The organism is Pseudomonas sp. 3296 (assembly GCF_031456615.1).
Classification (GTDB): Bacteria; Pseudomonadota; Gammaproteobacteria; order Pseudomonadales; family Pseudomonadaceae; genus Aquipseudomonas; species Aquipseudomonas mucoides.
In genome coordinates, this window is sequence record NZ_JAVDUY010000002.1 from 574,432 (window position 1) to 805,117 (window position 230,686).

Genomic DNA, 230,686 nt, shown 5'->3' on the forward strand with positions numbered 1-230,686 from the left:
CCAGGTACACCTGACGCTCAAGGTGCTCATCCATGCGATCTCGAAAAACGAACACCTCCGAGCCTTTCGTGGGGCGGTCACTGTAGGAGACCACGCCATTGGCGTCGGTGGACTTGTAGACCGTCACGGCCATCGCCGAAGTGGCGGCCATGAACAGACCACAGAAAAACAGCAGGCGCGCGAGCATGGGCAGGGTTCTGTCGAGTAAGGTCTTGGGTTGAGCCTAGCAGCTGCAATGGACCCGGGTAGTCGGCAGATGTTTCAAAAGGGGCGGTTCAGCGGATGTGTGGTGTATTCAATGGCCCCATCGCGAGCCAGCTCGCGATGGCGGACTGTCAGGCGACGAGGATTACGCGCCAGGAACGAAGTGCTTCTGCGCCGTACCACGAGCAATCAGGCGGGAGATATAGTCGAGTTTTTGCGCGTCCTGGTCGACGAAGCGGAAGGTCAGCTGCAACCAGTCGCTGTCCGGTTTCGGCTCGTGGGCGACGACAGCGTGCAGGTAACCATTCAGGCGCGCGATTTCAGCGTTCTCGCCCTGCTCCAGATCGAGTACAGCGCTGTCGAGGATTTGTGGCAGCGTGTCGGTGCGCTTAACCACCAGCAGCGCTTCCTTGATGCTCAAGGCCTTGATCACGCATTGCTGGATGCCGCTCGACAAGCGCAGCTGGCCTTGACCACGACCGCTGGCAGGTGCAGCGGCAGTCGGGGCCTTGACCGGCGGGCTGTTGAGCAGACCACGAGACGGTGCGGCTGCCGGCGTCGGTGCGACCACGGCAGGTTTGCCGCCGGTCAAGGCGCTGAGGGTATCGTTGCCGAAGGCCGAGTTCATTTTCGCCGGGGCGCCGCTCATCAGGGCGTCCAGTTTGCCGACCTTGTTCAGTGCCTGCTTGACCTTGGTCAGCAGTTGTTCGTTGGTGAAGGGCTTGCTGACGTAGCCGGAAACGCCGGCCTGAATCGCCTGGACCACGTTCTCCTTGTCGCCACGGCTGGTGACCATCACGAAGGGCATGGTCTTGAGGTGGTCCTGCTGGCGACACCAGGTCAGCAGTTCCAGACCAGACATTTCCGGCATTTCCCAATCGCACAGGACCAGGTCGAACGTCTCCTTGGCGAGCATGGCCTGAGCCTTTCTGCCGTTGATCGCGTCTTCCGTGCGAATGCCCGGGAAGTAGTTGCGCAGGGCTTTCTTTACCAGGTCACGAATGAACGCTGCATCGTCCACCACCAACACGCTGATCTTGCTCATCCACCACCCCTCGAAAAAATCCCGGCAAGCATACCGTTTTGCTGATGGCACATTGCCAAAAACCTTCAGTCACGCCGGGACTTTTCGTTCGCGGGTGCTGCTAGTAACGTCGAAAACCACACACAAAAACGCCCGGCCAAAGGACCGGGCGTTTTTCTTGGGCAGTCTTACTTATCGTCACCTTTGCCCGGAACATTAGCGGTTTCACCGCTTGTTCCTTCAACTTCTTCCTTCATGCGCTTGAGGCCCAGGTGACGCACGTCGGTGCCGCGCACCAGGTAAATCACCAGTTCCGAGATATTGCGCGCGTGGTCGCCGATCCGTTCCAGCGAACGCAACACCCAGATAATGCTCAAGACCCGCGAGATAGAGCGTGGGTCTTCCATCATGTAGGTCGCCAGCTCACGCAGGGCGGTCTTGTATTCGCGGTCGATGATCTTGTCGTACTGCGCCACCGACAGCGCCAGGTCGGCGTCGAAACGGGCAAACGCGTCCAGCGCATCGCGCACCATGTTGCGCACCTGATCGCCAATGTGGCGAACCTCGACGTAACCGCGCGGCGCTTCGCCTTCTTCGCACAACTGAATGGCGCGGCGGGCAATCTTGGTCGCTTCGTCACCGATGCGTTCCAGGTCGATGACCGACTTGGAGATGCTGATGATCAGACGCAAGTCAGACGCTGCCGGCTGACGACGGGCCAGAATGCGCAGGCATTCTTCGTCGATGTTGCGTTCCATCTGGTTGATCTGGTCGTCGATCTCGCGAACCTGCTGGGCCAGACCGGAGTCGGCTTCGATCAGCGCGGTCACTGCGTCGTTGACCTGCTTTTCCACCAACCCGCCCATGGCCAGGAGGTGGCTGCGCACTTCCTCCAGTTCGGCGTTGAACTGCGCGGAAATGTGGTGGGTAAGGCCTTCTTTACTAATCATCTGTTTCGCTCCGCGAAAGTTGCAAGCTTCAAGCTGCAAGCTTCAAGCAGTTATGTATAAGTCCTGATATCGCACCGCTTCTTTCTTGCCGCTTGAAGCTTGCGGCTTGCAGCTGTACGGCTAGCCGTACCGCCCAGTGATGTAGTCTTCGGTCTGTTTCTTCGCCGGATTGGTGAACAGGGTGTCGGTGTCGCCGAATTCCACCAGTTTGCCCATGTACATGAACGCCGTGTAGTCGGAAACCCGCGCGGCCTGTTGCATGTTGTGGGTCACGATGACGATGGTGAATTTCGATTTCAGTTCGTAGATCAGCTCTTCGACTTTGAGCGTGGAGATCGGGTCGAGTGCCGAGCACGGTTCGTCGAGCAGCAGCACTTCCGGTTCCACAGCGATGGTCCGCGCGATGACCAGACGTTGTTGCTGGCCGCCGGACAGGCCCAGTGCCGATTCGTGCAGACGGTCTTTGACCTCGTCCCACAGTGCCGCGCCTTTCAACGCCCACTCAACGGCTTCGTCGAGGATGCGCTTCTTGTTGATGCCCTGGATGCGCAGGCCATAAACCACGTTTTCGTAGATGGTCTTCGGGAACGGGTTCGGCTTCTGGAACACCATGCCCACGCGACGACGCAGTTCGGCCACGTCTTCGCCCTTGCGGTAGATGTTGTTGCCGTAGAGGTTGATTGCGCCTTCGACACGGCAGCCATCCACCAGGTCGTTCATGCGGTTGAAAGTCCGCAGCAACGTGGATTTACCGCAGCCGGACGGACCGATGAAGGCGGTCACACGCTGTTTCGGGATGTTCATGCTGACGTCGTACAGCGCTTGTTTCTCGCCGTAGAACAGGCTCAGGCCCGGCACTTCAATGGCCACGGTTTCCTGCTCGAGACTCAGGCTCTGTTTGTCGCGACCCAACGCCGACATGTTGATGCCGTGGGTATGTGTTTCGTGCTGCATGGGAGGCTCCCTGTGCTAACAAATTCGGTTCGTTGAACCGCTGGCTTGGTATTCGGGCCAGCGGCTTACTCAAAATCTCTGTCTGACACCAGCTCCCACAAGGGACAGCGGCGACCAATTAACTTAGCTATCCAGCGCTTTGTATTTCTCGCGCAGGTGGTTCCGGATGTAGACGGCCGACAGGTTCAGCGTGGCGATCACCAGTACCAGCAGCAGTGCCGTGGCGTATACCAGCGGCCGCGCGGCTTCGACGTTCGGGCTCTGGAAGCCGACGTCATAAATATGGAAGCCCAGGTGCATGATCTTCTGGTCAAGGTGAAGGTACGGGTAGTTGCCATCCAGCGGCAGCGACGGCGCCAGTTTCACCACACCCACCAGCATCAGCGGCGCCACTTCACCGGCGGCACGCGCCACGGCGAGGATCATGCCGGTCATCATCGCGGGGCTGGCCATCGGCAGCACGATCTTCCACAAGGTTTCTGCCTTGGTCGCGCCGAGGGCCAACGAGCCTTCACGCACGGTGCGAGGAATCCGCGCCAGGCCTTCTTCGGTGGCCACGATCACCACCGGTACGGCCAGCAGTGCCAGGGTCAGCGAGGCCCAGAGCAGGCCCGGTGTACCAAAGGTCGGTGCCGGCAATGCTTCAGGGAAGAACAACCGGTCAACCGAGCCGCCCAGTACATAGACGAAGAACCCCAGACCGAACACGCCGTAAACAATGGCCGGAACGCCCGCCAGGTTGTTCACCGCGATGCGAATAATCCGGGTCAAGGTGTTCTGCTTGGCGTATTCACGCAGGTAAACCGCTGCCAGCACGCCGAATGGCGTCACGATCATCGCCATGATCAATGTCATCATCACGGTGCCGAAAATCGCCGGGAAGATCCCGCCTTCAGTGTTCGCTTCACGTGGGTCGTCGGACAGGAATTCCCAGACCTTGCTGAAGTAGAAACCGACCTTGGTCATCGTGCCCATGGCGTTCGGCTGGTAAGCGTGAACCACCTTGCCGATGCTGATTTCGATTTCCTTGCCGTTCGCATCGCGGGCCGTGAGGCTGTCGCGGTTGAACTGGGCGTGCAGGTCATTCAGACGGGCTTCGATGTCTTGATAACGTGCATTCAGCTCGGCGCGCTCGGCATCCATGTCCGCTTGCGCGGCGGCGTCAAGTTTGCCGGCCAGCTCCAGTTTTCGACCGTGCAGACGAATGCGTTCCAGGCCGGAGTTGATCGCGCCGATGTCGACCTTTTCCAGGGTCTTGAGCTGTGCCGCCAGCTTGTTCACGCGGTCAACACGCACCTGCAGTTCCGGCCAGGCTGCTTCGCCTTCAGCGATGACTTTGCCGTCCTGTTTGACGTTGACCAGGTAGCCGTAGAAGTTGCCCCACTCGCGACGCTCGATGGTCATCAGCTCAGGTGGCGTCTTCTGGTTAGTCAGCCACTCGCCGACGATCCAGGTGAAGTCGTTGCCGTTCAAGTCACGGTTGCCGACTTTGATCAGCTCGCGGGTCATGAACTCCGGGCCCTGATCGGGCACCGGCAGGCCAGCGCTTTTCAGGCGCTCACGCGGCACTTCTTCCTTCTGTACCACTTCGCCGATGACCAGGTGATTGGCCTGGCCCGGCACGTCGTAGCTGGCATGGATCAAATCCGCCGGCCAGAAGTGACCCAGGCCGCGCACGGCAATCACGGCCAGCAGGCCAATGGTCATGATGACCGCGATGGACACCGCGCCACCGCTGATCCAGACGCCCGGGGCGCCGCTCTTGAACCATCCATTCAGGGAGTTCTGTTTCACAGACTTCTACCTTTCTTAAAGCGACGAGTATTTCTTGCGCAGACGCTGACGAATCAGTTCTGCGAGGGTGTTCATGATGAAGGTGAACAACAGCAGCACCAGCGCCGAGAGGAACAGCACGCGGTAGTGGCTGCCGCCGACTTCCGATTCGGGCATTTCCACCGCAACGTTGGCCGCCAGTGTGCGCAGGCCTTCGAACAGGTTCATTTCCATGACCGGGGTGTTACCGGTGGCCATCAACACGATCATGGTTTCACCGACCGCACGGCCCATGCCGATCATCAGTGCCGAGAAGATGCCCGGGCTGGCGGTGAGGATCACCACGCGGGTCATGGTCTGCCACGGCGTGGCGCCGAGGGCCAGGGAGCCGAGGGTCAAGCCACGAGGTACGCTGAACACGGCGTCTTCGGCGATGGAGTAGATGTTCGGGATGACCGCGAAGCCCATGGCCAGGCCGACGACCAGTGCGTTGCGCTGATCGTAGGTGATGCCCAGGTCGTGGGAGATCCACATGCGCATGTCGCCGCCGAAGAACCAGGTTTCCATGTACGGGCTCATGTACAACGAGAGCCAGCCTACAAACAGGATCACCGGGATCAGGATCGCGCTTTCCCAGCCGTCCGGCACTTTCAGGCGGATCGACTCAGGCAGGCGACTGAAGGTGAAACCGGCGACCAGGATGCCGATCGGCAGGAGCATCAGCAGGCTGAAGATGCCCGGCAAATGCCCTTCTACATACGGAGCGAGGAACAGGCCGGCGAAGAAACCGAGGATCACCGTCGGCATCGCTTCCATCAGTTCGATCACCGGCTTGACCTTGCGGCGCAGGCTCGGGGCCATGAAGTAAGCGGTGTAGATCGCAGCAGCGACGGCCAGCGGTGCCGCCAGCAGCATGGCGTAGAACGCGGCTTTCAAGGTACCGAAGGTCAGCGGAGACAAGCTCATCTTCGGTTCGAAGTCAGTGTTGGCGGCGGTCGATTGCCAGACGTATTTAGGCTCGTCGTAGTTCTCGTACCAGACCTTGCTCCACAACGCGCTCCAGGACACTTCCGGGTGTGGGTTGTCCAGCAGCAGCGGCTGAATCTTGCCGCCCGCTTCGACGATGATGCGGTTGGCGCGTGGCGACAGACCGAACAGGCCCTGGCCTTCCACGACCTGATCCACCAGCAAGGTGCGGTGAGCGGTGCTGTGGAACACGCCGAGTTTGCCGGAGGCGTCGAGGGCGACGAAGCCTTTGCGACGTTCTTCAGCGCTGATTTCGACAATCGGCGTGGTGCCCATCTGGAATGTACGAATCTGCTTCAGGCGCAGCTCGCCGTCAGGGTCGCGCGCCATGAACCACTGGGCCAGACCACCTTTGGAGTCGCCGAGGATCAGCGAGATACCGCCCACCAGTTGGGTACTGGCAGTGATTTGCGCTTCGCCGTCTTCAAGCAGTTTGTAGCGACCGTTGAGGCTCTTGTCGCGCAGACTGAACACGTCGGCCTGCGCACGCCCGTTGATCACGTACAGCCACTGCTGACGCGGGTCGACGAAGATGTTCTTCACCGCCTCGGTCATCTGCGGCAGGTCGATACGCTTCTGCTCGTTGGTGACTTCACCGGTCATCATGTTTTCTTCGCTGGTCAGCGACAAAACATTGAGTTGCGAACCGGTTGCGCCGACCAGCATCAGCGTCGAATCGTTGGCGTTGAGGCTAATGTGCTCCAGCGCGCCGCCCGCTTCGTTCAGGGCAATCGGCGTCTGGCCATACGGGTATTCGATGGCCGGCGAGATGGTTTTCTTGCCGTCCGGGTAGCTGACTTTATAGGTGTGACGGAACACCAGTGCCTGACCGTTGGACAGACCCACAGCCACCAATGGATGGCCCGGTTGGTCTTCACCGATGGAGGTCACGCTGACACCGGCGGGCAATGGCAGATCGAATCGCTTGAGTTCAGCGCCACTGTCGATATCAAAGAACAACGCCTGGCCCTTGTCGGAAACCCGCATGGCGACCTGGTTCTGTTCTTCGAGGGAGATCATCAGCGGTTTGCCGGCGTCTTGCATCCAGGCGGGCGTGATGGCGTCCTTGGCGGTCAGGCTGGCACCCTGGAACAGGGGCGCAACGACGTAGGCAAGGAAGAAGAAAATCAGCGTGATCGCGCCGAGGACAGCGAGGCCGCCAACAAGGACGTACCAACGGGTCAGGCGATCTTTGAGCGCGCGAATGCGGCGCTTGCGTTGCAACTCAGGCGTATTGAAATCAATTCGCTTGGGGGGATTCGTAGTCATGGTGGAATTGGCCAGATCATTCATGCGCACACCCTAGCGATCCTGTATGACAGAAAGATGACAATGCAGTGACGCAACAAGTCCGCCGCCAGCGGGAACTGGCAGAGGACCGGAAATTTGGGGGGGGGTGGGAGCAAGAGCCCTGGCTTGCCGGGAGACCGGGTTACGGCCATCGCGGGCAAGCCACGCTCCCACAGGATCCGAGGTTAACCTCGAATCAATTTGTTACTTTTTTGCGACTTCAGCGCCGCCTTCCGACAGACCCAGGTCAGCCAGTGCTTTGGCTGCGACTTTGGCTGGCAGTGGGATGTAACCGTCTTTCACTACAACTTCCTGGCCCTGTTTGGACAGAACCAGTTTCACGAACTCGGCTTCCAGCGGGGCCAGAGGCTTGTTCGGGGCTTTGTTGACGTAAACGTAGAGGAAACGCGACAGCGGGTATTTGCCGTTCAGTGCGTTTTCTTCGCTGTCTTCGATGAAGTCAGTGCTGCCCTTCTTGGCCAGAGCCACAGTCTTCACGGAAGCCGTTTTGTAGCCGATGCCCGAGTAACCGATGCCGTTCAGCGAGGAGCTGATCGACTGCACGACCGAAGCCGAGCCAGGTTGTTCGTTCACGTTTGGCTTGTAGTCGCCTTTGCACAGGGCTTCTTCTTTGAAGTAGCCGTAGGTGCCGGATACCGAGTTACGACCGAACAGTTGAACCGGCTTGTTGGCCAGGTCGCCGGTCACGCCCAGGTCGCCCCAGGTTTTGACGTCGGTTTTAGCGCCGCACAGACGAGTGGACGAGAAGATCGCGTCGACTTGTTCCATGGTCAGGTGCTGGATCGGGTTGTCTTTGTGAACGAAGACAGCCAGGGCGTCCACGGCAACCGGGATAGCGGTTGGCTTGTAGCCGTACTTCTGCTCGAAGGCAGCCAGTTCGGTGTCCTTCATTTTGCGGCTCATCGGGCCCAGGTTAGAGGTGCCTTCAGTCAGCGCAGGTGGCGCGGTGGCGGAGCCAGCGGCCTGAATCTGGATGTTTACGTTCGGGTATTCTTTTTTGTAGTTCTCAGCCCAGAGGGTCATGAGGTTGGCCAGGGTATCGGAGCCGACGCTGGACAAGTTGCCCGATACACCAGTGGTCTTGGTATAGGCCGGAATTGCCGGGTCAACACCAGCGGCCACCGCGTGGGCAGTCGCGACGCCAGCAGCGACAAAAGTCATTGCCGCCATCAAACGCTTCAGTTTCATGCCTTACTCCTAGCAGATAGGGTGTGTTAAGTCGGGGCCAAGTATCAGCAGGCCGTGTGAACACTCTATGGCTGAAATATGACAATTGGATGAAAGGCCAGCATTCGGCTTTTTTGCAGGATATTTCGCGTTGCTCCATTCGCGAGCAGGCTCGCTCCCACAAGGAAAACTATTTCAATGTGTGCGAGCCTGCTCACGAAGGTGCCAGTGCAATCGATGAAGAATCCGGCTTAACGCCCTTTCTTCCAGAGATACCCACCCACCAAAATCCCGACCCCGCAAATGATCGCCACATAATAGGCAGGCCCCATCGGGCTCTCCTTCAGCAGCAACGTCACCACCATCGGCGTCAAACCACCGAAAATCGCGTAGGCCAGGTTGTACGAGAACGACAACCCGCTGAACCGCACCACCGCCGGGAAGGCCTTCACCATCACATACGGCACCGCGCCGATGGTGCCCACCAGCAAACCGGTCAAGGCATACATCGGAAACAGCCAGTCCGGGTGATTGAACAGGCTGTGATAGAACGTCCACGAGCTGATCAGCAACGCGGCGCTGCCAAACACGAACACCCGCCCGGCACCAAAGCGATCCGCCAGCGCACCGGACGCCACACAACCCAGGCTGAGGAACACAATCGCCAGGCTGTTGGCCTGCAACGCCGTGGTCGGCGAGAAGTGGTAAACGGTCTGCAACACGGTCGGGGTCATCAGGATGACTACGATGATGCCGGCGGACAGCAGCCAGGTCAGCAGCATGGAAATCAGGATCGCCCCGCGATGGTCACGCAGTACGGCGCGCAGCGGCACTTCTTCAGCCAGGGCCTTGCGCAGTTGCAGTTCGGCGAACACCGGGGTTTCGTGTAGCCAGCGGCGCAGGTACACCGAGAACAGGCCGAACACACCCCCGAGCAGGAACGGGATCCGCCAGGCGTAATCCGAGACTTCCACGGGGGTATAGATGCTGTTGATCGCCGTGGCGACCAGCGAGCCCAGCAGAATGCCTGCCGTCAGACCGCTGGTCAGGGTGCCACAGGCGTAGCCGATATGCCGTTGCGGCACGTGTTCGGAAACGAAGACCCACGCGCCGGGCACTTCACCGCCAATCGCCGCGCCTTGAATCACCCGCATCAGCAGCAAGAGGATCGGTGCCCACAGGCCAATCTGCGCATAAGTAGGCAGCAAACCCATGATCAGGGTCGGTACCGCCATCATGAAGATGCTCAGGGTGAACATCTTCTTGCGTCCCAGCAGGTCGCCGAAATGCGCCATGACGATGCCGCCCAGCGGGCGCGCCAGGTAGCCGGCAGCGAAAATGCCGAAGGTCTGCATCAGCCGCAGCCACTCGGGCATGTCCGCCGGGAAGAACAGTTTGCCCACCACCGTGGCGAAGAACACGAAGATGATGAAGTCGTAGAACTCCAACGCACCGCCCAGGGCAGACAGCGATAGCGTCTTGTAGTCGTTGCGGGTCAAGGGACGTGCGGGTTGAGTCGGCTGCGCGATGCTCGAGGGCGCTGTGGTCATGGCAAGGGCTTCTCTTATAGTCGAATCTGCAACCTCAACAACGCTGGCGGAGGCTTGGGCAGGTCCGGCACCATAACAAATTGTTCGAAAAAGCACATAGAGGTGCGTTTTTGACAGTCAAAATGAGAACCCGGCGGTCGTCTCGGAGTCTACCGACCGATATACTCGGGATCTTGCAACAGTTTGAAAGGGTTGCTGTGCGAAGACGCTGCTGGCTCTACCAGTCGATTTCGCAGAGTTTCCCTTTAGGCGCCTTACGAAAAACGTGACGAACGTAGTATGTTCGGGGCTGAATCGTTTTTCTTGAAAGCGGCTATTCACCTGAAGTACCAATGAAGAGTCACGGGTCAGAGGCACCCCCGGCATGATAGAGCTCGAACAAGAAGATCCAATCCCGCAAGGCGACCTGGCCCTGCAAATCACTGCGCTTCCTCGCGAAACCAACGGCTTCGGCGATATTTTCGGCGGCTGGCTGGTGGCACAGATGGATTTGGCCGGCACCGCCATGGCCAGCAAGGTTGCTGGCGGGCGCGTTGCCACCGTTGCGATTGATCGCATGGCGTTCCTGGTTCCGGTTGCGGTGGGCGCTCAGCTCTCCTTTTATACCCAGGCTCTGGAAATCGGCCGCAGCTCGATCAAGATGATGGTCGAGGTCTGGAGCGACGATCCGCTGTCCAGCGAGTGGCGTAAAGTGACTGAAGCGGTGTTCGTGTTCGTCGCCATCGACGGCAGCGGCCGTACTCGCTCGGTTCCGCCCCGCGCGCGTTAAACGCTGCGACGGTTTTGCGGTCCATTGCAGTCATTGTTCCCGATCGAGAGTTGTCCCATGAACACGCCCAACGTTGAAGCCGTGAAACTGGATGAACTGAACTGCTGGCGCATCCGCCACGGTCAGGCAGAATTGCTGGTCGCCCAGCAAGGCGCGCACATCCTCAGTTATCAACTGGCCGGCCAACCGCCGCTGATCTGGCTCAACGACGAGGCCGTGTTCAAGACCGGCAAGAGCATTCGCGCCGGCGTGCCGGTGTGCTGGCCGTGGTTCGGCAACTTTGCACGCAACCCGCAGAGCGTCCAGGCAATGCGCGTCAGCAATGAAGCGCCGAGCGCCCACGGTTTTGTCCGGGCGATGGATTGGGAGCTGGGCGGCATCGAAGCCGAAGGCGAAAGCCTCAAGGTGGAATTTGTCCTGCCCTACCCTGAAGGTGGCTTTGCGCAATGGCCGCATCAGGTGGATTTGAAGCTGAGCATCCGTCTGGATGAGCAACTGCATATCAGCCTGACCAGCCACAACCAGGGCACGGATACCGTCACCCTCAGCCAGGCGCTGCACAGCTATTTCGCGGTCAGCGATGTTCGTAATGTGCAGGTTGAAGGGCTGGATGGCTTGAGCTACATCGAGACGCTGGATGACTGGAACACTGTCACTCAGTCTGGTGACCTGCATTTTACCGGCGAGACCGATCGCATTTACCTCGATCCCCCGATGACGCTGAGCATTGTCGATCCGGCGTGGGAGCGACGCATCGAGCTGACAAGCAGCGGATCGCGCGCAGCGGTGATCTGGAACCCGTGGATCGAGCGTGCGGCGGCGTTCAGCGACATGGCAGACGATGGCTGGCAGCGGATGCTGTGCATCGAGACGGCGAACGTGATGGGTGATGTCGTGACACTGGCACCGGGTGCCAGCCATACCTTGGGCGTGAGCATCGCCAGTAAACCCCTTTAAGCCACACCACAGAACAACTGTAGGAGTGAGCCTGCTCGCGATGAGGCCATAACATCCAACATCAATGTTGACTGTTACACCGCCATCGCGAGCAGGCTCGCTCCCACAGTTTGATCACCTACAGATCCGATTCCTTCACTACCCGCACCTTCGCCGCATCCAGCGCATACGCCGCGTCGGCCAGGTCGTTGCTGACCGTCTCGATCTTCAACGTGCCGGTTACCCACAGCGGCGTGTAGATGTCATCCAGCTTCAACCCTTTCGGATAACGCACCAGCACCAACTGGTTTGGCGGCGGTGGTGGCACGTGGATGCAGGCGCCCGGGTACGGCACGAGGAAGAACAGCGTGCTGCGACCCTTGGCGTCGGACTCCAGCGGCACCGGGTAACCACCGATGCGGATGTTCTTGTCGTTCATCGACGGCACGGTCTTGGTCGAATACATCACCGCCGGCAAGCCTTTGCTCTGCTTCATGCCACCTTTCGCCGTAAAGGTACCATCGCCTTCAGGGGAGTTGTGGTCAATTTCAGGCATGGCTTCGAGGGCTTTCTGATCCGACTTGGGCATCAGTTCCAGCCAGTCGGTTTCCGGCAGTTCGCCGGCATGGGCCAAACCACTGCCCAGAAAAAGGAGAGTCAACAGAAGACGGCGCATTGAGGTGCTCGGTAAAGGAAGGGCGATAAGTCGCCGAGCATTCTAGCCCTCTCTGCGTGCGGCGCAGAGGGGGCTTTGTCGCTTTGGATCAGTTCTTTTTGATCAAACCGTAGATCACCAGCAACACCACCGCGCCAACCAGCGCACCGATGAAACCAGCACCTTCGCCCGCGTGGTAGATGCCCAGAGCCTGGCCGCCGTAAGTAGCCGCCAGCGAACCGCCGATACCGAGCAGGATGGTCATGATCCAGCCCATGCTGTCATCGCCCGGTTTCAGGAACCGAGCCAGCAGGCCGACGATCAAGCCGATAAAGATGGTTCCGATAATTCCCATGGCATTTCCCTCTGATTGGTTGGTTATGCGAAAGCCTAGTCAGACTTTCACATCCTGCCATGAGAGAACGGCGGCCCCAGAATGGTTCCGCCGCTGCCACATGAAACTATTTTACTCAGCGATGAGCGCTTCGACTTTGAGGATCTGTGCCGCCAGCGTCTCGCGGTCTGCACAGCGCAGGTTGGCGTGACCGACCTTGCGACCGGCCTTGAACGCCTTGCCGTAGTGGTGCAGATGGCAATCGGCAATTGCGATCACCTTCTCAACCGGCGGTACAACGCCGATGAAGTTGAGCATCGCGCTCTCACCGATTTTGGCCGTCGAACCCAGCGGCAGACCGGCAACGGCGCGCAAGTGGTTTTCGAACTGGCTGCACTCGGCGCCTTCCGTGGTCCAGTGCCCGGAGTTGTGCACGCGCGGGGCGATTTCGTTGGCCTTGAGACCACCGTCGACTTCAAAGAATTCGAACGCCATCACGCCGACATAATCCAGCTGCTTGAGCACACGGCTGGAATAGTCTTCCGCCAGGGCTTGCAGTGGGTGATCGGTGCTGGCCACGGACAGCTTTAGGATGCCGCTGTCGTGGGTGTTGTGAACCAGAGGATAGAAACGGGTTTCGCCATCGCGAGCACGCACGGCGATCAGCGACACTTCGCCAGTGAACGGCACGAAGCCTTCCAGCAGGCAGGCAACGCTGCCCAGCTCGGCGAAGGTGCCGACCACGTCTTGCGGTTTGCGCAGGACTTTCTGGCCCTTGCCGTCGTAACCCAGGGTGCGGGTTTTCAGCACGGCCGGCAGACCGATGGAAGCCACGGCGGCGTCCAGATCGGCTTGCGACTGGATGTCGGCGAACGCCGGGGTCGGAATCCCCAGGTCCTTGAACATGCTCTTCTCGAACCAGCGATCACGGGCGATGCGCAGGGCTTCAGCGCTCGGATAAACCGGGACGAATTGTGACAGGAACGCGACGGTTTCGGCCGGGACGCTTTCGAACTCGAAGGTCACCAGATCGACTTCATCGGCGAGCTGACGCAGGTGATCCTGATCGCCGTAATCGGCCCGCAGGTGTTCGCCCAACGCGGCTGCGCAAGCATCCGGCGCGGGGTCCAGGAAAGCGAAGTTCATGCCCAGCGGAGTACCCGCCAGCGCCAACATGCGACCCAACTGGCCGCCACCGATTACACCGATCTTCATCGTCAACAACCTCAGGCGATGCGTGGGTCTGGATTGTCCAGGACGCTGTCTGTCTGCTCAGCACGGAAAGTTTTCAGCACTTCGTGGAACTGCGGATGCTTGGCGCCCAGGATGCTCGCCGACAGCAGCGCGGCGTTGATCGCACCAGCCTTGCCGATGGCCAGGGTCGCAACCGGGATGCCGGCCGGCATCTGCACGATGGACAGCAGCGAATCGACGCCGGACAGCATCGCCGACTGCACCGGCACGCCCAGCACCGGCAGGTGGGTCTTGGCCGCACACATGCCTGGCAAATGGGCTGCGCCACCGGCACCGGCGATAATCACCTCAATGCCACGGGCCTCAGCCTCTTCGGCGTACTGGAACAGCAGGTCCGGGGTGCGGTGGGCAGAGACCACTTTCACCTCGTAAGGGATGCCGAGCTTTTCCAGCATATCGGCGGTGTGGCTAAGGGTGGACCAATCGGACTTGGAGCCCATGATCACGCCAACCAGTGCACTCATCGTCGTGCCTCTTCTCTCTGGGCGCCCGCAGGCGCGTCAAAAAACAACAAGCCACGCAGGATGCGTGGCTTGATTGTACGAATTATGGCCGGGCGAACCGGCCGAAGGCCGCGCAGTATACCGTAATGACACAGATAAACAGCCCCCGAAACGACCATCTGTCATACGGCGCAAAGGGCCGGTTTTATTGACTTGCGAGTCAGCCAACTACACCACAAATCCCTTGTGGGAGCGAGCCTGCTCGCGAAGGCGGTGTGACAGTCAACTTAGATGTTGAACATGAGTGCGCTTTCGCGAGCAGGCTCGCTCCCACAGGGATGGTCGGTGTGTTCAAGTGCCTTGCGCGGCGCCGCCTTCGAGCTTGCGCCACAGCAATCGCACGTTGGCCTTGCGCACCAGTGCGCAGCGGTACAGGCGGATCTCCAGCGGCACATGCCATTGCGGACCACCGCAGACCACTAGCTCACCGCGCGCCAGCTCCGCACGCACGCTGAGTTGCGGGACCCAGGCAATTCCCAGACCTTCCAGCGCCATGCTTTTCAGGCTGTCGGCCATGGCCGTTTCATAAATAGTGGTAAACCGCAGCGCCCGCTGGCGCAGCAGCATGTTCACCGAGCGACCGAGAAACGCGCCGGCGCTGTAGGCGAGCAAAGGCACGCTGCCCTCGCCCTCCAGATCGAACAACGGCTTGCCGTGCGCATCCGCCGCGCACACCGGGAGCATTTCGGTATGGCCGAGGTGCAGCGAAGGGAAGATTTCCGGGTCCATCTGCAACGCCGCATCCGGGTCGTAGAACGCCAGCATCAAATCGCACCCGCCTTCCCGCAGCGCATGCACCGCGTCGCCGACGTTAGTCGCGACCAGACGCGTCGCGATGTTCAAACCTTCGTTACGCAACTGCGCGATCCAGCGCGGAAAGAAGCCCAGCGCCAATGAGTGAGCGGCGGCGACTTGCATGACTTCGCCCTGCCCGCCTTCGAGGTGATGAAGATGGCGCAGTACTTCGCCCAACTGCTCGACCACGGTCCGCGCCGTCACCAGAAACAATTGCCCCGCCGCCGTCAGCTCGATAGGCGTGCGCGAGCGATTGACCAGTTGCAGCCCCAGCGCGGCTTCAAGGCTGCGGATCCGCCGGCTGAACGCCGGTTGCGTCACGAAGCGTCGTTCCGCAGCCTGGGAGAAGCTGCGAGTGGCGGCCAGGGCGCTGAAGTCCTCAAGCCATTTACTTTCCAGATTCATCACGCCCTCCCGGACACGCACCAATTTAGGTCACACGCTCGCCACACACGCGGCGTCACATGGGCATTATGCCGAATGTGCATAGGCCAGTGTTTAACAGCATTGGCCGAAAATTCTCCACAAGCCTAGCATTTGCAGTGTTCCGGCACAGACCGGGTCCATATCGAGATGATTTCTATCATGTCCTCCGCTGCATCTTTCCGCACAGAAAAAGACCTGCTTGGCGTACTCGAAGTACCTGCTCAAGCGTATTACGGCATCCAGACCCTGCGAGCGGTGAATAACTTCCGCCTCTCGGGCGTTCCGATTTCGCATTACCCGAAGCTCGTTGTCGGTCTGGCGATGGTCAAACAGGCCGCCGCTGACGCCAACCGCGAACTGGGTCACCTGAGCGAAGCCAAGCATGCTGCCATCAGCGAAGCCTGTGCACGTTTGATCCGCGGCGACTTCCACGAAGAGTTCGTGGTGGACATGATTCAAGGCGGCGCTGGCACTTCGACCAACATGAATGCCAACGAAGTCATCGCCAACATCGCACTGGAGGCCATGGGTCACCAGAAAGGCGAATACCAATACCTGCACCCGAACAACGACGTGAACATGGCGCAGTCGACCAACGACGCCTACCCGACTGCGATCCGCCTGGGTCTGCTGCTGGGTCACGACGCATTGCTGGCCAGCCTCGACAGCCTGATCCAGTCGTTCGCCGCCAAAGGTGAAGAGTTCAGCCACGTCCTGAAGATGGGTCGTACCCAGCTGCAAGACGCCGTGCCGATGACCCTGGGCCAGGAATTCCGTGCCTTCGCCACGACCCTGGGCGAAGACCTGGCGCGTCTGAAAACACTGGCACCCGAGTTGCTGACCGAAGTGAACCTGGGTGGTACGGCGATCGGTACCGGCATCAACGCCGACCCGCGTTACCAGCACCTGGCCGTTCAGCGCCTGGCACTGATCAGCGGTCAACCGCTGGTTCCGGCCGCCGACCTGATCGAAGCCACGTCCGACATGGGCGCCTTCGTACTGTTTTCCGGCATGCTCAAGCGTACCGCGGTCAAACTGTCGAAGATCTGCAACGACCTGCGCCTGCTGTCCAGCGGCCCACGCACCGGCATCAACGAAATCAACCTGCCAGCGCGTCAGCCAGGCAGCTCGATCATGCCAGGCAAGGTCAACCCGGTTATTCCGGAAGCCGTTAACCAGGTGGCGTTCCAGATCATCGGTAACGACCTCGCGCTGACCATCGCGGCCGAAGGCGGCCAGCTGCAACTGAACGTGATGGAGCCGCTGATCGCGTTCAAGATCTTCGACTCGATCCGTCTGCTGCAACGCGCCATGGACATGCTGCGCGAGCATTGTATTACCGGCATCACCGCGAACGAAGAGCGTTGCCGCGAACTGGTCGAGCACTCGATCGGTCTGGTCACCGCACTGAACCCGTACATCGGCTATGAAAACGCCACCCGCATCGCCCGTATCGCCCTCGAAAGCGGCCGCGGCGTGCTGGAACTGGTGCGCGAAGAAGGTTTGCTCGACGACGCCATGCTCGCCGACATCCTGCGCCCGGAAAACATGATTGCTCCGCGTCTGGTTCCGCTTAAAGCCTGAACCGACGCGTTACTTGTAGCACCGCTCACCAGGTCGAGGGACTAGACACCTCTCACCTTTTGAGGGCTTGGGGATATTTCCCCAGGCCCTTTTTTTTAACTTTTGAAAGAACAACCGTCTTCTGTAGGAGTGAGCCTGCTCGCGATGCAGGTACTGCGATATTTCAGTTACACCGTGTAATCGTTTATCGCGAGCAGGCTCACTCCTACACAAGCCTGACGCAAAAATGTCAGGTGTTTCAAAGGCTTCCCGTTATCGCTTGCACCACAACTGTGCAGACGGACGGCATTCTCCTAGGTATAGTGCCGCCCCTCTTCGCATGAGCGGTCGTCGGTAACGAGGCCCAACCCCATGCGAACCCCGAACTAATAACAAACCTGCGAAATGGGACCGGGACGAACACGCGCCTCACCTTATGTGCCACGCGCACAGCGGTGTAACGCGATGTTTCTACCTGCCCAACATTTGCCTACACAAAAAACAGCGAGGAATAATCCATGCTCGAAGTCATTAACGACTTCCTCTCAGGGAAAGTACTGATCGTGCTCATTGTCGGGCTCGGTAGCTACTTCACGATCCGCTCGCGTTTCGTTCAATTGCGTCACTTCTTCCACATGTTCTCGGTGTTCGGCGATAGCCTCAAAAGCAGCGCCGGCCAACTCAGTTCGTTCCAGGCCCTGATGCTCAGCCTCGCCGGCCGTGTCGGTGCCGGCAACATCGCCGGTGTCGGGATTGCCGTGACCCTGGGCGGGCCCGGTGCTGTGTTCTGGATGTGGGTGACCGCGCTGGTCGGCATGTCCAGCAGCTTCTTCGAATGTTCCCTCGGCCAGCTCTACAAGCGCTGCGATTCCGACGGCACCTACCGCGGCGGTCCGTCCTACTACATTCAGCATGGCCTGCAAAAACGCTGGCTGGGCATGATCATGGCGTTCCTGCTGCTGATCACCTTCGGCTTCGCCTTCAACGGCCTGCAATCCCACGCCGTGACTCACTCGCTGAACAACGCCTTCGGCCTCGACACCACTTACACCGGCATCGCGCTGGCGGTATTGCTGGGCCTGGTATTCATCGGCGGGATCAAGCGCATCGCCAAGGTCGCCGACCTGCTGGTGCCGGTGAAAACCCTGGTCTACATCGGCGTGACCATTTATGTGATCGTGCTGCAATTCGATCATGTCCCGGCAATGTTGATGACCATCGTTAAAAGCGCATTCGGTCTCGACCAGGCGTTTGGCGGCCTGATCGGCAGCGCGATTGTCATGGGCGTGAAGCGTGGCGTGTTCGCCAACGAAGCGGGCCTGGGCAGTGCGCCTAACGTGGCAGCCGTGGCGTCGGTCGAGCACCCGGTTGCTCAGGGTGTCGTTCAAGCGTTCAGCGTGTTCCTCGACACCTTCGTGATCTGCACCTGCACCGCGCTGCTGATTCTGCTCTCGGGCTTCTATACCCCGGGTTTCGAAGGCGATGGCATTGCCCTGACCCAGAACTCGCTGGCCGCCGTGGTCGGTGACTGGGGCCGGATGTTCATTTCCGTGGCCCTGTCGTTGTTCGTGTTTACCTCGATTCTCTACAACTACTACCTGGGCGAGAGCAACCTGCGTTTCCTGATCGGTGAAAACCGCAAGGCGCTGATCGGCTACCGCGCATTGGTGTTGGTGTTGATCTTCTGGGGCGCCATCGAAAACCTGAGCACCGTGTTCGCCTTCGCCGACATCACCATGACCCTGCTGGCGTTCGTGAACCTGATCGCGCTGTTCCTGCTGTTCAAGGTCGGCATGCGCATCCTGCGTGACTACGATGACCAGCGTGCTGCCGGGATCAAGACCCCGGTGTTCGATTCGAGCAAGTTCCCGGATCTGGACCTGGACCTGAAAGCCTGGCCGGCCAACCCGCCAGCGGCGGCTGCCAAGGCAGAAGCCGAGCCACAAGGCGTACCCGCAGCGCAACGCTGATCGGTTAAAGTGCGGTATCCCATGTGGGAGCGACGGTGCGACGATTCGACTTGCTCGCTCCCACAGGAACTCATTGTTCTCGGAGAACTTCCATGAATTCCTCGACCTACCCTGCCGCCCAGCACGTCATGGTGCTCTACACCGGTGGCACCATCGGTATGCAAGCCAGCGCCCATGGCCTGGCCCCGGCGTCCGGTTTCGAAACGCGGATGCGTGAATACCTGCACAGCCAGCCTGAACTGGTGGTGCCGCAGTGGCGCTTTCGCGAGATGTCACCGCTGATCGACAGCGCCAACATGACCCCGACGTACTGGCAGCAACTGCGCGAAGCCGTGGTCGACGCTGTTGATGTGCAGGGCTGCGACAGCGTGCTGATCCTGCACGGCACCGACACCCTCGCCTACAGCGCGGCGGCCATGAGTTTTCAACTGCTTGGCCTGCACGCCCGCGTGTGTTTCACGGGCTCGATGCTGCCGGCCGGCGTAACCGACAGCGATGCCTGGGAAAACCTCAGCGGTGCGCTGGTTGCCCTTGGCCATGGCCTGGCGCCGGGCGTTCATCTGTACTTCCACGGCGAACTACTGGACCCGACCCGTTGCGCGAAAGTGCGCAGTTTCGGTCGCCATCCGTTCAAGCGGCTTGAGCGTCAGGGTGGCGGTGTGAAAGCTGCTTCCCTGCCGACATCGCTGACCTATAACCAGCCCAAGCAACTGGCTAAAGTCGCTGTACTGCCGTTGTTCCCTGGTATCGGCGCTGAGATTCTTGACGGTCTGTTCGCCAGCGGCATTCAGGGTCTGGTGCTGGAGTGCTACGGCAGTGGCACCGGCCCGAGTGATGACTCCGAGTTTCTCGCCAGCCTGGAGCGGGCGCGGGACGAGGGTGTTGTGGTTGTTGCGGTGACGCAATGCCATGAAGGTGGCGTTGAGCTGGACGTGTATGAGGCTGGCAGCCGTTTGCGTGGCGTTGGCGTGCTGTCGGGTGGCGGCATGACCCGCGAGGCGGCGTTCGGCAAGTTGCATGCACTGTTGGGTGCGGGGCTGGATAACGCAGAAGTGCGTCGCCTCGTAGAACTCGACCTCTGCGGCGAACTCATCTGACACCACTCAACCCCTGTAGGAGCCGAGCTTGCTCGGCTCCTACAGGTTCTTCGCTCGGCATATAACTTGCTGCGCTCCGGTCACCCCAAGGCTGGAAGCCACCCATGCTCCACTCCCACCTCACCACCCTCAACGCCGTCTCTCTGGTCCTTAACACCTTCAAGGATCAAGGCCTGTCCAGCGAAGACTTGCTCGCCGGAAGCGGCATCAGCGCGGCAGACCTGAACCGGGCGGACACGCGCATCACCACCAATCAGGAGATGCAAGTCTGCGCCAACGCAGTCGCGCTCAAGCGTGACATCGGCCTGGAACTGGGCAGGCGAATGCACGTTTCGTGCTACGGCATGCTTGGTTATGCGTTGCTCACCAGTGCCACCTTCGGTGACGCTTTGCGCTTGGCGATGCGCTATCCGGCGCTGTTGGGAACACTTTTCGAGCTGAGCCTGGAAGATGACGGCGAGCGTGTCTGGTTCGTCGCGGCGGATTACCGGGAAAGCCCGGCGATGGCGGTGTTCAATGCCGAATTTTGTCTGGTGTCGTTGAAAGTGATCTGCGACGACCTGCTCGGTCATCCGCTGCCGCTGCTGGCCGCGCGTTTCGAACACACCGCGCCGGACTATCAGGCCACCTACGCCGAACATTTCGCTTGCCGGTTGAGCTTCGAGGCGCGGGACAACGCATTTGCGTTCGATCGCAACTGGCTCGACCAGCCTTTGCCGCTGGCCGATGCCATCACCCACCAAGCCATGGTGGACCGCTGCCGCAAGCAGAACACCGAATTCACCGGACGTCAGGCGTGGCTGGGGCGGATTCGGCAATTGCTTCGTGCGCAATTGAACGCAGCGCCGGGACTGGAAGGCTTGGCCCTACAGATGAATTGCTCGGCGCGCACCTTGCGCCGCCATCTCAAGGACCTGGGGTGCAGCTATCAGGAATTGCTCGATGAACTGCGCTTCGAGCAGGCCAAGCAGATGCTCTGTGAGGATCAGCTGCCGATCTACCGGATCGCCGAGGCGCTGGGCTTCAGCGAAACCGCGAGTTTCCGCCATGCGTTTGTGCGCTGGAGTGGTGTGGCACCGAGTCAGTTTCGGCCACACCGATAACCCTCGCCACAGGGGTTCCATTCCATGCCCAATGCTGGAGCACTTCCGCGCCAATAAAGGGCGAATTCCGGTCAGATCTTTTGGCCATATCCATCCCCTTTTGGCCTTTCCTGCCGTTCTCCGAATCGCGCTGCGCCGCAAGACTGTGTTCAACCGAATCAGCCTGCGGAGAACAAGAAATGCTGACGATCTACTCGGACGATCACCACCTGCACCACGGCCGTTGCGAATTGATAGACGGGCAACTCAAGCCCTGCTTCGAAATGCCGTCGCGTGCCGACCATGTGTTGCAACGCGTAAAAAATCAGAACCTCGGCCCGGTCGAAGCGCCGCAGGATTTCGGGCTCGACCCGATCGCACGCATCCACAGCCGCGACTACCTCGACTTCTTCAAAGGCGCCTGGGCACGTTGGACCGAATTCAATACCGACGGCGATTTGCTGCCCTACACCTGGCCGGCCCGCACCCTGCGCGCCATCAAACCCACCAGCCTGCATGGCCAACTCGGCTATTACAGCTTCGACGGCGGTGCGCCGATCACCGCCGGCACCTGGCAAGCGGCCTACAGCGCAGCGCAAGTGGCCCTCACCGCGCAAGCCGCCATCCAGCGCGGCGCTCGCAGTGCCTTTGCCCTGTGCCGTCCACCGGGACACCACGCCGCCAGCGACTTGATGGGCGGTTATTGCTACCTCAACAACGCGGCCATCGCCGCTCAGGCGTTCCTCGATCAGGGCCACAAAAAGGTCGCGATCCTCGACGTCGACTACCACCACGGCAACGGCACCCAATCGATTTTCTACGAGCGCAGCGACGTGCTGTTCACCTCGATCCACGGCCACCCGGAAGCCGAATTCCCGTTCTTCCTCGGCTATGAAGACGAGCTCGGCGAAGGCGCGGGTGAAGGCTTCAACTTCAACTTTCCTCTGCCCGCCGGCTCTGGCTGGGACACCTGGAGTGCAGCGCTGGATCAGGCCTGCCAGGAAATCGAAAACTACGGCGCCGACATTGTGATCGTCTCCCTGGGCGTCGATACGTTCAAGGACGATCCCATCTCTCAATTCAAACTCGACAGCCCCGACTACCTGGCCATGGGCGAGCGCATCGCGCGTCTGGGCAAGCCGACGCTGTTCGTGATGGAAGGCGGTTACGCGGTAGAAGAAATCGGCATCAATGCCGTGAACGTACTCGAAGGTTTTGAAAGCGCCCAATGAGGAATTAGAACAATGAACAGACTCAAGCGTTTTATCGTTCCGGCCCTGGGTGCCTTGGTGCTCAGTGGCGCTGCACACGCTGAAGAGCGAACGTTGCGCGTCTACAACTGGTTCGACTACATCACCCCCAAGGCGCTGGAAGACTTCAAGGCCCAGAACACCCAGACCAAACTGGTCTACGACATTTTCGACACCAACGAAGCGCTGGAGGCCAAGCTGCTGACCGGTAACTCCGGTTACGACGTGGTGGTGCCGTCCAATGTGTTCCTCGCCAAGCAGATCGAAGCCGGTGTGTTCCAGCCGCTGGACCGCAGCAAGTTGCCGAACTGGAATCACCTCGATCCGAAGCTGATGAAGCTGATCGAAGCCAACGACCCGGGCAACAAGTTCGCCGTGCCCTACATGTACGGCACCATCCTGATCGGCTTCAACCCGGACAAGGTCAAAGCCGCTCTGGGCGACAACGCGCCGGTGGACAGCTGGGACCTGATCTTCAAGGAAGAGAACATCAGCAAGCTCAAGCAGTGCGGCGTCGCCCTGCTCGATTCGCCGTCGGAGATCCTGCCGCTGGCCCTGCAACACCTCGGCCTCGACCCCAACAGCAAAAAGCCTGCGGACTACGACAAGGCTGAAGCCCTGTTGATGAAAATTCGTCCGTACATCACCTACTTCCATTCTTCGAAATACATGGCCGACATCGCCAACGGTGACATCTGCGTCGCGGTCGGTTACTCCGGCAGCTTCTCCCAGGCGGCCAACCGCGCCAAGGAAGCCAAGAACGGCGTGATCGTCGACATGCGCCTGCCCAAGGAAGGCGCACCGATCTGGTTCGACATGCTCGCGATCCCAAAAGGCGCGAAGAACCCGGAAGACGCCTACACCTTCATCAACTACTTGCTGCAACCTCAAGTCATCGCGCCGGTCAGCGACTTTGTCGGTTACCCGAACCCGAACAAGGACGCCACGGAACTGGTCGACCCGGCGATCCGCAACAACCCGAACCTGTACCCGACCGAAACGGCGATGGGTACGCTGTACACCCTGCAACCGTTGCCGCGCGATGCCGAGCGTGCACGCACACGAGCCTGGACCAAGATCAAGTCCGGGACCTGATACCCGACTCAAAATCGAAGGCCCGCGGCGACGCGGGTCTTTTTTTTGCCTGCGATATTTATGTACCACCTGACACTTTGGGCCGCCCGATACCTTCCACTGATCCCGCGCTGCGCAATCAGCAGCGGCGCGTTCTCAGTCAGGAGACGAGCATGTCCGAAACCGTTGCCCCGAGTGCAGAAGAGGTACTGACCCAGTTGGTCACCGGCCCTTCGATCAGAGAGGTCGCAGCGACCGCGCTGAGCCCTGCGCTCAACGCGCTGTATCCGCTGCTGAAGATTGACCCGACGCTTGCCACGGTCGTCACCCCGACCTGGGTCGATACCGGCGACAACGTCGTGCCCGGCACTGACCTGTTTGAATCGCTCACCGATGTGCTGGTACGACTCGGTTTGTCGGGATCGACGGTGACACTCCTCGATGGAGAACATTTCCTCACCCTGCAACCCGGCGCTGAAACGCAGGCTCAACTGCCGGTGAAAATCAATGCCATCGGGTGCCTGCTCAATGCGCTCGCACCGCAGTTGTTCATCGCCTATCAGCAACAGCAGCTTGATTACTGGAACCAGGAGAAAAGCCCTTCGACGCCGCGCTGGCATTCACTCGCACAATCGCTGCAGGACATCTGGAGCCCCGACCCCACCTCGGACTGGGATGCGGATGAAAAAGCCATGGCCCAGGCCGTATTCGATCATCCCGATCGCGCAACCCGGACACAGGACAAGTACCAGACCAAGGCCTGCCTGATCGACACCGATCGGCTGGAGAACGCCGTCAGCGAACACCTGCGCGTTCTGGATATCGCCGTGTTCGTGGGCTCATCGGGCACGCGCACCCTGGTGCTGACGCACTCGATTGCCGAAGGATTCCAGCGTTACGACTCGGTTGCCGCGCTGGGTGAAGCCGTGTTCAAACACCCTGGAACGTCAAGCGTCGAGCAGACCCTGCAATGGCGTCTGTATGAACCCGAGGGCAACTTCTTCCACCACCAGGCCTGCGCGCTGATTGCACTCGAGGTCGAAGCCATCGGTGCATTCGGTGCGGTCCAGCGCGCGTCTGCCACACCTCTTTCGCCACAAATCAGTGCGGCGGCAAAAAGCTTCACTGAATTTGAAGCCCTGCCGTCGTCACGCTTCAACAAGGTTCAGGGACTGCTGACCGGCTGGCTGAAAAACGCTTCGTCAGCGGACCTCACCCGGTATAGCCGACACTTGATGGACCTGGCACAGCTTAGGGAACAGGACGCCGGAAAAACCTTCGACGAGGGCATCGCGTCACTGCCGACGTTTGCGCTGCAGACCCTGCGAGAGCAGATGATCAAGGATCATCCCGCGGCAGCGGACCTGGACCTGCAGGACATTGAAATCAGCATCACCAGCGTCGTGGTACTCGGCGCTGTCGTGATACCCGGCAAGACGCGGACCACCACGCTGTCGCTGATCGAGCTGGCGCTGCAAAACCTGATTGCCGTACCGCTGGGAAACAAGACGGTGAACTGCAAAAACGGCGACGCAGTGCCCGTCTGGATGACCCCTGCCTATCTTGAAAAGCTCGTCACACAGGTCGATATCGGCGGGGTTTACCCGGCGCTGATCAAGCGCAAGTTGCTTGATGATCCGCAACAAGCGCAGCGACGACAGGCCCTCTACACCCGCCATCTGCGCACCCAACTGCCCTTGCAGGCGCTGCAACAGAAGATGCGCGGCGAGGCGGGTATTGATGAACGTGGTTACCAGTACATCAATGCCGTCATGCAGGAAAACGCAGCCGACCGCAGGGTAAACGGGCAGGAGATTGTCATTCGACCGCTGGCCTTTGTGACCGGTGATCACGCCGGCGGCAAAGGCGATGAAGTCGCCAACATGTTCGTCATCGGTCCCAGGCTCACCGATAAAGGACCGTGCCTGCTCTACCGTCCATTGCTCACCCCCTCGTTGATGCAATACCCGAGCGAGGCCAATCTGCTGTACGCCATCAAGCACGAAAAACCGCTTCGCCAATCGATCCTGGCCTGGCTGTCCGACGATGTGCGCTTTAACTATTCCCAGTATGTGTTTTCGGGTGAGTTGCCTTCGGTCTGGACGCTGACCCAATTGCTGGTCGACCCGACTTCAGCCCTGGGCAAGATGGGCGCGGTGACGCTCAGTGCAGCAGCCCTTGATGACACATCGCTGGCCGCCCTGTTCAAGGCCAACGCCAACGCCATGATTAACTTGGCGGACCAACAATCGGTGTCCAATGCGCAAGCCCGCTGGGCAACGCTCAAGCAAGGCACATGGATGCTGTTCAATGTCGCGCTGCCCTTTCTTGGTCGCACCGCCGGGGTGGCCGCGTGGATCTGGCAGATCATGGACGACTTGCAGGACATTACCGATGCCGCAGAGAACGATGACAGCCCACTCGCCTGGTCCGCCCTGACCGATCTGCTGTTGACCCTCGGCATGGTGCTGGCTCATCGCGCTGCCACTCGCAACAAGCCCGTCTCGCGGTTGCCCGAGAAGGTCGAGCCGCCAAGCGCCATAGCCGAAAGCAAGCCTGCGCACACCATCAGGGTCGCTCATCTGCCCGACCTCAATCAGCCTCCCTCCTCCCATGAGGTATCTCTGCACGCCATCGCCACGCTGCCGCCTTCATCTCTGGGCGTCTTGCTTGATGAACTGGCCGTCGCCGAACCCAAAGGAATGGCCGCCGCCTCCAGCGAGCCGGGCCCTCACCAACACCTCGGTTCACTCAAGGGAAAATGGCACGCGAAGGTTGGCCAGCGATGGTTCGAAGTCACCCTCAACGACAATGACGATGTGCAGATCATTGACTCACGCCGGTCTCCCGCCCGCAGGGGGCCGTTGCTGATCAAAAACGCCAGGGGTGAATGGTTTATCGATACGCGGCTGAGGCTCAAGGCCGGGGGCAAGGAGAAAAAACGGCTGGAGCAACAAAACCGGCAACGCCAGGCTGAACTGAAACAACAAATGATTGCGTTCGAAAGCCAGGCCCAAAGCCGCGAAACAGAACTCAAGGAAGCTCAAAAAAACGCCCAGGCAACTACTGCCACCGACACCCATCGCCGCGTGTACCTTGAAATGCTCGACGCACAGATGTCACTCATCAGCGCCAACATTGAGCAGCTGAAAGCCTTCAATGCTCGCGAGGCGATTCCCAATTTCCGAAAAGCAATGATCAGTCGCCTGGATTTCCAGCTGTCGCTGCTGCAACGATGGTTCGTTCAACAGCAACCGGTTTTCGGCAATCAAATGCGCTTTTCCCTCGATCTTCTCGACAACCCGCTAACGGAAAATGCACAGACCACCCGGCAAATCCATCAACTCACCGGCGAGTTGACCGCCAGCTACATCAATAAAATCGAGTCGGCACACGCGTGCTTCGAGCAACTGAACCTGCTCGGCAAGGAAGCCATCGAAGTGATCCGCGACGTCAAAGCCAACATGCCATCGTTCGATCTACAGGACCTCAAACTGTTTCAGATCACACTGGGCCAGGAGTTGTGCCTCGACAATAGCGTTGAGCTTGTACCTGAAGCGCGCCAGGCCCTGGAGAGCGTTGTCGAAAATGCAGGCCTTGCGATTCAGGCCTCACTGGACCTGATCGCTGACGAAGAAGTGCTGCACTTGCCGGAGCGGATCGATGGACTCAGCGACTTGGTGGAGCAACTGACGATCACCGACCAGCGCATCGTCGATCTGCCCACGGAGTTTCCCGGTCAGTTCCTGCAACCACCCCTCGACGTGATGCGCCAACGTCTCGACGGTTTTCAACAGCGCGCCGTGAAGCACCTGGCCGGCTTGCTGCGCGAACGCAAGGCACTAGAGCCGCAGCCCGGCCCTTCCCGCCTGCCGAGCGCTCCCGCCAAGCGAATCATCAAGACCCGCTACAAAGGTACGGTGGTGGGCCAGCCACGTGCCGACTCCGTGATACAGGGGTCAGAACTGATCGACGTGACCTCGGCGTTGACCGGTAAAGTCATCTCGACTTTTCATGAAAAGACCCCCGGGGTCTGGGTTGAAAGAGTGGCCCCGAAACCGGCTCCCCCTGCCGGTATTCAACATGACTTGAGTGCAAGCACCGCTCAAGGCCAGGCATTACTGGAGGGGTTGGACGCGTTCATTCGACGAACGCAGGCCCACTCAAAAGGTGCGCGACGAATACCCGTGGAAATCGAGGAGATGTTTCATCAGCAGGCTCACCGACTGCAGGACGCCGCCAACACAATCGACGCAGCGCTGGTCGCCACCAACTCCACCGAAGGCGGTCCGGGATCGGCCGTCATATTGGTCAAGCAGCTGAACGACGGGGCAACCCGACTCTACAACCAGGGACGCGAGACGCGAATCAACATGACCAAACTACAGCCGCCGACGGCGGAGCGCGTCCGGTGGCTGCAAAGCGAAGGTCAGGTCGATATCGTCAAGAACCCCGGCCGACGCTTGCTCAAAAGCCGTAAAAGAGACTATCTCGAGGAATATGAGGTCCGCGATCACAGCAGCCAAAGTGTTCTGTGGTATGCCCACTTCCACTACGCGGAGCCCGCTTCGCCTGCACAAACCTTCACCGCAGCACACCTGAAAACCGTGCAGCAACGGCTGCTGGGCGGCGCAACCGAGGCTCGCCACACCAACGACGACCTCCAGGCGATCTCGATTTACCGCAGCGAAATAAGTCCGCAACTGGCGACCACCCTGTTCTTCGCAAAAGTGCCGGCTGCGGCCTCAGGGTCGTAAACCGTGCTGAACCCGAGACCCGCATTCGCGGGTCTTTTTTTGCCCGTGATATCTATCTACCACCTCGGATGAGTGGTGCCTGGTTACCTTCGATGCACCCAGAGGCTTTCCCGGCCTCGCCATTGCGTCCAGGTATCCCCCATGAGCAACAACACCTCACTGCCTCAAAATGACTCGACCCCCTTGGTGGAAACCAGTGACCTGGTGAGCCTGACCAGCCATGGCCCGACGCTCAGTGAAGTGGCTTCACGCCTGCTGCGTCAGGCGCTGGAACAAAACTCGCCAGAATTGCCGATCGACCCTGATAACGCCTACGTCGGTACCCCTCAATGGCTCATCGTCGACGACCATGTCGAGGCAGGCCAAACCGAGTTCGAGTCACTGACCTTGGCACTGATGCGCCAGGGCTTGTATGGAACAACGGCCAACTACCTCGAAGGCGAGCATTTCCTGACCCTCGAGCCGGACAGCAATAACCCGGTTCACCTCGCTGTCTGCATCGAGGACATTGCAAAAATACTCAATCACTCGGCATCGATCCTGTTCGTCGAGGCTCAAGCACGGCAACTCGCGTTCTGGAATGCCAAGGGGCATGCGATCCCCCGCTGGCAGGAGCTGTCCGATTCGCTGCGCAAGGCGTTGAACGTGCAGAAGGTCAAAGGCTGGGACGCCGATGAATGCGCGATGGCGCGGGAAGTGTTCAACGCCCCGGACAAAACCACCCGTATAAATGTAAACAGCGAATTTTCCGCCATTCAGGCGTGCCTTCTCGATATCGATACCGTCGAGAATGACATTACCCGCCATCTATTGATCGGCGGCGCGCTGGTGCTCAAGGCCACGTATCGCAAGCGCCAACTGCTGGTGATGTACACCATCGAGCGCGCGTATGAGTCGTTCAGCTCGATGGAAGAACTGGGTAACTCGCTTCCCCCGCGCCTGGAAGAACAACAGTCAGGACGCGATCTGACGTGGCGGCTTTACGAGCCGGAAGGCAACGTCTTCGATTACATGGCGTGGGCGTTGATCTCGTCACAAATCGACGCCATTGACTCATTGCGGTTTATTGAGGCCCCGGCAGACGAGGTCGAGGTCGAGCCCGAAACCGGGCTCGACCTCAACGAAAAAGCGCGATTCCTGCAATTGAACAAAGCGATTCCCGATTGGTTGCGCAACGCTGCCTCCGAGGACATTCAAGACTACAGCCGCTACATCAGTGCACTGGGCAAGTTGTATCGCCAACCGGACAGCCAATTGGCCAGCGCCGAGATCCCGTCCATCACCGACCATGCCCAACGGCTGATGCGTGAAGCGATCGTCGCCGATCCACTGGCCGTCGGCGCCGTGAATTTAGCGCTGGATGAGCTACGGATCAAAATCACCAACAGCTTTACCTCCGGCAACTTCACCCTGCCCAACCCCCTTGATCAACGCATTGAAACGCTGGCGGACTTCGCTATGGCGAACGAAGCGCCCTACATGGCGAACGTATTTTTCAAGAGTGGGAGGACCGTGCCGGATTGGCTCACAGTGGAATTTCTCACCACCGTGTCTGCGCGAGTGGACATCGGAAAGGCCTATCCCGAGCTGATCAAGCCCAAGCTTCTGGATGACCCGGTCTCCTCACGACGTCAGGAGAACTTCTATCGCGATCAATTGCAGTCCTTGCTACCGCTCCAGGCGTTAGAGGCCCGATTCAAGCCTGAAACCGGCGTGGATGAGCGCGGTTACCGATACGTCTGCGAGCTGCTCGATCCTGATATCACAAGGAAAACCGTCGCCCTCTACCCGCTCACGATGACGCCGCAACATCGCTTGATCAGCAGCAGCGACACAGTGGACAACATGTTCATCATCAGCCCTCGAGACGCACATAGCGGACCTTGCCTGCTCTATCGGCCGATGCTCGATGAGCCCCTGCTGCAATACCCCTCGAGGCAAAACCTTTTGTACGCGTTGCACCAACCCGGCGACCTCAGGGATACAGTGCTGGCCTGGTTACCTGATGAAAACCTGAGTGTTGAATATGCCCACTCTGTTTTTCCCACTGGCCTGCCCTCGCCATGGCTGATCGCGGAACAGATCGTCAATCCATTACAGCGCGCAGACAAGTTCGGGCGTGTGGTTTTCGAAAATGTCGAAATCACCGGCGACATTCTGTCTGCGCTGTTCAAAAGCAATGCGCGGATGCTGGTCAACCTCGCCGACCGACGATCGCAATCCAATGCCGAACGACGCTGGAGCGTGTTGAAGGAGAGTGGCTGGGCGCTCTTTAACGTTGCCTCGAATGTTCTCAGCGGCGCGGTCGGCACCGCCGTCTGGGTCTGGCAAACCATCAATCAGATCCAACAGGCACTGGATGCCCATGACCGTGATGACCGCTTCATCGAATGGACGTCGGTGTCGGACGTTCTGCTGGCGATCGGCATTATCCTCAGCCATCACGCCGTGATGCGACGCAGAAGGGTGTCGAGCAAACCCCGGATCGAGCAACCGTCGAAGGGAAAATCGCCAGAATCCCTCGTCGAACCCGCGGCGGTCACGCTCAATCCCGCCCCTTTGGCCGCGGATCTTCCCCCTGCTCATCTTTCCTCCCTGGGGCTGGCCGGCCCGGTTCCACGCCGAACACCGACCGCACTGGGCGCTTACCTCGACACGCTAAAAGTCACGCCTCCCGATATTTCCAGCGCCAACGTGACAAAAGTTAAAGAAACCCCTCCGCATATTTACCAACATAACTTCAGAAACTACGCGCAGGTCGGTGATCGGTGGTTCTACGTCGACGTGAAAGGCGACGAGGAGGTTCACATCGTTTACCCGGATCAGCCTGAGCGCAACGGTCCGATACTGCTGGATAACGGCCACGGGCAATGGGTGCTCGACCTGCGTCTGCGTTTGCGAGGGGGGGCCGGAAATGCGTTCAGCCGCCACCAGGAGGCCGCTGACGAGCAACGCAGAGGGCATCTAGAGGAGGCCCTGAGTTCTTTCAAAAGCCAGGAAAAAGCGAAGGAAACCGAACTCAAAACGTTACATGACAGCGTTGAGCAGACCAACGCCGAAAACTACGATCAGCGAACGGCTTTGTACCTGGAGAAACTGCAGGCAACGATCGACGAGTATCGCCAGGCGCTGGAACAACTACGCGAATGGCGCACTCTCGGCGGGACGGAAAACTACCGGGAGGACTTGCTTCGCATGAGCGTGGTGTTGGAGAAGAATCTGTCTTTGTGGTTTGTCCTCAAACGATCCGAGTATGGTCAAGCCACCCGTGCCCTGACCAGGAGCCAACAAAACGCACCCGTTGCGTGGCCAACGTTCGTCGACAATGTGCAGAAAGCGTCCGACATCGGCGAGGACATGATTGAAAAGCTGACCCTGTTTGCGTCGACACTCGGGGACATGCATGCGGCCGGACGTCCTGGCGTTGAGTGCGCGATGCAAATCAGAAAACTGGCGCCTTCGTTTACCGTGCTGGATATCAAGGCCAACGAGATCGGCATGTCGCAGGAGCTGTGCCTTAATGAACAGACCAGTGCTCTGATGCCGCTGGCTCGTGACGCGATGGGACATATCGCTGCGAGCGCAGCGAAGGCCGCGATTCAAGTGGCGGACCTGATGAAAGTCGAAGGCGCGGTTTCCGATGTGCAGGCACATGTCGAGAAATTGAACAGTCTGGTGGAGACCTTTGCCGACGCTGACCAACGCATTCTGGAGTTGCCAGCTTCATACCCTGGCCTGATCAAGCAACTCCGGCTCGATCATGTGCAATCGCTCATCGACGAATTCGCGCAGCTCGCCCAGAACCGGTTACAGACGTTACTACCAGAACCGGAACCCATGGCCGTGCAGCCTGCTGTAGAACGCGTACAACCGGGTACGTCACGACAACCGATCAAGGTGCGCAAGACCCGGCCGCGGGACTCCGGCAGGAATGAACCCGAAAAAAACTCGGAGAACCCCTTCAAGTCATTTACCCCCGCCGTTTTTCAGCGACCCGCGCCAGTGCTGGATGATGCGGGAACGATCGAGGCCGGCATCGAGCTCAACCTGGACACCCACTCATTCATTGAACGCACCCGTAAGGACGCTTTACTGCCAAGACGCATCCCAGCCGATATTCAGGATCTGTTCGATCAGCAGGCATTGAAACTGGAGCAGGCCGCCAGCAGCGTTGATCAAGCCGTGATCAACAGCAGGAAGGACGAAGCCTCCCCTCTCCCGGTTGCCACGCTGAGCCGCGAATTGCGTGACGGGGCCAGTCGTCTGCGCGAAGAAGGCGTCCGCGTTCGCGCCGACCTTTACACGCGGCGCAAACCGACCCAGAGCATTTTCAAATGGATGCATGAAAACGGGCAGCTCGCCATCAGCCGCGACAGACGAGGACGCGTCCAGACCCGAGGGCTCGGTGACTTTTTCCAGGAGTACCGGATTTTCGATAACAGTCACAATAAACCGTTATGGGTGGCGCATTTCCACTACGAGACGCTGTCGAGTCCGGCGAGTAAACCCGCCGCGGCCCATTTGAAAGTTTCAGATGACTACCTGAAAACGCTGCCCCTGGAGCAGCACCAAGCGTTGACCACCTTCGAACCCATCGATGGGGTGTTCAGGAAGCTGGAAGATCCTGCGCTACGAAAACTGTTCCTGGACCTGGAACCACAGACAAGCACCGCAACGTAAGCACTTAACGACGCCAGACCTTGTCCAGTCGCCCGAGTGCGGCGCTGATAGCCGCCTCGGGCACCGCCGCGAAACCCAGGACCAGCCCCGCGCGCTGGTCCACAGGTTGTGTTGAGTCGGGCAACCAGTAGCCACTCAGGGCATTGATCTCGACATCGACGCTCGCCGCCTGTTCCACCAGCTCGCACTCGCGGGCCTGTGAGTCGACCGCCACGGTCAGATGCAGCCCTGCCGAGACACTCGGCAGACTGCCGATGCCGGGAATATTCTGCGGCCAACCGGCCAGTACCGTATTGCGCCGACTCAGGGCCGCCCGGCGCATGCGGCGAATATGCCGCTGGAAATGCCCGGCGGCCATGAACTCGGCCATGACCACTTGGGTACTGACCTCGGAATGCCGGACGTCCACCGCCCGCCGTTGCGAGAACGCCTGAACCAGCGTTGGCGGCAACACCAGGTAACCCAGGCGCAGCGCCGGGAAGGCGACTTTGCCAAACGTCCCGACGTACAAAACCCGTCCCTGTCGGTCGAGTGCCGCCAACGGCGCCAGTGGTGCACCGCTGTAACGGTATTCGCCATCGTAGTCATCCTCGACAATCCAGCCTTGGGTGCGCTCAGCCCAGGCCAGCAACTCCAGGCGCCTCGCCAGACTCATCACCACCCCGGTCGGGTATTGATGTGACGGCGTGACATACGCCAGGCGACACGCCTCGATCGCAGCCAATTCGCGGCAATTAATCCCCTCGCTGTCCACCGCCACACCGTGCAGTCGCGCACCCGCCACGGCGAAGGCATGACCCGCCGCCCGATACCCCGGATTCTCGATCGCCACCCCATCACCCGGCTCGACCAGCAGCTGTGCACAAAGGCTAATCCCCTGCTGCGCACCACTGGTGATCACTATTTGCTCAGCCGAGCACTGCATGCCGCGTGAACTGCGTAAATACGCGGCAATCATTCCACGTAGACGCTCATCACCCGCCGGATCGCCGTAACACAGCTGCTGCAAATCCGGTTTACGCCAGAAAGCCGCATTCAGCTTGGCCCAGACCTCGAAAGGAAACAGATCAAATGCCGGGACACCCACCCGAAATGCACGCGGCGGCCCACTCGGCGGTAGAGCCAAATGGTTCTTTTCAACGCGCCCCAACGCACCGTTGTGGATAACTTTACTGGATGAAACCACAGGTAAATCCAGCCAATTTGTGGATAAGGCTGTGGGTAACCCTGTTGACAACCCTGTGGATACTTTTGTGGATAGTTTTTTGGCAGGGATCGAGGCCTGGGGCAGTTGAGCAACGTAAGTCCCATCACCCACACGCCCTTCGATAAAGCCTTCGGCATAGAGCTGATCGTAGGCTCGCACCACGCTGTTGCGAGAAATCGCCAGCGCCGCTGCCAGATCGCGACTGGCCGGTAATCGCGTGCCGCTGGCCAGTCGTCCGTCCAGTACTCGCACGCGCAAGGCTTGGTAGAGCTGACGACTCAGGCCCTGACGGCGATCCAGCTCGATACCGGCAGGGTTGAACGACAAGGAAAGCGGCGCATCGGTCATGGCAATGGACCTGTGAAATTGGTCATTAATGGCTCTTACAACAGACCAATAGCCTGCCTAGGATGGAGGCATTCGCCAAGGGATATTTCCATGTACAACCCCAGCAGCTTTGCCATCAAAGATTTGGATGAACTGCGCCAGCAGCTCCTCGACACCCGCCTCGCCATGGTGGTTACCCACGGCGATCAAGGCCTGCAAGCCAGCCATCTGCCGCTGCTGTTCAAACCTGACGAAGGCCCGAATGGCACCCTCTACGGCCACTTCGCCCGGGCCAATCCGCAGTGGAAGGAATTGCAGAGCGGCGCTGAAGCGCTGGTGATCTTTGCCGGTGCCGACGCTTACGTCAGCCCCGGGTTTTATCCGAGCAAAGCCGAGCACGGCAAAGTCGTGCCAACCTGGAACTACGTCGCGGTACACGCTTACGGCACCGCCGACGTGTTCAGCGATGCCGAGCGCCTGCTCAAGCTGGTCAGCGCGTTGACGGATCGTCACGAAGCCGGCCGCGCCCAGCCATGGAAGGTCGCCGATGCTCCCGCTGATTACATCGACGGCATGCTCAAGGCGATAGTCGGGTTTGCCCTGCCGATTCAGCGCCTGGAAGGCAAACGCAAACTCAGCCAGAACCGCAGCGCCGAAGACATCGCCGGTGTGCGCGAGGGGCTTGTCGCCAGCCCCGACGTGCACGATCAGGCCCTCGCCCACTTGATGCGTTAAGGACATGAACATGAGTCAGATTGAAATCCGCCAGGTCAGCGCCGACGAACACGCCGCCTGGCTGCCGCTGTGGCAAGCCTACCTGCGCTTCTACAACACCGAATTGCCCGAGGCGGTCACTGACAGTACCTGGCAACGCATGCTCGACCCGACTGAAACGACGCATTCGGCGTTGGCGTGGATCGATGGCAAAGCGGTCGGCATGGTGAACTTCATTTACCATCGCTCGAACTGGAGCATCGAAAATTCCTGCTACCTTCAAGACCTGCTGGTAGCGCCAGAAACCCGCGGCACCGGCGTTGGCCGCAAACTGATCGAATTCGTCTACGCCACCGCCAAAACGCAGGGTTGCTGCAAAGTCCACTGGCTGACCCACGAAACCAACGCTAGCGCGATCCAGCTCTACGAGCGCATCGCCGAACGCCCCGGTTACATCCAGTTTCGCAAAACCCTTTAACGTTCAAGGAGAACAGCATGTCGACATCACTCGCGGACTGGAAAGGCGTCCCGGCGCCCACCGTTCGAACCCTCGAAGGGCGCTTCATTCGCCTGGAAAAACTCGACCCGGCCCGTCATGCCGAGGGTCTGTTCAAGGCCTTGCAAGGCCCCGGCGCCGATCCGAAACTCTGGGACTATTTACCCTACGGGCCTTTCCCGGAACGTAGCGCGTTCAACGATTGGCTGAACAACCATGCGGCCAATAGCGACCCGTATTTTTTCAGCGTGATCGACCGTGCAAGCGGTGAGGTGCAGGGCATCCTCAGCCTGATGTCGATCGTGCCGGCCCAGGGCCGAATCGAAATCGGCCACGTCACGTTCGGCGCGCCGATGCAGCGTTCACCGAAAAGTACCGAGGCGATTTATCTGCTGGCCAGGGAGTCGTTTGCACTGGGGTATCGACGCCTGGAGTGGAAGTGCAACAACGGCAACGCTCGCTCCAAATACGCGGCCGAGCGCCTGGGCTTCAGTTTCGAGGGGGTGTTCCGTCAGCACATGGTGGTGAAGGGACAGAACCGCGATACCGCGTGGTATTCGATTCTGGACTCGGAATGGCCGGCGATTGGCGCGGGGTTTGAGCGCTGGTTGAGCGATGAGAATCAGACGGGGTCGGGGCAGGTGAAAACGCTTGCCGAGTGCCGCGGGTAAGCGATGACGATTTGTGGCGAGGGAGCTTGCTGCCTTGCCACAAATTGCGTGTACGCCTGAACCAACACCTCAAATCTGCATTTAATTGCATACAGATGTATCAATCTCCCGAAAAAACGCAAAAAAAATGCATTTCTTCCAGACATCATTTTGTAAAAACCATCCGCTATACAACACAGCCCACTTATAACAAAAAGGCTGTCCCCTCATGCCCTTCTCGCCCCAGCGCCTCGCGTTCAGCATCGCTTTGCTGATCAGCACCGACACCCTCGCAGCCCCCTTCAAAAACGTGCAGATCGACACGCCCACCACGACAGCGCAAACGCTGGGCGGCAGCGACACGTTGAAAATTTCGGCGCCGGGCAGCATCACCAACGCGGGCAAGACGGTGAGCCTGAAGGACGGCACCAGCGGCGTCGGCGTGGGGATCGACAACGCGGGCAAGATTATTTCCACTGGCGGCCGGGCGATCGACAGCAGCGGCGATCTGACGCAAGCGCGCAACTACAGCATTTACAACCGGGCTGGCGGGCAAATCCTTGGCTACAACGACGCACTGCGCATCGACAGCAACTTCGCCAGCGGCAGTCTGTTGATCGACAACAGCGGCATCATCCGCTCCACGACGGGCCAGGGGCTGGATCTGGATGCGTTGCGCAGCGCGGGCGTCAAAACGACGATCATCAACCGCGCGGGCGGGTTGATTCGCGGGGATGCCAGCGACGGAATGAAGACCGGCGCCAACGCGACGATTACCAACTACGGCGAGATTTCCACCGGCGACTCGCACACTGCTGACAAAAAATTCGACGGTATCGATATCGACACTGCAACCGGCGTGACGGTGACCAATTACGGCAACATTTCCGGTGGCCGTCACGGCATCACCACCGACCTCGGCGCCACGCTCCTCAACTACGGGACAGTCACCGGTCGCAACGGCTCGGGGTATGGCTCTGATGGCGACGGCACAGTGATCAACTACGGCACCATCACCGGCGCTTACTCGGGCCTGCAACCGAACGGTGACGGCGATGGCGTGGACATCGACAAACTCGCGCACATCGAAAACTACGGCACCCTTCAAGGTGTGGGCGCGGGCGGTGTGGACAAGGGAGGTTTCGCCAACGGCAGTGAAGGCATCGCCTTGGGCGGCGGTTATGTATTGAACGCCAACGGCGCGCTGATCAGCGGCGCCAACAGCGCGATTCTGGTGGACGATGGCAGCGGCGGTTCGGGCGTGGCGGCAACCACGCTGGAAAACTTCGGCACGATTCAAGGCCTCGATGGGTTCGGGGTGAAATTTGTCGGCGAGTTCAATGACAGCGTGATCAACGGCGGCACGATCAGCGGCAGCAACGGCCTGGCGCTGGACCTGGGCGGCGGTAACGACAGCCTGACTTTGCGCAATGGCAGCCGCTTTGTCGGTGTGGTCGACGGCGGCAGCGGTGACGACCGCGTGCTGATGGACGATGCGCGGGGAGGCAGTTTCGGCTCGAGCCGCAACTTCGAATGGCTGGAGGTCAAGCAAGGTGCCTGGACCTTGACCGGCACCGGTGATTTCAGCGACGGCGGCGCTATACGCAACGGCGCTACGCTGATCAACCAGGGCGGAATCGCCGGGACCGTGACCGTCGACGCAGGCGGTATGTATGCCGGCGGCGGTTCGGTGGCTAATTTGCAGGTCAACGGGACCTTGCGCACCAATACTCAACTCGGCATCGCGACCATCACCCATGACCTGACCATGGGCAGCGGCTCCACCCTGGCTTATGGCGTCAACGCCGATGGCAGCAGTGCGCCGATCAAGGTCGGTGGCGTGGCCACTCTGAATGGCGCCACCCTGGCAGTGAATCCCGGCAGCGGCAGGTATCCGTGGCAAAGTCGATACACCGTGCTGCAAGCCGCAAGCATCAGCGGCAGCTTCGGCAAGGTCACCAGCGATTACGCGTTCCTCACGCCGACGCTCGCTTACACGCCGACCCAGATCGACCTGACCTACACCCGCAACGATGTCGCCTTCAACGAATTCGCGGTGACCAGCAACGGCAGCAACGCCGCCAACAGCCTGGCGTCGATGGGCAAAAACAACGCGCTCTACAACGCCTTGCTCAACACCACCAACGCCACGGCTGGCAACGCGATCGAGCAACTGTCCGGCGCCAGCAACGCCAACCTGACCAGCGCGACGCTCGGAGCCAGCAGCCAGATCGGCAGCAGCATGTTGTCGGCGATGCAACAAATGAGTGGTGGTTCGGGGTTGCTGGTCGGCCTCGATCAAGGTGACACCCCGGTACTCGCCGCCAACGGTGTACCGCTCGAAGCCCGCAACCTCAATGATCCCACCGCTCAGGGTCGGTTGTGGCTGCAAGCCATTGGCGGTTACGGCAAGCTCGATGGCGAGCATGGCAGCAGCGGTTTGGAGCAACGCACCAAAGGCAGCGTGCTCGGGGTCGATTGGGCGCTCAATCCGCATTGGCGCCTGGGGGTGCTTGGCGGTTACTCGAAGACAGATCTTGACGCCACGGGTGTCGATGGCAATGTCGAAAGCTGGCACGCCGGCGTCTATGCATCACGTCAAAGCGGCCCGTTCGCCTTGCGCCTCGGTGCGGCGTACAGCGGTCACCAGGGTGAAAGCAAACGCACCGTTGCCTTCAACGGCTTCAGCGACCGACCGAAAGGCGATTACGATGCCGATAGCCAACAGGTCTTCGCCGAACTCGGCTATGCAATGGGCCGCGGCCGTCTCAGCGCCGAACCCTTCGCCAGTCTTGGCTACCAGCGTTATCACCGTGACAGCTATCAGGAAAAAGGCGGTTCTGCCTCGCTTCAAATCGACGAACAAACCCAAGACAACTTCAACAGCACTTTTGGCCTGCGCCTGGCGCATCTGAATACTCTGGACAATGGCATGAGCCTGACCCCACGCATGACCGCCGGCTGGAAGCACACCTATGGCGATGTCAGCAGTTCGACACGTCAGGCGTTTGTGGTGGGTGGCACGGCGTTCAGTGTGGATGGCAGCTCGCTGGATCGAGACAGCCTGGTGCTGGAGGCTGGTTTGGATCTGGGCATTTCGGCTCGCCACTCGGTAGGCATCGGCTATAGCGGCGAGATCGGCAACAATAGCCGTAACCACGGGTTGATCGGGCAGTGGCAGATGAGTTTCTGAGAGGGTGTTGCGGGAAGCGTCTCGATTTATCGTAAGAAAAGGTCATCGGGCCGAAGCGTTAAAAACCGCTGCATCCCTCCAGCGGCGGATTTTCTGCATCGAGCTTCTGACGCTACCTGCAAACCCTCCGGAACGGGCTGACATCGGTATCGAAGCGCTCTCCTTAGAGTTTGGTCTCCTTTCAATTGAGGCCAAATTCAATGTCTGTTCAACACAAATACCGACCACATCATCTGGCGCTAGCCATTGCGCTTGCGTTGGGCTGCACTGAAATTTTTGCCCAACAAAGTCCTGCCGAAAGCACGCCCCCTGCGCTTGAAACGCCAGAACAGGTCTTGGCAGCGCTCGAGGCATTCATCAAAGACCCTGACACCCAAAAGACCACGATCGGTAACGCAGAGGACGGTATCAATCGAACGTTCAGCGATGACAATGATCTGGTCACTTTATCCCGTCGCGGGAGTATCACCGGATGGATTGACGGTGGTGGTGGCACCAACTTTCTACAACTCGATACAGCGAGCGGTGGCACGTTAGGCGACAGTCGCAATTTCGACGGCCTGGAGCTCAAACGAAGCACCTGGACCTTGAACGGTTCCAGTGGTGATTTCACCGCAGGTGCCTTGGTACGCCCCAAAGCAACACTGGTAAATGAGAGTGACATCCGGGGAGGTGCGTTGACCCAGGGTACTCTCGTCAATAACGGCAGGATTGGCGGCGGAGTGACGGTGCTATCAGGTGGCACCCTGAGTAACTCTGGGGCGATCGAAGGCGACGTGTTTATTCACGAGAAAGGGGCCTTTGCGGGCAGAGGTCGCACGGGTTCGCTGGAGGTAAACGGAAAATTTTCGGTGGGCGAATCCCACGGCGCGCCAAAAATTAATGGTGACCTGAAGCTTTCCAATACTGCAGAACTGCTCTACGAGGTCAGCGCGGATCGCAAAAGTGAAACGATATTAGTCGATGGCACCGCCACTCTCGGTGGCGCCACACTGAACATTGTTGCAGCGCCCGGTAACTACCCGTTAATCAGCGAAAACAGCATTCTTGTGGCCAATAACGTCGAAGGCAAATTTGGCAACGTGATCAACAACCTTGCCTTTTTGGAACCCGATGTCCAATACAGTGAAAGGACAGTCGACTTGGTCTTGATTCGAAACGATGTGGCTATCGAGAGCGTCGCGGACTCAGAAAACGGACGGCAGTTTGGAGGAAGCCTTGAAGAACCAAAGGGTGTTGAACCAACTCTGACGCCACCGGACTATACCGCCCCAATTGCTGCGTCCCTGAATCCCACCGAGAACATCGGTACCCCCGTCACCGCCTCAACCTCACAAGCGACAACTCCCGTCGCCGCAGCACCTTCGCCATCGCGCACTGCAAATGCCGCAGTCGTGGCGCTGCTAGGTAGCGATAAAACAACCGCAGCTCATGCCATTGAACAACTGGCTGGCGGCAGTACCGCCAACCTCGCCAAGGCAACGCTCGCCAGCGCCAGCCCGGTGGGCACTACCGTGCTCTCGGCCCTGCGCCAACCGGGCAGCACCAGCACCTACAACAAAGGCAGCAATCGCAGGAACGCACCAAGCCTGGCAGCGGGTAGCGAAGACAATGGCAGGGTCTGGCTTCAAGCGTTAGGGCATGGCGGCACACTGGACCGTGACGTTGAGCCACTGAAACACACCACCCAAGGCTTGGTCCTGGGCGCAGATTGGGGCATCGATGATGAATGGCGTATCGGTGTGATGGGCGGTAAAGCCGAAACACGCCTCGACAGTCGCGACCTCGATGGCGGTCTCGACAGCTGGTATCTGGGCGCCTATGCCCTGCGCCAGAACGGCCCCATGTCGCTGCGAATGGGCGCGACCTATGGCAATCACGACGGCAACACCAAGCGCCGGGTGGCCTTCAAGGGTTTCAGCGATCGCCCTGAAGGCCGTTACGACGCCAACACCCAACAAGCCTTCGCTGAAGTGGGTTACAACCTGGGGCGAGCCAATATCAGCATCGAACCGTTCGCCAGCCTTGGCTACGAACGCTATCAGCGTGACACCTACACGGAAAAAGGTGGTGCAGCGGCGTTGAAAGTTCACGGCCAGACCCAGAACAACCTGAGCAGCACGTTCGGTTTGCGCGCAGCGAAAACCAATGCGCTGGACAACGGCATGCAACTGACGCCGCGATTCAGTGCCAGTTGGAAACACACCTATGGTGATGTCACCAGCGACACTCGCCAACAGCTGGCAACGGGCGGTCGAAACTACACCGTTTCCGGTGCGCTGCTGGACCGCAACAACCTGAGCGTCGATGCAGGGCTGGACCTGGGATTGTCAGCCAGCCAGACCTTGGGTGTCAGTCTGAACGGGGACGTCGGCACGGAAAGCCGGAGTCATGGCGTCACGGGTCAATGGCGGATGAATTTCTAATCGTCACAAATACGCGGTGAAAAAAAGGGGAGCACATGCCCCCCCGAGGTTTAAAGCGTTGTATCGAGGCTGTTAAATCAGCCTTCGATCTCGATCAGGATTTCGCCCGGATTCACCCGGTCTCCCTTGGCCACGTGGATGGCGGTGACTTTGCCGGCGATGGCCGATTGGACTTCGGTTTCCATCTTCATCGCTTCGGTGATCAGCACGGCTTGCCCTGCTTTCACAGTGTCGCCTTCCTTGACCAGCACATCGACGATGTTGCCCGGCATGGTGGTGCTGACGTGGCCCGGCGCGGTGGCTTGCTTGCGCTTGCTGCTGCCGCCGCTGACGAATTCGTTGAGCGGTTCGAACACCACTTCTTCCGGCATGCCGTCGATGGACAGGTAGAAGTGACGCTTGCCTTCGGCCTTGACGCCAACACCGGTGATGTCGACGCGGTAGGTTTCGCCGTGGACGTCGATGACGAACTCGGTCGGCACGCCTTCGCCACCGACCGAGGCCACGCCGCCGGCTTCGGGAATCGGCAGGAGTACTTCAGGTGTCAGGGTGCCGGCAGCGCGCTCTTCGAGGAACTTGCGGCCGATGTCCGGAAACATCGCATAGGTCAGCACGTCTTCTTCGGACTTGGCCACGGCGCCGATTTCAGCACGCAGTTTGGTCATTTCCGGTTTGAGCAGATCGGCTGGACGCACGTCGATCACTTCTTCACTGCCGATGGCCTGGCGACGCAGTTGTTCGTTCACGGTGCCCGGCGCCTTGCCGTAGCCGCCCTGCAGGTAGAGCTTCACTTCATTGGTGATGGTCTTGTAGCGCTCGCCAGCCAACACGTTGAAGAACGCCTGGGTGCCAACGATTTGCGAGGTCGGGGTTACCAGCGGCGGGAAGCCGAGGTCTTCGCGAACGCGCGGGATTTCAGCGAGCACTTCGCTCATGCGGTTCAGTGCGCCCTGCTCTTTCAACTGGTTGGCCAGGTTGGAAATCATTCCGCCCGGTACCTGGTTGACTTGAACACGGGTGTCGACGGCGGTGAATTCGCTTTCGAACTGGTGGTACTTCTTGCGCACGGCGTAGAAGTACAGGCCGATCTCTTGCAGCAGTTCCAGGTTCAGGCCGGTGTCGAATTCTGTGCCTTTAAGGGCGGCGACCATCGATTCGGTGCCTGGGTGGCTGGTGCCGGATGCGAAGCTGGAGATCGCGGTGTCGATGTGATCGGCGCCGTTTTCGATAGCCTTGAGTTGGCACATCGCGGCCAGGCCAGCGGTGTCGTGGGAGTGAATGAACACTGGCAACGACTGCTCGGATTTCAACGCCTTGACCAGTTCGCCGGTGGCATATGGCGTCAGCAGGCCGGCCATGTCCTTGATCGCCACCGAGTCGCAACCCATGGCTTCCATTTGTCGGGCTTGCGCCACGAAAGCGTCGATGGTGTGCACCGGGCTGGTGGTGTAAGCGATGGTGCCCTGAGCGTGTTTTCCGGCTGCTTTTACTGCCTCGATGGCCGTGCGCAGGTTACGCACGTCGTTCATGGCGTCGAAGATACGGAACACGTCGATGCCGTTGACCGCGGCCTTGGCGACGAAGGCTTTGACCACGTCGTCGCTGTAATGCCGGTAGCCCAGCAGGTTCTGGCCGCGCAGGAGCATTTGCAGGCACGTGTTAGGCAGCGCTGCGCGCAGTTGACGCAGGCGCTCCCACGGGTCTTCCTTGAGGAAACGCACACAGGCGTCAAACGTCGCGCCGCCCCAGCATTCCAGCGACCAGTAGCCGACTTTGTCGAGCTTGTCGCAGATCGGCAGCATGTCTTCGGTGCGCATGCGGGTAGCGAGCAGCGATTGATGGGCGTCGCGCAGGATGGTGTCGGTTACGTGAATCTTCTTGGTCATTGTTATATTCCTCACAGGCCTGCGTGGGCGGCGATGGCGGCAGCGATGGCCAGGGCCAGCTCTTCGGGTTTGCGCTTGATCGAGTAGTTGGTCAGTTCAGGGTGGCTTTCAACGAAGCTGGTGTTGAACTGGCCGCTACGGAATTCCGGGTTACGCAGGATTTCCTGGTAGTACGCGGCGGTGGTCTTGACCCCTTGCAGACGCATGTCATCGAGGGCGCGCAAGCCACGGTCCATCGCCTCCTCCCAGGTCAGCGCCCACACCACCAGTTTCAGGCACATCGAATCGTAGAACGGTGGAATGGTGTAACCGGTGTAGATCGCCGTGTCGGTCCGCACGCCCGGACCGCCGGGCGCGTAGTAACGGGTGATCTTGCCGAAGCTCGGCAGGAAGTTGTTTTTCGGGTCTTCGGCGTTGATCCGGAACTGCAACGCGAAACCGCGGTGCTGGATGTCTTCCTGTTTCACCGAGAGCGGCAGGCCGGACGCGATGCGGATCTGCTCACGCACGATATCGATGCCGGTGATTTCTTCGGTGATGGTGTGCTCCACCTGCACCCGGGTGTTCATCTCCATGAAGTAAACCTCGCCCTCGGCGAGCAGGAACTCCACGGTGCCGGCGTTCTCGTAACCCACGGCCTTGGCTGCACGCACCGACAGGTCGCCGATGTAGGCGCGCTGTTCAGGGGTCAGTTGCGGGCTCGGGGCGATCTCGATCAGTTTCTGGTTGCGGCGCTGGATCGAGCAATCACGCTCGAACAGGTGCACCACGTTGCCAAAGCTGTCGCCGAGAATCTGCGCTTCGATGTGCTTTGGATTGACGATGCACTTTTCCAGGAACACTTCCGCCGAACCGAATGCCTTGGTGGCCTCCGAGATCACGCGAGGGAAAGCCTGTTCGAGTTCTTCGCGGCTGTCGCAGCGACGGATACCACGACCACCACCACCGGAGGTTGCCTTGAGCATTACCGGGTAACCAATACGGTCGCCTTCGAGCAAGGCTTCGGCGATGTCCGCGACGTTGCCTTCGGTGCCCGGCGTGACCGGCACGCCGGCCTTGATCATGCTGCGGCGGGCTTCAGTCTTGTCGCCCATGCGGCGTATGACTTCAGCCGATGGACCAATGAACTTGATGCCGCGCTCTGCGCAGATATCGGCCAGTTCAGCGTTTTCCGAGAGGAATCCGTAGCCGGGATGCAACGCATCACAACCGGTTTCCACGGCAAGGTTCACCAGTTTTCGCGCATTCAGGTAACCGGCCAATGGCTCGGCACCAATGCTGTGGGCCTCGTCCGCGCGCTTCACATGCAAAGCATGACGGTCGGCGTCGGAATAGATCGCGACCGAGCGAATGCCCATCTCGGCGCAGGCACGCACGATTCGTACGGCAATCTCACCACGGTTGGCGATCAGGATCTTTTTTATCACTTTTGGAGGTTCCCTTGAGCCGGTGGTAACCACGACCTGCTAGACCAGGTCGGCGCGTGACCAAATGTTTCAATTCAGTCGCAGGCCCACACTAGCCCCCACAAGGGATTAACAAAAATGAATAATTATTGGGTTAGGCATAAGTAAAGACTTATAGTCGTGACATCAACCCGTGCCGAGAGCGACTAGATAATGCGTAAGTCATTGATGCGTATGACATTGCGTCAATTGCAGATTTTCAATGAAGTCTGTGATTTGCGCTCCTACAGTCGGGCAGCCGACGAAATGTCACTCACACAACCGGCCGTCAGCCTACAGATCAGGCAACTTGAAGAGCTGATTGGTCAGCCCTTGTTCGATTACGTCGGCAAAAAACTCTACCTGACTGAGGCCGCCGAAGCACTCCAGCGCGCCAGCCGGGATATTTTCGGGCGCCTGGAAAACCTCGATATGCAGCTTTCGGACATGCAGGGCTCTCTGCAAGGACAGCTGAAACTGGCGGTGGAGTCCAGCGCCAAGTATTTCGTGCCGCACCTGTTTGCCGCGTTCAAGCGCCAGCATCCCGAGGTCAACCTGCAACTGACGGTCGTCAATCGGGGGCAAGTGATTCGTCGTCTGTCCGATAACCGCGATGACCTGGTGATCATGTCGATGGTGCCGCAAGACATGGGGCTGGAATTCCTGCCGTTCCTCAACAACCCGATTGTCGCGGTCGCACCACCGGATCATCCGCTGTGCCACATGGGGCCGCTGCGCCTGCAAGACCTTGAGCCCTACACCCTGCTGATGCGCGAATCCGGTTCCGGGACGCGACTGGCCTGCGAAGAGTATTTCAAGGAAAAGCGCGTGCACTTCAACCAGACCCAGGAGGTCTCGTCAGCCGAAGCTCAGCGAGAATGTGTGCTGGCGGGTCTGGGCGTAGCGCTGTTGACACGTCACGCCCTGAACCTTGAGTTGGCGACCGGCGGCTTGATCGAATTGCCGGTCGAAGAGTTGCCGCTCTACCGCAGCTGGTGCCTGGTGCAAGCCAAGGCGAAAAGGCTGTCGCCAGTGGCGCACGCGTTCCTTGCGTTTATCCGCAGTGAGCGGGTGCAGATCAGCGCGCTGGTTGAGCGTTTCGACGGGAAGTTGTCGGTGCCGCCTGCCAGTAATTGAGTTCCATCTCTGGAAAATCACCGATCTCGGCCAGCAATTGGCGACGTTCGCAGCGATCTTCGATGGCGCGACGGAATTCCATGCGACGCTGATCTTCTTGCTGACGACGGGTTTTGGCAGCGCTGTTGCGTTCTTCGTAGGGCTGGGCCATTTCGAGTCTCCCAAGGCGATTACGGGAGTTTCAAGATAGGCGCGGGGGATGACGGTTTGGCGGCGGGTGGGTTACAGAGGTGTGAACATTGGCAAAGAAACGCGGCGAATCTGAAGACGCCTTCGCGTGCAGGCTCGCTGATGAAGGTCGGTACGACCTTCGAGCAATTTAAGATCAGAATCAATCATCCAGCGCTTTCACCGACTTGGGCGACAACCGCAAGCTGCGAAGGCTGCGTTTGACGCTCTTGAGGTGATTGACCAGGCTCGGGCCGCGCGCCATGGCCACGCCCATCGCCAGCACGTCGATCACCACCAGGTGAGCGATTCGCGAGGTCAGTGGGGTGTAGATTTCAGTGTCTTCGTGCACATCGATCGCCAGGTTGACGGTCGAGAGTTCGGCCAGCGGCGTCTGGCTCGGGCACAAGGTGATCAGAGAGGCGCCGCTTTCACGCACCAGGTTGGCCGTGATCAGCAAATCCTTGGAGCGACCGGACTGGGAAATACAGATCGCCACGTCAGTCGGCTTCAACGTCACGGCCGACATCGCTTGCATGTGCGGGTCGGAGTACGCTGCCGCAGTCAGCAGCAAACGGAAAAATTTGTGCTGGGCATCGGCCGCCACTGCACCCGATGCGCCAAAGCCATAGAACTCGACGCGCTGGGCTTGGGACATGAGCGAGACCGCCCGCTGCAACTCCACCGGATCGAGTTTCTCGCGAACCTCCATCAAGGTGTGCAGAGTGGTGTCGAAGATTTTCAGGCTGTAATCGGCAACGGAATCGTCTTCATGGATGGCAAACTGACCGAAGCTGGCACCGGCGGCCAGGCTCTGCGCCAGCTTCAGTTTCAGATCCTGAAAACCGGAACAACCGATGGCGCGACAAAAGCGCACGATGGTCGGCTCGCTGATGCCGACGCTGTGAGCCAGGTCGGCCATGGAGCTGTGCATCACCGCCGCAGGATCAAGCAGCACGTGGTCGGCGACCTTGAGCTCCGACTTGCGTAAGAGGTGGCGTGACTGGGCGATGTGTTGCAGCAGATTCAAAGGGCTGGACTCTTTGTTATTGGCAGTTGCCGGGGATGTAGCAAGCTTGTAGTTATACTACAAGAATTCGCTTTTTGCCTGCTCAATGCGTAACTCGATGCCCCCATTCCACGCCTCATACGCTCCATGTAGCCCCTACGAGGGGTTCGCGTCCTTTTGTAACAGCCTGGCCAGCTCATCAGCCTCAACGGGCCGACTGATCAAATAGCCTTGCACTTCATCGCAGCACTCGGCTTTCAAAAATTCCAGCTGCTCTTGCCGCTCCACGCCTTCGGCCACCACTTTCAGCGACAAACCATGCGCCATCGCAATGATCGCCCGGGTAATGGCCGCATCCACAGTGCCCTCCCCCAACCCACGGATAAACGCCTGATCGATCTTCACGTAGTCCACCGGGATGCGTTTGAGGTAGCTCAGGGACGAATAACCGGTGCCGAAATCGTCAATCGCCAGCTTCACCCCCAAATCACGCAGTTGCTGGAACGTCGCGATGATGTGCTCGACGCTGTCCAGCAACTGGCTTTCGGTGAGTTCCAGTTCCAGGTAGTGCGGCGCCAGGCCGGTTTCTTCCAGCACCTGCCGCACCAAGCTGACCAGCTTGCCCTGACGCAGTTGATGCACCGACAGGTTGACCGACACCCGGATCGGCTCCAGACCCTGCCGCTGCCACTCGCAGGCTTGCCAACAGGCCTGGCGCAGCACGAACTCGCCGATCGGGCCGATCAGCCCGGTTTCCTCGGCCAGACCGATAAAGTCTCCCGGTGGCACCCGGCCCATGGTCGGATGATCCCAGCGCACCAGCGCTTCCGCGGCGTTCAGCCGGCCCGTGGCGAGGCAGAGCTTGGGTTGGTAATAGACTTTCAACTGCTTTTCTTCGATGGCCTTGCGCAACTGGTTTTCCAGCTGCAAACGCTCAAGGGTGCTGGCTTGCAGGCTTTCGGTATAAAACTGGAAGTTGTCGCCGCCCAAGTGTTTGGCGTGCTGCATGGCCATGTTCGACTGACTGACCAACGCAGAAATTTCCCGCGCGTTGTCCGGCAACATGCTGATGCCCATGGACGCACTGATCACCAGTTCATGGCCATCGACGGAGACCGGCAAACGCAACTTGGTCGACAACCGCGTCGCCACCCGCGCCAGGCTCGACAGGTTGCCGTAGGTATCGAACAGCACCGCAAATTCGTCGCCGGAAAGCCTGGCGATCGTATCGGCCTCTGGCAGTGCGTTGACCAGGCGCCGGGACATTTTCTGCAGCAGTTGGTCGGCGACGTCATGCCCCAGGCTGTCATTGAGCAGTTTGAAACGGTCCAGGTTGATGTGCAGCAACGCCAGGCTACGTCCGCCCTGGCGCACCCGCTGATGGGCCTCGCGCAACCGTTCCCGGAACAACGAGCGATTTGCCAGGCCTGTCAGTTCGTCATAGTGGGTCAAGTAGCGCATGCGTTCTTCGGATTCGCGGCGAGCCGATAGATCGGCGAAGAAGCCGACAATATGGCTGACATTTCCTCGAGAATCGCGTACTGCATTCAGTTGCAACCATTGCGGATAGAGCTCGCCGTTTTTACGGGTCTCGACCAATTCGCCTTGCCACGTCCCGTGCTGCTCCAGCGCCTGATGGATAGCGCCGTAATGGCGGCGAGCATCGCGACTGCAGGGGAGTTCGACGACGTTGCGCCCCAGCATGTCGTCGATGTCATAACCGGTGACTCGACTGAAGGCCTGATTGACGGCGATCAAGGCGTAATCGGGGTCGAAAATCACGATGCCTTCGCTGGCGGCTTCGAACACGGTTGCCGCCAGTTGGCGTTGTTCTTCCTGGCCTTTGCTCGCGCTGATGTCGCGACGGGTGCCGACCATGCGGATCACCCGACCCGTTTTGCTGCGCTCGACCGCCCGGCCACGGTCCTCGATCCAGACCCAGTGACCGTCGCCGTGCCGCACGCGGTATTCGATCTGGTAATCCTCGCTGCGTCCCTTCAAATGCTCAATCAGTGCGCGCTTCAGCGCCGGCAGGTCTTCGGGGTGCAACCGCGGGCGAAGGTGGCGAAGCATGGCTGTCACATATTCCGGCGCGAGGCCGAACAATTCCTGGATCTGCGTGTGATGGACTTCATCGGTTTGCAGGTTCCAGTCCCACAGCCCGAGTTCGCTGGCCTTCAACGCCAACGCCAGTCGCGCTTCACTCTTGCTCAAGGCCTGGTTGGCGACATCGAGCTCCAGGCTGCGCTGGGCAACACGGTTTTCCAGCTCGACCTGGGCTTCACGCAGCTTTTCTTCGGCGCATCGACGGTGATCGATCTCTTTGGCTAACTCGTGATTGAGCTGATCGCTACAGCTTTGCGCTTGCTGTAAATGCTCGATCAGCGCCTGATTCTGGAAACGACGCAGCAATCCGCTGTCGATCAACCGATTGACCTGCCAGGCAATCACGCTGAGCGCGCCCAACAAAATCAAGCCGAACCAGCCCCAGCCATGATCCTGTGCATCGCCGCCCCAGAATAGATAGGCAATGGCCGGTAACAGGCAGGGCAAGGTAAAGGACAGGAATGCCGGCAGGCTCACCGCGTAGGCAACACTGGCGGAAAGTGCGGCGGCGCCGATCAGGCCGAACACCCACGCTTGCTGCATGAAATTGTCGGCGGGCACCAACGCAATACCGGCACCGGCCAGGGTCAGGCCGGTAAGGCCAGAGCCGAGCAAAAACATGCGGCGCCAGATCGGATGTGCCTGGCGGTTGGGAATCGCCGAATCGAAGGCCGCGACTTGAATCACCCGCAACGCCACCAGCGACAGCAGCCACACCATCCAGACGCTGACCAGGAAATAGCGCTGCGGGCTCCAGAGCAAACCGGCGCAGACCAGACCATTGATCAACATGAATAACGTGGGCAGCAGTGACCCCTGATAAAGCAGGCGCGTGCGTTCGACCGCCATTTCCATGGCGTACTGCTTGCGGATGACCCGCGGCTCCACCGTGGGGCCCGACAGGTCGATGCTGAGGGTCATAGGCAATGTTCTTGTTCTTATAATGATGAGCATGAGCCCGAAACGTCGACGGAGCATACACAAGCCAATGCCCTTACCAAACTGCCCCGGATCATAAATTCGACAATATTTCAGCCCTCCGACGCCCCGCCAAAACCCTTGGAGCGCGGCCCGCCAACGCCTGCAGCCAGTGACTGACCGGTCGTCCTCCGTGCATCTTTCATCGGCTAATGCAAAGCTCGGTTTGCCCGGTGTGGCGGCGCACCCTAGAATGCCCCGATGCGCGATGATCTCTCCCTTCTGCTGAACTCCCTCAACGACGCCCAACGCCAGGCCGTAGCTGCCCGCGTGGGTCGTCAGTTGGTCCTGGCCGGTGCTGGTTCCGGTAAAACCCGAGTGCTGGTGCACCGTATCGCCTGGTTGATCCAGGTCGAAAACGCCTCGCCGCACTCAATCCTGTCGGTGACCTTCACCAACAAGGCCGCGGCCGAGATGCGTCAGCGCATCGAGCAGCTGATGGGGCTCAACCCCGCCGGCATGTGGGTCGGCACCTTTCACGGCCTGGCGCACCGCTTGCTGCGGGCGCACTGGCAGGAGGCCGGGCTGAGCCAGACATTCCAGATTCTCGACAGCGATGACCAGCAACGCTTGGTCAAGCGAGTGATCCGCGAGCTGGGACTGGACGAACAACGCTGGCCGGCCCGCCAGGCCCAGTGGTTCATCAACGGGCAGAAAGACGAAGGTCTGCGTCCGCAACATATTCAAGCCAGCGGCGATATGTTCCTGGCGACCATGCGCAGCATTTATGAGGCCTACGAGGCTGCCTGCCTGCGCGCTGGCGTGATCGACTTCTCTGAATTGCTGCTGCGCGCCCTCGATCTGTGGCGCGACCACCCGGGCTTGCTGGCTCATTATCAGAAACGCTTCCGCCACATCCTGGTGGACGAGTTCCAGGACACCAACGCCGTGCAGTACGCCTGGTTGCGTCTGCTGGCCAAGGGCGGCGACAGCCTGATGGTGGTGGGCGACGACGATCAGTCGATCTACGGCTGGCGCGGCGCGAAGATCGAGAACATTTATCAGTATTCCGACGATTTTCCGGATGCCGAGACCATTCGTCTGGAGCAAAACTACCGCTCAACCGCCGGTATTCTCAAGGCCGCCAACGCCCTGATCGCCAACAACACCGGACGCATGGGCAAAGAGCTGTGGACCGACGGCGGCGAAGGCGAAGCGATTAACCTGTACGCCGCGTTCAACGAACACGATGAAGCACGCTATGTGGTGGAAACCATCGAAAGCGCGCTGAAAACCGGCTTGGCACGCAGCGATATCGCGATTTTGTACCGCTCCAACGCCCAATCGCGCGTTTTGGAAGAAGCCCTGCTGCGTGAACGCATTCCGTACCGCATCTATGGCGGTCAGCGCTTCTTCGAACGGGCAGAAATCAAAAACGCCATGGCTTACCTGCGTTTGCTGGAAGGCCGAGGCAACGATGCGGCCCTGGAGCGGGTGATCAACGTCCCGGCCCGCGGCATCGGCGAGAAAACCGTCGAAGCCATCCGCGACCACGCCCGTCACAGCGATGTGTCGATGTGGGAGGCCATGCGCCTGCTGGTCGCCAACAAGGGCTTGACCGGGCGTGCAGCGGGCGCGCTCGGTGCCTTTATCGAGTTGATCGAGAACCTTGCTGCCAAGTGCATGGAAATGCCCCTGCACCTGATGACCCAAACGGTCATTGAGCAATCCGGGCTGATCGCCTATCACCAGGCGGAAAAAGGCGAGAAAGGCCAGGCTCGGGTAGAAAACCTTGAGGAACTGGTCAGCGCCGCGCGCAACTTCGAAAACGCCGAAGAAGACGAAGACCTGACGCCGCTGGCGGCATTCCTTGGCCATGCGTCGCTGGAAGCCGGTGATACTCAGGCCGAAGAGCACGAAGACAGCATTCAGTTGATGACCTTGCACAGCGCCAAGGGCCTGGAATTCCCTTACGTGTTCCTGGTAGGCATGGAAGAAGGCCTGTTCCCGCACAAGATGAGCCTGGAAGAACCCGGCCGTCTTGAGGAGGAACGCCGTCTGGCCTACGTCGGCATCACCCGGGCCATGCAGAATCTGGTGATGACCTATGCTGAAACCCGACGCCTGTACGGCAGCGAAACCTACAACAAGGTCTCGCGATTCGTACGGGAAGTGCCGAAAGGGCTGATCCAGGAAGTGCGTTTGTCCAACAGTGTCAGCCGTCCTTTCGGGGGCAATCAATCGATGAGCGGCAGCAACCTGTTCAGCGGCAGCGAGATTCCGGATACCGGCTTCAGCCTGGGTCAGACTGTACGGCACTCGATCTTTGGCGACGGCGTGATCCTCAACTTCGAGGGTTCCGGTGCGCAGGCGCGGGTGCAGGTGAACTTCAGCGAAGGCAGCAAGTGGCTGATGCTGGGCTACGCGAAGCTGGAAGCTGTTTAGGGTTTACTGATCGTTCCCCCGCAGAGCGAGGGAACGATCATTAGAGGAACATGCAGGGGCTCAGGCTTCTTTTCTTCCTGGACGTTCTGGGCCCAGATGTCGGCGAAGAGCTACCTGTTTTTGCTGCTGTCGGGACTGGCCACCGGTGCCTCGTGGATCTGCTACTTCCGCGCGCTGAAGCTGGGGCCGGCCTCGCTGGTCGCTCCGGTGGACAAGCTCAGCGTGGTGCTAGTGGGGCGGTGCTCGGCGTGATCATGCTGGCGCTCCGCCGCTAGGCATCCATCCTACTGAAGCTATCCACTCGTCCTACGGACCGAACTCAAAAGGCCTTATTGCGCTGACTGAAGCTGAACGCAACCTGTCAGGCAAAAGCCCGAAACACTCTGCCGCTAGCCAGTAACACTTCAGCTGTGCAACATGGCGCGCGTGCCATCCACAAATGGGATTACCCTTTATGAAACGTTTTCTTAGCATCGCCATGGCGTTGTGCATCGGCCTGACGATGAGCCTCGACGCCAACGCCAAGCGCTTTGGTGGCGGCAAAAGCGTCGGCGCTGCGCCGACCCACCAGACCAGCCAAATGGCGCCTTCTTCTCCAGGCATGGGCGGCGCTGCGGCGACCGCTGGTGCTGCCGGTGCCGCGGGCGCTGCGGCCAAGGCTGGCGGTGCTTCGCGCTGGCTCGGCCCTCTGGCCGGCATCGCTGCCGGTGGCCTGCTGGCCTCCATGTTCATGGGCGGCGGCTTCCAGGGCATGCAGATCTTCGACATTCTGATCATGGCGGTCATCGCCTTCCTGGTCTTCCGCTTCATCGCCGCTCGTCGTCGCAAGCAGCAGGAGCACATGGCTCCCGCTGGCCACGCGCCAATGCAGCGTGAAGTGTTCGACCAGAAGCCTGCGGGGGGGTCGATCTTCGGCGGCTCGGCTGCACCGGTTGCCGCTCGTCCGGTCATCAATGCTCCGGCCTGGTTCAATGAAAAGAACTTCATTGAAGCGGCTCGCAACCACTTCCAGTCCCTGCAACAGCATTGGGACGCCAACGAAATGGACAAGATCGCCGAGTTCGTGACCCCGCAAATGCTCGAGTTCCTCAAGCGCGAACGTGCTGACCTGGGCGACGGTTTCCAGTCCACCTACATTGATAACCTCAATGTTCAACTGGACGGCGTGGATGATCGTGCCGACAAGACCATCGCCACCCTGACCTTCAGCGGCGTGTCGAAGACTTCACGTTTCGACCAGGGCGAAGTGTTCAGCGAAAGCTGGAACATGGAACGTCCGCAGGGCGAAAACCAGCCTTGGCTGGTGGCCGGTATCCGCCAGAACGGCTGATCCCCCACAGAGTCAAGCGTGCTGTAATAAAAACCCCAGCCTTGGCTGGGGTTTTCTATTTCGCGGTTGCATCTATAGCGAGCTACTGTATAAACCGCCCCAACTAAACCGCGCCATCAAGCAAGAGGATCCCGGACGTGGAAGAAATCATCGAACAACTGCGTGAAGCCAACGAACCGGTACCAGTCCCCTTGGAGCTGCCCGACGAAGATCAAATCGTGGAAATCGAAGAACAACTGTTCATCGACATTCCGTTCGTCTTCAGAGAATTTTTGCTGACCGTCAGCGACGTGGTCTACGGCAGCCTGGAGCCGGTGACTGTCACCGACCCGCAATCCCACACCTACCTGCCAGACGTTGCCGCCAACGCCTGGGACGCTGGCGTTGACCGCAGCATGATCCCGATCTGCCAGGACGGTGATGACTATTACCTCGTTGAAGAAGACGGCACGGTGGTGCTGTGGCAGGCCGAAGAAGAACTGATCGCCGAAGAAACCTGGGAATCGGTGTGGCACTGGGCGCGGGACGTCTGGCTGGAAAGCTGATTTAGCCTATCCAGACTTTGTAGCAGCTGGCGCAGGTCTCAGTGACCGGGTGCATCATTGTGGTTGTCCAGGGTTTCGAGCAAGGCCACCTGCATCCGCGTATGCACGCGGATGAACCAGCGCCAGAGCAATGCTGCCACGGCGGCAGCGACCACGATGATCAGTACCAGCAACTTGTTGGTCGGCAGAATACTGGCCGACAAGGCTGCCAGTAGCAGGAAAATCACCAGCAGCGAGAGGATCGGGATCACTTCGGCGATCACCCGACGCACTCGCTGCGTGTGGCGCCCGGCCATTTCCGGCTTCACACCCATTTCTGCCAACAACAACGACAGCGCCTTGAGCTTGCGATAGGCGGCGATCAGGAACGGCAGCGACACCAGCAACGCGCCACCCCAGATCAATGCTTTCTGCCAACTCGGGTCGCTGATCCAGTCTTGCAGATACGCGGACACAGGCTCGGCGAAGAACGCCCCCGAGAAGAAAATCGCAATCACTAGCGCCAGATTAACCCCCACCTGCAACAAAATCCGCCGAATCATCGACACCAGCAGCGCGCCTTCGCCCTGCGGCTGGATACTGCGCAGCCATTCGCCGTACATCCCCAACACCCTTCCCAGCCGTTGCGGCATCACAGCGGCGAGCTTGATCGACAACGGATCGGCCGCGCGGATCAGGTACGGAGTCAGCAGCGTAGTGATCACCGAAACCGCCACGGCGACTGGGTAGAGGAAGTTGCTGGTCACCTGCAACGTCATGCCCAACGCCGCAATGATGAAAGAAAATTCGCCGATCTGCGAAAGCCCCATCCCCACGCGCAGTGAGGTGCGCCCGTCATTGCCGGCGATAAACGCGCCAAGGCCGCAGGACAGCATCTTGCCAAGCACCACTGCCACGGTGATCACGGCGATTGGCCAAGCGTATTGCAGCAGGATCATAGGATCCAGCATCAGGCCGATGGCGACGAAGAAAATTGCACTGAACAAGTCGCGAACCGGCTCGATCAGGCGCTCTATTTTCAACAGTTGTCGAGACTCGGCCATGATCGCGCCAATCAGGAACGCACCGAGCACCATGCTGTATTCCAGTTTCACCACCAGCAGGCAGAAACCGAAACACAGCCCCAGCACGGTGATCAGCAGCATTTCGTTGCTGTCGAATTTGGCCACGTAAGCCAACAGCCGCGGCACCAGCAAAATCCCGATGACCAAGGCGACGATCATGAACAGCGAGAGCTTGCCGACCGTGGAAAACACCTCGCCGGAGCTGACCGTGCCACTGACGGCGATGCTCGACAGCAACGCAATGATGCCAATGCCCAGGATGTCTTCGACGATCAGCACACCGAAGATCAACTGCGCGAAACGCTCGTTCTTCATCTTCAGGTCGTTGAGTGCCTTGACGATGATGGTGGTCGAGGAAATCGCCAGGATCGCGCCGAGGAACAGCGAATCCATGGTGTTCCAGTCAAACCAGCGACCAATCTCGTAGCCGATCCAGATCATCAACACGATTTCAAGGAACGCTGCGATGAACGCCGTCGCGCCGACCTTGAACAACTTGCGCAGGCTGAATTCCAGACCGAGGCAGAACATCAGGAAGATCACCCCGAGCTCCGCGAGGGTCTTGATGGTTTCTTCGTCGTGGATCAGCCCGAACGGCGGCGTGTGCGGGCCGATGATGAAACCGGCGACGATGTAGCCCAGCACCACGGGCTGCTTGAAGCGATGGAACAGCACGGTCACCACGCCCGCGATCAACATGATCACTGCCAAATCCTGAATGAAACTGATGGCATGCATGGCGTGTGCTCCTTAAGGGGGACTTTTGGAGGTTAACACCGGGACTTGCGCCGCAAAGGCGGTGCAATATATGGAAACAGATCGAAACAGGCGTGACGGCAGCCAGCTGCCCGGCGTCCCGATAACTGTTGGTTTTGAAAAGCTGACAAGGCACCCGCAGAGGTGCGCCCCTGAAATTCTGCCTTGAACCGTGAGAACGCTATGGAACCCGGAAACGCACAACTGTCGATGACGGTATTGATGACCCCCGACATGGCCAACTTCTCTGGCAATGTCCACGGCGGTACCTTGCTCAAGTACCTCGACGAAGTCGCGTATGCATGCGCCAGCCGTTATGCCGGTCGCTACGTAGTGACGCTGTCGGTGGACCAGGTGATTTTCCGCGAGCCGATTCACGTCGGCGAACTGGTGACCTTTCTGGCGTCGGTCAACTACACCGGCAACACCTCCATGGAGGTGGGCATCAAGGTGGTGACCGAAAACATCCGCGAGCGCTCGGTGCGCCACACCAACAGCTGCTTTTTCACCATGGTCGCAGTGGATGACAACCGCAAACCTGCGGTCGTCCCGCCTTTGCAACCGCACAACAGCGAAGAAAAGCGCCGCTTCATCCAGGCACAGCAGCGTCGGCAGATTCGTCAGGAGCTGGAAAAGCGCTATCAGGAAATCAAGGGTGATGCCTGATCGCTGCGACCCGTTTTAGATAAACATCGCGAGCAGGCTCGCCCTCACCTTTGATCTGTGTCGTTCACAAATCCACTGTGAGGTGCGACCTGCTTGCGAACGGGTTCAATGCGGATTAAAGACTGATCGCTGTCGCCTCAAACCGCACCCGCGGATGAGCAATCCGGTCCTGCGCCCGCACCAGTTCCAGCTCATAGCTGGCACAGGCCTGAGTCTCCAGCAACACTTCATGCACCGCTGCGGCCGTAAACTCGAACGCAGCGACCAGACTGTCGCCCAACAACACCCGCGCCAGGAACAGCCCGGACGTCAGGTCGCCCACGCCCACCGGCTGACGCGGAAACGCCAGCAGCGGACGCCGCAGATGCCAGCTGCCCTCGGCAGTCACCAACAACATCTCGAAGCCATCCGCCGGTTTGCCGGGGTAATCCAGATGCTTGACCAATACCGCCTTAGGCCCACGCGCCAACAGCGCTCGCGCCATGGCCAGGCAGTCGAACAGTGACTGCGGTTTGCGTCCCGAGAAGCTGTCCAGTTCCAACTGGTTCGGGCACATGAAGTCAGCCACCGACGCCGCTTCTTCCAGCAGGAAATCGCTGACTTCGGCCGGTACGCTGCAGCCCTTCTCCGGATGGCCCATCACCGGGTCGCACAAATACAGCGCCTTGGGGTTCATCGACTTGATGCGCGCCACGCCGGTCAGGATCGCCCGGCCCTGAGCCGCACTGCCCAGGTAACCGGACAGCACCGCATCGCAGTTGCCCAGCTCGCCAATCGCGGCAATGCCTTCGACCAACTCAGGGATCTGGTGCGGCGCCAGCACTTCACCCGTCCACTGGCCGTATTGGGTGTGGTTGGAAAACTGCACGGTGTTGAGCGGCCAGACATTCACCCCGACCCGCTGCATCGGGAAAACCGCGGCGCTGTTGCCAGCGTGGCCGAACACCACGTGGGACTGAATGGCGAGCAGATGGGGCGTACGTTTCATGCGGTGAGTTTTCCGTAAAACGATTGAAATTCAAGCCGCGCAGTATGCGACGAAAAGCAGCCTGTACGACAGACCAGAGACGCAGTTAAGCTGACACCATCTAGTTGGAGCAACCTGTTGATGCTGACCCTCGGAAATATCTTCGTGCTGATGTTGCTCGCCACCGGTGGCGCGTGGTTGTGGCACAACCACGGCTTGCGCGAGCGTGCGCTGGAGCGGGTCAAGCAGCATTGCGCCAAGCTCGGCATCGAGTTGCTGGACGGCAACGTGGCCTTGAAAAAGATCGCGTTCATCAAAGATGCCAACGGCCGGCGGCGCCTGGCTCGCGTGTACAACTTTGAGTTCACCGTGACCGGCGAAACCCGTCACAACGGCACCATCACCCAATTCGGCGCCCACAGCGCGCAGATCGAACTGGCGCCCTACCCGATGCCGTTCGACGACACGCCTGCGATCGTCGATGTGGTGAAGCCTCGCGCCGAGGTGATCGAGTTGAGCCAGTGGCGGCAAGAACACACCAAGTGGCGCCCTTAACTCGACCGACAGTCAGCCAGGGCGTTTTGCAGTGAATCAACTTCCTGCGGCTCGTTGAAAATCAGTTCTATCCGCGAATCCTGGCGCCATTCGCTGGGCTTCCACTCCAATACCGAATTATCCAAAGCATTGGCCGACACCCAACCGTCGACGCTGTGGATAACCAGCTTCGCCCGCCGCCAGGACAGGCTTTCAAGCCACAGCCCGATGCGCGCCACGTCGAACCTCTGGCTCGGGTGCCAACGCCAGCCGATACTCCAGCCACCCTCCTGTTCCTGACTCAAGCAAATAGGCAGCGCGGGATCCGTCCAGATGGCCGGCAGTTGCGCCAGCCCCTTGGGCACGATGAAGTTATCCACACCCGCTAAGGCCTGAGCCTGGAGTCCCGGCAAGTGGCTCAATGGCAACTGAGCGTGCTGCGTCCAGTACAGAGGACGCGGCAGTAACTGCACGGCGATACGGTGGCGATCATCGACGTCGAGATTTTCTGCCTTGTTCAACACCAACAAGCCGGCACTGTTCAATGTCTCCTGTTGCGCCGCAGGCATTGGTTTGCCATCCGCGAGCGCTTGGGCATCCAGCACCAGTACGCAGGGTTGTACCGCCAGTACACCGACCCACGGTACCTCACTCAACTGCTCAAGCAGCCGGGCCGGATGGCCGAGGCCAGAGGGTTCGATGAACAACCGATCCGGCTTGGCCTTGCGCAGCAAGCGCCCAAGCCCGATCTGAAACGGCGCACCATTGACGCAACACAAACAACCGCCGGCCACTTCGCCCAGTGCGATACCATCGGCGTCCGAGGTCAGCAGCGCAGCGTCGAGGCCGATCTGCCCGAATTCGTTGATCAGCACCGCCCAACGCTCGCCGACCGGCCGCTGCGTTAACAGGTGCTTGATCAGGCTGGTTTTGCCAGCACCTAATGGACCGGCAATGACGTGAGTGGGAATGTTCTGCAACATGGTCGGTATTTTCTGAGGAGGTAAAAGATGCGGTTGATGGGATTGTCGTTACTGCTGGTGCTGTGTTCCAGCGAGGTGTTCGCCCAAGCCTGCGTAGTACATACCACATCCGCGAAATTGGACGTGAAAGTCTGCCAGCAAAACCGCAATATCCCGGAAAAGCTCTTTGCCGACGGCTTCTGCCAGCCCAATCTGGCCGGGCAGACCGTCGACGTGCAGTACGTTGAGCAATGCCCAACCGGCGCCTTCGGGGTGTGCAGCAACGCTCAAGTCGCCAATATGCCTTACCGGCAGGACATTCACTATTACGGCGTAGCCACCGATGCGGCCTATTTGAAGCCGTTTTGCGAAACGCAGAGCCAGGGCAACTGGCTCACGCCTTGAGGCGTTAGCCGAGCCAATCCAGGGTCAGGATCAAACGACGCTCGCCCAGTGCGGGTTGCGGCGAGCGGTGGATCAGGCCGAAACCCTCGTTGCCGTGCCAATTCTCGCCCTTGGCGCCTAACAAACAGGCAAACGCACTGACCAGCCATGACACGTCGGCAATGAAGCCCTCATACCCGTGCAGATCGCTGAACCCAGCAGCCAACCTGTGCAGATTGGGTTCGGCGTCATCGCTGGGCAGCTCCACGACCAGCGACTCGGCTAACGGCACGTTGAGGGACAGCAACAACTGGCCGAAATCGTTGATATGCAGCGGGAGTTGGCGCTGCCAAATGGCGAGGTTTACCTCGTCATCGAGGATTCGGGCCAGCGTTTGCGGCGTTTCGCCTTGGACGGTATGAGCGACCGAATGCCGCTTCAGACTCGGCGCCAACATCAAGCTGCAGCCTCTTCGTGCCACGGGCCAAACGGGTCTGGCAATAATCGCCAACCGTCGACACCCAAGACCATTTCAGCCTCCGTCAGCAGACAATTATCGAGCTCGGCAGTGAGTTGTGCGAAGTCGATGTTCTGGCCGATGAACACCAATTCCTGACGGCAATCGCCGGTGGCGGCGGTCCAGTTCTCCATGATCCCGGCGGTACTTTCTTCATCCTGCGGCCACTGGGTTTTCGGCACAAATCGCCACCAGCGCCCCGCAAAACCATGACGCATCAAGCCCCCCGCCTGGGACCAGCTGCCCGCGTCCATGGGCTTACTCGCCAACCAGAAAAACCCTTTGGAACGCAGCAGTTTTCCGTTCACCCAAGGGCGGTCGATGAAGCTGAAAAAGCGTTGGGGATGAAAAGGTCGGCGGGCCCGGTAAGCAGTCGAGGCGATGCCATATTCCTCGGTTTCCGGCACATGCTCGCCACGCAATTCCTGCAACCAGCCCGGCGCCTGAGCGGCTTTTTCAAAGTCGAAGCGACCGGTATTGAGGATTTTTTCCAGGGGCACTTCGCCCATGGCCATGGGAATGATGTCTGCCTGCGCGTTGAGGCGTTGAAGAATCGCAATCAGCTCCTCGCGCTCGCGGCGGCTGATCAAGTCGATCTTGCTGATCAGGATGACATCGGCAAATTCGATCTGCTCGATCAACAGATCAGTGATCGAACGCTCGTCCTCCTCACCCAACGTTTCGCCACGGGACGCGAGGCTTTCGGCGGCCTGATAGTCGAGCAGGAAGTTCATGCCATCCACCACGGTGACCATGGTGTCTAGCCGCGCGATGTCGGCCAGGCTTTGCCCTTCTTCATCACGGAAGGTAAAGGTTTCCGCCACGGGCAGCGGTTCGGAAATGCCGGTGGATTCGATCAACAGGTAGTCGAAACGCCCGTCCCTGGCGAGTTTGCTGACTTCTTCGAGCAGGTCTTCGCGCAAGGTGCAGCAAATGCAGCCGTTGCTCATTTCGATGAGTTTCTCTTCGGCGCGGTTCAGGCTGACATCACGCTGGACCTCGCTGCCATCGATGTTGATCTCGCTCATATCGTTGACGATGACCGCGACCCGCAGGTTGTCACGATTGCGCAGGACGTAGTTGAGCAACGTACTTTTTCCGGCACCGAGAAAGCCCGAGAGGACGGTCACGGGTAGACGATTGGGCATCAGATATTCCTCACAAGGATGCCCGGTCGCAGAGTCGGGCTTTTTTTGATGTTATAGTATAACAATGCAATCAAGCCACTCTCTTCTTGCCCATGACACCAAAGCGACCGATGCTGAAGGTCGTTCAGTCCCCGAGAAATCCCATGCGTATTGCCCTGAAACTGGCGCTGATGAATGTTTCGCTGCTGATGGCCACACAGGCCTGGGCGCAGATTCCGAGCCTGGCCCAATGCACCCGTAGCGCCAATCTGCTGGCCTGCGTGGATGTCGACGGCAACGCCTACAGCGTCAACACCGTCGGCAGCACGATCTATCTGCGCGGCTTCGAAATGGCGGGCAAACGCTACTGGGCACAGACCAACAGCCGCTACGGGCAACTGACCTTTTTCACCGGCATCGCTTCCGACGGCGAGGCCTGGGTTGGCTACAACCGTCGGGTGGGCTGGACCACCATCAATCGCTTCTCCAGTTCGGGTGGCAGCAGCGCCAAATTTACCTGCAGCCGGATTACCGGCTGCTAGACCTGCATTTTTTTCTGCGCTTGTTGCCAGGCGATGTAGCTGTTGGCGGGCGGATTTTTCTGAAAATAGCGTTGCAACCCTTCGAATAAACCGTCCGCCACGGCCTGTTGATGACGTGCGGTGACCAGTCGCTGACTGTCGCGAGCGTTGGAAATGAAGCCGGTTTCCACCAGGATCGACGGCACGTCCGGCGACTTCAACACCGCAAATCCTGCTTGTTCCACGCGTTTTTGATGCAGCGTGGTGATCCCCGCCAGGCTGCCCAGGACCGTACTGCCCAACTGCAAACTGGCGGCCAGGGTGGCGTTCATCGACATGTCGAGAATGACTCCGGCGAGCATCGGGTCTTTGTCCTTCAGATTGAGCAAACGATTGGCGCCCAGCAAATCCGCGCCGTTCTCACGTTGTGCCATGAAGCGCGCCGTGGCCGAGGTCGCACCGCCTTCAGACAAGCAATACACCGAAGCACCGGAAGCCGTAAGACGCGGGGCTGCGTCGGCATGCACCGAGATGAACATGTCGGCGTTGTGCTTGCGCGCTATCTCTACCCGTTTGCGCAGTGGAACAAAAAAGTCGTCGTTGCGCACCAGCTTCACGTCAAAGCCCTTCTCGCGTTTTAGACGCTTGGCCAGCAGCTGAGCGATGGATAACACCACGTCTTTCTCTCGCTCCCCCTTGGCGCCGACCGCGCCAGGGTCTTTCCCGCCATGACCAGGGTCGACCACCACGATGATGTCGCGCTTGGGGTGCGCCGTGTCCTGGATCACCTCTGAGGGCACAGCAACGGGCAATGACGCAGCGGACTTCAGATCGAGCACCAGCCTATGGCCTTGCCCCTCCTGCGGCGGGAGCAAAAAGCTGTTGAGCTGCACCGGGCTGCTGAGGTCGAGGACAATTCGCGTATCCCCAAGACCAAAATGCCCGGAACGGATCGAGTGGATCACCGTATTGGCGAGGGATAGCTGACTGAAATCGCCACTGAGGTTGGCGCCACTCAGATCAATGATCAGCCGCTCGGGCGAACTGAGTGAAAAGGTTTTGTAGTGCACCGGCCCGCTCAGATCAAACACCAATCGCAGCTTGTCATCCGACCGCCACAACCGTGCGTTGCGAATTTGCGTGGCCGAGACACCAAAGGGCAACGCGAAGGCTGCGCTGGTCAGAATCAGGTTGAGCAAGTGACGTCTGTGCATGAAGAGGACCGCTCGAGAAAAAGGCGTAGTCGAATTTAATGTAATAACATAACATGTCGAATCGATTCCCACGATGGACCTGCTCATGAATGCGCTGACTCTGCCGGATATCGCCGCGCAATCCGCTCGCCAAGCCCTGCCACTCGACTGGGTGGGCATGTGCGGCATTGCTCTTCCTGTTCTGTTCGATGGCCAACGTCTGAGCGCAACAGCCGATGCGGGCGTGAGCCTCGATGATGGAGAGGCACGCGGGATTCATATGTCGCGGTTGTATCTGGCGCTGGAAATGCTCGAGCAGGAAGACCTGACACCGACCTTGTTGCGACGAGTCTTGCAACGGTTTCTCGACAGTCATGAAGGACTGTCCCGCAGCGCTTACTTAAAAATTCACGCTGACTTACTGCTCAAAAGGCCGGCGCTAATCAGCCCGTTGGCCGGTTGGAAAAGCTATCCGGTAAGCATTGAAGCGCGATTGAAAAACGCGATGTTCCACGTGGAACTAAAAATCGACGTTGCTTATTCCTCGACTTGCCCGTGTTCGGCAGCACTGTCCCGGCAGTTGATTCAGCAGCAATTCGTCGATGACTTTGCCAACCAGTCACTGCAACACGCCGATGTATTGGCATGGCTTGGTTCCACTAAAGGCATCGTTGCGACGCCCCACAGCCAACGCAGCACCGCGCATTTGTGCGTGCGTCTGGGCGATTATCTGGATGACTTGCCAATGATCGCCCTCATCAACGACGCCGAAGCAGCTCTCGGTACCGCCGTACAAACCGCGGTCAAGCGCGCCGATGAACAAGCTTTCGCCTTGGCCAATGGTCAGAACCTGATGTTCTGCGAAGATGCCGCGCGACGCCTGAACCTCTCCCTGAAACGCGCCCCCGGCATCCACGCCTTTCAGCTCCGAGTCGTCCATGCCGAAAGCCTGCACGCCCATGATGCCGTTGCCGAAAGCCGCTGGAATTGGGAGGCAGCATGATCCGTTGCCAGGCATTATGCTGGGGCGCCCCCGGCCAGCCACTCACACCTCCCGTGGATTTCGAACTGATCAAGGGAAGCCTGACCGCCGTGATCGGTGCCAACGGGTCGGGGAAAAGCAGCTTGCTGAAAGTCATGGCCGGATTACAAAAACCGCTCACAGGCAAAGTCTGCCTCGATGTTCCACGCAAGGGCTCGCTGTCCTTCCTCCCTCAGCAACAACACCTGGACCGGCAATTTCCTATCAGTCTCCAAGAGTTGGTAGCCGCCGGTTTTTGGGGCAGTAAACAATCGCCCGAACTGCGCAGCCAACGCTTGAAAACAATTCTGGAAGATTGGTGCCTCAGCGGTCTGGAGCAACGCCCTTTGATGGCCTTGTCCGGAGGAGAACTGCAACGCGCCCTGCTCGCCCGATTGAGCCTTGCGCAAACGCCATTATTGTTGCTCGACGAACCACACGTGGCGCTCGACGAACTCGGTCAATTGCTGCTCTGGAAACATATCCACCAATGGCATGCCGAGGGTCGAACCCTGGTTGTGGTGTGCCATGACCTCGCCGCCGTTCGCCAACACATTCCACACACACTGCTGATCAACAGCAGCGGCTGCCTACTCGGACCGAGTACCAAACTGATCCGCCAACAACCACAAACACAGGTGGCCTGATGCTTGCCGCCACTCAGCTTTGGCAGCCCTTCCACGAGTTTGTGTTCATGCGTCGGGCACTTATCGGCGGTCTCGTCCTGGCGTGCAGCACGGCACCGCTGGGGGTGTTTCTGATCTTGCGACGCATGAGCCTGATCGGCGATGCCGTCGCTCACGGCATCTTGCCCGGGGCCGCGCTCGGCTTCTGGTTCGCGGGATTGAGTTTGCCAGCATTGACCTTGGGTGGCCTGGGCGCCGGTCTGAGCATGGCCGGACTGGCCGCATGGATTACCCGTCGCACCGGCTTGCGAGAAGACGCCAGCCTGGCCGCGATCTATCCGATTTCCCTCGCCAGCGGAGTGCTGATCCTGGGCATCGCCGGCAAGCGCCTGGACCTTTTGCACCTGTTGTTTGGCTCCGCCCTGGCGGTCGATGGCCCGACGTTGACCGGCATGTTGTGGGTCTCGGGCTTCAGCCTGATCGCCATGTTGCTGATCTATAAACCGCTGTTGCTGGACACCCTCGACCCACTCTTTCTGCAAACCGTCAGCCGCCTCGGACCGCTGGCCCACGGTGTGTTCCTGACACTCGTGGTGCTGAATCTTGTGATCGGTTTCCAGGCTATCGGCGCGCTGATGGTGGTCGGCCTGATGATGTTGCCCGCCGCCGCCTCTCGTTTCTGGAGCCGCCGTTTGCCGGTGTTGATTGCTATCGCCGCCGTGCTCGGCTGCCTCTCGGTGTGGCTCGGATTATTGCTGTCGTTCTTCTACTCGCTGCCCAGCGGTCCGGCGATTGTGCTGGTGGCCGGCGGCTTTTATCTATTGTCCGTGGTGTTGGGGCCGGTGCACGGTTTGTTGCGCCGACCGCCCTTGCTCACATCCCAATGAGGTGTTGCCCGATGCGCGCTCTACTCATGCTGTTCAGTTTGATGCTGTCGATGTCGCTGTCTGCGGCGGAAAAACTTCAGGTGGTCACCAGCTTCAGCATCCTCGCCGACATGACCCATCAGGTCGGCGGCGAGCATATACAGATCACCAATATGGTCGGTCCGGACGCCGACGCCCACACCTACGAGCCGACGCCGGATGATGCCAAGGCACTGCTCAGGGCCAAGCTGATCATCAAGAATGGATTGGGTTATGAACCATGGATGGACCGTCTGGTGACCAGCACCGAAACCAAGGCGCCGGTGATCAGTGCGAGTCACGGTGTCATTCCACGCTCGCTGGATGAAGACGGCGAGACCATTCCTGACCCTCATGCCTGGCACAACCTGGCGAACACCGAACTGTACATCGCCAACATCACCAAAGCGTTGATCGCCGCCGACCCGGCGAACACCGCCGACTACCAACGCAACAGTCAGGCCTACCTGAAACAGATCTACGCCCTGCTCGCCGAAGCCAAGGTCAAGCTCGGCTCCCTGCCGCCGGGCAATCGAAAAATCGTCACCTCCCATGACGCCTTCGGCTATCTCGGTCAAGCCTACGGGATCGACTTCATGGCACCGCAAGGACTGTCCACCGAACGTGAACCGTCGGCCGCTGAAGTCGCTGCACTGGTCACCCAGATTCGCCAGGCCAAGGTCAAAGCGGTGTTCATGGAAAACATCAAGGACGCCCGCCTGCTGAAACAAATTGCCGATGAAAGCGGCGCGCAGATTGGTGGCACGTTGTACTCCGATGCACTCGCCGCCACCGGGCCGGCCAGCACCTTTGTCGGGCTGTTCGAATACAACCTCAACACCCTCTACCAAGCGTTGAGCACACCATGATCCGCAAGAACCCTTCAGGGGATTTGCCGCAAATCGCGGAGTCCGCCTACGTAGATAAGACCGCCATCATTTGCGGCAAAGTGCTGATTGGAGAGAACGTTTTCGTCGGTCCTTACGCGGTGATTCGCGCCGACGAAGTAGACGCCAGTGGTGAGATGGAGCCGATCACCATCGGCGCCAACTCGAACATCCAGGACGGTGTGGTGATTCATTCCAAGTCCGGCGCAGCCGTCACCATCGGCGAGTTCAGCTCGATCGCCCATCGCTCCATTGTGCATGGCCCCTGCACCGTGGGTGACCGGGTATTCATCGGCTTCAACAGTGTGCTGTTCAATTGTGCGGTCGGTGACGGTTGCGTGGTGCGGCATAACTCGGTGGTCGACGGTCGCGACTTGCCCGATGACTTCTACGTCCCCTCCACCACCCGCATCGGACCGACCACCGACCTGTCGCAGTTCCCCCCTGTCAGCGTCAGCGCCTCGGAGTTTTCCGAAGACGTGGCGCGCACCAACGTCGACCTGGTGCGCGGTTACAAAGCGCTGCAAAACGAGTTCTGACCATGAGCAGTGTGCTGATTCGCAATGCCCGGCTAGTGAACGAAGGCCGTGAGTTCGAGGGAGATCTACTGGTCAGCAGTGGTCGAATCGTGAAGATCGCCAGCAGCATCCAGGGTGAAAATGCCGACGTGGAAATCGATGCCGACGGTCAATGGCTGCTACCCGGAATGATCGACGACCAAGTGCACTTTCGCGATCCCGGCGCACCGCACAAGGGCTGTTTCTACACTGAATCGAGGGCTGCGGTGGCCGGAGGGATCACCAGCTTCATGGACATGCCCAACACCCGTCCGGCGACCCTGACCCTCGCAGACCTGGCTGACAAGAAGCGGCGCGCAGCGATCAGTTCAGTGGCCAATTACGGTTTCCATTTCGGCGTCAGCAATGACAACCTCGACACCATCGCAGCGCTCAATCCTTGCGAAGTGGCCGGCGTCAAAGTGTTCATGGGCGCCTCCACCGGCAACATGCTGGTCGATGATCCTCGGATTCTGGAGCGGCTATTCGCCCAAGTACCGACGATTTTGTTGGCCCATTGCGAGCACACGCCCAGCATCGAGGCCAACAACGCAAACCTTCGAAACCTGTTCGGCGAACACATTCCTGCGGCCGCCCATCCATTGATCCGCAACGCCGAGGCGTGCTTTCGTTCGTCCTCGATGGCCGTGGACCTGGCCAAGCGGCATGGCACGCGACTGCATGTGCTGCACCTGACCACCGCCCGCGAACTGGCGCTGTTTGAAGACAAGCCGCTGGCCCACAAATGTATTACCGCCGAAGTGTGCCTGCACCACTTGCTGTTCGATGATCGGGACTACTCCAGCCTCGGTAATCTGATCAAGTGCAACCCGGCCATCAAGTCTCAAGCCGACCGCGATGCATTGCGCCAGGCACTGCACAGCCATCGACTCGATGTGATCGGCAGTGACCACGCGCCGCACACGTGGGCGGAGAAACAACAGCCTTATCATCAGGCACCTTCCGGCCTGCCGCTGGTGCAACACGCCCTGCCCGCGTTGCTGGAATTAATGGCTGACGAAGTCCTGCCGATAACCACCCTCGTGGCCAAGACCAGTCACCGCGTAGCCGATTTGTTCGCCATCCCCGACCGCGGGTATCTACGCGAGGGCTATTGGGCCGACCTCGTTCTGGTCAAATCCGAACCCGATGGCGTTGCCGTTTCCCAGCAGCCCATCCTGTCTCAATGCGGCTGGACGCCCTTCGCCCGGCAGCGTTTTCGTCACAGTGTCAGCACCACGCTGGTGTCCGGGCAAATTGCCTGGCACGACAAACGTCTTAATGACAACTGTCAGGGATTACCACTACGGTTTATGCGCTAGCGCGTAATACAGAAGCACTCGAGAGCATCACCATGATTCAGATCCGCCTGCCCGATGGTTCATTGCGTGAATATGATCAGCCATTGTCCGTGTACGAACTCGCCGCGAGCATCAGCCCCGCGCTGGCCAAAGCGGCGGTGGCCGGTCGGGTGGACGGCGTGTTGGTGGACTGCGAATACGTGATCAGAGGCGATGCTCGGGTCAACATCGTCACGCCTCAAGAACCCGATGGCCTGGAGATTCTTCGACGCTCTTGTGCATTGATACTGGCGATGGCGGTCAAGCAACTTCATCCCCATGTTCAGCTGCAGGCCGGGTCGGCGCTGGGGGATGGTTTCTACTGCGGGTTTACCCTCAATCAATCGTTAACCCGCGACGACCTGCCGCTGATCGAAGCGCGTATGCAGCTGCTGGCCGCGACCAACCACTCGATCCGCCGCCGAACCTCGAAGGCAGAAGATCGACGGTCGCTATACCGTTTGGGAGACTTCGAACATTTAACGGCAGGGCCACAGGTTCCAGCCACAAAGGTGTTGCAGGCGTTTTCCCTCGACTACATCAGCGGTACGACTGAACAACGGATCTACGGCACATGTTGGACTTGCCAACAGGAACTGGACAGCTGGCGAGCACCGCCCTTGGTCATGATTGTCAGCATGGCGGAGCGCCAGGCGAGTTATGTCCAGTCGGTGACCGAGGCATTGCGCCGAAGCGGTGTGCACGTCCATGTGGATCTGCGCCATGAAAAGGTCCGACACAAGATTCGTGAGCACGGTCAAAAAGTGCCGTACCTGATGGTCGTGGGCGAGAAGGAACAGGAAGGTGAGTTCGTCAGTTTGCGCAGCGGTGCGGGCGAGGATTTCGGCAGGATGAGCGTTGAGGTGGCGTGTCAGTGGCTGAATCAAGCCCGCTCCCGCACAAGCGTGTAGAGAGCGGGTGTAAAGGCGAAGGTCTTAAGCGCGAGGCTTGACCGTTCCGCAATCCTGCCCCAGCCATACGGCGCGACTTTCCAGGCTGCCCTTTTGCTGGATACCGGTGGCGTTGAACGTGCCGTTGACCTTGGTGGTGAACTCACGGTCGCTGAGGAAAGTAGCCACACCGGCACCTTGCGCTTTCGGACAACTGAAGCGGAATTTCCACTGGTTACCGGTACGGTCGGTGATTTCCTGTTTGCAGCCCGATTGCGGGTCGGTCAGTGGAATATTGTCGGTCTTCACCTGCTCCGGTGTCAGGCACGCCCGAATCCCTTTACCGCCCATGGTGATACCCTGTTTCTCCAATTGTGCGCGCTGTTCCGGGGTCATCTGGCTCTGTAACTGCCCGAGGATCAGTTGCAAGTCCGGCAGGTTCTGGTCATCGACCTTCATGTTGCTGGTGGTCAATTCCCATAACCCCGGTTGCAGCATCTGTGCCTGAGCCGCCACCGGAAGTGACAAACCAACAGCCATGGCCAAACCCAGCAGACGAACGTTCATCGAGTAACTCCTGATCAGTTGTGGCCGTTAGACGCCGGGCATCAGCTTCGGTTCATGGGCCAATTAAATAGCGACATTCTGCACGGAACATGGTCTGTTAAGCACTGAATCTTCAGGAGCAAGGCTGCCCCATGGATTACTTTGGACCGCACATTTTCGGCTACACCATTGCACTGCTTCACACGCTGGGCCTGATTGCTGCCATTCACGCCGTGCTCACCGTCCGCACCGCCCAGGGATCGATCGCCTGGGCGCTCTCGTTGGTGTTTATTCCTTATCTCACGCTCATCCCTTATCTGGTCTTCGGCCGCAGTACCTTTGATGGCTACATCAAGGCGCGGCGCCAGGCCAACGAAGAGATGCGCAAAGCCATCTCCGAGCTCAACTGGCGCCCCTGGGTCGAGGAGGCGCTGACCGCACGCGCCTCCAATGCCTACGCATCGTTGCGGGCGATGCCGAAGCTGGGCCGAATGCCGTGCCTGGCAAACAACGAAGTGCACTTGTTGATCAACGGCCAAGCCACGTTTGATTCGATTTTCGAAGCCATCAGCCATGCCAAAGAAGCCGTGCTGATTCAGTTTTTTATCATCCACGATGATCGTCTGGGCCAACGCCTGCAGAATCTGCTGCTGAAAAAAGCCGCCGAAGGCGTCGCGATTTACCTGTTGTACGACCGCATTGGCAGCCACTCCCTGCCCCACAGCTACGTGCAACCGTTGCGCGATGCCGGCGTTGAAGTCAAAGCGTTCGCCACTCGCAGTGGCTGGCTCAACCGCTTTCAGGTCAACTTCCGCAACCACCGCAAGATCGTGGTGGTCGATGGTGTGCTGGGCTTCGTCGGCGGGCATAACGTTGGCGACGAGTACATGAGCGAGAAACCACCGCTGGCACCTTGGCGCGATACCCATGTTCGAGTGCGCGGCCCGGTGGTCGCCTGTATGCAGGAGTCTTTTGCCGAAGACTGGTTCTGGGCTGCACGCTCGTTGCCGCCGCTGATCCTGCCGGATGTGTATCCAGACGACGGCGTACTGTGCCAATTGCTGGCAAGCGGCCCGGCGGATTCCTACGAAACCTGTTCGTTGTTTTTCGTTGAAGCCATCCATGCCGCGACCGAGCGGGTATGGATCACCAGCCCCTACTTCATCCCCGACGAAGCGGTGTTCGCCGCTCTCAGGCTGGCAGTGCTGCGAGGTGTCGACGTGCGTCTGCTGCTGCCCTCGCGCCCGGACCACCGCATCGTCTACGCCGCCTCCAGCCTGTACGCCTTCGAAGCCGTACGCGCAGGCGTGCGGGTGTTCCGCTACGAGCCCGGTTTCCTGCATCAAAAAGTGGTGTTGATCGACAGTGAAATCAGCGCCATCGGCAGTGCCAACCTGGACAACCGCTCGTTCCGGCTTAACTTCGAAGTGATGTTGTTGACGGTCGACAGCGCGTTTGCCGCCGAGGTGGAACAGATGCTGAACGATGACTTCGATCAGTCCCATGAAGTCGCCAAAGAAGAAAGCCGGGAGACCCATCGCCTGCAGCAAGTTGGCATGCGGGTCGCCCGGCTTATTTCACCGATTCTCTAAGGGTTGTAGATGTCGTCGCGGGTCCATGGCAATTCATGGCTGCCATCGGGGTGGGCTTTGACCGCGAGGATCTGGTGCAGGTTGATCCAGCCCCGGGCAAACGCATAAGCGCATCCCGCCAGGTACAGCCGCCAGATCCGCAGGGCTTGCTCCGGCACTTGCCTGGACGCCGCTTCCAGATTGTCTTCCAGGCGTTCACTCCAGTGGTCCAGGGTACGCGCGTAGTGCAGGCGCAGGCTCTCGACGTCAACGATCTCCAAACCTGCTTCACTGATTTCGGCTGAGATCATCGACAGGTGCGGCAGCTCGCCGTTGGGGAACACGTATTTCTCAATGAAGTCGCCGGCACCACGCCCCACCGGACGGCCGTCAGTGTGCTTGGCGGTGATCCCGTGGTTCATCACCAGGCCGCCCTCTTTCACCGCGCCGAACAAGGTTTTGCAGTACTCCGCCAGATTGGCGTGACCGACGTGTTCGAACATGCCAACACTGACCACTTTGTCGAAGCGCCCGTCTTGAGGCAGGTCGCGGTAGTCGAGCAGTTGCAACTCGACCAAATCCTCCAGGCCTTCCTCCTTCACCCGTTCACGTGCCAGGGCGAGTTGCTCTTTACTGAGCGTGATACCGAACACCCTCGCGCCGAATTCCCGCGCCGCGTAGCGCGCCAGTCCGCCCCAACCGCAACCGACGTCCAGCAAATATTCACCCGGCTGCAACCGCAACTTGCGGCACAAATGACGGAATTTGGCTTGTTGCGCCTGCTCCAGGGTTTCACTACCGGTCTCGAAGTACGCACAGGAATACGCCATGTCACTGTCGAGCCACAGCTGGTAAAACGCATTGGACAGGTCGTAGTGATAGGAGATGGCTTTGGCGTCGGTTTCCTTGTCGTGGACGGTACGAACCGGCTGATTGTCGTCGTTTTCGTCCAGCATCGCCTGACTCCACTCATCACAGACGCGGATAACGTCGCTGATGGAGCCTTCTAGCTCAAGCCGCCCCTCGACAAACGCCGCTCCGAGCGCGTCCAAGCTTGGATGGGTGAATTGGGTAACCATTTGTGGGTCCTTGACCACAATCGTGACGCTGGGCGACGGCCCCAGATTGAATTCATGGCCGTCCCAGAGTCGCAGGCGTAGCGGTAGCTGCAGATTCTGTAAGGCCGGTGGAAGATGCGCGAGCATGGATAATCCCCCTGGTTTCAGACGTCTGATGTGAGGGTAGACCATCCTGGGAAATTAGCTGGCTATCGAATTAATAGCCATTTTCTATGATTTTCCACGCTGCAACCAACCGTCGTGAATCCACTGCTTGAGCCAAGTCACAGCTTTAAGTGGTGCGCCCTCTCCATAGATGACTGTCAATTCAGAGCACAGTTCAGCAAAGTTCCAGTCCTGTTCAAACAGGCCTTTTATTGCATTGGCTTCTTCAGGCTCCAGGCTTCGATATTGGCAAACGAGATCATTTCGACAGATCACCACAACGCTGGGAGTGTCGAGTCCCGTACTGCCAGGGAACTGCGTTTCATCCTTGGCTGCCCGCCAAAGCGCCACACTATTGAAGGCACACTCAAGCCATTGCAGCGAAGGGCTGGGGCGCACTTGCAGCATCGGCCAGTCTTGCGGTGCCAGTTCCGCCATGTCCTGCATCGTCAACGGCGTTCCCAGTGGCGCATCGAACGCCAGCGTGAATGCCCACTCCAGGGCAGCGAGTTCGGCTAGAGGTGCACTTTGCTCAGGCACCAGATGCTGGCGAATAAACGTTTCGAAGCCTTTGCCGAGCCAGCGAAGGCTGTAATGAGTCGACGGGTTCTGACGGATATACACTGAGGCTAGCCGTTCGAACTCATCGTCACCTAGCCAGTTAAGGACGGCGGGATAGTCGCCGCGCAACACTTCCAGCAGTCGGGCTTGGTAGGCGTTGTGATAAATAGCCAGCCCCGTGCGGACATCCAGCGTCGGGCCACCCATCAGGCTTGAGCCCAGCGCCAAGTCAGCTACCGAAGACTCTCCCGACAGGTAACGCTCGAAGGACAGTTGCCATTCGTTCAGGCGCATTTCTGTCTCCGTTCCAGCACGCTCTCACCCAGCTCCCGGGCTTTTTGCAGTTCAGTGAGCAGTTCTTCAAACGGCGGAAAATGGTCATCGCGCTCCAGCAGCGTGGCGACCGGGCCGAGGTAATCGAGGGTTCGTTGGTAAAGCGCCCAGACCGGATCGCTGACAGGATGGTCATGGGTGTCGATGACGTAATCGCCGTAATCGCTATGGCCCGCCAGGTGGAGCTGGCGAATCCTGTTCGCCGGCAAACCTTGAATGAAGGTCCACGGATCAAAGCCATGATTGCGTGAGCTGACATAGACATTGTTGACGTCCAGCAACAGCTCGCAATCGCTCAGCTGACTCAGGGCGCGAAGAAATTCCCACTCGCTGAAATCATCGCCGGCACTGCGCACATAGCTGGAGACGTTCTCCAATACCAAGGGGCGCTGCAAAACCTCCTGCACCTGGCGCACTCGACCTGCCACGTAATAGAGGCTTTCTTCGGTGTACGGTAACGGCAACAAATCATGCAACTGATGGGCGTTGCCACGGCTCCAGCACAAGTGATCGGAAACCCACGCCGGTTTGACGCGATCAGCCAGCTGTTTGAGCTGTTGCAGATAGCCCGGATCGAGAGCATGCGGCCCGCCAACGGACAGCGACACACCATGCATCACCAGCGGATAACGCTCGGCGATGGCATCAAGGTAGTAGAGGGCTTTACCGCCCTGCACCATGAAATTTTCGGAGACGACTTCGAACCAGTCCACGGCCGGCGACTGATCAAGAATCTGTTGGTAGTAAGCACTGCGCAAACCCAGGCCATAGCCCAGACAAGGAAGGGATGCAGACATTTGCGGACTCCTCGCAAAAAAGCCGCAGTGGCCATGGGGTAGCCACTGCGGCGCCAAGCGGCGGTCGATTATTCGCCGACCTTGCCGCCCGCTTTCATGCATTCGGCCTGAGTCATCGCCTTGAAGCCGTGACCTTTGCAAACGCCCTGCCCCTTACAGGCGTTTTCTGCGGTTTTGCAATCGTTCATGCCTTTGCACGAGGTCACGCCGTAGCAGTGAACCTGAGCCGCATCGGCGGCTTGGGCCTGCGTCGCAACACCGGCAAACAGAGTGGCAGCGGCGAATGCGAGAGCGGCGCCAGCGGTAGCGGATTTGAAGTTCATTTTTGTATCCTCGGTGATCGTCAGGGTTGTCGGCTGGAACGTTGTTCAGTCCCGACACAGCACTAGAGAGCGCGGCCCCGACGGCGTTACAGAGGCATGCAAAAAAATTCAGATCGTTCAACTCTCGTCTTTGAGCTTGAGCAAAGGCTCCTGAAAGCGCAGCAAACGCCCGGCGTTGCCCAGTACCAGCAACGTGCTCAAGTTATGCAGCAACGCCGCAATCATCGCTCCTGCCGCACCCAGCCAGCCAAACGCAGCGAAGGCCACAATCGCCAGGGTCCAGCCCAAACCGATGATCACGTTGACCTGCAAGGTCTGGCGACATTGGCGACTCAGACGCACACAGGTGCCGAGCCGACGCAGGTCACTGCCGATCAATACAATGTCAGCCGAGGCCAGCGCAATGTCCGCCCCGCCCGCGCCCATGGCCACACCGACGACACCGGCCTTGAGCGCCAGGGAGTCGTTGATCCCGTCCCCGACCACCATCGGCCGAAAGCCGCTGCCGATTTCCTTGAGCACGCGATTGAGTTTGTCCTCCGGCAACGCCTGCGCCTCGACATCGCTGATGCCGACATCACGCGCCAGCGTATGCGCGACGCTCTGTCGATCCCCAGTGAGCAGCAATTGCCGCCCCAGGCCCAGTTCTCGCAATTCATTCAGGGCAAATCGCGCCTCGGGTTTGACACTGTCGGCCAGCAACAGCCAAGCGAGAAATTCACCGTTAAGCGCCAGCCCGGCAATCGGACCGTCGTGCTCAGGAACCGCCGACGTGGCAATGCCCAATTGCGCGAACAACTCCGGACGACCGAGGGCGGCCTCGCCCTGTTCGGTCATCGCTACCACGCCCAACCCCTGGCGCTCGTGGAGGTCCGACAGCAACAGGAAATGCTCCTGTGTGACCAACCCGGCGAGTGCACGACTCACCGGATGACTGCTGGCGGCCCCGAGGCTGGCGGCCAACTTAAGGACATGACTGTGGTCTTCGAGAGGACTGTCGATCGCCTGCAAGCGCAGGGTGCCGAACGTCAGCGTACCCGTCTTATCGACCACCAGCGAAGTGAGGTCCGCCAGTTCTTCAAGGAACGCCGAGCTGCGAATCAGAATGCCGTGCCGCGCCGCCACCGCCACCCCGGCAATAGCTGTTGCCGGTGCCGACAACACCAGCGCACAGGGACACGCCGCGACCAGAACCGCCAGCATTGCCTGAGCGTCATTGGTGACAAACCACGTCACTGCCGCCAGCAGTAGAACCAACACCATGTAGCTGCCAGCGTAACGCTCCAGCAAACGCGTAATCGGCGGCTTGGAACGCTCGGCGCTTTGCATCAGCGCGATGACTTTACCCAGGGTCGACTCGTTGCCGGTGCGGGTCACTTCAATGCGCAGCAGGCCATCGAGGTTGATCGCCCCGCCGAACACCGGCATGCCCACGCCTGCTTCGAGCGGCACCGACTCACCGGTGATCGAAGCCGTATCGAGGCTCGCCTGACCGGACAACACCCGACCGTCCGCTGGCACGCGATCACCGGCCCGCACCTCGACCTGATCGCCGGCCTTGAGGGTGCTGTTGTCGACTTCCAGGATCGAACCATCCAACTGAACCTTGCGCGCATGGCTGCGGGTCAGTTTTCCAAGCGCATGAATCGCCTCCTGAGAACCGATCACGCTACGCTCTTCCAGCACGTGGCCGAAGATCATGATGATCGGCAACAACGCGGCGGTCAGCAGATCACCCGTGGCCCAGGCACCGAGCATGGCGAGTGCGATCAACTGGTCGGTGATCCCGTGCAAGCTTGGGTAGCGCAAGCTGTACCACGCCGAACGCATGACCGGCACTGCCACCAATAGCGATGCAACACCGAGCAGCAATTGACTGACGCCGGTCTGTTCCGGTGATAGCCAGCGCCAGATCAGACCGAGCCCGAGCAAGCCCAGCGCGAGCATGGCCAGCGTCAGTTGGCGAGCGGCGCTGCGTTGTTCGGCCGAGGACAACATGCTCGGTGCGGCGGCGGATTGCGCAGTCATTGTGCAGCTCCCTGAATGATCAGGCGGGAATCGTCTTTCGGATCAACCGTGGTCACGGAACCGGCCTGACCAAGAATTTTCGGCATCCGTTCGCGATAAATGCGCAGCAGCATTTGCGGATCGGTGCCCTGCTGTTGAGCCGTGGCAAGGCTCAGGACGGTGGCGGTGTCGGCAGACGCTTTTGCCAGTCGTTCGCTGGCTTGGGCATGGGCCACTTGCAACGTTCGATCCGCTTGTTCGTTAGCGGCCTGGGTTGCCTTCTCGGCTTCGGTACGTGAATTTGCCACGGCTTTGTCGGCTTGTTGACTCGCGGTCAGTACCGCGTTGAAGGCGTTTACCGCAGGGCCGGGCAAACTCGATTGCACGTCAACTCGGGCAACTTCGATGCCCAAGCCCTGCCCTGTTGACCTCAGCTCGGCCAACCGCTGATTGATGCCCTGCACCAGATCACCGCGCAGACGTTCACGGCGTTCGGCAGCCTGATTGTCGGCGCCGATCAGCTCCGGACGCGCAACCAGAATGGTGTCCAGATCTCGCGCGGCAGTCAGGGCCACAGCACTGCGGGTGACCAATCGATCCAGCGCGGGCAGCACATGTTCACCTTGCAGCACGAACGCATAGGGCTCGGTGACTTTGTAGAACACCCGCACATCGAGTTGCACCACGCCGGCATCACCCGTCAGCAAATAGCCGGACCCGGCGAGTGCATCACTGAGCGGTGTGGCGAACGTGGCAACACGATCAGCCTGCAAGGCGACATCACTGCGCAACAGGTTTTCCACGCGACGTTCTATGACCCGATCCGCTGCGGGCAGTAAAACCACCTGCTCAAACGGTCGCGGCCATGCCAGTAATAAACCGGCATTTTGAATGCGATCCAGCGCCCCGAAATGCAGGACCACCGCTCGATTCTGCGGATCAATCTGCCGCACATTAGAGAACGCCCAGGCCAGGGCGGCCAGAACCGTCACCGCATAAAGAGCTAAAAAAGCCAGGCGTCCGGCCTGAATCCAGGGGCTGCTCAACTCATGTGTTCCACGTGGAACTAAATTCATGGCTGCGACCCGGACTTGTTTTCGAGGGTCGGCGGGCCGTCAACCAACACCCGGAATGGCGCGGCATCGGTGCGCAATATCAGTTTTGTACCCGGTGAAACGATGGTGCCCAAGGTGTCGAGGGAGCGCAGCAAGTTGTACAGCTGCGGAGAACCGGCGTACGCGCGGCCATAGATCTGCGCGGCTTCGACCCGAGATTGGGCTTCGATGTCAGCCGCCTTCACCGTAGCATCGGCCTGCACGATTCGCGCATCTCGCTCGGCAGCGGAACGGATTTGCGCGGCTTCGCGTTTGCCAATGGCGGTGCGCTCGGTCGCAATTGTTTCACGCTCGGCGCGCATGCGATCAACCGTGGCAGTGAGCGTTACCGACGGCAGGGTCAAACGTTCGATGCCTACTTGCAGCACGCGCACACCATAAGTGGTGAGTAATTGCTGATCGATCTGCTGCCGCAGTTGCGCCTCAAAGTCGGCAATGTGCACTTGATTGGCATCGGTATTAACCAGGTTTGCCAAGTCAAAACTGCTGGCCGTGGTTTCCAGCGCCGAGCCGACAAACGTGCGGATCTGCCGTGCCGCTTCATCCGGCTGGTTTTGCACGGCGCGCATGAAGCGTTGCACGTTGTCCGGATCGCCCTGTACCTGCCACGCCACATAGGCCTGAACGATGATGCGCAAACCGTCGCGGGTGCCGACATCCTGCAAACCACTGGAAGTGGTCCGTAGCCGCAAGTCGACAGGAATGGCCGCTTCAAACGGTGCCGGCCAGCGCCAGCCAAGACCCGGCTCCAGCAACACCCGCGATGGATTGCCGAAGCGCGTGATCACGGTGGCCTCCCCCGAGCGCACCTGGACAAGGCTCGCAGCCGCGATGGCGAACGCCACGAGCAACGCAGCCCAGCCCATGCGCCGCCATGGGAACGGGCCGGCTTCTTGTGGATCGCCGTGGTGGTGATGGTGGTGATGCCCATGTCCGCCATGGCCGTGATCGTGGCCGGTGTGGTCATCGTGATCGTGTGTGTGCGACTGGCTCAATGGGTAGCTCCTGGCTGGGCGCTCGTACGCGGCGACGTAGGATCAGCCGGCAGCGTGAAAGTACGGAGGTCGATGGTCGGCGCATTACTGCTGCCACCCAGACGATGATCAAGAATCAGCAGTTTGGCGTTGGCCAGGCCTTGGCTCAGTTGGCTGAGGTATTGCTCCAGCACAAACGCCTGGCCAGCGCTGGCGTAGGCTTTGCGTTCAGCACTGAATTTCAGGTCTGCCGCCTGGGCCGTGGCGTTGATTTCATGGGCGCTGGCGGTCGCTTGATCGCGGGCAATGCTGGCTTGCAGTTGCGCCTGATTAGTCGCCTCCGCAGCCGCACCGCGTTCCCGCGAGATCAATGCTTGGGCGCCAATCTGCGCAGCCTGCACACCGTGATAGGCATTGGCGGCACCAGCCGGTGGATGAATCGCTTCGACCACGGTGGCGAGAATTTCCACACCGCTATTGAGTTTCTGCAAATCGGCCTGCACTGCTCGGCCGATCTCCTCAGCGAGCCCTACCCTGTCCTCGCCGAGCAAACCGTCGAGGGTTCGCGAGGCGAAGTCATGCACCAGAATCCGGCTGGCGGTACTGCGAATCAGCGTCGGCACGTCCGCGTTGTTGTAGGTGGCCGCCAGCGCCGCTTGATCGGTCAGGCCGATGCGATAGACAAAACGCACGTCCATGTTGACGATCTGGAAGCTCTGTTTGTCGGCGCGACTGCTGGCGATGACCTGGGATTTATCGTTCACGTGGCTGGCGTCCCATAGCCGATTGGCAATCGCCGGCGCCGGGCCTTCGGCAGGCTCGGGCACGACCGGTGTCGACGCTTCGCCAACACTGGTGGCCAACTCGTGAACTACGCCATTTTCAATATTCAGCACGCGCCCCAACGGCCACGGCAAACCGGCGTGCAATCCAGGTCCAAACACCTCCACCGGTTTGCCGAAACGCTCGTAGATGCCCCGCCCTTGCAACGGTATTTCGTGAATACCGGTAAGTGACCAGCCGACAAAGGCAATCACCGCCAGCACCGGCAAAAACGCCCGGCGCATGTAGGTGAAGGCCCAGATCTGCCGCAAGTCGATGCCAAAACGGTTGTGCAGTTCGTGCTGCAAGGCGAGCAGCGGTTGTGGCGGCCAGCGCAGCATGTCGGCGACAAAACTGCGTGCCAGCAATGTCGGTTCGAGTTGTTCGCGCTGTGGACTGAACAGCGACAACACCGCACGCAGCAGCAACTCGACTGCGACCAGGCCCGGCAGCAGACCGATCAGCACCGCCAATCGCACCGGCCAGACAGAGGTTTCACTGGCGAACAACAGACACAACGCACCGATCACCAGGCAAATGATTGCCACCCGCGTCAATTGCGCCAATGCCCCGGTTTCCGGCCATTGAGCGATGTTTTCCTGGGCCAGTTGCCGCTCGACCACCAGCAGACCAAACGCCAGCAGCAATCCCAGCGCCGCGCCGACGTTGGCCGAGAACCCCAGCGCGGCGGGCGGTAATGCGAGGTTCCAGAATTGACTGATGCTGAACAACGTCAACAGTGCCCAACCGCCGAGCCAGAGCGTTGGCGCGCCGATCTGGCCAAGCATTCTCATCGAACCCTGACTGAGTCGCTCCAGCAGCCGCTCATACCACCCATCCGGCGCAACGGTTCCGTCGACGACAACCACAGGCAACGCCGGGTTCATCGCTTGTGCGCGCCACCGGGTCACCCACCAGGCAGATTGCAGACCGGCAACCAGCACCAGCAAAGCGGCGCTCTGACTCACCAGTAACGCGCCCCACAATGACTGCGGCGCAAACAGCCCGACAAACAACGCCAGCACCAGTCCGGCCGCTGCCAAAGCACTCAGGCCAATGGCGAACTGGCGCAATCGCCGCCCTTGAAAGAGCGCCTGCTGAAAGCGCGGCAGCCCTGCTACCTGCGCGCCATCGACTTCGAGATCGACTTGCATACCACCCCAGTGCTTATTCAATGCGGACTTCGCGTTTCGTTACGATATAACGAAAGCAGTGAAATTTTTGTACTAAATCCTTCTATCTAAAGGCGCTGAACCTGTCGCTTGGCTGAACCCTTGACCGAAACAACGCGACACGCACATATTACGTTCGTAATTTTTACCAACTACTACGTTTAACCAGTCCGATCCCTTCACTTCAGGAGTACATCCATGAGCAGCTACGACGTCGTGATTCTGGGCGGTGGTCCCGGTGGTTATAACGCCGCGATCCGTGCAGGCCAGCTGGGTTTGAAAGCGGCCTGCGTCGAAGGTCGGGCGACGCTCGGAGGCACCTGCCTGAACGTCGGCTGCATGCCGTCCAAGGCGCTGTTGCACGCTTCCGAACTCTACGACGCGGCCATGGGCGCGGAATTCGCCAACCTGGGCATCGACGTCAAACCCACCCTCAACCTCACCCAGATGATGAAACAAAAGGATGAAAGCGTTACCGGGCTGACTAAGGGCATCGAGTTTCTGTTTCGCAAAAACAAAGTCGACTGGATCAAGGGCTGGGGCCACATCGACGGACCGGGCAAAGTCACGGTCACCGACAGTGCTGGCGGCAAGACCGAGCTGAGCGCCAAGGACATCATCATCGCCACCGGCTCCGAGCCCACTCCCTTGCCGGGCGTCGACATCGATAACCAACGCATCCTCGATTCCACCGGGGCGCTGTCACTGGCCGAGGTGCCCAAACACCTGGTGGTGATCGGTGCCGGCGTCATTGGCCTGGAACTGGGCTCCGTGTGGCGGCGCCTGGGTGCTCAAGTCACGGTAGTCGAATTTCTCGACCGCATCTGTCCGGGGGTGGACGTCGAGGCTGGCAAAACCCTTAAGCGCTCGCTGAGTAAACAGGGCATCACCTTCAAGTTGAATTCGAAAGTCACCCGCGCTACTTCAACGGCGAGCGGTGTTCAGCTCAGCATTGAACCGGCGGCCGGCGGCACCGCCGAGTTACTGGAGGCCGATTACGTGCTGGTGTCGATCGGGCGCCGGCCGTACACCCAAGGCCTGGGTCTGGAAAACGTCGGCCTCGTCACGGACAAGCGCGGCATGCTCGCCAACAAGGGACACCGCACCGAAGCGCCTGGCGTGTGGGTAATCGGTGACGTCACGTCCGGGCCGATGCTCGCCCACAAGGCCGAAGACGAAGCCATGGCCTGCGTGGAACAGATTGTCGGCAAGGCCGGCGAAGTGAATTACAACCTGATTCCCAGCGTGGTCTACACCAAACCGGAGCTGGCCAGCGTCGGCAAGACCGAAGAGCAGCTCAAGGCCGAAGGACGGGCCTACAAGGTCGGTAAATTCCCGTTCACCGCCAACAGCCGGGCCAAGATCAACCACGAAACCGAAGGCTTCGCCAAAGTGCTGGCCGATGAACGCACGGACGAAATTCTCGGCGTGCATCTCGTAGGCCCGAGCGTCAGTGAAATGATTGGCGAGTATTGCGTGGCGATGGAATTCAGCGCCTCGGCCGAGGACATTGCGCTGACGTGCCATCCCCACCCGACACGTTCGGAGGCGCTGCGTCAGGCGGCGATGAATGTGGAGGGGATGGCGACGCAGATGTAAGGCTGTAGGTTTTCGTTATCCGGTCTACCGCTGTCGCGAGCAGGCTCACTCCCACAGTTGATTTGTGGCGTTCACAAAACCGTGTAGGAGTGAGCCTGCTCGCGATAGGGGCGATGCGGTCTAAAGCGGAAGATGCCCCAACGGCAACGCCCCGGGCGTCTTCACCGTGTGAATCGCAAAGTTACTGCGGATATCGCTCACACCCGGCAACTTCAGCAGCCTCTCGGTGAGAAAGCGGTCATACCCACGCAAATCCGGCACCACCACCTGCAGTAAAAAATCCGATTCGCCAGACACCAGAAACGCCGAAATCACTTCCGGCAACGCCGTTACCGCCACACGGAACGCTTCGGCTTGTTCGTCGTTGTGACGCTCGACCTTGACCCCGACAAACACCGTCAGCCCTAGTCCCACTTCATCGCGATCCAGATTCGCCTGATAGCCGCGAATCACCCCGGCCTCTTCCAGCATTCGCACTCGACGCAAACAGGGCGAGGCAGACAAACCGATTTCGTCAGCCAATTGCACATTGCTCAGTCGACCGTCCCGTTGCAGGGCCGCGAGGATCTTGCGGTCGTAGGCATCCAGTTTCATGGTTTGGCAGATCCTGATGGTTTGATCCTATAAAAACAGCAGGCTATGCCAATTTTCAACGCTTTAGAAGCTGACTTCGCAACCACCTGCCCTGCCCTTGCGTCCTAGACTGGCCCTACCGATTCGACAAAGAAAGGGGCGCAACATGGCAGGACTCTGGCTGTTTTTCATGGCATTGGCGGTGGTGTATTTGTTGCCTGGGCCGGACATGATCCTGCTGTTGCAAACTGGCGCCCGACAGGGGAAAGGGGCTGCATTGGCGACGGCAGTGGGCTTGGGGATTGCCCGTGGCTGCCATGTGGCGTTGGCCGCGTTGGGGTTGGCGGCACTGTTCAAAGCGGCGCCCTGGACGTTCGATGTGGTACGTCTGGCCGGGGCCGCGTATCTGCTGTGGATTGGCATTCAATGTCTGCGCACCACAATGCTGCCGAATCTCAATGGCACCGAAACGATGACAGCAAAACCGCGCTGGTCGGCGTCGATCCAGCGCGGCCTGCTCACCAATTTGCTCAACCCCAAGGCGTTGCTGTTCTGTTCGGTGCTGCTGCCACAGTTCATCGATCCACACGCCGGTTCAGTCCTCAGGCAATTCGCGATCCTGGGCATGCTGCTGGTTGGTGTCGGCTTCCTCTTCGACAGCGCCTACGCATTGGTCGGCGCGGCGCTGGGCCGTTGGCTGCAACGCAGCCCTTCGGCCCAGCGACTCCAGCAATGGCTGTTTGGCAGCCTGTTGATCGGTTTCGCAGTGCGGCTGACCTTTGTGCAACAAGCGTAAGCCTCACCGCGTCCGACGACGACGGTTGATCAACAGCAATGCCACCGCAGTCACGCCGACGACACCGCCGATCTGCAGCGGCCACTTGTAGGGCCGCAGTACGGAACGCGTTGCGTCAGTGGCCTGGGTTACATATCGCTTGCTGGCGTTTTCGAAGTCGGGATAAGGGCACTGGTGACCAAAATCCACCGCCCAATCCACATAAGGCCCTTCTTTTACATAGCGCTGGTACAGCGCACTTTGCTCTTCAAGGCTGCTGTTCCAGCCCGCCGCCGCGCACAGCACCGCCGCAAACGCTTGGCTGGTGTGCGGCAAGTTATCAGCGGCGCGACTGGCCAATGCCGTGGCCACGAACCGATAGTGATAGCGCTCGTCAGGTTTGGCGGCACTGGCTTGCTGGCGCCGGACTTCACCTTCAGTCACTAACGGTCCGACCTTCAGTTCAGTGTTTTCGAGGCTGTAATTGCCGCCAAACGTGGCGTAGTCCGGGGCCATCTCGTAACCGAGAATGTCCATGCCCCACTCGCGCGCCGTCCAGGCGGAATTGAACAGGGCGGCGGCGCGTTTGGTCGGCCACCATGCTGCATCAGCCAACTGACGCTGTTGCGCATACAACCGGGCTTTCTTCTGCAGATCAGGATTGTCAAAGTACACCAGCGCTTCGTCGTAACGCTCTTCGCGCAACAACCGACGGCCGAGCAGATTTCGCAGTTTCGCCGCCACCGGCAGTGGCACGTAGTTGTCTCGGTCCTGCTGGGTCAACGGCGGTGGCGCGGGCACCTGAGTGTCGACGTAATGCTTGAGTTCATCGACGGTCAGCACCCGTTCGGCCACCGTCGCGGCATCGAACCAATAGAGGCTTTGGCTGCGATACAACTGATCGAACGCTTGCAGATAATCCCCGCGTTGCAGCGCCAGAATTGCGCTTTCGCCTTCCACCCGACACTTGGGTTGAAGCGTTTCGTAGTCGTAGTCCGGCGTGCGACGCTCACCCCACGATTCATTCTGCGGGAACGCCTGAGCCGCCTTGGCATACGCCGCAGTCGCCGCGGTTTTATCGCCATCGCGCAACGCCAGTTTCGCCCGCAACCACCACGCCAGGCCGCCGTCACCGGCGTGTTCCAAGAAGGCCTTGGCGCTGGCGTAATCGCCTTGTTGATAATTCATCGCGGCCAGTCGATCGGCGTTATCCAGGCTGCCGCGGGTGCTGCTTTGCAGCAGTTTGATCAGTTTCAATTCGTTGGGTGGTTGATCACCAAATGACCAGCCCAGGCGGCTGATCAAAGACGCGGTGACCAGTTGTTGCACCGGTTTACCCTTGAGTAACGCGGTTAATTGATCGTCAGGCATCGCCAGCAAATCGGCCATCAACAGCTTCAGCGAGGTGTAACCCACCGCCGAGCCGTGCAAGTTTTGGGTGGCGTAGAGTTCGATGGCGCTGTCCCAGTCGCCGGCGGTACGGGCCACCCGAGCTTCTTCGCCGAGGCTGGCGACACCGAGTTCCAGCGGATCGCTGAAGCCATCGATACTCAACTGACGGGTTTGCTCGAACGCCTTGCGCGACTGCGCCAGCCGATCGGGTGATGCTTGCGCCTCGGCGCTCATGGCAAACAGCGCCCGGCCCAGCGAATACGCGGCCCAGGTGCTGCGCAAGGCGCGTTGATCGGCCGGCAGCGCCAGGACTTTTTCGAAGTATTCGGCAGCCAAGCGATGATCGCCTGCACTGAACGCCACAGCGCCCGCCAGATACAGCTTGAGCTCGGCCGGCAGGCTCGCACCTTGTTCTTCGACCCGATGGGCATCCGTCAGGCTGCGCAGTTGTTTCACCAGCGCTTGCTGTTGCGCCGTCAGCCCGCTCTGCTCAGCGGTGTCTCGCTGCGCCGCGTAATCCGTCGCCTCCATACTGTAGGGCGACTGCGCGACATTCTTGAGCCCCGCGATCGCATGCCCGAGTCGATTGACCTCAAACTGGAAGTTACCTTCCGGCAGCTCCGCCAGCGACTGGCTGCGGTTATCCAGCAGGCGCATCGGGAAGTCCGGCCCGCAGGCCAGCGCCGAACCCAGCGGCAGGCTGAGGCTCAGGCAGAGCAGATGGCGGGGCCAGTTACGGGTGAACATTCGAACCTCCTTGATCAATTTTTGTACAGCGCGCCCAACCGATTGCACGCTGCCCACCGGCGGCTATTCGGCCGTCGCTAAGGCGGGTGAAGGTAAGCAGATCAGGGCTTTGTTGCAACGTATAACCGGCCAGCGCATCGGCGCCGTCACAGCCCTGCGCGGCCAGGGTCACGCGTTCGGGCCATGGGCTGTCGAGGTTGCCCTGGTTGCTGACGCTGATGTCATAGAGGCCGTCTTGCGCGCTAAGTTTCACGCTCAAGCGGCTGTCGAGTGTGTCACCGCGTGCCACCGCAGCCAGGGTTGTCAAACTCCAGGCCCGACGGTCGCCCGTCAGCGGCAGGCGAAACCAGATCAGGCCGGCCAGATGAGCAGGCGGATCGGCGCGTAAATCCATCGCGAGCGCGCGTAATTGAAGTGGATCAGCCAGCAATTCGCGACGCGCGCCACTGTGAGACAACGGGACTTCGCTTTCCACAACCGGTGCGCCACGGGTGCCGGGCAACAGCGCCACGCCGTAGGCCGGGAGTGCCAGATAGAAAGGCTTCGTCGTGATCCGCCCCCAGTCCCTGGCCCACTTTCGCGCCAGATCCGGATCGAATAGCCCGCGCCGTGGATCGCTCACCGCGTGCACCTGCAATACGCTGCTGTCGACGGTCGACAACAGCGCCGGCAGTTCGGGACTGTCGAGCCAGGCCGGCAGCGCGGTGATGCTCAGCGGTAACGTCGCCGGTAAAACCGTACGCAGGTGCGTCAGAAAATCTCGATAGGCCGGTAACCGGGCATTACCCGCATCGTGGTCAATTTCCACACCGGCCAGCGTCAGCCCCTGGCCTTGCCAGTCGCTGAGCAGCTGTTGGATTTGCGCCGTGACCTCATCCTGGTCCAGCGACTGGAGCTGACCATCCAGGCGAATCACCGCAATCAGTGGCCGACCATCGCGATTGAGCAGCGCTGGATCGATCCGCGCACGACGCCAGCCGGCCTGGGGAAACGCCTGCAAGGCCAATACCCGTAACGTCGAGAAATCCGCACGACTGTCGCGCAGGGCCGCGTCGTGGGCCGGCGTCCATTGCCGTTGCCAGACGTAGAGTTGCTGATCGAGCGGCAGCGCGTCGTGTTGCTCGCAGCCGTTGAGCAGCACTGCAATAAGCAGGACCGAGAGTCGAACGAAAGACACCATGAAATCCCTGATCCCTACAAACACAGGGCTACAGGGTACACAAAACCTGTGGGAGCAAGCTCACTCGCACAGGTCCAAAGTTAAGTGCTTAGGGTTTACGGGCGATGATCACCTGACTTTTCGCCACGACCGCGTCCAGCGCCTGTTTGATTTGTGCGCCGCGAGGGGACGCCAGCACCGCTTGCCAGGTGTCGGCCCAGTGGTTGAGCAACGGGTGGTCGGCATTGCTGAAGTCGACCTTGGCTTCCCAGAACAACAACATCCACATCGACCAGTAAAACCCGTACTGGCTGTGGCTGAGCACTTCCAGGCCAGCGTCGCTGACCATTGCCTTGAACTGCTCTTCGCTGATGATGCGAATGTGGTTGGGCTTCTGGAAATACTCCGGTGCGGCGATGTCCTTTTGCAGGTCTTCGGAGCTCGGGTGCGGAACGCTGAGCAAATACAGCGCCCCCGGCTTGCCGACCCGCACCAGTTCGGCGAGGAACTGCGCAGGATCGTCCACATGCTCGATGACTTCGGTGGACACCACACGGGTAGCGGTGGCGTCGGCAATCGGCAGCGGATTGCAGTCGGTGACATGACATTCAATATCGCGCGCCGGGGTATCGCCGAGGCGCTGGCGGGTGGCTTCGACCTTGGCCGCGTCGATGTCGGCGATGATGATCTTCGCCCCGCGCATGCCGCAGAAGTGCACGTTGCCGCCGTCACCACAGCCCACGTCCAGCAGCGTGTCTTCGGCGCTCACCGGGAACCCGGTGAACAGCTCGCCGGTTTCCTGATTGAACCAGCCACTGAGCATCGCGTCGTGCAGGCCGAGCATGTACGGGTCGACTTTCTCGACCTTGTCTGCCGCAGGCTGCGCGGGAGCGGGCGTGCCCGCCGTGAGTTTCTTCAAAAGGCTCAGCATGAGGTAGCTCCAGAGGATGGGACGGCTGTTCGGGACGTGCTCAGGCGTTTGACCAGCGAGGCGCCGCGGTTGCGCATGGGCATTTCGATGTAGCGGTAGTTGAGTTCGCTCAGCAGCACGATCAGGCCGCCCGCCATCAGCAACGTCAGGATCGGATGGCCCGCCGGGCTGGGCAGCCCGGCAGCCTGTAAGCGGAACGTGAATTCGCGCACCAGCAAGTAGGCCGGAATGTGGATCAGGTAAATCCCGTAAGACCGGCTGCCGACCCACGTCATGACATTTTTCAGCAGGCCTCGAGGCAGCAGATAATCACGGTTGTAAGACGCGACCCAAACCAGCACCGCGCACAACACGGCAATCACGCCGATGCGGTATTGGGTAAAGGTAAAGTGATCGGTCGCCATGACACTGAGCGCCAGCGACAACACGATCAACGCCAATACGCCAGCCCAGGGGCGACGCAGAAACGTCGGTTCCCAGCGCCGGTACGAAGGCTGCGCACTCCACATCGCCAACAACACGCCGAGGGCCAGCGCATCGGTGCGAACCACCATCAGGATCGGCGTGCGCAACGTGAAAATCTGCACCGCGACCAGCGCCAGCAACGCCCAGACCAGATGCTTTCGGCAGATCAGAATCAGCAGCGGAAACAGCAGGTAGAACTGCTCCTCCAGCGACAGGCTCCAGTACACAAAGCTGGTGCCGTATTCGTAGTGATAGAAACTGTCAGCGAAGCGGAAATTGGCGTATTGCGCCACACCGGCCAGCGTCGCCTGCACATTGGCGTGCAGCGTACCGAACGCACCGGAGCGGTTGAGAAAGAGGCACGCCAGCAACATCAGCGCCAGCCACAACCAGGCCGACGGCAATAATCGAAAGGCCCGGCGCAGCCAGAAATTACGCGTCTGCTGCCAGTACTCCTGACGGGTGCTGCACCCTTGCAATGCCGGAATCAAACTGCGCGCGATGACAAATCCGGAGATCGCGAAAAACAGATCGACACCCCACCAGGGCTGACCGAACGCGGTAATGGTTTGCAGCAACGGCACCGAGGCTGCAAAGAGGCTGTCTTGCAGATGATGGAACAGCACGCCAAGTACCGCGATACCGCGCAACAACTCGATGTCCATGATCCGTTTATCGTTACTCATGCCGTCCTCCTGGACGCTGCATCGGCATTCACCGGTTTGCGCGCAATGATCACCTGGCTCTTGGGCATGAACTGATCGAGCATCTGCTTGATCGCCAAGCCGTCGGGTTGCGCCAGCAAGTCCTGCCAGGTTTTCGCCCAGCTTTCCATCAGCGGCGGGTACGGCGCCTGAATGCGGTCACGCACCGCGCCGCCCAGATCCCGACCGGCAGCCCGCTCGCTGGCCCAGAAGAAGATCATGCCCATCACCCAGAAAAACCCGGTGGCCTGACGATGCTCGATCACCAGCCCCGCGTCCTCCACCAGCGCGGCAAAGCGTTCCGGGGTAAAAATCTGTACGTGATTGGGCGATTGGAAGTAATTCGCCGGGGCGATGCCCTTTTGCAAATGTTCGCCCACCGGTGCCGGGACGCTTAGCAAATACAGCGCACCGGGGCGGCCCATGCGCACCAACTCGGCCATGAACGGCTCCGGTTGATCGATATGCTCCAGCACTTCCATGCACACCACTTTGCTCGCGCAACCGTCCGCCAGGGGCAATGGCAGGCTGTTGCTGACCAGACCGAGATTGGCTTTATCCGATTGCGTCTCCACTTGCCGGGCCAGGTCGCGGACCTTGTCATGTTCGCTGTCGGTGAAGATCACCGACGCGCCTTGGCGCACCGCAAACAAGGTGGCGACCCCTTCGCCACAGCCGACGTCCAGCAAGGTGTCGTCGGCGGTAATGGCAAACCCCTTGAGCAGTTCGCCACTGTCACCTGAAAACCAGCCGTCATGCATCGCATCATGCAAACCGACTTCTCTTGGTGACACACGGGTGGGCTCAACCGGCAACGGCGCGGGTTCTGGCTTCGCTTCAGGAAAGAAACGTCTGACCAATGCGCGGATCATGCCTCGGGGGTTTCCACGGCGCGGGTTTCGAACAGCCGGGCAAAAAAGGCCATCAGGCGCTGCTCGGCAGTCGCCTGACTGCAGAATGTCTTGAGGCTGGCCACGGCGTGCGCGGACATCTGTGCATAACGTTCAGGGTCGTTCCTGGCGACGTCGTAGCTTGTCCGGTAAGTGCGGCACAACGACGCCCAGTTGGTGACGTATCGCAACGTCCGGAACGCCCGGCGCGGATCATGCGGCCAGGCGGTCAGTTCGTCCGTGGACTCGATGAGGAACGCATTGTCGGCATCCAGGTAATCGATCATCGCCGTGGTCCGTGGCGCCACCGCCGGTTTTCCACAGGACATGAACTCCATCAGCGGCAGGCACTGGCCCTCGCCGTAGGACGTGTTGACTGCATAACTGGTCGCCTGCACCAGACGCTCATAATCCGCATCGGCGAGGTAGCCATAAATCAGCACGATGCGGCAGCGATAGGACTGGTTTTTGTACAAGTGGTGAAGGATGTCGGTCAGCGCGGCTTCGGCATCGTGGTGGGTCAGTTTGAGCACCAGTGTCGCGTCATCCACTTCGCGGAACGTCACGCAAAAAGCACTGAGCATGTCTTCCCAGTTCTTGCGCCCGTCGCCGGGGTTGAACACCGAGGTGTAGATCACGCCGTCCAGAACCAACTCGTGTTCACGCGGCGGGGCCTCGAAGTCGATGCCCACGCCTTCGCGCGATGACGCAGGCCCGAAGGCTCGCAAGTCGAGTTCGCGGCTGTCGGCCAGCAGCCCTTTGATCTTCAACCGCACCTGGCTCGCCAGGGGCTGGCGCTGCAATTGCGCGCCGCGCTCGGAAAACCGGTCCCACACCGGGGCAGGCACCGCGACGATCGGATAGTCGGCGCCCATCGCCTCGCGCACTGCCGTCACGGTGTAACTGGAATGAGTAATCGCCGCACCTGCTGCCCGCAGCACCGTGCGCCAGTCATTGAGCGGGTCACCGGCAAAGGGCTCGTTGGGGATGGTGCTGAATTCCCACGCGAACACCGGCAGCGTCGGGCAAGCAAGATTTACCGGCGTGCGATGAGGGGGCGAAAACGACAGGAACACGCAGTCTTCGCCTCGGGACAGACACGCCCGGTACAAGGCATCAACTTCAGTTTGCGGATCGCGGACTTCCACCACGCGCCCCAGCCGTTCCAGCACGGGCCGGTACTCCTTGAGCACGAAGTAGTAGCTGTATTCCGAACGGCCCAGGTTCTGGGCGATGGTGTGCTGGTTGGTTTCCGAATGAATGATGATCAGCATGCGGCGTTATCCGTTGCGGTCGCTGCCGGCGAGCCCTGTGGCGCAAGCCCGAAAAAATCCGCCAGGCGCTTTTGCACCGGGGCGAAAGCGCAATAGTCGTGCATACGCTCGACGGCGGCTTGGGACATGCGCTGATAGTCCTGCGGTTGTGCCTTGGCCATCCGGTAGCTGTGTTCGTAGGCTGTTTTAAGCGAACCCCAGTCCGGTCGATAACGCAGGGTGCGGTAGATGATCCGGGTGTCCTGCGGCCAGATGGTCAGTTCTTCGCTGGACTTGACCACAAAGGCCACGCGCTCATCGATGTAGTCTTCCATGGCCGTGTGATTCGGGGCGATCACCGGTTTGCCGCTGGCCATGAACTCCATCAGCGGCAGGCACAGCCCTTCGCAGCGCGAGGCATTGACGTAGAAACTGGCCGCTTCGTAAAGCCGGGCGTATTGCGGATCGTCCAGGTAACCGTGCATCACCACCACCCGACAGGCAAATGGCGAGAGCTGCGCGAGCAAGGTCATCAACTCGTCGTAGTAAGACGACAGGTCGCTTTGGGTAATCTTCAGCACCAGCGTGGCATCAGACGTTTCGCGAAAGGCCCAGCAGAACGCGGTGATCAGTTGATGCCAGTTCTTGCGCCCGTCACGCGGGTTGAACACGGTGACGTAGACCACTCCGTCGACCCGGGTTTCGACCAAAGAGGTGGTATCTGGCCAATGGCGCGGTTCGGGTTCTGGCACCGCAATTGTCTGCGGGCCGGCGATGGCCGGGAAGTATTCGGCGAGACGCGCATGTGCCGCGTCCGAGAGCAGATCGCGAATCCCTTCCCAGTACCACTGGCTCAGAAAGTGTGTGCGAGGCATCGGAACCGGCAGCGTTTTGCCCATGTCCCGGCGCCACATGTGCAGGTAATGCCGCGCAATCACGAAGCGGCGTTTCAGCGTTAGCGGCGGTGGCTTCAACGCCTCCAGTTCCGCCTCTCGTGCGGCCACTTCCTCGGCGGTCGGCACTGCAGGAATCAGCGCATCGGCGCTGAGCCCGAGGGTACGCGAATCGAATATGCAGCCCTTGATGTCCAGCGTCGAACCGGCGTTCACCGGGACACTGGTGTGCTGGCTGCGAATGGCCGCGAAGTTTTCCCACAATGGCGTCGGCAACACCAGCACCGGGAAGTCTTCACCCATGGACCGACGAATCGCCCGGGCGGTGTGGCTGGAGAGCGTGATCACCCGGCCCTGACGCGCGAGCATTTGCGTCCAGTCCTGACGCGGGTCGTTGTCCCACTGCTCATCGGGAATCGAATCAAACTCCCAGGCCACCACGCAGATCGTCGGGCACTCAAGGTCGTTCGGGGTTTTCTGTGGCGGCGTAAAAGACAGGAACAGACTGTCCTCGCCAGCGGCCAGCAGTTGTTTGTAGAGGGGATCGACCTCGGCGGTGGAGGACACCACGTGCACGCGCCCAAGGCTTTCGAGCACCGGGCGATACGCCTTGAGCACGAAGTAGTAGCTGTATTCGGGACGACCGAGGCTCTGACTGATCGAGCTGTCGTTGACGTCCGAGTAAAGAATGAAATTCATGGCATCCCACGATGAAACCGCCATCCCGGCAGCCCCACTCTATGACGGCAAAGCCAACGGAGCGCCGGTGTTTGCCGGTCGTCGTCCATCGTCTTTTTGCTCGTCTACGTTCTTGTTTTAATGGTCAGTCTCGCGGGGTCCGGGAGCAACCCGCACGAACGCTGGATAATCGTGACGAGGGGCATTCTAAACACATCCGTCGAGGATTCGTGAACCGCCCGGCGAGAATAAATCAGGCTACGCTAACGAGAACTGACCAGTCACGGTTGGACCTGTTGAAATTGCTGAGCAATTGGCACAGATTGGCTACCAAACAACTACAACAATGCATTTCGCCTGTCTTTCGACCAACCCATCCACCCGGTCTGTCAGACATCTCCATAAAGCCTGTGGGGAAACGGACGAAATGAATGACCAAGGGGCTGCTGTTTGAAAAAGCGTCTGTTCGTGACGGGTCTGAGTGGATTCGTCGGACAACACATCCAATCTCGCCTGAACGCTGATGCCTCGGAATGGGCGCTTCTGCCTGCCACTTCCCGTTACGATCTCGCCGAGCCCGGCAGCCTCGAAGGTCTGTGGCCCGAGATGCCCGATGCAGTCATTCACCTGGCCGGCCAGACCTTCGTCCCCGAAGCCTTCCGCGATCCGGCGCGCACGCTCAACATCAACCTGCTCGGCACCCTGAACCTGCTGCAAGCCCTGAAGGCCCGCGGTTTCACCGGGACATTTCTGTACATCAGTTCTGGCGACGTCTACGGCCAGGTCACTGAAACCGACCTGCCCATCACCGAACAACAGCCACCCTGCCCGCGCAATCCCTATGCCGTGAGCAAACTGTCGGCGGAATTCCTTAGCCTGCAATGGGGCCTGAGCGAAGGCTGGCCGGTCATGGTTGCCCGTCCGTTCAACCACATTGGCACCGGCCAGAATGAAAGCTTCGCCATCGCCAGCGCAGCCCGGCAGATCAGCCGAATCAAACAAGGCTTGCAAGCGCCGCAACTGGAAGTCGGTGACATCGACGTCACGCGCGATTTTCTTGACGTTGAGGACGTGATTTCGGCCTACCTGGCGCTGCTGGAAAAGGGCGTGCCGGGACAGGTCTACAACATCTGCTCGGGACACGAGCAGAGCATTCGCAGTTTGATCGAACAACTGGGGGACCTCGCTCAGGTCGACATGCAATTGATTCAAGACCCCGCGCGCCTTCGTCGCGCGGATCAGCGTCGCGTTTGTGGCAGCCATGCCAAGCTTGCCCAGACCACAGGATGGACGCCTGAAATCACAACACAACAATCCCTGCGGGCGATCCTGTCCGACTGGGAGAAGCGAGTACGACAAGAATGACTAAAAGTGCACTGATCACAGGGATCACCGGGCAGGACGGCGCTTATCTGGCCAAACTGCTGCTCGACAAGGGGTATAAAGTCCACGGCCTGGTGGCGCGGCGCAGCAGCGATTCGCGCTGGCGCTTGCGTGAAATGGGCGTCGAGGGCGACATCGTTTACCTGGACGGCGACATGGCCGATGCCTGCTCGGTGCAGCGCGCGGTCATCAAGTCGGCCCCGGACGAGGTCTATAACCTGGCGGCGCAAAGCTTCGTCGCCGCCTCCTGGGACCAACCCGTCACCACCGGCATCGTCGACGGCCTGGGCGTGACTCACCTGCTCGAAGCCATTCGCCAATTCAGTCCCCACACGCGTTTTTATCAAGCGTCCACCAGTGAAATGTTTGGCCTGATCCAGGCCGAACAGCAAGATGAAAACACCCCGTTCTATCCGCGTAGCCCGTACGGCGTGGCCAAACTGTATGGCCACTGGATCACCGTGAACTACCGCGAAAGTTTTAATCTGCACGCCAGCAGCGGGATCCTGTTCAACCACGAATCGCCCCTGCGCGGCATCGAATTCGTGACCCGCAAAGTCACCGACGCCGCCGCCCGCATCAAGCAGGGCAAACAGCAGGAACTGCGCCTGGGCAACATCGACGCCAAGCGCGATTGGGGATTTGCCGGCGACTACGTCGAAGCCATGTGGCTGATGCTGCAACAAGACAAACCCGATGACTTTGTGGTCGCCACCGGCATCACCACCACCGTGCGCGAAATGTGCCGGATCGCCTTCGAACACGTCGACCTGAACTACCGCGACTTCGTGAAAATCGACCCGGCGTTTTTCCGCCCGGCCGAAGTGGAAGTGCTGCTAGGCAACCCGGCCAAAGCCCAGCGCGTACTGGGCTGGAAGCCGAAGACCGATCTGGATACCTTGATCCGCATGATGATGGATGCGGACATGAAACGCGTCGCCAAGGAGTAGGCCATGCTGATTCCTGTGATTCTCTCCGGCGGTGCCGGTACGCGCTTGTGGCCGGTGTCCCGCGAAGGCCATCCAAAGCCGTTCATGACCTTGCCCGACGGTCAGTCGCTGCTGGGCAAAACCTATCGGCGGGCCGCCGGCCTGCTCGATGGCTGGGGCGATATCGTCACGGTGACCAATCGCGACTACTACTTCCAGAGCAAGGATCACTATCAGGAGGCGCAGCTCAGCCGTCATCGCGGGCACTTCATGCTGGAGCCGACGGGCCGCAACACGGCCCCGGCCATTGCCGCGGCAGCGCTGTCGTTGCAAGCCCTGCACGGTGATGAAGCGATCATGGTGGTGATGCCCGCCGACCATTTGATCCTCAACGAAGAGGCCTTGAAGACCGCCGTGGAACACGCCGTGGCACTGGCCAGGGATGGTTTCCTGGTGACCTTCGGCGTGGTGCCGACCGCGCCGGATACCGGTTTCGGCTACATCGAAACCGGCGCTGCGCTGGACGCAAAAGGCGCGGCCAAAGTGCAGCGCTTCGTCGAAAAACCTGATGTGCAAACCGCGACGCATTACCTGGAGAGCGGTAACTTCCTGTGGAACTCCGGGATGTTCTGCTTCTCGATTGCCACCGTGCTGGCCGAATTGCAGATCCACGCCCCCGAGTTGCTCGAGCAGACGAAAACCTGCATGGCGGCCAGTAGCCCGGTGGAAACCGTCGGTTGCCTGCAACAGGAATTGTCCCCGGCGTTGTTCGCCGAGATCACCGACATCTCCATCGACTACGCGCTGATGGAACACTCCGACAAAGTGGTCGTGGTGCCCGCCCAATTCGACTGGAGTGATATTGGCTCCTGGGGCGCAGTGGCCGCACTGGTGCCTGCCGATGCACAAAACAACCGTGCCAGCGGCGATGCCGTGTTCATCGACAGCCACAACAACTTTGTCCAGAGCGAAGAACGGTTGGTAGCAGCCGTGGGTGTGGATAACCTGATCATCATCGACACCGCCGACGCCGTGTTGGTCGCCCACGCCGATCGCGCGCAGGACGTGCGTCGGGTGGTCAAGCAGCTCAAGGACAAGAAGCACGAAGCCTATCGCCTGCACCGTACGGTCAGCCGGCCGTGGGGCACCTACACCGTGCTCGAAGAAGGCCCTCGCTTCAAAATCAAACGCATCGTGGTCAAGCCCGGTGGCAAGTTGTCGCTGCAGATGCACCACCATCGCAATGAACATTGGGTCGTGGTCGAAGGCATGGCCAAGGTCACCAACAACGGCACCGGTACTCATCTGGTCGCGAAGAACGAATCAACGTTCATTGCCGCCGGCCACAGGCATCGCCTGGAAAACCCCGGCGTGATTGACCTGGTGATCATCGAAGTGCAAAGCGGCGAATACCTGGGAGAGGACGATATCGTCCGCTTCGAAGACCAATACGGCAGGACGGTTTGAATGCTGCTTTCTTTGTACCGCTCGCTGTGGGGCTATCGGGGATTCATCCTTGGTAGCGTCAAGCGAGAATTCCAGGCGCGTTACCGAAATTCGTTGTTCGGTGCCCTGTGGACCGTGCTTAACCCGCTGTCGATGATCATTGTCTACACCGTGATCTTTTCCCACATCATGCGCGCCCGTTTGCCAGGGGTGGATGACGGTTTGGCCTACAGTGTTTACCTCTGCGCCGGCCTCCTGACGTGGGGATTGTTCGCAGAAATCACCGTGCGCAGTCAGAACATGTTCCTCGACAACGCCAACCTGCTGAAGAAAATCAGCTTCCCGCGGATCTGCCTGCCAGTGATCGTGTTGTTCAACGCTGGCATCAACTTCGCGATCATCATCGGCTTGTTCATAGGCTTTCTGCTGATTAGCGGGCGACTGCCCGGCATGGCGCTGCTGGCGCTCATTCCGCTGTTGGCCTTGCAGGTTATGTTTTGTGCCGGGTTGGGGATGATTCTGGGTGTATTGAATGTGTTCTTTCGCGATGTCGGACAATTTTTCGCCATCTGCCTGCAATTCTGGTTCTGGCTGACGCCGATCGTGTATCCGATGAGCATCCTGCCGGAATGGGTACAACGCCTGCTGCAACTCAACCCCCTGACCAATCTGATTACCAGCTATCAGAATGTGTTCCTTTACGGCCAATGGCCGGTCTGGAGTTCTCTGCTGCCGATATTCGTGAGCGGCGCGGTGTTCTGCGTGATCGGGCTGCGGTTGTTCCGTCAGCGGGTCGGTGAAATGGTGGATGAACTCTGATGGGGCACATACGCGTCACCGGCCTGGGCAAGGCCTACAAGCAATACCCCAATCGCTGGAGCCGACTGGCTGAATGGCTGATCCCGTTTTCGCCGATCCGTCATCGCCAGCACTGGGTGCTGCAAGACGTGGCCTTCGAGATTGCGCCCGGCGAGTCCGTGGGCATCGTCGGGGTCAACGGCGCGGGCAAAAGCACCCTGCTGAAAATGATCACCGGCACCACCCAACCCACCTGCGGCAGCATCCAGCTCGAAGGTCGCGTTGCCGCCCTGTTGGAACTGGGCATGGGTTTTCATGCGGACTTCACCGGCCGGCAGAACGCGGTCATGGCCGGCCAACTGCTGGGCATGCAAGTCGAAGAAATCGAAGAATTGATGCCCGAGATCGAACGCTTCGCGGAAATCGGCGACGCCATCGACCATCCCGTGCGTACCTATTCCAGCGGCATGCAGATGCGCCTGGCATTCAGCGTGGCCACCGCGCGGCGACCGGATATTTTGATCGTCGACGAAGCACTGTCAGTGGGCGACGCCTACTTCCAGCACAAAAGTTTCGACCGCATCCGCAGCTTCCGCAAAGCCGGCACCACGCTGTTGATCGTGTCCCACGACCGCTCGGCGATTCAGTCGATCTGCGACTCGGCGATCCTTCTGGAAAAGGGACGGATGGCCATGCACAGCACACCTGAAGCCGTCATGGATTACTACAACGCGCTACTCGCCGAGCGCGAAGGCCAGACAGTGCGTCAGGAAATGCTCTCAGGCGGCCAGGTCAGCACTATTTCAGGCACCGGTGAAGCCGGGATTTTGCGGGTGCGCTTGCTGGACGAGCACGAACGGTCCATCGATGCGGCGGAAGTCGGTCAGCCGGTGGTGCTGGAGGTGGACGTCGACATCCGCCAGGACATCGAGCGGCTGGTACTGGGCTTCATGATCAAGGATCGCCTGGGCCAGGCTATGTACGGCATCAACACACATCGCCAGGACCAGGCGCTGAATGATCTGAAGGCCGGGGAGCGCGTGACCTACCGCTTTGCTTTCATCATGGGACTGGGCAAGGGTAACTATTCGGTGGCCCTGAGTCTGTCCCGGCTGGATTCGCACCTGGATCGCAATTTCGAATGGCGGGACTACGGTCTGGTGTTCCACGTGATCAATAACCGCCACGAAGACTTCGTGGGCTGCTCGTGGCTGGGGGCGAAAACCACCATCACCCGCTCCGTTGAAACGCTGATGCCGGAAAACACACCATGACGCGCCTTCTGGTGGAGTGCACCCACGTTTTCCAGCACCCCAAGGTCAACTCGGGTATACAGCGAGTGGTGCGCAACGTCGTCAATCAATTGCCGAAATCGGTCGACGGTGTCGACTGCATCCCGGTAGTGATGCTCAAAGGCAAGCTCTATCGAGTACTGATGCTCGGCGCGCTGAACATCCCGTTTTTCGATCACTTGATGACTTTCGGTGGACGTCTGGGACGCCTGGCTCACCGTTTCTGGCAACTGCACCAACGCCTGCACAATCGCAGCAACTCGCGAGTGATCAAGCGTTTGCTGCATGTGGCCTATCGGGTGACGGCGATCACCTGCTTCAGCATTCCGCTGCGGTTGATCGAAGGCATCAACCAGTATCAACTGCCCAAACGCTGCACGCCGTTGCTGCATCAGCCGGGGGATCAACTGGTGTTGCTGGACTCGTCCTGGCATACCGACTTTTTCCCGTTTGCCGAACAGCTGAAACGTGAAGGCGTGGGCATCATTTCGGTGGTCTACGATCTGATCCCCCTGACTCACCCGCAGTTCTACGACACCCGGCTAGTCCAGGTTTTCAACGAATGGTTCGATTGGATCACCCGAACGGCCGATGGCTACATGGCAATTTCTGCCACGGTGCGTGACCAGGTGCGTGAGGAATTACAGCGCCGTCTCGGTCCTGCCAAGGCCAATGAGCTGTGGTTCGACTATTTCCACCTCGGCTCCGAACTCGACCTCAGCGAAGCAACCGCCGCTGTGGAACCGCGCCTTGCCCGGCTATTTGAAACACCGGAACCGGTGTTCTTGATGGTCAGTACTATCGAACCGCGCAAGAACCATGATTACCTGCTGGACGCTTTCGAGTTGGCTTGGGCGGCGGGCTCCAAGGCCCGGTTGTGCATTGCCGGTCGAATCGGCTGGAAGTGCGACGCCCTGCTCGCGCGGGTACGCAATCACCCGCAACTGAACCAGCGCCTGTTCATGTTCAACGATCTGAGTGACACCAGCCTCGAACACGCCTACAGCCACGCCAGCTCACTGGTGTTTCCATCGTATGTCGAAGGCTTCGGCCTGCCACTGGTGGAAGCCATGCAACGCGGACTGCCGGCCATGGGCAGCGATATTCCGGTCTTTCGGGAAATCGGTGGCGAGTTCATGGCGTACTTCGATCTGGCCGAGCCACACAGCCTGTGCGACCTGGTCGTGGATTTCGAGCGCGGCGGTCAATTCCCGGCCACCCGCGACGTCGCGCACTGGCGCTGGATCGGCTGGCGTGAAGCGAGTGCCCAGTTGGCCGAACGAACCCTGCGCAATCATGTAGAAGCGTCGGTCATGACAGAGAGGCAACATGCGAATTGCCCTTAATGCCCGGATCCTCCAGGCACCGCGTACCGGCATTGGCCACTACGTCGCCGAACTGGCGAACGCGTTAGCCGATGAGCCGGATATCGAGCTGGCGCTGTTTCATGGCTGGGGCTGGAGCTCGGCTCTGCCGGAAGCGGCCATGCCCGGTTATTCGCGACTGACGCCGCTGCTGCGGCAGATTCCAGGAGCCTATCAGGCCCGGCGCTGGCTGGAGCAGAAACGCTTCGATCAAGGTCGCGCGCAATCCATCGACCTCTACCACGAACCAAGTTTGTGGCCGCTTTCGTTCGACGGCCCGACGATCATCACTCTGCATGACCTGACTCACCTGCACTACCCCGACACGCAGCCGCCCGCGCGCTTGCGGGAAATCGAACGGCGGCTGGCCGACGGCGTACGCCAGGCGAACCTGATTCTTACCGACTCGCAGTTTATAGCCGACGAAGCCCAGGCGCATTTCGGGCTGCCAGCCGAGCGGTTTGTCGTCGCACCTCTGGGTGTAGCGGCGCGTTTCCACCCCCGGACTCCCGAGGCCATCGACGCCGTTCTCAAGGCCCATGGCGTCGTCGCGCGGGAATATTTCCTCTGCGTCGGCACCCTGGAACCGCGCAAGAACCTGACCCTGGCACTGCGCGCCCATGCTCTGTTGCCGGAGGCGGTGCGTCAGCGTTTTCCGCTGCTGATCGTCGGCATGGCCGGCTGGCAACACGAGCAGTTCAGTGAAGAATTGCATCAGGCCCTGGCCAGCGGTCACGTCTGTTTGCTGGGTTACCTGCCCGACGAGCAAGTCGCGCAGCTGATGGCCGGTGCTCGGGCGTTGATTTTTCCATCGCTTTACGAAGGCTTCGGCCTACCGGTGCTGGAAGCCATGGCCTGCGGCACCCCCGTCATTCTGACCCGGCGTTCGGCCATGCCCGAGGTGGCTGGCGCTGCGGGCAACTATATTGAACCTGACGAACCCGAAGGCTTGCGCAATACCATGAGCCGTTTGATCGAAGATCAAGCGCACTGGCAGGCATGCACGGAAGCAGGATTACTTCAGGCAAGGCTTTTTACCTGGGAGCGTTGTGCGCAGGTCACGGCACGCGCCTACCGCCAGGCCATGGGAGGTTGAATGCGAGTTCTTCATTTTTTCAAGACGTACTTGCCTGACTCGGTCGGCGGGATCGAACAAGTGATCTTCCAGTTGTGCGAAAGCGGCGCCCAGTGCGGCGTTGAAGGCCAAGTACTGACACTAAGTGCCGATCCGACACCGCCTGTGGTGCAGCTCGCTCACCACGAAGCCCACCGGGCCAGACTCGACATTCAGTTCGCCTCCACGGGGTTTTCCTGGAGCGTCTTCAAACAGTTTCGCGAGTTGGCCGCCGAGGCCGATGTGGTCAATTACCACTTCCCCTGGCCGTTCATGGACCTGGTGCATTTCGCCAGCGGCATGAACAAACCGAGCGTGGTGACGTACCACTCGGACATCATTCGCCAGAAACACCTGCTCAAACTCTACCGGCCGCTGATGAACCGGTTTCTGGCCAGCGCGGACCGGATCGTTACCGCGTCACCCAACTACTTGCACACCAGCGATGTGTTGCAGCAGTTTCAGGACAAGACTCGCGTAATCCCCTATGGGCTGAACAAGGCAGGTTATCCACAACCGGATAGCGAGCGAATGGCGCATTGGCGGCAGCAGCTTGGGGATAAGTTTTTCCTGTTTGTGGGGGTAATGCGTTACTACAAGGGTTTGCACATCCTGCTCGATGCCTTGAAGGATCTGGACTACCCCACGGTGATTGTTGGGGCCGGCCCTCTGGAAGTAGAGCTTCACGCTCAGGCGGCCGCCCTGGGCTTACACAATATTCACTTCCTGGGTCGGCTGGGGGACGAAGACAAAGTGGCGCTGCTGGAGCTGAGTTACGCCATCGTTTTTCCATCGCACCTGCGCTCCGAAGCATTCGGCATTTCGCTGCTCGAAGGTGCGATGTATGGCAAACCGATGATTTCCAGCGAGATCGGCACCGGCACCAGTTACATCAACATCCACAATGAAACCGGGCTGGTGGTGCCTCCGAGTCATCCACAGGCCTTCCGTGAAGCGATGCGCACGCTGTGGGAAAACCCGACACGTGCGGCAGAAATGGGACTGAAGGCTGAGGTTCGGTATCGGCAGTTATTCACAGCGGATGAGATGGGCCGCAAGTGGACCGAGCTGTACGAAGAGCTGCTTGAGGAAAAATCCCTGTCTTACGCCTGAATGGTTCTGTAGGAGCCGGGCTTCAGCCGCAGGACCAAGGGTTACAGATCCAGCACCAGCGGCTTCGAACCCTGCGCCGGCACCGCACAGCAAATCAGTACCTCTCCAGCGCCGGGCACTTCTGCCGGCACTTGTGGATAAGTCACTTCGCCGCTGATCAGGCGCGTCTTGCAGGTCCCGCAGGAACCGCCACGGCAGCTGAATTCCGGGCGCAAACCACGGCTTTCAGCCAACTCCAGCAAACTGCCGCTATCGGGTTTCCAGCGCGCCTCTTTGGCCGAACGCTCGAACACCACCGGTACTGACGTCGTGGAGGCCGGTGGTTGCTCGATGACCACTGCATCCGGATCGGGTACCCGGCGCAACGTCGACGGCCCAAACGTCTCAGCGTGAATCCTTGAATCGCGGATGTCCATGTCACGCAAGCTGTCGTACATCGCCTGGGTAAACGCTCCAGGACCGCAGAGGACGAAATCCAGCTGATCGTAGTCTTCTGCCTCAAGCATGTTCTTGAGCAGGTCGGCGTCGATCCGCCCGGTCAGGTCGAAATCTTCGCCTTCGCGCGCCTCGGGCTCCGGCTGACTGAGCAGACGCAGGACTCGCACCGCATCGCCAAGCCCGTCGAGCAAACGATTCAGTTCTGGACGAAACGGTTGATCGGCCAAGGTACGCGAGCTCTGGATGAACCAGGTCGGACGAATGCTCCGTGTGCGCAGGCCTTGATAAACCACCTCTCGCACCATCGACAGCAGCGGCGTAATGCCCACGCCAGCCGCCAGCAATACCAGCGGTCGCCGCTCATGCGGTGCCACGGTGAAATGCCCTTGAGGCGCACGGGCCTCCAGCACATCACCCACGCGAATATGGTCATGCAGATGCGATGACACCAGCCCGTCACGCTTCACGCTGATACGGAAAAAGTCATCGGACGGCGCACTCGACAGGCTGTACGTGCGGATATGCACGTCACCGTCAATGTTGAACCGCAAAGGCAAATGCTGCCCGGCCTGGAACACCGGCAATCCGGCGCCATCGGCAGGCTCCAGATAGATCGAACGAATGTGGTGGCTTTCCTGTTCGATTCGCGCCACCCGCAGCGACCGCCAATGATCGCCCAAAGCCTTGGCTTGCAGGCGTGCATTGGCCTGCGCCCAGGTGCCCGTCAGCAAACTGGTGGGCGACACGCCGTCAAAGCGCCAGCGCAAGGCCAACGCCGCAGGACGGCGCACCACGTGCTCGACCTCGAAGGTCCACAGCCGCTCGGCACCTTGAAAGGCTTCGATTAGCGGATCGTCGAGGATAATTTCGGTACGCCCGCTGAGGTGCAGCAGGTCACCCGAATTGAAATCGATGAACAATAAACCGGCGCGAGGATTGACCAGCAGATTGCCCAGCGTATTGAAATGCAGGTTGCCGGCGAAGTCAGGGATCGTCAGGCGATTCCCTTCCACCTGTACGAAACCGACCTGGCCGCCCCGGTGAGAAACATCTACCGAACGCTGGCCATCAACGTCCACGTAGCTGGCGACAAAGAATGTGTCGGCGTCGACGATCATGGTCCTGGCCGCGTCATCCAGTTCAGTCAGGTGCTGCGCAACGCGGCTCGAAGGGTCCGCCAAGGGCACCGAACGAAACTGGCGCAATTGGATGTATTGCGGGCAGTTGCCGAACGATTGCTCCACCGTGACGCCGAATCCGCTGGCCGTAACGGCGCTGACTCGGCCATTGAGGCGATTGCGGCGCCGGGTGTGCAACTCAATACCGAGCAAACCGATGGCAGCACCGTCTTGCAGCTGCGCAGGGTCATCGGCACCCGGCAGGTGGTCGAACTGCAACAGCGATGGATCGGGGGAATGAGCGAAACCCGGTTCCCCTTCAAGAATGCTGGCCCAGGGGTTGCCTTCGACATCAACGGCGCCGTACAGCATGAAAGGCAGTTGCTGATAGAACGTGCGGTGCTGATCCGGCATCTGACTGCGAATCACCTTACGTCCGAACGCCTCCATTCGCTCGGCAACCCCCACATGAGCCTGCAACTGTTTCTCGCCGGCGTGCCAAGGTGAATGTTCCATAACGGCTCCTCCCCTGCGCCCAATGGCGCATCGTGAACGGCCCGAGCGGATCGGGCCGTGAGCATCAGGCAGTTTTTTGCAGACCGACCACCGTGCGTGGCATGCCGACAAACCCTGGTAAGGCTTCAATGCGCGCCAGCCAGGCGCGGATGTGGGGGTAGTCGTCGAGCGAGACATTGCCCTCCGGCGCGTGGGCGATGTAACTGTAGGCCGAGACGTCGGCGATGGTCGGCTCGCTCCCCGTCAGATACGGCGTGGCAGACAGTTCCTGATCGATGATTTTGAGCAAGGCGTGGGAGCTGGCGATCACCTCTTCAGCGTTGTAGGACGCGCCGAACACGGTGATCAACCTGGCTCTGGCCACACCAAAGGCAATCGGCCCGGCAGCAATCGATAACCAGCGCTGAACCTTGGCGGCGCCGACAGGATCAGTCGGTAGCCAGCGCCCGTTGCCATACTTCTGCGCCAGATACACCAGGATCGCATTGGAGTCGGCCAACACGACGCCTTGGTCATCGATGGCTGGCACCTGACCCATCGGGTTGATCGCCAGGTAATCCGGCTGCTTGTGCGCCCCCTTGGCCAGATCGACAAAGACTAGCTCTGTCGGCAATTGCAGCAGGGACAGCATCAGCTCCACACGGTGAGCGTGGCCAGAGCGTGGGAAGTTGTAGAGTTTGATGGCTTGCATGGTCGACTCCGCTGGGTGGAGGCGCCCTTTGGAAAGAGTCGGCGCCGATGGGTTGCCATCTTCCGCCTGCTACCGAAACAATAGAATAACCAGCAAATGCAATCCATTATTTCAGCTGGAGCAATAGTGCCTCGTTCTTCAAGGCTGGATGCTCGCGCAGGGCCTTCACCGTGAAGTCGACAAAACTGCGCACTCGCGCAGGCGCTTTGCGCCCGCCCTGATAAATCACGTGAATCGGCAACGGCGCCAATTCGAATTCAGACAGGATGATTTGCAACTCACCCGCCGCCACCTTTCCCGCAACCTGATACGACAATACGCGGGTAAACCCCAGCCCCAGGCAGGCGGCCGTGATGGCAGCCTGATTGGCAGTGACCACCAGCCGAGACTCCGTACGCACCGACAGCGGTTCGCCATTTTCAAGGAAGGGCCAGTGACGTAATTGGCCCGTGGCCGACGTTGCAATAATCGGGGCCTGTACCAGTTCCTGCGGATGCAAGGGGCGGCCATGTGCCGCGATCAGCGCTGGCGAACCACAAATCACCCGCCGTACCTCGCCGACCCGAATCGCATGCTGATTACTGTCGGGCAAATCGCCGATGCGCACCGCCACATCGATGCCCTCTTCCGTGATGCTCACCACCCGATCAAGCAACAGCGCATTGATGCAGACCTCAGGGTACTGCGCCAGGTAATCAACCATCACTGGCGTGACAAACAACTCTCCAAACAATACCGGCGCGGTGATCGTCAATTGCCCACGGGGTTGTGCGTGACTCCCCGCCGCCGAATCCTCCGCTTCCTGCACCTCGGCGAGAATCCTGCGGCAGTCGTCCAGATAACGCTGCCCCGCCTCGCTCAAATGCACGCTGCGGGTCGTACGGGTGATCAACTGCGTGCCAATGCGCTGCTCCAGTGCCGCGACGGCCCGAGTGACGCTCGCCGCCGACAGCCCCAGAATTCGCGCCGCCGCCGAGAAACCTTGCGCCTTGGCGACGGTGGCGAAGACCTGCATTTCCTGGAATCGGTCCATGGGGCATGTCCTTTATTCAGATAAAAAAAATCGCAACCGTAGGCTGCGATTTTTAAGGGTTTCGGTCACCTGTGGATAACTTATTCCACTGTCACCGACTTCGCCAGGTTACGCGGCTGGTCAACGTCCGTGCCTTTCAACACAGCAACGTAGTACGACAGCAACTGCAGCGGGATGGTGTAGAGGATCGGCGACAGGATGTCGTGGATGTGCGGCATGTGCACAACGTGCGTGCCTTCGCCATTGGTCATGCCGGCTTTCTCGTCTGCGAAGACGATCAACTGGCCACCACGGGCGCGGACTTCCTGGAGGTTGGATTTCAACTTCTCCAGCAGCTCGTTGTTCGGCGCCACAGTCACCACCGGCATGTCGTTATCCACAAGCGCCAACGGACCGTGTTTCAGTTCGCCAGCCGGGTAGGCTTCAGCGTGGATGTAAGAGATTTCCTTGAGTTTCAGGGCACCTTCCATCGCTACCGGGAATTGCGCGCCACGGCCGAGAAACAGCGTGTGGTTTTTCTCGGCGAACAGTTCGGCGATTTTCTCCACGGTGCTGTCCATCGCCAGGGCTTCGCCCAAGCGGGTTGGCAGACGGCGCAGTTCTTCGACCAATGTGGCTTCGACGCCCTTGGCCAAAGTGCCGCGAACCTGCCCCAGGGACAGGGTCAGCAACAGAAGGCCTACCAATTGAGTGGTGAAGGCTTTGGTCGAGGCCACGCCGATTTCGCGACCGGCCTGGGTCAGCAGGGTCAGGTCGGATTCACGCACCAGCGAACTGATGCCGACGTTGCAGATCGCCAGGCTCGCGAGGAAACCCAGTTCCTTGGCGTTGCGCAGGGCCGCCAGGGTGTCGGCGGTTTCGCCGGACTGAGAAATGGTCACGAACAGCGTGTCGGGTTGCACCACGACTTTGCGGTAGCGGAATTCGCTGGCAACTTCGACCTGGCATGGAATCCCGGCCAATTCTTCGAGCCAGTAACGGGCAACCATACCGGCGTGATAGCTGGTGCCGCAGGCAACGATCTGCACGTTGTGCACTTTGGCGAACAGTTCGGCAGCCTGTGGACCGAATGCCTGTACCAGCACGCCGTTCGGGCTCAGGCGACCTTCGAGGGTGCGCTGAACAACAGACGGTTGCTCGTGGATCTCCTTGAGCATGAAGTGGCGGAACTCGCCCTTGTCGGCGGCTTCGGCACCGTCGCGGTACTGCACGGTTTCGCGCTCGACAGCTTTGCCGTCAACGTCCCAGATATGCACGCTGTCGCGGCGAATCTCGGCGATATCGCCTTCTTCCAGGTACATGAAACGGTCAGTGACCTGACGCAGGGCCAATTGGTCGGAAGCGAGGAAGTTTTCACCCAGGCCCAGACCAATCACCAACGGGCTACCACTGCGGGCGGCGACCAGGCGATCCGGCTGCTTGGCGCTGATGACCGCCAGGCCGTAAGCACCGTGCAACTCTTTGACGGTGGCTTTGAGGGCCGCGGTCAGGTCGGGCAAATCCTTGAGTTTGTGGTTCAGCAGGTGAGCGATGACTTCGGTGTCGGTGTCCGAGGTGAACACATAACCCAAGGCTTTCAGCTGTTCACGCAGGGCTTCGTGGTTTTCGATGATGCCGTTGTGCACCACGGCCAGGTCGCCGGAGAAATGCGGGTGGGCGTTGCGCTCGCACGGCGCGCCGTGTGTGGCCCAGCGGGTGTGGGCGATGCCGAGGCGACCGACCAGTGGCTCGGCATCGAGTGCCAGTTCCAGCTCGCTGACCTTGCCCGGACGACGCATGCGCTCGAGTTTTTCATCGTTGGTGAAGACCGCCACACCGGCGCTGTCGTAGCCACGGTATTCCAGGCGCTTGAGGCCTTCGAGCAAGATGGCGGTGATGTTACGTTCTGCGACTGCGCCGACAATTCCACACATGCTATTTCTCCTGACTGACAGCCGCGCAAATCAAATTGATGCCGCGGGCCTGAATCTGATTGCGTGCCTCCAGCGGCAAGCGATCATCGGTAATAAGGGTATGGACGCTGCTCCATGGCAGTTCCAGGTTGGGTATTTTGCGGCCGATCTTGTCGGCCTCCACCATCACGACGACTTCACGGGCGACTTCGGCCATGACCCGGCTGAGCCCCAGCAATTCGTTGAAGGTGGTCGTACCGCGGACCAGGTCGATGCCATCGGCACCGATAAACAACTGATCAAAGTCGTAAGAGCGTAGTACCTGCTCGGCGACCTGCCCCTGAAAGGACTCGGAATGCGGGTCCCAGGTGCCGCCGGTCATCAACAGCACCGGTTCGTGCTCGAGCTCGCTCAAGGCATTGGCCACGTGCAACGAGTTGGTCATCACTACCAGCCCCGGTTGCTGACCCAGTTCCGGGATCATGGCGGCGGTGGTGCTGCCGCTGTCGATGATGATCCGCGCATGCTCGCGAATCCGCGTGACGGCGGCACGGGCAATGGCTTGTTTGTATTTGGAGACAGGTTGGCCGATGTCAGCCACCAGTTCCTGAGGCATGGTGATCGCTCCGCCGTAACGACGTAGCAGCAGGCCATTACTCTCAAGCGCCGCCAGATCCTTGCGAATCGTAACTTCCGACGTTTCGAAGCGCTTTGCCAGCTCGTCCACACTGACTTCGCCCTGCTCGTTGAGCAAAGTGAGGATATTGTGTCGGCGTTGGGGTGTATTGCGCTTCGACATGGGCTAGTAAGTTTCGATTCGAAAGATAACGGAAGCAATCAAAACCTATCGGCGAAACTTCGTCAAGCGTGTTGCGATAAAAAGCCTGTGTATAACCAAAAAAAATCGCAACCTGAGGTGAGGCCGTTGGAGGCCTGTCCCAGACTGCGATTTTTCAGTTTTGAAGGGCTGTGGATAACTCAGCTTTTCTTGACCTTCTCCGGCCGCTTCCAGCCGTCGATATTCTTCTGCCGTGCCCGACCTACCGCCAATTGTGCGTTATCCACATTCTGCGTAATGGTCGAGCCCGCCGCCGTGGTCGCTCCGGAAGAGATATCCACAGGCGCTACCAACGAGTTGTTGGAACCGATGAAGACATCTTCGCCCAGCACGGTTTTCCACTTGTTGGCGCCGTCGTAGTTGCACGTGATAGTGCCCGCGCCAATGTTGGTGCGCGCACCAATCTCGGCATCCCCCAGGTAAGTCAGATGACCGGCCTTCGCGCCTTCACCCAAGTGAGCGTTCTTCAGTTCGACAAAGTTGCCCACATGCGCGCGCGCCTCAAGCACGGTGCCCGGACGCAGGCGTGCAAACGGGCCGGCGTCGCTGCCTTCGCCCAGAATGGCCCCTTCGATATGGCTGTTGGCCTTGATCACCACGCCTTTGCGCAGAGTGCTGTCCTTGATCACGCAGTTCGGGCCGATCACCACGTCGTCTTCGATGACGACTTTGCCTTCGAGGATCACGTTGATGTCGATCAGCACATCACGGCCGACGGTGACTTCACCGCGTACATCGAAACGAGCCGGGTCACGCAAGGTCACGCCTTGGGCCATCAAACGGCGACCGGCGCGCAATTGATAGTGACGCTCGAGTTCGGAAAGTTGCTTGCGGTCGTTGGCGCCCTGCACTTCCATGGCGTCGTGCGGCTGCTCGGTGGCGACCACCAAACCATCGTTGACCGCCATGGCGATCACGTCGGTCAGGTAATACTCGCCCTGGGCATTGTTGTTGGAGAGACGGCTCATCCAGCCACCCAGTTGGGCGAAAGGCAGGGCGAGAATCCCGGTGTTGCCTTCAGTGATCGCACGCTCGGCTTCGTTGGCGTCTTTTTGCTCAACGATTGCCGTGACCTTGCCAGCGTCATCGCGGACGATGCGGCCATAGCCGGTCGGGTCGTCCAGCTCGACAGTCAACAGGCCCAGTTGTTGCGGCGCGACTTTCTTGAGCAGGCGTTGCAGGGTGTCGACTTCAATCAGCGGCACGTCGCCGTAGAGAATGAGCACGGTATCGGACTCAATGAACGGCACAGCCTGAGCCACGGCATGACCGGTACCCAATTGTTTGTCCTGAAGGACGAAATTCAGGTCATCCGCCGCCAGGCGCTCACGTACGGCTTCGGCACCATGGCCGATCACCACATGGATGCGTTGTGGATCAAGTTGACGAGCGCTGTGGATAACGTGGCCAAGCATCGAGTTGCCGGCAATCGGGTGCAGAACTTTCGGCAATGCCGAACGCATGCGGGTGCCTTGGCCGGCAGCGAGGATAACGATTTCTAGTGACATGACTGGCTACCAATCCTGGGTGGTCAGCGGCTGCGACCAGGTTATGAACGTCGGAAAAGAAAAAAGGGTAGCCGAGGCTACCCTTTTTAATCAATCGCGCAACAAGTGATGGCCTATTAGCGGCCAAACTTCTTGCGGATCTGCTGGACGGTGCGCAGCTGTGCTGCAGCCTCGGCCAGACGTGCGGAAGCAGAACCGTAGTCGAATTCCGCGCCCCGCTCATGCAGGGCTTTCTCGGCAGCCTTGACGGCTTCCTGAGCGGAGGCTTCATCCAGGTCGCCAGCACGTTGCACGGTGTCGGCAAGAACCTTGACCATGTTCGGCTGAACTTCGAGGAAACCACCGGAGATGTAATACACCTCCTCTTCCCCGCCCTGCTTGACCAGGCGGATCGGGCCCGGCTTGAGATTAGTGATCAACGGCGCGTGACCCAAGGCGATACCAAGATCACCCAGTGCTCCGTGCGCAATCACCATCTCGACCAGACCGGAAAAGATTTCTCCTTCCGCGCTGACGATATCGCAATGGACTGTCATAGCCATCTGATTGCCTCAACCTAAATTAGCGCCCGTTTCCGGGCGCCGGGATTACAGTTTCTTGGCTTTCTCGATCGCTTCTTCGATGCCGCCGACCATGTAGAACGCTTGTTCTGGCAGGTGGTCGTAGTCACCGTTGAGGATGCCTTTGAAGCCAGCAATGGTGTCTTTCAGGGAAACGTATTTACCCGAAGCACCGGTGAAGACTTCAGCCACGAAGAACGGCTGCGACAAGAAACGCTGGATCTTACGAGCACGGTTTACCAACTGCTTGTCGGCTTCCGACAGCTCGTCCATACCCAGGATCGCAATGATGTCCTTCAGTTCTTTGTAACGCTGCAGAACATACTGTACACCGCGAGCGGTGTCGTAGTGGTCCTGGCCGATTACGTTCGGGTCCAGCTGGCGCGAAGTCGAGTCGAGTGGATCGACCGCTGGGTAGATACCCAGGGAAGCGATGTCACGGGACAGAACGACGGTGGCGTCCAAGTGGGCGAAGGTGGTCGCTGGCGACGGGTCAGTCAAGTCATCCGCAGGTACGTATACCGCTTGGATCGAGGTGATCGAACCGTTTTTGGTCGAAGTGATACGCTCTTGCAGAGTACCCATCTCTTCGGCCAGGGTCGGCTGGTAACCTACTGCGGAAGGCATACGGCCCAGCAGTGCGGATACTTCAGTACCGGCCAGGGTGTAACGATAGATGTTGTCGACGAACAGCAGAACGTCGTTACCTTCGTCACGGAACTTCTCGGCCATGGTCAGGCCGGTCAGTGCTACGCGCAGACGGTTACCCGGCGGCTCGTTCATCTGACCGTAAACCAGTGCCACTTTGTCCAGAACGTTGGAATCCTTCATCTCGTGGTAGAAGTCGTTACCCTCACGAGTACGCTCACCCACACCGGCGAACACGGAATAACCGCTGTGCTCGATGGCGATGTTACGGATCAGTTCCATCATGTTTACGGTTTTGCCTACACCGGCACCACCGAACAGACCGACTTTACCACCCTTGGCGAACGGGCAAACCAGGTCGATAACCTTGATGCCGGTTTCCAGCAGGTCGTTGCCGCCCGCTTGTTCTGCGAAGGTTGGCGCAGGACGGTGAATGCCCCAGCGCTCGTCGGTGTCGATCGGGCCAGCTTCGTCGATCGGGTTGCCCAGAACGTCCATGATCCGGCCCAGAGTCGCTTTACCGACCGGTACGGAGATGGCTGCGCCGGAGTCGATGACGTCCAGACCACGCTTCAAGCCCTCGGTGGAGCCCATCGCAATGGTACGAACCACGCCGTCGCCCAGCTGTTGCTGAACTTCCAGAGTGGTTGCGGCCGCGCTTTGTACAGTCAGCGCGTTGTAGATGCTCGGTACGCTGTCGCGTGGGAATTCCACGTCGATAACGGCGCCGATGATTTGAACGATACGTCCGCTACTCATAGCTGGATCCTCTGAATATTTGAACCGTTAAACCGCGGCAGCGCCGCCGACGATTTCCGAGATCTCTTGGGTGATCGCAGCCTGACGCGCCTTGTTGTAGACCAGCTGCAAATCGCTGATCAAATCACCGGCGTTGTCGGTAGCGTTCTTCATCGCGATCATCCGCGCAGCTTGCTCAGCCGCGTTGTTCTCGACCACCGCCTGGTAGACCTGCGACTCCACGTAACGGACCATCAAGCCGTCAAGCAGCTCTTTGGCATCCGGTTCGTAGAGATAGTCCCAGTGGTGCTTGAGGCCTTGATCCGGGGTTGCCACCAATGGAATCAACTGCTCCACGGTAGGCGTTTGCGTCATGGTGTTGATGAACTTGTTGGACACCACGGACAGGCGATCAATACGGCCGTCCAGGTAGGCATCCAGCATCACCTTGACGCTGCCGATCAAGTCATTGATCGACGGCTCTTCACCCAGGTGGCTGATAGCTGCTACGACGTTGCCGCCGAAGTTGCGGAAGAAAGCCGCACCCTTGCTACCCACTACACACAGATCGATCTCGACGCCGTTTTCGCGGTTTACCGCCATGTCCTTGACCAGGGCCTTGAACAGGTTGGTGTTCAAACCACCACACAAACCACGGTCACTGCTCACCACGACATAACCGACGCGCTTGATTTCGCGGTCGATCATGAACGGGTGGCGATATTCCGGGTTGGCGTTGGCCAAATGACCAATAACCTGGCGGATGCGCTCCGCGTAAGGACGGCTAGCAGCCATGCGCATTTGTGCCTTGCGCATTTTACTGACCGCCACTTTTTCCATGGCGCTGGTAATCTTTTGCGTGCTTTTGATGCTCGCAATCTTACTGCGAATCTCTTTTGCGCCTGCCATGTAACACCTATCAGGTTAGCAAGCGGGAGCCTTGCGGCTCCCGCTGCGGCTTACCAGGTTTGGGTGGCCTTGAACTTCTCGATACCGGCTTTCATGCCAGCATCGATTTCGTCATTGAAGTCACCCTTCACGTTGATCTTCGCCATCAATTCGGCGTGATCGCGGTTGAAGAAAGCAATCAGCGCTTGTTCAAAGCTGCCGATCTTGGCGATTTCGACGTCAGTCAGGAACCCACGCTCAGCGGCATACAGCGACAGCGCCATGTCAGCGATCGACATAGGTGCGTATTGCTTCTGCTTCATCAGCTCGGTAACGCGCTGACCATGCTCAAGTTGCTTACGGGTCGCTTCGTCCAGGTCAGAAGCGAACTGGGCGAATGCCGCCAGTTCACGGTACTGAGCCAGAGCGGTACGGATACCACCGGAGAGCTTCTTGATGATCTTGGTCTGAGCGGCACCACCCACACGGGATACCGAAACACCGGCGTTCACAGCAGGACGGATCCCGGAGTTGAACATGGCCGATTCCAGGAAGATCTGACCGTCGGTGATGGAAATCACGTTGGTCGGAACGAACGCGGAAACGTCGCCAGCCTGGGTTTCGATGATCGGCAGTGCGGTCAGGGAACCGGTTTTGCCGGTCACTGCGCCGTTGGTGAACTTCTCTACGTATTCTTCCGAAACGCGGGATGCGCGCTCCAGCAGACGGGAGTGGAGATAGAACACGTCGCCTGGGTAAGCTTCACGGCCTGGTGGACGGCGCAGCAGCAGGGAAATCTGGCGGTAAGCCACTGCTTGCTTGGACAGATCGTCATAAACGATCAGCGCGTCTTCACCGCGGTCGCGGAAGAATTCACCCATGGTGCAACCGGAGTACGGTGCCAGGAATTGCAGTGCTGCAGATTCCGAAGCGCTCGCTGCCACGACGATGGTGTTAGCCAGTGCGCCGTTTTCTTCCAGCTTGCGAACCACGTTGGCGATGGTCGATTGTTTCTGACCAATGGCTACGTAGACGCAGAAAATGCCGCTGTCTTTCTGGTTGATGATCGCGTCGATCGCCAGAGCGGTTTTACCGATCTGACGGTCACCGATGATCAGCTCACGCTGGCCACGGCCGACAGGGATCATGGCATCGACAGCCTTGTAGCCAGTCTGTACAGGCTGGTCTACCGACTTACGCCAGATCACGCCTGGAGCAACTTTCTCGACCGCGTCGGTCAAGGTGTTGTTCAGCGGACCTTTGCCGTCAACTGGGTTACCCAGTGCGTCGACTACGCGACCCAGCAGTTCCTTACCAACCGGAACTTCGAGGATGCGGCCGGTGCACTTGGCGCTCATGCCTTCAGCCAGAGTCTGGTATGCGCCCAATACAACGGCACCTACAGAGTCTTGCTCCAGGTTGAGAGCCATACCGAAGACGCCGCCCGGAAACTCGATCATCTCGCCGTACATTACGTCGGCCAGACCGTGAATCCGCACGATACCGTCAGATACGCTGACGACAGTGCCTTCGTTACGGGCTTGGGAGGTCACATCGAGCTTGTCGATGCGGCCCTTGATAATTTCACTTATTTCGGAAGGATTGAGTTGCTGCATTGCTCTGCTGCCCCTTCAAACTCAAGATTTCAATGCTTCGGCAAGATTCGCGAGTTTGCCGCGAATCGAACCATCGATTACCAGGTCGCCGGCGCGAATGATGACACCACCAATAAGGGCGGCATCCTCCGCAACTTGCAGGCGCACTTCCCGGTTGAGTCGTGCACTGAGAACCTTGGCGAGTTTGTCTTGCTGTTCTTGGTTCAATGCAAAAGCACTGGTCACTTCAACGTCTACCGACTTCTCTTGTTCGGCCTTGTACAGGTCAAACAGAGCGGCGATCTCCGGCAACAGCGGGAGACGGTCGTTTTCGGCAACGACGTTAATGAAGTTCTGTGCCTTGGCATCAAACTTGTCGCCGCACACGTCAATAAACGTGGCGGCCTTGTCTGCGCTCGTCAGTCGCGGGGCCTTGAGCACGCGCTGCATGGTGTCGTCTTGCGACACTGCTGCAGCCAGGCCGAGCATGGCTGACCAAGAGGCCAGTTGCTGGTGGGCCTGGGCGTGCTCGAAGGCTGCCTTAGCGTAAGGTCGGGCCAACGTGGTCAATTCTGCCATGATCGCCCTCGCTTAAATTTCAGCAGCCAGTTTGTTTACCAGCTCCGCGTGCGCGTTTTGATCGATTGTGGCACCCAGGATCTTCTCGGCGCCGCCGACGGCCAGAGCACCCAGTTGGGCACGCAGCGCGTCTTTGACACTGTTCAGTTCCTGTTCGATCTCGGCCTGAGCCTGAACCTTCACACGGTCAGCGTCGATACGGGCCTTTTCAACAGCCTCTTCAACGATCTGGTTACCGCGTTTCTTGGCTTGCTCAATGATTTCGGCTGCCTGAGCTTTAGCTTCGCGCAGTTGTTGACCCGCTTTATCTTGGGCCAATTCCAGGTCGCGAGCTGCTCGGGCGGCAGCGTCCAGTCCATCCGCAATCTTCTTCTGACGTTCGTGCAAAGCCGCGATGACCGGAGGCCACACGAACTTCATGCAAAACAGTACAAAAATGAAGAACGCAACGGACTGGCCAATCAGGGTTGCATTAATGTTCACGCCAACACCTCGCTCGTTCGTTACACATCACACCAACTACTCGAAGGTTCGAGTAATTAGCCAGCGAGTTGACCAACGAATGGGTTCGCGAAGGTGAAGAACAGAGCGATACCAACACCGATCATGGTTACGGCGTCGAGCAGACCGGCAACGATGAACATTTTAACTTGCAGCATTGGAACCATTTCTGGTTGACGCGCTGCGCCTTCCAGGAACTTGCCGCCCAACAGGCCGAAACCAATTGCGGTACCCAGTGCGCCCAGGCCGATCAACAGTGCAACAGCGATAGCGGTTAGACCAACTACAGTTTCCATCTTTCCTCCCGACTTTTACGTCGTATGGTTTAGGTTTTTTAGATTTTAAAGCGGTAAAACAAATCGTTTCATAGCCCTGTTCGGGCACCCACTCGTTTGACCGAGTGGGACATCAGACTAGTCGAGACTGGTCTTAATGGTTCTCTTCGTGCGCCATCGAAAGGTAAACGATGGTCAGCATCATGAAGATAAACGCCTGCAGGGTGATGATCAGGATGTGGAACACAGCCCACGCCCACTGCAGAACTACGCCCAGGCCGCTAAGCCAGAGCAGACCGCTGCCGAACATCACAGCAATCAGAATGAAGACCAGTTCGCCGGCGTACATGTTGCCGAACAGACGCAATGCCAGCGAGATTGGCTTGGCAACCAGCGTCACGAACTCCAGCAAGAAGTTCACCGGAATCAGCAGGGCCTGAACGAAGATGTTCTTGCTGCCGAACGGGTGCAGGGTCAGTTCGCCGATAAAGCCGCCGATGCCCTTGACCTTGATGCTGTAGAAAATGATCAGCGCGAACACCGACAAGGCCATACCCAGGGTCGCGTTCGGGTCAGTGGTCGACACTGCACGGAACGGAATGTGGTGGTCGCCGGTAATCAGGATGGCCAGCTGAGGAATCCAGTCGACCGGGATCAGGTCGACGGCGTTCATCAGGAACACCCAGACGAAGATGGTCAGTGCCAGCGGTGCAATCACCGGGCTACGGCCATGGAAGCTGTCTTTCACGCTGCCATCGACGAATTCGACCAATACTTCAACGAAGTTCTGCAAAGCACCAGGCTGACCGGAAGTCGCTTTCTTTGCCGCCATGCGGAAAAGAAGAACGAAGATCAGACCCAACGCGACCGACCAGCCGAGGGTATCGACGTGGAAAGCCCAGAAGCCCATTTCCTTGGCTTCTGCTGCGGTGTGGGCAAAACCCCACCCGCCAGTTGGGAGCTGACCGAAAGTCAGGTTCTGCAAGTGGTGCTGGATATAGCCCGAAGCGGTTGTTTCTGCCATGGTTGCCTCAAACGCCCTAAGGTCTCGAAAGTCTTGTTCTCATCAGCAGGGGCGCGAACCAGCTGACCAGTTGGGTCAACACGAAGACGCCGAATACAGCTAGCGGCGCCAATGGCTTCACACCTGCAAACGTCAATGCAAAGAGCACTGCCGTCAAAATCAGTTTGCCCGCCTCGCCGGCATAAAATGACCGGACGATGGCTTGAGCTGCTCGGGCGCCGGAAAACCGAAATGCCCTGTGAGCGAAATAAACATTGGGAAGCAAGGCTATCAGGCCTCCGCAAAGTCCTGAGTACCCGGCAACGACTCCATGCCATTGCCAAAGCGCCAATGCAGCGATCAGCAAAACGACAAATTGAGCCATTAACACCGGAAAAACTGCCAGGCGATGGAACGGCAAGCGGTTTGGCGTGCGTCTTTCCATCACGTTTTCTCTCCAATGGTCGGCTGCCAGAAATCAATAACTTGGCATAATTTGTGCCGACAAAATGCGCGCAGAGTATAGGGGCGGTTCAGCCCCTATTCAACTGTCAGGTAGTGATTTCCGACTGCACGCTACATGAGGAAATGTTTCAACGAATGTGCGCAAGCACACCTTGCAGTTCGTCGAGGGAGTTGTAACCAATGACCAACTGCCCTTTCCCCTTCTTACCGTGGCGAATCTGCACCGCAGAGCCTAGGCGTTCGGCCAGGCGCTGTTCGAGTCGGGCTATATCAGGGTCCCGTTTTACCGGTTCGGCAGGCTCCTGTTTGCCACTCAACCACTGGCGAACCAGTGCTTCAGTTTGGCGCACCGTCAGCCCCCGTGCGACAACATGTCGCGCCCCTTCTACCTGTTGATTCTCCGGCAAACCGAGCAAAGCACGCGCATGACCCATTTCCAGGTCACCGTGCGACAGCATGGTTTTGATAACTTCCGGCAACGCGATCAAGCGTAGCAGGTTGGCCACGGTCACGCGGGATTTGCCCACCGCTTCCGCAACCTGTTGCTGAGTCAGCTGAAATTCCTGCTGCAAACGCTGCAACGCGACGGCTTCTTCGATCGGATTGAGGTCTTCGCGTTGAATGTTCTCGATCAGCGCCATGGCGATGGCCGTTTCATCCGGCACATCGCGAACCATCGCCGGGATGGTTTCCTGGCCAGCCTGCTGGCTGGCACGCCAGCGGCGTTCACCGGCAATGATTTCGAAGCGACCGCTGCCGATCGGGCGAACCACGATCGGCTGCATCACGCCCTGGGCCTTGATCGACTGCGCCAACTCTTCCAGCGCCTGAGGATCCATGTCCCGGCGGGGTTGGTACTTGCCGCGCTGGATCAGGTCCAGGGGCAGGTGCTGCAGCTCACGCTGGTCAGCCTGCACCGCTTGTTCTTCCAGCGAGCTGACAGTCGGACCACTCAGCAGTGCATCCAGTCCACGTCCGAGACCTCGTTTCTTGACGGCCATGGGGATTCCTTAAGTTGCCTGAGCGGCGGCGGTGCGTGAGTTTTTGCGCTGACGGCGAACCATTTCGCCCGCCAAGGCCAGGTAGGCAATGGCGCCCCGTGAAGTCTTGTCGTACGCCAACGCCGGCATGCCATAACTTGGCGCTTCGGCCAGGCGAATGTTGCGCGGAATCACGGTGTCGTAAAGCTGCTCGCCGAAGTGTTCCTTGAGCTGCGCGGACACATCGTTCATCAGGCTCAGGCGCGGGTCGTACATGGTCCGCAACAGGCCTTCGACTTTCAGATTCGGGTTCAGCAGTTCGGCGATGCGCTTGATGTTATCCACAAGGTCGCTCAAACCTTCGAGCGCAAAGTATTCGCACTGCATGGGGATAATCACCCCATCGGCGGCCACCAGTGCGTTCAGCGTGAGCATCGACAACGACGGCGGGCAGTCGATCAAAATGTAATCGTAGTTTTCACGGATCGGCGCCAATGCACTGCGCAGGCGGCTTTCCTTCATCTGCATTTCCAGCAGAACCACTTCGGCCGCCGTCAGGTCGCGGTTGGCCGGCAACAGCTGGTAACCACCGTGCTCGGAGTAGTGCATGGCCTGGGCCAGGTCACATTCGCCGATCAGAAGGTCGTAGACCGAGTTTTCCAGACCATGTTTATCCACACCGCTACCCATGGTGGCGTTGCCCTGTGGATCGAGATCGATCAGCAGCACCCGACGCTTGGTAGCGACCAGGGAAGCTGCGAGGTTGATGCAGGTGGTGGTTTTACCCACACCACCCTTTTGGTTCGCAATCGCGAATACCTTAGCCATTCTTGCTTGTGTTCCCAATCATGCCGTGCGGCGCAGTATCAGCAGATGGCGTTGGCCTTGGCAACCAGGTACGGCCAGGGCATGTTCGCTATCGAGGTGGAAGTCTGCCGGCAATGCTACCAGCTCATCGGCCGGATGAACGCCCTTCATTGCCAGCCAGCGCGTATCGGCATCGCCGAGGTGGCGAGTCCAGTTACTGAAGTTTTCCATGCTGCTGAACGCCCGGGAAACAATCCCGTTGAATGGCTGCGCAGGCTGGAAGGCTTCGACACGGCTGTGGATAACTTGCAGGTTATCCAGTTTGAGTTCGAGTTTGACCTGGGTCAGGAAGCGGGTTTTCTTGCCGTTGCTGTCCAGACAAGTCACTTGTGACTCTGGAAACAGGATAGCCAGCGGAATTCCCGGCATACCACCGCCGCTGCCAACGTCCAGCCAGCGGCCGTTTTCGATGAACGACATCACGCTCAAACTATCGAGCAGGTGGCGAGAGACCATTTCGTCCGGATCGCGCACGGCGGTCAGGTTGTAGGCCTTGTTCCATTTGATCAACAGGGCCAGGTATCCCAGCAGCTGCGCATGCTGGGTTTCTGTCAATGAGACACCGAGCTGGCGAGCACCTGTGGATAACTCTTCGGCGTGTTGCGAGGTGACCAACGAACTCAAGCGCTTTGCTCCAACTGACGGCCCGCGCCGCGTTTTTTCAAATGAATCATCAACAGCGAAATGGCTGCCGGGGTGACGCCCGGGATACGTGACGCCTGGCCCAGGGTTTCAGGACGGGTCGCGCCGAGCTTGCTCTGGATCTCTTTGGAGAGACCGGAAATGTTCGTGTAATCGATATCCACAGGCAATTTGGTGTCTTCGCTGGCCCGCAGGCGTGCGATTTCATCCTGCTGACGGTCGATGTAGCCGGCGTACTTGGTCTTGATTTCGACCTGTTCGGCGACCTGTGGATCTTCTGCGCCCCCACCGGTCACGGCAATCAGACCAGCGTAGTCGATTTCCGGACGGCTCAGCAGGTTGAGCAAATTGTATTCGTGGGTCAGCGGCGTACCGAACTTCTCGGAAATCGCATCGCCCTGCTGGGTGCCCGGGCGAACCCAGGTACTTTTCAGGCGTTGCTCTTCCAGGTCGATGCTTTCGCGCTTCTTGCAGAACGCCGCCCAACGCGCGTCATCGACCAGACCCAGCTCGCGACCTTTTTCGGTCAGACGCAGGTCGGCGTTGTCTTCGCGCAGGATCAGGCGGTACTCGGCACGGGACGTGAACATCCGGTACGGCTCTTGGGTTCCGAGCGTAATCAGGTCGTCAACCAACACGCCGATGTACGCCTCGTCGCGACGCGGGCACCAGGCGTCTTTGCCCTGTGCACGCAGTGCCGCGTTGGCACCAGCCAGCAACCCCTGGGCGCCGGCTTCTTCGTAACCGGTGGTGCCGTTGATTTGTCCGGCAAAAAACAGCCCGGCAATCACTTTGGTTTCCAGGCTGTATTTCAGGTCACGGGGGTCGAAATAGTCGTACTCGATGGCATAGCCCGGACGCACGATGTGCGCGTTTTCCATGCCGCGGATCGATTGCACGATCTGCAATTGCACGTCGAACGGCAAGGATGTGGATATCCCGTTCGGGTACAGCTCGTGGGTGGTCAAACCTTCCGGCTCGATGAAGACCTGATGGCTTTCCTTGTCGGCAAAGCGGTGGATCTTGTCTTCGATCGACGGGCAATAGCGCGGGCCGATACCTTCGATCAATCCCGCATCGGAATACATTGGCGAACGATCGAGGTTCGCGGCAATGATTTCGTGGGTGCGGGCGTTGGTGTGGGTAATCCAGCAGCTCACCTGTTTCGGGTGTTGCTCTTTGGAGCCCATGAACGACATCACCGGGATCGGTGTATCGCCTGCTTGCTCGGTCATTACCGAGAAATCCACAGAACGACCGTCGATACGCGGCGGCGTACCGGTTTTCAAACGACCCACACGCAGTGGCAATTCACGCAGACGGCGAGCCAGGGCGATCGATGGCGGATCACCGGCACGACCGCCGGAGTAATTCTGCATGCCGATGTGGATAAGTCCGCCGAGGAAGGTGCCAGTGGTCAACACCACGGAATCCGCGAGGAAACGCAGGCCCATTTGGGTGACAACACCACGCACTTGTTCCTGTTCGACGATCAGGTCGTCAGCGGCTTGTTGAAATATCCACAGGTTGGGCTGGTTTTCCAATGCTTCGCGGACAGCGGCCTTGTAGAGAACCCGGTCTGCCTGGGCGCGAGTTGCACGCACGGCCGGGCCTTTGCGGCTGTTCAACACGCGAAATTGAATACCACCTTTGTCGGTAGCCATGGCCATCGCGCCGCCAAGGGCGTCGATTTCTTTAACAAGGTGGCTTTTACCGATCCCACCAATGGCGGGGTTGCAACTCATTGCTCCGAGGGTTTCCACGTTATGCGTCAGCAACAGGGTTTTTGCACCCATACGTGCTGAGGCCAGTGCTGCCTCGGTACCGGCATGACCGCCGCCGATGACGATCACTTCAAAACGGGAAGGGAAATCCACCACGCACCTCGTGCCTGCTTCAGTTAGGTAATCAGGAATAGTTTGAGCTCAGGTTTCTGGACCTGGTCGACAAGTATAGGGACTTCGCCCTTCCTAAAGAACCCTTTGCACAAAATTTAACCAGCTGTGGAGAAGTCGGGGTTATAGAAATTAAAAAGAGAGAAATTTATTAAATCTTTGTTTTTATGTTTATTTCTACTGAGGACCATTTCTGTGGATAGATTGCTACAGCCCTTTATTTTCAATATGTACAGAGTTTCAAAACCCTGTGGTCATGTGGCAAAGAGACCCTTGGATAACCAGGTTAAGCCTGTGGATGAAAGGGGTAGTTATCCACAGAGGCGGTTATCTTCAGTTTTCAGACCCTGTTATCAACTGCCCTTAGTGGCAGTTATTCACAGGGCTTAATCCACAGAAAAGCGCGTATCGGGTTAATTCCGGGCGAAGGAAAACCGCTCAAGCAGAGATTCTCTGCTCGGCACTGAGGGAGGATTTTTCAAAAAGGGAGACAGACAGGCGCGAATGGCCTGTCTGTGGACAACAAAAGGGTTATTTACCGATGCAGAAGCTGGAAAAGATTCGTCCCAACAGGTCATCGGAGCTGAATGCACCGGTGATTTCACCCAGTGAGTGCTGCGCCTGACGCAAATCCTCGGCCAACAGCTCGCCAGCACCGGCCAGGGTCAATTGCGAGCGACCATGCTCAAGGAATGCACTGGCATGACGCAGGGCCTCAAGGTGACGCCTGCGTGCACTGAAGCTACTTTCCGACGTCTGCTCGTAACCCATGCAGGCCTTCAGATGGTCGCGCAGTAACTCCAGGCCTTCGCCAGCAGACTTGGCACTCAGGCTGATGGTGACGTGGCCATCTTCACTGACTTCCAGGGCAATGGCTTCCCCCGTCAGATCAGCCTTGTTACGAATCAGCGTGACTTTCGCTGGATCCGGGCGGATTTCGAGGAATTCAGGCCACAAAGCGAAGGGGTCCAGCGCTTCAGGCGCCGTTGCATCGACGACCAGCAACACGCGATCCGCTTCGCTGATGGCTTTCAGTGCGCGTTCTACGCCGATTTTTTCCACGTGATCGTCGGTATCTCGCAGACCAGCGGTATCCACCACATGAAGCGGCATACCATCAATGTGGATATGTTCGCGAAGAATGTCCCGGGTTGTGCCGGCAATTTCGGTAACGATCGCGGCTTCCCGACCTGCCAGGGCATTCAACAGGCTGGATTTACCAGCATTCGGCCGACCGGCAATGACCACGGTCATGCCGTCACGCAGCAAGGCGCCTTGCCCCGCTTCGCGAAGCACTGTGGATAATTCATCGCGCACTTTGTCGAGCATGGCCAATACATGTCCATCGGCAAGGAAGTCGATTTCTTCCTCCGGGAAGTCGATGGCCGCCTCGACATAGATGCGCAGGCCGATCAGTTGCTCGGTGAGGTTATGCACACGCTGGGAAAATGCGCCTTGCAACGAACGCAGCGCATTTCGAGCCGCTTGTGCAGAACTCGCCTCGATCAAGTCGGCGATGGCTTCAGCCTGGGCCAGGTCGAGTTTGTCATTGAGGAAGGCGCGCTCACTGAATTCACCGGGACGGGCAAGACGACAGCCCAGTTCCAGGCAACGCTTAAGCAACATATCCAGAACAACTGGCCCGCCATGGCCCTGCAGTTCCAGCACGTCTTCGCCGGTGAAGGAGTTCGGTCCCGGGAAATACAGCGCAATGCCTTCGTCCAGCACCTCTTCGTTTGCACTGAGGAACGGGCCGTAATGGGCAAACCGCGGTTTCAAATCCCGACCGCTGATGGCTTTGGCCGCAAGGCTCGCCAACGGTCCGGAAATACGGACGATGCCCACGCCACCGCGACCTTGAGCGGTGGCGACGGCTGCGATGGTTTCACGAGGAACGCTCATAAACCGGTATCCAGACAAAAGTGACAGATAGCAAAACGCCCCACTAGGGGGCGTTTTGAGTGGTTATCCACAGTGTAAATCAAGCGGCGGCTTTGGTAGCCCGTTCGATTTTACGAGTGATGTACCACTGTTGAGTGATGGACAGGCAGTTGTTCACTACCCAGTACAGCACCAGACCAGCCGGGAACCACAGGAAGAAGAAGGTGAAGATGATTGGCATCAGCTTCATCACCTTGGCCTGCATCGGATCCGGAGGAGTCGGGTTCAACTGCTGCTGGATGAACATGGTTGCACCCATGATGATCGGCAGAATGAAGAACGGATCCTTGATTGACAGGTCAGTAATCCACAGCATGAACGGCGCTTGACGCATTTCAACGCTTTCCAGCAGAACCCAGTACAGCGAAAGGAAAACCGGCATCTGCACGAGGATTGGCAAGCAACCACCCAGCGGATTGATCTTCTCTTTCTTGTACAGCTCCATCATGGCTTGCGACATTTTTTGCCGGTCATCGCCATGTTGCTCTTTCAGCGCGGCCAGTTTTGGGGCCACTGCACGCATGCGCGCCATGGATTTGTAGCTGGCGGCCGACAGAGGGAAGAACAAACCCTTGATCAGCATGGTCAGGAAAATGATCGACCAGCCCCAGTTACCGACGATGGCGTGGATATGTTGCAGCAACCAGAAGATTGGCTGGGCAATAAACCACAGGATGCCGTAGTCGACGGTCAGTTCCAGACCTGGGGACAACTCTTTCAGCACAGCCTGGCTTTTAGGGCCGGCGTACAGAACAGCGCTGACTTCAGCTTTAGCACCTGGCGCGACAGTCAATGCCGGGGCGGTGTAGCCGATGATGTAGTTGCCTTTGCTGTCTTTGCGGGTCTGGACGACATTGTTTTCGCCCTTCGCCGGAATCCAGGCGGTCACGAAGTAGTGTTGCAACCAGGCAACCCAACCACCGTTGACGGTTTCTTTCAGCTGAGCCTTGTCCATGTCCTTCATCGACACTTTCTTGTACGGCTCGTTACTTGTCCACAGGGCGGCGCCCAGGTAAGTCGCGGTGCCGGTGGCAGTGCTGGAAGAAGGATCGGAGCTGGCGTCACGCTTCAGCTGGGCAAACATCGCACCCGACCAAGGCTTGGCGCTTTCGTTGTCGATCAGGTAGGAAACGGTTACGTCATACAGGCCGCGTTTCAGTGTGAAACGCTTGATGTAGTTGACACCGTCCTTGCTGAACTTCAGGTCCACGACCAATTGGTCCTGACCCTCAGCCAGTTGATAAACCTTCTTCTCCGAGGAGTAAACCGGACGACCGGCAGGACTTGCGTCCGGACCGTCGGCGCCGATCAAACCACTTTGAGCCAGATAAGTCCGCTCGTTGCCGTTATCGAACAACTGGAACGGGATTTCCGGATGGTCCTGGCGACGTGGATACAGCGGCAGCGTCAGCTGGGCAACATCACCACCTTGTGGATCGATGGCCAGATTGAGCACATCCGTCTTGATCTGGATGAGGTCTTTGCTTGCAGCTACTGGTGTTTCAGCAGGAGCAGTGGCACTGGTATCGCTTGCGGCGCGTGGAATGTCGTCACTGACAGAAGCATTATTGCCAGTAGCCGAATCCGGTAGGCCCGGTGCGGTAGTACTGGAAGCAACATTCTGAGTCGGCAGGGCAGCCTGGCCATAGTCCTGGTTCCATTTAAGAACCATAACGTAGGACACGATTGCCAGGGCGACGATCAGGATCGTGCGTTTGATATCCATGATTACTCGGCCATCGAAGAAGAACGGGAGGTAGGGATAGGTGGAACCGGGTCATAACCACCGGGATTCCACGGATGACAGCGGCCTAAACGACGAAAGGCCAGCCAGCCACCGCGCAGAAGACCATGATTTTCTATGGCCTCTAACGCGTAGCAGGAACAACTGGGGTAGAAGCGACAGTGGTTGGCCATCAGGGGACTAATGGCATAGCGATAAAACTGGATCGGAACGAGTGCCAGTTTACGCATCGGGACTGTCTACCCCTACAGTTTCGGTTTTGACTGCTGGTACTGGCGTGCTGCGTGCCAGACGCTTCCAGAGTTTGCCGAAATGCTGAATCAATTCGGGGTTTTCTACGTCACCCAAACCTTTGCGCGCGACGATAACGATGTCCCAGCCTACCAGTGAATCCTGGTGCAGACGGAACGATTCGCGCATCAGACGTTTGAGGCGATTGCGCTCGACGGAGAGCTTTACGCTCTTTTTCCCGATAACCAACCCGAGACGGGGGTGATCAAGATCGTTGTTGCGCGCAAGGAGCAGGAGATTTTTCCCCGGAACCTTGCCGGTAGGGGAGTCAAAGACTGCCTTGAAATGCCGGGGAGTAAGCAGACGCTTTTCCCGACTGAAGTCCTGACTCACCTCCAGTGCCGGCTTATCAAACTGCCAGACGCGCACGACCTTTGGCGCGGCGACGCGACAGAACAGCACGGCCGTTCTTGGTAGCCATGCGAGCACGGAAACCGTGGGTACGAGCGCGTTTGATAGTGCTTGGTTGGAAAGTACGTTTCATTGTCGTGTTACCTGGTTCGTCCACAACGGGCCGGAATGGCCCCCGTTTTAAGAGACCGGGGATTCTAGAGAAAGCAAGCCTCTAGGTCAATTTCCAACCAGCGTTTCCTTATAAATAGATCTCCGCCGGTTTTGTTCGTGATTAACCCCTCGTTAGAAATAGAAATAAGAAAGGAATTATTTAAAGCTTTTCTGTAAAGCTTATAAAAGCTAGGGCAGCGATCATCTGTGGATAACTACCTTGAGCCCTTTTACTGCGGGCTGTACAGAGAATGACAACTACCGTGGAAAACAGGGGGCAGCCTGTGCTGTGCTGTCGGATAACCTGTGTGTGAAAGGGCTTGTTATCCACAGGCTGGTTATCCACCGAGTTTCCCCCCTACTTGTGCAATGACCTTAGACCCGGTTATCCACAGAGCTTATGCACAGACCGCTGGTCGTCTTTTTTGCGTATAAAACATTGATTCTTCTTGTTCAGTGCTCCACCTACGTGTGGATAAGTCGGCGTCTGGTCGCTACAATGGCCGCTTGTTTTTGCCTCACCGGCTTTCAACTTAGGGGATATCCGTGTCAGTGGAACTTTGGCAGCAGTGCGTGGAGCTTTTGCGCGAAGAGCTGCCTGCCCAACAATTCAACACTTGGATCCGTCCACTACAGGTCGAAGCCGAAGGCGACGAGTTGCGTGTCTACGCACCGAACCGCTTTGTTCTCGACTGGGTCAACGAAAAGTACCTGGGCCGCGTTCTTGAACTGCTGGATGAGCATGGCAACGGCATGGCGCCGGTGCTGTCTTTATTAATAGGCAGCAAACGCAGTTCGGCACCGCGCGCTGCACCGAATGCGCCGTTGGCTGCCGCTGCGTCTCAGGCTCAGGCTGCTCAAGTACCTGTCAGCGCTCCGGCGCCAGCGCCGACGGCCAGCGCACCGACCAAGCGTGCGACGCAAAAAGTGGCTGAGATCAATGAAGAGCCGTCTCGCGACAGCTTCGACCCGATGGCCGGCGCCAGCTCGCAGCAAGCTCCGGTTCGCTCCGAGCAACGCACGGTGCAGGTCGAAGGCGCGCTCAAGCACACCAGTTACCTGAACCGCACCTTCACCTTCGAAAACTTCGTCGAAGGTAAGTCGAACCAACTGGCCCGGGCCGCAGCCTGGCAGGTGGCGGACAATCCCAAGCACGGTTACAACCCGCTCTTCCTTTATGGTGGCGTCGGCTTGGGTAAAACCCACTTGATGCACGCTGTGGGTAACCACCTATTAAAGAAGAACCCGAATGCCAAAGTCGTTTACCTGCATTCGGAGCGTTTCGTGGCCGACATGGTCAAGGCGCTGCAACTGAATGCGATCAACGAGTTCAAGCGTTTCTACCGTTCGGTGGATGCGTTGCTCATCGATGACATTCAATTCTTCGCCCGCAAGGAACGATCGCAGGAAGAGTTTTTCCATACCTTCAACGCTTTGCTTGAAGGTGGCCAGCAGGTCATTCTCACCAGTGACCGCTACCCGAAAGAAATTGAAGGCCTTGAAGAGCGTCTGAAATCCCGCTTCGGCTGGGGCCTGACGGTTGCCGTCGAGCCGCCGGAGCTGGAAACCCGCGTGGCGATCCTGATGAAGAAGGCCGACCAGGCCAAAGTTGATCTGCCACATGACGCTGCGTTCTTCATCGCCCAACGTATTCGCTCTAACGTCCGTGAGCTGGAAGGCGCGCTGAAACGCGTGATCGCCCACTCGCACTTCATGGGCCGCGACATCACCATCGAGCTGATTCGCGAATCCCTGAAAGACTTGTTGGCGCTGCAAGACAAACTGGTCTCTGTGGATAACATTCAGCGCACGGTGGCCGAGTACTACAAGATCAAGATCTCCGACTTGCTGTCCAAGCGTCGTTCACGCTCGGTCGCACGTCCGCGTCAGGTTGCAATGGCATTGTCCAAAGAGTTGACTAACCACAGCCTGCCGGAAATCGGCGATGTGTTTGGCGGCCGCGACCACACGACTGTTTTGCACGCCTGTCGCAAGATCAACGAGCTTAAGGAATCCGACGCGGACATCCGCGAGGACTACAAGAACCTGCTGCGTACACTGACCACTTGATGAACACCAGCGCAGCTTATTAAGGCAAGGGACTAGACCATGCATTTCACCATTCAACGCGAAGCCCTGTTGAAACCCCTGCAACTGGTCGCAGGCGTCGTTGAGCGCCGACAGACCTTGCCGGTGCTCTCCAACGTGCTGCTGGTTGTCGAAGGCCAGCAATTGTCGCTGACCGGTACCGACCTGGAAGTCGAGCTGGTCGGTCGTGTGCAACTTGAAGAGCCGGCAGACCCAGGTTCCATCACCGTGCCTGCGCGCAAGTTGATGGACATCTGCAAGAGCCTGCCGAACGATGCGCTGATCGACATCAAGGTCGATGAGCAGAAGCTGGTGGTGAAGGCTGGTCGTAGCCGCTTCACCCTGTCGACCCTGCCCGCCAACGATTTCCCGACAGTGGAAGAAGGGCCGGGCTCGCTGACCTGCAGCCTGGAACAAAGCAAACTGCGTCGTCTGATCGAACGTACCAGCTTCGCCATGGCCCAGCAGGACGTTCGTTATTACCTGAACGGTATGCTGCTTGAAGTGTCGGCCGGGATCATCCGTGCTGTTGCCACCGACGGTCACCGTCTGGCCATGTGTTCGATGCAGGCCGATATCGGTCAACCGGATCGCCATCAGGTCATCGTTCCGCGCAAGGGTATCCTTGAGCTGGCACGCCTGCTCACGGAACCGGACGGCATCGTCAGCATCGTCCTGGGTCAGCACCACATCCGCGCGACTACCGGCGAGTTCACCTTCACCTCGAAACTGGTCGACGGCAAATTCCCGGATTACGAGCGTGTTCTGCCAAAAGGCGGCGACAAGCTGGTACTCGGCGACCGTCAGGCGCTGCGTGAAGCCTTCAGCCGTACCGCGATTCTGTCCAACGAGAAGTACCGTGGCATCCGTCTGCAACTGGCTAATGGTCAGCTGAAAATCCAGGCGAACAACCCGGAGCAGGAAGAAGCGGAAGAAGAAGTGGGCGTTGAATACAACGGCGGCAATCTGGAAATCGGCTTCAACGTCAGCTATCTGCTCGACGTACTGGGCGTGATGACCACTGAGCAAGTTCGCCTGATCCTGTCCGACTCCAACAGCAGTGCGCTGGTGCAGGAATCCGACAACGACGACTCGGCTTACGTTGTCATGCCGATGCGCCTGTAATCATGTTCAGCAGAAGCTAGATGTCGCTAAGTCGCGTCTCGGTCACCGCGGTGCGCAATTTGCACCCGGTGACCTTCTCCCCCTCCCCCCGAATCAATATTCTTTACGGCGCCAACGGCAGCGGCAAAACCAGTGTTCTGGAAGCCATTCATCTGCTGGGGCTTGCCCGTTCGTTTCGTAGCAGCCGCCTGTTGCCGGTCATCCAGTACGAGCAATTGGCGTGTACGGTGTTTGGTCAGGTTGAATTGGCTGAGGGCGGACAGAGCGCGTTAGGCATTTCGCGCGACCGTCAGGGTGAATTTCAGATCCGCATCGACGGTCAGAACGCCCGAAGCGCGGCGCAACTGGCGCAGATCCTGCCGCTACAGCTGATCAACCCTGACAGTTTCCGCTTGCTTGAAGGCGCGCCGAAGATTCGCCGACAGTTTCTAGACTGGGGCGTGTTCCATGTGGAAGCGCGATTCATGTCTACCTGGCAGCGCTTGCAGAAGGCTCTGCGCCAGAGAAACTCTTGGCTGCGACATGGTACACTTGACGCCGTTTCGCAAGCGGTTTGGGACAGGGAGCTGTGCCAGGCCAGCGCTGAAATCGATGAATACCGCCGCGCTTACATCAAAGCCTTGAAACCAGTCTTTGAACAGACCTTGAGCGAACTGGTCGAGCTTGAAGGCTTGACCCTCAGCTATTACCGAGGCTGGGACAAAGACCGCGAACTGAGTGCCGTACTCGCTGGGTCCCTGCAACGGGACCAGCAAATGGGTCACACCCAGGCCGGACCACAACGTGCTGATTTGCGTCTCAGACTGGGCGCACATAACGCTGCGGACATATTGTCCCGGGGTCAGCAGAAGTTAGTGGTCTGTGCATTGCGGATTGCCCAAGGGCACCTGGTCAGCCAGGCCCGACGCGGACAGTGTATTTATCTGGTGGATGACTTGCCGTCCGAGTTGGACGAGCACCACCGACGCGCGCTTTGCCGCTTGCTGGAAGACTTACGCTGCCAGGTCTTTATCACCTGTGTAGATCACGAATTATTGAGGGAAGGCTGGCAGACGGAAACGCCAGTCGCTTTGTTCCACGTGGAACAGGGCCGTATCACCCAGACCCACGACCATCGGGAGTGAAGGCATTGAGCGAAGAAAATACGTACGACTCAACGAGCATTAAAGTGCTGAAAGGCCTGGATGCCGTACGCAAACGTCCCGGTATGTACATTGGTGACACCGACGATGGCAGCGGTCTGCACCACATGGTGTTCGAAGTGGTCGATAACTCGATCGACGAAGCTCTCGCCGGCCACTGCGACGACATCAGCATCATCATTCACCCGGATGAGTCCATCACCGTTCGCGACAACGGCCGTGGCATCCCGGTAGACGTGCACAAAGAAGAAGGCGTTTCCGCAGCAGAGGTCATCATGACCGTGCTGCACGCCGGCGGTAAGTTCGACGACAACTCCTACAAAGTATCCGGCGGTCTGCACGGTGTAGGTGTGTCGGTGGTGAACGCACTGTCCAAAGAATTGATCCTGACTGTTCGCCGCAGCGGCAAGATCTGGGAACAGACTTATGTCCACGGTGTTCCGCAAGAGCCGATGAAAATCGTAGGCGAGAGCGAAACCACGGGCACCCAGATCCACTTCAAGCCTTCGGCTGAGACCTTCAAGAACATCCACTTCAGCTGGGATATCCTGGCCAAGCGGATTCGTGAACTGTCCTTCCTCAACTCCGGTGTCGGCATCGTCCTCAAGGATGAGCGCAGTGGCAAAGAAGAGCTGTTCAAGTACGAAGGCGGCCTGCGTGCGTTTGTTGAATACCTGAACACCAACAAGACTGCGGTCAACCAGGTGTTCCACTTCAACATCCAGCGTGAAGACGGCATCGGCGTGGAAATCGCCCTGCAGTGGAACGACAGCTTCAACGAAAACCTGTTGTGCTTCACCAACAACATTCCACAGCGCGATGGCGGTACTCACCTGGTGGGTTTCCGTTCCGCACTGACGCGTAACCTGAACACCTACATCGAAGCTGAAGGTCTGGCGAAGAAACACAAAGTCGCGACCACCGGTGACGATGCCCGTGAAGGCCTGACCGCGATCATTTCGGTGAAAGTACCGGATCCGAAGTTCAGCTCCCAGACCAAAGACAAGCTGGTTTCTTCCGAAGTGAAGACCGCGGTCGAACAGGAAATGGGCAAGTACTTCTCCGACTTCCTGCTGGAAAACCCGAACGAAGCCAAACTGGTCGTTGGCAAGATGATCGACGCGGCACGTGCGCGTGAAGCGGCGCGTAAAGCCCGTGAAATGACCCGTCGTAAAGGCGCGCTGGATATCGCCGGCCTGCCGGGCAAACTGGCTGACTGCCAGGAAAAAGACCCAGCCCTGTCCGAACTGTACCTCGTGGAAGGTGACTCTGCTGGCGGCTCCGCCAAGCAGGGACGTAACCGCCGCACCCAGGCCATCCTGCCGCTGAAGGGCAAGATCCTGAACGTCGAGAAGGCGCGTTTCGACAAGATGATCTCTTCGCAAGAAGTAGGCACCTTGATCACCGCGCTGGGCTGTGGCATCGGTCGCGACGAGTACAACATCGACAAGCTGCGTTATCACAACATCATCATCATGACCGATGCTGACGTCGACGGTTCGCACATCCGTACCCTGCTGCTGACCTTCTTCTTCCGTCAGTTGCCGGAGCTGATCGAACGTGGCTACATCTACATCGCTCAGCCGCCGCTGTACAAGGTCAAGAAAGGCAAGCAAGAGCAATACATCAAAGACGACGACGCCATGGAAGAGTACATGACGCAGTCGGCCCTGGAGGACGCGAGCCTGCACCTGAACGAAGAAGCCCCTGGCATCTCCGGTGAAGCGCTCGAGCGCCTGGTGAATGACTTCCGTCTGGTAATGAAGACCCTCAAGCGTCTGTCGCGCCTGTACCCACAGGAGCTGACCGAGCACTTCATCTACCTGCCAGCGGTGAGCATGGATCAACTGTCCGATCATGCAGCGATGCAGGATTGGCTGGCTCAGTACGAAGTTCGCCTGCGCACTGTCGAGAAGTCCGGCCTGGTCTACAAAGCCAGCCTGCGTGAAGACCGTGAACGTAACGTATGGCTGCCAGAGGTCGAACTGATCTCCCACGGTCTGTCGAACTACGTCACCTTCAACCGCGACTTCTTCGGCAGCAACGATTACCGCACAGTTGTTTCGCTGGGTGCTCAACTGAGCACCTTGTTGGACGACGGTGCGTACATCCAGCGTGGCGAGCGCAAGAAGCCGGTCACCGAGTTCAAGGAAGCCCTTGAATGGCTGATGGCAGAAAGCACCAAGCGTCACACCATCCAGCGATACAAAGGTCTGGGCGAGATGAACCCGGATCAGCTGTGGGAAACCACCATGGATCCAGCACAGCGCCGGATGCTCAAAGTGACCATCGAAGACGCCATTGGCGCGGACCAGATCTTCAACACCCTGATGGGTGATGCGGTCGAACCTCGCCGTGACTTCATTGAAAGCAACGCCCTGGCGGTTTCCAACCTGGACTTCTGATCCAGCGAACCTGCCAAACCAAAAAGGCCAACGCTCAGCGTTGGCCTTTTTTGTTACCTGTTATTCGCATGCGATCAGGCCGTATTTCGTTCGTCATTCCCCTTAGTACATGGAGTGGAAAACCGCAAATTCCGGGCATAAAAAAACCGGCTATATCAGCCGGTTTTTTTGCGCCCGAAAAAAACTTATGCACCATTTTCCGTGTTTTATGTGTTTAAGAAATATGTATATAAATCATCAACTTATAAAACGATATCGCTGTTTTTCGAGAAAACGGTACACAGGTTATCCACAGAATCTCAGACAGCCACTTGATCCGTCGAAGTCGGTGCCGCGGGGGCTGCTGGCAGCGACCCCATTTCCCGTTGCATCTGCTCGTTCCAGGCTTGTACCCGGTCGTTCAGGTCGGCGATGGCGCGAGGCCCGCTGCCCACGGCGTACATCGGTTCGCCGATGATTACAGTGATGACCCCCTGCTTTTTTGCCCAACCGGTTTTAGGCCAGAACTTGCCCGCATTGTGCGCAATCGGCAGTACAGGAAGCTCGGCGTTGACGGCCAACGCAGTACCACCGCGTGAGAACTTGCCGATCGTGCCAAAAGGAACGCGCGTCCCCTCAGGGAAGATCAGCACCCAGACGCCATCCTTCAGCAATTCATCGCCCTTCTTCGCCACATGCTTGAGCGCGGCCTTGGGATTGTCGCGGTCGATGGCAATCGGTCGCAGCATGGCCATGGCCCAGCCGAAGAACGGTACATACAGCAATGAACGCTTGAGCACCTGGCTCAACGGCTCGAAGTAAGCCGAGAGAAAAAACGTCTCCCAGGTGCTCTGGTGGTTCGATTGAATCACGCAGGGCTGGTCTGGCACGTTCTCGGCGCCCTTCACTTCGTAGCTGATACCCAGGAACACTTTGCTCAGCCACAAGGCGCAGCGGCACCAGTACACGTTGATGAAGCGATAGCGCGCCTTGAATGGCAGGAAAGGCGCGATGAAAAAGCTCAGGCTGCACCAAAGCAAAGAGCTGGTGCCCAGCAACAGATAAAAGAGGAAGGTTCTGATGGCCTGCAGTATCGACATGGTGACGTTTACCGTGCGGGCTCTGCCCGTCTATCAAGTGCACTCCCGATCAGTCCTTAATCGGAACAATCGAAACACTCTAATTGTGGATAAGTTCTGCGGCAATCGCCGCCAGATCGTCAAAAATCAAGGTGCCCACCGGAAGGGTTTTGCCCAAAGTCTTTTCGCCTTTCCCGGTCCTTACCAAAACTGGCTGAGAATCGACGGTTTTGGCGGCTTCCAGGTCACCAAGGCTGTCGCCGACGAACCAAAGATGGGTCAGCGACACGTTGTAATGCTCGGCGATGGTTTTCAGCATCCCGGGTTTCGGCTTGCGGCAATTGCAGCCGTCGTCCGGCCCGTGCGGGCAATAGACGATCAGGCCGACTTCACCGCCCTGCTCCGCCACCAGCGAGCGCAAGCGCTCGTGCATGGCGTCCAGGGTGGCGATGTCGTAATAGCCGCGAGCGATGCCCGACTGGTTGGTAGCGACCGCTACCGTCCAGCCGGCCTTGCTCAACTGCGCGATGGCTTCGATCGAACCGGGGAGTGGAATCCACTCCTCCACCGACTTGATGTAAGCGTCGGAGTCGTAATTGATCACCCCGTCGCGATCGAGAATCAGCAGTTTCAACAGCAGCCCCTTAGCTCAGCAGCGAAATATCAGCGACGCCGAGGAACAGGCCACGCAGACGCGCCAGCAACGCATAACGGTTGGCGCGGACCTTGGCATCTTCCGCGTTGACCATTACTGCTTCGAAGAACGCATCCACCGGCTCGCGCAAGGCGGCCAGGCGTGCCAGCGATTCGCTGTACTGACGCGCAGCGGCCATTGGCTGGACAGCCTGGTCTGCCTGCTGGATCGCCGAGTACAGGGAGAACTCGTTGGCATTGTCGAAGTACTTGGCTTCAACCACTGTCGGAACGGAGCCTTCGACCTTGCTCAGCAAGTTCGATACGCGTTTGTTCACCGCAGCGAGGGCTGCGGCTTCCGGCAATTTGCGGAAAGCTTCTACCGCTTGTACACGCTGGTCGAAGTCCAGTGCCGAACCCGGCTTCAGGGCACGCACCGACAGGTAAGTCGCAACGTCCACGCCTTCGTCTTCGTAACGGGCACGCAGACGGTCGAAGATGAACTCCAGCACCGCGTCGTTGAGGCCGGCGGCCTTGACCTTGGCACCGAACGCATTCACGGCGAAAGCCACGGCGTCGTTCAGGTCCAGATCGAGTTTTTTGTCGATCAGGATACGCAGCACGCCAAGTGCAGCACGGCGCAAGGCGTACGGGTCTTTGCTACCCGTTGGCAGCATGCCGATACCGAAAATACCCACCAGTGTGTCGAGCTTGTCGGCGATGGCCACGGCCGCACCGGTCAGGGTGGTCGGCAGTTCAGCACCGGCACCGCGCGGCATGTATTGCTCGTTCAGTGCCAGGGCGACCTCTTCCGGCTCGCCGTCGTTGAGGGCGTAGTAGTAACCGGCTACACCTTGCATCTCCGGGAACTCACCGACCATTTCGGTCGCCAGGTCGCACTTGGACAGCAGGCCGGCGCGGGAAGCCCATGCAGCGTTGCCGCCAATGCGTTGCGCGATGAACGCAGCGAGTTTGGAAACCCGCTCGGCCTTGTCGTAGACGCTGCCGAGTTTTTCCTGGAACACCACGTTTTGCAGGCGCAGGTTGAAGTCTTCGAGTTTCTGCTTCTTGTCTTGCTTGAAGAAGAACTCGGCGTCGGTCAGGCGTGGGCGAACCACTTTCTCGTTACCGGCGATGATCTGCTGCGGGTCTTTGCTTTCGATGTTGGCCACGGTGATGAAACGTGGCAGCAACTTGCCGTCGGCATCCAGCAGGCAGAAATACTTCTGGTTGTCCTGCATGGTGGTGATCAGTGCTTCTTGCGGCACATCGAGGAAACGCTCTTCGAACGAGCACACCAGCGGCACTGGCCATTCGACCAGCGCGGTCACTTCGTCGAGCAGCGCCGGCGGAACAATCGCCGTGCCTTCCTGACGGGTGGCCAGTTCTTCGGTGCGCTTGCTGATGATGTCGCGACGCTCGTTGGCATCGGCCAGGACGTAAGCGGCACGCAAGTCGGCCAGGTAATTGGCCGGCGAGGTGATGCGTACGTTTTCCGGATGATGGAAGCGGTGACCACGGGAATCACGGCCAGCCTTCTGGGCGAGGATGGTGCAATCGATGACTTCGTCACCGAGCAGCATCACCAGCCACTGGGTCGGACGAACGAATTCTTCCTTGCGAGCGCCCCAACGCATGCGTTTCGGGATCGGCAGGTCGTTCAGCGAATCTTCGACGATGGTCGGCAGCAGGCTCGCAGTCGGCTTGCCGGCGATGCTCTGGCTGTAACGCAGTTTCGGACCGCTCTGATCGATTTCGCTCAGCTCGACACCGCACTTCTTGGCAAAGCCCAGTGCAGCCTGAGTCGGGTTGCCTTCGGCATCGAACGCCGCCTGACGTGGCGGGCCATCGAGGTTGATGCTGCGATCCGGTTGCTGGGTGGCCAGCGACGTGATCAGCACGGCCAGGCGGCGCGGCGCGGCGTAGACGGTTTTGGTCTCGTAGTTCAGGCCGGCGGCTTGCAGGCCCTTGTCGATACCGGCGAGGAACGCCTCGGCCAGGGTGTTCAGGGCTTTGGGTGGCAGTTCTTCAGTGCCCAGTTCAACCAGAAAATCCAGAGCACTCATTGTGCAGCCTCCAGCTTGGCCAGTACTTCATCACGCAGGTCCGGGGTCGCCATCGGGAAGCCCAGCTTGGCGCGAGCCAGCAGGTAGGCTTGCGCAACGGAACGCGCCAGGGTGCGCACACGCAGAATGTATTGCTGACGCGCAGTCACCGAGATTGCCCGGCGCGCATCCAGCAGGTTAAAGGTATGGGAGGCCTTCAGCACCATTTCGTAGCTCGGCAACGGCAGCGGCTGGTCGAGTTCGATCAGGCGCTTGGCTTCGCTTTCATAGAAGTCGAACAGTTCGAACAGCTTCTCGACGTTGGCGTGTTCAAAGTTGTAGGTCGACTGCTCCACTTCGTTCTGGTGGAACACATCGCCGTAGGTCACTTTGCCGAACGGACCGTCAGCCCAGACCAGGTCGTAGACCGAGTCCACGCCTTGCAGGTACATGGCCAGACGCTCAAGACCGTAAGTGATCTCGCCGGTCACCGGGTAGCACTCGATGCCGCCCGCTTGCTGGAAGTAAGTGAACTGCGTCACTTCCATGCCATTGAGCCAGACTTCCCAACCCAGGCCCCAGGCGCCCAGGGTCGGCGATTCCCAGTTGTCTTCGACGAAGCGGATGTCGTGGACCAACGGGTCCAGGCCAACGTGCTTGAGGGAGCCCAGGTACAGTTCCTGGAAGTTGTCCGGGTTCGGCTTCAACACCACCTGGAACTGGTAGTAGTGCTGCAGACGGTTCGGGTTTTCGCCGTAGCGGCCGTCAGTCGGGCGACGACTGGGCTGCACATAAGCGGCGTTCCAGGTTTCCGGGCCAATGGCACGCAGGAATGTGGCAGTGTGGAAAGTGCCGGCGCCTACTTCCATATCGTAGGGCTGAAGTACCACACAACCTTGCTCGGCCCAGTATTGCTGGAGCGCGAGGATCAAGTCTTGGAAGGTACGCACGGCTGGCGTAGGCTGGCTCACGAAATTCACCTGTTTCTTGGGCTGCGATTTAAAGAGCGGGAGTATACCCGATTCATTGCTGCGCACGCCCCCTGGAGCCTTATGCCACGCTGCTTTTGGTGTTCCGAAGATCCGCTGTACATGGCTTATCACGACCAGGAGTGGGGCACGCCGCTACGCGATGCGCAGGGATTGTTCGAGTTGCTTTTGCTCGAAGGGTTCCAGGCCGGCCTCTCATGGATCACGGTCTTGCGTAAACGTGAGCGTTATCGCGAGGTGCTGTTCGGCTTCGACGTACAGCGGGTGGCGCAAATGAGCGACGCGGAAATCGATGAATTGATGCTCGATCCGGGCATCATCCGCAACCGCCTCAAACTCAATGCCGCCCGGCGCAATGCCCAGGCCTGGCTGGCGCTGGAGGACCCGGTGGCGTTTCTCTGGTCCTTCGTGGGCGGCACGCCGGTGATCAATCATTTCAAGGATCGCACCGAAGTCCCGGCGGTCACGCCAGTGGCGATAGAGATGAGCAAAGGTCTGAAAAAGGCCGGCTTCACGTTCGTCGGGCCGACCATTTGCTACGCGCTGATGCAGGCCTCGGGGATGGTCATGGACCACACCCAGGATTGCGATCGCTACGCGACCTTGGCGAACGGCGGTTAGAATAGCCGCCTCGCGCACAGCACAAAATCAGGAGTGACCTGTGGATAAGTTTAAAGGCGCCTTGCTGGTAGGCGCTCTGCGGCTGTTTGCCCTGCTCCCGTGGCGGGCCGTGCAAGCCGTGGGCTCGGCGATTGGCTGGGTCATGTGGAAAACCCCGAACCGTTCCCGCGACGTGGTGCGGATCAACCTCGCCAAGTGTTTCCCCGAGATGAACCCGGCCGAGCGTGAGCGTCTGGTCGGCCAGAGCCTGAAAGACATCGGCAAGTCCCTGACCGAAAGCGCCTGCGCCTGGATCTGGCCGGCCCAGCGTTCCATCGACCTGGTGCGCGAAGTCGAAGGCCTCGACGTCTTGAAGGACGCCCTCGCCTCTGGGAAAGGGGTTGTGGGTATCACCAGTCACCTGGGTAATTGGGAAGTGCTGAACCACTTCTATTGCAGCCAGTGCAAACCGATCATTTTCTACCGGCCACCGAAGTTGAAGGCTGTGGATGATTTGCTGCGTAAACAGCGAGTGCAATTGGGCAACCGGGTGGCCGCTTCCACCAAGGAAGGCATCCTCAGCGTCATCAAGGAAGTGCGCAAAGGTGGTGCAGTGGGCATTCCCGCTGACCCGGAACCGGCCGAATCCGCCGGGATCTTTGTGCCCTTCTTCGCCACCCAGGCCCTGACCAGCAAGTTCGTGCCGAACATGCTCGCCGGCGGCAAAGCGGTCGGCGTGTTCCTGCATGCCCTGCGCTTGCCGGACGGTTCGGGGTACAAGGTGATCCTGGAAGCGGCGCCAGAGGCCATGTACAGCACCGATACCGAGACGTCCTGCGCGGCCATGAGCCAAGTGGTCGAGCGTTATGTGCGGGCGTACCCCAGCCAATACATGTGGAGCATGAAGCGCTTCAAGAAGCGTCCACCGGGTGAAGAACGCTGGTATTGAGTACGTTGGCATGATCTGTGGATAATTCTGGGGCCAGGGTTATCCACAGCTGTTCATTAAAGGGCGCAGCAGATGTCCGAACACCGCAAATCGTTTCGCATCAAGATCAGCCATGAAAGCTTCGGCGAATGCCTGGGCCAGACGCGCAACCTGTCGACCACGGGTGTCTACGTCAAGCATCCGCGCCTGACGTCGTTGCCCAAAGGCGCGGTGGTGTATGGACAGGTGCAAGACTTACCCACAGGTGCGCCGCGTGTGCGCATGGAAGTGATTCAGGTCGATGCCGACGGGATAGGCCTGCGCTACCTCTGATCAGTGAGCGTTGCGCTCGAGTTTCTTCAGAAACACCGTCATTTCCTTCTCTGCCTGCTTGTCGCCATGGGCGCGGGCGGCTTCCAGACCTTGTTCCCATGCCTGCCGGGCTGCCGCGAAATCTTCCTGCGCCAGATGGGCCTTGCCCAACAGCTTCCAGGCCGCTGAATACTTCGGATCGAATTCGACACAGTGCTGGAAATGCTCGGCCGCCTTGGCGTTTTCCCCAAGATCCAGATAACCCTTACCCAGGCCGAAGCGCAGCAATGAGTTATCCACACCCTTGGCGAGCATTTTTTCCAGGGATTCGAGCATCAGTGTTTTCCCTCAGTCAGTGATCGTTCCCACGCAGAGCGCAGGAGAGATCAGTTAGAAAAAGCTCAATCCCACGTGAAACAGCTTCTCCACATCCCGAATATGCTTTTTATCCACAAGGAACAAAATCACATGGTCCCCCGTTTCGATCACCGTGTCGTCATGCGCAATGATCACTTCCTCGTCACGAATAATCGCGCCAATCGTCGTTCCCGGTGGCAGACCAATATTCTCGATCGCCTTGCCAATCACCTTGCTCGACTTTGCATCACCATGGGCAATCGCCTCAATGGCTTCTGCCGCGCCCCGGCGCAATGAGTGCACGCTGACGATATCGCCACGGCGCACGTGGGCCAGCAAGGTGCCGATGGTCGCCAGTTGCGGGCTGATGGCGATGTCGATGTCGCCGCCCTGAATCAAATCAACGTACGCCGGGTTGTTGATGATCGTCATCACCTTCTTCGCGCCCAGGCGCTTGGCCAGCAGCGAGGACATGATGTTGGCTTCGTCATCGTTGGTCAGGGCGAGGAAGATATCTGCGTCGGCGATGTTCTCTTCCATCAACAAATCGCGGTCGGACGCACTGCCCTGCAACACCACGGTGCTGTCGAGGGTGTCCGAGAGATGGCGGCAGCGGGCCGGGTTCATCTCGATGATCTTCACTTGATAACGGCTTTCGATTGCCTCGGCCAGGCGCTCACCGATCTGCCCGCCGCCGGCAATGACGATGCGCTTGTAGGTTTCATCCAGCCGGCGCATTTCGCTCATCACCGCGCGGATATTGTCCTTGGCGGCGATGAAAAACACTTCGTCGTCGGCCTCGATGACCGTGTCACCCTGGGGCAGAATCGGCCGGTCACGGCGGAAAATCGCGGCGACCCGGGTTTCGACATTCGGCATGTGTTCGCGCAATTGCCGCAGCTGCTGACCTACCAGCGGCCCGCCGTAATACGCCTTTACCGCGACCAGTTGCGCTTTGCCTTCGGCGAAGTCGATCACCTGCAAGGCGCCCGGATGCTGAATCAGGCGCTTGATGTAGTTGGTGACTACTTGTTCCGGGCTGATCAGCACATCCACCGGGATCGCGTCGTTATCGAACAATTCCGAGCGCGTGAGGTACGCCGCTTCGCGCACGCGAGCGATTTTGGTCGGTGTGTGGAACAGCGTGTGGGCGACCTGACAGGCCACCATGTTGGTTTCGTCGCTGTTGGTCACGGCCACCAGCATGTCGGCGTCGTCTGCGCCGGCCTGGCGTAGCACTGTCGGCAGTGAGCCGCGACCATGCACAGTGCGGATGTCCAGTCGATCACCGAGGTCGCGCAGGCGATCGCCATCGGTGTCGACCACGGTGATGTCGTTGGCTTCGCTGGCCAAGTGCTCGGCCAGCGAACCGCCGACCTGCCCTGCACCGAGGATGATGATTTTCATCCAGTCACTCCATTAAAACCGTTTAACCGCGCGCGGCGGCAATCTTGATCAGCTTGGCGTAGTAGAACCCATCGTGCCCGCCTTCCTGGGCCAGCAATTGGCGACCGTGAGGTTGCTTGATGCCGGCCGCCGTGGCGAGGTCCAGCTCACGGGCGCCCGGCGTGCGGGCGAGGAAAGCTTCGATGACTTCGGTGTTTTCGGTCGGCAGCGTCGAGCAGGTGGCGTAAAGCAGGATGCCGCCGACTTCCAGGGTTATCCACAGGGCGTCGAGCAATTCGCCTTGCAGCACGGCGAGGGCGGCGATGTCGTCGGGTTGGCGGGTCAGCTTGATGTCCGGGTGACGACGGATGACCCCAGTCGCCGAGCACGGCGCATCCAGCAGGATGCGCTGGAATGGTTTGCCGTCCCACCAGGCCTGGGTGTCGCGACCATCGGCGGCGATCAGCTCGGCACTGAGGCCCAGACGCGCCAGGTTTTCGCGCACCCGCACCAGACGTTTGGCTTCCAGGTCCACCGCGACGACGCCGGCCAGTTTTGGCTCGGCTTCGAGGATGTGGCAGGTCTTGCCGCCCGGTGCGCAGCAGGCGTCCAGCACCCGTTGGCCTGGCGCCAGATCGAGGAGGTCGGCGGCCAGTTGCGCCGCCTCGTCCTGCACGCTGATCCAGCCTTCGGCGAAGCCCGGCAGGCTGCGCACGTCGGCGGCGGCTTCGAGGATGATGCCGTCCTGACTGTAGACGCACGGCGTCGCGGCGAGTCCGGCTTCGGTCAGCAAACCGAGGTAAGCGTCGCGAGTGTGATGGCGACGGTTGACCCGCAGGATCATCGGCGGGTGCGCATTGTTCGCCGCGCAAATGGCTTCCCATTGTTCAGGCCAGAATGCCTTCAGGGATTTTTGCAGCCAGCGCGGGTGGGCTGTGCGCACCACAGGGTCGTGCTCCAACTCGGCCAGCAGCGCTTCGCTTTCACGCTGGGCACGGCGCAACACGGCGTTGAGCAAAGCTTTGGCCCAAGGCTTTTTCAGTTTGTCGGCACAACCGACTGTTTCACCGATGGCGGCGTGGGCCGGAACGCGGGTGTAGAGCAGTTGATAAAGGCCGACCAGCAACAGCGCTTCGACGTCCGCATCGGCAGCCTTGAAGGGCTTTTGCAGCAGTTTGGCCTCCAGCGCCGACAAGCGTGGCTGCCAGCGCGCGGTGCCGAACGCCAGGTCTTGAGTGAAGCCACGATCGCGGTCTTCAACCTTGTCCAATTGTGTCGGCAGAGAACTGTTGAGCGAGGCTTTTCCGTTCAGAACAGCGGCAAGTGCCTTGGCGGCGGCCAGACGCGGGTTCATTGAGCGTCCACCGTTTGACCGAGCACAGTGCCGACGGCGAATTTCTCTTTGCGGCTGTTGAACAGATCGCTGAAGTTCAGCGCCTTGCCGCCGGGCAATTGCAGGCGGGTCAGGCACAGCGCTTGCTCACCGCAAGCGACGAGCAAGCCGTCCTTGCTGGCGCTGAGGATTTCGCCTGGCGCGCCCTTCCCTTCGGCGAGCCTCGCAGCCAGCACTTTCAGCGCTTCGCCGTTCAGCGTGCTGTGGGTAATCGGCCATGGATTGAAGGCCCGAACCAGACGTTCCAGCTCAACCGCCGGGCGAGTCCAGTCGATGCGTGCTTCATCCTTGTTCAATTTATGAGCATAAGTGGCGAGGCTGTCGTCCTGCACTTCGCCTTCCAGCGTGCCAGCGGCGAGGCCGGCTATCGCCTGAATCACGGCCGGTGGGCCCATCTCTGCCAGCCGATCATGCAGGCTGCCACCGGTGTCGTCAGCGCTGATCGGCGTGGTGACTTTGAGCAGCATTGGCCCGGTGTCGAGGCCCAGTTCCATGCGCATCACGGTCACGCCGCTTTCGCTGTCGCCCGCTTCGACGGCGCGCTGGATCGGCGCCGCACCGCGCCAGCGTGGCAGCAAGGAGGCGTGGCTGTTGATGCAGCCCAAACGCGGAATATCCAGCACCACTTGCGGCAAGATCAGGCCGTAGGCGACCACCACCAGCAAATCCGGCTTGAGCGCAGCCAGTTCAGCCTGAGTGTCTTCGTTGCGCAGGGTTGGCGGTTGCAGCACCGGGATGTTGTTTTCCAGAGCCAACTGCTTGACCGGACTCGGCATCAACTTTTGCCCACGGCCCGCCGGACGGTCCGGCTGGGTGTAGACCGCGACGATCTCGTAAGGGCTGTCGAGCAGGGCCTTGAGGTGTTCGGCGGCGAATTCCGGGGTGCCGGCAAAGACGATGCGCAGTGGCTCAGTCATGTAAAACTCTCAATTACAAAGCAGTCGCAAAAGAAAAAGGCTTGCCGCAGCAAGCCTTTGAAAGGAGGGCATCAAGCGTTCTGGCGATGGAGCTTTTCCAGCTTCTTCTTGATTCGGTCGCGTTTGAGGCTGGACAGGTAGTCGACGAACAATTTGCCATTCAGGTGGTCGCATTCATGCTGGATGCACACGGCGAGCAGGCCTTCGGCGATCAGTTCGTAAGGCTGGCCGTCGCGGTCCAGGGCCTTGATCCTGACCTTCTGCGGGCGATCGACGTTTTCGTAGAAACCCGGCACCGAGAGGCAGCCTTCCTGGTATTGCTCCATCTCGTCGGTCAGGGTCTCGAACTCGGGGTTGATGAACACCCGTGGTTCGCTGCGGTCTTCGGAGAGGTCCATCACCACGATACGTTTGTGCACGTTGACCTGGGTCGCGGCGAGGCCGATGCCTGGCGCTTCATACATTGTTTCAAACATGTCATCGACCAACTGACGCACTTCGTCGTCCACTACGGCCACAGGTTTGGCGATAGTGCGCAGGCGCGAGTCGGGGAATTCGAGGATGTCTAAAATGGCCATAAGCTTGATTGCTGCACATGTGAGGAAAGTCGGGTCGATGGCCTGGCGGGTCCGAAGATGCAGGCTACCGTTGTAAAACGTAGCTCCCTTTTCTTAGTAAAGCACGGGGAGCGAGCCACGAAGGCTCTGGCGTTTTACGCGAACGCACATAATAAAGGGATTCACCGCATGAGGAAATCACTACTCGCCTTGCTCCTTCTGGCTTCGGCCGGTGTGGCGCACGGGCAAGTGCAACTCAAGGAAGGTTTTCCACAGCAATACACAGTGGTTGCGGGGGACACACTCTGGGACATTTCCGGTAAATACCTGCGCCAGCCGTGGCAATGGCCCGAGCTGTGGCAGGCCAATCCGCAAATCGAAAACCCCAATCTCATCTACCCCGGCGATTTGCTGTCGCTGGTCTACGTCAACGGCCAGCCGCGCCTGACCCTCAATCGCGGTGCATCGCGCGGCACGATCAAGCTTTCGCCTCGTGTGCGCAGTTCGCCGGTGGCCGAAGCCATCCCGAGCATTCCGCTGCGTTCGATCAATAGCTTTTTGCTGAGTAACCGCATCGTCGACAAGGTCGAGGATTTCAACGAGGCGCCTTACATCGTCGCCGGCGATGCCGAACGCGTGCTGAGTGGCACTGGAGACCGCATCTTCGCGCGGGGGCATTTCGATCCGGATCAGCCGGTTTACGGGATCTTCCGTCAGGGCAAGGTCTACACCGACCCCGAGACGAAGGAGTTTTTGGGGATCAACGCCGACGACATTGGTGGCGGAGAAATTGTTGCCACTGAAGGCGATGTCGCCACCCTCGCCTTGCAGCGCACCACCCAGGAAGTGCGCCTCGGCGACCGCTTGTTCAGCGGCGAAGAACGCTCGATCAACTCGACCTTCATGCCCAGCGCGCCGAAAACACCGGTTAACGGGCTGATCATCGATGTGCCGCGCGGCGTGACGCAGATTGGCGCGCTGGATGTGGTCACGCTGAACAAGGGGCAACGTGATGGCCTCGTCGAAGGCAACGTGCTGGTGGTGATGAAAACCGGCGAAACCGTGCGCGACCGGATCACTGGCCAGCCGCTGAAGATCCCCGATGAGCGGGCCGGACTGCTGATGGTTTTCCGCACCTACGACAAGCTCAGCTACGGGCTGGTGCTCAACGCTTCGCGCTCGTTGGCCGTGATGGACAAGGTGCGAAATCCGTAAGCAGGCTCCACAAGTTACCAACAGAGTTATCCACAGCTTATTCCCGTTTGAACGGGGCCCATAACGATCAAGGATGATCCATGTCGCTGCCTGCCGTTACACCCGTTTCCCCCGCGGAACTGGAAGCTCGTTTACGTTTGCACCGTTTACCGGAACTCGGCCCGACGCGATTCAAGAAGCTGCTTGAAGCCTTCGGTTCGGCGTCCAAAGCCATTAGCGCGCCGGCCAGTGCCTGGCGTTCGCTGGGCTTGCCCTTGGCGTGCGCCGAGGCTCGCCGCGTCAACGAAGTGCGCGATGGCGCCAGCCACGCATTGGCCTGGCTAGAGCGTCCGGGCCAGCATTTACTGATGTGGGACCAGCCTGACTATCCGGCGCTGCTGGCGGAAATCAGCGACGCGCCGCCGCTGTTGTTCGTGGCGGGCGATCCGGGGATTCTGGAAAAACCGCAACTGGCGATGGTCGGCAGTCGCCGCGCTTCACGGCCGGGCATGGACACCGCTGCCGCATTCTCACGCAGTCTGGCCGGCGCCGGTTTCGTCATCACCAGCGGTCTGGCACTGGGCATTGATGCGGCCGCGCATCAAGCCGCGCTGGATGTGGGCGGGCGAACGGTCGGTGTACTTGGCACGGGACTTGAAAAGTTTTATCCACAGCGCAATCGACGACTGGCCGACGCCATGATTGCGTCGGGCAGTGCGGTGCTTTCGGAGTTCCCGCTGGACGCCGGCCCCACCGCCAGCAACTTCCCCCGGCGCAATCGAATCATCAGCGGTTTGTCGCTTGGTGTGCTGGTGGTTGAAGCCAGCGTGGCGAGTGGTTCGTTGATCACCGCGAGGCTGGCGGCGGAGCAAGGTCGGGAGGTGTATGCGATTCCTGGATCGATCCATCATCCCGGCGCCAAGGGTTGTCATCAGTTGATCCGTGACGGCGCGATGCTGGTGGAAACTATCGAACATATCCTCGAAGCCTTGCGCGGCTGGCAACAGTTGCCGTTGTCCACCGAGACACCTTCGGTGACTCACCCATTGCTCATGCTGTTGCACGCGGCCCCGCACACCAGCGAAGCGTTGTCCGTCACCAGCGGCTGGGCCTTGCCCAAAGTGCTGGCGGCGCTGACCGAGCTGGAAATGGAGGGCCGCGCCGTTTGCGAAAGCGGGCGCTGGTTTGCGCGGGTGAGCTAGGTTTTATAAGGAAGATCGGTAAACTGCGCAGAGCCTTATTCCGGAGAGTTTTTCATGGTCAACAGTTGGCGTGTGCAACAAGCCGCGCAAGCCGTTCGCGCAGGGGCGGTGATTGCCTATCCAACCGAAGCGGTCTGGGGGCTGGGTTGCGACCCGTGGGACGAAGAAGCGGTGGAGCGTCTGCTGATGCTCAAGGGTCGGTCTGTGGGTAAGGGGCTGATTTTGGTTGCCGACAATATCCGGCAGTTCGACTTCCTCTTCGAAGACTTCCCGGAACTGTGGATGGACCGCATGGCCAGCACGTGGCCGGGACCGAACACCTGGCTGGTGCCGCATCAGAACCTGCTGCCGCAGTGGATCACCGGGGTGCATGAAACCGTGGCGTTGCGGGTCAGCGATCATCCGCTGGTGCGGGATTTGTGCGCCATTGTCGGGCCGCTGGTGTCGACCTCGGCCAATCCACAAGGACGGCCGGCGGCGCGCACGCGGATCCGCGTGGAGCAGTATTTCCGTGGTCAGCTGGATTTGGTGTTGGGCGGGAACCTGGGGGGGCGCAAGAATCCGAGCGTCATTCGGGATCTGGCGACCGGCCACGTTGTGCGTCAGGGCTGATACCGCGTTATCGCTCATCGCGGGCAAGCCCGGCCCCCACAGATTTCGGTGATCCCTGTGGAGCCGGGCTTGCCCGCGATGAGGCCCTCAAGGCAACAGAACAGTCGAGCCGGTAGTCCGTCGTGCCGACAACTCGGTCTGCGCCTTCGCCGCATCAGCCAGCGGATACGTGTGACTGATGTCCACGTGCAGCTTTGCGCTGATGATCATCTCAAACAACTCATCCGCCATCCGCTGCAGGTTCTCGGCATTGTTGGCGTAACTCCCCAGCGTCGGCCGGGTTACGTACAGCGAACCCTTCGCCGCCAGTATTCCCAGGTTCACCCCGTCCACCGCACCTGACGCATTGCCAAAGCTCACCACCAACCCGCGAGGCGCTGCGCTATCGAGCGACGTCAGCCACGTGTCTTTGCCCACGCCGTCGTACACCACCGGCACCTTCTTCCCGTCGGTCAATTCCAGTACGCGTTGTGCGACGTTTTCATGGCTGTAGTCGATGGTCGCCCAGGCACCGTTGGCCTTGGCCAGTGCGGCTTTTTCCGGCGAGCTGACCGTGCCGATCAACTTCACGCCCAGCGCCCTGGCCCATTGGCAGGCCAGGGAACCGACACCCCCGGCGGCGGCGTGGAACAGCACGGTTTCGCCCCCCTTGAGTTCATAGGTCTGACGCAACAGGTACTGCACGGTCAGGCCCTTGAGCATCACCCCGGCCGCCGTTTCGAAGCTGATCGCCTCCGGCAGCAGCACCAGATTGGCCTCGGGCAAGACGTGAACGTCGCTGTAAGCGCCCAACGGGCCGCTGCCGTAAGCCACGCGGTCACCGACCTTGAAGCGGGTCACTTCGCTGCCCACCGCTTCGACGATGCCCGCGCCTTCCGATCCCAGACCCGATGGCAGGGCGGGTGGTGGATAGAGGCCGCTGCGGTAATAGGTGTCGATGAAGTTCAGGCCGATGGCCTTGTTGGCGACGCGGACCTGCTGTGGGCCGGGCTCTGCGGGTTGGTAATCGACGTACTCGAGCACTTCGGGGCCGCCATGGGCGCGGAACTGGATTCGCTTTGCCATCAGAACTCTCCTTAGGTCATTTGCCAAGCGCCCTATCGGACTCCTAACCCTGATCTTCGTCAACTGCGGTGGAGCAAGGTGCAGTGTTATCCTACGCAGCAATTTGCCGCCGGCCATCGATGCGCCGCGCAGCTTTGCCCGATTCAAGGTGATGACATGACAACCCGCACCGAGGCCGTAAAAGCCTACCTGCTCGACCTGCAAGACCGTATTTGCGCGGCCCTCGAAGCCGAAGACGGCGGCACACGCTTCGTCGAAGACGCCTGGATCCGGCCTGCCGGCGGTGGCGGTCGCACGCGAGTGATCGAAAACGGCGCAGTGATCGAAAAGGGTGGCGTCAACTTTTCCCACGTCTTTGGCAGCGGTCTCCCACCCTCCGCCAGCGCCCATCGGCCAGAATTGGCCGGCCGGGGCTTCGAAGCCCTCGGCGTGTCGCTGGTGATTCACCCGCACAACCCCCATGTGCCGACTTCCCACGCCAACGTGCGCTTTTTCATCGCTGAAAAAGAAGGTGAAGAACCGGTCTGGTGGTTCGGCGGCGGTTTCGACCTGACCCCTTATTACGGCAATGAAGCAGACTGCGTGCACTGGCACCGCGTTGCCGAGCAGGCGTGTACGCCGTTCGGGCCGGACGTCTATTCGCGCTACAAAGCCTGGTGCGACAGCTATTTCCACATCAAGCATCGCCACGAGCCGCGCGGCATCGGTGGCCTGTTCTTTGATGATTTGAACGAGTGGGACTTTGACACCAGCTTCGCGTTCATGCGCGCCATCGGCGACGCGTACATCGACGCGTACCTGCCAATCGTGCAGCGCCGCAAGCACGATGCGTTCACCGCCAAGCAGCGTGAATTCCAGGAATTTCGCCGTGGCCGTTACGTCGAATTCAACCTGGTCTACGACCGTGGCACCTTGTTCGGCCTGCAATCGGGCGGGCGTACCGAGTCGATCCTGATGTCGCTGCCGCCGCAAGTGCGCTGGAGCTACGACTGGAAAGCCGAACCGGGCAGCGAAGAAGCGCGCTTGACCGAGTATTTCCTGCAAGACCGCGATTGGTTGGCCGAGGCCTGAACGAGGAGTTCTGATGGACCGTTACGTCGTATTCGGTAACCCGATTGGCCACAGCAAGTCGCCGCTGATCCACCGCTTGTTTGCCGAGCAGACCGCTCAGCAACTGGACTACAGCACCTCGCTGGCGCCGCTCGACGATTTTTCCGACTTCGCCCGGGCGTTTTTCCGTGAAGGTCGCGGCGCCAATGTGACGGTGCCGTTCAAGGAAGACGCCTTTCGCCTGGCCGACAGCCTGACGGAGCGTGCGCAACGAGCTGGTGCGGTGAACACCTTGAGCAAACTCGCCGATGGCAGCCTGCTGGGGGATAACACCGACGGCGCCGGGCTGGTGCGCGATTTGACGGTCAACGCCGGTTTCAGCCTCAAGGGCAAACGTATCCTGCTGCTCGGCGCGGGCGGCGCGGTTCGTGGTGCGTTGGAACCCTTACTGGCCGAGCAACCGGCCTCGGTGATCATCGCCAACCGTACGGTGGAAAAAGCTGAGTTGCTGGCGGAATTGTTCGCGGACCTGGGGCCGGTGTCGGCCAGTGGGTTCGATTGGTTGAAGGAATCGGTGGACCTGATCATCAACGCGACGTCGGCGAGCCTGTCCGGTGATGTGCCGCCGATTGCCGTCAGCTTGATCGAACCGGGCAAGACCGTTTGCTACGACATGATGTATGGCAAGGAGCCGACTTCGTTCTGCCGTTGGGCCACGGAACAGGGCGCGGCGGTGTCGATGGATGGTTTGGGCATGCTCGCGGAGCAAGCGGCAGAAGCCTTCTTCCTGTGGCGCGGCGTGCGCCCGGATACGGCGCCGGTACTGGCCGAACTGCGCCGTCAGCTGACACTGTAATCAGTGTAAGAGTGAGCCTGCTCGCGATGGCAGAGTGTCAGGCGCCATCAATGTTTGAATGTACCGGCCAATCGCGAGCAGGCTCTCTTACAAGGGATCGCCGCGAAGTCGGATCAATCCTCAAACCGGATCGGGCACTTCTGCGCCCCTTCCAGCTTTCTCAGCTCCTCCACCACCTGCGGCCTCGCCCGCCGCAGCGTCAGGCTGCGATCTTGCTTAAGCAGTCGCCGCGCTTCCTGATGCAACATCTCCACCCCTGAATAATCGATGAAGTTGATCTGCTGCGCCTCGATCACAACGCGCGCACCGTGCAGGCGTTGCAGGCGCACTTGCAGGTAATGGCTGGCGCCGAAGAAGATCGAACCACCCACCCGCAAAATATCTTCATCCCCTTCGCGCGAATGCTGGACTCGCGGTTGTGAGGTGCGCTTGAGGTAGAAGAACAATGAAGCGAGCACCCCGGCATAAATCGCCGTTTGCAACTCCAGCAGCAACGTGGCGACACAGGTCAGCGCCATCACCACGAATTCCGCGTGGCTGACGCGCAACAGCGCCCGTATGCCGCGATGGTCGACCAGCCCCCAGGCGATCAGCAGAATGCTGCCGGCCATGGCCGGGATCGGGATGTGAGCGATTAAGCCTGCACCGAAGATCGCGAACAGTGCGACCCACACGGCCGAGAACACCCCGGCCATTGGTGAGCAGGCACCGGCTTCATAACTCAAACCCGAACGTGTGAAGGATCCGGCTGACAGCGAGCCGGAAAAAAGCGCGCCGACGATGTTCGACAGGCCTTGGGCGCGGACTTCCTGATTAGCGTCGAGCAATTGCTGCGAGCGGGCCGACAACGAGCGGGCAATCGACAGGCTGGTCACCAATCCCAGCATGCCCACCGCCACCGCGCTTGGCAGCAGGCGCAGGATCAAGTCCAGATCCAGCGGCACCGGGCTGAACGGCGGCAAGCGCCCGACAAAGGCGCTGACCAACTTCACATGGCCGAACATCGATGGCCACAGCCACACCACCAGCCCGCCGAGGACCAGCGTGATCAACAGGGTCGGCCAGCGAGGCAGCAACATCTTCAACACCACGCCGACGACGACCGTCGCCAGTCCCAGTGCGAACGACGGTTTATCCAAAGCACCGAGGTGTTTGAACAGCGTCAGGAAGCTATCCAGCGCCGTGGCCTGGCTGGGCAAATCCAGCCCCATCAAGTTCGGCAACTGCCCGATGGCAATTACCACCGCCGCGCCGAGGGTGAAACCCAACACCACCGAATGCGAGACGAAATTCACCAAGGCACCGAACCGCAGCATGCCGAGCAGCCATTGGAAAATACCGGCCAGGAGCGTCAGCAGCAGGATCAGCGTGATGTAGTCCTGTGACGCGGGGACGGCCAGCGGACTGACGCTGGCGAACAGGACAATGGAAATCGCTGCCGTAGGACCGCAGATCAAATGCCACGACGAACCCCACAGGCACGCGATCAACACCGGGATGATCGCGGCATACAAGCCGTATTCCGGTGGGAGACCGGCGATCAGTGCGTAGGCAATGGACTGCGGCAACGCAAGAATCGCCCCGCTGAGGCCGACGATCAGGTCGCGTCCGACGCTCGCGCGGGTTTGCCGGGGCAACCAACTGAGGAAGGGAAAGAGTGAATGGCGGCTGGGGAAGGCCATGGGTCCTCTCGGATGGGGTTTTGGCGCAAGGGTAGCAGGACGCAAGCCTAATGTTCCCTTTGTGGGTGCGAGCCTGCTCGCGAATGCGGAGTGTCAGTCGACATAATTGTCGGATCTGACGGCCCCTTCGCGAGCAGGCTCGCTCCCACATGGGTTTAGAGTTTGGCTTTGACCGCTGGCAACGCATCTTTGCCATCGGCTGTCTTCACGCCCTCCAGCCACTTGTCCAGCACTGCCGGGTTGGCCTTGATCCATGCTTTGGCTGCATCCGCATTGCTGACTTTCTTGTTCACCACCTCGGCCATGATGCTGTTCTCCATGTCCTGGGTGAAACTCAGGTTGGTCAGCAGTTTGCCCACATTCGGACAAGCTTCGGCGTAGCCCTTGCGGGTCAGGGTATGCACGCTGCCGGTGTCACCGAAGTACTTCTCGCCGCCCTTCAGGTAATGCATTTTCAGCTGCACGTTCATCGGGTGCGGGGTCCAGCCGAGGAAGGTCACGAATTTCTGTTTTTTTACTGCGCGAGACACTTCGGCCAACATCGCCTGCTCGCTGGACTCGACCAGCTTCCACTGGCCCATGTCGAAGTCGTTTTTCTTGATGATTTCCTGCAACGAGATGTTCGCTGGCGCGCCCGAGCCAATGCCGTAGATCTTCTTGTCGAACTTGTCGGCAAATTTGTTCAGGTCGGCAAAGTTATGCACACCCGCGTCCCACACATAGTCGGGAACGGCGAGGGTGAACTCGGTGCCATCTAGGTTCTTCGCCAACTGTGTGACATCGCCGGTGGCCACGAACTTGTCGTAGAAGCCCTGCTGCGCCGGCATCCAGTTACCCAGGAACACGTCGACCTGGCCATCCTTCAACCCGCCGAAGGTAATCGGCACCGCGAGAGTGTCGACCTTGGCCTTGTAGCCCATGCCGTCCAGCAGAAACCCGGTGATGGCGTTGGTCGCGGCGATGTCGCTCCAGCCAGGGTCGGCCATTTTCACCGTCTCGCAGCTTTGATCGGCAAAGGCCGATGCGCTGCCCAGAGCCAAAAGCCCGACCGTCAGTACTGTGGATAACTTTTGCATGGACTTCCCCTTAACATTATTGGTTTTGGCAGGGTTGTGGATAACGTGCTTTGCGCTCCAGATCATCGAGGTCGATGTGGTTGCGCATGTACTGCTGACTGGCGTCCACCAGCGGCTGGTGATCCCAGCTCTTCAGCTTGCCGATGGTCAACGCCTCGGCAACGAAACGACGGCGCCGCTGGCTGGCGAGCACTTGTTGGTGAATCGCCGGGATGTTCCATTTGGCGCGTGCTTCGGCCAGAAATTCTTCGAAAAGCTGAAGATATTGCGGCGATTGGCTGAGTTCTTCCTGTTCGCGCGGGTCATTGTGTACGTCGAAGAGTAGGCAGGGATCATCTTCGCTGTAGATGAATTTGTAAGCGCCGCGACGGATCATCATCACCGGGCTGATGGTGCCTTCGGCCATGTATTCGCCGAACACTTCGTCATGACCGCCCTGCCCTTGCAGGTGCGAAACCAGCGAACGACCGTCCAGCGGCAAGCCAGGCTCCAGCGAGCCGCCGGCCAGTTCCACGAAGGTCGGCAGCAGGTCGGCGGTGGAAACGGCGGCGCTGACCCGCCCAGCCCCGAACTGCCCCGGCGCACTTATCAACAGGGGCACACGGGCGGCCATTTCGTACCAGTGCATTTTGTACCAGAGTCCGCGCTCGCCGAGCATGTCGCCATGGTCGCCAGAGAATACGATGATGGTGTCGTCAATCAGACCGGTTTCCTCGAGTGTTTGCAGGAGTTTGCCGACGTTGCTGTCGATATAGCTGCACGCACCGAAGTAGGCACGGCGCGCATCGCGAATCTTATCCACAGGCAGCGGTTTATCCCACAGGTCGTAAACCTTGAGCAAACGCTGGGAGTGCGGATCGAGTGCAGTCTGTGCCGGGGCTTCAGGCAACGGAATGTCGGCATCGTCGTACATGTCCCAGAAAGCCTTGGGAATCGTGTACGGGTCGTGCGGATGTGTCATCGAAACGGTCAGGCAAAACGGCTGGTCGCCGTCCTCACGAATGTGATCGAACAGGTACTGCTGGGCCTTGAACACCACCTCTTCGTCAAAATCCAGCTGATTAGTGCGCACGCACGGCCCGGCTTGCAGTACCGACGACATGTTGTGATACCAGGTCGGACGCACATCCGGCTCATCCCAATTCACGGCCCAACCGTAGTCTGCCGGGTAGATGTCGCTGGTCAGGCGTTCTTCGTAGCCGTGGAGTTGGTCCGGGCCGCAAAAATGCATCTTGCCGGACAGTGCAGTGCGGTAGCCGAGGCGACGCAGGTAATGGGCGTAGGTCGGTACATCAGCGGGGAAATCGGCCGCGTTATCGTAAGCGCCGATCTTGCTCGGCAATTGACCGCTGACCAGGGTAAAGCGCGACGGCGCGCATAGGGGGCTGTTGCAATAAGCCGCGTCGAACACCACGCCTTCGGCGGCGAGGCGGCTCAAATTCGGTAGTTTGATGGGCGAAGGGCCGTAGAACGGCAACATTGGTGCGGCCATTTGATCGGCCATGATGAAAAGAATGTTCTTGCGCTTCATGTGATCGCGGCATTCCATAGTGAATATTTATGCGAGAGTGCTGCGATCGAGCATGTTACCCATGCACTTTGTGGTAAAGCCCATGCCAGGCAATGACTAGGATTAGCCCAGCTTATGTATGACGCCCTTGGTGATCTATCGCTCGACCTGCTTCGTGCCTTCGAAGCTGCCGCCCGTCATCGCAGCTTTACCGCGGCGGCGGTGGAGCTTGGCACCACGCAGCCGGCGGTGAGTCAGCAGATCAAGCGATTGGAGGAGCAACTCGCCACGCGGTTGTTTGACCGCATTTATCGCGGGATTGAATTGACAGAAGCCGGGAATATTCTTTTTGACCAAGTTCAACTCGGTTTACAGAATATCGACGCGGGATTGAGCGCGATCAGCGCACAGCAGCAACATGAGGTGCTGCAAGTCGCGACCGACTTTGCGTTCGCGGCGTATTGGCTGATGCCGCGTCTGCACCGTTTTCACAAAGCCAATCCACAGGTGGACGTCAGCCTGGTCACCAGTGAACGCAGCCACAACATGCTGCGCACCGATATTGATGTGGCTGTGTTGTTTGGCGACGGACGCTTCAAGCAAGGTGAAAGCCATTGGCTGTTCAGCGAAGAAGTGTTTCCAGTGTGCAGCCCGTTGTTGCTCAAGGATCGTTCCCTGCCCTTGTCTGCACGGTCGTTGCTGGAGTTTCCGCTGCTTCATTTAAGGGGTGAAAACAGCAGTAACTGGTTCGACTGGAGCGGTGTGTTTCGCGAGTTGGGGATAACGTCGGCACCCGCACCGGGGCAGTTGCGCTTCGACAATTACACGCTATTGATTCAAGCGGCGATTGGCGGACAAGGCGTAGCGATTGGCTGGCGGCACCTTGTGGATAACTTGCTGGCGCAGGATTTGTTGTGTCGGCCGATTGCCGAGACGGTAATTTCCAGGCTGGGTTATTACGTGGTCCTGCCCCAGCGAAAACGGCGCGGGGCATTGATTCAACAATTTGTGGACTGGTTGATGGAGGAACAGGCCAGTAGCGCGCAATCGCTTAATGGCCTGCCATTGCCCTCTATTGCTGTTTAGTTTGAGCCGCGATGAAATTCACGTGTTCGCCAACGTGCAGGTTCAGCCTTAGCTCATCGGCAATCCCGACGGCCACGCGGTTCAACCGCTGAAGGGGTTCGGCCAACCCCGGTTCGAGGCTGCTGCTGACATGGCTGAAGTGCTCGATTGTCAGGCCGGCAACGCCGCGCGGTGCATTGACCAATGTCCAGTGCAATGTACTGTTTTGCAGCGCTTCGCGGATTTCTTCGGCGGCGTGGCGCTGCAATCGATCGTCTATTTCCGGATCGTCCAGCAATTCAAAATCACCCACCAGAAACAACCGCGCAATGCCTGCTGCCTGCATGCCCTCGATCAACGCATCCACGGCAAGCACTTGCTCGACCGGACCGGGCACGATGGTTTTTTCGACGTATTCGCTGTTGAACGGCAATCCTGGCGCGTCCAGTAAACAGATCACGGCTGAGCACCCCGCCACGCTTTGTTTCACGCGCTCTGCTTCAAACAGGTCGCCGGTTTTTGTGCGCAGGCCCGGGCGTGGCGCCAGCGCCGTCAGGTCGTCCAGAATGGCGATCACTTCATGTTGGCGCCGCAGCATTTCAGCCATCAGCGCACTGCCCAGGCTACTCATGGCACCATAAAGCACCACTTTTACCACTGGGGTTTCGGCATTTTTCATGGCTGAAGTTCCTTGTTTCCTGCATATATGGGGTGTGACCTGTAGGAAGCGGTGAGGGTTCGACCGGGTTTCAGAGGGATTCAGATGCAGCAGATCAAGGGTTATCACGCCCATGTGTATTTCGACGCCAGCACCATCAATCAGGCTCGGACACTGTGCGAACAGGCGGCGCAGTTGTTCTCGCTAAAAATGGGCCGCGTACACGAACGCCCGGTCGGCCCGCACCCGGACTGGAGCTGCCAACTGGCGTTCGGGCCCGAACTCATTGGTGACGTGCTGCCGTGGCTGGCGCTCAATCGCAACGGGTTGGTGGTGTTCTTGCACCCGGACACCGGTAATGACTTGCTCGATCACACCGAGCACGCGATCTGGATGGGCGCGATCCGGCCCCTGGACTTGTCTATTTTTTGATCAGGTCGTTTCTTCTGCTTCGCCGGGCAAGTGTTCGTCCAGGTGCAGCCAGGGCAAGCGGCTGTCGGTCCATATATGCCGCTCGGCCGGTGCCAGCTCTGGATGGTCGAAGGTGGCGATGGTGACGTCGATGCTCTCGGGGCTGAGAGGGTTCATGAACGTCAGTTGCGCCCCACAGTTCGAGCAGAAATTGCGCACCCCGGTTGAAGAAGATTCGTACCGCGCGGGTGTTCCTTTCAGCCATTGAAAGGCTGAAGCGGGCACGGTGATCCAGGTGGTGACGATCCCGCCGCTGACCCGTCGGCAAATCGAACAATGACAGTGGGCGATGTCGTGCAACGGCCCGTTGAATTGATAGCGCAGATGTCCGCAGTGGCAGCCGCCGGTGTGAATGTTGGCCATGCTGTTTCCTCCTGTTGCCTATGTACTGACCCTTCGCGAGCAGACTTGCTCCCACGGTCAGGCTTCCGTGGCCACAGATTTATTGTGTGCGAGCCTGCTCGCGAAGGCCGCAACCCGGTCCATCTGCATAAACCGGTCCGACGACCGGTCGCCCATCCGCGCAATGCTTTTACCGGCGAAAGCTGGCTGAAAGCTTCCCCGATTAGGATCGCCCCCACTGCCGGCAACAGACCGGTTGGCCAATGAGTGTTTTATCGCTCGCACGGCCCATTTAACAACAACAATGGTGATCCTGATGTCCTTTGCTACCCGCCGCTTCGCTGTCACTCCGCCCGTACGCCTCGTGCTTCCCGTTCTGCGCTGATCCCAGCCCATTTCCCCTAGCCGCGCTACGCCTGGAGTATTCCCATGCTGACTTTCCTTGGCTTTGCCATGGTCATCACGTTCATGTTCCTGATCATGACCAAGCGCCTGTCCGCGCTGATCGCCTTGATCATCATCCCGATCGTCTTTGCCCTGTTCGGCGGTTTTGCGCCGAAGATCGGTCCGATGATGCTCGAAGGCATCACCAAGCTTGCGCCGACCGGCGTGATGCTGATGTTCGCCATTCTGTATTTCGCCCTGATGATCGACTCCGGCCTGTTTGACCCGGCCGTGCGCAAGATCCTCAAACTGGTCAAGGGCGACCCGCTGAAAGTTTCGGTCGGCACCGCCGTACTGGCGCTCGTCGTTTCCCTCGATGGGGACGGCGCGACCACTTATATGATCTGCGTGGCCGCCATGTTGCCGCTCTACAGCCGCATCGGCATGAGCCCGCGGATCATGGCCGGCCTGATCATCCTCGCCGGTGGCGTGATGAACATGACCCCGTGGGGTGGCCCTACCGCGCGTGCGGCCAGCGCCCTGCATGTGGACCCGTCGGATATTTTCGTTCCGATGATCCCCGCCATGCTGGCCGGTGTGGTGGCGATCCTGGCGATTGCTTACTTCTACGGTAAACGCGAGCGTGCGCGCCTGGGTGAGTTGCACCTGGCCGGCGATGAAATCGACCACAGTGAAATCAGCGTTTCGCAGTTCCCTGACGCCCGTCGTCCGAAGCTGATCTGGTTCAACGGTTTGCTGACCCTGGCCCTGATGTGCACCCTGATCGCCGGCCTGTTGCCGCTGCCGGTGCTGTTCATGGTGGCGTTCAGTATCGCGATGATCGTCAACTATCCTTGCCTGCAAATGCAGAAGGATCGCGTTGCGGCTCACGCCGGTAGCGTGTTGTCGGTAGTCGGCCTGATCTTCGCAGCCGGTATCTTCACCGGTATCCTGTCCGGCACCGGCATGGTCGACGCGATGTCCAAAAGCCTGCTGGGGGTCATCCCGGATTTCCTCGGGCCGTACCTGGCCGTGATCACTGCGCTGGTGAGCATGCCGTTTACGTTTTTCATGTCGAACGACGCATTTTATTACGGCGTGTTACCAGTGCTTGCCGAAGCAGCCAGTCATTACGGTATAACCGCAGTGGAAATGGCACGTGCCTCGATCGTCGGTCAGCCCGTCCACTTGCTGAGCCCGCTGGTACCATCGACCTATTTGTTGGTGGCCCTGGCCGGTATTGAATTCGGTGACCATCAGCGCTTTACCCTGAAATGGGCCGTGCTGGTGTGCATGTGCATACTGGTTGCCGCGTTGCTGATGGGGATTTTTCCGCTGTTCAGCACTCTATAAGCCCAAGACTTACCACAACGGGTCCCGGCTTCGCAGTTTGAAGCCTAGGCCCTTTGTGGTTTAACACTCGCTCAAAGGAATACACATGGAATGGCTGACCAACCCTGAAATCTGGGTTGCCTTCTTTACCCTGACCGCCCTGGAAATCGTCTTGGGTATCGATAACATCATCATGATTTCGATCCTGGTCAGCCGCATGCCCAAGCACATGCAGGCGCGCACCCGGATTTTCGGTCTGGCCCTGGCCATGATCACGCGGATCCTGTTGCTGCTGTCGATCACCTGGGTCATGCGCCTCACGGCCGACCTGTTCGAGGTGTTCGGCCAGGGTATTTCCGGGCGAGACCTGATCCTGTTCTTCGGTGGTCTGTTCCTGCTGTGGAAGAGCTCGCAAGAGATGTACCACGCGCTGGAAGGTGAAGACGAAACCAACGAAGAGCCGAGCGGCAAGGGCGGCAACTTCCTCTACACCATCATCCAGATCGCGATCATTGACATCGTGTTCTCGCTGGATTCGGTAATCACCGCCGTCGGCATGGTCTCCCATGTTCCGGTCATGGTCGCCGCGATCGTCGTGGCTGTGCTGGTGATGATGTGGGCGTCCGGCACCATCAGCGAGTTCATCGACAAGCACCCGTCGCTGAAGATGCTCGCGCTGTCGTTCCTGCTGATCGTCGGTACCGTGCTGATTGCCGAATCCCTGGACGTACACGTGCCAAAAGGCTACGTCTACTTCGCCATGGCGTTCTCGCTGGCGGTTGAAGCGATCAACATCAAGATGCGCACTGCCATCGCGAAAAAGAAGAAACAGCAAGATCCGGTGAAACTGCGCAAGGACATTCCGGGCCAATAACCCAAACGTCACCGCAATACCCTGTGGGAGCGAGCTTGCTCGCGATAGCGGTCTTTCAGTCAACAGCACTGTTGAATGTGAAGGCCCCATCGCGAACAAGCTCGCTCCCACATTTGTTTTGTGCAGCCCAAAAACTTCCTCTTTTTCCTCCATTCCCTAAAACTGTTTTCATGACAGTTTTGTTTCATTCGCGTCTTTAGCTGTGCAATGCTGGCGCCCAGACCGTTAGCCAACTACAGCTTAAGTACAGAACGTAGAAGAACGCGCGGTACCGTCAATTTGCCCCTCTGGGGCGCGACCACCACAGGGGGCCTTTATGCTCACCCTGCTCAATTTGTTATCGGCCGTGGCCTTGTTGATCTGGGGCACGCACATCGTCCGAACCGGCATTTTGCGGGTTTACGGTACCAATCTGCGCCATGTGATTGGCCAGAACATGTCCAAACGCTGGCTGGCGTTTATCGCCGGGATCGTCGTAACCGCTATGGTCCAGAGCAGTAACGCCACCGCCATGCTCGTCACTTCGTTTGTCGGGCAAGGCCTGATGGCGTTGACCCCGGCGCTGGTGACCATGTTGGGGGCCGACGTCGGTACGGCACTGATGGCGCGGGTGCTGACCCTGGACCTTTCCTGGCTGTCGCCGCTGCTGATTTTTGTCGGGGTGATTTTCTTCCTGTCGCGCAAACAAACCCGGCTCGGGCAGATGGGCCGCGTCGCCATTGGCCTTGGGTTGATCATTCTGGCGCTGCAACTGATCGTCGAATCGGCTGCGCCGATCACCCACGCAAAAGGGGTGAAGGTGATCTTTGCCTCGTTGACCGGCGACATTCTGGTCGACGCTTTGGTCGGCGCATTGTTCGCGATGATCTCCTACTCGAGCCTGGCCGCGGTGTTGCTGACGGCGACGCTGGCCGGCGCCAAGGTCATCAGTTTGCCCGTGGCCATCGGTCTGGTAATCGGCGCCAATATCGGCAGCGGCATTCTCGCGTTTCTCAGCACCAGCATGCAGAACTCCGCCGGGCGCCAAGTGGCGTTGGGCAGCCTGTTGTACAAACTGATTGGCCTGGTGTTGATCATCCCGGTGCTTAACCCATTGGTGCACTGGCTCGATGGTCTGGACTTCAGTCCTCAGGAAACGGTCATCGGCTTCCACCTGCTCTACAACACCGTCCGTTGCTTGATTCTGGTGCCGACTGTCGCAGGGATGGCCAGGCTATGCACCTGGCTGTTGCCAGAGCGGCCGGTCGTCAACGGAATGGCCAAACCCCGGCACCTCGACCCGACTGCGCTGGATACGCCGAGCCTGGCGCTGGCCAATGCGGCGCGGGAAACCCTGCGCATGGGCGATCTGATCGACAACATGCTCGAAGCGATGCTTGATGTGCTGCGCGGCAAGCAAACCGCCGTGACCCAGGAAATGCGCCGCCTGACCGATGATGTCGAAGCGCTCTACAGCGCGATCAAGCTCTACCTGGCACAAATGCCCCGCGAAGACCTCAGCGACCAGGACAGCCGGCGCTGGGCAGAAATCATTGAGTTGGCGATCAACCTCAAACTCGCCAGCGACCTGATCGAACGCATGTTGCGCAAGGTTCAGCAGCAGAAAACCTCGCAGCGCCGGTCTTTTTCCGAGGTGGGTCTGGAGGAATTGGCCGGGCTGCACAGTCAGCTAATCTCCAATCTGCGCTTGGGGCTGTCCGTATTCCTGAGTTCCGACAAGGAAAGTGCCCGTCAGTTGTTGCGGGAAAAACGTCGCTTTCGTGCACAGGAAAGGCGTTTGGCCCATGCCCATGTCAGCCGCTTGCAACGTAAGATTGTGCAAAGTATCGAGACCAGTTCGCTGCACCTGGAGCTGATCGCCGACATGAAACGTTTGAATTCGCTGTTTTGCAGCAGCGCGTATGTGGTGCTGGAAACGTCCGACACGGGGGCATTATCGGTCGACGATTTCGCGGACATCACGCATTCGCCTTGAACGTCTGGCAGTGTGATCAGTCAGTTACATGGGTTCTGGCTTAAAAGCATCGCGAGCAGGCTCGCTCCCACACTGGAGCTTCGGTGAAACTGTGGGAGCGAGCCTGTTCGCGATGGCTGCCGGAAAGCGACACGGATCTCCAATCAGCCGTATGGAAACCTGTTATGCGTTGTCTGTTGTTCGCCTGTTTGTTGCTCGGTTCACTTCCTTCGTTTGCCCTGGATCGTTTTCAGGTCGAGGGCTATACGCTGCCCAATGGCCTGCAATTGCTGCTCAAACCGGGCGCTGACCGCGGGCATGTGGCGATTCGCCTGGTGGTCGGTGTTGGTCTGGATGATTTCAATTGCGACGACAAAGAACTGCCCCATCTGCTCGAACACTTATTGTTCAGCGGCATCGACGCCACTGGCGAAGGGGGGCTGGAGGAGCGCATGCAGGCGCTGGGTGGTGAGTGGAACGCCTACACCAGCAACGCCGACACCACGTTCGTCATCGAAGCCCCGGCGAAAAACCAGCGCAAGGTCCTCGACCTGTTGCTGGCGCTGCTGACCCAGACCCGCATCGACGACAACGCCATTAGCGCCGCCAAGCAAGTGGTCGAGCGCGAGGATGGTGGCCATTACACTCATCTGCGACGTTGGCTGGATCGCCAGGACCTTGGCCACACGGCCAGTAACCAGCTGGCGGTGGAACTGGGCCTCAAGTGCCCACAGCGCGCTGAAGTCGATCACCTGACCCGTGAACAACTGGAGAAGGTGCGCAAGCTCTGGTACGCGCCTAACAACATGACGCTGATCATGGTGGGTGACCTCGACCGCTTGCTGCCGGCCTATCTGGAACGGGCCTGGGGTGAGCTTGTTGCGGTCGACCCGAGCGAACACTTGCCTCTGCCGGAAATTCGCTCCAGTGCCGCCCACGAGCGCACGCTGAGCAGTGGCTTCGTCGGCGATGGGGCCAAGTTGCACTGGCTGGTGCCGGAGCCGGTGCTGGAGGATGAGCACGATGAGACGTTCGACCTGCTCAAGGACTATCTGGACTGGGCGCTGTATCGCCAGATGCGTCTGGTCCATAGCTTGTCCTACGGCCCTTCGGCAGAACGCGAGTTGTTCGGCGGTGTAGGCTTTATGAGCCTGAACGCCGACCTTGAGCGCGATGATGTGCCTCAGGCTGAACGGGTCCTTGAGGAGCTGAAGGCGCAGCTGCTCAAGGACGGTCTCGACGCCGACACCTTCAACCGTCTCAAGCAGGCGGCCATCGCCCGTCAGGCCTGGGCCGTGCAAGGCAATAGCGCGCTGGCGGATTATTACTGGAGTGCCCTTGGCGACTATGAGGACGGGCGCTTCGCCGATCCGGCGAGGGAACTGCAAGGGGTGACGCTGGAGGAAGCGAACAAGGCGTTGCGTGAGTTGCTGCTGCAGCCCGGGTATCTGCGGATCGAGAAGCCGCTGATGGGTGATGACCAGTTGATGTGGGTGATTGCCGGGGTGTTGGGGTTGCTGGTGCTCGGCTTATTGGGCTGGCGCTTGTACAGAAGGACACCACCCACCGTGTAGCAGCTGCCGAGCGCAGCCTTCGGCAGCTGCTACAAGGGCGGGCCTCGCCATGGGGGCCCCCGGCGGGTAACCTGTCGAGGAAATTTCCTACGACGAATGTGAACCGCCGAATGCCGATCCTGACCCAATACGTCCAGCGCATCCTGGAATTGATGAAGCGCTATCCGGGGGTCATCGCGCTCGGTGGTTTCATCTCGGGTGTCGGCAGCTTCATCCTGGTGGATCGCCAACAAGGCCTGGCGACCTGGATCACCATCATCATGGTGCTCAGCTGGGTCTGGCTGATGCTGGAAAACAGCCTCACCCGGCTGTTCACCAAAATCTTCAAGCGCGAGATTCCCCAGCCGCTGCTGCGTTACGCCACGCAGATGATCCACCAGGAAAGCCTGTTCTTCGTCCTGCCGTTCTTTTTCATCACCACCACCTGGAACAGCGGCCAATTATTCTTCACCGGGCTGTTGAGCATCGCGGCGCTGATTTCCATCATCGACCCGCTCTACTACAAATGGCTGGCGCCCCGGCGCTGGGCGTTCCTGGCGCTGCATACCCTGACGCTGTTTGCGGCGTTGCTGACCGCCCTGCCCGTCATCATGCACCTCACCACGTCCCAGAGTTTCAAGCTGGCGCTGGGGATCTCCGTGCTGCTGTCGTTCCCGAGTCTGGCGTCGATCTTCCCGATCCGCACCGTGCGCAACGCTTTGGCGATCCTCAGTATCACCCTGGGCATCGGCGCCCTCGGTTGGGTCCTGCGTTCGTGGGTGCCGCCGGCGACCCTGTGGATGACCGACGTGGCAATCAGCACGCAAATGCAGGACCGCACCCCCGGTGAAAGCCTGGATGAAGTGACTGCCGAGCAGATTCGTGGCGGCGGGCTGTATGCCTACACCGCGATCAACGCCCCGCGTGGTCTGGATGAACGGATTTATCACGTGTGGCAGTTCAACGGCAAAGAGGTCGACCGCATCCCGCTGGATATCCATGGTGGACGCAAGGAAGGCTACCGCGCCTGGACCCACAAACAGAATTTCCCGGGTAACCCGGCGGGCAAATGGCAGGTCCGGGTGTTGACCGAAGACGGCCAGGTTATCGGCGTGCTGCGCTTCATCGTCACGGACAGCACACCGACCAAAGAAAAGTAATGCGGTTCGTGCTATTACGTAGCTCTGCGTATTAACCGAACAAGCACGGAGCTTATGAGCAGCAGCACAATGGCCGGTAATGCCCAATTGGACGCCTCTCACTCCCCTGCTCAACTGCGGGTTACGGGTGACTGGACGCTTGCCCATTACGCCGATCTCAAGACCTTGTGCGAAAAGCTTCGCGGCCAGTACGACGACGACACCCACATCGATCTGAACAGTCTGGGCGCCCTCGACACCGCCGGTGCCTCGCTGTTGGTCGAGCTGTTGGGGACCGAGCGCCTCGGCCGATCCGCCGAACACCCCGATTGCACGCTGACCACCGCCGATCGCGCCCTGTTGCAGACCATTTACCGCTCAATGACCGACTTCTGTGTGCCGATCAAGGAACCGGAAATCAGCGTCAGTATTCAATTGCTGACCCGCATTGGCCGCGCGGTGGACGCGGTCTGGCAGGACACCCTGCAACTGTTGGGCTTCGTCGGGCTGATTATCGAAACCATCGGCCGTGGTCTGTTTCAGCCCAAGCGCTGGCGCATCACGCCGATGGTCGCGCACATTGAACAAACCGGTCTCGACGCCGCGCCCATCGTCGCCCTGCTGACCTTCTTGGTGGGCGCGGTGGTGGCGTTTCTCGGGGCGACGGTGTTGGCCAGTTTCGGTGCCACGGTGTTCACCGTGGACCTGGTGGCCTTTTCCTTTCTGCGCGAGTTCGCGGTGTTGCTGACGGCGATCCTGATGGCCGGGCGCACCGCCAGCGCATTCACCGCGCAGATCGGCTCGATGAAGGCCAACGAAGAAATCGACGCCATCCGCACCTTGGGCCTCGACCCAATGGAATTGCTGGTGGTGCCGCGCGTCCTGGCCCTGCTGGTAGCGTTACCGATGCTGACTTTTCTGGCGATGCTCTCCGGGATTATTGGGGGTGGTGTGGTCTGTGCGGTGTCGCTGGATATTTCGCCGGCAATGTTCCTGTCGCTGCTGCAATCGGACATTGGTGTGCAGCATTTTCTGGTGGGGATCGTCAAAGCACCGATTTTCGCGTTTCTGATCGCCTCGATTGGCTGCCTCGAAGGTTTCAAAGTCAGCGGCAGCGCCGAGTCTGTCGGCGCGCATACCACGTCCAGCGTGGTCCAGTCGATTTTCGTGGTGATCGTGCTCGACGCCGTGGCCGCGCTGTTTTTCATGGAGATGGGCTGGTGAGTCGTTTACCCCGAGCGCCTTCCGAGGCGGTGATCGAAGTCCGTGGGCTGTGCAATCGCTTCGGCAGTCAAAGCGTGCATGAAAACCTCGACCTCGATTTGTACAAAGGTGAAATTCTCGCCGTGGTCGGCGGGTCTGGTAGCGGCAAGTCGGTGCTGTTGCGCAGCATTGTCGGCTTGCGTCGGCCCAATGAAGGGGATGTGAAGGTCTTCGGTAAAAACTTGCCGACCTTATCCGAGCAGGAGCGCTCGAAGGTTGAGCGGCGTTTCGGTGTGTTGTTCCAGCAAGGCGCCCTGTTCTCGTCGCTGACCGTGACTGAAAACGTCGCCCTGCCCTTGATCGAACACGCAGGCCTTAGTCGTGACGACGCCGAGCATTTGGCGGCGGTCAAACTGGCGCTGGCCGGGCTGCCACTGTCGGCTGCCGACAAGTACCCCGCTTCGCTGTCCGGCGGCATGATCAAGCGGGCGGCGCTGGCCCGTGCGCTGGCGCTGGACCCGGACATCCTGTTTCTCGACGAACCTACCGCCGGCCTCGACCCGATTGGCGCGGCGGCGTTCGATCAATTGATCCTGACCCTGCGCGATGCGCTGGGCCTGAGTGTTTTCCTGGTGACCCACGACCTCGACACGCTCTACACCATCACCGACCGGGTGGCGGTGCTGGCGCAGAAGAAAGTGCTGGTGGCGGATGCCATCGACAAGGTCTCGGAAACCGACGACGCGTGGATTCACGAATACTTCCATGGCCCTCGTGGCCGCGCGGCGCTGACGGCCGCTCAACAGTTGAACGAGGTCTGACATGGAAACCCGAGCCCATCATGTATTGATCGGCCTGTTCACCGTGATTGTGGTGGCGGGCGCCCTGCTCTTCGGCTTGTGGCTGGCCAAGTCCAGCGTCGACACCGAGTTCAAGGATTACGAAGTGGTCTTCAACGAGGCGGTCAGTGGCTTGTCCAAAGGCAGCTCGGTGCAGTACAGCGGGATCAAGGTCGGTGACGTGGTGACGCTTCGTCTAGACCCGAAAGACCCGCGCCGGGTGCTGGCGCGTATTCGCCTGGGCGGTGACACCCCGGTCAAGGAAGACACCCAGGCCAAACTGGCGCTGACGGGCGTCACCGGGACGTCGATCATCCAGCTCAGCGGCGGCACTCCGCAGAGCCCGGCGCTCAAGGGCAAGGACGGCAACCTGCCGACCATCGTCGCCTCGCCCTCGCCCATCGCGCGCCTGCTCAATGACAGCAATGACCTGATGTCGGGGGTAAACACGCTGATGCAAAACGCCAATCTGTTGTTCTCCACGGAAAACGTCGAGCGCATCAGCAACACGTTGGAGCACCTGGAGCAAACCACCGGGGCGATTGCCGATCAGCGCGGCGATATCCGTCAGGCGATGCAGCAACTGGCGTCGGTGGGCAAGCAGGCCAACAACATGCTGGAACAGACCACGGCGTTGATGCGCAATGCCAACGGCCTGCTCAATGACCATGGCAAGGACGCGTTGGGCAGCGCCGAGCAGGCAATGAAATCGCTGCAGCAGAGCACCGCGACGATCAACAAGTTGCTCGCCACCAATCAGGATTCGCTCAACAGCGGCATGCAGGGCCTCAATGGCCTGGCCCCGGCGGTGCGCGAGCTGCGTGAAACCCTGACCTCGTTGCGCGCCATTTCTCAACGCCTGGAGGAAAACCCCAGCGGTTACCTGCTGGGCAGTGACAAGAGCAAGGAATTCACGCCATGAAGCTGACTCGTATCGCCCTTCTCGCCGGCTTCACACTGATCAGTTCGTGCTCGATACTGCCCAAGCCAGAGCCCTTCGATGTCTATCGATTGCCGTCGGCCCAGAGCAACGCGTCGGCCAGTCATGGCTCCTCGCAACCCTGGTCGTTACGCCTGACCAAACTCCAGGCCAGCAACGCACTGGACGGCCCGAACATCGCGGTAATCCCCCAAGGCGATGTGATCAGCAGCTACAAGGGCTCGCGCTGGAGCGATCCGGCGCCGGTGTTGTTGCGCAATCGACTGTTGGACGGCTTTCAGCGTGATGGTCGGGTACAGCTGCTGAGCACCGATGACAGCATTTTCCAGGCGGATCTGGAGCTGGGCGGGCATTTACAGGCGTTTCAGACTGAGTATCAGGGCACAAACGCCACCGTGGTGGTGAGCCTGGATGCTTTGCTGGTGCGCGGTTATGACCAGCGCATCCTCGCCAGCCGCCGCTTCGAAGTGCGTCAGCCTCTGAGCGATGTGAAAGTCCCCGCAGTGGTCGCGGGGTTTGGTCAGGCGAGCGACCAGTTGACGGCGCAGGTGGTGAACTGGGCGGTTGAGCAAGGGCAGAAAGTCGAACTGCCCGCGAGACCTTAAACCCAACACGGACCCAATGTAGGGGGATCTCTGTTAGCCGAAGAACCAGTAGCACACCCCGATGGCGCCCAGTACGCCGGCCAGTTCTGCCAGCAACGCACACCCCACCGCATGCCGCGCGCGCTGGATGCCCACCGCACCAAAGTACACCGCCAACACATAAAACGTGGTTTCGGTGCTGCCCTGGACCGTGGCCGCCACCAACGCCGGGAAGCTGTCTACGCCGGACGTTTTCATGGTTTCGATCAGCATCGCCCGTGCGGCGCTGCCGGAGAACGGTTTGACCATCGCCGTCGGCAACGCGTCGACGAAGCGTGTGTCCCAACCGGCCCACTCCACCAGGTGCCGAATCCCGTCCAGACCAAAGTCCAGCGCGCCGGACGCCCGCAGCACACCCACCGCACAGAGCATCGCCACCAGGTACGGCAGCAGGTTCTTGGCCACGTCGAAGCCTTCTTTGGCGCCTTCGACGAACGCTTCGTAGACCTTAACTTTGCGCAGCGCGCCGATGATCATAAACAGCATGATCAGCCCGAACAGCGTCAGGTTGCCGAGGATCGACGACAGGCCGGCCAGCGCGGTGGCTGAGAGCGTCGCCAGCAGCGCCATGAAGCCACCGAGGGCGAGGGCACCGGGAATCAGGTACGCCAGCACCACCGGGTCCCAGATGCGCAGGCGCTGCATGAATGCGACCGACAGGAAGCCGACGATGGTCGAGCAACTGGTGGCGAGCAGGATCGGCAGGAATACCAGGGTCGGGTCCGGAGCGCCTTGCTGGGCGCGGTACATGAAGATTGTCACCGGCAGCAGGGTCAGGGAGGAGGCGTTGAGCACCAGGAACAGGATCTGCGCGTTGCTGGCCACGGTGGCGCTGGGGTTGAGCTCCTGCAGGGCTTTCATCGCCTTGAGGCCGATCGGTGTGGCGGCGTTGTCCAGGCCCAGACCGTTGGCGGCGAAGTTCAGGGTGATCAGGCCGATGGCCGGGTGGCCGGGCGGCACTTCCGGCATCAGGCGCAGGAACAGCGGGCCCAGGGCTTTGGCCAGCCATTCGACGATCCCGGCCTTCTCGGCGATCCGCAGAAAGCCCAGCCACAGGGTCAGGGTGCCGAACAGCAGGACCATGACTTCGACCGACAGCTTGGCCATGGCGAAAATACTCTCCACCATCGCCGCGAAGATCCCGGCATTGCCGCCGATCAGCCATTGCGCCAGTGCCGAAACGGCCGCCACGATGAAGAAGCCAAGCCACAGGCCATTAAGCATCAGTCAAATCCCCCGGAATATGCGGCGAATGATAGCGGGGTAGCCAGAAACGACAAACCCCGGATTTCTCCGGGGTTCGGTTCGGCTCTTCTTGTAGGAGCAAAGCTTGCTCGCGATGCGGGCGCCGCGGGCTATCAGCTATACCGGGTCATCGTTCATCGCAGGCAAGCCATGCTCCTACAGATTTTGCTTTAGTTCTTGGAAACTTCGCCAGCCGGGAGTTTTTCCTTGCTGCGCCAGTGCGGCAGGGAGTTCCAGTAGCGCTGGCCCTTGGCGTCGTCGTACATGCCTTCCCAACGCGAGATGACCAGCACGGCCAGCGCGTTACCAATCACGTTCAATGCGGTACGGGCCATGTCCATGATGCGGTCGACACCGGCGATGAATGCCAGGCCTTCCAACGGAATACCGACGCTGCCCAACGTAGCCAGCAGCACCACGAAAGAAACGCCCGGTACACCGGCGATGCCTTTTGAGGTGACCATCAGGGTCAGCACCAGCAGCAATTGCTGGCTGATCGACAGGTCGATGCCGTACAGCTGGGCAATGAAGATCGCCGCGATGCTCTGGTACAGGGTCGAACCGTCGAGGTTGAACGAGTAACCAGTCGGCACCACGAAGCTGCAAATGGCTTTCGGCGCGCCGTAGGCTTCCATCTTCTCGATCACGCGCGGCAGCACGGTTTCGGAAGATGCGGTGGAGTAGGCCAGCACCAGCTCATCCTTGAAGATGCGCATCAGCTTGATCACCGAGAAGCCGAACAGACGAGCGATCAGGCCCAGCACCACGAAGGCGAAGAAGGCGATGGCGAAGTACACCAGCACGACCAGTTTGGCCAGTGGCAGCAGGGAAGCGAAGCCGAAGTTGGCCACGGTCACCGCGATCAGTGCGAATACGCCGATCGGGGCGTAGTTCATGATCATGTGGGTGACTTTGAACATGCTTTCCGAGACGCCCTGGAACATCTTCACCAGCGGTTCGCGCAGGTCCGATTGCAGGCTCGACAGACCGAGGCCGAACAACACGGAGAAGAAGATGATCGGCAGCATCTCGCCGCGGGCCATGGCCGCGAAGATGTTCGAAGGGATCAGGTTGAGGATGGTTTCGATGAACGCGTGTTCATGCTGAACCTCGGCGGCGGTCGCCTGGTACTTGGAAATATCCACGGTACCCAGGGTGCTCATGTCGATGCCGGTGCCCGGATGGACCACGTTGGCCAACACCAGACCGACCAGAATGGCGATGGTGGTGACGATCTCGAAGTAGATGATGGTCTTCAGGCCGATGCGCCCGAGTTTCTTGGCGTCACCGACGCCAGCGATGCCGACGACCAGCGAAGAGATCACGATCGGGATCACGATCATCTTGATCAGACGGATAAAGATATCGCCTGCCGGTTGCAGGACATTGCTGATCCACCAGGCTTTTTCGGCACTGAAATGGTTGAGCAGCGCACCGATTGCAATCCCCAATACCAGACCGATGAGGATCTGCCAGGCGAGGCTAAGCTTTGCCTTCTTCATATCATTACCCTTACTTGCGTTTGACTCAGGCAGACGCAGTCACTGGTTCGCTTGTGGCGAAAAGTGCGTGCATCTGCCCCCGTATAAGGAGCCCCGGAGCGCTTGTTAGTGGCTCTCTGGCAGGCGAAAAAAGGCGCAACTATTCCGATGCAAGGAAGCGACGTCTAATGCCGTAAACGCCTACCCTATGCCGAATCGGCATGAGCTTTTCCAAATGAAACTGGCGTCCCAACCGGTTCGAATACGACATTTCGGCAGGTATAAGTGCCGTGAACCGGCCATTTCAGAGGAGGTTGGTTGTTTTTTTAGCGAGCGAACCCGGGCTAAATCTTGAGAAAAAACCTAGGTTTAGCTGCGGAAAATCGCAGTCATTTGCAGACGGCTTTCTCGATATACGGTCACGAAGAAACACCGTGAAATGTTTTTGCGGGGGATGTAGCGGAAGTGGCATAGGGGTAAATGAGCGATGCGCTCTGGAATACGGCTTTTCGCGAATGAAGCTCTCCGCAAATTCGTCGAGCCCTGATGGCCCGGCGAATTTGCGTCGCAGCTTTGCCTGACCCGGCCCTTGCGCAGGCACTCCCTGTACCCGTAGGTCACTCCGACCCTGTAACAGTCAGAACGTCCCGGCCCCATGGTCATGCGTCTACCTTCCTCGGGTAGCGCAGTAGAGAGAAGCAGGGTGCTTCTTTCATATGACAAATTCAGTACCAGTTCGGATCTTTTTTCAGCTGTTCCATCAACAGGTCCTGCATGCCCTGATCCGGTTTGCCGAGGAAGCGGTAGCTGGCATGTCGCGTGGGCGACTTGTCGGCCGGCAGTCCTGCGGGCACTTCGACCAGCATGGCGTAGGCATCTTCCTTGTCGAAACTGAAAGCCACGATCAGGCGCTCGTTCAGGCATGTGGGTTGTGATTCACACAGCGGCCCGACCAGATACTTGTGGTGATCTTCCTCAACAGCATTCATTTGCTCGGCATCGCCGGACAGGTTCATCACCCATTCCGGCAGGCGTTCTTCCTTCTTCACCACGCCTTGCCACGTTTCACGGTACTGCGGGTCGGTAGTGATTAACTCATTGGCCCGCATTTGGCCGTCATTGGCCGCCAGCGCCATGGCACTACCGCCCAGAAGCAGGGCGGCTGCCAGTGTCTTGTACAAAACGCTCATGTTCAGCCTCGGCCACGACGGCCAAAGAAGAAGGAAGCAATGAACATCACCAGGAACACGACAAAGAGAATCTTGGCGATACCCGTGGCGGTGCCCGCGATACCACCGAAGCCCAGTACTGCAGCGATGATGGCAATGATCAAGAAGGTGATTGCCCAGCTCAACATGGTGATTCTCCTTACGCTTCATTATTTAGAGGTGTCGCTTGTGGTGCTTGTCCCGGCGCAGACCGCACGCCAAGTTCGATTACTTAGAACACCCAGCGCTCCTGATGAGGTATCTCGTCCAGAGGCTGCGCCTGGTCAACGTCCATCATCCGCATCGGGGTGAGGTCGGCCTGACTGCTGCTGGCGGCGCTGAAGTGGGTTTGGGCTGCATGTTGAATCGATACGTGCGGCGCCTCTGGCTGCTGGCTCTGCTCCCAACGCATGAACTGTTGGCCGGCGATCAGCGTGATCAGCAAGGCCAGAACAGCAAACAAGCCTTGCTGGATATGCAGTGGCGAGATTCGCAGTTGGGCGGCACGGTAGCGATTCATCCTGAAGCTCCTCCCACTTTGGTGGTGATCTTGTTGGTGGGCATCGAGATAAATGCCCTGATTACTCAGACCATTGCAGCCTGCATGCCAGCTTTTTTCTGTGACTTAAATTCAACAAAATCAACAGGTTAATAAGTTTATGAAAATCATTTGCGACGCATCTTGCACGATGACCCCTCCAGGGTCGTGCGAAATGCACGATAGATTCGCAGGCACTTTGAATATTTTTGAATTGCACGACGGGCGTAGATGTCAGAAAGGGAGGCGGGTAACCGCCAAAAATGCGGTGTTTTGATAAAAAATCAGGAAAATCAGCGAATTAGGCAGACAGGCCTTAGATAGCTACCCTGCCGGTGCTGGAATGGATCAGAATCGACCATGCAACTTGCCCGATTTATCCGGGACTAACCAAGATCAATCATTAAAGGAGCGCAGGAACATGGAATCAGCCACGGTGCATCAAGGCCGCATTCTGTTGGTAGACGATGAGTCCGCTATCCTGCGAACCTTCCGCTATTGCCTCGAAGACGAGGGCTATAGCGTCTCTACCGCGAACAGCGCCGCTCAGGCTGATGCCTTGTTGCAGCGTCAGGTGTTCGACCTCTGCTTCCTGGATCTGCGCCTGGGTGAGGACAATGGCCTGGATGTGCTGGCGCAGATGCGTATTCAGGCGCCGTGGATGCGTGTGGTGATCGTCACTGCGCACTCGGCCGTGGACACTGCGGTCGATGCGATTCAGGCGGGCGCCGCCGATTACCTGGTCAAACCCTGCAGCCCTGATCAATTGCGTCTGGCCACCGCCAAGCAACTGGAAGTGCGGCAACTGTCCGCCCGCCTGGAAGCCCTTGAAGGTGAAGTGCGTAAACCCAAGGATGGCCTGGACTCCCACAGCCCGGCGATGAAAGTGGTGCTCGAAACCGCCCGCCAGGTGGCCGGGACCGATGCCAACATTCTGATCCTGGGTGAGTCCGGCACCGGTAAAGGTGAGCTGTCCCAGGCGATTCACGGCTGGAGCAAGCGTCAGAAGAAGTCCTGCGTCACGATCAACTGCCCGTCCCTGACCGCCGAACTCATGGAAAGCGAACTGTTCGGTCACAGCCGTGGGGCCTTTACCGGTGCCAGCGAAAGTACATTGGGGCGGGTCAACCAGGCTGACGGCGGCACGCTGTTTCTTGACGAGATCGGCGATTTTCCACTGACTTTGCAACCCAAGTTGCTGCGATTTATTCAAGACAAGGAATACGAGCGGGTAGGTGACCCGGTGACTCGCCGCGCCGATGTACGCATTCTTGCGGCGACCAACCTGAACCTTGAAGACATGGTGCGCGACGGTCGCTTCCGCGAGGACTTGCTCTATCGCCTGAACGTCATCACGTTGCACCTGCCGCCACTGCGTGAACGCCGTGAAGACATCCTGAACCTGGCCGACCGTTTCCTCGCTCGCTTCGTCAAGGAGTACGCGCGCCCCGCCCGGGCCTTCAGCGATGAGGCTCGCGAAGCGCTGCTGGGTTATCGCTGGCCCGGCAATATTCGCGAACTGCGTAACGTGGTGGAGCGGGCGAGCATTATCTGTCCCCAGGAGCGCGTTGAGATCAGCCATTTGGGCATGGCCGAAACCCCGATCAACAACGCGCCGCGCATTGGCGCGGCGTTGAGCCTGGATGAACTGGAAAAAGCCCACATCGGTGCTGTACTCGCCACGGCGGATACACTGGATCAAGCGGCCAAGACCCTGGGCATTGATGCCTCGACCCTGTACCGCAAACGCAAGCAATACAACTTGTGAGCTGCCACCAATGAAATTGGCGATGAAGCTGCGTACTCGGCTGTTCCTGAGTATTTCTGCACTGATCACCGTGGCACTGCTCGGGCTCATGCTCGGGCTGGTCAGCGTGATGCAGATGGCCGGTTCCCAGGAAGCGCTCGTTCACAACAACTTCGTCACGCTCGACCTTGGATTGAAATTACGCCAGACCCTCGGCGATCAATTGATGATCATGGTCAACGAAAAGCCTGATCCCGCCGGGTTCGAGGCGTCCAGGCAGCACTACCTGCAGTTGCTCGATGAAGGTATTGCCCTTGAGCAATCCGGCAATGGCGGTCAGTACGGGTTCAAACAGGCCAAGGTTGATTATCTGGAGTTTGTTCAGGCCTATGGCCAGGCCGCTGAGCCCTCCAAGGTACTGAGTGGCAACGAAGCCCTTACCGAAAAATTCAACACCGTGCGCAACGGTCTTCTCGCAGAGCATAAGCGGGCGCTGGATGACATTACTAGCACCGAGCGCCAGTCGCGGGAGCGCGCGTTGCTGGTGGCGGGCTTGCTTGGATTGGTGGGTTTGGCGGTGCTGATCATCGGGTTCGTGACGGCCCACGCAATCGCCCGGCGTTTTGGCGGACCGATCGAAGCCTTGGCCCAGGCTGCCGATCATATTGGCCAGGGCAATTTCGAGGTGACTCTGCCGGTGTCATCTGCCGAGGAATTGAACCTGCTGACCAAGCGCTTCGGGATCATGGCCGAGGCATTGCGTGAACATCAGGCCACCAACATCGATGAGCTGCTCGCCGGTCAACAACGCCTGCAAGCCGTGCTCGACAGCATCGACGACGGTTTGTTGATGATCGATCGCGACGGTCATCTCGAGCACCTCAATCCAGTGGCTCAGCGCCAGTTGGGTTGGGACACCGATCGCCTTGGTCAAGGGCTGGGCGAGGCCCTTGAACGTCCCGAGCTGGATGAACAGCTGCAACTGGTGCTGCGCGGCGGCACGCTGGAGCGTGCGCCGGAAGACCTGAGTATCGAGGTCGATGGTGAATCGAGGTTGCTGACTTACAGCCTGACGCCGGTCAGCCATACCCAAGGGCACATTCTTGGCGCGGTCATGGTGTTGCATGATGTCACCGAACAGCGGGCGTTCGAACGGGTGCGCAGTGAGTTTGTCTTGCGCGCTTCCCATGAATTACGAACGCCGGTGACCGGTATGCACATGGCGTTCGGTCTGTTTCGCGAGCGGGCGAAGTTTCCAGCGGATTCGCGCGAAGCCGACCTGCTGGATACGGTCAATGAAGAAATGCAGCGCCTGATGCAGTTGATCAACGACCTGCTGAACTTCTCTCGCTACCAGAACGGTTTGCAGAAACTGACCCTGGCCCCATGCTCCATCGAGGAACTGTTGGCGCAGGCCCGCGCCCGCTTTGCCGAGTCGGCGACCGAGCGGGGCATCGAATTGCGCATAGAGGTGCAAGGGCCGTTGCCCCGATTGCAGGCCGATCAACCGCAGTTGGACCGGGTGCTCGACAACTTGATCGACAATGCTTTGCGCCATACCGCACGGGAAGGCCTGATCCGGTTGCAGGCCCGACGTCATGGTGAGCGGGTGATTATCAGTGTCGAGGACAACGGCGAAGGCATTGCCTATGGCCAGCAAGGGCGAATCTTCGAGCCCTTTGTGCAGGTCGGCCGCAAGAAGGGCGGTGCCGGGCTTGGTCTGGCGCTGTGCAAGGAAATCGTGCAGCTGCACGGCGGGCGGATGGGCGTTTATTCGCGACCGGGGCAGGGTACGCAGTTCTACATGGCGCTGGCGGTGTAAGGCGCTCTCACGCCTCGTCATTCAGGCGCCGGCCCTTCATTCGACGGCCACGGGTAATCAGTTCGATGAACTGCACGGAGCTCAAGGCGTGGGCGAACAGCCAGCCCTGACCGAATTTCACCCCTTCGCTGCTTAGAAACGCTGCCTGGGCTTCATGCTCGATGCCTTCGGCAATTACTTTGAGTTGCAGCGCCTGTGCCATGTGAATGATGTGCGGTGCCACGCCGCTGCTGGCGGCGTCATGGCCCAGTGCGTCGATAAACGCCTTGTCGATTTTCAGGCAGTCCACCGGCAGGGTTTGCAGATAGGCGAGGCTGCAATAGCCGGTGCCAAAGTCATCGATCAGCACTTGATGCCCGACATCGCGCAACGCTTGCAGGTTTTCCCTGGCCACCACCACATCGATCAATCCCCGCTCGGTCACTTCAAAAGCAATCTGTTTGGCCGCGACGCGGTGCAGCGTCAGCAGGCGGGCCATCACCTGGCCGATACGCGGCACCATCACATCGCACGCTGCCAGGTTGACCGAGATGTACAGCTGCGGGTTGGCGCGCAGCAGTTGTCCCAATTGTTCGAGCAGGCGCTGCAGGACGAAGTCAGTCATCTGCCGGATCTGGCCGGTATTTTCCGCCATCGGAATAAACAGGTCGGGGCTGGTCAGCGTGCCATCGGGCCTACGCCAGCGCAGCAACGCTTCAGCACCCACACAATTGCGGCTGTCGAGATCGAAGATCGGTTGATACAACACCTGCAGCTCACCCCGGCGTATGGCGCCATGCAATTCGGCATCCAGCGACTGACGCTGGCGAACCAGCAGAAACACCAGGAAGCCGACAATGATCCCGAGTACCAGGCTGGCCGGAAGCAACCACCACCACACTGCCGGCACGTGGATGCCTGTGCGTGGCGTGATCAACACCAGTTGGTATTCAGGGTTGTTGGTCGGCATGCGGTAGATCAAACGGGTTTGCGTGACTTGAAGTGCGTCGCGGCTTTTGGGCGCCCAGGATTCCGTCGGTGGCCAGACCTGAGCAGCACCCAATACGGGAATGGCCCGAGTGCCGTGGTCCAGCACCACCAGCAGGCTGCTGCCGGGCGACAGGTCGACCATGTCCGTCAAATGCCCGCGAGACGTCGCCACCCGAAAGTTGCCTCTGCCGAGCATCAGCGCGGCACGGTTTTCATCGGGTTCGGTGGTGGTGTTCAGCCAGTAGCTGTAGGTGGGGCCCCGGATGTCGGGAGGGCGCAGCAGCGAAAGCCCTTCCTGGCGAGGACGGTTGGAGCACAGGCGAGATGCATCGATGTAGGCCGCCTCGTAAACGAAGCGGTAGTTGAAGCTGACCTGTTGCAAGGTGGCGATCATTTCAGCATCGCAGCCTCGAAGCGGCTGGGCTTCCAGGTCATCGAGACTTTCGCGCAGTTGCCCGAACAATTGCTCCAGGCGGGCAAGGAAGCGCTCGCCCTGAGCATTCATCTCTTCGCTTTCGTTCTGTTCAACCTGATGCATTGCGACGAACAGGCTGCCGGCCATCAAGATCGTTGCGCTGAGGGCAGCAGCCAGTGTCGCCAGAAACCAAGGGCGATAGAACCAGCTACGGAGTGTCTCTCGTGCGGCAGCCATTATTGATATCCGAAGAATTACCAATGAGTTATAGCTGCTGATTGGGAAAAAGCTCTTACCTTCGGACGGGCGTCATTATTTTGTCTGATTCAGGACCTGCAGGATCGCAGCGGATTCGGCGTCAGGCGTGCCGTCGAAGCGGGAAGGGCGGAAATGCATCTGAAAAGCCGCCAACACATGACGCGTCGCTACGTCCAGTTCACCGGTTTGTGGTGTGGCATAACCCAGCCTGGCCAGTTGCCCCTGAAACCAGCTGATGCTTGGCAGTTGTATCGCGAACTGGGCTTGCTGGCGCGTGACGGCCTGCTCGTTGGGCCAGACACCCAGGCCTTCGGCAGCCAGGCGTTTCCAGGGGAACAGCGGACCGGGATCAAGTTTGCGCAGCGGCGCGATATCGCTATGGCCAATGATGGCGTGGGGATTGATGTTGTAACGCTTGCTGATGTCCTTGAGCAGGACGATCAACGATTTGATCTGGTCTTCGCTGTAGGGATACCAGAGGCGCCCGGTGGGGGTGTCTTTGAAGCCCGGGTTGACGATCTCGATACCGATGGAGCTGGAGTTCAGCCAGGTCCGGCCTTGCCATTCGCTTTCGCCCGCGTGCCAGGCGCGAAAATTCTCGTCCATCAGCTTATAGATAGTGGCGCCCTTGTCGTCGCCGATCAGGTAGTGACTGCTGACTTCGCCGTGGGTCAGCAGTTGCAGCGAGCGCTCCAGCGAGGCATTGGTGTAATGCACCACCACGAACTGGATGCGGCTGTCGTAGTTGGCCGAAGAGTGGCTGGTGTCGATACGCGGGCCACTGGAACAAGCGGCCAACAGCAGCAGCGACACAATGAGAGCGAGATATTTCATGGCAGTAGACGTACACACAAGACAGTAATGCAACAGTGTAACGTACTGCCTTGCGTGCCGATGGCAAAAGCCCGGTTTTAAACAAAATGGAACAATTGGCCGTCAGCCAGCCTCCACCCGATTACGCCCGGCATTTTTGGCGCGGTACAGTGCTTGATCGGCTCTTTTCAGCGCCACATCGCTATGTTCGCCGGGCTTTAGCGTCGTCAGGCCCATGGAAATAGTGATGGTGACCCGTTCACCTTTGAAGTGGAAAGGGCAGGCTTCGATCGCGGCGCGCAAGGTTTCCAGCAGCTTTGCACCGACTGCCGGCGCTGTGCCGGGCATCAGGAGTACAAATTCCTCACCGCCAAATCGTGCAATGAAATCCGTCCCGCGCAGGCGCTTGCGCAACACGTTGGCGATGATCTTCAGCACCTTGTCGCCTGCCAGGTGGCCGTAGTTGTCGTTGATGCTTTTGAAGTGATCGAGATCCAGCATGGCCAGCATCAGAGTATTGCCGTGCCGCTGCCATTGACCGATTTCGTGATCCAGGCGTTCGCTCCAGGCGGCGCGATTGGGCAGGCCGGTGAGCGGATCGATCAGGGCTTTCTGGCGTTGTTCTTCAAGGTGCTCACGATAGCCTTGCGCTTCTTGCTCCATGTGCGCCACCCGTTCAGCCAGGCTGTGCAGCCGCGTCGCCACTTCCTGTTCGCGCTCGTCGCGCTGCTTCTGGTGGCGATCCATGGTGCCGAGCAGGCCTTCAAGATGGTTTTCCAGGACCCGTTTCAGGTCGTCCAGGTCTGCCGCTTCCTGCATGCTGCTGTGCAAGCCGTCGACTTGTTCGCGGATTTGCGTGTCCATCTGGCGCGCCGCAGAACGGTTGTCGGCGTGACCTTCGCTGGCCGCCTGCAAATTACTTTGGAAAGACTCCAGGCGTTCATTGAGTCGCTGTAAATAGACTTCGAACTCGTGCTGGCCGCTGTCGTTGATCGCTAGCATCAACGTTGCCAGATCGTCGAGGATCGGGATCAGTTCGTACCAATTCAGACCATGTTGAAGGCGATCGCGCATCGCTTCGGCTTGCGGACGGTAGCGTTCCGGCAACGTCAGGTCGTCGAGCAGTCCCAGCAGGGTGTCTTCGATGTGCTTGGCGACGGAGCTATAGGACGGCTCCGGTGAGTCGGGCAAGGCGTAGAAGATGTCCTCGTGTTCGGTTTGTTCCAGATCGTCACTCGTCAATGCCCGGGTCAGTTCATCGGGATTGATGGCCGGTTGAACCTGAATGGCTGGCGCTGGAAGGGAAAGGGCGGGCTTTTCCAGCCGTTCACTGTTCGAGGGTGTTGGCGATTCAGGAGCGGGTGCGATGTCGGGCTGAAGAGCAGGGGGGACAAACGCGACCACCTCCGCAGCGGGCTCCGGTGCGTGAGTCTCTTGAGGCTCCGGGGTTGTCACCGTGGGGTGGACGCTGTGCGCCGCTGGCGATGCGACTGGCGGCAAGTCCTCCTCATCGGCGTCATCGGCGTGCGCCATCTCCACAACCCGCTCCTCAGCCTGCACAGCCTGTGCTTGAACGGCAGGAGCGACGATTTGCGGCACTTCTTCATCCGCTTCGTGGCTACCGAACAATCTCTGCAGAAAACCGGGACGGTCAGGTTCGGCGGGGTTCTCCAATTGCCTCAAGGCTTTGCCTTGCAGGCCACTCAATTCGCTGAGCAGTAGCGGCATCTCGCGGGCCTGACTGACTCGTCCATCGAGCTTTTTGGCAAAGCTCTTGAGCGGTCGGCTGACTTCCCGAGGCAGCGGCAGCGATTGCAGTTGCGCGACCAGCGCGGTCAGTGCGGCGCTGGTCTGGTTGGCTCGGGTTTCCCGGCGCTGCTCGGAATCGAGCACGGCTTTTTCGAGTCGCGGCAGCAGTGCGGCCAAGCCGGCGTCCATGTCATCGGTGCGCACGACTTCGCGCATCTCTTTCATGCATTGGTCGACAGCGCGGTCAGTGCCCTCCGCCGCCAGCGTGCTGCGCACCAGCCCACGGCGCAGCAGGTCGAGCCGGGCATCCCAGCGACGCTCAAGCTTTTCCTGTTGTTCGATACTTTTGAGGTATTTCTCTTTCCAGCGCTGTGTTTCGTCGCTCATTCATGGGATCCGCGAAGGGCAGGACTCAACGCGGGCAATGCATCAGCCGTGAGCGAACCCGGCAGACGAATCTCTACCGCGACCGGCAGGTGATCGGAAATGGGCTGTGCCAGCACTTCGACCTTTTCAAGGGTCAGGGTGGGGCTCAGTAGAATATGGTCCAGGCAGCGCTGCGGGCGCCAGCTAGGGAACGTCGCTTCCAGTTGCGGCGCGAGCAGGCCGAGGTCACGCAACGGAGAGTTTTGCAGCAGGTCACTGGCATGGGTATTCATGTCGCCCATCAGCACCTGGTGTTTATAGCCGCCGATCAACTCGCGGATGTAGGCCAGTTGCAGGCTGCGCACGCGAGCGCCCAGCGCCAGGTGCATCATGACGACGACCAGCGCCTCCGGACCTTCGCCAAAGCGCACCAGAATCGCCCCGCGACCCTTGGGCCCCGGTAGCGGGTGATCTTCAATCGCCCACGGGCGCAGGCGGCTGAGCACACCATTGCTGTGCTGGCCGAGTCGTCCGAGATTGCGATTGAGTTGTTGATACCAGTAGGGGAATGCGCCGAGCTGGGCCAGGTGTTCGACTTGATTGACGTAGCCTGAGCGCAGGCTGCCGCCATCGGCTTCTTGCAGGGCGACCAGGTCGAAGTCGCCCAGCAGGTTGCCGATTTTTTGCAGATTGTCGGCACGCCCGGTGTGCGGCAACAGGTGTTGCCAGCCCCGGGTCAGGTAGTGCCGATAGCGCTCGGTACTGATGCCGACCTGAATATTAAAACTGAGCAAGCGCAGACGACTGTCTGCGGGCAGGCCCGTGGATTCCAGGTGATGTTCGTTGACCTGTGGATCATGCAGGCCAACAACGCGTTCAGTTCCCCAGCGGCGCATGGCAGTGCTTCGCTTAGTTGGCGGCAGCCTTGTTAGCCGCTCGCTCTTTGTCGACCAGTTTATCGGCCAGTTGCAGGGCTTGTTCGGCACCACCGGCCGAGCCTACATCGAAGCGATACTTGCCGTTGACGATCATGGTTGGAACACCCGAGATTTCATACTTCTTGGCCAGTTCGCGAGCCTTGGTCATCTGACCTTTGATGGCGAAGGAGTCGAAGGTGGCGAGGAATTTGTCTTTGTCGACGCCTTGGGTCGCCAGGAAGTCAGCCATTTCGTTCTTGTCGGTCAGTTTCTTGTGTTCCTTCTGGATGGCGTTGAACACCGCAGCGTGCACGTCATGCTCGACACCCATGCTTTGCAGGGTCAGGAACATTTGCCCGTGGGCGTCCCAAGGGCCGCCGAACAGGGCCGGGATACGCACGAAATTAACGTCGGAAGGCAGCTTTTCAACCCAAGGATTGATCACCGGCTCAAATGCGTAGCAGTGCGGGCAGCCGTACCAGAACAGCTCCACCACTTCGATCTTGCCAGGTACAGCCACCGGAACAGCGTTAGTCAGTTCGACGTAAGGCGTGGCGGGTGCTTCGGCGGCTTGGGCGGTCATGCCGAACAGGCTGGCAGCGACGAGTGCGGCGCTGATGATCAGATTACGCATGCTTTACTCCTGGACAAATTAGGTCGCCTCGCGCGACCTGTTTTCAGACAGGTCATGGCGGGGTTGAGTTCTGTAGTGTAACGGCAGCGGCCACAAAAAAGGGCGGCCAAAGCCACCCTTTTTATACTTGCTGCGACGGATTAATAGAGCGTTAACGTTGCAGGAGATGTTCAACGCTCGATCAACCGGCCTTAGTGCAGGCCCTGAATGTAGCTGGACACGGCGGCGATATCTTCGTCGCTCAGTCGTTTGGCGATAGTTTGCATGGTTTTGGCATCGCCATCGTTGGTGCGTCCGCCTTCTTCCTTGCGGAAATCGGTCAGCTGCTTGGCGACATATTGAGCGTGCTGGCCGCCCAGGTGAGGGAAGCCGGCAGCAACGTTGCCTGCGCCGTTTGGCGAGTGGCAACCGGTGCAGGCTGGCAAGCCTTTGGTCAGGTCGCCGCCACGGAACAGTGCTTCACCGCGAGCCACGATTTTAGGGTCGGCGGCGCCCACACTGCCGTTCTGCTTGGCGAAGTAGGCTGCGATATCAGCCAGGTCCTGGTCACTCAGATTGGTCAGCAGGCCGGTCATTTCCAGAACGGTACGCTTGCCCGACTTGATGTCGTGCAATTGCTTGGTCAAGTAGCGTTCACCCTGACCCGCCAGCTTCGGAAAGTTAGGCGCCATGCTGTTGCCATCCGGGCCATGACAGGCGCCACATACTGCGGCTTTCGCCTGACCAGCAGTCGCATCACCTGCAGCATGGGCAATGCCGGAGATCCCCACGGTCAACAGCAGACTCACGATCAATTTGTTCATCAGCTAATCCAACTACGGCTAAGGGTTAAAGAGTTATGGACCGGGATCACTCGCTCATCCAGTGGATGATGGCCTGGTAATCCTCGGCACTGCAGTCCATGCACAAACCACGCGGCGGCATCGCCTTGAAACCCTGGGTCACGTGTTGCACCAGCGTCTCCATACCTTTCGCCAACCTCGGCGTCCAAGCTTCCTGATCGCCCTTTTGAGGCGCCATGGGTAGTTGGCCGGAATGACAGGCACCACAAACACGGTTGTACACAGCTTCCGGATCCTGTGTAGCCTGAGCGCTGTAAAGCGGTATCAAGACACCGGCAGCTAGCAGCCATTTCGTCATAAAACGACCTTTTCAGGGTTGAGAGCGTTCTGCGTTCTAATGCGCAATCAAGGTCAATCGCTCTCGTGAACTTCATCCTACGCTGGGACAAAGCGCACACAAAATCTGCGGCATTATATACTGGCGTCACTGAAACGGAAACGACACCGCTTGCCGCGTCCATTCCCGGCGCCGCCCACATCGGAAATCCCATGCAACTCAAGAATCCCATCCTCGGTCTGTGCCAACAGTCCACCTTCATGCTCAGCGCTGCCAAAGTCGACCAATGCCCGGACGATGAAGGCTTTGAAGTGGCCTTCGCGGGCCGTTCCAACGCCGGCAAGTCCAGTGCGCTGAACACCCTGACGCACGCCAGTCTTGCGCGAACCTCGAAAACTCCGGGGCGTACGCAGCTCTTGAACTTCTTCAAGCTAGACGATGATCGTCGTCTGGTCGACCTTCCGGGGTACGGTTACGCAAAAGTACCCATTCCGTTGAAGCTGCACTGGCAGCGTCACCTGGAAGCCTATCTGGGCGGTCGCGAGAGTTTGAAAGGTCTGATCTTGATGATGGACATCCGTCATCCAATGACCGATTTCGACCTGCTGATGCTCGATTGGGCAGTCGCCGCCGGCATGCCGATGCATATTTTGCTGACCAAAGCCGACAAGTTGACGTACGGCGCAGCTAAAAACGTCCTGTTGAAGGTACAGGCCGATATCCGCAAGGGCTGGGGGGATGCGGTCAGTATCCAGTTGTTCTCGGCGCCAAAACGCCTGGGTCTGGAAGACGCCTACACTGTACTGGCGGGCTGGATGGAGCTGGCGGACAAGGGTTCCGAGGCCGCCGAGTAAGGCGTTGAGGAAAATCGCGGGCAAAAAAAACCCCGGACTTCTATGGGGAGGGGGAAGTTCCGGGGTTCAAGTTCCGGACCGCTAGGGCGGGGTCCAGATATCTGCCAACACTTAACACAACATAGGAGCATCGAAGGGCTTCACCAGCCATTCAGTAACTCTGAGTGGCGGTTGACGGGATTAGTTCCGAGGAAGTTCCAAATCCATTGGAAATAAGCCCAAGCATTTTTCGACATAATGCTGTTCCCTGACTTTCTGCCGCGGCACTATGCCGCAGCAGAAAACAACCGTTCAGACGGCTCAGTGAGCCTCATCCCAGTTATTCCCGACCCCAACCTCCACCAGAAGCGGTACGTCCAGCTTCGCCGCATCACTCATGTGGATACGAATTTCTTCGCGAACCTGATCGACCAGATCCTCACGCACCTCAAGCACCAATTCATCGTGCACCTGCAGGATGACTTTGGCGTCGAGACCTGACGAGGTCAGCCAGTTATCCACAGCCACCATGGCTTTCTTGATGATGTCCGCCGCCGTGCCTTGCATCGGGGCGTTGATCGCCGTGCGCTCGGCACCCTTGCGCAGGGCCGGGTTTTTCGCGTTGATTTCCGGCAGGTACAAGCGACGACCGAAGATCGTTTCAACGAAACCTTGCTCGGCCGCCTGGGCGCGCGTGCGCTCCATGTATTGCAGCACGCCCGGATAGCGGGCGAAATAACGGTCGATGTAGGCCTGAGACTGTTTGCGATCCACGCCGATCTGCTTGGCCAGACCAAACGCGCTCATGCCGTAGATCAAGCCGAAGTTGATCGCCTTGGCGCTGCGTCGCTGATCGGTGGTGACGTCGGCCAGTTCCACCCCGAAAACTTCCGCGGCGGTGGCCTTGTGCACGTCCAGGTCATTGCGGAACGCATGCAGCAAACCTTCGTCCTTGGCCAGGTGGGCCATGATCCGCAGTTCGATCTGCGAGTAGTCTGCGGCGAGCAGTTTGTAGCCTGCAGGGGCAACGAACGCCTGACGAATGCGACGGCCTTCAGCAGTACGGATCGGGATGTTCTGCAGGTTCGGATCACTGGACGACAAACGCCCGGTCGCCGCGACAGCTTGATGATAGGAGGTGTGAATCCGTCCGGTGCGCGGGTTGATCTGCTCCGGCAGCCGATCGGTGTAGGTGCTTTTCAGCTTGCTCATCGAGCGGTACTGCATCAGCACTTTAGGCAGCGGGAAATCCTGCTCGGCCAATTCCGCCAGCACGGCTTCGGCGGTGGAAGCCTGGCCCTTTGCCGTTTTGCTGAGCACCGGCAGACCGAGTTTTTCGTACAGGATCACGCCCAGTTGCTTGGGTGAACCGAGGTTGAATTCTTCGCCAGCGATGGCGAATGCCTCACGTTCGAGCGCGACCATCTTCTCACCCAGCTCCACGCTCTGAATGCCCAGCAGATTGGCGTCGACCAATGCACCCTGGCGTTCGATCCGCGCCAGCACCGGCACCAGCGGCATTTCGATTTCGCTCAGGACTTTGCTCAAGCTCGGGATGGCGTTGAGTTTTTCCTGCAGCGTCTGGTGCAGGCGCAGGGTCACGTCGGCGTCTTCGGCGGCGTAAGGCCCGGCCAGTTCCAGAGAGATCTGGTCAAAGGTCAGCTGCTTGGCGCCCTTGCCGGCGATGTCCTGGAAGCTGGTGGTGGTGTGATTCAGGTACTTGAGCGCCAGGCTGTCCATGTCGTGACGGGTCGCAGTGGAGTCCAGCACGTAGGATTCGAGCATGGTGTCGAAAGCGATGCCCTGCACGGTGATGCCGCAGCGCTGATCACCGCCGATGGCGCAGTTGGCCAGGATATTCATGTCGAACTTGGCGTGCTGGCCAACCTTGAGCTTGTTCGGGTCTTCCAGAATCGGCTTCAGCGCGCGAAGTACGGTGTCACGGTCCAGTTGATCCGGCACGCCCATGTAGGAATGGGTCAGCGGGATGTAGGCCGCTTCGTTAGCTTGTACAGCGAAAGACAGGCCGACCAATTGCGCCTGCTGCGCATCAATGCCAGTGGTTTCGGTGTCGAAGGCGATCAGTTTGGCGTCGTTGAGCTTCTTCAGCCACAGGTCGAAATCAGCCTGGGTCAGGATCGTCGTGTAGTTGAGTTCGGTCGCGGCGGCGACTTCTTCAGCTGCCGGCGCGGTGACTTCCTGCCCGGAACGCTTGGCGTCGCGCTGGTTTTCTTCGAACCAGCTCTTGAACTCCAGCAGCGTGTACAACTCGGCGAGCTTGTCGTGATCCGGCTTGCCCATTTGCAGGTCATCGAGGCCGATGTCCAGCGGAACGTCGATCTTGATGGTTGCCAGTTGATGGGAGAGGAACGCCATCTCCTTGTGCTCTTCAAGCTTGGCTGGCAGGGTTTTCGCGCCGCGAATCGGCAGGGTCGGGACGATGTCGAGCTGTGCATACAACTCGGTCAGGCCGCCATTCACGCCGACCAGCAGGCCCGAAGCGGTTTTCGGGCCAATACCCGGAACACCCGGGATGTTGTCGGAAGAGTCGCCCATGAGGGCCAGATAATCGATGATCTGCTCGGGAGCGACGCCGAATTTCTCCTTCACGCCCTCCACGTCCATGCTGCTACCGGTCATGGTATTGACCAAGGTAATGTGGCCGTCGACCAGTTGCGCCATGTCCTTGTCGCCGGTGGAGATGATCACCGGGCGATCCGCCGCCGCGCTGCTGCGGGCCAGGGTGCCGATCACGTCATCGGCCTCGACGCCTTCGACGCACAGCAGCGGGAAGCCCAAAGCGATCACGCTCTGGTGCAGCGGCTCGATTTGCACGCGCATGTCGTCGGGCATGCTTGGGCGGTTGGCCTTGTACTCGGCGAACATCTCGTCGCGGAACGTCCCGCCTTTGGCGTCGAACACCACGGCAAACGGACTGTCCGGGTACTGCTTGCGCAGACTCTTGAGCATATTCAGCACACCTTTGACCGCACCGGTCGGCAAACCTTTGGAAGTGGTCAGCGGCGGCAGGGCGTGAAAGGCGCGGTACAGGTAAGAAGAACCGTCCACCAGGACGAGGGGGGCTTGGCTCATGAGCAGGATCAACCTTTTCGGCGGGTCCGGCGCTAGAATAGCGGGACCGTTGACGACAAAGGGACAAGGTTATCATGCGCACACTAAATCGCCTGTTGCTGGCTGGCTTGTTTGCAACTGTTCCATTGGCCGCCATGGCGGCGGACGATGTTTCGAAACAGGAACCGCAAGTGACGATCCGCACGGAAGGGGACAAGGTCATTCAGGAGTACCGTCAAAACGGTTTTCTGTATGCCATCAAAGTCACGCCCAAAGGCGGCAAGCCGTATTTCCTCGTACGCGCCGATGGTACAGAGGCAAACTACATCCGCTCGGATCAGCCGGATATGCTGATTCCGGCGTGGGAAATTTTCACCTGGAAGTAGTTTCTTAATTTCAATCGGCGTCGGCTCACAAGCGGCGCCCGTACTGGCAGTTTAAACATGTCTGTGTTCACCCCCCTGGCTCGGCCCGAGCTGGAAGCTTTTCTCGCCCCTTATGGCCTCGGCCGCCTGCTCGATTTCCAGGGGATTGCTGCCGGTAGCGAAAACACCAATTTTTTCATCAGCCTGGAGCAGGGCGAATTCGTCCTGACCCTGGTCGAGCGCGGCCCGGTCGGTGAAATGCCGTTCTTCATTGAACTGCTCGACGTTCTGCACGAGGCTGATTTGCCGGTGCCTTACGCGCTGCGCACCACCGACGGCGTGGCCCTGCGCGAACTGGCCGGCAAGCCTGCACTGTTGCAACCGCGACTGGCCGGCAAGCACATCAAGCAGGCCAATGCGCAGCACTGCGCGCAGGTCGGCGAGTTGCTTGCACACCTGCATCTGGCGACCCAGGCCAACATGATCAAGCGCAAAACCGATCGTGGTCTGGATTGGATGCTGGAGGAGGGCACGCAGTTTCTTTCGCACCTGAACGCCGAACAAAGCGATCTGCTGAAACGGGCGCTGGATGAAATCGCCGAGCAGAAGGCAAAAATCCTGGCGCTGCCGCGGGCCAATATCCATGCCGACCTGTTCCGCGATAATGCGATGTTCGAAGGCACCCACCTGACCGGGTTGATCGACTTCTACAACGCCTGCTCGGGGCCGATGCTCTACGACGTGGCGATTGCCTTGAACGACTGGTGTTCGGACGATGACGGTTTGATCGATGGGCCGCGGGCGCGGGCATTGCTGGGGGCTTATGCGGCGTTGCGTCCGTTCACGGCGTCTGAAGCCGAGCTGTGGACGACGATGCTGCGCGTGGCGTGCGTGCGGTTCTGGTTATCGCGGTTGATCGCGGCGGAATCGTTCGCCGGGCAGGACGTGTTGATTCACGACCCGATGGAATTTCAGCTGCGGTTGGCGCAGCGGCAGAAGGTCAGCACACCGCTGCCGTTTGCCCTTTAAATTGTGACCAGGGGGCAAGCCCCCTCGCCACAGAGGTTCTGTGTTGGTTACAACGACTCCAGACACCCCGCCAAATCATTCCCCAGCTTCTCCAGCACCTGCTCATACCCCTGAGCAGTCGCTGGCGTGTACCCACCCAACGCATCCAGTTCCGCCAGTTTCACCGGCAAACCCGCGACCAGCGTCTCTGCCAGGCGCGGACGCAACGGCGGTTCGCTGAATACGCAGGTCTTGCCGACTTCCTGCAACCGCGTGCGCATCGTTGCGACGTGTTGGGCACCCGGCTGGACTTCGGCCGCAACGCTGAATACGCCTGTGTGCTTCAAGCCATAAGCGTCTTCAAAATAGTCGAACGCTTCATGGAACACGAAATACGGCTTGCCCGCGATCCCGGCGAGCCGTGCCTTCAGGCGCAGGTCCAAGGCATCCAACCGCTCGTCGAACGCCTTGAGGTTGCTCTGATAACGCGCCGCATTGGCTGGATCCGCCGCACTGAGGTCGGCGGCCATCTTGGCGGCGATCACCCGGGCATTGACCGGTGACAACCACAAATGCGCGTCGAGGCTGCCCGGACGGTGATCGTGGTCATGCTCATCGGCTTCTTCAGCGTGGGAGTGACTGTCTTCGGCGAAGCGACGCAATGTCAGCCCCGGCAAATCCTGCACCGCAACGCTCGGCAGCGCCCGACCTTTCAGCACGCGCGGCAGGAAACCTTCCATGTCCGGCCCGATCCAGTACAACAGATCGACCGATTGCACCTTCCGTACGTCGGATGGGCGCAAGGCATAGTTATGGGGCGAAGCGCCCGGCGGCAGCAACACTTCCGGAATCGCCACGCCGTCCTGCACCGCAGCGGCAATCAACTGCAGGGGCTTGATGCTGGTGAGGACTTTGACCTCTGCTTGGGCCGAACCGATCAGCAGAAAACTTGCGACAAATGCGACAAAGATAGAAAAAAGTCGGGACACGATGACCACTCGAAGAGGCGAGAACGGGTAACATAATAACGTCTCTCACAAAACGCGTCGCCGCTCATGCCTAAAACACCGATTGCCAGCCGTCCCCACGACCACTCTCACTGCGTGCATAGCGCTCTGTCTGAGGCCGATGTCCTGTGCGCACGTCAGGGGCTGCGCCTGACCGCTTTGCGCCGGCGGGTGCTGGAACTGGTATGGCAAAGCCACAAACCGCTGGGTGCCTACGACATCCTCGCGGTGCTCAGTGAGCAGGATGGCCGCCGCGCCGCGCCGCCCACCGTGTACCGCGCGCTGGATTTCCTCCTGGAAAACGGCCTCGTGCACCGCATCTCCTCACTGAACGCCTTCGTCGGCTGCAATCACCCAGGCCATGCCCATCAAGGGCAGTTCCTGATTTGCCGCGAATGCCACGCCGCCATCGAGCTTGAACAGAAATCCATCAGCGACGCGATCGTTGGCAGCGCCAAGGAGGTTGGGTTTATCGTCGAAGGCCAGACTGTTGAAGTGGTCGGTCTGTGCTCGGGCTGCCAGGGGGCTTGATGAGCAACGCGCTGATCCGCCTCGAGCAGGTTGCCGTCACGTTTGCCGGGCAATCCGTGCTGGATAACATCGAACTGAGTGTCGAGCCGGGGCAGATCGTCACCCTGATCGGCCCTAACGGTGCCGGCAAGACCACGCTGGTGCGCGCGGTGCTCGGCCTGTTGAAACCGGACAGCGGCACGGTCTGGCGCAAGCCGAAGCTGCGTGTGGGTTACATGCCGCAAAAACTTCACGTCGACCCGACGCTGCCGCTCTCGGTGCTGCGCTTCTTGCGGCTGGTGCCGGGCGTGGACCGCGCCATGGCGTTGTCCGCGCTCAAGGAAGTCGGCGCCGAACAGGTGATCGACAGCCCGGTACAAAGCGTTTCCGGTGGTGAAATGCAGCGGGTGCTGCTGGCCCGGGCACTGCTGCGCGAGCCGGAACTGCTGGTGCTCGACGAGCCGGTGCAAGGCGTCGACGTCGCCGGCCAGGCCGAGCTCTATAGCCTGATTACACGACTGCGCGACCGTCACGGCTGCGGCGTGCTGATGGTTTCCCACGATCTGCACTTGGTGATGAGCACCACCGACCAGGTGGTTTGTCTCAATCGCCACGTTTGCTGCTCCGGCCATCCTGAGCAAGTCAGCGGCGATCCGGCCTTCGTCGAGCTGTTCGGCAAGAACGCCCAAAGCCTGGCGATTTATCACCACCACCACGATCACGCCCATGACTTGCACGGCTCGGTCGTCACGGCGGCTCAACCCCACGTTCACGGAGATAGCTGCAAGCATGGCTGATTTTCTGCTCTACGCCCTGCTTGCAGGTTTGGCTTTGGCGCTGGTGGCGGGCCCGCTGGGTTCGTTCGTGGTCTGGCGACGCATGGCTTATTTCGGCGACACCTTGTCTCACGCGGCGTTGCTCGGCGTAGCGCTGGGTTTCTTGCTGGACGTTAGCCCGACCGTGGCGGTGACCGTGGGCTGCTTGCTGTTGGCGGTGCTGCTGGTGACGTTGCAGCAACGCCAACCGCTGGCGTCTGACACGCTTTTGGGAATTCTTGCACCAAGCACGCTCTCTCTGGGCTTGGTGGTACTAAGCTTCATGCACGAAGTGCGGATCGACTTGATGGCGTATCTGTTCGGCGACTTGCTGGCGATCAGCCCGACCGACCTGGCCTGGATCCTCGGTGGCAGCGCGGCGGTACTGGCGTTGCTGGTAACATTGTGGCGGCCGTTACTGGCCATTACGGTGCATGAAGAGTTGGCCAAGGTCGAAGGGTTGCCGGTGGCGTCGTTGCGTCTGGCCCTGATGCTGTTGATTGCCGTAGTGATCGCAGTGGCGATGAAAATCGTTGGTGTATTGCTGATTACATCGCTGTTGATCATCCCCGCGGCTGCGGCACAACGTCACGCCCGGTCACCGGAGCAGATGGCACTGGGCGCGAGCCTGCTGGGCATGCTCGCGGTCTGTGGCGGGCTGGCACTGTCGTGGTTCAAGGACACACCGGCGGGCCCCTCGATTGTTGTGACGGCGGCCGCACTGTTTCTGCTGAGTTTTGTCCTGCCCCGTCGAGGGGTGTAGACTTGCTCGTTTTTTGCGCAAATAGAGAGTCGCAGGAATGAAGCTGTTCGCCTCACGTTATCTGCTCCTTGTCGCATTTTCCTTGCTGCTGGGCGCCTGCCAAAGCACGCCACCGGCGGCCACCGAAGCCACGGATGCGCGAGCTACGGCCATCGCACAGCTGGAACAAAGCCTCGCCAGCAACGAGTTGGCCACCGCTGAAGATCAACTGGCCGCCTTGCAGGCCCAGTCCCCCAACGATCAGTCCCTTGAGCAGTACCAACGGCAACTGGCCGAGGCCTACCTGCGCCGTAGCCAGATCGTGCTGCAAAAAGGTGATGTGAACGCCGCCGCCACCGCGTTGAGCCGCGCCCGGGTCCTGATGCCCAAAGCGCCGGCGTTGACCGGTGGGGTCAATAACTCCATCGTCACGGCCCGCAAAGCCGAGCTGGATAAAGCGGAAGCCGATCTGAAAGCCGCCGAAGCCAAACCCCAGGCGAAGGTGATTGATCCAACCGCTGAAAGCACCACGGTCGCGTTGAATCTCAACGATATGGGGAAACTTCGCCGTCAACTGGACGCCATCGCCGCTGATGTAGTGAATTATCAGTGCGACGTGAGCATTCAGGCGCCACGCACCGACGATTACCCTTGGCTGGCAACGTTGCTGACCAAGCGGGTGAAGAAACTCGACCCGGATTTCGATCTGAAGCTCGAAAAGCAGATCCTGCGCAACCTTCCGGCGCAGATGGTCCTAAGTCCGCGTAAACCCTAAAAACATCGCGAGCAGGCTCACTCCTACATGAGTCACAAAACCCTGTAGGAGTGAGCCTGCTCGCGATAGCGTCCCTGACTACTGATACAAATCCTCAAGCCGGAATCGCCTTGGCCTTAGCCTCCCGATCCCAAACCCGATGCTGCCCGATCGCCGCAAAAAACGGCTTGATCAACTTCGCATCCGCCCCAACGATCAACCCCGCATCAACCGGCAGTTTCAACACATCCAGCAATTGCTTCGCTTCGCCATGCAGCGCAATTGCTTTCAAGTGCTTGTACGCCTCCAGCAGGTAATGCAACGCCACGCCATCACCGCTCAACGCCTTGATCGACGCCGCGCCACCCGGCACAAACACCGCATCAAACGCCACCGAAGGCAAACCTTCCATCGAAGCATCCACCGGCAACATTTTGCCATCGGCGGTTTTTACCGGTGCGGAGGTCGGCCCCAGCAATTTGGCGTGCGCGCCTTCGGCCTGCAGCGCCTTCTTCATCGCATCAATCGCTACACCATCGACACCGTTGGCTGCAAGAATCGCCACTTTGCGGGTTTTGATATTCTCCGGCAGCAAATTCGCCTGGCTCAGGGCCGGTGAGCGCTCCAGGGATATTTTGGGCACCTCCACCGTCCCGGCTTTCGGCGCTGGCAAGCCAAGGTTGGCGGCCACGCGTTTGGCCAGTTCCAGATCGATATTGGCCAGGATCTCGTTCACCTCGCGCGCGCGAATGGCCTCACGCTCAACTTTGCCGAGTTCGAAGCTGTACGCCGAGATGATGTGTTCCTGCTCGTGCTTGCTCATGCTGTGGAAGAACAGCCGTGCCTGGGAGAAGTGGTCGCTGAACGATTCGCTGCGCTGCCGGATCTTGTTGGCGTCGATGCGCTCCGGATAACTCTCGAAACCGCCATCCTGTACGGCGGGCGGTGTTTCTTTCGGCCAGCCGCCGTCAATGGAATTCGGCTCGTAGGATGCACGCCCCTTGTCGATGGTGGTACGGTGCATCGCATCGCGCTGACCGTTATGAAACGGTGCTACCGGCCGGTTGATCGGGATTTCATGAAAGTTCGGCCCGCCGAGTCGGCTGATCTGCGTATCGGTGTAGGAAAACAGCCGACCTTGCAGCAACGGATCGTTGGAGAAATCGATCCCCGGCACGATATGGCCCGGGCAGAACGCGACCTGCTCGGTTTCGGCGAAGAAGTTGTCCGGGTTGCGGTTGAGCACCATTTTGCCCAGCGGGGTGATGGGGACGGTTTCTTCGGGAATCAGCTTGGTGGGGTCGAGAATGTCGAAGTCGAAATCGTGCTCATTTTCCTCTTCGATGATCTGTACGCCCAGTTCCCACTCCGGGTAGTCGCTCATCTCGATGGCTTCCCAGAGATCGCGACGGTGGAAGTCGGTGTCTTTGCCGGCCAGCTTCTGCGCCTCATCCCACACCAGCGAACACGTGCCGGCAGTGGGGCGCCAGTGGAATTTGACGAAGCGCGATTTGCCTTCGGCGTTGATCAGCCGAAACGTATGCACACCGAAGCCCTGCATGCTGCGCAGGCTTTTCGGGATCGCCCGGTCGGACATGGCCCAGATCACCATGTGCGCCGATTCCGGTACCAAAGAGACAAAGTCCCAGAACGTGTCGTGAGCCGAGCCGCCGGTAGGAATCTCGTTATGTGGCTCCGGTTTGACAGCATGCACGAAGTCCGGAAACTTGATGGCGTCCTGAATGAAGAACACCGGCATGTTGTTGCCCACCAGATCGAAGTTGCCTTCGTCGGTGAAGAACTTAACGGCGAAACCTCGTACGTCCCGCACGGTATCGCCTGACCCGCGTGGACCTTGCACCGTGGAAAAACGCGTGAACACGGGCGTTTTTTTTCCCGGATCCTGCAGGAAACCGGCCTTGGTCAGCACGGAGTGGTTTTCGTACGTCTGGAAGTAGCCGTGCGCGCCGGTGCCGCGGGCATGGACGATGCGTTCCGGGATGCGCTCATGGTCAAAGTGCGTGATTTTCTCACGCATGATGAAGTCTTCCAGCAGAGAAGGCCCGCGGGCGCCGACTTTCAGGGTGTTCTGATTGTCCGAAACCTTTACGCCCTGATTGGTGCGCAGGGCCTGTTCGGTGGCGTCGGAGCGAAATTTCTCCAGGCTGTCGAGCTTGGTATTGGTGTTGCCGCGGTCCAGGGTGTCGGTACCGGCCAATGCGCTTTTGCCGGGGGCAGGCTTCTTATTACTCATCGGTCTAAACTCCTCGTTGCGATTCCCGCCGTAGCCAGGATTCTTGTGCATTCCCCAGGCACGGCACCGGGGGCGTTTTCGAGTTGCCTTATTAGTGACTGATGCCGTTTTTAGCCGTTCCTTTTTTATGACCTTTGATCGCGTTATTGCCAAATCGAAGGTTGAATGCGGAATAAATGCTAATAACCTCTATACGGACAGGCTAAAATGCGCGCCCGGCTAACCGCTGATCCTTTTCTAACGCGCCCCACAAGGTTCGCTACGTGATCGAGTTTCAAAACGTCCATAAAACCTACCGCGTCGCCGGTAAGGATATTCCCGCCCTGCATCCGACCAGTCTGACGATTGAGAACGGTCAGGTCTTCGGCCTGATCGGCCATTCCGGCGCGGGAAAAAGTACCCTGCTGCGTCTGATCAATCGCCTGGAGAATTCCAGTGGCGGCAAGATCTTCGTCGACGGCGAAGAAGTCACCGCGCTGGACGCCAATAGCCTGCGGCGCTTCCGTCAGCAAGTCGGGATGATCTTCCAGCACTTCAACCTGCTGGCGTCCAAGACCGTGGCTGACAACGTCGCGTTGCCGTTGACCCTGGCCGGCGAGCTGTCGCGCAGCGAGATCGACCTGCGCGTGGCCGAGTTGCTGGCGCGGGTGGGTTTGTCCGACCACGCCAGGAAGTACCCGGCGCAGTTGTCCGGTGGCCAGAAGCAGCGCGTCGGCATTGCCCGCGCCCTGGCGACCAAGCCGAAAATCCTGCTGTGCGACGAAGCCACCAGCGCCCTGGACCCGCAGACCACGGCGTCGGTCCTGCAATTGCTGGCTGAGATCAACCGCGAGCTGAAGCTGACCATCGTCCTGATCACCCACGAGATGGACGTGATCCGCCGCGTTTGCGACCAGGTCGCGGTGATGGACGCCGGTGTAATCGTCGAGCAAGGTTCGGTGGCCGAGGTGTTCCTGCATCCCAAGCACCCGACCACCAAGCGCTTTGTGCAGGAAGACGAGCAGATCGACGAAAGCGAGCAGCGCGATGACTTTGCTCACGTGCCGGGCCGCATCGTGCGTCTGACCTTCCAGGGCGAAGCGACCTACGCACCGTTGCTGGGTACCGTCGCCCGGGAAACCGGTGTGGACTACAGCATCCTGGCCGGTCGTATCGACCGCATCAAAGACGTCCCTTACGGGCAACTTACCCTGGCCGTCACCGGTGGCGACATGGACGCGGCATTTGCCCGTTTCACCGCGGCTGACGTCCACATGGAGGTGCTGCGCTAATGGAAGCCCTGACTGCTTTCTTTGCCAATATCGACTGGTTCGAAATCTGGCAGGCCACCGGCGATACCTTGCTGATGCTCGGTGGTTCGTTGTTGTTCACCGTGTTGCTCGGCTTGCCGCTGGGCGTGCTGCTGTTCCTGTGCAGCCCGCGTCAGTTGCTGGAAGCCAAAGGCGTCTACGCAATGCTGTCGCTGGTGGTGAACATCCTGCGTTCGCTGCCCTTCATCATTCTGCTGATCGTGATGATTCCGTTCACCGTGTTGATCACCGGTACATCGCTGGGTGTCGCCGGCGCGATCCCGCCGCTGGTGGTAGGCGCTACGCCGTTCTTCGCCCGCTTGGTGGAAACCGCGCTGCGTGAAGTGGATCGCGGCATCATCGAAGCGACCCAGGCGATGGGCGCGACGACGCGTCAGATCATCACCAATGCCTTGTTGCCAGAAGCCCGTCCGGGCATCTTCGCGGCGATTACGGTGACGGCGATTACACTGGTGTCCTACACGGCCATGGCCGGTGTGGTCGGCGCTGGTGGTCTGGGTGACCTGGCGATCCGCTTCGGCTACCAGCGTTTCCAGACCGACGTCATGGTGGTGACGGTGGTGTTGCTGCTGGTGCTGGTCCAGGTGCTGCAAACCCTTGGCGACAAATTGGTTGTGCATTTTTCCAGAAAATAAACAGTTCTCGTAAATAAGTCATGAGCCGGCCATTCGCTGGCAGGCGCCAAACGGGTGCCTCAAATGGAGTTAGCTGAATGAAGAAACTACTCGTCGCGTTCGCTGCCGTTGCAGCCTTTTCCGCCCATGCCGACACCCTGACGGTCGCGGCGACCCCGGTTCCGCACGCAGAAATCCTCGAATTCGTGAAACCGGTCCTGGCCAAAGAAGGCGTGGAGCTGAAGGTCAAAGTCTTCACCGACTACATTCAGCCGAACGTGCAGGTGGCGGAAAAACGTCTGGACGCCAACTTCTTCCAGCACCAGCCGTACCTCGATGAGTTCAACAAGGCCAAAGGCACCAACCTGATCGCCGTTGCCGGTGTTCACATTGAGCCGCTGGGCGCTTATTCCAGCAAGTACAAGGCACTGACCGAATTGCCGGGCGGCGCCAACGTGGTGATTCCGAACGACGCCACCAACGGCGGCCGTGCGCTGTTGCTGCTGGCGAAGGCTGGCCTGATCAAGTTGAAGGAGCCGAACAATATCCTGTCGACCGTGAAGGACATCACCGAGAACTCCAAGGACCTGAAATTCCGTGAACTGGAAGCTGCGACCATCCCGCGTGTGCTGACCCAGGTCGACCTGGCGCTGATCAACACCAACTATGCGCTGGAAGCCAAGCTCGATCCGTCCAAGGACGCACTGGTCATCGAGGGCAGCGACTCGCCGTACGTGAACATCCTGGTCGCCCGTCCGGACGACAAGGACAGCGAGGCGATGAAGAAACTGGTTGCGGCGCTGCACAGCCCGGACGTCAAAGCCTTCATTCTTGAGAAGTACAAAGGCGCGGTATTGCCGGCGTTCTGAAATTGAGGGGGACGCGGAGCGTCCCTGGCTGCATTACCACGCAGAGCGTGGGAACGATCGGGGCGCATTCGTTGCGCCCTTTTTTATGCCTGAAACACCACCCTTGTATGTTGCTTATTTGCGGTTAAGCATCACCGGCAACTGCGCCACCAATTTCACATTGTTCAACGGTGCCCGAATAAACCCGCGCTGCGTCCCGTCCGGCCCGATCACCGCCAGATTGCCGCTGTGATCCACCGTGTAATTGGGCTTGCTGGTGTCCGCTGGAATAAACGGAATGCTCACTGCATTGGCCAGCTTCTGAATGTCATCCACCGACGAGGCGGTCAGGCCTTTGAACTGCGGATCGAAGTAGCCCAAGTACTGCTTGAGCTGAGCCGGGGTATCGCGGTTCGGGTCAACGCTGACCAGGATGACCTGCATCTTGGCCGCCGCTTCCGGTGGCAACTCGCTCTTGATCTGACGCAGCTGGGCGAGGGTGGTCGGGCAGATGTCCGGACAGAAGGTGTAGCCGAAGAACAGCAGACTCCACTTGTCTTTCAGCTGATTGACCGTCACCGGGTTGCCGTCCTGATCGGTCATTTTCACGTCCGGCAGGTTGCGGCTTTGCGGCAGCAGGATGATGCCCGCATCGATCAGCGCCGTCGGGTCGCCCTGGCCTTTGCCGGACAGCACTTTATTGATGGTCAGGCCCAGGACCAGTGCGATCAGGGCGACGAGAATGAAGACGGTTTTCTGGGTTCGAGTCATAGGTTCAACAGTAAGTAGTGGTCTACGAGCAGCGCGATAAACAGCAGGAACAAGTAGTAAATAGAGTACTTGAACGTGTTGATCGCCGCGTGCGGCCGAGTGCCACGGTACAGCACCACGGCCCATTGCAGAAACCTCGCGCCCAGCCCCAGCGCGCAAATCAGGTAGAGCATGCCGCTCATGTGAATCACGTAGGGCATCAGGCTGACGGCCAACAACGCGAAGGTGTAAAGCAGGATATGAACCTTGGTGTAGTGCTCACCATGAGTGACCGGCAGCATTGGAATGTCGGCCTTGGCGTATTCCTCTTTGCGGTGGATCGCCAGGGCCCAGAAGTGTGGCGGAGTCCAGGCGAAGATGATCAGCACCAGCAGCAGGGGTTCGGCGCTGACGTGACCGGTCGCAGCGGTCCAGCCGAGCAGTGGCGGGGCAGCACCGGCCAGGCCGCCGATGACGATGTTCTGCGGTGTCGCGCGTTTCAGGAAACCGGTGTAGACCACCGCATAGCCCAACAGCGAAGCCAGGGTCAGCCACGCCGTCAGCGCATTGGTGAACGCGAGCAGCACGGCTTGGCCCAGCACGGCCAATACCAAGGCAAATGTCAGCGCCGCCGCCGGTGACACCCGGCCTTCGGCCAACGGACGTTTGTGCGTGCGGGCCATCACCGCGTCGATGCGCCGGTCCACCACATGGTTGACCGCCGCCGCACCACCGGCACACAGGGCGATCCCCAGGTTGCCGAATACCAGCACCGTCCATGGCACCCCGGCGCGGGTCGCGAGGAACATGCCGACCAGCGAGGTGATGAGCATCAGCACCACCACTTTCGGCTTGGTCAGCTCCAGATAGTCGCGCCAGATTGCCTGACTGTGACGTTCGCCGATCAGAGTCGCCATGGCATCTCTCCTTTTATTGTTATGGGCCCGGCCGAGTGCTTACGCGGGCTGAACCGCCAGCGCGCGGGGGATTGCTGCTTGACCCGAACCAGACGGGTTCGCGCGTGATAATTGACCAGCACCATCGTCAGCAACAGGGCCGCGCCGCCAGCATTGTGGGCGACGGCCACGGGCAGCGGCAGGTGGAACAGCACGTTGCTGATACCGAGGGTGACTTGTGTGGCGAGTGCAATCAGCACCAGCCCCGCGAGGCGTGTCATGCCGACGACTTTCAGCTGCCAGGCGAGTCCGAGCAGCACGAGTGTGACCAACAGCGCGCCGATGCGGTGCGTCAGATGAATCGCCGTGCGCGCGTCGCTGTCGAGTTGCCCGCCGAGATAATTCGGGCCGATGTGCTGAGTCAGATGGAAGCCATTGGCGAAATCGGCCGGTGGAATCCACTGCCCATGGCAGGTCGGGAAATCGATGCAGGCCACGGCGGCATAGTTGGAGCTGACCCAGCCGCCGAGGGCGATTTGCAGGATCACCAGCAGTAACCCGGCCGTCGCCCAATACTGCAAACGACGAGGCACGGTCAGCGCCGGCAGCACGCCGGACAACCTCAACGTCAGTAAAAACAGCAGACTCAGCGTGGCAAAGCCGCCGAGCAAATGCCCGGTCACCACCTGTGGCCAGAGCTTGAGCGTCACCGTCCACATGCCGAACGCGGCTTGGGCGAACACCACGGCCAGCAGAAACAGCGGCAACTTCAGCGGTTGCCCCGGATGACGACGATGCACCCAGGCGCGACCGGCCAACACCGCGATCAGCATCCCCAGCGTGCCGGCAAAGTAACGGTGGATCATCTCGTTCCAGCCCTTGTGGGCCACCACCGGTGTATCGGGAAAATGCAGTTCGGCATGGGCCAGCTGGGCTTCGCTTTTCGGCACGCTGATAAAACCGTAGCAACCCGGCCAGTCCGGGCAGCCGAGGCCGGCGTGGGTCAGGCGAGTGTAGGCGCCGAGCAGCACCACAATCAGTGCCAGCAGGGTGGCAAACAGCGCGAGGCGAAATCCAGGTTTGGCCATGACGATGCCCTTATCCGATGTTCGACAGTTTCAGCAGATGACGCAGGTCGTTGAGCAGGTCCTTACCCTTCACCGTCGGGTCATAACGCAGCACCAGATTGCCGTGCGGGTCGATGATCCACAGCTGCGGGACTGTTTTGTCGCCAGTCGTCTTGCTGAAGGTCGTCAGGTCCATCGGGTAGCGTTGCAGTTGCGGGTATTCGCGGATCAGCTTGGCGTCGTAATCCGCCGTCAGCGGTTGCGCGGCGGCCAGTGCATGGCTGGCGCGGGACGCATCGCGGCCAAGGCCGATCTGGATCTGCCGCGCCAGGTACACCAGTTGCTGGCAGTCCACCGAGCAATCCTTCGGCGCAGTCACCAGCATCTGCCAGCGATCCTCCTGGGCCTGCACACCGAGGTCGGCGCGGGTCTGACCGTTGCCGATCAATTCGCCGTGATAGCTGCGCCCGTCCGGCACCCAGAACTGCAATTTGTACATGCCGGTGGCGAGGATCATCGGACCGATCACCCCGAGCAGAATCAGCAACAGCTGCAAGCGACCCTTGCGTCGACTCGCCGGCGTTTTCGCTTCAGACATGCTGGGTGGATTCATGGCCGCTCCCATGGTGTTTCTCCTTTGCGTTGTGCCAACCGAGGTAGAGATAGAGGCCGAACAGGGCAAGCGACATGGCGAACCACTGCACGGCATAAGCGATGTGTTTTTCCGGGCCCATGGCGACAACAGGCCAATCGGCCTGGTACGTCGCGGGACCCGTTTCTGCGCGTAATTCGTAGGCAAACCCTTCACGGCCTAGCGCCGTCCAGAGCTTCGGCGGCTCGACGGCGGTGACTAATTCAGGCCAGGTGGTGGCGCTCGGATCGGCGTGCAGCTGAAAGGTCGCGCCGGGGGAAACGTAGATCCAGGCATCGAGACTCAAGGACTCTTTGGGCGTGGTGAAGTGCGGCGGTGTGCGCCGGTCCGGCCAAGGCAACCAGCCGCGATTGACCAGCAACCAGAGCCCGGTCGCCTGATCCTGAAACGGTTGCAGCAGCTCGACGCCGACCTTGCCGTCGCGCTGACGGTTGTCCAGCAACAGGCTGTGCGCGGCATCGAATTGGCCATGCAGATGAACGCGGCGGAAGGCCGGGTCTTCGGTGTGTTGCAGTTCGGTGCTGGCCATTGGTTCGGCGGCGCGGCGCTCGGCATAGCTTTGCAGCAGCGCGCTTTTCTCCGCGCCCCGGCTCAGTTGCCAGAACCCGAGCGACACCAGCAGCGGCAGCAACAGGGCGACCACCAGGGTCGGCACGATGCCCGGCCGGAAGCGCTTCATGGCGTGGCCAAAAAGTCGTGAGTCGCGATAGCTATACTCAAGTGCATCGCCTTTCCCCCGGAGTCTCACCATGCTCAAAGCAGCCATCGTCCTGATGCTGATTGCCACGGTTGTCAGCCTGTTCAGCGGCCTGTTTTTTCTGGTCAAGGACGACAGCAGCTCAAACCGCCTCGTCATTGCCTTGAGTGTTCGTGTTGCCCTGGCCGCCACCACCGTCGGCTTGATCGCCTGGGGTTTCTACAGCGGCCAGTTGGTCTCTACGGCGCCTTGGTAATGGCTCAGAGCACGTAGACGAAAACGAACAACCCGATCCACACCACGTCCACGAAGTGCCAATACCAGCTTGCCGCCTCGAAACCGAACTGGTGATCTGCATCGAAGTGCCCGCGCATGATCCGCATCAGCATCACGAACAGGATGATCGTGCCGATGGTCACGTGGGCGCCGTGGAAACCGGTGAGCATGAAGAACGTTGCGCCGTAGATGCCCGAACCCAGGGTCAGGCCCAGCTCGTGGTAGGCATGCATGTACTCTTCAGCCTGGAAACCGAGGAAACCGCAGCCCAGCAATACGGTGATCGCCAGCCAGATTTTCAGCGCGCCGCGATGACCTTTCTTCAGCGCGTGGTGGGCGATGGTCACGGTCACGCTGGAGCTCACCAGCAAAATGGTGTTGAGCAGCGGCAAGCCCCACGGGCTGATGACTTCCTTGGGCGGCGGAAAGAGTTTCGGGTCCGGGGTGTGCAGCAGCGGCCAGGTGAACTGGAAGTTCGGCCAGAGCATGTGGGCGATGCCTTTCGGGCCTTCGCCCCCGAGTGCAGGACCTGAGATGTGCCGTACATAGAACAGCGCACCGAAGAAGGCGATGAAGAACATCACTTCCGAGAAGATGAACCAGCTCATGCCCCAGCGGAAGGAACGGTCCATCTGCGCGCTGTACAAGCCGCCGCGACTCTCCTTGATCACCGTGCCGAACCAGCCGAACAGCATGTACGCCAGCAACAGGCCGCCGACGAAAAAGATCAGCGGGCCGTGGGATTCCGGCCGTGCGGCTTTCAGATCGTTGAACCAGGTGGCCAGGCCGAACACGGTGGTGAGCATGCCGAGCGTGGCGATGATCGGCCATTTGCTCTGGGCCGGTACGTAATAGTGTTCATGAGTTGCCATTTATTGTTCTCCTTATCGGGCACGCATTAGCGCCTAGCCACCGGTACTGGCGGCAACCGCCACGGGTGGATGGCGTGCGGTGATATCGAACAGCGTGTAAGACAGCGTCAGGTGCTTCACATCCTTGGGCATGTCACGGTCAACGATGAAACGTACCGGCATCTCGATCCGTTGACCGGGCTGCAGCACTTGCTGGGTAAAACAAAAACATTCGGTCTTGTGGAAGTACGCCGCCGCGGTGCTGGGCGCGATGCTCGGCACGGCCTGGGCGCTCATCGGCTTGTCGGTCGGGTTGTGCGCGATGAAAATCATCTCGTTCACCGCCCCCGGATGGGCCGTCAACTCTTCACTCTTTGGATAGAAATCCCAGGGCATGTCAGCGGTGTTGGTCGACAGGAACTGCACGCGCACTTGCCGCGACGTGTCGACCGTTTGCTCACCCTCGTACTGCCCGGCCGTCTTGCCGTTAATGCCGAACGCCTTGCACATCACGTCGTAGATCGGCACCAGGGCAAACCCGAAGACAAACATCGCCACCACCACCAGCAACAGGCGGGTGACCAGTTTTTTCATCGAAATCGAGTCAGCCATGGTGTAAGCCCTCAACACCGAACCCTGTGGGAGCGAGCTGGCTCGCGATAGCGGCGTATCTGGCACACCGCGTCGCCTGAATCGCGAGCAGGCTCACGCCTACAAGGGGCAGGGCGTTCATTTCACTTCCGGCGGCGTGGTGAAGGTGTGATACGGCGCCGGTGACGGAATGCTCCACTCCAGGCCTTCCGCGCCATCCCACGGTTTGGCCGGTGCTGGCGGGCCGCCGCGAATGGTCTTGATCACGATGAACAGGAAGAAGATCTGCGTCGCACCGAACATGAACGCGCCAATCGAGGAGACCATGTTGAAGTCGGCAAATTGCAGGTTGTAGTCCGGAATCCGCCGCGGCATGCCCGCCAGCCCCACGAAGTGCATCGGGAAGAACGCCATGTTCATGCCGATGAACGAGAGCCAGAAATGCAGCTTGCCGAGGGTTTCGTCGTACATGTGGCCGGTCCACTTCGGCATCCAGTAATAGGCTGAGGCGAAGATCCCGAAGATTGCCCCGGGCACCAGTACGTAGTGGAAATGCGCGACCACGAAGTAGGTGTCCTGGTACTGGAAGTCCGCAGGGGCGATGGCCAGCATCAACCCGGAGAATCCACCAATGGAGAACAGAATCACGAACGCCACCGCAAACAGCATCGGCGTCTCGAAGGTCAGCGAGCCTTGCCACATGGTGCTGGCCCAGTTGAACACCTTCACCCCGGTCGGCACGGCGATCAGCAGCGTGGCGTACATGAAGAACAACTCGCCCACCAGCGGAATGCCGACCACGAACATGTGGTGCGCCCAGACGATGAACGACAGGAACGCGATGCTCGCCGTCGCATAGACCATCGAGGTGTAGCCGAACAGCGGTTTGCGCGAGAAGGTCGGGATGATCGAACTGACGGCACCGAAGGCCGGCAGGATCATGATGTACACCTCGGGGTGGCCGAAGAACCAGAACACGTGCTGGAACAGCACAGGGTCACCGCCGCCGGCGGCACTGAAGAAACTGGTGCCGAAGTGGATGTCCATCAGCATCATCGTCACGCACCCGGCCAGTACCGGCATCACCGCAATCAGCAGGAACGCGGTGATCAGCCATGTCCAGACGAACAGCGGCATTTTCATCAGCGTCATGCCGGGGGCGCGCAGGTTGAGGATGGTCGCGATCACGTTGATGGCGCCCATGATCGAACTGATCCCCATCAAGTGGATGGCGAAGATGAAGAATGTCACGCTTTCCGGTGCGTAGGTCGTGGACAGCGGGGCGTAGAACGTCCAGCCGAAGTTCGGACCGCCACCGGGGGTGAACAGGGTCGACACCAACAGGATGAACGCCGCCGGCAGCAGCCAGAAGCTGAAGTTGTTCATCCGTGGCAGGGCCATGTCCGGCGCGCCGATCATCAACGGGATCATCCAGTTGGCGAGGCCGACGAAGGCCGGCATCACCGCACCGAAGACCATCACCAGGCCGTGCATGGTGGTCATCTGGTTGAAGAACGCCGGCTCGACGATTTGCAGCCCCGGCTGGAACAGCTCGGCGCGAATCACCATCGCGAACGAACCGCCCAGCAGGAACATGGTGAACGCAAACCACAGGTACAACGTGCCAATGTCTTTGTGGTTGGTGGTCAGCACCCAACGCATCAGGCCTTTGGCGGGGCCGTGGGCGTGGTCGGCGTGACCGTGGTCATCGATAACAGCGCTCATGGCCTGTCTCCTGCAAACAGATGGGCTGGGCAGGCCGGGGCGCGCTGCCCCGACCGGTTCCTTACACGCGCAATAGACCGGGTCATTTGCTTTCCGCCTGTTTCAGCTCCAACACTTCTTTAGGAGTGACCATGTCGCCTTTGTTGTTGCCCCAGGCGTTACGTTCGTAGGTCACGACCGCCGCGATATCGACTTCCGAGAGCTGCTTGCCGAACGCCGCCATGGCGGTGCCGGGTTTACCGTGGAACACCAGGCTCAGGTGGCCCTCTTTCGGTCCGGTGGCGATTTTCGAGCCCTTGAGCGCCGGGAACATCGGCGGCAGGCCCTGACCTTCGGCCTGGTGACAGGCGACGCAGGTGGTGTGATAGATCTTGTCGCCGCGTTCCTTGAGCTCGTCGAGGGTCCATTCCTTGCTGGTCAGCTCTTTGAGTTGCAGGGCTTCAGCCTTGCGGTCAGCGAGCCATTTTTCGTAATCGGCCTTTTCCTTGACCTCGACCACGATCGGCATGAAGCCGTGGTCCTTGCCGCACAGCTCGGCGCATTGGCCACGGTAGATGCCGGGCTTGTCGATACGGGTCCAGGCTTCGTTGACGAACCCCGGGATCGCATCGCGCTTGACCGCGAAGGCCGGGACCCACCAGGAGTGGATGACGTCGGCGGAGGTCACCAGGAAGCGCACCTTCGCGCCGATCGGCAACACCAGCGGCTTGTCGACCTCGAGCAAGTAGTGCTCGCCCTTGGTTTCCTTGTTGTGGATCTGGTCGGCGGGGGTGGTCAGGTTGCTGAAAAACTCAACGTCCTGGCCCAGGTACTTGTAATGCCACTTCCACTGATAGCCGGTGATCTGGATGTCGATATCCGGCTCACTGGCGTCATACATCTTGATCAGGGTGGCCGTCGCAGGAACCGCCATGGCTACCAGGATCAGGAAGGGCACGATGGTCCATAGAATTTCGACGGTGGTGCTTTCATGAAATTTTGCGGCCACCTGCCCGGTCGAGCGGCGGTGGACCATCATCGACCAGAACATGGCGCCGAAGACGATGATGCCGATCACTACACAGATCCAGAAAATGGTCATGTGCAGGTCAAATACTGCGTGACTGATTTCAGTCGCTCCCGGCGCCATATTCACAGTCCAGGCGGCTTGCGCCTGACTGAAAATCGACCACAACAGGAGGCCCATCCAGACGTGTGGATGTCGCATCATTGCGGGTTCCCCTTATCGTTCTTGTTATCCCGCCGGCTTTCACCTGCGGCAAGGGAGCGGCTTTTTCAGACTACGAACTTGAATCGCCGGGCCTTGCTGCGTGTGCAGTCGGGCGTCATCAGCTAACTCCATTTCCAACCCGAGTATAGACAGCGACTGCGACCTCGCAATGTGATGGCGTAAATGATCTGAAACAGCTGGGACTTGCGTTCAAGGTCACGAATGGAGAAGGATGCAGACGAGTGGTGGCAAATCGATATAACGGAGGCGTCTCAAGGATGAAACAATTATGACAAATGCGTCTTAGCATTTTTCATAAGGCAGCTAAGTTATGTCTTCCCTATTTCATTGCCTTTGTTTCCTGGAGTTTTCATGAACACCGCCGCATTGCGCGAGCAGATCCAAAAAGCCCAAAAACACGAGAAAGACACCGGTCTGCTGACACGTCAGCTGGAAAGCAAACTGCCTCATCTGCACCCTTCCATCCAATTGCCGGAGACGGACGCCAATGGCGTGCTGACACGTTTTGTCGTCGCCTACATCGACGAAGTACCTGATCTGCTGGAAGCAGCCAATGAAGTGGCCAGGGAAGCCGGTATCGAGTCACAGATCAAACCGGTGCTGAACATTGCCGAACAGTACTTCCTTCAGCCGCCGGACATCATGAACGGTCACGTCGGGCTCGACAGCCTGCTGGATGAAGCCTATCTGGCGCACCGTTTTGTCGAAGAGGTCAACGACCTGTACATCAAGTATCTGGGCCAGCCATTGATCCCTTTGGACATGACGGTTGCCAACCTGATTGCCCACCAATTGATCGGTGAGGCGTTTGCCAACCAACTGGACGAAGTGGTGCATCACGCCCTGGACGAGATGCTCGACGACCAGAGCTTTGCATTGGAGTCGGTGGAAGCGTACCGCGAGAAACTCAGCAGCCCGGATACCGGTGCCGCGTGGAAACGCTGGCCGTGCATGTCGCGCCGTTTGGGCTTAAGCCTGGAGCTGGATCAGCCGGCGGTTTGATCCAACACCACCCCTGTGGGAGCGAGCTTGCTCGCTCCCACAGGGTTATTTATCCGGCAGCACCTACGCCGGATGTAGTGCGCAACCGCCCCTCCAACCTGCGCTTCAACCCTCGCGCTTCAATCAACAGCGACGAACCCTTGGCTGCATTCGCCCGACCCCATTCCTCCAGCAACTCCAGACACGAGTGATCGATGTAGCTCAGATTATTGAGCGGCACATGCACCGTCGCACCGGCGGGAATGGTGCCCAGCACCTGGGTCAGCGCCGGCACCTTGAGAAAGGTCGCTGCGCCGGTCAGTCGTAATTCCATTTCTCCCTCTGCGGGCAGATCGATCAGGCTGATTTTCAATCGCGAAGCCTTCCACGCCAGTTTGGCCAGCGTCAGGCCGAAGCCAATCAACACACCCGTGAGCAGGTCAGTAAAGATGATTGCCAGCGCAGTCGCCGCGTAGGTGAACATCGGCATCCGGCCATATCGGCCCAAGCCTCGAAAGGCCTTGAGATCGACCAGTTTGAAGCCGGTGTAAACCAGCACACCCGCCAGGCTCGCTACCGGAATGCTCTGCAGCACGTTCGACAGCAACAACACGAACGCCAGCAGCCACAAACCGTGGAAGATCGCCGACAGTCGCGTGGTAGCACCGGCCTGCACGTTGGCCGAACTGCGCACGATCACGCCCGTCATCGGCAATGCACCCAATAACCCGCAGAGCATGTTACCCACGCCTTGCGCCGACAATTCCCGGTCGAAATCGGATCGCTGGCCGCTGTGCATGCGGTCTACCGCAGCGGCCGACAGCAGGGTTTCGGCGCTGGCGATAAACGCTACGGCGAACGCGGCGACCAACAACGTTGGGTCCGCCAGATTGAGCAAGTCAGCGGGTTTCAGCCAATCGATGGCCTCGGCCAGGTTGGCGGGGACCTCCACGCGTTTGACCTGCAGCGCGAGCATCAGGCTGGCGACCGTCGCCAGCCCTACGCCCAGCAGCGCACCCGGAACGAAGCGCAACGAATGAGGCCGGAATTTTTCCCACAACCCCATCACCGCCATCGTCGACAGCCCGAGCAATCCGGCTTGCCAGCCGAGCGACGGCAGGGCTTGCATCACCGCGGCTGGAAAGGCCGCCAGGTTATCCAGCCCCGAAGGCTTGGGCACCCCGTCGAGCATGACGTGCACCTGCGACAGCACAATCAGCACGCCAATCCCGGCGAGCATGCCGTATACCACCGCTGGCGCCGTGACCCGAAACCAGCAGCCGAGCTTCAGGCGCCCGGCCACCAATTGCAGGAACCCCGCCAAAAGCAGAATGGGGCCGAGCATGGCGACGCCGTGCTGGCGAACCAGTTCAAACACCAGAACCGCCAAGCCTGCCGCCGGGCCGCTGACTTGCAGCGGCGAACCGGCCAGCCAACCCACGACCAGACCGCCGATGATTCCGGTGATCAAGCCCTTGGCGGGCGGCAATCCTGAAGCGATGGCGATGCCCATGCATAGGGGCAGGGCGACCAGAAACACAACCACCGAGGCCAGCAGCTCCCGAGGCAAAACAGCTTTCAGTTGCGCAGCACGCATAGTGAAGCTCCCGACATTTTTCAGGCATAGCGAAGCCGGGCTGCTAAATTTGCAGCCTCGACTCAACCACACGGGGATTTAGGAGGTGTTAGAAACGCGCTTTGGGTGTTGCCACCGGAATCGGATGGCTGCCATCGAGCGGCAGGAAACACCCCTGGTCCGCGTCGTAAGCTTTGATTTCGCTGGTTTCGATGCTGTAGACCCAACCATGGATGAACAGCTGACCGTTGGCCATGCGCGAGGCCACCGATGGATGCGTGCGTAAATGCTGTAGCTGAGCGATCACATTCTCTTCGGTGAGGATGTGCATGCTTTCGTTTTCATCAGCGCAATGACAATTTTCCTGGACCATGGTTTTTGCCACTTCGGCATGACGCAACCAGGCTTTGACCGTCGGCATCTTTTCCAGGCTCTGCGGGTTTAGTACCGCGCGCATCGCGCCGCAGTCGGAGTGCCCGCAAATGATGATGTGTTGCACACCGAGGGCGAGAACCGCGTACTCGATGGCGGTGGAAACACCACCGTTCATTTGCCCGTAAGGTGGCACAACGTTGCCGACGTTACGGGTCACGAACAGATCGCCGGGGGCGCTTTGGGTGATCAGTTCAGGAACGATGCGCGAGTCGGCGCAGGCGATGAACATCGCCCGGGGACTTTGGGCCGTGGCGAGTTTTTTGAAGAGCTCTTCCTGCTGTGGAAAGACCTCGTGATGGAAATGCAAGAAGCCGTCAACGATGTGCTGCAGCGCTGCATCGGCGGTTTCCGCCTCGGGTTGGGCTGAAGCCGACGCAGCCAACGGCTGTTTATCCTTGTCACTCATGAATTCATCCTCATAGGCGGAGTCAGGGAAGTGTCCTGTTTTGTCCGGTGTGAAGCCAGTGGCTGTTTAAAAAACATTCAGGTCGCAAAATCCGACCCATCAGTCACTCGATGAACAAGGTAGCGGTCGAAACTTAACTCAAACTGAATCAAACGCTCTAGAACGTGTGTTCCAGATCACAAAAAACGTGACCGGCCTGAGTGGGCTGTTCGTTTCCCACTGCTCCACCATAGGCCAATTGTCCTCAAATCAATGACATCTGGCGACCCGGCGGACAGAAGGCTTCACAGTCCAGATCGAAACCTTCCCGGCGATTGAGCCCCAGGCGTTTGATGGTTTTGGCAAACCGTTGCGCCAGCAGGTCGGCGAATGGTCCTTCACCGCGCATCCGGGAGCCAAATCGGCTGTCATAGAGTTCCCCGCCACGGCTCTGGCGGATCAGGCTCACCACATGAGCGGCACGCTGCGGATAGTGGGCCGCCAGCCATTCTTCAAACAGCGGCGCAACCTCGAGTGGCAGGCGCAACATCATATAGGCCGCACTCTGCGCACCGGCAGCATGGGCCTCGGTCAGCAGGCTCTCGAGTTCGCTGTCGTTGATCATCGGAATCATCGGCGAGCACAACACACCAACCGGAATACCCGCTTCACGCATCACGCGAATCGCCCGTAACCGGGCCTTGGGTGCGGCGGCGCGCGGTTCGAGGATGCGTTTGAGTTCATCGTCCAGCGTGGTGAGGCTGATCATCACCGCGACCAGTCGCTGGCTGGCGAGTTCGGCCAGCAGGTCCAGGTCACGAAGAATCAGCGAGCCTTTGGTGATGATCGTCACCGGATGACGGTAGCGCAGCAGCACTTCCAGGGTATTACGGGTGATTTTGTGCTCGCGCTCGATGGGCTGATACGGATCGGTGTTGGAACCCAGGTTGATCGGTGCACATTGATAGCCGCGTTTGCTCAGTTGTTCTTCCAGCACATCCGCGGCGTTGGTCTTGGCGATCAGTTTGGTTTCGAAATCCAGCCCCGGCGACATGTCCCAATAGGCGTGACTTGGACGCGCATAGCAATAGATGCAGCCATGTTCGCAGCCGCGATAGGGATTGATCGAGCGATCGAAGGGCAAGTCTGGCGAGTTGTTGCGGGTAATGATGGTTTTCGCCGTTTCGATGCGCACCTCGGTGCCTTGGGTGACCGGCGCTTCCTGATACCAGCCGTCATCCTCGACCACCGAACGATTTGGCGCGAAGCGGTTGTGCGGGTTGGTGGCGGTGCCGCGACCGCGAGGTGGCAAAGGGGGAGCCATCGACAAGATCCTTTAGCTGTATGTGCATACAGTATACGGCCTTGGCGCCATCGACCAGTGCCGTTCGGCACCTGACAACTTTCGCGCCTCGTCATTATGAGAAACATAAAGTGCGTGGCACTTTATTCTCTGTTGTCAGTATTCTTCGCTTCACACGAAGTTGTCGTGTGCTCACTATTAAAAGGATTTAATAAATGTCTGGCTACAATCAACGCGGTGTGTTTTTACAACTGCAGCCGCCTTCTATCGTTAGTCCAAAAGAAGTTAGGGTTTCCATGCAGTTTGCGTTAAAGGAAGAAGGTTATGATCCTGAAAACCGAGCGCTCACCTATTCTCTGCTGGACTCCAGCACCCGCGAGGCCGTGTCGAATGATGGAGGCGTCACCTTCAACATGACCAACACACCTGATGTCAACGGGGATGGTGCAATCGACGCGCAAGACAAAGTTGTTTTGATTGCGTTGGCGAAGGCGTATGCAAAGATTATTAATCCTTGATTGCAGCTTGACTACTGCAGTCAATGACTATTGAAAAGCCACGGGTCCAGTGATGACTTCTAAAACGACACGGAACTTATCCGTGTCGTTTTTTATGAGTGGAATTTATAGGCAACAAGAACAAACGGGGGCCTCTGTTCAATTCACGATTCTTTGACGGATGGCTCACAGGCCTTTGACTGCTCACAGCAGAAACTACGCGGTACTTATTCAACAGGGTTGTCCGAGCATGTCCCGACTGCGCCTCTTGCCTGCGACGTTTTTGCTTTCAATGGCTGCACTTTTCAACCTGACCCTGGCCCATGCGGATGACAGCGCTTCACCCCGCCCGGCTGAGTGGGCTCAATCGGTCGAGGTGCAATACAACCTCTTTCGAATGTCCCCGACGCTCTATCGCAGCGCATTGCCCGACCGCGGAGCCGTTCCTTTGCTGGAAAAGCTGAAGGTAGGAACCGTCATCAATTTCCTGCCCGAGTCGGATAAAAGCTGGCTGTCGACACCAGGGATCACCCAGGTCCAGTTGCCCTACCGCACCAATCACGTGGATGACGCGGACGTACTCAAGGCCCTTCGTGCCATTCAGACGGCCGAGTCCCACGGCCCGGTGCTGATGCATTGCAAGCACGGGTCGGATCGTACGGGGTTGATGGCGGCCATGTACCGGGTCGTGATCCAGGGCTGGAGCAAGGAAGACGCCTTGAGCGAGATGACACAGGGCGGCTTTGGCGACAGTACTCATTTCAAGGATGGTGTGCGTTACATGATGCAGGCCGATGTCGACAAGCTTCGCACCGCGTTGGCCAATGGCGATTGCAGCACCAGCGCGTTCGCCATGTGTTCGATGAAGAGTTGGTTCCAGTCCGCTCACGTCGAATAGCGGCAAGCTTGTGAAGGACATCAGCTTGCGCCTCCTGAAGAGGCGCAAGTGGGTGGTCGATCAGTGTTGCTCGTCCGGCTTTTTCTTCAGCTTGGGGTTCGGGAAAAACTGCACGGCCTGAACCTTGGCGTCCGGCACTTTCAGCGCCGACGTATTGACCCGCGTGCCCAATTCCTTGGGTACGGACAGACCTTGTTCATTCAACGTGTCGGAATAACCGCAGGCCACGCACTCGCGGTGCGGGACCTCGTCTTCGTTCCACATCATCAGTTTGTCCGGCTCGCTGCATGCCGGGCAGACCGCCCCGGCGATAAAGCGTTTTTTGGTAATCACAGGTCCCTCACTCATGCTGCCGCGTCCTCACTCAGGCCGCTGTGGCGCAAGAGTGCGTCAATCGAAGGCGCACGGCCACGGAAGTCGACGAACAGCACCATCGGCTCCTGGGAACCACCGCGGGCCAGGATGGCTTCGCGGAACGCTCGACCGGTCTCGGCATTGAGTACGCCTTCTTCTTCGAACTTCGAGAACGCATCCGCCGACAGTACTTCCGCCCATTTGTAACTGTAGTAACCCGCCGCGTAACCACCGGCGAAGATGTGCGCAAAGCTATTCGGAAAACGGTTGTAGGCCGGTGGACGCATGACCGACACCTCGTCACGCACACCTTCGAGCACCTGCGCCACGCTGCGACCATCGCCATGGGTGGCGTGCAGTTCGAAGTCGAACAGCGAGAACTCCAGCTGACGCACCATCATCAGGCCGGACTGGAAGTTTTTCGCCGCGAGCATTTTCTGCAGCAGGTCTTGAGGCAGGGGCTCGCCGGTTTCGTAGTGACCGGAGATCAGCGCCAGGCCTTCCGGCTCCCAGCACCAGTTTTCCATGAACTGGCTCGGCAGCTCGACCGCATCCCAGGCCACGCCGTTGATGCCGGAAACGCCGGCGTGTTCGACGCGGGTCAGCAGGTGATGCAGGCCGTGACCGAATTCGTGGAACAGGGTGGTGACTTCATCGTGGGTCAGCAGCGCAGGCTTGCCGCTGTCGGCCGGGGTGAAGTTGCACACCAGGTTGGCCACCGGGTTTTGCAACACGCCTTCAGCGGTGCGGCGACGGTCACGGGCGCCGTCCATCCATGCACCACCGCGCTTGTTGGCGCGGGCATAGAGGTCGAAGAAGAAGCGGCCGACGTGCTGGCCGTTTTCCTTGATTTCGAACAGGCGAACGTCCGGGTGCCAGGTGTCGAAGCCTTTCTGTTCGGCAATCTCGATGCCGTACAGACGCTGCACGATGGCAAACAGGCCGCCCAACACCTTGTCGATCGGGAAGTAGGCGCGAAGCGCTTCCTGGGCAACGCTGTAACGCTGCTCGCGAAGTTTCTCGCCGTAGAAACCGCTGTCCCAGCTTTGCAGGTCCGGGCAGCCTTGCTCGGCGGCGTAGGCTTTGAGCTGTTCCAGGTCTTGCGCGGCGAATGGCTTGCTGCGCCTGGCCAGGTCGCGCAGGAAGCTGAGCACCTGATCGCTGGATTCAGCCATTTTGGTGGCCAGGCTCAGTTCGGAGAAGCTGGCGAAGCCAAGCAGTCTGGCCAGTTCCTGACGCAGGTCGAGGATTTCTTCCATGACCGGGCCGTTGTCGTTCTGACCGGCATTCGGGCCCTGGTCCGACGCACGGGTGCAGTAGGCGGCGTAGACTTCTTCGCGCAGGGCACGGTCTTGGGCGTAGGTCATCACCGCGTAGTAGCTCGGGAATTCCAGGGTGATCAGAAAGCCTTCCAGGCCCTTGGCCTGTGCGGCGGCGGCCATTTGCGCCTTGGACGAATCGGTCAGGCCGGCGAGGGTGGCTTCATCGGTGACGTGTTTGGTCCAGGCCTGAGTGGCGTCGAGCAGTTGGTTGGAGAAACGGCTGCCCAGTTCCGAGAGCTTGCTCTGCACTTCGGCGTAGCGTTTCTGCTCGGCTTCCGGCAGATCTATACCCGACAGACGGAAGTCGCGCAGGGAGTGTTCCAGGATAGTTTTCTGCGCCACATCGAAACCGGCGGCTTCCGGGCTGTTGGCCAGGGCTTCAAAGGCTTCGAACAGTTCGCGGTTCTGGCCCAGCTCGGTGGAGTAGGCGCTCAAGGCCGGGAGGCAGGATTCGTAGGCTTCACGCAATTCGGCGCTGTTGCACACGGCATTCAAATGGCTGACCGGGCTCCAGGCGGCGCCCAGGCGATCATTGAGCTCGTCCATCGCCAGTACCAGGCCGGCCCAGGTCGGTTGTTTGCCCTGGGTCTTGAGGATCTCGATAATGGCGGCGCGGTTGTCAGCCAGGATCTGTTCAATGGCCGGTTGCACGTGTTCGGCACGGATCGCCGAGAACGGCGGCAGGTCGTAGGACTGCAAAAGAGGGTTGTTCACGCTCACGGTTGGCACCTTGGCTGGAAGAAACATGCGGCCATCTTAATTACAATCGACGCTCACCGCAGCTATCAGCAACAGAGAGAAACCCTATCGTGAACCTTCGCAAGTACCAGAACCACACGCCGCTGCTGGGCAAAGGCGCTTTTGTCGACGGATCGGCGGTGGTAATCGGCGACGTTGAAATCGGCGAAGACAGCTCTGTCTGGCCGCTGACAGTGATCCGCGGCGACATGCACCGCATCCGCATCGGCGCGCGTACCAGTGTTCAGGACGGCTGCGTGCTGCACATCACCCATGCCGGCCCGTTCAATCCCGATGGTTTTCCGTTGCTGATCGGCGACGATGTGACCATCGCGCATAAAGTCATGCTGCACGGGTGCAGCGTGGGCAGCCGGGTGCTGATCGGCATGGGCAGCATCGTCATGGACGGTGCAGTGGTCGAGGATGACGTGATCATCGGCGCTGGCAGCCTGGTGCCACCGGGCAAACGTCTGGATAGCGGCTTCCTGTATGTGGGCAGCCCGGTGAAACAGATCCGCTCGCTGACCGACAAGGAAAAAGCCTTTTTTACCTACAGCGCGGCGAATTACGCGAAGCTCAAGGATTTGCATCTGGCTGAAGGTTACGACCAGTTCTGACTCCGCCCCGCTATTGCCCAGGATTATTCATGCATTACCCAACCGTTTTATTCGACCTCGATGGCACCCTGACCGACCCGCGCGAGGGCATTACACGTTCGATCCAGTTTGCCCTGAGCAAACTGGGCATCGATGAGCCTGACCTGACCAAGCTCGAACACTTCATCGGCCCGCCGTTGTTGCAGGCGTTCATGCAGTTTTACGACTTCGATGAGCCCAAGGCCTGGGAGGCGGTGAGTTTTTATCGCGAACGTTTCAAGGTCACCGGCCTCTACGAGAACCGCGTGTTCGACGGCGTCACCCCGCTGCTGGAAACCTTGGGTGGGCAAGGGCGTCAGCTATACATCGCGACGTCCAAGCCATGGGTCTTTGCCCGGGAAATCGCCCGGCACTTTGATTTCGCCAAGCACTTCAAGGTGATTTACGGCAGTGAGCTGGACGGGACGCGGACGAGTAAGGTCGAGTTAATTGCGCATTTGATGGCTGAAGAGGGGCTGGATCCTGCCAATACCCTGATGATTGGCGATCGTAAGCATGACCTGATCGGTGCGCGCAGTAATGGACTGGACTCGGCGGCTGTGGGGTACGGGTTTGGTAGCCACGAAGAGTTGAGTGCAGAAGCACCGACTTATCACTTTGAAACGCTGGATGAGATGCATCGGGCGTTTTTGCAGCACTAGTTGGATTGCCATCGCGAGCAGGCTCGCTCCTACATTGGATCTGTGAACACAGGGCTATTGTAGGAGTGAGCCTGCTCGCGATGAGGCCTTTTCAGCCGCTGTAATTCTTTGATTCTGCCAAGGCTTTCAACGCCGCCTTGCGCTCCTCAAGCGGCAACGCTCCCAACTGCTCAACCGCCGCATAAAACCTCACCCAATCCCCACCCTCCTGCTGAAACAACGCCGCAAACCCCGGTACCCATTGGTCATACAACCCAAACGGCACCAGCCGGGCATTGTTCATCGGCGCATTAACCCAGGCGTCATAGCGTCTGTCCCCCGCCCATTGGCTGTCACGTAACTGCCGGTATTCGCTGCGCAGTCGCTCGAACTCAGCGGCCTTGCGCTGGCGCATCTGGTCCGTCGGCAAGGGCAGGGCGTAAAGCGTTTCAAGGCGAGTGCGAGTCTCCAGCACCAATCGGGTGAATTGATCCCGGCGCCGCACCTGTGCGCCGTTGTCCAGTGGCAGGCCTCGGGATGCACGCCATTGGCGCGTGCCTTCCTGCTCGACGAAGCTGGCGAAAGACTCGTTGAACTCGGTGTCGTCCTTCACATAAACACGTTGATGCGCCAGCTCATGGAAAATCAGGGTCGCCAGCCGCTCGTCGCCCCAGCCCATCATTGAGCTGATGATCGGATCGTTGAACCAGCCAAGCGTCGAGTACGCCTCGACACCCCCAATCGAAACGTCCATACCTTGCAGGCGCTGCACGGCGGCCTCGCCTCGGGCGGCGCTCTGGCTGTAGTAGCCGCGATAGGCAACGCAGCCGGCGATCGGGAAGCAATGGTTTTGCGGCTTCAGGGAAAATTCCGGGGTGACGAAGACATTCCAGACCACGAACGGACGGCCTATATCGGCGTACAGGCGATAGCTTTGATTGTCCGGCAGGTGCAGATGCTCACTGGCGAATGTCCGGGCTTTTTGCGATTGGGCCAGGTGCGCACGAAGTTTCTGATCGCGGGATGGATCGGCAATCACCTCGGCAACCGGCTCACGGGCCCGCAGCAATTGCAGCTGGCCACTGGCCAATTGGCTGTAATAGCTGACGCTGGCGCAACCGTTGAGCAACAAAAGCAACACACCCGGAAACAAAACGCGCAAAACGCGATCAAGTAACCCAAGGCTTGGAAACGGCCTGATCAAAATAAAATCATCCCTGGAAAGTCTGCCCGCAAGACTATCCCGCCTGACTGGAGCTGCGCTATGCACAAGTTGATGCTGACGGGGGGCCTGTTGTTGCTGACGGGCTGTGCTGGATTCGGATTCCCTCACCACGATCCGGCGCAAGCGTGGATTGACCTGGAATCAAAACAGCAAGACACGGCACTGCAAGCAGTGGAAGTCGATGACAAAGCCTCCGACGACAAGCGCTATTTCCAGGTGCAGCCCGGTAGTCATGAGCTGACGGTGCGCTACCAGTTCGCGGTTCAGCCGACCAATATCGGTCCTGACGCCGAGCCGTTGTGGCGTGACTGCCAGCTGAATGTGAAATTCAGCGACTTCAACGCTGGTGAACGCTATCAGCTGCAAGCGGGGAACATCGGTTTTCGGCCGTGGGCAAAACTCTATAACCAGCAGCGCAAAGTGATTGGCCAAGGCACACCGGCAGGCTGCCAACACACCTGATCAGCGTTATGCTGAATGTCCGAATCAGTGGAACATTCATCATGCGCAGGTTGATGCTGTTGCTCGCCGCCAGTGTGGTTGCTGGCTGTCAGAGCCCGTTGCCAGCGGTTAATCCGCAGATGGCCTGGGTCGACTTTTCTACGCCATTCCCCAACGACAAGTTGTTGATGGCCGAGCGACTGGATAAACAGCGGTTGAACGACGGGCGCTTTTTCCAGGTTACGCCCGGCAGCCACGTGTTGCTCGTTCGATTCGACTTTGAAATTCCCGGTGGGGGCGGGTTGGGGGTCATGGACGGTCCAACGGAACGGCTGTGCTACCTGACCATCAAGTACGATCATTTCGAAGCCGGTCAGCGTTATGTGCTGGTCGGCCAGTCGATCGTGTTTACGCCTGGTGCCCGGTTGTACAACGCCAAGCGCGAGATCGTCGCTGAAGACAGTGAGTCCTATTGCCTGATGTGAGGCAAATCAGCGGTCATTTTTTTGATAGATGATGGCTTTGGTACCGTTGTCACACGTGCCGACAATCATTGCGATGTCGTGCTTCTCGGCTTCTTCCTTCGAGACAATTTCCAGCGTGTAGGAGGGCACGGCGTTTGCCTGAATCTTGATTTCGATCTCGTTCTTGAGTTCTTCACAGGATTTCGGTGCGGCGAGGGCCGATGTGGCCAGTGCGCAACAGATAACGGCCAAGGCAAAACGTTTCATGGTTGAAGCTCCTTTGAAGCAGTGCGCAGGGTAATGCGCTTTCACTGCTGTCATTTATTCGACCACATTTTCGCGGGTCAGGTTTTGTCCGAGCGCAAAAAAAGACCGCAACCTGCTTGAGGCTGCGATCTTTTATCCGAGACTGTGGCTCAGCTGAGCAGTGTCGCATCCAGGCTGATTTTCGCATTCAACACCTTGGAAACCGGGCAGCCTTCTTTGGCTTTATTGCTCAGTTCCTCGAATTGCGCCTGAGTCGCCCCAGGGATTTTAGCCTTGAGGATCAACTTCACGGCCGTGATCGCAAAACCGCCATCCACCTGATCCAGTGTAACTTCAGCATGGGTATCGATGCTGTCAGCCTTGAGACCGGCATCGCCCAGAATCATTGAAAACGCCATGGAGAAACACCCGGCATGAGCCGCGCCGATCAGCTCTTCCGGATTGGTGCCTTTACCGCCTTCGAAGCGGGCCTTGAAGCCATAAGGCGCCTCTCTGAGTACGCCGGTTTCAGTGGAGATCGAGCCGATGCCGGTTTTCAGGTCACCTTCCCAATGAGCCGATGCTTTCTTCGTAATAGCCATATCTGCCTCCTAAAGTTCCCGGCACGCGTGTCGCGCCTTCGTGGTTTTCGGTTGCTAAGGGTTCTGAGGGTGGCCGGCGGTGCAAAGTTCACCCGATCTGGTTAATTCCTACCGTTTAGGTAGGTTTTTTTGCCTTGGCTATTGAAACTCGGGTATATGCCCTTATTGATGAAACACGCTTATGGATTCGGCAGGTTTTCGGTTACGAGAAAAAACCTGCGACCTCAATTGGAGTAGCAGGTTTATGAAACGACTGTCCGACATCAAGTTCTCGACCCTTGATCTGGTGCCCGTGCGTGAAAACGGCAGCGTGGCCCAGTCGCTGCGCAACTCCCTGGACCTGGCGCAACACGTCGAAAAATTCGGCTACAACCGCTTCTGGGTTGCCGAACACCACAACATGGACGGCATCGCCAGCTCGGCGACGTCGGTGTTGCTGGGTTATCTGGCGGGTGGCACCTCGACCATTCGGGTCGGTTCGGGTGGCGTAATGCTGCCTAACCACGCGCCGTTGGTGATCGCCGAGCAGTTCGGCACTCTGGAAAGTCTGTATCCGGGGCGTATTGACTTGGGCCTGGGCCGCGCGCCCGGATCGGATCAAATGACCGCCCGCGCGCTGCGCCGCGAACGTTCCGGCAGCGCCGACGATTTCCCGGAAGACGTGGCAGAACTGATGCGCTACCTCGGCCCGCGCACCCCGGACCAGCGGATCATCGCCATGCCCGGCACCGGCACCAATGTCCCGGTCTGGCTGCTGGGCTCCAGCCTGTTCAGTGCACAATTGGCCGGCGAGCGCGGTTTGCCCTACGCCTTCGCCTCCCATTTCGCACCGCGTTTCATGCATGAGGCGATTCGCGTCTACCGCAATCACTTCAAGCCTTCAGCGGTATTGGATAAACCCTACGTGATGCTCGGCGTGCCACTGGTGGCGGCGGATACCGATGAGCAGGCCGATTACCTGGCGACGTCGGTTTATCAGCGGATTCTCGCGTTGATGCGTGGACAGAGTCTGGTGCAACGTCCGCCGGTGAAAACCATGGACGGGTTGTGGCTGCCGCATGAGCGCGAAGCCGTCAGTGATTTCCTCGGCTTGGCCATGGTGGGCAGCCCGCAGAAAATCCGCGCCAAGCTGGATGTGCTGGTTGAGCAGACTCAAGCCGACGAGCTGATTTTCACCTGCGACCTGTATGAGCACGCCGACCGTATCCACTCCTATGAGCTGCTGGCGCAGGTCATGAAGGGCTGACGTTTGAAACGGCTATAAAAAAGCCGACGCATTGCGTCGGCTTTTTCATTTAAAGCGCGATCAGGCTACTTCTTGTAGACGATGACCTTGGCGCCCGCTTCGCATTTGCCGACAACTTTCCCGTCGGTGGCGGCGCCTTTATCAACGATTTCCAGCGAGTAACCGGCAACGCCCTTGGCATCCAGCTTCGCGGCGATTTCGGCTTTCAGCTCTTCGCACGGCTTGCCGCCAGCAAACGCTGTACCCGCAAGGCTCAACAAACCTATTGCCAAAATAAATTTCTTCATCGGTTGCATTCCCTGGTCGGATCAATAGGGGCATCCAGCCATTTGCCGGATGCACACATGTAGCGCTTTGCCATTCCCTATGGCACTCGGCCAGCGCGCAAGTTCAGAAGACTAGCTCAAACTCAGCTGCTGGCAATCCGGAACCCGACTTTGAGCGTCACCTGAAAGTGCGCCGCCTTGCCGTCCTTGATGTGCCCACGGGTTTCGGTCACTTCAAACCATTCCATGTGCTTGAGGCTTTTGCTGGCTTCAGCCAGTGCATTATTGATGGCGTCTTCAATGCTGGTGGTGGACGAGCCGACCAGTTCGACTTTTTTGTAGGTGTGATGGTCAGTCATGGCGTTCTCCTCTGGGTGTGAATTACAGCCTAGCAGTGATTTTTCGTCTTACTGGCGTCGGCCAATCTGAAAGGGACGTGCAGATTTACTGCACTTTCTCCAACCCCTGAAGTCCCAACCACACACGCCACTCAATCAATGCAGGAGAGCCATCATGGCCAACACTTCATTACGTAAAGCCTCATTGCAAAGCATGGAAGCCGAAATCGAGAGTCTGCTGAAATCGTTGGAAAGCCTGAAGGACGATGCGTCGGACGAGTCGCGTAGAACCCTCAAAACCCTGAAAGCCAACGCAGAAAGCGCGCTGAAACATTCCCGTCATCTGCTCAGCGATGCGTACGAAGACGTCAAAGTCAAAACCCGTGAAACCGGGATCGCCACTCGAGACTACGCCCAGGAACATCCTTGGACGACGGCCGGTGTTGCCGTGGGTGCGTTGGGTCTTCTAGCGGCCTACCTGCTGTGCAAACGCGGGGATTAATCCGCTCGGTGCAGTTCGTTCTTGAGCCACTGCGCCAGTTGCCGAGCTCGCCCGTCCGCGGCGCGCTTGGGTAGCCACAATGCCAGTTGCGCCGGGGTTTCACTGAAGCCCCATGGCGCAACCAGGCGACCGGCCTTCACGTCCTCGGCCACCAGCGGTTCCGGCGCAATCGCCACTCCAAGTCCTGCCACAGCGGCTTCCAGCAAGTAATACAAATGCTCAAATCCCTGACCGTACTTCAACGCCTTGGCGTCGAGGCCGCTTTGCTGCGCCCAACTCGGCCACGCTTGGGGTCGTGAGGTGGTGTGAAGCAACGGTTCGTTCAGCAGCGCTGTGGCCGGCGCGCCTTGCAACCTTTCGTAGCCGGCGAATCGCGGGCTCATGACCGGGCCGATCCGCTCACTGGTCAATTCATAGACCTGCATGTCCGCGGGCCATGGCGGCTCCGCAAACACCAGCAATGCATCAAGCCCCGGCCGACGTGGATCGAGATCGCCTTCGCCGGCGGACAGGTGCAGGCGCAGGTCTGGCAAGTCTGCATTCAGCCGTCCCAGGCGTGGAATAAACCAGCGTGCGAGCAAACTTCCTGAGCAGCCGAGCACGAAGGGCGCATCGGCGGTGCTTCGCGTCAGCTCCGCACACACCGTGCGTAACCGCTCGAACGCTTCGCCGCTGGCGTCGCGCAATCGAATGCCGGCATCTGTGAGTTTAAGGCCGCGACCGTCCTTGACGAACAGGCTGACCCCGAGGTGTTCTTCGAGCACCTTGAGTTGCCGGCTGACCGCGCCATGGGTGACGTGCAGCTGTTCGGCGGCCTGACTGACGCTGTTCAGGCGAGCAGTGGCTTCAAAGGCGCGAAGGGCGTTCAGCGGGGGGAGGTCGTGGCTCATGGAATCTGTGAGTTTTCCTGACAGGTTGCGGCGATCTTATCGGTTTTCAGGGCGGGGCGTCAGGGGTAGAGTTAAGTCCATTGTCATCTCACGCATTCACTGGAGCGACCCATGACCCAGACTAATCTGCGCACCGGCCCCGACGCCAACGGCCTGTTTGGCGCGTTCGGTGGCCGCTACGTCGCCGAAACCCTGATGCCGTTGGTCCTTGACCTGGCCCGCGAATACGAAGCGGCCAAGGAAGATCCGGCATTCAAAGAAGAATTGGCCTACTTCCAGCGTGATTATGTCGGACGTCCAAGCCCTCTCTACTATGCCGAACGCCTGACCGAGTTCTGCGGCGGCGCGAAGATTTACCTCAAGCGCGAAGAGCTGAACCACACCGGCGCGCACAAGATCAACAACTGTATCGGCCAGATCCTGCTGGCGCGGCGCATGGGCAAGAAACGCATCATCGCTGAAACTGGTGCAGGCATGCACGGCGTGGCCACTGCCACCGTAGCGGCGCGTTTCGGTCTCGACTGCGTGATCTACATGGGCACCACCGACATCGAACGTCAGCAAGCCAACGTGTTCCGCATGAAGCTGCTGGGCGCTGAAGTGATCCCGGTCGTGGCCGGCACCGGCACCCTGAAAGACGCGATGAACGAAGCGCTGCGTGACTGGGTAACCAACGTCGACAGCACTTTCTACCTGATCGGCACGGTGGCCGGTCCGCACCCTTATCCAGCCATGGTTCGTGACTTCCAGGCCGTGATCGGCAAGGAAACCCGCGATCAGTTGCAAGCTCAGGAGGGCCGCCTGCCGGACAGCCTGGTGGCGTGCATCGGCGGTGGTTCCAACGCCATGGGCTTGTTTCACCCGTTCCTTGACGACAAGAGCGTCGAGATCATTGGTGTTGAAGCGGCCGGTTACGGCATCGAAACCGGCAAGCACGCGGCCAGCCTGAATGGCGGCGTACCGGGCGTGCTGCACGGCAACCGTACTTTCCTGTTGCAGGACGACGATGGCCAGATCATCGACGCCCACTCGATTTCCGCCGGCCTCGATTACCCGGGTATCGGCCCGGAACATGCGTGGTTGCATGACATCGGCCGCGTTCAGTACACCTCGGTGACCGACGACGAAGCCCTCGATGCGTTCCACAAATGCTGCCGTCTGGAAGGGATCATTCCTGCACTGGAAAGCGCCCACGCCCTGGCTGAAGTGTTCAAACGCGCACCGACCCTGCCGAAAGATCACCTGATGGTGGTCAACCTGTCCGGCCGTGGCGACAAAGATATGCAAACCGTGATGCACCATATGGAACAATCGACGCAGGAGAAACACTGATGAGCCGCCTGCAAACGCGCTTTGCCGAACTCAAGGAACAGAACCGCGCCGCCCTCGTGACCTTCGTCACCGCCGGCGACCCGAGCTATGACACTTCCCTGGCGATCCTTAAAGGCTTGCCCGCGGCGGGTGCCGATGTGATCGAGTTGGGCATGCCCTTCACTGATCCGATGGCTGATGGTCCGGCGATCCAGCTGGCCAACATCCGCGCCTTGGGTGCCAAACAGAACCTGGCGAAAACCCTGCAAATGGTTCGCGAATTCCGTGAAGGCAATACCGAGACACCGCTGGTGTTGATGGGTTATTTCAACCCGATCCACATGTACGGCGTACCGCGTTTCATTGCCGACGCCAAAGAGGCCGGCGTTGATGGTCTGATCGTGGTCGACTTGCCGCCGGAACATAACGGCGAGTTGTGCGACCCGGCTCAGGCTGCGGGCCTGGACTTCATTCGTCTGACCACGCCGACCACCGATGACGTGCGCCTGCCGACCGTTCTGAACGGCAGCTCCGGCTTTGTTTACTACGTGTCAGTGGCGGGTGTGACCGGCGCGGGCGCGGCGACGCTGGAACACGTTGAAGAGGCGGTTGCCCGTCTGCGTCGCCACACTGATTTGCCGATCAGCATCGGTTTTGGCATTCGGACCCCAGAGCAAGCCGCGTCCATTGCGCGTTTGGCCGACGGTGTTGTGGTGGGCTCGGCCTTGATCGATCACATCGCCAATGCTTCGACACCGGATCAGGCGATTGATGGCGTGTTGAGCCTTTGCGCGGCGCTGGCAGAAGGCGTGCGTAAGGCTCGCGTCAGCTGAAGGTAAAGTTCCTGATACAGAGGAATTAGCGCCACGCGGCACAGACTAAACAGCAAGACCGAGGGCTTCAGGACTACGTTCTGAAGCCCTTTTTGCTGTAGGTGCCGTGAGGAAAGACCCGATGAAAATGCCGAAACGTCTGATTGCCAGCCTGGGCGTGCTGATGCTGAGCGCGACCCCGTTGCTGCACGCGAACGCCGATCAGCGCGACAATCACGACCACGGCGGCCCGCAACAGGGTCAGTACGATAACCATGGCGACAATCATGGTGATGATCACCGCGATCATCAGGACAACCATCGCGGTGGCCCTCCGCCGCGCGACTTCGGTCCGGTGCGTCAGACGATCCACGAACACCACGAGTATTTCGTGCGCGGTGCGCCGCCACCTCCGGGTATTCATCTGGAACGCGGCCGGCCATTGCCTCACGGCTATTACGGTGAGCGTCTGGACAATCGAGCGCTGGGTCGACTGCCGTATTACCCAGGGTACGAATGGCGCCGGGCAGGGGGCGACATTGTGCTGATCGCCGTCGGCACCGGGATCGTGTACGAAGTGCTGGAAGGGGTGCTTTGATTTAACGTGCAGGCAAAAAAGGGCTTCGCGGATATTCCACGAAGCCCTTTTTCTTATGGCAGTTCCAACCCGCCGGCTGCTTTGTGCAGCTTGCGTAGATGTTCGCCAACCTGCTTCAGGTTGGCTTCATTGGCGGCCATTTCCGCTGCACGATCCGGTTCGAGCAGTGCGCGCACTTCCTTGTCCAGATCGCCCGTCAGCATCAGTAATTGCTTTTGGCGCAGGCTGCTTTCCGATTCCAGGCGTTGCCATTCACTCGGTTGGGGTAACCCGTAACCGCCGCTGCCAAGCAGTTCAGCCGGGCGACTGAGGTAGCCGCTATTGGCGAGGAGCTGTTGCAAGGTCGCATTGGCCTTGTCCATGCCGCCGTTTTCCAGATTCCGCGCGCCGAGGTAGCGTTGCTTCACTTCGTCCTGGGCCAGCAGCAATTGTTGGCGGAAGGCAGCTTGTTCCAGCAACAGCAATGCCGCGCTGGTGCGCAGGTCAGCCTGCTCGAACCATTGCCGGCGCTCGACCGCTTTCAATGCCAGCCAGTCCTCGACTTTGTCCTGCTTGATCGGTAAGCGCTTTTTCAGGACGTCGAACATGGCTTGATAGCGGTCACGGAAGGAGTCGAAGCGATAGCCCAGTCGTAGCGCTTCGCGTGGATCGTCCAGCACGCTGGTGTCGGCCAGCCCCCGGCCCTTCAGCACCGCCAGCAAGCCGTTGGGCATGATGTTATCGAGCCCGACCAGTTTTGGGTTGTTGGTGCCACCTCGCAGCAGTTTCAGCTCTTCCACCGCGCAATTGTTGGAGAGGAAGAAGTAGTTGCCGTCGTAACTCCAGTGCATCTCGGCGGCACGTTCCACTACATCTTCGATCTCGTTGCGCGACAGGTTCAGCGGCACCGAAGCCAGGCTGCGCAGTTCGGTCTTGGTGTACTCGTCGATAACCTGGGCGAGCGGCAGGACAAACAGGCGCGACGGGTATTTACCGACCAGTCCGTCCCAACTCGAGAGCTGCACATCACCAACGAAGGCGCGGTAGGACAAGACCAGATGCTGGTCCAGATCGAGACGGCAGTCGGGGCCTCGTGGTCGTCCCGGCGCACAGATCACCAGACGCAGCATGCTGTGACCCCAGCGACTGACCCAGTTCTGATTGGCTTCGGCCAGCAAGTAGTCGACGGCATAGACCCGTTCCGGATCAACCTGCCCGAGGGGTGTTTTGGCAAAGTCATTGCCGGCGTTGAGGAAAGCGAAGGTTTTGGCGCAGGTGTCTTTCGCCGCCGGCGCCCAGCCGAAGTGTTCCTGGTAGTAGCGGTACAGCGCCGGACGACGGCAGGCGTAGCTCGGGTCGAGGAGGAAATACTCCATGTTGACCGCAACGAACTCTTTGGGGCTGTCCGTTTCGTAAATGTCCGGGCTGCGCGCGATCTGGCGGTTGTGCTGTTCACGTTCACCGCGACGGCCGACGTATTGTTGCCAGCCAGCGAGGTCGAGCAGGCGCGGATCGTCGCTAAGGGTAAAGCGCCGATCATTCTGGCCACGGCACTGATCGGGAATCCCCACCAGTCCCGAACTGCTGTTGCGCCGGGTGCAGCGTTGAATCAGCTTTCGGTCCGCATCTGGCCAAAGGCGCGAACGATCATAGATGTGAGTCAGTTCGTGCAACACCGTGGCGAGCATTTCGCGGCGGACGGTGCCGTGGGGGCGATTGGTTTTGCGGGTCGCGGCGCTGCCGTCGGTGAGGCTGGCGAGCAGGTTGCGATTCAAGTCGAGTTCGGACACCAGCGTCGCCTGGCCGTAGGCGTTGCTCGGCATATTGTCGGTCCAGCCGACATCGATACGCCGGTCCAGTTGCTCGATGAACCGTGGCGGCAGCGCCTGCATGGCTTCATCGAGCAATGCCTGGCTGGCTTGCTGTTGTGCGGGGTTGAGGCCTTCAGTCTTGAGCTGTAATTGCAGGCTGGCGTGGGCCGTGCTGCCGATTAGCATCATGACCCCGGCCAGCAGCCAGGCGGCTGACGGCCTCACAGTGCGAGGATGGCTTCGGCGAGTACCTGGTCACTGGCATCCCGGGCTTCCGGCACGCGAATGCGTAGGGTATTGAAGGCCGCTTCGAGGTGCGCGCCGCGGATATCGCCATCGCTGGCGACGAAACTGGCGGCGTCATCGTGGGCTTCGCGAATGATCTTCGAGTCACGGATGGAGGTGGTGGTGTCCGAGGTGAAATCAAGCGTGCGCTGAGTGGCACGAATGAGCATGTTACTGGTGGCAACCAGGGTATGGGCCTGGGCCACGTCAGCCAACAACAGCAGGCCAAGGGTGGCGGCAATCAGCGGGTTACGCATGGAACAACTCCGGAAAAACAAGGATAACTATTGGACGAGAATTGCTTGTGCCAGTTCAAGGTCGCTTGCATGAAGTTTTGGCCGGGAATGGCGCAGGTAAATCAGGGCCGATTCCAGCTGTGCTCCGCGCATTTGGCCGTCACTGGCGATGAAGGCCGCGGCATCATCGTGCGCGGCGAGCAGCAGTTTACGGTCGAAGGGCGCGGAGGTCACCAGACTGGAGCCATAACCACTGGCGACAGTGCCTTGTGTAGAAAGATTGAAGGCATCGAAAGCGTGTGCCAAGCCCGACCAGCAGGCCACAAGCAATAGGGGTGTGAACAGCAACCTTGAATGAAAATGCATGAGACTCGTTAGCTGAAAGCGAGTCCCAAGGCTAGCGCAACACCCGGGCTAGAGCCAGCGCCGAAACATAGGGACACGTTGGGCGTGTCCCGCGTCAGGAGTGTCGCTTAGATGGTCAGGATGGCTTGTGCCAGTTGTGCATCGGATGCGTTCAGCTGTGGCGACTGGTGGCGAATGTAATCGAGTGCACTTTCCAGTTTTACGCCACGGATGGCGCCTTCGCTGGCGACGAAGCTGGCGGCATCATCGCGAGCTTCACGCACAATCTTGTTGTCCTTGAACGAAGATGAAACGACGTCGGTGGTTGCATCGGATGTGGCCTTTAACGCTCTGACGACAGAGTCAGTGGTCACGATAAAGCTGGAGGCGTGAGCATTGGCAGCCACGGCAAGCAGGGCTGCGACACTGAGAAAGCGAAGACGGGACATGGTGTAACTCCTTTGGAAAACCGATGGAGAGGTGGCGAGGTATCTGCGGGTTCAGACGTCTGTCCTACAGCGCTCGCCACGTTCTGATCGAATATTAGGCGCTTTTATCCATTCAAACAGCCCCGTCTGTACTGGCAGGACATTAGCGCCAGAACGGTTTATCCAGTTCGTTGAGACGGTCGGCGTGGCTGATGCCCAGGTCTGACAATTGCTGCGCGTCGAGTCGCCCCAACAAGCGCCGCGTTCTGGCCCGTTCCAGGCAACGGAAGAGCGTTGTCCACGCATGTTGAAGTGTGGTGAAACGAGGTATCGATTGCGACGCAAGAGCGGAAACATCTTGTAAGTTATTCATGGCGCGATCCTTGTGCTTGGAAATGAGACTCCAGGGTGATCCCCTCTGTTCTTGCGAAACAGGCACACCGCGCTGAAATTGTACTTGTACAGTGTTAGTTATTAACTAACTGTACTGGTCTTATAGAGCTCCCTTTGTTTTTCGGGTTTCAGGACCCAAAACGACAAAGCCCGTCGTGGTTTCCCACGACGGGCTTTGTTTTTTCAATCTGGGATGCTGGCAGTGGACCCGATGGGTCAGGGCCAGCGACGCTAAGTTAGCGCCAGAACGGCTTGCTCAGCTCTTCGTAGCGTTGTGCTTCGCTAATCCCGGCGTCAGCCAGCAGACGCGAATCCAGGCGAGCCAGTTGGTGGCGGCTGGAGATGCGGCGCTGCCACAGCATCAGGTTGGCGATAACGCGCAGAGGCATGGAAGCCTGGGTTTTTGCAGCAGTGTCTTCGAAGAACAGGTCGGAACTGAGTGTACGTTCCATGATTGACATCCTTCCGCTTGTGGCGGGATTAGGTAGTGGTTTAACTGGTGCCCATGATCCTCTCGTTTGCCTAGTCTCTGTAGATACAGTTCACCTGTATTGTGAGGGACCAGTTAACTGTTAATAGGGGGTGTACTGGTCAAAATTGAGGCAACTGTATCTGTCTGCACCGATATAGTGCATTTTTGCTCGTTTGGTCTGAAAGTGTAGGCAGTTCCGGTAGGAAATGACCAGTACAGCAGTACAGTTTTAAACGGATTTTTGGTTGGCAACGGCAGGCTGACGAAATTGTGTTTGCGTCAGCCGCCATCTGTATCAATTACGCCTTGAGCATGCGCCCGGTTTCTTCCAGGTTGATGTGCCAACTCAGTGCATCACGCAGGATATGTGGCGTATGCCCGCCAATCGCGCAAGCGGCGGTGAAGTAGTCGTCCAGGGCCTGGCGATAGTCCGGGTGCACGCAGTTGTCGATGATGACCCGCGCCCGTTCCCGGGGTGCCAGCCCACGCAAGTCGGCGAGGCCGATCTCGGTAACGAGGATGTCCACGTCATGTTCCGTGTGGTCAACGTGGCTGACCATCGGCACGACACTGGAGATCGCGCCGCCCTTGGCGATCGATTTGGTGACGAAGACGGACAAATGCGCATTGCGCGCGAAGTCGCCCGAGCCGCCAATGCCGTTCATCATCCGTGTGCCGCAGACGTGGGTGGAGTTGACGTTGCCGTACAGGTCGAACTCCAGCGCCGTGTTGACGCCGATGATACCCAGTCGGCGCACGACTTCAGGGTGATTGGAGATTTCCTGTGGGCGCAGGACCAGTTTGTCCTTGTAGCGCTCGAGGTTGCCAAACACGTCGGCGTTGCGGCGACTCGACAAGGTAATCGAGCTGCCGGATGCGAAGCTCAGTTTGCCGGCGTCGATCAGGTCGAAGGTCGAATCCTGCAGCACCTCGGAGTACATGGTCAGTTCTTCGAACGGCGAATCAATCAGGCCGCACATCACCGAATTGGCAATGGTGCCGATGCCGGCCTGCAGCGGGCCGAGCTTGTTGGTCATGCGCCCGGCGGCCACCTCTTGCTTGAAGAAGTTGATCAGGTGGTCCGCGATGGCTTGGGTATCGGCGTCGGGTGGCAATACGGTGGACGGCGAATCCGGCTGATTGGTGATCACGATCGCGACGATCTTCTCCGGCGGGATCGGGATAGC

The 230,686-nt window shown here is 59.3% G+C and carries 212 protein-coding genes and 1 pseudogene (2 of these 213 running past the window's edge); 90 read left to right on the forward strand and 123 right to left on the reverse strand.

The features are described 5' to 3' along the window. The 8 genes from J2X66_RS07125 to J2X66_RS07160 form a co-directional block, all read right to left on the reverse strand. On the reverse strand, nt 1–187 hold the 5' end (the start) of the coding sequence (locus J2X66_RS07125) for a M23 family metallopeptidase (RefSeq protein WP_310262619.1). The gene continues 710 nt to the left of window position 1, outside the view; 187 of the gene's 897 nt are visible here — the first part of the coding sequence; it begins with the start codon at nt 185–187; the stop codon falls past the left edge of the window. A 162-nt stretch (nt 188–349) separates the two neighbouring features. Next, nucleotides 350–1,249 (reverse strand): response regulator, encoded by a 900-nt coding sequence (locus J2X66_RS07130; RefSeq protein WP_310262622.1) that lies wholly within the window; start codon nt 1,247–1,249, stop codon nt 350–352. 167 nt (nt 1,250–1,416) lie between these two features. Continuing rightward, nucleotides 1,417–2,178: a phosphate signaling complex protein PhoU gene (gene phoU, locus J2X66_RS07135; RefSeq protein ID WP_310262624.1), complete on the reverse strand. Its 762-nt coding sequence runs from the start codon at nt 2,176–2,178 to the stop codon at nt 1,417–1,419. Between the two features lie 120 nt (nt 2,179–2,298). Then, on the reverse strand, nt 2,299–3,132 hold the full coding sequence (gene pstB, locus J2X66_RS07140) for a phosphate ABC transporter ATP-binding protein PstB (RefSeq protein WP_027926300.1): 834 nt from the start codon (nt 3,130–3,132) through the stop codon (nt 2,299–2,301). A 123-nt stretch (nt 3,133–3,255) separates the two neighbouring features. Continuing rightward, complete coding sequence (pstA, locus tag J2X66_RS07145; protein WP_310262627.1) at nt 3,256–4,926, reverse strand: phosphate ABC transporter permease PstA; 1,671 nt, start codon at nt 4,924–4,926, stop codon at nt 3,256–3,258. Between the two features lie 15 nt (nt 4,927–4,941). Next, complete coding sequence (locus tag J2X66_RS07150) at nt 4,942–7,224, reverse strand: ABC transporter permease subunit (RefSeq protein WP_310262630.1); 2,283 nt, start codon at nt 7,222–7,224, stop codon at nt 4,942–4,944. A gap of 201 nt (nt 7,225–7,425) precedes the next feature. After that, on the reverse strand, nt 7,426–8,430 hold the full coding sequence (locus J2X66_RS07155) for a phosphate ABC transporter substrate-binding protein PstS (protein WP_310262633.1): 1,005 nt from the start codon (nt 8,428–8,430) through the stop codon (nt 7,426–7,428). A 230-nt stretch (nt 8,431–8,660) separates the two neighbouring features. Beyond that, nucleotides 8,661–9,959 (reverse strand): MFS transporter, encoded by a 1,299-nt coding sequence (locus tag J2X66_RS07160; protein WP_310262636.1) that lies wholly within the window; start codon nt 9,957–9,959, stop codon nt 8,661–8,663. Nucleotides 9,960–10,323: 364 nt separating this feature from the next. Between J2X66_RS07160 and J2X66_RS07165 the strand changes: the two genes are divergently transcribed. Further along, nucleotides 10,324–10,728: an acyl-CoA thioesterase gene (locus J2X66_RS07165; RefSeq protein WP_007942704.1), complete on the forward strand. Its 405-nt coding sequence runs from the start codon at nt 10,324–10,326 to the stop codon at nt 10,726–10,728. Nucleotides 10,729–10,785: 57 nt separating this feature from the next. Further along, nucleotides 10,786–11,685 carry a D-hexose-6-phosphate mutarotase gene (locus tag J2X66_RS07170; protein ID WP_310262641.1) on the forward strand — a complete coding sequence of 300 codons (900 nt, stop codon included), beginning with the start codon at nt 10,786–10,788 and terminating at the stop codon, nt 11,683–11,685. A 118-nt stretch (nt 11,686–11,803) separates the two neighbouring features. Here J2X66_RS07170 and J2X66_RS07175 read toward each other — a convergent pair whose 3' ends face one another. The 5 genes from J2X66_RS07175 to J2X66_RS07195 form a co-directional block, all read right to left on the reverse strand. Next, nucleotides 11,804–12,340 (reverse strand): DUF3299 domain-containing protein, encoded by a 537-nt coding sequence (locus J2X66_RS07175; protein ID WP_310262644.1) that lies wholly within the window; start codon nt 12,338–12,340, stop codon nt 11,804–11,806. Between the two features lie 88 nt (nt 12,341–12,428). Then, a complete protein-coding gene (locus tag J2X66_RS07180; protein ID WP_027926291.1) occupies nt 12,429–12,674 on the reverse strand; it encodes a GlsB/YeaQ/YmgE family stress response membrane protein in 246 nt (81 codons plus the stop codon). A 111-nt stretch (nt 12,675–12,785) separates the two neighbouring features. Further along, nucleotides 12,786–13,868 carry a 5-(carboxyamino)imidazole ribonucleotide synthase gene (locus tag J2X66_RS07185; RefSeq protein WP_310262649.1) on the reverse strand — a complete coding sequence of 361 codons (1,083 nt, stop codon included), beginning with the start codon at nt 13,866–13,868 and terminating at the stop codon, nt 12,786–12,788. 11 nt (nt 13,869–13,879) lie between these two features. Continuing rightward, entirely contained in the window at nt 13,880–14,371 is a 492-nt protein-coding gene (purE, locus tag J2X66_RS07190; protein ID WP_008030713.1) for a 5-(carboxyamino)imidazole ribonucleotide mutase, read from the reverse strand. 330 nt (nt 14,372–14,701) lie between these two features. Further along, a complete protein-coding gene (locus J2X66_RS07195) occupies nt 14,702–15,610 on the reverse strand; it encodes a LysR substrate-binding domain-containing protein (RefSeq protein ID WP_310262653.1) in 909 nt (302 codons plus the stop codon). A 180-nt stretch (nt 15,611–15,790) separates the two neighbouring features. Here J2X66_RS07195 and aspA point away from each other — a divergent pair, with 180 nt between their 5' ends. The 8 genes from aspA to J2X66_RS07235 all read left to right on the forward strand — a co-directional run bounded on the left by aspA (nt 15,791) and on the right by J2X66_RS07235 (nt 33,104). After that, complete coding sequence (aspA, locus tag J2X66_RS07200) at nt 15,791–17,215, forward strand: aspartate ammonia-lyase (RefSeq protein WP_027926288.1); 1,425 nt, start codon at nt 15,791–15,793, stop codon at nt 17,213–17,215. A 497-nt stretch (nt 17,216–17,712) separates the two neighbouring features. Further along, the gene (locus J2X66_RS07205) at nt 17,713–19,164 is read left to right on the forward strand and encodes an alanine/glycine:cation symporter family protein (protein WP_310262657.1); all 1,452 of its coding nucleotides are present in this window, start codon (nt 17,713–17,715) and stop codon (nt 19,162–19,164) included. A 92-nt stretch (nt 19,165–19,256) separates the two neighbouring features. Next, on the forward strand, nt 19,257–20,261 hold the full coding sequence (locus J2X66_RS07210; RefSeq protein WP_310262660.1) for an asparaginase: 1,005 nt from the start codon (nt 19,257–19,259) through the stop codon (nt 20,259–20,261). Nucleotides 20,262–20,365: 104 nt separating this feature from the next. Further along, on the forward strand, nt 20,366–21,364 hold the full coding sequence (locus J2X66_RS07215) for an AraC family transcriptional regulator (protein WP_310262663.1): 999 nt from the start codon (nt 20,366–20,368) through the stop codon (nt 21,362–21,364). Between the two features lie 179 nt (nt 21,365–21,543). Then, on the forward strand, nt 21,544–22,575 hold the full coding sequence (locus tag J2X66_RS07220) for a histone deacetylase family protein (RefSeq protein WP_310262666.1): 1,032 nt from the start codon (nt 21,544–21,546) through the stop codon (nt 22,573–22,575). A gap of 12 nt (nt 22,576–22,587) precedes the next feature. Further along, nucleotides 22,588–23,688, forward strand: coding sequence for a polyamine ABC transporter substrate-binding protein (locus J2X66_RS07225; RefSeq protein WP_059181927.1), 1,101 nt, complete (start codon nt 22,588–22,590; stop codon nt 23,686–23,688). A gap of 152 nt (nt 23,689–23,840) precedes the next feature. Then, nucleotides 23,841–28,424, forward strand: a complete 4,584-nt coding sequence (locus tag J2X66_RS07230) for a dermonecrotic toxin domain-containing protein (protein WP_310262670.1) — start codon at nt 23,841–23,843, stop codon at nt 28,422–28,424. Nucleotides 28,425–28,664: 240 nt separating this feature from the next. Next, nucleotides 28,665–33,104 carry a dermonecrotic toxin domain-containing protein gene (locus J2X66_RS07235; protein WP_310262673.1) on the forward strand — a complete coding sequence of 1,480 codons (4,440 nt, stop codon included), beginning with the start codon at nt 28,665–28,667 and terminating at the stop codon, nt 33,102–33,104. 4 nt (nt 33,105–33,108) lie between these two features. On the opposite strand, the gene J2X66_RS07240 is transcribed toward J2X66_RS07235, so the two are convergent. Next, nucleotides 33,109–34,659 carry a PLP-dependent aminotransferase family protein gene (locus tag J2X66_RS07240; RefSeq protein ID WP_310262675.1) on the reverse strand — a complete coding sequence of 517 codons (1,551 nt, stop codon included), beginning with the start codon at nt 34,657–34,659 and terminating at the stop codon, nt 33,109–33,111. 90 nt (nt 34,660–34,749) lie between these two features. Here J2X66_RS07240 and J2X66_RS07245 point away from each other — a divergent pair, with 90 nt between their 5' ends. The 5 genes from J2X66_RS07245 (at nt 34,750) to J2X66_RS07265 (ending at nt 42,117) form a co-directional block, all read left to right on the forward strand. Continuing rightward, on the forward strand, nt 34,750–35,373 hold the full coding sequence (locus J2X66_RS07245; protein ID WP_310262677.1) for an FMN-binding negative transcriptional regulator: 624 nt from the start codon (nt 34,750–34,752) through the stop codon (nt 35,371–35,373). 10 nt (nt 35,374–35,383) lie between these two features. Further along, nucleotides 35,384–35,830 carry a GNAT family N-acetyltransferase gene (locus J2X66_RS07250; RefSeq protein ID WP_310262678.1) on the forward strand — a complete coding sequence of 149 codons (447 nt, stop codon included), beginning with the start codon at nt 35,384–35,386 and terminating at the stop codon, nt 35,828–35,830. A gap of 17 nt (nt 35,831–35,847) precedes the next feature. After that, on the forward strand, nt 35,848–36,519 hold the full coding sequence (locus J2X66_RS07255; protein WP_310262681.1) for a GNAT family protein: 672 nt from the start codon (nt 35,848–35,850) through the stop codon (nt 36,517–36,519). A gap of 208 nt (nt 36,520–36,727) precedes the next feature. Continuing rightward, entirely contained in the window at nt 36,728–39,691 is a 2,964-nt protein-coding gene (locus tag J2X66_RS07260; protein ID WP_310262684.1) for an autotransporter domain-containing protein, read from the forward strand. Between the two features lie 200 nt (nt 39,692–39,891). Continuing rightward, complete coding sequence (locus tag J2X66_RS07265) at nt 39,892–42,117, forward strand: autotransporter domain-containing protein (protein WP_310262686.1); 2,226 nt, start codon at nt 39,892–39,894, stop codon at nt 42,115–42,117. Nucleotides 42,118–42,194: 77 nt separating this feature from the next. Here J2X66_RS07265 and oadA read toward each other — a convergent pair whose 3' ends face one another. Both oadA and J2X66_RS07275 read right to left on the reverse strand, forming a co-directional pair. Continuing rightward, a complete protein-coding gene (gene oadA / locus J2X66_RS07270) occupies nt 42,195–44,003 on the reverse strand; it encodes a sodium-extruding oxaloacetate decarboxylase subunit alpha (protein WP_310262688.1) in 1,809 nt (602 codons plus the stop codon). An 11-nt stretch (nt 44,004–44,014) separates the two neighbouring features. After that, a complete protein-coding gene (locus tag J2X66_RS07275) occupies nt 44,015–45,430 on the reverse strand; it encodes an acetyl-CoA carboxylase biotin carboxylase subunit (RefSeq protein WP_038980544.1) in 1,416 nt (471 codons plus the stop codon). Between the two features lie 192 nt (nt 45,431–45,622). Here J2X66_RS07275 and J2X66_RS07280 point away from each other — a divergent pair, with 192 nt between their 5' ends. Further along, nucleotides 45,623–46,585 carry a LysR family transcriptional regulator gene (locus J2X66_RS07280; protein WP_310262693.1) on the forward strand — a complete coding sequence of 321 codons (963 nt, stop codon included), beginning with the start codon at nt 45,623–45,625 and terminating at the stop codon, nt 46,583–46,585. Here the strand turns inward: J2X66_RS07280 and J2X66_RS07285 are convergent. The 3 genes from J2X66_RS07285 to J2X66_RS07295 form a co-directional block, all read right to left on the reverse strand. Next, entirely contained in the window at nt 46,527–46,736 is a 210-nt protein-coding gene (locus tag J2X66_RS07285) for a PA3496 family putative envelope integrity protein (RefSeq protein ID WP_310262696.1), read from the reverse strand. The genes J2X66_RS07280 and J2X66_RS07285 overlap by 59 nt on opposite strands. Before the next feature lie 180 nt (nt 46,737–46,916). Further along, nucleotides 46,917–47,783 (reverse strand): transcriptional regulator HexR, encoded by an 867-nt coding sequence (hexR, locus tag J2X66_RS07290; protein WP_008027445.1) that lies wholly within the window; start codon nt 47,781–47,783, stop codon nt 46,917–46,919. Between the two features lie 135 nt (nt 47,784–47,918). Further along, nucleotides 47,919–50,789: an EAL domain-containing protein gene (locus tag J2X66_RS07295; protein ID WP_310262699.1), complete on the reverse strand. Its 2,871-nt coding sequence runs from the start codon at nt 50,787–50,789 to the stop codon at nt 47,919–47,921. Nucleotides 50,790–51,047: 258 nt separating this feature from the next. Here J2X66_RS07295 and uvrD point away from each other — a divergent pair, with 258 nt between their 5' ends. The 4 genes and pseudogenes from uvrD to J2X66_RS07315 all read left to right on the forward strand — a co-directional run bounded on the left by uvrD (nt 51,048) and on the right by J2X66_RS07315 (nt 55,106). Further along, complete coding sequence (gene uvrD / locus J2X66_RS07300) at nt 51,048–53,231, forward strand: DNA helicase II (RefSeq protein ID WP_027926269.1); 2,184 nt, start codon at nt 51,048–51,050, stop codon at nt 53,229–53,231. Between the two features lie 105 nt (nt 53,232–53,336). Further along, nucleotides 53,337–53,500 (forward strand): annotated as a pseudogene (locus tag J2X66_RS07305) (EamA family transporter); the annotation flags it as partial. A 185-nt stretch (nt 53,501–53,685) separates the two neighbouring features. Continuing rightward, nucleotides 53,686–54,561: a Tim44 domain-containing protein gene (locus tag J2X66_RS07310; RefSeq protein ID WP_310262705.1), complete on the forward strand. Its 876-nt coding sequence runs from the start codon at nt 53,686–53,688 to the stop codon at nt 54,559–54,561. A gap of 137 nt (nt 54,562–54,698) precedes the next feature. Continuing rightward, entirely contained in the window at nt 54,699–55,106 is a 408-nt protein-coding gene (locus J2X66_RS07315; protein ID WP_007943369.1) for an SMI1/KNR4 family protein, read from the forward strand. 38 nt (nt 55,107–55,144) lie between these two features. Here J2X66_RS07315 and J2X66_RS07320 read toward each other — a convergent pair whose 3' ends face one another. Beyond that, nucleotides 55,145–56,908, reverse strand: coding sequence for a cation:proton antiporter (locus tag J2X66_RS07320; protein WP_310262711.1), 1,764 nt, complete (start codon nt 56,906–56,908; stop codon nt 55,145–55,147). A gap of 201 nt (nt 56,909–57,109) precedes the next feature. Here J2X66_RS07320 and J2X66_RS07325 point away from each other — a divergent pair, with 201 nt between their 5' ends. Further along, entirely contained in the window at nt 57,110–57,592 is a 483-nt protein-coding gene (locus J2X66_RS07325; RefSeq protein ID WP_027926265.1) for an acyl-CoA thioesterase, read from the forward strand. A 115-nt stretch (nt 57,593–57,707) separates the two neighbouring features. On the opposite strand, the gene pdxY is transcribed toward J2X66_RS07325, so the two are convergent. Then, the gene (gene pdxY / locus J2X66_RS07330) at nt 57,708–58,580 is read right to left on the reverse strand and encodes a pyridoxal kinase PdxY (RefSeq protein WP_027926264.1); all 873 of its coding nucleotides are present in this window, start codon (nt 58,578–58,580) and stop codon (nt 57,708–57,710) included. 120 nt (nt 58,581–58,700) lie between these two features. Here pdxY and J2X66_RS07335 point away from each other — a divergent pair, with 120 nt between their 5' ends. Further along, a complete protein-coding gene (locus J2X66_RS07335) occupies nt 58,701–59,114 on the forward strand; it encodes a DUF3301 domain-containing protein (RefSeq protein WP_027926263.1) in 414 nt (137 codons plus the stop codon). On the opposite strand, the gene J2X66_RS07340 is transcribed toward J2X66_RS07335, so the two are convergent. Continuing rightward, nucleotides 59,111–60,076, reverse strand: a complete 966-nt coding sequence (locus tag J2X66_RS07340) for a CobW-like GTP-binding protein (RefSeq protein ID WP_310262715.1) — start codon at nt 60,074–60,076, stop codon at nt 59,111–59,113. The two genes, J2X66_RS07335 and J2X66_RS07340, sit on opposite strands and share 4 nt — an antisense overlap. 27 nt (nt 60,077–60,103) lie before the next feature. On the opposite strand from J2X66_RS07340, the gene J2X66_RS07345 reads away from it, so the two are divergent. After that, nucleotides 60,104–60,460 carry an NADH:ubiquinone oxidoreductase gene (locus J2X66_RS07345; RefSeq protein ID WP_310262718.1) on the forward strand — a complete coding sequence of 119 codons (357 nt, stop codon included), beginning with the start codon at nt 60,104–60,106 and terminating at the stop codon, nt 60,458–60,460. Nucleotides 60,461–60,464: 4 nt separating this feature from the next. Here J2X66_RS07345 and J2X66_RS07350 read toward each other — a convergent pair whose 3' ends face one another. Further along, nucleotides 60,465–60,896, reverse strand: coding sequence for a DUF1826 domain-containing protein (locus J2X66_RS07350; RefSeq protein WP_310262720.1), 432 nt, complete (start codon nt 60,894–60,896; stop codon nt 60,465–60,467). After that, a complete protein-coding gene (gene zigA / locus J2X66_RS07355; RefSeq protein ID WP_310262723.1) occupies nt 60,896–62,104 on the reverse strand; it encodes a zinc metallochaperone GTPase ZigA in 1,209 nt (402 codons plus the stop codon). Before zigA ends, J2X66_RS07350 begins: the two co-directional genes overlap by 1 nt. A gap of 143 nt (nt 62,105–62,247) precedes the next feature. Here zigA and J2X66_RS07360 point away from each other — a divergent pair, with 143 nt between their 5' ends. Further along, nucleotides 62,248–62,625 carry a glutamine synthetase gene (locus J2X66_RS07360; RefSeq protein ID WP_310262726.1) on the forward strand — a complete coding sequence of 126 codons (378 nt, stop codon included), beginning with the start codon at nt 62,248–62,250 and terminating at the stop codon, nt 62,623–62,625. Here the strand turns inward: J2X66_RS07360 and J2X66_RS07365 are convergent. Continuing rightward, nucleotides 62,622–63,818 carry an N-acetylmuramoyl-L-alanine amidase gene (locus J2X66_RS07365; RefSeq protein ID WP_310262729.1) on the reverse strand — a complete coding sequence of 399 codons (1,197 nt, stop codon included), beginning with the start codon at nt 63,816–63,818 and terminating at the stop codon, nt 62,622–62,624. The two genes, J2X66_RS07360 and J2X66_RS07365, sit on opposite strands and share 4 nt — an antisense overlap. A gap of 85 nt (nt 63,819–63,903) precedes the next feature. Here J2X66_RS07365 and folE2 point away from each other — a divergent pair, with 85 nt between their 5' ends. From folE2 to J2X66_RS07400, 7 genes are read left to right on the forward strand one after another with little or no spacing between them, the layout of a single operon-like run. After that, complete coding sequence (gene folE2, locus J2X66_RS07370; RefSeq protein ID WP_310262732.1) at nt 63,904–64,800, forward strand: GTP cyclohydrolase FolE2; 897 nt, start codon at nt 63,904–63,906, stop codon at nt 64,798–64,800. After that, nucleotides 64,797–65,465, forward strand: a complete 669-nt coding sequence (locus J2X66_RS07375) for an ATP-binding cassette domain-containing protein (RefSeq protein ID WP_310262734.1) — start codon at nt 64,797–64,799, stop codon at nt 65,463–65,465. The genes folE2 and J2X66_RS07375 overlap by 4 nt, the downstream gene beginning before the upstream one ends. After that, entirely contained in the window at nt 65,465–66,331 is an 867-nt protein-coding gene (locus J2X66_RS07380) for a metal ABC transporter permease (protein WP_310262736.1), read from the forward strand. The genes J2X66_RS07375 and J2X66_RS07380 overlap by 1 nt, the downstream gene beginning before the upstream one ends. Before the next feature lie 11 nt (nt 66,332–66,342). Next, complete coding sequence (locus tag J2X66_RS07385) at nt 66,343–67,218, forward strand: metal ABC transporter substrate-binding protein (protein ID WP_310262740.1); 876 nt, start codon at nt 66,343–66,345, stop codon at nt 67,216–67,218. Further along, nucleotides 67,215–67,775, forward strand: coding sequence for a DapH/DapD/GlmU-related protein (locus tag J2X66_RS07390; protein WP_310262742.1), 561 nt, complete (start codon nt 67,215–67,217; stop codon nt 67,773–67,775). Before J2X66_RS07385 ends, J2X66_RS07390 begins: the two co-directional genes overlap by 4 nt. 2 nt (nt 67,776–67,777) lie before the next feature. Further along, nucleotides 67,778–69,115 (forward strand): dihydroorotase, encoded by a 1,338-nt coding sequence (locus J2X66_RS07395; RefSeq protein ID WP_310262745.1) that lies wholly within the window; start codon nt 67,778–67,780, stop codon nt 69,113–69,115. A gap of 32 nt (nt 69,116–69,147) precedes the next feature. After that, a complete protein-coding gene (locus tag J2X66_RS07400) occupies nt 69,148–70,044 on the forward strand; it encodes a His/Gly/Thr/Pro-type tRNA ligase C-terminal domain-containing protein (RefSeq protein WP_310262747.1) in 897 nt (298 codons plus the stop codon). Between the two features lie 24 nt (nt 70,045–70,068). On the opposite strand, the gene J2X66_RS07405 is transcribed toward J2X66_RS07400, so the two are convergent. After that, on the reverse strand, nt 70,069–70,590 hold the full coding sequence (locus J2X66_RS07405) for a DUF3617 domain-containing protein (RefSeq protein ID WP_310262749.1): 522 nt from the start codon (nt 70,588–70,590) through the stop codon (nt 70,069–70,071). A gap of 131 nt (nt 70,591–70,721) precedes the next feature. On the opposite strand from J2X66_RS07405, the gene cls reads away from it, so the two are divergent. Further along, nucleotides 70,722–72,161, forward strand: coding sequence for a cardiolipin synthase (gene cls, locus J2X66_RS07410; RefSeq protein WP_310262752.1), 1,440 nt, complete (start codon nt 70,722–70,724; stop codon nt 72,159–72,161). On the opposite strand, the gene cfaB is transcribed toward cls, so the two are convergent. The 8 genes from cfaB to J2X66_RS07450 all read right to left on the reverse strand — a co-directional run bounded on the left by cfaB (nt 72,158) and on the right by J2X66_RS07450 (nt 81,449). Next, the gene (gene cfaB, locus J2X66_RS07415; RefSeq protein ID WP_310262755.1) at nt 72,158–73,345 is read right to left on the reverse strand and encodes a C17 cyclopropane fatty acid synthase CfaB; all 1,188 of its coding nucleotides are present in this window, start codon (nt 73,343–73,345) and stop codon (nt 72,158–72,160) included. The genes cls and cfaB overlap by 4 nt on opposite strands. Nucleotides 73,346–73,429: 84 nt before the next feature. Next, nucleotides 73,430–74,218 carry a DNA-binding domain-containing protein gene (locus J2X66_RS07420; RefSeq protein ID WP_310262758.1) on the reverse strand — a complete coding sequence of 263 codons (789 nt, stop codon included), beginning with the start codon at nt 74,216–74,218 and terminating at the stop codon, nt 73,430–73,432. Further along, a complete protein-coding gene (locus J2X66_RS07425; protein WP_310262761.1) occupies nt 74,209–75,054 on the reverse strand; it encodes a DUF692 domain-containing protein in 846 nt (281 codons plus the stop codon). Before J2X66_RS07425 ends, J2X66_RS07420 begins: the two co-directional genes overlap by 10 nt. A gap of 68 nt (nt 75,055–75,122) precedes the next feature. Further along, nucleotides 75,123–75,377: a membrane protein gene (locus tag J2X66_RS07430; RefSeq protein ID WP_027926244.1), complete on the reverse strand. Its 255-nt coding sequence runs from the start codon at nt 75,375–75,377 to the stop codon at nt 75,123–75,125. 117 nt (nt 75,378–75,494) lie between these two features. Then, nucleotides 75,495–77,405, reverse strand: a complete 1,911-nt coding sequence (locus tag J2X66_RS07435; RefSeq protein WP_310262764.1) for a cation-translocating P-type ATPase — start codon at nt 77,403–77,405, stop codon at nt 75,495–75,497. Beyond that, nucleotides 77,402–78,460: a protease modulator HflK gene (locus J2X66_RS07440; RefSeq protein ID WP_310262767.1), complete on the reverse strand. Its 1,059-nt coding sequence runs from the start codon at nt 78,458–78,460 to the stop codon at nt 77,402–77,404. The genes J2X66_RS07435 and J2X66_RS07440 overlap by 4 nt, the downstream gene beginning before the upstream one ends. Continuing rightward, entirely contained in the window at nt 78,457–79,494 is a 1,038-nt protein-coding gene (locus J2X66_RS07445) for a protease modulator HflC (protein WP_310262771.1), read from the reverse strand. Before J2X66_RS07445 ends, J2X66_RS07440 begins: the two co-directional genes overlap by 4 nt. After that, entirely contained in the window at nt 79,491–81,449 is a 1,959-nt protein-coding gene (locus tag J2X66_RS07450; RefSeq protein ID WP_310262775.1) for a protease modulator HflK, read from the reverse strand. Before J2X66_RS07450 ends, J2X66_RS07445 begins: the two co-directional genes overlap by 4 nt. 216 nt (nt 81,450–81,665) lie before the next feature. Between J2X66_RS07450 and lpdA the strand changes: the two genes are divergently transcribed. Further along, nucleotides 81,666–83,066, forward strand: a complete 1,401-nt coding sequence (gene lpdA, locus J2X66_RS07455) for a dihydrolipoyl dehydrogenase (RefSeq protein ID WP_310262778.1) — start codon at nt 81,666–81,668, stop codon at nt 83,064–83,066. Nucleotides 83,067–83,186: 120 nt separating this feature from the next. Here lpdA and J2X66_RS07460 read toward each other — a convergent pair whose 3' ends face one another. Beyond that, nucleotides 83,187–83,660: an Lrp/AsnC family transcriptional regulator gene (locus J2X66_RS07460; RefSeq protein ID WP_027926238.1), complete on the reverse strand. Its 474-nt coding sequence runs from the start codon at nt 83,658–83,660 to the stop codon at nt 83,187–83,189. Between the two features lie 145 nt (nt 83,661–83,805). Here J2X66_RS07460 and J2X66_RS07465 point away from each other — a divergent pair, with 145 nt between their 5' ends. Next, complete coding sequence (locus J2X66_RS07465; RefSeq protein ID WP_310262781.1) at nt 83,806–84,435, forward strand: LysE family translocator; 630 nt, start codon at nt 83,806–83,808, stop codon at nt 84,433–84,435. 3 nt (nt 84,436–84,438) lie between these two features. Here J2X66_RS07465 and J2X66_RS07470 read toward each other — a convergent pair whose 3' ends face one another. The 7 genes from J2X66_RS07470 to J2X66_RS07500 form a co-directional block, all read right to left on the reverse strand. Then, on the reverse strand, nt 84,439–86,553 hold the full coding sequence (locus tag J2X66_RS07470; RefSeq protein ID WP_310262783.1) for a hypothetical protein: 2,115 nt from the start codon (nt 86,551–86,553) through the stop codon (nt 84,439–84,441). Beyond that, complete coding sequence (locus J2X66_RS07475) at nt 86,540–87,733, reverse strand: DUF3142 domain-containing protein (protein WP_310262785.1); 1,194 nt, start codon at nt 87,731–87,733, stop codon at nt 86,540–86,542. The genes J2X66_RS07470 and J2X66_RS07475 overlap by 14 nt, the downstream gene beginning before the upstream one ends. A gap of 88 nt (nt 87,734–87,821) precedes the next feature. Beyond that, nucleotides 87,822–88,643, reverse strand: a complete 822-nt coding sequence (locus J2X66_RS07480; RefSeq protein WP_310262787.1) for a class I SAM-dependent methyltransferase — start codon at nt 88,641–88,643, stop codon at nt 87,822–87,824. After that, a complete protein-coding gene (locus J2X66_RS07485) occupies nt 88,637–89,794 on the reverse strand; it encodes an acyltransferase (RefSeq protein ID WP_310262789.1) in 1,158 nt (385 codons plus the stop codon). Before J2X66_RS07485 ends, J2X66_RS07480 begins: the two co-directional genes overlap by 7 nt. Next, nucleotides 89,791–90,684: a class I SAM-dependent methyltransferase gene (locus tag J2X66_RS07490; RefSeq protein ID WP_310262792.1), complete on the reverse strand. Its 894-nt coding sequence runs from the start codon at nt 90,682–90,684 to the stop codon at nt 89,791–89,793. The genes J2X66_RS07485 and J2X66_RS07490 overlap by 4 nt, the downstream gene beginning before the upstream one ends. Further along, nucleotides 90,681–91,976 carry a glycosyltransferase gene (locus tag J2X66_RS07495; RefSeq protein ID WP_310262795.1) on the reverse strand — a complete coding sequence of 432 codons (1,296 nt, stop codon included), beginning with the start codon at nt 91,974–91,976 and terminating at the stop codon, nt 90,681–90,683. Before J2X66_RS07495 ends, J2X66_RS07490 begins: the two co-directional genes overlap by 4 nt. Further along, complete coding sequence (locus J2X66_RS07500) at nt 91,970–93,547, reverse strand: glycosyltransferase (protein ID WP_310262798.1); 1,578 nt, start codon at nt 93,545–93,547, stop codon at nt 91,970–91,972. The genes J2X66_RS07495 and J2X66_RS07500 overlap by 7 nt, the downstream gene beginning before the upstream one ends. A 429-nt stretch (nt 93,548–93,976) precedes the next feature. On the opposite strand from J2X66_RS07500, the gene J2X66_RS07505 reads away from it, so the two are divergent. From J2X66_RS07505 to J2X66_RS07540, 8 genes are read left to right on the forward strand one after another with little or no spacing between them, the layout of a single operon-like run. Continuing rightward, nucleotides 93,977–94,891, forward strand: coding sequence for a GDP-mannose 4,6-dehydratase (locus tag J2X66_RS07505; RefSeq protein WP_310262800.1), 915 nt, complete (start codon nt 93,977–93,979; stop codon nt 94,889–94,891). Continuing rightward, nucleotides 94,888–95,859, forward strand: coding sequence for a GDP-mannose 4,6-dehydratase (gmd, locus tag J2X66_RS07510; RefSeq protein WP_027926228.1), 972 nt, complete (start codon nt 94,888–94,890; stop codon nt 95,857–95,859). Before J2X66_RS07505 ends, gmd begins: the two co-directional genes overlap by 4 nt. A gap of 3 nt (nt 95,860–95,862) precedes the next feature. Further along, nucleotides 95,863–97,305 (forward strand): mannose-1-phosphate guanylyltransferase/mannose-6-phosphate isomerase, encoded by a 1,443-nt coding sequence (locus J2X66_RS07515; protein WP_310262805.1) that lies wholly within the window; start codon nt 95,863–95,865, stop codon nt 97,303–97,305. Then, on the forward strand, nt 97,306–98,103 hold the full coding sequence (locus tag J2X66_RS07520; RefSeq protein WP_310262807.1) for an ABC transporter permease: 798 nt from the start codon (nt 97,306–97,308) through the stop codon (nt 98,101–98,103). It begins immediately after the preceding gene. After that, nucleotides 98,103–99,356, forward strand: coding sequence for an ABC transporter ATP-binding protein (locus tag J2X66_RS07525; RefSeq protein ID WP_310262810.1), 1,254 nt, complete (start codon nt 98,103–98,105; stop codon nt 99,354–99,356). The genes J2X66_RS07520 and J2X66_RS07525 overlap by 1 nt, the downstream gene beginning before the upstream one ends. After that, nucleotides 99,353–100,720 carry a glycosyltransferase family 1 protein gene (locus J2X66_RS07530; RefSeq protein ID WP_310262813.1) on the forward strand — a complete coding sequence of 456 codons (1,368 nt, stop codon included), beginning with the start codon at nt 99,353–99,355 and terminating at the stop codon, nt 100,718–100,720. Before J2X66_RS07525 ends, J2X66_RS07530 begins: the two co-directional genes overlap by 4 nt. After that, complete coding sequence (locus J2X66_RS07535) at nt 100,704–101,834, forward strand: glycosyltransferase family 1 protein (protein ID WP_310262816.1); 1,131 nt, start codon at nt 100,704–100,706, stop codon at nt 101,832–101,834. The genes J2X66_RS07530 and J2X66_RS07535 overlap by 17 nt, the downstream gene beginning before the upstream one ends. Further along, entirely contained in the window at nt 101,835–102,965 is a 1,131-nt protein-coding gene (locus J2X66_RS07540) for a glycosyltransferase family 4 protein (protein ID WP_310262820.1), read from the forward strand. Nucleotides 102,966–103,006: 41 nt separating this feature from the next. Here the strand turns inward: J2X66_RS07540 and J2X66_RS07545 are convergent, their stop codons facing one another. The 24 genes from J2X66_RS07545 to rpmH form a co-directional block, all read right to left on the reverse strand. After that, a complete protein-coding gene (locus J2X66_RS07545; RefSeq protein WP_310262824.1) occupies nt 103,007–105,037 on the reverse strand; it encodes a pyridoxamine 5'-phosphate oxidase family protein in 2,031 nt (676 codons plus the stop codon). A gap of 64 nt (nt 105,038–105,101) precedes the next feature. Beyond that, nucleotides 105,102–105,728: a glutathione S-transferase gene (locus J2X66_RS07550; RefSeq protein WP_310262826.1), complete on the reverse strand. Its 627-nt coding sequence runs from the start codon at nt 105,726–105,728 to the stop codon at nt 105,102–105,104. Between the two features lie 106 nt (nt 105,729–105,834). Next, nucleotides 105,835–106,761: a LysR family transcriptional regulator gene (locus J2X66_RS07555; RefSeq protein WP_310262829.1), complete on the reverse strand. Its 927-nt coding sequence runs from the start codon at nt 106,759–106,761 to the stop codon at nt 105,835–105,837. Between the two features lie 80 nt (nt 106,762–106,841). Further along, complete coding sequence (glmS, locus tag J2X66_RS07560) at nt 106,842–108,674, reverse strand: glutamine--fructose-6-phosphate transaminase (isomerizing) (protein WP_310262832.1); 1,833 nt, start codon at nt 108,672–108,674, stop codon at nt 106,842–106,844. A 1-nt stretch (nt 108,675) separates the two neighbouring features. After that, complete coding sequence (locus J2X66_RS07565; RefSeq protein ID WP_310262836.1) at nt 108,676–109,452, reverse strand: DeoR family transcriptional regulator; 777 nt, start codon at nt 109,450–109,452, stop codon at nt 108,676–108,678. A gap of 179 nt (nt 109,453–109,631) precedes the next feature. Continuing rightward, the gene (gene glmU, locus J2X66_RS07570) at nt 109,632–110,999 is read right to left on the reverse strand and encodes a bifunctional UDP-N-acetylglucosamine diphosphorylase/glucosamine-1-phosphate N-acetyltransferase GlmU (RefSeq protein ID WP_310262839.1); all 1,368 of its coding nucleotides are present in this window, start codon (nt 110,997–110,999) and stop codon (nt 109,632–109,634) included. Between the two features lie 116 nt (nt 111,000–111,115). Next, a complete protein-coding gene (locus J2X66_RS07575; protein ID WP_123433228.1) occupies nt 111,116–111,541 on the reverse strand; it encodes a F0F1 ATP synthase subunit epsilon in 426 nt (141 codons plus the stop codon). A 45-nt stretch (nt 111,542–111,586) separates the two neighbouring features. Further along, a complete protein-coding gene (gene atpD, locus J2X66_RS07580) occupies nt 111,587–112,966 on the reverse strand; it encodes a F0F1 ATP synthase subunit beta (protein ID WP_027926214.1) in 1,380 nt (459 codons plus the stop codon). Between the two features lie 27 nt (nt 112,967–112,993). Then, nucleotides 112,994–113,854 carry a F0F1 ATP synthase subunit gamma gene (gene atpG / locus J2X66_RS07585; RefSeq protein ID WP_027926213.1) on the reverse strand — a complete coding sequence of 287 codons (861 nt, stop codon included), beginning with the start codon at nt 113,852–113,854 and terminating at the stop codon, nt 112,994–112,996. Between the two features lie 50 nt (nt 113,855–113,904). Next, nucleotides 113,905–115,449 carry a F0F1 ATP synthase subunit alpha gene (gene atpA / locus J2X66_RS07590; protein ID WP_027926212.1) on the reverse strand — a complete coding sequence of 515 codons (1,545 nt, stop codon included), beginning with the start codon at nt 115,447–115,449 and terminating at the stop codon, nt 113,905–113,907. A 21-nt stretch (nt 115,450–115,470) separates the two neighbouring features. After that, nucleotides 115,471–116,007, reverse strand: a complete 537-nt coding sequence (locus J2X66_RS07595; RefSeq protein ID WP_150746238.1) for a F0F1 ATP synthase subunit delta — start codon at nt 116,005–116,007, stop codon at nt 115,471–115,473. Between the two features lie 12 nt (nt 116,008–116,019). Continuing rightward, nucleotides 116,020–116,490, reverse strand: a complete 471-nt coding sequence (locus J2X66_RS07600) for a F0F1 ATP synthase subunit B (RefSeq protein WP_008027535.1) — start codon at nt 116,488–116,490, stop codon at nt 116,020–116,022. 56 nt (nt 116,491–116,546) lie between these two features. Then, on the reverse strand, nt 116,547–116,804 hold the full coding sequence (gene atpE, locus J2X66_RS07605) for a F0F1 ATP synthase subunit C (RefSeq protein WP_002555987.1): 258 nt from the start codon (nt 116,802–116,804) through the stop codon (nt 116,547–116,549). 133 nt (nt 116,805–116,937) lie between these two features. Continuing rightward, entirely contained in the window at nt 116,938–117,807 is an 870-nt protein-coding gene (atpB, locus tag J2X66_RS07610; protein ID WP_027926210.1) for a F0F1 ATP synthase subunit A, read from the reverse strand. A 16-nt stretch (nt 117,808–117,823) separates the two neighbouring features. Beyond that, nucleotides 117,824–118,231 carry a F0F1 ATP synthase subunit I gene (locus J2X66_RS07615; RefSeq protein ID WP_027926209.1) on the reverse strand — a complete coding sequence of 136 codons (408 nt, stop codon included), beginning with the start codon at nt 118,229–118,231 and terminating at the stop codon, nt 117,824–117,826. Between the two features lie 148 nt (nt 118,232–118,379). Further along, nucleotides 118,380–119,252: a ParB/RepB/Spo0J family partition protein gene (locus J2X66_RS07620; RefSeq protein WP_310262852.1), complete on the reverse strand. Its 873-nt coding sequence runs from the start codon at nt 119,250–119,252 to the stop codon at nt 118,380–118,382. 9 nt (nt 119,253–119,261) lie between these two features. Continuing rightward, a complete protein-coding gene (locus J2X66_RS07625) occupies nt 119,262–120,059 on the reverse strand; it encodes a ParA family protein (protein ID WP_027926208.1) in 798 nt (265 codons plus the stop codon). Nucleotides 120,060–120,077: 18 nt separating this feature from the next. Then, nucleotides 120,078–120,722, reverse strand: a complete 645-nt coding sequence (gene rsmG / locus J2X66_RS07630; RefSeq protein ID WP_310262855.1) for a 16S rRNA (guanine(527)-N(7))-methyltransferase RsmG — start codon at nt 120,720–120,722, stop codon at nt 120,078–120,080. After that, nucleotides 120,719–122,617 carry a tRNA uridine-5-carboxymethylaminomethyl(34) synthesis enzyme MnmG gene (gene mnmG / locus J2X66_RS07635; protein ID WP_310262858.1) on the reverse strand — a complete coding sequence of 633 codons (1,899 nt, stop codon included), beginning with the start codon at nt 122,615–122,617 and terminating at the stop codon, nt 120,719–120,721. The genes rsmG and mnmG overlap by 4 nt, the downstream gene beginning before the upstream one ends. A gap of 549 nt (nt 122,618–123,166) precedes the next feature. Then, nucleotides 123,167–124,537, reverse strand: a complete 1,371-nt coding sequence (gene mnmE, locus J2X66_RS07640; protein ID WP_310262861.1) for a tRNA uridine-5-carboxymethylaminomethyl(34) synthesis GTPase MnmE — start codon at nt 124,535–124,537, stop codon at nt 123,167–123,169. A 79-nt stretch (nt 124,538–124,616) separates the two neighbouring features. Further along, nucleotides 124,617–126,302: a membrane protein insertase YidC gene (gene yidC, locus J2X66_RS07645; protein WP_310262864.1), complete on the reverse strand. Its 1,686-nt coding sequence runs from the start codon at nt 126,300–126,302 to the stop codon at nt 124,617–124,619. A 2-nt stretch (nt 126,303–126,304) separates the two neighbouring features. Then, nucleotides 126,305–126,550, reverse strand: a complete 246-nt coding sequence (yidD, locus tag J2X66_RS07650) for a membrane protein insertion efficiency factor YidD (protein WP_077430980.1) — start codon at nt 126,548–126,550, stop codon at nt 126,305–126,307. Further along, a complete protein-coding gene (rnpA, locus tag J2X66_RS07655) occupies nt 126,543–126,944 on the reverse strand; it encodes a ribonuclease P protein component (RefSeq protein WP_027926203.1) in 402 nt (133 codons plus the stop codon). Before rnpA ends, yidD begins: the two co-directional genes overlap by 8 nt. Before the next feature lie 16 nt (nt 126,945–126,960). Continuing rightward, on the reverse strand, nt 126,961–127,095 hold the full coding sequence (gene rpmH, locus J2X66_RS07660; protein WP_003213577.1) for a 50S ribosomal protein L34: 135 nt from the start codon (nt 127,093–127,095) through the stop codon (nt 126,961–126,963). Between the two features lie 566 nt (nt 127,096–127,661). Between rpmH and dnaA the strand changes: the two genes are divergently transcribed. The 4 genes from dnaA to gyrB are packed head-to-tail and all read left to right on the forward strand — an operon-like array spanning nt 127,662 to nt 133,875. After that, nucleotides 127,662–129,185 carry a chromosomal replication initiator protein DnaA gene (gene dnaA / locus J2X66_RS07665; RefSeq protein WP_310262868.1) on the forward strand — a complete coding sequence of 508 codons (1,524 nt, stop codon included), beginning with the start codon at nt 127,662–127,664 and terminating at the stop codon, nt 129,183–129,185. 39 nt (nt 129,186–129,224) lie between these two features. Beyond that, a complete protein-coding gene (gene dnaN, locus J2X66_RS07670; RefSeq protein WP_017341709.1) occupies nt 129,225–130,328 on the forward strand; it encodes a DNA polymerase III subunit beta in 1,104 nt (367 codons plus the stop codon). Nucleotides 130,329–130,348: 20 nt separating this feature from the next. Then, the gene (gene recF / locus J2X66_RS07675; protein ID WP_310262871.1) at nt 130,349–131,452 is read left to right on the forward strand and encodes a DNA replication/repair protein RecF; all 1,104 of its coding nucleotides are present in this window, start codon (nt 130,349–130,351) and stop codon (nt 131,450–131,452) included. A gap of 5 nt (nt 131,453–131,457) precedes the next feature. After that, complete coding sequence (gene gyrB / locus J2X66_RS07680) at nt 131,458–133,875, forward strand: DNA topoisomerase (ATP-hydrolyzing) subunit B (RefSeq protein ID WP_027926201.1); 2,418 nt, start codon at nt 131,458–131,460, stop codon at nt 133,873–133,875. A gap of 299 nt (nt 133,876–134,174) precedes the next feature. Here the strand turns inward: gyrB and J2X66_RS07685 are convergent, their stop codons facing one another. The 4 genes from J2X66_RS07685 to glyQ all read right to left on the reverse strand — a co-directional run bounded on the left by J2X66_RS07685 (nt 134,175) and on the right by glyQ (nt 138,582). Beyond that, nucleotides 134,175–134,954, reverse strand: a complete 780-nt coding sequence (locus J2X66_RS07685; protein ID WP_194940518.1) for a 1-acyl-sn-glycerol-3-phosphate acyltransferase — start codon at nt 134,952–134,954, stop codon at nt 134,175–134,177. A 79-nt stretch (nt 134,955–135,033) separates the two neighbouring features. Then, entirely contained in the window at nt 135,034–135,573 is a 540-nt protein-coding gene (gene gmhB / locus J2X66_RS07690) for a D-glycero-beta-D-manno-heptose 1,7-bisphosphate 7-phosphatase (RefSeq protein ID WP_310263074.1), read from the reverse strand. A 4-nt stretch (nt 135,574–135,577) separates the two neighbouring features. After that, nucleotides 135,578–137,632 carry a glycine--tRNA ligase subunit beta gene (glyS, locus tag J2X66_RS07695; protein WP_310262876.1) on the reverse strand — a complete coding sequence of 685 codons (2,055 nt, stop codon included), beginning with the start codon at nt 137,630–137,632 and terminating at the stop codon, nt 135,578–135,580. Next, nucleotides 137,629–138,582 (reverse strand): glycine--tRNA ligase subunit alpha, encoded by a 954-nt coding sequence (gene glyQ / locus J2X66_RS07700; protein ID WP_003213601.1) that lies wholly within the window; start codon nt 138,580–138,582, stop codon nt 137,629–137,631. Before glyQ ends, glyS begins: the two co-directional genes overlap by 4 nt. 81 nt (nt 138,583–138,663) lie before the next feature. Here glyQ and tag point away from each other — a divergent pair, with 81 nt between their 5' ends. The 3 genes from tag (at nt 138,664) to J2X66_RS07715 (ending at nt 140,461) form a co-directional block, all read left to right on the forward strand. Continuing rightward, nucleotides 138,664–139,221 (forward strand): DNA-3-methyladenine glycosylase I, encoded by a 558-nt coding sequence (tag, locus tag J2X66_RS07705; protein ID WP_310262879.1) that lies wholly within the window; start codon nt 138,664–138,666, stop codon nt 139,219–139,221. A 40-nt stretch (nt 139,222–139,261) separates the two neighbouring features. Beyond that, nucleotides 139,262–140,149 (forward strand): lysophospholipid acyltransferase, encoded by an 888-nt coding sequence (locus J2X66_RS07710; RefSeq protein WP_310262882.1) that lies wholly within the window; start codon nt 139,262–139,264, stop codon nt 140,147–140,149. Nucleotides 140,150–140,221: 72 nt separating this feature from the next. Next, nucleotides 140,222–140,461, forward strand: a complete 240-nt coding sequence (locus J2X66_RS07715; protein ID WP_310262885.1) for a PilZ domain-containing protein — start codon at nt 140,222–140,224, stop codon at nt 140,459–140,461. On the opposite strand, the gene J2X66_RS07720 is transcribed toward J2X66_RS07715, so the two are convergent. The 5 genes from J2X66_RS07720 to def form a co-directional block, all read right to left on the reverse strand. Next, nucleotides 140,462–140,779 (reverse strand): tetratricopeptide repeat protein, encoded by a 318-nt coding sequence (locus J2X66_RS07720; RefSeq protein ID WP_310263076.1) that lies wholly within the window; start codon nt 140,777–140,779, stop codon nt 140,462–140,464. It abuts the gene before it with no gap. 51 nt (nt 140,780–140,830) lie between these two features. Then, entirely contained in the window at nt 140,831–142,204 is a 1,374-nt protein-coding gene (trkA, locus tag J2X66_RS07725) for a Trk system potassium transporter TrkA (RefSeq protein WP_027926193.1), read from the reverse strand. A gap of 22 nt (nt 142,205–142,226) precedes the next feature. Beyond that, on the reverse strand, nt 142,227–143,537 hold the full coding sequence (gene rsmB / locus J2X66_RS07730; protein WP_310262889.1) for a 16S rRNA (cytosine(967)-C(5))-methyltransferase RsmB: 1,311 nt from the start codon (nt 143,535–143,537) through the stop codon (nt 142,227–142,229). Further along, on the reverse strand, nt 143,534–144,493 hold the full coding sequence (gene fmt, locus J2X66_RS07735) for a methionyl-tRNA formyltransferase (RefSeq protein WP_310262891.1): 960 nt from the start codon (nt 144,491–144,493) through the stop codon (nt 143,534–143,536). The genes rsmB and fmt overlap by 4 nt, the downstream gene beginning before the upstream one ends. A gap of 71 nt (nt 144,494–144,564) precedes the next feature. Further along, complete coding sequence (gene def / locus J2X66_RS07740) at nt 144,565–145,071, reverse strand: peptide deformylase (RefSeq protein ID WP_123433247.1); 507 nt, start codon at nt 145,069–145,071, stop codon at nt 144,565–144,567. A 168-nt stretch (nt 145,072–145,239) separates the two neighbouring features. Between def and J2X66_RS07745 the strand changes: the two genes are divergently transcribed. The 3 genes from J2X66_RS07745 to J2X66_RS07755 all read left to right on the forward strand — a co-directional run bounded on the left by J2X66_RS07745 (nt 145,240) and on the right by J2X66_RS07755 (nt 148,058). After that, nucleotides 145,240–146,265 carry a LysM domain-containing protein gene (locus tag J2X66_RS07745; RefSeq protein ID WP_310262894.1) on the forward strand — a complete coding sequence of 342 codons (1,026 nt, stop codon included), beginning with the start codon at nt 145,240–145,242 and terminating at the stop codon, nt 146,263–146,265. Between the two features lie 80 nt (nt 146,266–146,345). Further along, the gene (dprA, locus tag J2X66_RS07750) at nt 146,346–147,446 is read left to right on the forward strand and encodes a DNA-processing protein DprA (RefSeq protein ID WP_310262897.1); all 1,101 of its coding nucleotides are present in this window, start codon (nt 146,346–146,348) and stop codon (nt 147,444–147,446) included. A 54-nt stretch (nt 147,447–147,500) separates the two neighbouring features. Then, a complete protein-coding gene (locus J2X66_RS07755) occupies nt 147,501–148,058 on the forward strand; it encodes an L-threonylcarbamoyladenylate synthase (protein ID WP_027926187.1) in 558 nt (185 codons plus the stop codon). An 87-nt stretch (nt 148,059–148,145) separates the two neighbouring features. On the opposite strand, the gene J2X66_RS07760 is transcribed toward J2X66_RS07755, so the two are convergent. Then, nucleotides 148,146–149,123 carry an NADPH:quinone reductase gene (locus J2X66_RS07760; protein WP_310262900.1) on the reverse strand — a complete coding sequence of 326 codons (978 nt, stop codon included), beginning with the start codon at nt 149,121–149,123 and terminating at the stop codon, nt 148,146–148,148. A gap of 156 nt (nt 149,124–149,279) precedes the next feature. On the opposite strand from J2X66_RS07760, the gene hemF reads away from it, so the two are divergent. Further along, complete coding sequence (gene hemF, locus J2X66_RS07765) at nt 149,280–150,194, forward strand: oxygen-dependent coproporphyrinogen oxidase (RefSeq protein WP_310262903.1); 915 nt, start codon at nt 149,280–149,282, stop codon at nt 150,192–150,194. 13 nt (nt 150,195–150,207) lie between these two features. Beyond that, a complete protein-coding gene (gene aroE / locus J2X66_RS07770) occupies nt 150,208–151,029 on the forward strand; it encodes a shikimate dehydrogenase (RefSeq protein WP_310262906.1) in 822 nt (273 codons plus the stop codon). Between the two features lie 113 nt (nt 151,030–151,142). On the opposite strand, the gene J2X66_RS07775 is transcribed toward aroE, so the two are convergent. The 3 genes from J2X66_RS07775 to betC form a co-directional block, all read right to left on the reverse strand. After that, a complete protein-coding gene (locus J2X66_RS07775) occupies nt 151,143–152,711 on the reverse strand; it encodes a SulP family inorganic anion transporter (protein ID WP_310262911.1) in 1,569 nt (522 codons plus the stop codon). A gap of 155 nt (nt 152,712–152,866) precedes the next feature. Next, nucleotides 152,867–153,787: a choline ABC transporter substrate-binding protein gene (gene choX / locus J2X66_RS07780; protein WP_310262914.1), complete on the reverse strand. Its 921-nt coding sequence runs from the start codon at nt 153,785–153,787 to the stop codon at nt 152,867–152,869. Between the two features lie 16 nt (nt 153,788–153,803). After that, the gene (gene betC / locus J2X66_RS07785) at nt 153,804–155,318 is read right to left on the reverse strand and encodes a choline-sulfatase (RefSeq protein ID WP_310262917.1); all 1,515 of its coding nucleotides are present in this window, start codon (nt 155,316–155,318) and stop codon (nt 153,804–153,806) included. A gap of 114 nt (nt 155,319–155,432) precedes the next feature. Between betC and J2X66_RS07790 the strand changes: the two genes are divergently transcribed. Beyond that, nucleotides 155,433–156,383, forward strand: a complete 951-nt coding sequence (locus J2X66_RS07790) for a choline sulfate utilization transcriptional regulator (RefSeq protein WP_310262920.1) — start codon at nt 155,433–155,435, stop codon at nt 156,381–156,383. Here the strand turns inward: J2X66_RS07790 and J2X66_RS07795 are convergent. Further along, complete coding sequence (locus J2X66_RS07795) at nt 156,370–157,041, reverse strand: NAD(P)H-binding protein (protein WP_310262924.1); 672 nt, start codon at nt 157,039–157,041, stop codon at nt 156,370–156,372. The two genes, J2X66_RS07790 and J2X66_RS07795, sit on opposite strands and share 14 nt — an antisense overlap. Before the next feature lie 84 nt (nt 157,042–157,125). Between J2X66_RS07795 and J2X66_RS07800 the strand changes: the two genes are divergently transcribed. Next, entirely contained in the window at nt 157,126–157,452 is a 327-nt protein-coding gene (locus tag J2X66_RS07800) for a DOPA 4,5-dioxygenase family protein (RefSeq protein WP_310262927.1), read from the forward strand. Here J2X66_RS07800 and J2X66_RS07805 read toward each other — a convergent pair whose 3' ends face one another. Beyond that, nucleotides 157,453–157,854: a GFA family protein gene (locus J2X66_RS07805; RefSeq protein WP_310262930.1), complete on the reverse strand. Its 402-nt coding sequence runs from the start codon at nt 157,852–157,854 to the stop codon at nt 157,453–157,455. It abuts the gene before it with no gap. Nucleotides 157,855–158,262: 408 nt separating this feature from the next. On the opposite strand from J2X66_RS07805, the gene J2X66_RS07810 reads away from it, so the two are divergent. From J2X66_RS07810 to J2X66_RS07850, 9 genes are all read left to right on the forward strand, one after another. Beyond that, a complete protein-coding gene (locus J2X66_RS07810; protein ID WP_027926176.1) occupies nt 158,263–159,570 on the forward strand; it encodes a CitMHS family transporter in 1,308 nt (435 codons plus the stop codon). Between the two features lie 85 nt (nt 159,571–159,655). Beyond that, nucleotides 159,656–160,423 (forward strand): TerC family protein, encoded by a 768-nt coding sequence (locus tag J2X66_RS07815; protein WP_027926175.1) that lies wholly within the window; start codon nt 159,656–159,658, stop codon nt 160,421–160,423. A 316-nt stretch (nt 160,424–160,739) separates the two neighbouring features. Continuing rightward, nucleotides 160,740–162,398 (forward strand): Na/Pi cotransporter family protein, encoded by a 1,659-nt coding sequence (locus J2X66_RS07820; protein ID WP_310262934.1) that lies wholly within the window; start codon nt 160,740–160,742, stop codon nt 162,396–162,398. Between the two features lie 164 nt (nt 162,399–162,562). Further along, nucleotides 162,563–163,951, forward strand: a complete 1,389-nt coding sequence (locus tag J2X66_RS07825; protein WP_310262937.1) for an insulinase family protein — start codon at nt 162,563–162,565, stop codon at nt 163,949–163,951. 110 nt (nt 163,952–164,061) lie between these two features. Next, nucleotides 164,062–165,090 carry a DUF5924 family protein gene (locus tag J2X66_RS07830; protein ID WP_310262939.1) on the forward strand — a complete coding sequence of 343 codons (1,029 nt, stop codon included), beginning with the start codon at nt 164,062–164,064 and terminating at the stop codon, nt 165,088–165,090. A gap of 54 nt (nt 165,091–165,144) precedes the next feature. Continuing rightward, nucleotides 165,145–166,293, forward strand: a complete 1,149-nt coding sequence (locus J2X66_RS07835) for an ABC transporter permease (RefSeq protein WP_310262942.1) — start codon at nt 165,145–165,147, stop codon at nt 166,291–166,293. Then, entirely contained in the window at nt 166,290–167,093 is an 804-nt protein-coding gene (locus J2X66_RS07840; protein ID WP_310262945.1) for an ABC transporter ATP-binding protein, read from the forward strand. Before J2X66_RS07835 ends, J2X66_RS07840 begins: the two co-directional genes overlap by 4 nt. Nucleotide 167,094: 1 nt before the next feature. Beyond that, nucleotides 167,095–168,033, forward strand: a complete 939-nt coding sequence (locus J2X66_RS07845) for an MlaD family protein (RefSeq protein ID WP_027926166.1) — start codon at nt 167,095–167,097, stop codon at nt 168,031–168,033. Next, entirely contained in the window at nt 168,030–168,656 is a 627-nt protein-coding gene (locus J2X66_RS07850; RefSeq protein WP_310262948.1) for an ABC-type transport auxiliary lipoprotein family protein, read from the forward strand. Before J2X66_RS07845 ends, J2X66_RS07850 begins: the two co-directional genes overlap by 4 nt. A gap of 33 nt (nt 168,657–168,689) precedes the next feature. On the opposite strand, the gene J2X66_RS07855 is transcribed toward J2X66_RS07850, so the two are convergent. From J2X66_RS07855 to J2X66_RS07875, 5 genes are all read right to left on the reverse strand, one after another. Further along, nucleotides 168,690–169,919: a nucleoside recognition domain-containing protein gene (locus J2X66_RS07855; RefSeq protein WP_310262951.1), complete on the reverse strand. Its 1,230-nt coding sequence runs from the start codon at nt 169,917–169,919 to the stop codon at nt 168,690–168,692. 191 nt (nt 169,920–170,110) lie between these two features. Beyond that, a complete protein-coding gene (gene gltP / locus J2X66_RS07860; RefSeq protein WP_027926163.1) occupies nt 170,111–171,442 on the reverse strand; it encodes a glutamate/aspartate:proton symporter GltP in 1,332 nt (443 codons plus the stop codon). A 704-nt stretch (nt 171,443–172,146) separates the two neighbouring features. After that, nucleotides 172,147–172,611: an inhibitor of vertebrate lysozyme family protein gene (locus J2X66_RS07865; RefSeq protein WP_310262954.1), complete on the reverse strand. Its 465-nt coding sequence runs from the start codon at nt 172,609–172,611 to the stop codon at nt 172,147–172,149. 2 nt (nt 172,612–172,613) lie between these two features. Further along, a complete protein-coding gene (locus J2X66_RS07870; protein ID WP_003177151.1) occupies nt 172,614–172,778 on the reverse strand; it encodes a DUF1328 domain-containing protein in 165 nt (54 codons plus the stop codon). A gap of 83 nt (nt 172,779–172,861) precedes the next feature. Further along, the gene (locus J2X66_RS07875; protein ID WP_310262956.1) at nt 172,862–173,149 is read right to left on the reverse strand and encodes a hypothetical protein; all 288 of its coding nucleotides are present in this window, start codon (nt 173,147–173,149) and stop codon (nt 172,862–172,864) included. Nucleotides 173,150–173,588: 439 nt separating this feature from the next. Between J2X66_RS07875 and algB the strand changes: the two genes are divergently transcribed. Next, nucleotides 173,589–174,935: a sigma-54-dependent response regulator transcription factor AlgB gene (gene algB, locus J2X66_RS07880; protein WP_123433277.1), complete on the forward strand. Its 1,347-nt coding sequence runs from the start codon at nt 173,589–173,591 to the stop codon at nt 174,933–174,935. 10 nt (nt 174,936–174,945) lie between these two features. Then, nucleotides 174,946–176,736 (forward strand): KinB sensor domain-containing domain, encoded by a 1,791-nt coding sequence (locus J2X66_RS07885; RefSeq protein WP_310262958.1) that lies wholly within the window; start codon nt 174,946–174,948, stop codon nt 176,734–176,736. 7 nt (nt 176,737–176,743) lie between these two features. Here the strand turns inward: J2X66_RS07885 and J2X66_RS07890 are convergent, their stop codons facing one another. The 7 genes from J2X66_RS07890 to J2X66_RS07920 all read right to left on the reverse strand — a co-directional run bounded on the left by J2X66_RS07890 (nt 176,744) and on the right by J2X66_RS07920 (nt 183,997). Then, nucleotides 176,744–178,357 (reverse strand): EAL domain-containing protein, encoded by a 1,614-nt coding sequence (locus J2X66_RS07890; protein ID WP_310262960.1) that lies wholly within the window; start codon nt 178,355–178,357, stop codon nt 176,744–176,746. A gap of 75 nt (nt 178,358–178,432) precedes the next feature. Beyond that, nucleotides 178,433–179,212 carry an N-acetylmuramoyl-L-alanine amidase gene (locus tag J2X66_RS07895; RefSeq protein WP_310262961.1) on the reverse strand — a complete coding sequence of 260 codons (780 nt, stop codon included), beginning with the start codon at nt 179,210–179,212 and terminating at the stop codon, nt 178,433–178,435. Nucleotides 179,213–179,314: 102 nt separating this feature from the next. Further along, nucleotides 179,315–181,327, reverse strand: coding sequence for a diguanylate cyclase (locus tag J2X66_RS07900; protein WP_310262963.1), 2,013 nt, complete (start codon nt 181,325–181,327; stop codon nt 179,315–179,317). Then, nucleotides 181,324–182,202: an endonuclease/exonuclease/phosphatase family protein gene (locus J2X66_RS07905; protein ID WP_310262965.1), complete on the reverse strand. Its 879-nt coding sequence runs from the start codon at nt 182,200–182,202 to the stop codon at nt 181,324–181,326. The genes J2X66_RS07900 and J2X66_RS07905 overlap by 4 nt, the downstream gene beginning before the upstream one ends. Before the next feature lie 13 nt (nt 182,203–182,215). After that, on the reverse strand, nt 182,216–182,857 hold the full coding sequence (locus tag J2X66_RS07910) for a thiol:disulfide interchange protein DsbA/DsbL (RefSeq protein ID WP_310262967.1): 642 nt from the start codon (nt 182,855–182,857) through the stop codon (nt 182,216–182,218). A gap of 191 nt (nt 182,858–183,048) precedes the next feature. Next, a complete protein-coding gene (locus tag J2X66_RS07915; protein WP_310262969.1) occupies nt 183,049–183,660 on the reverse strand; it encodes a cytochrome c4 in 612 nt (203 codons plus the stop codon). 46 nt (nt 183,661–183,706) lie between these two features. Beyond that, on the reverse strand, nt 183,707–183,997 hold the full coding sequence (locus tag J2X66_RS07920; protein ID WP_027926152.1) for a cytochrome c5 family protein: 291 nt from the start codon (nt 183,995–183,997) through the stop codon (nt 183,707–183,709). Between the two features lie 191 nt (nt 183,998–184,188). Here J2X66_RS07920 and yihA point away from each other — a divergent pair, with 191 nt between their 5' ends. Continuing rightward, nucleotides 184,189–184,830 (forward strand): ribosome biogenesis GTP-binding protein YihA/YsxC, encoded by a 642-nt coding sequence (gene yihA, locus J2X66_RS07925; RefSeq protein ID WP_027926151.1) that lies wholly within the window; start codon nt 184,189–184,191, stop codon nt 184,828–184,830. 300 nt (nt 184,831–185,130) lie between these two features. Here the strand turns inward: yihA and polA are convergent, their stop codons facing one another. Next, nucleotides 185,131–187,902, reverse strand: coding sequence for a DNA polymerase I (gene polA, locus J2X66_RS07930; protein WP_310262973.1), 2,772 nt, complete (start codon nt 187,900–187,902; stop codon nt 185,131–185,133). Nucleotides 187,903–187,976: 74 nt separating this feature from the next. On the opposite strand from polA, the gene J2X66_RS07935 reads away from it, so the two are divergent. After that, nucleotides 187,977–188,267 (forward strand): DUF2782 domain-containing protein, encoded by a 291-nt coding sequence (locus J2X66_RS07935; protein ID WP_027926149.1) that lies wholly within the window; start codon nt 187,977–187,979, stop codon nt 188,265–188,267. Between the two features lie 57 nt (nt 188,268–188,324). Beyond that, on the forward strand, nt 188,325–189,275 hold the full coding sequence (locus J2X66_RS07940; protein ID WP_310262975.1) for a homoserine kinase: 951 nt from the start codon (nt 188,325–188,327) through the stop codon (nt 189,273–189,275). Nucleotides 189,276–189,322: 47 nt separating this feature from the next. Here J2X66_RS07940 and J2X66_RS07945 read toward each other — a convergent pair whose 3' ends face one another. Then, complete coding sequence (locus J2X66_RS07945; protein WP_310262977.1) at nt 189,323–190,243, reverse strand: metal ABC transporter solute-binding protein, Zn/Mn family; 921 nt, start codon at nt 190,241–190,243, stop codon at nt 189,323–189,325. A gap of 66 nt (nt 190,244–190,309) precedes the next feature. On the opposite strand from J2X66_RS07945, the gene zur reads away from it, so the two are divergent. Genes zur through J2X66_RS07965 form a run of 4 tightly spaced genes read left to right on the forward strand, consistent with a single transcriptional unit; the run spans nt 190,310 to nt 193,103 of the window. Further along, the gene (gene zur, locus J2X66_RS07950; RefSeq protein ID WP_027926146.1) at nt 190,310–190,792 is read left to right on the forward strand and encodes a zinc uptake transcriptional repressor Zur; all 483 of its coding nucleotides are present in this window, start codon (nt 190,310–190,312) and stop codon (nt 190,790–190,792) included. After that, nucleotides 190,792–191,568, forward strand: a complete 777-nt coding sequence (znuC, locus tag J2X66_RS07955; RefSeq protein WP_027926145.1) for a zinc ABC transporter ATP-binding protein ZnuC — start codon at nt 190,792–190,794, stop codon at nt 191,566–191,568. The genes zur and znuC overlap by 1 nt, the downstream gene beginning before the upstream one ends. Continuing rightward, nucleotides 191,561–192,349, forward strand: coding sequence for a zinc ABC transporter permease subunit ZnuB (gene znuB, locus J2X66_RS07960; protein ID WP_027926144.1), 789 nt, complete (start codon nt 191,561–191,563; stop codon nt 192,347–192,349). Before znuC ends, znuB begins: the two co-directional genes overlap by 8 nt. A gap of 37 nt (nt 192,350–192,386) precedes the next feature. Next, complete coding sequence (locus J2X66_RS07965) at nt 192,387–193,103, forward strand: PA5502 family lipoprotein (protein WP_310262981.1); 717 nt, start codon at nt 192,387–192,389, stop codon at nt 193,101–193,103. Nucleotides 193,104–193,197: 94 nt separating this feature from the next. Here the strand turns inward: J2X66_RS07965 and katE are convergent, their stop codons facing one another. Next, nucleotides 193,198–195,387: a catalase HPII gene (gene katE, locus J2X66_RS07970; protein ID WP_310262982.1), complete on the reverse strand. Its 2,190-nt coding sequence runs from the start codon at nt 195,385–195,387 to the stop codon at nt 193,198–193,200. Between the two features lie 212 nt (nt 195,388–195,599). On the opposite strand from katE, the gene J2X66_RS07975 reads away from it, so the two are divergent. The 3 genes from J2X66_RS07975 to J2X66_RS07985 all read left to right on the forward strand — a co-directional run bounded on the left by J2X66_RS07975 (nt 195,600) and on the right by J2X66_RS07985 (nt 198,129). Next, entirely contained in the window at nt 195,600–196,607 is a 1,008-nt protein-coding gene (locus J2X66_RS07975) for a methionine ABC transporter ATP-binding protein (protein ID WP_123433290.1), read from the forward strand. Further along, on the forward strand, nt 196,607–197,281 hold the full coding sequence (locus J2X66_RS07980) for a methionine ABC transporter permease (protein WP_310262984.1): 675 nt from the start codon (nt 196,607–196,609) through the stop codon (nt 197,279–197,281). Before J2X66_RS07975 ends, J2X66_RS07980 begins: the two co-directional genes overlap by 1 nt. Nucleotides 197,282–197,358: 77 nt before the next feature. Continuing rightward, nucleotides 197,359–198,129 (forward strand): MetQ/NlpA family ABC transporter substrate-binding protein, encoded by a 771-nt coding sequence (locus tag J2X66_RS07985; protein WP_310262987.1) that lies wholly within the window; start codon nt 197,359–197,361, stop codon nt 198,127–198,129. A gap of 114 nt (nt 198,130–198,243) precedes the next feature. On the opposite strand, the gene J2X66_RS07990 is transcribed toward J2X66_RS07985, so the two are convergent. Genes J2X66_RS07990 through J2X66_RS08010 form a run of 5 tightly spaced genes read right to left on the reverse strand, consistent with a single transcriptional unit; the run spans nt 198,244 to nt 202,152 of the window. Continuing rightward, nucleotides 198,244–198,879: an SCO family protein gene (locus J2X66_RS07990; RefSeq protein WP_310262989.1), complete on the reverse strand. Its 636-nt coding sequence runs from the start codon at nt 198,877–198,879 to the stop codon at nt 198,244–198,246. Then, complete coding sequence (gene cyoE / locus J2X66_RS07995; protein ID WP_059181881.1) at nt 198,876–199,775, reverse strand: heme o synthase; 900 nt, start codon at nt 199,773–199,775, stop codon at nt 198,876–198,878. Before cyoE ends, J2X66_RS07990 begins: the two co-directional genes overlap by 4 nt. Beyond that, complete coding sequence (locus tag J2X66_RS08000; protein WP_310262992.1) at nt 199,763–200,842, reverse strand: COX15/CtaA family protein; 1,080 nt, start codon at nt 200,840–200,842, stop codon at nt 199,763–199,765. The genes cyoE and J2X66_RS08000 overlap by 13 nt, the downstream gene beginning before the upstream one ends. Before the next feature lie 10 nt (nt 200,843–200,852). After that, a complete protein-coding gene (locus tag J2X66_RS08005) occupies nt 200,853–201,446 on the reverse strand; it encodes a hypothetical protein (RefSeq protein ID WP_310262994.1) in 594 nt (197 codons plus the stop codon). Beyond that, nucleotides 201,412–202,152 (reverse strand): SURF1 family protein, encoded by a 741-nt coding sequence (locus J2X66_RS08010; protein ID WP_310262997.1) that lies wholly within the window; start codon nt 202,150–202,152, stop codon nt 201,412–201,414. Before J2X66_RS08010 ends, J2X66_RS08005 begins: the two co-directional genes overlap by 35 nt. Before the next feature lie 70 nt (nt 202,153–202,222). On the opposite strand from J2X66_RS08010, the gene J2X66_RS08015 reads away from it, so the two are divergent. Further along, nucleotides 202,223–202,426 carry a twin transmembrane helix small protein gene (locus tag J2X66_RS08015; protein ID WP_027926133.1) on the forward strand — a complete coding sequence of 68 codons (204 nt, stop codon included), beginning with the start codon at nt 202,223–202,225 and terminating at the stop codon, nt 202,424–202,426. A 4-nt stretch (nt 202,427–202,430) separates the two neighbouring features. On the opposite strand, the gene J2X66_RS08020 is transcribed toward J2X66_RS08015, so the two are convergent. The 4 genes from J2X66_RS08020 to coxB form a co-directional block, all read right to left on the reverse strand. Further along, on the reverse strand, nt 202,431–203,318 hold the full coding sequence (locus J2X66_RS08020) for a cytochrome c oxidase subunit 3 (protein ID WP_310263000.1): 888 nt from the start codon (nt 203,316–203,318) through the stop codon (nt 202,431–202,433). Nucleotides 203,319–203,351: 33 nt separating this feature from the next. Continuing rightward, entirely contained in the window at nt 203,352–203,909 is a 558-nt protein-coding gene (locus tag J2X66_RS08025) for a cytochrome c oxidase assembly protein (RefSeq protein WP_027926131.1), read from the reverse strand. Between the two features lie 117 nt (nt 203,910–204,026). Continuing rightward, nucleotides 204,027–205,613, reverse strand: a complete 1,587-nt coding sequence (ctaD, locus tag J2X66_RS08030; protein WP_027926130.1) for a cytochrome c oxidase subunit I — start codon at nt 205,611–205,613, stop codon at nt 204,027–204,029. Nucleotides 205,614–205,695: 82 nt separating this feature from the next. Beyond that, the gene (gene coxB, locus J2X66_RS08035) at nt 205,696–206,823 is read right to left on the reverse strand and encodes a cytochrome c oxidase subunit II (RefSeq protein ID WP_027926129.1); all 1,128 of its coding nucleotides are present in this window, start codon (nt 206,821–206,823) and stop codon (nt 205,696–205,698) included. 372 nt (nt 206,824–207,195) lie between these two features. On the opposite strand from coxB, the gene J2X66_RS08040 reads away from it, so the two are divergent. Continuing rightward, complete coding sequence (locus J2X66_RS08040) at nt 207,196–207,846, forward strand: hypothetical protein (protein ID WP_310263003.1); 651 nt, start codon at nt 207,196–207,198, stop codon at nt 207,844–207,846. A 49-nt stretch (nt 207,847–207,895) separates the two neighbouring features. Here the strand turns inward: J2X66_RS08040 and J2X66_RS08045 are convergent, their stop codons facing one another. The 3 genes from J2X66_RS08045 to J2X66_RS08055 form a co-directional block, all read right to left on the reverse strand. Further along, on the reverse strand, nt 207,896–209,422 hold the full coding sequence (locus J2X66_RS08045; protein ID WP_310263005.1) for a SulP family inorganic anion transporter: 1,527 nt from the start codon (nt 209,420–209,422) through the stop codon (nt 207,896–207,898). 88 nt (nt 209,423–209,510) lie between these two features. Continuing rightward, nucleotides 209,511–210,242 carry a carbonic anhydrase gene (locus J2X66_RS08050; protein WP_027926126.1) on the reverse strand — a complete coding sequence of 244 codons (732 nt, stop codon included), beginning with the start codon at nt 210,240–210,242 and terminating at the stop codon, nt 209,511–209,513. Between the two features lie 244 nt (nt 210,243–210,486). Then, a complete protein-coding gene (locus J2X66_RS08055; protein ID WP_310263008.1) occupies nt 210,487–211,545 on the reverse strand; it encodes a PA0069 family radical SAM protein in 1,059 nt (352 codons plus the stop codon). Nucleotides 211,546–211,739: 194 nt separating this feature from the next. On the opposite strand from J2X66_RS08055, the gene J2X66_RS08060 reads away from it, so the two are divergent. Then, complete coding sequence (locus tag J2X66_RS08060; protein WP_310263009.1) at nt 211,740–212,042, forward strand: hypothetical protein; 303 nt, start codon at nt 211,740–211,742, stop codon at nt 212,040–212,042. Between the two features lie 229 nt (nt 212,043–212,271). After that, on the forward strand, nt 212,272–212,919 hold the full coding sequence (locus J2X66_RS08065; protein ID WP_310263011.1) for a dual specificity protein phosphatase family protein: 648 nt from the start codon (nt 212,272–212,274) through the stop codon (nt 212,917–212,919). 60 nt (nt 212,920–212,979) lie between these two features. On the opposite strand, the gene J2X66_RS08070 is transcribed toward J2X66_RS08065, so the two are convergent. Further along, on the reverse strand, nt 212,980–213,267 hold the full coding sequence (locus tag J2X66_RS08070) for a YheV family putative zinc ribbon protein (RefSeq protein WP_008152496.1): 288 nt from the start codon (nt 213,265–213,267) through the stop codon (nt 212,980–212,982). After that, nucleotides 213,264–215,342: an oligopeptidase A gene (gene prlC / locus J2X66_RS08075; protein ID WP_310263013.1), complete on the reverse strand. Its 2,079-nt coding sequence runs from the start codon at nt 215,340–215,342 to the stop codon at nt 213,264–213,266. Before prlC ends, J2X66_RS08070 begins: the two co-directional genes overlap by 4 nt. 62 nt (nt 215,343–215,404) lie before the next feature. On the opposite strand from prlC, the gene J2X66_RS08080 reads away from it, so the two are divergent. Together J2X66_RS08080 and J2X66_RS08085 are read left to right on the forward strand one after the other, a co-directional pair. Beyond that, nucleotides 215,405–215,950, forward strand: coding sequence for a gamma carbonic anhydrase family protein (locus J2X66_RS08080; protein WP_310263015.1), 546 nt, complete (start codon nt 215,405–215,407; stop codon nt 215,948–215,950). 29 nt (nt 215,951–215,979) lie between these two features. Beyond that, nucleotides 215,980–216,630 (forward strand): HAD family hydrolase, encoded by a 651-nt coding sequence (locus J2X66_RS08085; RefSeq protein WP_310263016.1) that lies wholly within the window; start codon nt 215,980–215,982, stop codon nt 216,628–216,630. A 91-nt stretch (nt 216,631–216,721) separates the two neighbouring features. Here J2X66_RS08085 and J2X66_RS08090 read toward each other — a convergent pair whose 3' ends face one another. Continuing rightward, nucleotides 216,722–217,813 (reverse strand): aminopeptidase, encoded by a 1,092-nt coding sequence (locus J2X66_RS08090; RefSeq protein ID WP_310263017.1) that lies wholly within the window; start codon nt 217,811–217,813, stop codon nt 216,722–216,724. A 60-nt stretch (nt 217,814–217,873) separates the two neighbouring features. Here J2X66_RS08090 and J2X66_RS08095 point away from each other — a divergent pair, with 60 nt between their 5' ends. Next, a complete protein-coding gene (locus J2X66_RS08095) occupies nt 217,874–218,296 on the forward strand; it encodes a hypothetical protein (protein ID WP_027926117.1) in 423 nt (140 codons plus the stop codon). Between the two features lie 41 nt (nt 218,297–218,337). Further along, nucleotides 218,338–218,760, forward strand: a complete 423-nt coding sequence (locus J2X66_RS08100; RefSeq protein WP_027926116.1) for a hypothetical protein — start codon at nt 218,338–218,340, stop codon at nt 218,758–218,760. 6 nt (nt 218,761–218,766) lie between these two features. Here J2X66_RS08100 and J2X66_RS08105 read toward each other — a convergent pair whose 3' ends face one another. Both J2X66_RS08105 and J2X66_RS08110 read right to left on the reverse strand, forming a co-directional pair. Beyond that, a complete protein-coding gene (locus J2X66_RS08105) occupies nt 218,767–219,006 on the reverse strand; it encodes a DUF1161 domain-containing protein (RefSeq protein ID WP_310263018.1) in 240 nt (79 codons plus the stop codon). Nucleotides 219,007–219,155: 149 nt separating this feature from the next. Then, the gene (locus J2X66_RS08110) at nt 219,156–219,587 is read right to left on the reverse strand and encodes an OsmC family protein (protein WP_310263020.1); all 432 of its coding nucleotides are present in this window, start codon (nt 219,585–219,587) and stop codon (nt 219,156–219,158) included. A 244-nt stretch (nt 219,588–219,831) separates the two neighbouring features. Between J2X66_RS08110 and J2X66_RS08115 the strand changes: the two genes are divergently transcribed. Continuing rightward, a complete protein-coding gene (locus J2X66_RS08115; protein WP_310263022.1) occupies nt 219,832–220,833 on the forward strand; it encodes an LLM class flavin-dependent oxidoreductase in 1,002 nt (333 codons plus the stop codon). A 65-nt stretch (nt 220,834–220,898) separates the two neighbouring features. Here the strand turns inward: J2X66_RS08115 and J2X66_RS08120 are convergent, their stop codons facing one another. Next, the gene (locus tag J2X66_RS08120) at nt 220,899–221,120 is read right to left on the reverse strand and encodes a DUF1161 domain-containing protein (RefSeq protein ID WP_310263024.1); all 222 of its coding nucleotides are present in this window, start codon (nt 221,118–221,120) and stop codon (nt 220,899–220,901) included. A 122-nt stretch (nt 221,121–221,242) separates the two neighbouring features. Beyond that, on the reverse strand, nt 221,243–221,458 hold the full coding sequence (locus J2X66_RS08125; RefSeq protein ID WP_310263027.1) for a dodecin: 216 nt from the start codon (nt 221,456–221,458) through the stop codon (nt 221,243–221,245). Nucleotides 221,459–221,612: 154 nt separating this feature from the next. Here J2X66_RS08125 and J2X66_RS08130 point away from each other — a divergent pair, with 154 nt between their 5' ends. Further along, a complete protein-coding gene (locus tag J2X66_RS08130; protein ID WP_140665532.1) occupies nt 221,613–221,939 on the forward strand; it encodes a YqjD family protein in 327 nt (108 codons plus the stop codon). On the opposite strand, the gene J2X66_RS08135 is transcribed toward J2X66_RS08130, so the two are convergent. Next, nucleotides 221,936–222,829 (reverse strand): LysR family transcriptional regulator, encoded by an 894-nt coding sequence (locus J2X66_RS08135; RefSeq protein ID WP_027926110.1) that lies wholly within the window; start codon nt 222,827–222,829, stop codon nt 221,936–221,938. The genes J2X66_RS08130 and J2X66_RS08135 overlap by 4 nt on opposite strands. Nucleotides 222,830–222,940: 111 nt before the next feature. On the opposite strand from J2X66_RS08135, the gene trpB reads away from it, so the two are divergent. The 3 genes from trpB (at nt 222,941) to J2X66_RS08150 (ending at nt 225,550) form a co-directional block, all read left to right on the forward strand. Continuing rightward, nucleotides 222,941–224,161 (forward strand): tryptophan synthase subunit beta, encoded by a 1,221-nt coding sequence (gene trpB / locus J2X66_RS08140; RefSeq protein ID WP_310263031.1) that lies wholly within the window; start codon nt 222,941–222,943, stop codon nt 224,159–224,161. Then, nucleotides 224,161–224,973: a tryptophan synthase subunit alpha gene (gene trpA / locus J2X66_RS08145; protein WP_027926108.1), complete on the forward strand. Its 813-nt coding sequence runs from the start codon at nt 224,161–224,163 to the stop codon at nt 224,971–224,973. Before trpB ends, trpA begins: the two co-directional genes overlap by 1 nt. A 121-nt stretch (nt 224,974–225,094) precedes the next feature. Further along, entirely contained in the window at nt 225,095–225,550 is a 456-nt protein-coding gene (locus J2X66_RS08150) for an anti-virulence regulator CigR family protein (RefSeq protein WP_059181873.1), read from the forward strand. Between the two features lie 53 nt (nt 225,551–225,603). On the opposite strand, the gene J2X66_RS08155 is transcribed toward J2X66_RS08150, so the two are convergent. The 7 genes from J2X66_RS08155 to J2X66_RS08185 all read right to left on the reverse strand — a co-directional run. Further along, complete coding sequence (locus J2X66_RS08155) at nt 225,604–227,565, reverse strand: DUF4105 domain-containing protein (RefSeq protein ID WP_310263034.1); 1,962 nt, start codon at nt 227,563–227,565, stop codon at nt 225,604–225,606. Then, entirely contained in the window at nt 227,562–227,882 is a 321-nt protein-coding gene (locus tag J2X66_RS08160) for a DUF2388 domain-containing protein (RefSeq protein WP_027926105.1), read from the reverse strand. Before J2X66_RS08160 ends, J2X66_RS08155 begins: the two co-directional genes overlap by 4 nt. Before the next feature lie 27 nt (nt 227,883–227,909). Next, nucleotides 227,910–228,227, reverse strand: a complete 318-nt coding sequence (locus J2X66_RS08165) for a DUF2388 domain-containing protein (RefSeq protein ID WP_310263035.1) — start codon at nt 228,225–228,227, stop codon at nt 227,910–227,912. A 107-nt stretch (nt 228,228–228,334) separates the two neighbouring features. Continuing rightward, a complete protein-coding gene (locus tag J2X66_RS08170) occupies nt 228,335–228,655 on the reverse strand; it encodes a DUF2388 domain-containing protein (RefSeq protein WP_027926103.1) in 321 nt (106 codons plus the stop codon). 142 nt (nt 228,656–228,797) lie between these two features. After that, nucleotides 228,798–229,007, reverse strand: coding sequence for a DUF1127 domain-containing protein (locus tag J2X66_RS08175; RefSeq protein ID WP_310263038.1), 210 nt, complete (start codon nt 229,005–229,007; stop codon nt 228,798–228,800). Between the two features lie 256 nt (nt 229,008–229,263). Then, on the reverse strand, nt 229,264–229,479 hold the full coding sequence (locus J2X66_RS08180; RefSeq protein ID WP_007947887.1) for a DUF1127 domain-containing protein: 216 nt from the start codon (nt 229,477–229,479) through the stop codon (nt 229,264–229,266). 319 nt (nt 229,480–229,798) lie between these two features. Next, nucleotides 229,799–230,686, reverse strand: the 3' portion of a protein-coding gene (locus J2X66_RS08185) for an acetyl-CoA hydrolase/transferase family protein (RefSeq protein ID WP_310263040.1). The gene runs 606 nt beyond the window's last position; the window shows 888 of its 1,494 coding nt (coding positions 607–1,494); its start codon lies beyond the right edge, outside the window; it ends in the stop codon at nt 229,799–229,801.

Bases quoted from the DNA above. Each gene is read 5' to 3' on its own strand.
- J2X66_RS07130 (WP_310262622.1), bottom strand. From the start codon at position 1,249: ATGAGCAAGATCAGCGTGTTGGTGGTGGACGATGCAGCGTTCATTCGT.
- phoU (WP_310262624.1), bottom strand. From the start codon at position 2,178: ATGATTAGTAAAGAAGGCCTTACCCACCACATTTCCGCGCAGTTCAAC.
- pstB (WP_027926300.1), bottom strand. From the start codon at position 3,132: ATGCAGCACGAAACACATACCCACGGCATCAACATGTCGGCGTTGGGT.
- J2X66_RS07150 (WP_310262630.1), bottom strand. From the start codon at position 7,224: ATGAATGATCTGGCCAATTCCACCATGACTACGAATCCCCCCAAGCGA.
- J2X66_RS07155 (WP_310262633.1), bottom strand. From the start codon at position 8,430: ATGAAACTGAAGCGTTTGATGGCGGCAATGACTTTTGTCGCTGCTGGC.
- J2X66_RS07160 (WP_310262636.1), bottom strand. From the start codon at position 9,959: ATGACCACAGCGCCCTCGAGCATCGCGCAGCCGACTCAACCCGCACGT.
- J2X66_RS07165 (WP_007942704.1), top strand. From the start codon at position 10,324: ATGATAGAGCTCGAACAAGAAGATCCAATCCCGCAAGGCGACCTGGCC.
- J2X66_RS07170 (WP_310262641.1), top strand. From the start codon at position 10,786: ATGAACACGCCCAACGTTGAAGCCGTGAAACTGGATGAACTGAACTGC.
- J2X66_RS07175 (WP_310262644.1), bottom strand. From the start codon at position 12,340: ATGCGCCGTCTTCTGTTGACTCTCCTTTTTCTGGGCAGTGGTTTGGCC.
- J2X66_RS07180 (WP_027926291.1), bottom strand. From the start codon at position 12,674: ATGGGAATTATCGGAACCATCTTTATCGGCTTGATCGTCGGCCTGCTG.
- J2X66_RS07185 (WP_310262649.1), bottom strand. From the start codon at position 13,868: ATGAAGATCGGTGTAATCGGTGGCGGCCAGTTGGGTCGCATGTTGGCG.
- purE (WP_008030713.1), bottom strand. From the start codon at position 14,371: ATGAGTGCACTGGTTGGCGTGATCATGGGCTCCAAGTCCGATTGGTCC.
- J2X66_RS07195 (WP_310262653.1), bottom strand. From the start codon at position 15,610: ATGAATCTGGAAAGTAAATGGCTTGAGGACTTCAGCGCCCTGGCCGCC.
- aspA (WP_027926288.1), top strand. From the start codon at position 15,791: ATGTCCTCCGCTGCATCTTTCCGCACAGAAAAAGACCTGCTTGGCGTA.
- J2X66_RS07205 (WP_310262657.1), top strand. From the start codon at position 17,713: ATGCTCGAAGTCATTAACGACTTCCTCTCAGGGAAAGTACTGATCGTG.
- J2X66_RS07210 (WP_310262660.1), top strand. From the start codon at position 19,257: ATGAATTCCTCGACCTACCCTGCCGCCCAGCACGTCATGGTGCTCTAC.
- J2X66_RS07215 (WP_310262663.1), top strand. From the start codon at position 20,366: ATGCTCCACTCCCACCTCACCACCCTCAACGCCGTCTCTCTGGTCCTT.
- J2X66_RS07220 (WP_310262666.1), top strand. From the start codon at position 21,544: ATGCTGACGATCTACTCGGACGATCACCACCTGCACCACGGCCGTTGC.
- J2X66_RS07225 (WP_059181927.1), top strand. From the start codon at position 22,588: ATGAACAGACTCAAGCGTTTTATCGTTCCGGCCCTGGGTGCCTTGGTG.
- J2X66_RS07230 (WP_310262670.1), top strand. From the start codon at position 23,841: ATGTCCGAAACCGTTGCCCCGAGTGCAGAAGAGGTACTGACCCAGTTG.
- J2X66_RS07240 (WP_310262675.1), bottom strand. From the start codon at position 34,659: ATGACCGATGCGCCGCTTTCCTTGTCGTTCAACCCTGCCGGTATCGAG.
- J2X66_RS07245 (WP_310262677.1), top strand. From the start codon at position 34,750: ATGTACAACCCCAGCAGCTTTGCCATCAAAGATTTGGATGAACTGCGC.
- J2X66_RS07250 (WP_310262678.1), top strand. From the start codon at position 35,384: ATGAGTCAGATTGAAATCCGCCAGGTCAGCGCCGACGAACACGCCGCC.
- J2X66_RS07255 (WP_310262681.1), top strand. From the start codon at position 35,848: ATGTCGACATCACTCGCGGACTGGAAAGGCGTCCCGGCGCCCACCGTT.
- J2X66_RS07260 (WP_310262684.1), top strand. From the start codon at position 36,728: ATGCCCTTCTCGCCCCAGCGCCTCGCGTTCAGCATCGCTTTGCTGATC.
- J2X66_RS07265 (WP_310262686.1), top strand. From the start codon at position 39,892: ATGTCTGTTCAACACAAATACCGACCACATCATCTGGCGCTAGCCATT.
- oadA (WP_310262688.1), bottom strand. From the start codon at position 44,003: ATGACCAAGAAGATTCACGTAACCGACACCATCCTGCGCGACGCCCAT.
- J2X66_RS07280 (WP_310262693.1), top strand. From the start codon at position 45,623: ATGCGTAAGTCATTGATGCGTATGACATTGCGTCAATTGCAGATTTTC.
- J2X66_RS07285 (WP_310262696.1), bottom strand. From the start codon at position 46,736: ATGGCCCAGCCCTACGAAGAACGCAACAGCGCTGCCAAAACCCGTCGT.
- J2X66_RS07295 (WP_310262699.1), bottom strand. From the start codon at position 50,789: ATGACCCTCAGCATCGACCTGTCGGGCCCCACGGTGGAGCCGCGGGTC.
- uvrD (WP_027926269.1), top strand. From the start codon at position 51,048: ATGCGCGATGATCTCTCCCTTCTGCTGAACTCCCTCAACGACGCCCAA.
- J2X66_RS07310 (WP_310262705.1), top strand. From the start codon at position 53,686: ATGAAACGTTTTCTTAGCATCGCCATGGCGTTGTGCATCGGCCTGACG.
- J2X66_RS07320 (WP_310262711.1), bottom strand. From the start codon at position 56,908: ATGCATGCCATCAGTTTCATTCAGGATTTGGCAGTGATCATGTTGATC.
- J2X66_RS07325 (WP_027926265.1), top strand. From the start codon at position 57,110: ATGGAACCCGGAAACGCACAACTGTCGATGACGGTATTGATGACCCCC.
- pdxY (WP_027926264.1), bottom strand. From the start codon at position 58,580: ATGAAACGTACGCCCCATCTGCTCGCCATTCAGTCCCACGTGGTGTTC.
- J2X66_RS07335 (WP_027926263.1), top strand. From the start codon at position 58,701: ATGCTGACCCTCGGAAATATCTTCGTGCTGATGTTGCTCGCCACCGGT.
- J2X66_RS07340 (WP_310262715.1), bottom strand. From the start codon at position 60,076: ATGTTGCAGAACATTCCCACTCACGTCATTGCCGGTCCATTAGGTGCT.
- J2X66_RS07345 (WP_310262718.1), top strand. From the start codon at position 60,104: ATGCGGTTGATGGGATTGTCGTTACTGCTGGTGCTGTGTTCCAGCGAG.
- J2X66_RS07350 (WP_310262720.1), bottom strand. From the start codon at position 60,896: ATGTTGGCGCCGAGTCTGAAGCGGCATTCGGTCGCTCATACCGTCCAA.
- zigA (WP_310262723.1), bottom strand. From the start codon at position 62,104: ATGCCCAATCGTCTACCCGTGACCGTCCTCTCGGGCTTTCTCGGTGCC.
- J2X66_RS07360 (WP_310262726.1), top strand. From the start codon at position 62,248: ATGCGTATTGCCCTGAAACTGGCGCTGATGAATGTTTCGCTGCTGATG.
- J2X66_RS07365 (WP_310262729.1), bottom strand. From the start codon at position 63,818: ATGCACAGACGTCACTTGCTCAACCTGATTCTGACCAGCGCAGCCTTC.
- folE2 (WP_310262732.1), top strand. From the start codon at position 63,904: ATGAATGCGCTGACTCTGCCGGATATCGCCGCGCAATCCGCTCGCCAA.
- J2X66_RS07375 (WP_310262734.1), top strand. From the start codon at position 64,797: ATGATCCGTTGCCAGGCATTATGCTGGGGCGCCCCCGGCCAGCCACTC.
- J2X66_RS07380 (WP_310262736.1), top strand. From the start codon at position 65,465: ATGCTTGCCGCCACTCAGCTTTGGCAGCCCTTCCACGAGTTTGTGTTC.
- J2X66_RS07385 (WP_310262740.1), top strand. From the start codon at position 66,343: ATGCGCGCTCTACTCATGCTGTTCAGTTTGATGCTGTCGATGTCGCTG.
- J2X66_RS07390 (WP_310262742.1), top strand. From the start codon at position 67,215: ATGATCCGCAAGAACCCTTCAGGGGATTTGCCGCAAATCGCGGAGTCC.
- J2X66_RS07395 (WP_310262745.1), top strand. From the start codon at position 67,778: ATGAGCAGTGTGCTGATTCGCAATGCCCGGCTAGTGAACGAAGGCCGT.
- J2X66_RS07400 (WP_310262747.1), top strand. From the start codon at position 69,148: ATGATTCAGATCCGCCTGCCCGATGGTTCATTGCGTGAATATGATCAG.
- J2X66_RS07405 (WP_310262749.1), bottom strand. From the start codon at position 70,590: ATGAACGTTCGTCTGCTGGGTTTGGCCATGGCTGTTGGTTTGTCACTT.
- cls (WP_310262752.1), top strand. From the start codon at position 70,722: ATGGATTACTTTGGACCGCACATTTTCGGCTACACCATTGCACTGCTT.
- cfaB (WP_310262755.1), bottom strand. From the start codon at position 73,345: ATGCTCGCGCATCTTCCACCGGCCTTACAGAATCTGCAGCTACCGCTA.
- J2X66_RS07420 (WP_310262758.1), bottom strand. From the start codon at position 74,218: ATGCGCCTGAACGAATGGCAACTGTCCTTCGAGCGTTACCTGTCGGGA.
- J2X66_RS07425 (WP_310262761.1), bottom strand. From the start codon at position 75,054: ATGTCTGCATCCCTTCCTTGTCTGGGCTATGGCCTGGGTTTGCGCAGT.
- J2X66_RS07430 (WP_027926244.1), bottom strand. From the start codon at position 75,377: ATGAACTTCAAATCCGCTACCGCTGGCGCCGCTCTCGCATTCGCCGCT.
- J2X66_RS07435 (WP_310262764.1), bottom strand. From the start codon at position 77,405: ATGACTGCGCAATCCGCCGCCGCACCGAGCATGTTGTCCTCGGCCGAA.
- J2X66_RS07440 (WP_310262767.1), bottom strand. From the start codon at position 78,460: ATGAATTTAGTTCCACGTGGAACACATGAGTTGAGCAGCCCCTGGATT.
- J2X66_RS07450 (WP_310262775.1), bottom strand. From the start codon at position 81,449: ATGCAAGTCGATCTCGAAGTCGATGGCGCGCAGGTAGCAGGGCTGCCG.
- lpdA (WP_310262778.1), top strand. From the start codon at position 81,666: ATGAGCAGCTACGACGTCGTGATTCTGGGCGGTGGTCCCGGTGGTTAT.
- J2X66_RS07460 (WP_027926238.1), bottom strand. From the start codon at position 83,660: ATGAAACTGGATGCCTACGACCGCAAGATCCTCGCGGCCCTGCAACGG.
- J2X66_RS07465 (WP_310262781.1), top strand. From the start codon at position 83,806: ATGGCAGGACTCTGGCTGTTTTTCATGGCATTGGCGGTGGTGTATTTG.
- J2X66_RS07470 (WP_310262783.1), bottom strand. From the start codon at position 86,553: ATGTTCACCCGTAACTGGCCCCGCCATCTGCTCTGCCTGAGCCTCAGC.
- J2X66_RS07475 (WP_310262785.1), bottom strand. From the start codon at position 87,733: ATGGTGTCTTTCGTTCGACTCTCGGTCCTGCTTATTGCAGTGCTGCTC.
- J2X66_RS07480 (WP_310262787.1), bottom strand. From the start codon at position 88,643: ATGCTGAGCCTTTTGAAGAAACTCACGGCGGGCACGCCCGCTCCCGCG.
- J2X66_RS07485 (WP_310262789.1), bottom strand. From the start codon at position 89,794: ATGAGTAACGATAAACGGATCATGGACATCGAGTTGTTGCGCGGTATC.
- J2X66_RS07490 (WP_310262792.1), bottom strand. From the start codon at position 90,684: ATGATCCGCGCATTGGTCAGACGTTTCTTTCCTGAAGCGAAGCCAGAA.
- J2X66_RS07495 (WP_310262795.1), bottom strand. From the start codon at position 91,976: ATGCTGATCATCATTCATTCGGAAACCAACCAGCACACCATCGCCCAG.
- J2X66_RS07500 (WP_310262798.1), bottom strand. From the start codon at position 93,547: ATGAATTTCATTCTTTACTCGGACGTCAACGACAGCTCGATCAGTCAG.
- gmd (WP_027926228.1), top strand. From the start codon at position 94,888: ATGACTAAAAGTGCACTGATCACAGGGATCACCGGGCAGGACGGCGCT.
- J2X66_RS07515 (WP_310262805.1), top strand. From the start codon at position 95,863: ATGCTGATTCCTGTGATTCTCTCCGGCGGTGCCGGTACGCGCTTGTGG.
- J2X66_RS07520 (WP_310262807.1), top strand. From the start codon at position 97,306: ATGCTGCTTTCTTTGTACCGCTCGCTGTGGGGCTATCGGGGATTCATC.
- J2X66_RS07525 (WP_310262810.1), top strand. From the start codon at position 98,103: ATGGGGCACATACGCGTCACCGGCCTGGGCAAGGCCTACAAGCAATAC.
- J2X66_RS07530 (WP_310262813.1), top strand. From the start codon at position 99,353: ATGACGCGCCTTCTGGTGGAGTGCACCCACGTTTTCCAGCACCCCAAG.
- J2X66_RS07535 (WP_310262816.1), top strand. From the start codon at position 100,704: ATGCGAATTGCCCTTAATGCCCGGATCCTCCAGGCACCGCGTACCGGC.
- J2X66_RS07540 (WP_310262820.1), top strand. From the start codon at position 101,835: ATGCGAGTTCTTCATTTTTTCAAGACGTACTTGCCTGACTCGGTCGGC.
- J2X66_RS07545 (WP_310262824.1), bottom strand. From the start codon at position 105,037: ATGGAACATTCACCTTGGCACGCCGGCGAGAAACAGTTGCAGGCTCAT.
- J2X66_RS07550 (WP_310262826.1), bottom strand. From the start codon at position 105,728: ATGCAAGCCATCAAACTCTACAACTTCCCACGCTCTGGCCACGCTCAC.
- J2X66_RS07555 (WP_310262829.1), bottom strand. From the start codon at position 106,761: ATGGACCGATTCCAGGAAATGCAGGTCTTCGCCACCGTCGCCAAGGCG.
- glmS (WP_310262832.1), bottom strand. From the start codon at position 108,674: ATGTGTGGAATTGTCGGCGCAGTCGCAGAACGTAACATCACCGCCATC.
- J2X66_RS07565 (WP_310262836.1), bottom strand. From the start codon at position 109,452: ATGTCGAAGCGCAATACACCCCAACGCCGACACAATATCCTCACTTTG.
- glmU (WP_310262839.1), bottom strand. From the start codon at position 110,999: ATGTCACTAGAAATCGTTATCCTCGCTGCCGGCCAAGGCACCCGCATG.
- J2X66_RS07575 (WP_123433228.1), bottom strand. From the start codon at position 111,541: ATGGCTATGACAGTCCATTGCGATATCGTCAGCGCGGAAGGAGAAATC.
- atpD (WP_027926214.1), bottom strand. From the start codon at position 112,966: ATGAGTAGCGGACGTATCGTTCAAATCATCGGCGCCGTTATCGACGTG.
- atpG (WP_027926213.1), bottom strand. From the start codon at position 113,854: ATGGCAGGCGCAAAAGAGATTCGCAGTAAGATTGCGAGCATCAAAAGC.
- atpA (WP_027926212.1), bottom strand. From the start codon at position 115,449: ATGCAGCAACTCAATCCTTCCGAAATAAGTGAAATTATCAAGGGCCGC.
- J2X66_RS07595 (WP_150746238.1), bottom strand. From the start codon at position 116,007: ATGGCAGAATTGACCACGTTGGCCCGACCTTACGCTAAGGCAGCCTTC.
- atpE (WP_002555987.1), bottom strand. From the start codon at position 116,804: ATGGAAACTGTAGTTGGTCTAACCGCTATCGCTGTTGCACTGTTGATC.
- atpB (WP_027926210.1), bottom strand. From the start codon at position 117,807: ATGGCAGAAACAACCGCTTCGGGCTATATCCAGCACCACTTGCAGAAC.
- J2X66_RS07615 (WP_027926209.1), bottom strand. From the start codon at position 118,231: ATGGAAAGACGCACGCCAAACCGCTTGCCGTTCCATCGCCTGGCAGTT.
- J2X66_RS07620 (WP_310262852.1), bottom strand. From the start codon at position 119,252: ATGGCCGTCAAGAAACGAGGTCTCGGACGTGGACTGGATGCACTGCTG.
- J2X66_RS07625 (WP_027926208.1), bottom strand. From the start codon at position 120,059: ATGGCTAAGGTATTCGCGATTGCGAACCAAAAGGGTGGTGTGGGTAAA.
- mnmE (WP_310262861.1), bottom strand. From the start codon at position 124,537: ATGAGCGTTCCTCGTGAAACCATCGCAGCCGTCGCCACCGCTCAAGGT.
- yidC (WP_310262864.1), bottom strand. From the start codon at position 126,302: ATGGATATCAAACGCACGATCCTGATCGTCGCCCTGGCAATCGTGTCC.
- yidD (WP_077430980.1), bottom strand. From the start codon at position 126,550: ATGCGTAAACTGGCACTCGTTCCGATCCAGTTTTATCGCTATGCCATT.
- rpmH (WP_003213577.1), bottom strand. From the start codon at position 127,095: ATGAAACGTACTTTCCAACCAAGCACTATCAAACGCGCTCGTACCCAC.
- dnaN (WP_017341709.1), top strand. From the start codon at position 129,225: ATGCATTTCACCATTCAACGCGAAGCCCTGTTGAAACCCCTGCAACTG.
- recF (WP_310262871.1), top strand. From the start codon at position 130,349: ATGTCGCTAAGTCGCGTCTCGGTCACCGCGGTGCGCAATTTGCACCCG.
- J2X66_RS07685 (WP_194940518.1), bottom strand. From the start codon at position 134,954: ATGTCGATACTGCAGGCCATCAGAACCTTCCTCTTTTATCTGTTGCTG.
- glyS (WP_310262876.1), bottom strand. From the start codon at position 137,632: ATGAGTGCTCTGGATTTTCTGGTTGAACTGGGCACTGAAGAACTGCCA.
- tag (WP_310262879.1), top strand. From the start codon at position 138,664: ATGCCACGCTGCTTTTGGTGTTCCGAAGATCCGCTGTACATGGCTTAT.
- J2X66_RS07715 (WP_310262885.1), top strand. From the start codon at position 140,222: ATGTCCGAACACCGCAAATCGTTTCGCATCAAGATCAGCCATGAAAGC.
- trkA (WP_027926193.1), bottom strand. From the start codon at position 142,204: ATGAAAATCATCATCCTCGGTGCAGGGCAGGTCGGCGGTTCGCTGGCC.
- rsmB (WP_310262889.1), bottom strand. From the start codon at position 143,537: ATGAACCCGCGTCTGGCCGCCGCCAAGGCACTTGCCGCTGTTCTGAAC.
- fmt (WP_310262891.1), bottom strand. From the start codon at position 144,493: ATGACTGAGCCACTGCGCATCGTCTTTGCCGGCACCCCGGAATTCGCC.
- def (WP_123433247.1), bottom strand. From the start codon at position 145,071: ATGGCCATTTTAGACATCCTCGAATTCCCCGACTCGCGCCTGCGCACT.
- J2X66_RS07745 (WP_310262894.1), top strand. From the start codon at position 145,240: ATGAGGAAATCACTACTCGCCTTGCTCCTTCTGGCTTCGGCCGGTGTG.
- dprA (WP_310262897.1), top strand. From the start codon at position 146,346: ATGTCGCTGCCTGCCGTTACACCCGTTTCCCCCGCGGAACTGGAAGCT.
- J2X66_RS07755 (WP_027926187.1), top strand. From the start codon at position 147,501: ATGGTCAACAGTTGGCGTGTGCAACAAGCCGCGCAAGCCGTTCGCGCA.
- J2X66_RS07760 (WP_310262900.1), bottom strand. From the start codon at position 149,123: ATGGCAAAGCGAATCCAGTTCCGCGCCCATGGCGGCCCCGAAGTGCTC.
- hemF (WP_310262903.1), top strand. From the start codon at position 149,280: ATGACAACCCGCACCGAGGCCGTAAAAGCCTACCTGCTCGACCTGCAA.
- aroE (WP_310262906.1), top strand. From the start codon at position 150,208: ATGGACCGTTACGTCGTATTCGGTAACCCGATTGGCCACAGCAAGTCG.
- J2X66_RS07775 (WP_310262911.1), bottom strand. From the start codon at position 152,711: ATGGCCTTCCCCAGCCGCCATTCACTCTTTCCCTTCCTCAGTTGGTTG.
- choX (WP_310262914.1), bottom strand. From the start codon at position 153,787: ATGCAAAAGTTATCCACAGTACTGACGGTCGGGCTTTTGGCTCTGGGC.
- betC (WP_310262917.1), bottom strand. From the start codon at position 155,318: ATGAAGCGCAAGAACATTCTTTTCATCATGGCCGATCAAATGGCCGCA.
- J2X66_RS07790 (WP_310262920.1), top strand. From the start codon at position 155,433: ATGTATGACGCCCTTGGTGATCTATCGCTCGACCTGCTTCGTGCCTTC.
- J2X66_RS07795 (WP_310262924.1), bottom strand. From the start codon at position 157,041: ATGAAAAATGCCGAAACCCCAGTGGTAAAAGTGGTGCTTTATGGTGCC.
- J2X66_RS07800 (WP_310262927.1), top strand. From the start codon at position 157,126: ATGCAGCAGATCAAGGGTTATCACGCCCATGTGTATTTCGACGCCAGC.
- J2X66_RS07805 (WP_310262930.1), bottom strand. From the start codon at position 157,854: ATGGCCAACATTCACACCGGCGGCTGCCACTGCGGACATCTGCGCTAT.
- J2X66_RS07810 (WP_027926176.1), top strand. From the start codon at position 158,263: ATGCTGACTTTCCTTGGCTTTGCCATGGTCATCACGTTCATGTTCCTG.
- J2X66_RS07815 (WP_027926175.1), top strand. From the start codon at position 159,656: ATGGAATGGCTGACCAACCCTGAAATCTGGGTTGCCTTCTTTACCCTG.
- J2X66_RS07820 (WP_310262934.1), top strand. From the start codon at position 160,740: ATGCTCACCCTGCTCAATTTGTTATCGGCCGTGGCCTTGTTGATCTGG.
- J2X66_RS07825 (WP_310262937.1), top strand. From the start codon at position 162,563: ATGCGTTGTCTGTTGTTCGCCTGTTTGTTGCTCGGTTCACTTCCTTCG.
- J2X66_RS07830 (WP_310262939.1), top strand. From the start codon at position 164,062: ATGCCGATCCTGACCCAATACGTCCAGCGCATCCTGGAATTGATGAAG.
- J2X66_RS07835 (WP_310262942.1), top strand. From the start codon at position 165,145: ATGAGCAGCAGCACAATGGCCGGTAATGCCCAATTGGACGCCTCTCAC.
- J2X66_RS07845 (WP_027926166.1), top strand. From the start codon at position 167,095: ATGGAAACCCGAGCCCATCATGTATTGATCGGCCTGTTCACCGTGATT.
- J2X66_RS07850 (WP_310262948.1), top strand. From the start codon at position 168,030: ATGAAGCTGACTCGTATCGCCCTTCTCGCCGGCTTCACACTGATCAGT.
- J2X66_RS07855 (WP_310262951.1), bottom strand. From the start codon at position 169,919: ATGCTTAATGGCCTGTGGCTTGGCTTCTTCATCGTGGCGGCCGTTTCG.
- gltP (WP_027926163.1), bottom strand. From the start codon at position 171,442: ATGAAGAAGGCAAAGCTTAGCCTCGCCTGGCAGATCCTCATCGGTCTG.
- J2X66_RS07865 (WP_310262954.1), bottom strand. From the start codon at position 172,611: ATGAGCGTTTTGTACAAGACACTGGCAGCCGCCCTGCTTCTGGGCGGT.
- J2X66_RS07870 (WP_003177151.1), bottom strand. From the start codon at position 172,778: ATGTTGAGCTGGGCAATCACCTTCTTGATCATTGCCATCATCGCTGCA.
- J2X66_RS07875 (WP_310262956.1), bottom strand. From the start codon at position 173,149: ATGAATCGCTACCGTGCCGCCCAACTGCGAATCTCGCCACTGCATATC.
- algB (WP_123433277.1), top strand. From the start codon at position 173,589: ATGGAATCAGCCACGGTGCATCAAGGCCGCATTCTGTTGGTAGACGAT.
- J2X66_RS07885 (WP_310262958.1), top strand. From the start codon at position 174,946: ATGAAATTGGCGATGAAGCTGCGTACTCGGCTGTTCCTGAGTATTTCT.
- J2X66_RS07890 (WP_310262960.1), bottom strand. From the start codon at position 178,357: ATGGCTGCCGCACGAGAGACACTCCGTAGCTGGTTCTATCGCCCTTGG.
- J2X66_RS07895 (WP_310262961.1), bottom strand. From the start codon at position 179,212: ATGAAATATCTCGCTCTCATTGTGTCGCTGCTGCTGTTGGCCGCTTGT.
- J2X66_RS07900 (WP_310262963.1), bottom strand. From the start codon at position 181,327: ATGAGCGACGAAACACAGCGCTGGAAAGAGAAATACCTCAAAAGTATC.
- J2X66_RS07905 (WP_310262965.1), bottom strand. From the start codon at position 182,202: ATGCGCCGCTGGGGAACTGAACGCGTTGTTGGCCTGCATGATCCACAG.
- J2X66_RS07910 (WP_310262967.1), bottom strand. From the start codon at position 182,857: ATGCGTAATCTGATCATCAGCGCCGCACTCGTCGCTGCCAGCCTGTTC.
- J2X66_RS07915 (WP_310262969.1), bottom strand. From the start codon at position 183,660: ATGAACAAATTGATCGTGAGTCTGCTGTTGACCGTGGGGATCTCCGGC.
- J2X66_RS07920 (WP_027926152.1), bottom strand. From the start codon at position 183,997: ATGACGAAATGGCTGCTAGCTGCCGGTGTCTTGATACCGCTTTACAGC.
- yihA (WP_027926151.1), top strand. From the start codon at position 184,189: ATGCAACTCAAGAATCCCATCCTCGGTCTGTGCCAACAGTCCACCTTC.
- polA (WP_310262973.1), bottom strand. From the start codon at position 187,902: ATGAGCCAAGCCCCCCTCGTCCTGGTGGACGGTTCTTCTTACCTGTAC.
- J2X66_RS07935 (WP_027926149.1), top strand. From the start codon at position 187,977: ATGCGCACACTAAATCGCCTGTTGCTGGCTGGCTTGTTTGCAACTGTT.
- J2X66_RS07940 (WP_310262975.1), top strand. From the start codon at position 188,325: ATGTCTGTGTTCACCCCCCTGGCTCGGCCCGAGCTGGAAGCTTTTCTC.
- zur (WP_027926146.1), top strand. From the start codon at position 190,310: ATGCCTAAAACACCGATTGCCAGCCGTCCCCACGACCACTCTCACTGC.
- znuC (WP_027926145.1), top strand. From the start codon at position 190,792: ATGAGCAACGCGCTGATCCGCCTCGAGCAGGTTGCCGTCACGTTTGCC.
- znuB (WP_027926144.1), top strand. From the start codon at position 191,561: ATGGCTGATTTTCTGCTCTACGCCCTGCTTGCAGGTTTGGCTTTGGCG.
- J2X66_RS07965 (WP_310262981.1), top strand. From the start codon at position 192,387: ATGAAGCTGTTCGCCTCACGTTATCTGCTCCTTGTCGCATTTTCCTTG.
- katE (WP_310262982.1), bottom strand. From the start codon at position 195,387: ATGCACAAGAATCCTGGCTACGGCGGGAATCGCAACGAGGAGTTTAGA.
- J2X66_RS07980 (WP_310262984.1), top strand. From the start codon at position 196,607: ATGGAAGCCCTGACTGCTTTCTTTGCCAATATCGACTGGTTCGAAATC.
- J2X66_RS07985 (WP_310262987.1), top strand. From the start codon at position 197,359: ATGAAGAAACTACTCGTCGCGTTCGCTGCCGTTGCAGCCTTTTCCGCC.
- J2X66_RS07990 (WP_310262989.1), bottom strand. From the start codon at position 198,879: ATGACTCGAACCCAGAAAACCGTCTTCATTCTCGTCGCCCTGATCGCA.
- cyoE (WP_059181881.1), bottom strand. From the start codon at position 199,775: ATGGCGACTCTGATCGGCGAACGTCACAGTCAGGCAATCTGGCGCGAC.
- J2X66_RS08000 (WP_310262992.1), bottom strand. From the start codon at position 200,842: ATGGCCAAACCTGGATTTCGCCTCGCGCTGTTTGCCACCCTGCTGGCA.
- J2X66_RS08005 (WP_310262994.1), bottom strand. From the start codon at position 201,446: ATGGGAGCGGCCATGAATCCACCCAGCATGTCTGAAGCGAAAACGCCG.
- J2X66_RS08010 (WP_310262997.1), bottom strand. From the start codon at position 202,152: ATGAAGCGCTTCCGGCCGGGCATCGTGCCGACCCTGGTGGTCGCCCTG.
- J2X66_RS08015 (WP_027926133.1), top strand. From the start codon at position 202,223: ATGCTCAAAGCAGCCATCGTCCTGATGCTGATTGCCACGGTTGTCAGC.
- J2X66_RS08020 (WP_310263000.1), bottom strand. From the start codon at position 203,318: ATGGCAACTCATGAACACTATTACGTACCGGCCCAGAGCAAATGGCCG.
- J2X66_RS08025 (WP_027926131.1), bottom strand. From the start codon at position 203,909: ATGGCTGACTCGATTTCGATGAAAAAACTGGTCACCCGCCTGTTGCTG.
- ctaD (WP_027926130.1), bottom strand. From the start codon at position 205,613: ATGAGCGCTGTTATCGATGACCACGGTCACGCCGACCACGCCCACGGC.
- coxB (WP_027926129.1), bottom strand. From the start codon at position 206,823: ATGATGCGACATCCACACGTCTGGATGGGCCTCCTGTTGTGGTCGATT.
- J2X66_RS08040 (WP_310263003.1), top strand. From the start codon at position 207,196: ATGAACACCGCCGCATTGCGCGAGCAGATCCAAAAAGCCCAAAAACAC.
- J2X66_RS08045 (WP_310263005.1), bottom strand. From the start codon at position 209,422: ATGCGTGCTGCGCAACTGAAAGCTGTTTTGCCTCGGGAGCTGCTGGCC.
- J2X66_RS08050 (WP_027926126.1), bottom strand. From the start codon at position 210,242: ATGAGTGACAAGGATAAACAGCCGTTGGCTGCGTCGGCTTCAGCCCAA.
- J2X66_RS08055 (WP_310263008.1), bottom strand. From the start codon at position 211,545: ATGGCTCCCCCTTTGCCACCTCGCGGTCGCGGCACCGCCACCAACCCG.
- J2X66_RS08060 (WP_310263009.1), top strand. From the start codon at position 211,740: ATGTCTGGCTACAATCAACGCGGTGTGTTTTTACAACTGCAGCCGCCT.
- J2X66_RS08065 (WP_310263011.1), top strand. From the start codon at position 212,272: ATGTCCCGACTGCGCCTCTTGCCTGCGACGTTTTTGCTTTCAATGGCT.
- J2X66_RS08070 (WP_008152496.1), bottom strand. From the start codon at position 213,267: ATGAGTGAGGGACCTGTGATTACCAAAAAACGCTTTATCGCCGGGGCG.
- prlC (WP_310263013.1), bottom strand. From the start codon at position 215,342: ATGTTTCTTCCAGCCAAGGTGCCAACCGTGAGCGTGAACAACCCTCTT.
- J2X66_RS08085 (WP_310263016.1), top strand. From the start codon at position 215,980: ATGCATTACCCAACCGTTTTATTCGACCTCGATGGCACCCTGACCGAC.
- J2X66_RS08095 (WP_027926117.1), top strand. From the start codon at position 217,874: ATGCACAAGTTGATGCTGACGGGGGGCCTGTTGTTGCTGACGGGCTGT.
- J2X66_RS08100 (WP_027926116.1), top strand. From the start codon at position 218,338: ATGCGCAGGTTGATGCTGTTGCTCGCCGCCAGTGTGGTTGCTGGCTGT.
- J2X66_RS08105 (WP_310263018.1), bottom strand. From the start codon at position 219,006: ATGAAACGTTTTGCCTTGGCCGTTATCTGTTGCGCACTGGCCACATCG.
- J2X66_RS08110 (WP_310263020.1), bottom strand. From the start codon at position 219,587: ATGGCTATTACGAAGAAAGCATCGGCTCATTGGGAAGGTGACCTGAAA.
- J2X66_RS08115 (WP_310263022.1), top strand. From the start codon at position 219,832: ATGAAACGACTGTCCGACATCAAGTTCTCGACCCTTGATCTGGTGCCC.
- J2X66_RS08120 (WP_310263024.1), bottom strand. From the start codon at position 221,120: ATGAAGAAATTTATTTTGGCAATAGGTTTGTTGAGCCTTGCGGGTACA.
- J2X66_RS08125 (WP_310263027.1), bottom strand. From the start codon at position 221,458: ATGACTGACCATCACACCTACAAAAAAGTCGAACTGGTCGGCTCGTCC.
- J2X66_RS08130 (WP_140665532.1), top strand. From the start codon at position 221,613: ATGGCCAACACTTCATTACGTAAAGCCTCATTGCAAAGCATGGAAGCC.
- J2X66_RS08135 (WP_027926110.1), bottom strand. From the start codon at position 222,829: ATGAGCCACGACCTCCCCCCGCTGAACGCCCTTCGCGCCTTTGAAGCC.
- trpB (WP_310263031.1), top strand. From the start codon at position 222,941: ATGACCCAGACTAATCTGCGCACCGGCCCCGACGCCAACGGCCTGTTT.
- trpA (WP_027926108.1), top strand. From the start codon at position 224,161: ATGAGCCGCCTGCAAACGCGCTTTGCCGAACTCAAGGAACAGAACCGC.
- J2X66_RS08150 (WP_059181873.1), top strand. From the start codon at position 225,095: ATGAAAATGCCGAAACGTCTGATTGCCAGCCTGGGCGTGCTGATGCTG.
- J2X66_RS08160 (WP_027926105.1), bottom strand. From the start codon at position 227,882: ATGCGTAACCCGCTGATTGCCGCCACCCTTGGCCTGCTGTTGTTGGCT.
- J2X66_RS08165 (WP_310263035.1), bottom strand. From the start codon at position 228,227: ATGCATTTTCATTCAAGGTTGCTGTTCACACCCCTATTGCTTGTGGCC.
- J2X66_RS08170 (WP_027926103.1), bottom strand. From the start codon at position 228,655: ATGTCCCGTCTTCGCTTTCTCAGTGTCGCAGCCCTGCTTGCCGTGGCT.
- J2X66_RS08175 (WP_310263038.1), bottom strand. From the start codon at position 229,007: ATGAATAACTTACAAGATGTTTCCGCTCTTGCGTCGCAATCGATACCT.
- J2X66_RS08180 (WP_007947887.1), bottom strand. From the start codon at position 229,479: ATGGAACGTACACTCAGTTCCGACCTGTTCTTCGAAGACACTGCTGCA.